Source organism: Bacillus sp. FSL W8-0629 (assembly GCF_038593225.1).
Lineage (GTDB): Bacteria > Bacillota > Bacilli > Bacillales > Bacillaceae > Bacillus > Bacillus altitudinis.
On sequence record NZ_CP151975.1, the window covers coordinates 2725609 to 2956294 of the forward strand.

Sequence of the window (230686 nt, forward strand, 5' to 3'; positions counted from 1 at the left end):
ATCGGCAACAGGCTCCCAGTTTTCTTTCCAATATGTATTTCTTGAGCGGATGTTCGGTGCTCTCATTTCGTCCCATTCAATTTTGGACGTGATGATTTTTGCTTGCTGAAAAACAGACACAAGCTTATCGCCTTCACGTTTTGTCAGCCCGCTTGCATGATCAAAATGCAAATGAGTCATTAAGACGTAATCTATATCAGATGGGCGCAAACCGAGAGCCGCAAGTGATTCTTCTATTTTCGTTTCCTCTGTGACGCCATAATTGCGTTTTTGTTTCTCTGTCAGCTTCCCTGACCCGATGCCGGAATCTACTAACAGATGAAGACCGTTCCACCGTATGAGCATTGGATCACACCGTAATTCAATTTGATTTCGATCATTCACAGGGTATTTTTTTGACCATAATGGCTTTGGCACCACGCCAAACATGGCACCGCCATCCATGTGTGTATCTCCCCCATTTAACCAGAACAGTTCCATTTCACCTATTTTCATTGTCTCCATTGCTGTCATCCCTCCTTTTTCTATCGTAGCAAATACAAAGAAAAATCGCATGTACTAATCTTTTCATCAAAAAAGCTGACCGCAATCGTTCGTTGCAGCCAGCTTTGTTCGCTTGTTATTCAGGGAATTTTACTTCTGATCGATAGATCGGTTGTCCCATGGAAGAGAATTTCTCTTCATATTCTGTCATGACATTTCCTTCGAGACCATCCTCATGTAAATCAAGGCTCACATATGTTAAAAGGAGTCCGTAAGACGAAAAACTTTTCAAGGAATATTCAAATAGTCCGCGGTTATCGGTTTTGAAATGTAATTCACCGCCTGGACGGAGGATCTGTTCATATCGCTTTAAAAAGGCTTTAAACGTCAACCTACGTTTTTCATGCCTTGATTTTGGCCACGGATCAGAGAAGTTCAAATACACCCGATCAATCTCATTTTCCGCAAAGACATCTGTCAGTGTCTCTGCGTTGATGTTTAGAAGCTTTACGTTTTCTACATCTGTTTCTTTGATTTTATCGACTGCCGTCACAATGACACTTTTAAATAATTCAATGCCGATATAGTTTATCTCAGGATGAAGCTTGCCCATTCCGGCAATAAAGCTCCCTTTTCCTGTACCGACTTCTATATGGATTGGATGATCATTTCCAAACAGCTCATGCCATTTCCCTTTGTATTGTTCAGGGTTGGCTAAAGCAATATGAGCATTTTCAGCTAAGTAATCATCCGCCCATGGTTTATGTCGCATTCTCAATTTGATACACCTCTATTTTCTTTACATTTTATCAAGATACCATGAAACATAAAGAGCCGCAAGACAGCATCTTATCCGCACATATGAAAAAGACCAGCTGCTAATTGGGCTGGTCTGCTTCATGTATAAAATCAAAGCTGAATGCACAGTTTAACCACATAAATGACACGCTTGAAAGGAGCATACGTATGGGATTAAACCGCCAACATCAGCTTCAATTAATCAAAGATATTTTAACTGATCACCAGCTGGATTGCTGCGGGACTGTTGCAGAATATGAACAGGTGGGACGCGTGATTCAATTAATGCTGGCAAAAGAAGATTTGGATGCTGACGTTCGTCAGCTGCTAACAGATATTTATGATTACAGCCAAAAAGGTACCTCTGTCAGTTCAATTGATGCACATATCGAAGCGCATCAATCGCATCTATCTGACTGGGTCGAGAACATTCCACTGTCTTAATGGATGTTTAACCGTTTTAAGAGTGCATGTAGCTCGGCTTGCACTTCTTTTTGCGCCTTTTCATTTCCTTTTCTTTTATGCCAAACGACAAACGAGACGGTTTCAGCCAGCACATACCATGCCATGCGTTTTCGCAAGTTGTCGGTCAGCGGAGCACCATACATAGAGAGCCAGCTTTCCCAGTTCTCTTCTTCAACATAATGGTATAAGAGCGGTCCAAGATCAATCGCTGGATCCGCAATCATTGCCCCGTCCCAATCAATTAAATAGAGCTGGTTTTCATCTGTCAGCAGCCAATTATTATGGTTGAGGTCACAATGGCATACGACCTTATCCTCGAAATGAACTGCCTCCACATGTTTCTCTAAATACTGGATGGCGCGCGTGATATCATGTGAGTCAATCTGCTCTTTTAAGATCGATGCCTTGAGATGCATCAAGATCGATGCCGGGTCAAGCGAGTGCTTTTCTAATCGTTTCAGCATATCGAGCAGCTCTTTTGATGTATGAATTTTTCTTAGCTGCTCCGCTACAGGACGGTCATTCATGTCCTTTGGCTTCAGCTCTCTGCCGCTCAGCCAGTGCTGCGCAGTAATGACATCCCCATTTTCCATCCGTTTTGTCCAGACAAGCTTCGGCACAATGCCTTCAGCTGACAAAACCGCAAGAAACGGTGACGTATTGCGTTTTAAAAATAGCTTTTGGTCATTGTGTGTTGCGAAGTACGCATCTCCCGTAGCGCCTCCAGCAGGAGAGATGTGCCATTCGCTACCTAATATTTGTCCCAACCAGTTCATATCAATTTTCAACCCATCATTTCTTAAAATATTTTAAATCATGCTTTTTTAGTCGACAAAATTCAGCCGATTGAGATCAATTGGCTGTTTATTTTTTATTTATATGATCATAAAAACAAAAAGGACAGCTATTGAGAATGAGATGCTAAACAATAGCCGTCCTATAGATTTTATCGCTACCTTCTTATACTCGTCAAGCAAAACTAGAAAAACAGGACAAGAACCTTATGAAAAGGGAAGTCTTTTTTCATGTTTCTTTTGCTCGTGCGCACACTGGCTGCTTCTTAGCCACGTAATTTTAACGATCGCTCACTAGCCTTAACAAACACTGGAGTGGCGCCAATCACTTCTCCATCAGCGTGAAATAGGATTTTTTCATCTGCCTCCAAGTAGGCTTCTTCATGCTGAAAAAGGGTGACTCCCTCCATTACAAGGTGCTTTTTAAAAACCATTGCACTTAAAAATAAGAGGACTTTCAATGGATTCAAATCCGTGACAACGATTGTTTGAAATCCTGATTGCCTCGCACTTGCTTCCGGCGCTGCTTCCAGCCCGCCTCCATAATATGGGTGATTACATACGATCACAAACCACACTTGGCGAAAAACTTTTCTCTCATTTTCAATAAAAAGAGCAAGGTCAAACGGTTTGAAAGACCATAACGAATGTAGAAAGGACAGCGGGTAGATGATAAACCCGAGTTTGAGTCGGTTGAGCCACTTTTTCCCTCTAAAATGGACCGTTCTCTTCAAGACATGCGCATCAAAACCAACACCAATATGATTGAGAAAAAGAACAGATTGCGGACTTTCTGCATGATCTTGAAAGGAACCGAGAGAAAATGTTTTCGTCAGCATCCTCTTTTGTTTTCTCACTTCTTTGATCACATCATGACGCTGGATGCCCAGCCCCTTCGCAGCATCATTCCAATGACCTGCTGGGACAAAGCTTAGCTGCACATGATCAATTTCTTTTAAACCATTCAGTACTTCATGAAATGTGCCGTCACCGCCAATGACGATCAGCCGTTTCAATCTGTCGTCTTGCATAGCGCTAATTTGTCTCGCCAAAACTTCGGCATGTCCTTCATGCTGGGTAAGAAACGATCTGTATGAGATCTCTACCTTTTGTAATTCTTTCTCTATGCTTCTCCAAGTGCGGAGTCCTTTTCCTTGTCCTGCTGCTGGATTGACGATAAAGTACCATTCATTCATATATTAGCTCCACTCAGGTCTCATTTTTTGGTGACCTTGATATGCCTTTAATCGAGCCATTCCTGCCTTCTTTTGCTGTCTGATTCACCATAAGCAAGCAATGCCTTTGTCGCTTTGAATTGCTGGTGCTTTGTCGGCGCCGTGTTTTTCCGCTGCTTGTCAAACCAATCCTCCGCTTTCTTCTTATCGACAACCTCCATCCCGAATGGAACTTCGGGCAAATCAATATACGAGGTGCGGCTGATGAGGATTTTTTTCACAGGAAGCTCTACACCACTTTGCTGTAAAATTTTTGACACAACAGTTCCAGAGCGCAGAAGGCTTGCACAAGGGTTTAAAACGGATTGAACAGCTTTTCCCGTCGCCCGCTTTTCCCAAAAACGTTCCTTCGATCCAATATATACGCTGTCTGGCTCTGCTTCTAAGAAAGATAAACAGATGACTTCAAGCGGTGTAATGAGCACTGGACACAATTCCATCTCAGCTTTTTGAATGAGCAGCACCGGCTTGTACATCACAAAATAAGAATCTGGCAGCTGCCTTGCAAGCATCCGCAGCTTTTCATCATAGCGAATGTGATGGGAGACAGTTGAAATATGAGAGATCGTCGAGCTGGCCCATTTTAACTGAACATCGTAAAGATGATCTTTAAAAAAGTGAATCAGCTTCGTTTCATCGGTAGGAACGTTTGTAAAGACACCTTGTTCTATATCTGTTGGCTCGTTAAAAAGACTCAGGTCCCGTTCCTTTTTCATATCGGCTTCTTTTTGCTTTCTTTTTAAGGAGAATTTCTTTCTCTTTTCTTCCTCTTGTTCAGGTGCTTGCTCGATGGCTTGGTCAGCCTGCTTTTGCACCTGCTCTTTGGAAGCCTTTTTTAACTCGTCCCATCTTTGTTTTTTCAATCGAATAAACTGATTGATGTAATGATGCGGGTCTTGTTCATATCGTGATATATAATCTTGGATTTTAATAATTTGCGCCATCTGCTGCTCACTCCAACCTCTAGAATCATTTATGTAGTGTAAATTGTTTGATCGCGTGATAACGCGGGGTTTCTTTTAGACGGATTTCAAATAAAGCGATACTAGAAACCTCCATCGAATATGGTACTTTCCGTAAGGGTGCTTGTTCTATATAGGACTGTTCCCTATTCCATTTGCGCGCAATCGTCATATGTGGATGAAAGGGTCTCTTTTCGACAGGATGACCTGCTGTCAAAACGGCTGCTTTCACTTTTTCTCTAAGATCCATCAAAGGCTTACTTTCACTAGGCTTTGCAAAAAAGACTCTCGGCCGCTCCTTTTGGCCAAATATCCCTACTTCATTCAGCTTCAGCGGGAAAGCAGACACCTCAGGAGACAGCTGTGCAAGTAGCTCAGAAATCTTATTTAAACGGTCCTCTGGAATCGCACCTAAAAACACAAGGGTAACATGATAATCAATGGGTGCTGTCCATTTTTGAAAGGAAAGTCCGCTCCTCTTGTCTATATCCGCTTTCATTTGATACGCGAGTTGTTCAGGGATTGGAATCCCGATAAAATAATGACGGCTTTCGGCCATATTTTCACCTGTCCTTTTTAACAAACTTTACGAATCCCCATTGATGATAGTATAACTAAAGTAATGCGGAATGAGAAGAAAGGGTGTCACATGATGAAGGTTGCACAAAATATAGCTGAATTAATAGGTCATACACCACTTGTAAAATTACAGCGCCTTCAGCCAGAACATGGCGCTGCTATTTATTTAAAACTGGAATCATTTAATCCTAGCGGAAGTGTAAAAGATCGGGCTGCTTACAATATGATCCTTGAGGCAGAAAAACAAGGAAAGCTCACAAAAGGGGCAACGATTATTGAACCAACAAGCGGGAATACAGGAATTGGCTTAGCGATGAACGCTGCTGCAAGAGGCTACAAAGCCATTCTGATCATGCCTGATACGATGACCCAAGAAAGAATCAATATTTTAAAGGCATACGGCGCACAGGTCGTCTTAACCCCGGGGGAGGAAAAAATGCCAGGCTGTATTCGCAAGGCAGAAGAATTAGCTGCTCAAATTCCTAACAGCTTTATTCCCATGCAATTTGACAATGATGCGAACCCCGATGCTCATAGAGGGACAACGGCTGTAGAAATTATTGATGCAGTGCAACAGATTGGACAGCCGCTTGCCGCTTTTGTCGCAACTGCTGGAACGGGCGGAACCATTACAGGCACTGGAGAGGAACTCAAAAAAGCATTCCCGGAATTGACGATACATGTGGCAGAGCCAAAGGGGTCTCCTGTTTTATCAGGCGGGAAACCTGGCAAACATAAGCTTGTTGGCACAAGTCCAGGATTTATCCCACAAATTTTAAACGAACAGGTGTATGATGAGATTGTACAAGTGAGTGATGAAGATGCTTACGACATCACACGAAAGCTCGCCCGTCTTGAAGGTATTTTAGTCGGTCCATCATCTGGCGCGGCATGCTATGCAGCCATTGAAGCAGCCAAGCAAATGCCAAAGGATCACATTGTCATTTGTATGACAGCAGACACGGGTGAACGTTATTTATCAAGTGATGTGTTTCAAGATTAAAAAAGGAACAGGGCGTATGCTCCTGTTCCTTTCAGATTGTTGACAAAGGGCTAAAATGAACTTTATTTTAGCCCTTTGTCTTCTTTTCAAAAACCTTTGCAGCCCTAGGAAGGACGAGTACTGGCGCGGAGCGAATTTGACATTCGTGAGCACCAGAGCGCAGGACTGACACCGAATGCGAGGGTTTGTCTACACGCTGAAAGGAACAACTCAGACCGTCTTGACCTCAGTCTGTTCGCCTGTCACAAGTAAAACTTGTTCATCATTGAGCGGGCATAAAGAGAGCGTATTTTGATCTTTCTCTATGATATGCTGCGCGGCTTCACCTAAATAAGGATTGTTTATATGCGGTACCGGATAGCTGTTGATCTCATTAAATCCTTCAAAGGAAGATAATTCTAGCGCTTTCTCCTGATCATCCATCAGTGAGATGTATTCAATGCTTGGCGCCATGATAATACTCCCCGCGGATTCTCCGATATACAGCTTGCCTTTGCCGATCTCTTCTTTCAATACACGATCGAGCCCGTGCTTTCTTAATTCTTGCAGCAAATAAAAGGTATTGCCGCCAGATACATACATGACATCATTCTTCCCAATGATCTGTGTGATCTCCTGAACCGTTTGCCCGGTCAGCTGAACAGTCTCTACACGCATTTCTAATTGATGAAAGGCTTCTTTTGCTGCATCGACATAGTGCGTGACTTCTTCCACTTCACTGGCTACCGGAATGAATGTCACACTTTTTCCTTTTAAGGTGCCGCCTGCAAAGTCAGACAAGAGAGAATAGCTGTCTTTGAATGAAGAGCATAAGAACATTTTTTTCACGGTGAAACCCCTCTTCTCTTTCCTTTTTTATTTCGCCAATTCATACATGGCTTGTGCATAAAGCGCAGTTGCTCGTAGTAAATCATCGATTTCGATATATTCATCCTTTTGATGTGCACAATCAGGTCTTCCTGGGAATAGAGGGCCAAAGGCAACGCCTGCTTCTAATGACCTTGCATACGTTCCTCCCCCAATTGCAATCAGATGGGCAGGATCTCCTGTTTGTTCTTCGTAGACACGCTGTAATGTTTTCACAAGTGGATGGTCTTTTGAGACGTGATGAGGAGGACTGTCATCAAATTTCTCAATCGCTGCCCCTTTTATTCGTTCAATCCCTTTTTTGACTTCCTCACCGTCCGCTGTTACGGGATAGCGGACATTCAGCCCAAGCTTCGCTTCTTCGTTTTGCGAATAGCGGATTGTGCCAACATTCAAGGTCAAGTCACCACTAATATCATCTTTACAAGCGATGCCGAGTTTTTGTCCTCTTGTGTCTTGATCAAATAAAGCATTTATTTGTGATGTAAAAGCGAGCCCTCTTTCATCTAATTCATGCGCACATAAGAATTTCGCCATATGAATGCCCGCATTTGTGCCATTCGCCGGCTCCATTGCATGAACTGATACACCTTTTAATGTGAATGTCAGTCCATCTGCTGTATGGTTTGTCTCACCGGTTAACTGATTTTCCGCAAGATAGGCTGCAAAAGCCGTTTTTAATGCTTCAGCATCGTGATCATTTGCTGCTGCCACAATCGCGCGAGCCTCATCTGGGACCATATTGAGACGCATGCCTGATGTGAATTGCTTAAGGATGTAACGCTTGTTTTCTTCTGATTGTTCGTATGTAAAGGATACGATGGCATCTATGATCCCTTTTTCAGCATGAATAATTGGAAAATCAGCATCTGGCGCAAAGCCAATTTGCGGCATCGCCTCATGCTTAAAATAGTGATCGACGCATCTCCAATCGCTTTCTTCATCTGTGCCAATGATGATTCGAATCTTTTTCGACAGCGGTAGACCGGCATCTTTTAACATTTTCAATGCGTAAAACGCCGCCATGGTCGGCCCTTTATCATCAATGGCTCCTCTTGCAAAGATTTTATTTTCTCTTATGTCCGCTGAAAATGGCGGGGTTGTCCAGTCGTCTCCCGCAGGCACGACATCCACATGGCATAGCACACCGACGATATCTTCGCCTTCTCCATATTCAATATGACCAGCATAACCATCAACATTTTTCACTTTGAAGCCCTCGTCCTGCCCTTTTTTGAGCATATACTGAAGAGCCTCATCCACTTTTTCACCGAACGGTTTTCCTACTGTGCCGCCTTCTTCATCCAAGACACTTTCAATTTGTAAAAAAGATTGTGTATCCTGAATCAAACTGTCTTTTTTTCGTATGACTTCTGCTTCCCAATTCATTTTTCCATTCCTCCTTGAAAAAAGGTTGCAATCCACCCTTAAAACGAATATTATATTAAGTGTTTTGTAATAATGTTCGTAAATGGAGGATTTTATGTTTCAGTTAAAAGAGAACCAAACCAACATAAAGAAAGAATTACTCGCTGGTATGACGACATTCTTTACGATGGTATATATTGTAGCCGTCAATCCAGGAATCCTTTCAGATGCAGGCATTCCTTTTGACCAAGTCTTTACTGCAACCATTATCGCTGCTGTTGTCGGTACCCTCTGGATGGCACTCTTTGCAAACTATCCGATTGCCATTGCACCAGGTATGGGGCTGAATGTCTATTTCACCGTCACTGTTGTCGGTGGTGGAGGTCTCAGCTATCAAACAGCATTTAGTGCGGTATTTGTTGCTGGAATACTCTTTATTATTTTATCGTTAACATCCCTTAGAAAACAACTCATTGAGGCGATTCCAGATAATTTAAAGTACGGAATTACAGCAGGTATCGGACTATTTATTGCATTCATTGGGCTAAGACAGTCTGGAATCATCACTGCTGATCCACAAAATCTTGTGAAACTTGGCAATTTAAGCTCACCTGTTGTCATTTTGACACTCGTTGGTTTAATGATTTCTGTCATATTAATGGTTCTTCAAGTGAATGGAGCGCTGTTTATCGGCATGTTAGCAACCACGTTAATTGCACTTGCAACAGGTCAGCTTCATTTTCCTAAAGTGCTAGTGGATACCCCAGCACTGCCTGAAGGAATGCTGATTACAAATCCATTCGCTGCGTTTGGCGATGTATTTTCCCATCACTTGTATGCTGTTGTCTTCTCCTTTTTACTTGTGACGATTTTTGATACAACAGGAACAATGATCGGGGTTGCGGAACAAGCAGGTTTAATGAAAAATGGTCAGCTCCCAAAAGTACGCAGAGCCTTACTTGCTGACTCTGCTGCAACGACAATTGGCTCAATGTTTGGAACAAGCCCAACCACAGCTTACATTGAATCCTCATCAGGAGTGGCTGCTGGCGGAAGAACTGGACTGACCTCTTTAACCGTTGCTGCATTGTTTATTGTGGCTTTGTTTTTTGGTCCACTCGTTCAAGCCATTTCGTCTTTGCCGTCCATCACTTCACCTGTCTTAATCATTGTCGGCTGTTTGATGATGAATTCAGTGTCACGTATTCGCTGGAATGAGCTTGACGAAGCATTTCCTGCTTTTCTTGTGATTCTTTCCATGCCGCTGACATCTAGCATCTCTACAGGAATTTCACTAGGATTTATTTCATATCCACTTGTGAAGCTGGCAAAAGGAAAATGGAAAGAAGTGCATATTCTTGTACTCATTTTCGCCGTCTTATTTTTCGTGCAGCTCTTTTTCTTAGAAGGATAACCAAAATAAAAAGACACATTTCTCATTTGAATGTGTCTTTTTTGTATGAATGATTTTTTATTTTGTAAATTTTCTGTGTTTATTTTTTGCTCTTTCTTAAGTGGCAATTTTCTTTATACACCTTGTGTTTATTGGGTTGTAACCGGATTCAAATCATGATATATACCATAATTTCATTCATGAAGACAAGTTTAAAAACACGTAAAGTTGACTTTTTGGTGGAACTAGATGCATAATAACGTGTATAATAGAATAAAACATTAAGAAACACGAACATTTACCATTGTTGCATGTCCTTATGTCGCAGTTTTAGTGTAGTAAGTTGTGGTTAGTCAAGTCCATCCGATCTTATTGATAGGGAGTGGTTTTTTGAAACCTTCAACAAACCGTATGATGACTCGAATAAAATCAGTTTATATGTTCATTCAAGAGAAAGGTCTTGTGACGACACAAGAGCTGGTTGATGAATTCGGGATCACACCTAGAACCATCCAAAGAGACTTAAACGTGCTTGCCTATAACGATCTTGTTCATAGTCCAAGCAGAGGCAAATGGGAAACAACGAGAAAAAAAGTAAAAATATCATCATAAGCGAATAATGAACTTCCATATAACAAAAAGAACCGGCGATATGCCGGTTCTTTTCATTTGCTCTATATTAATCACGATTGATTAAGCTGTCTAACTCTTCTTCCGTCAATTCACGGTATTCTCCTGGCGCCAAATCTTCGTCTAATGAAACAGCCCCCATCGAGAGCCGTTTTAAAAAGATCACTTCATTGCCCACGACTTGTGCCATCAGCTTCACTTGATGGTACTTCCCTTCAGTAATCGTTAAACGGATTCGTGTATCTGCCTCTTGGTTGGCATCTACTTCAACCTTCGCTGGCTTCGTTCGGTAGTCGTCTAAAATCACAACTCCCTCTTCAAGACGAGTGATGTCTTGATCTCCAAGCGGGTATTTTAGATGAACTTCATACGTTTTCGGGACATGCTTTTTCGGAGATAACAATTGATGAGCAAGCTGGCCGTCATTTGTAAGGAGGAGGAGACCGACTGTATCCTTATCCAGTCTCCCCACAGGGAATGGCTCCCTTGCCATATCCTCTGGCTCTAGTAAATCAACAACCGTCTCATCTCGCAGATCCTCCGTTGCTGAAATGACACCGTCTGGCTTGTTCATCATGAGATAAATGAATTCTTTATACTCTACACGCTCTCCATGCACGAGCACTTCATCATTTGTTGGATCGACATGATCTTTCACCTGCTTCGCCACTTCTCCATTCACTGTGACAGCCCGGGCCTTGACCAGCTTCTTTACATCTTTCCTTGAACCAAAGCCGGTATTGGCCAGCAATTTATCAAGCCTCATGCTTCTCCACCTCTTCTTAACTCTTTTTTCTTAAAAATGATGGCATCCGGCTGCCAAGTACACGCTCTAACAATCCAACTTTATAAGATAAGAACATATACACACCGCCGCCAGTAATCATTGAAATCAAAATAACAATACCAGCTTGTATGATTCCGCCTTCATATGAAATGACTTGACTCACAAGCTGACATGTCACATAAGCCACTACAGCCATGATTGCCGTTAAAATACCAATTAAAATAAACCGTTTGAAAATCCTGCGGAACGAATAGCCTGCATGACGCTTGATCATGATGAACATATACAAAATCGAGGCACTGTAGCCTAATGCCGTTGCAAGCACAGAACCGTTTCCTTGCAGCCAGCTAATCAGCGGGATATTGAGAACCGTTTTAATGATAATCCCTAACAAAAGACTGACGATCGCAAATTTTTGTTTGTTAATCCCTTGTAAAATCGCTGCGTTAATGGTGAATAAAGAAAACAGTAACGCAACAGGTGCATACCAAAACAAAATAGAAGTCCCAATCTCAGGATGCACAGACGGATAGAAAAACCAATAAACTGGTCCAGCCAATGCCGAAATGCCAAACGAAGCAGGCAGAACGAAGAATAAAATGACCTGCATCGTTTGATCAATTTGCCGATTCAGCAGCTTGTAATTTCGCGCTGTAAAGGATTCCGTTATGGTAGGAATCAATGTTAAACCAAATGCAGTTGCAAGTGACACAGGAATCATGACAAGCTTCGGTAAATATAACGTCACAATAGACAGAACCGCTGTACTAATATCCTGATGTCCTGATGCAATCATCGCTCTGTTAATTGTATTTGTATCAATATAAGAATAAATCGGAATGGCAAGCCCAACAAACACATAGGGTGCTGCATAACTGAACAGCTCTGTAAACATTTGCTTATAAGATAATCCAGAATAGTCCCCTGTATTCGGCTGCATTGCCAAAAGCCGATCTTTCCGCTTCAGCCAATATAAATAAAGCGTAAATAGACCGCCAAACGCACCAATGAGTGCGGCAAATGTGGCATAACCAACCGCAATAACAAGACCGCCGTCAAGCACTTTTAAAATGATAAACGTCGCTGTTAATAGGAAGATGATTCTGACAAGTTGTTCGATGACTTGGGAAACAGCTGTCGGGCCCATCATCGAGTGCCCTTGGAAAAACCCTCGCACAAGACTCATAATGGGTACAACCAATAGACCCAAACTGACCATCCGAATCACATAAACCACTTGATCGACCGTCAAACCGCCCGTTTCATTCGATCCTCCAAGCTGAATCTTGGCAAAGATCGGTGCGGTCAAATATAAAATAGAAAAGGCGATAATACCGGTGACAAGCATGACCGACATACCCGCCCTGAACATTTTTCTTGTTGTCTCATAATCGCCGATTGCATTATATTTAGAGACGAATTTCGATACCGCTGTTGGAAAACCGAGCGTAGCAATACTTAAAAAGATCGTATACTGATTGTATCCATATTGGAATAGCGCACCACCAGTCGCTCCGACCATTGCGCTAAATGGAATTAAGTAAATCATACCAAGAATACGAGAGAGATAAGTCCCTATCGTTAAAACCAACGTACCACGAAGCAGTTTATTAGACATGCGCTTAACCACCATTTTTCTAATGAATATTCAACTTAACTATTTTAACACATCATTTCATCGCACAGGTAACAAATCCAATACAGAAGTCACAAAACCAATCAATTCATATTTCAGCCTTCCCCAATCTTCGTTATAATAGAGAAATGACTGAAAGTAGAAAGAGGAATGTAACATGAAACATTATGATGTCATTGTCATTGGCGGTGGACCTTCTGGACTGATGGCCGCGATTGCATCGGCAGAACACGGTGCATCGGTTCTGTTAATTGACAAAGGAAACAAACTTGGCAGAAAGCTCGCCATTTCTGGCGGTGGACGCTGCAATGTGACCAATCGCCTTCCAGTAGAAGAAATCATCAAGCATATTCCCGGAAACGGCCGTTTTCTATATAGTGCATTTTCTGAGTTCAATAACGAGGATATTATTTCGTTCTTTGAAAATCTAGGTATTGAACTAAAAGAAGAAGACCATGGACGTATGTTCCCTGTCTCAAACAAAGCACAATCTGTTGTGGATGCCCTATTGGATAGGCTCCGCGTGCTCAATGTGACCATTCGAACGAATGAAAAGATTAAAACCGTTCTGTATCAAGACGGACAAGCAGCTGGAATTGTTACAAATAATGATGAAAAAATTTCAAGTCATGCCGTTGTCATTGCTGTTGGCGGGAAAAGTGTGCCGCATACAGGCTCTACTGGCGATGGCTATGCATGGGCAGAAGCCGCTGGCCATACCATTACAGAGCTCTTCCCAACCGAAGTACCCGTCACGTCAGACGAGCGTTTTATTAAGGACAAAGTGCTTCAAGGTCTTTCATTAAGAAGTGTGGCCGTGAGTGTTTTAAATAAAAAAGGAAAACCCGTCGTCACTCATGTCATGGATATGATCTTTACACACTTTGGCTTATCAGGTCCTGCCGTTCTGAGATGCAGCGGATTTGTTGTGAAGGAACTGAAAAAGCAACAGGCCGTCCGTCTTCAAATTGACTTATACCCAAAGCTCAATGACGAGGAGCTATTCCAAAAGCTTCATCGCGATCTAAAAGATGAACCAAAAAAAGCCATTAAAAATGTCCTGAAATCTTGGATGCAAGAGCGCTATTTATTGTTCCTTTTAGAACGAAATGGCATTGATCCGCAGGAGACATTTTCTGGTCTGGCTAAAGATAAACTGCGCGCTTTTGCTCATGATTGTAAACATTTCATCGTCCATGCAAATGGGACGCTTTCTTTAGATAAAGCCTTTGTTACAGGTGGCGGCGTTTCTGTCAAAGAAATTGAACCGAAGAAAATGGCATCCAAAAAAATGGCCGGTCTTTATTTCTGCGGAGAAATTTTAGATATTCACGGTTACACAGGCGGTTACAATATTACGTCAGCACTTGTGACAGGCAGGTTAGCTGGCATGAATGCCGCACTAGAAGTAAAGGAGAGATTTCAATGATTAGACGCGCACTTCCGATTGTCCTTGCAGTTGTCATTAGTTTGACAGCCGCTTTCTTTATGAAGCTGTCCATTACCCCGTTAAAAATCGCCATTATTTTAGCGTTTACGATTTTCGCAGTTTGTTTAAAAGAATATGTCTACCGTCTGCGCAAACGAATTGAAGAAAAGTCATCTTCACATATCGATGGTTGATAAATGGAAGCAAAACATGTTACGGTAAAATAGAGGTCGAGTGAGAAACTCGCCTCTTTTTGTTTGAAAATAGTTGAGACAGGGGATATTAAACAAAATCCTCTGCTTAAACGTGTAGAACAACAGGAGAGTGAGATGGTGTGAAAAACGTATCAAGTGTATTTTGGATTGTGATTGCTATCACATTTATTGCCGTTCTATGGGGAGCCTTTTCTCCAGAATCACTGCAAAATGTGACAGATCAAATTCAAACATACATTACAAATGACTTCGGCTGGTATTATTTATTAGTCGTATCACTGCTTGTCGGCTTTTGTCTATTCTTTATCTTTAGCCCTATCGGAAAAATTACATTAGGTAAGCCAGGTGAAGAGCCTGAATTTGGTCTTTTTTCTTGGTTTGCGATGCTATTTAGTGCTGGAATGGGCATTGGACTTGTTTTTTACGGAGCAGCTGAACCGATCAGTCATTATGCGATTCAATCACCAACGGGTGACACTGAAACTGCACAAGCCTTCCGTGATTCCCTTCGTTATACTTTTTTCCACTGGGGACTTCATGCATGGGCGATCTATGCCATTGTTGCGCTTTGCATTGCATACTTTAAATTTAGAAAAGATGCGCCTGGCTTAATCAGTGCAACACTGCAGCCAGTTTTAGGAGATAAAACGCACGGATGGATCGGAAAAACCATCGATTGTATTGCTGTGTTTGCGACAGTTGTTGGTGTTGCAACGAGCTTAGGATTAGGCGCAGCACAAATCAATGGCGGATTGGATTATCTATTTAACATTCCAAATGCCTTTAGCACACAATTGATTATTATCATCATTGTGACGGTGCTCTTCCTTGCATCTGCTCTTAGCGGTATTGGTAAAGGGATTAAATATTTAAGTAATATCAACATGGTATTAGCAGCTGTTCTGATGTTTTTCTTACTTTTGGTAGGTCCAACAGTTTATATTTTAAATTCATTTACTGACTCTATTGGACAATACTTATCCAACATCGTTCAAATGAGCTTTCGCTTATCTCCAAATGACCCTGAAAAGAGAGAATGGATTAACGGATGGACGATCTTTTATTGGGCATGGTGGATCTCTTGGGCACCATTTGTCGGGATCTTTATTGCACGTGTATCACGTGGACGAACCATTCGAGAGTTTTTAGTTGGTGTGTTAGTTGCTCCATCTATCCTTGTATTTCTTTGGTTCTCTATTTTCGGTGTTTCTGCGATGGACTTACAGCAAAAGAATATTGTCGATGTTGCAGGCCTTTCTACGGAAACCATGCTTTTTGGTGTACTAAATGAATATCCGCTGGCAATGATCACATCGATTCTAGCTCTTATTTTAATTGCGGTATTCTTTATCACATCAGCAGACTCAGCCACTTTTGTGCTTGGCATGCAGACAACCTATGGATCATTAAATCCATCCAATAGTGTAAAGATCAGCTGGGGTATTATCCAGTCAGCAGTTGCGGCAGTGCTCTTATTTTCAGGCGGTCTTGAAGCCTTGCAAAACACAGCCAAACTTGCTGCTTTGCCGTTCTCTGTTGTCATCATTTTAATGATTGTATCCCTGTACAAGTCACTAAATGAAGAACGAAGAGCGATTAAACAAGCAAATAAGTACAATAAACCAAGAAGTCCAAGAGTAAAAAAAGCATAATCATCACAAGAGAAAAGTCGTTCCTCATCCGAACGGCTTTTTTTCTCGTTGAAATAATTGAAGATTGTCATGACATTGTGTATTCCGATAAAATAGTGTTGAATCATCACTTTTCTACATAATGGAGGTTTATATGACGTTACCTACGTTCAAGTACAACCCAGACCCAGTTTCATTACATGTGATTAAAAAAGAGCAGACGATATGCCCCGTTTGTGAGAAAGAACGAGATTATGTATATCATGGTCCTTTTTATTCTGTTGAAGACGTTTCTGGCATTTGTCCTTGGTGCATTAAAGATGGATCAGCTGCTCAAACATATAATGGAATGTTTCAAGACGATGTGAGTTGTGATGACGTCGATCATGAAGAATATATAGATGAACTGATCTACAGAACGCCGGGTTACCGCGGATGGCAGCAGGAATATTGGTTAAGCCATTGCGGGGATTTTTGCGCGATTGTGCAGTATGTTGGATGGAAAGAGATTGAGCATTTAGAGGAAGAACTCTCAGAGGATATTGAAGAGATTTGCAGTGGTGGACATTTCACAAAAGAGAACCTGAAACAATGGCTCGTGAACGGAGGAGACTTACAAGGCTACCTCTTTCAATGCGTTCACTGCAAAAAGCATCGTTTACATATTGATGCTAGTTGATCATGTCAAAAGGACCTTTATTTTAGCCCTTTTTCTTCTTTTCAGCGTGATAGAAAACCTTTGCAGACTAGGAAGGACGAGTACTGGCGCGGAGCGAATTTGACATTCGTGAGCACCAGCACGCAGGACTGACAACGAATGCGAGGGTTTGTCTACACGCTGAAAGGACCCTTCAGCAGGTCCTTTTATTTTTTATATAAAATGAGCGCTGAAAAACAGTAGAGCTGCTCTCCTCCTAGCTCACAGATCACCGCCACATTGTATTTGATGTCAATAATTTGGTCGTCGTCCATTCCTTTTAAAAAAAGATTGATTTCGCTTTGCAGATCTTTCTCGTGTTCTTCATCAAATACAGCTACCTTCAGCACATATGCCACTCTCCCTTCTCTTGCTACTCTATTTTTATGCAAATAGAGACGGACATATGAACAAAAAAAGCCTTCCATCTTGTCGATGAAAGGACTTCTTTTTACAGCTTCGGTTTTGTTTCTCCTGTCCATGCAAGCATGCCGCCAACGACATTGGTTGCTTGATAGCCTTGGTCTTCTAAGAAATAGCAGACATTCTCACTGCGTTTACCAGAACGGCAAATAATATAATACTCTTGCGTCTTATCAAACGCATCTAGCTTCTCAGGAATATCGCCCATTCGAATATGGACTGCCTCTGGAATCATGCCTTCTGCTACCTCTTCATCCTCACGCACATCGACGAGTTGAATGGCTTCTTCTTGCTCTAGCTTTTGCTTTAATTCTTCTATTGAAATTTCTTTTACTGACACGACTCTCATCTCTCCTTTTATTCACGGTGACACCATTATAGCAAATCATACACATCACTGCGTATTCACCCGCTTGGATTGAAGGAAAGACGGGAATCGTTTCTTCACATCAACTGCCGGCTGCTCGCTTTCAAACTCTATCTTTTTAAACACTTGATAGGCCAGCCACATGTGGCCATATGCGAGAATGCTGATGCTAAAAAACGGCACGATCCCTGGCAAATAAGCAAATAAGATAAAGAGAACAGCCGAGAAAACGAGCATAGAGAGCGTATATTGCAAATACGAGATGCCAAGCAGAAGGGAAAATTTCAAATAAAGACGCTTTTTCCAATCATAATGAGCCAGCAGCGGAAAGATATAAAACAAGCTGACAATAAACAGAAAACCAAAGATATAGATCGCAAAGCGAAGCACGTGTAAAAACCAACTCGTTGGATAAATATAAGCAAGGTCTACATAAATAATTGTCCCGATGATGACCAGCACCACTCCAATGACATTAGAGCGTACAAATTCTTCGCGGTATACTTTCCAAAAGGTTTGAAAGACGCTGACTTGCTCATGCCCTTGTATCCACTTTCTCATCACAGAAAATAACGCTGTTGTTGCAGGCATGAAGCCAAAGATTCCAAGCCCAAGTAAAGTGAACAAAAGCCATAACAAATTCGTATAGGCAAGTCTCATCACCCACTCACACATGCGCAACATTCTGCTCATTGATCCATCATGATCCATCTCTCTTCCCTCCTCTCTTTCTCGTTACACCGTCTCTTTTTGAAACAATTCTTCTATTTCAATCGGACGTTTTTCTGCAACTGAGCGCCACATGCCTTCGCCAAGTGCAATGGAATAAGCTCCCGCCTCTGCTCCTGCCGAAATGTCATAAGGAATGAGCGGATCTTTTCCTAAAAATAAATCTGCTAATAATAGCGGATCTCCGCCTCCATGACCACCTGATTGTTTCACAACTTCAATCGTTTCTTTTCCACCAAACATCGGGTAGTATGCAATTGTCTGTTCAGGGAATTGAAAAGGGATTCTCGATGGCACATGAAACTCATTTGTTTCAATCCGTCCCTTCGTCCCGTTAATCGCAAGCCGGTAGCCCTCATATGGCGCTGAAAATTGAATCGAGTAACTTAACAAAGCCCCCTGATCATAAGCCACTGACGCCACATACGTATCCTCAATATCAATTTCTTGATCAAAAATACAGGCATCCGGGCGATAATTTGAGTATTGCTTTGACTGCTGCTCACCCGATTCAATATGGTCATCCTCCACCTTTGTGCGCTCTACCCGCGGATTCCACCTTGCTTCATAATGACAGATATCTCTTACATGACAGGTTCCACAATATCGATTCTCTTCACCCTGCAAAGGATTCCAAGGACTTTCATCCCCATAATAATTCAGTGCGCCATAGGCAAATACTTGCTTCGGCTTTTGATCAATCCACCAGTTGACCAAGTCAAAGTGATGGGTCGATTTATGAATAGACAGACCGCCTGAATATTGACGCGAGCGGTTCCACCTTTTAAAATAACTGGCTCCGTGATACGTATCAATGAGCCAGCTTAACTCAACAGACGTGACCCTTCCAATCTTTCCATCTAAAATGAGCTCTTTTATCTTTCGATGGAATGGATTGTAGCGATAATTAAAGGTGACGGTGACCTTCCCTTTGCTTTCTGCCTCTTTTTCCATCACCTGTTTGGCGTCTTTTGCTGTTGTGACCATCGGCTTTTCCGTTATGACATCCAGATCATGATCCAGTGCCTGCAGGATATATGTGACATGTGTATCATCTCGCCCCGCCACAATGACGATATCTGGTCTTGCTTCCTTCACCATCTGACCAAATGCATCCTCATGAAAAAATGAGACGCCCCTTAGTGATGGAAAACGCTCCTGACAAAGTGTATATCGCTTCTCATCTACATCTAAGAGCCCTGTAATCCTGTAATGCTCGTTGAAATCCTCGGTGAGCGGTTTGATAAACATATTGAAAGCACGGTGACTGAGCCCGCAAACAGCGACCCTTTTCACATTCCCCCACCCCTTTTTCTATTGGTTTTCACGAAGCTGTTTCATGAGAGACAGTGCCTCTTTAGATTTCTCCGCATACACAGGAATAAAGGCGACCATATCTCGGTGTAATCGAAAGGTATAGCCATTTAGCTGCTTTGTTCCTTTCTTGATTTGGACCGCATAATCGACTGTATTTCCCGTCTTTGCATCTTCCACCGTATATGGTCCTGCCCCTTCGCCATCTACCCGCATCTCTTCAAGCAGCTGAAAGCTTTCAGGATCATCATACGTTCTAAACATTTCTTCTGGGACAAACATTACGTCCCCCTCTTTTGCAGTAATTTCAACAAGAAGTTTTTCAGGAATTGCAGGGAAGATGTGAACGTCGTATGTCTCTTGATTTGGTTGAAAAGCTTTCTCCACTAATTGGTCTTTCATTGCTTTTGACATGTCAGAAAAAATAAGGACATCAATCCCCTCTGTTTTCCCCTGACAGGCGGACAAATAAAAGGCAGCGATGAAGCTGAGGAGCCATGCCGCAGCCCTTTGATGCCGCCTCATACCTTTTGAAACACAGACAGCTTTTCTAGTTCAGTTAACGCCATAATAAAAGCGCCTGCTCCATGCAAATCATTCGTGCTCCGCTCTCTACCAACGTAATAATCATAAAATCCCGCAGATGTTCCAATACAAATATCGTTCACCGTAAAATCGCCGTTGTCTTTTTCCTCCGTTTTATACTGAATCAACCCTTGATACGCTTTGACCACGTGATCAACATATCGAAGACTGACATATCCTTCATTCATGGCTTTTGCCATCGCATATATGAATAGACATGACCCTGAGCTTTCAAGCCAATTGTCGCTATGACTTCCTTTATCAATGATTTGATGCCATAGACCCGTTTCGTCGTCCTGATATTTTGCCACACTTTCCAGCATATCTGTCAGTGTGTCCTTCCACACTTTTCGTCCTTCATGTCCTTCTGGTAAATCTTCGATCATATCGGCTAACGCAAGGACATACCAGCCAAAGGATCTTGCCCAAAATTCTGGGGAACAGCCCGTCTGTTGATCAGCCCATGGCATCACTTTCCGTTCATCCCATGCGTGATAGTAAAGGCCCGTTTTTTCATCTTTGGTATGCTTTCTCATGAGATGCTCTTGATGGATGACCATGTCCACCAGCTCCGATTCTCCTGTCAACTGGGCATACTTTAAAGCAAAAGGCCCACCCATATAAAGACCATCTAGCCACATTTGATAGGCATAATTGTCTTTATGCCAAAAACCGCCCTCAGACGTGCGATTCAGCGTCCGGTAAAGCCCCCGAAGCTTTTCTGCTGCCTTCACATACCGCTTCTCTCCCGTTCTTTCAATCAGCGGGAATAAAATGAGCCCTGCTTGAATGGCATCAAGCTCGTCTCTGCGGAATAATAGATTCCCATGGTCATCAATGAGTGAGTCAGCATAATTTTTCACATAATCAAAGTACGCCTCGTTTTCTGTTGCTTCGTAAAGCTTCATCACTCCGCAAAGGAAAACTCCTTGATGATAGTGCCACCTTCCAGCTGGCGGAAGTTCAATCGGTGTATACGCTTTCATTATTGTTTGTGCTAATTTCTCTGCATGCTCAAGCGGTGATCCCTTTTCAATCGATAATGTCATTGGTCTTCATCTCCCCTTTTAATAAATCCCTTCTTCTCCAAACTTCTTCGCTAAACGGTTCGCCATCATAACCAAAATAAGTCCAACGGCTGCTTTAAATAAACCAACAGCGGTACTATAGCTGAATTGTCCTTGCTTCAGACCAGCTGTATACACATACGTATCAAAAATCTCTGCGACTTCCCTGTTGGTCGCATTGAGTAATAAATAGACATGTTCAAATCCAAGCTCTAATGTATCACCGATTTTTAAAATGAGTAGTACAACAATGACACTTTTAATCGCAGGAAGGGTGATGTGCCACATTTGTCTGAGTCTGCCGGCTCCATCCATTTTTGCTGCTTCATATAGCTGCGGATCTACTGCTGTAATCGCCGCAAGATAAATAATGGTTGACCAACCCGCTTCTCTCCAGATTACCTGCAAAATGTACATGGGTCTAAACCATTCTTGACTAAGAAGGAAGTTAATCTTTTCTCCTCCGAAGAAAGCAATCAATTCATTGATTAACCCGCCATCTACCGTTAACAAAACAAAAGATAAGGACACGACAATCACCCATGACATGAAGTGAGGAATATAAATCATTGTCTGAACAAATTTCTTAAACAGTGCCAATCTGACCTCGTTTAAAAGAAGGGCTAATAAGATTGGAATCGGAAAGAAAATCACGACATTCATGGCAAATAAAATGAGCGTATTTTTTAATAAAATGAAAAATGTTGGTTCTGTAAATAAGCGAATAAAGTGTTTGAAGCCAACCCACTCACTGCCAAGAATTCCGAGAAACGGCTGGTAATCTTGAAAGGCAATGATCAGCCCCCACATAGGGACATATTTAAAGACAAGAAAATAAAGGAGCCCTGGCAAAATCATTAAATACAGAAATTTTTGACTAAGTAATTGGTTAAGTAAGCGCTTTCTCTTTTCTTTTTTCAAAGCTGCCGCAGGCACACCCTTGGCAGTGACATCCTGTGTTTTCACAGATAAAGCCTCCCCTCATGCTGATGCATGTGTTAACTGTATCTTAAGGATGAAAAATCCGTCTACAATCATATCATCAGATCATATTTACTCAGGGGAAGCTACTCAAAACGTTACATAAAACATAAGAAAATGATCCTAATCTCAGAAAATGATTATTGACAAACCTACCAGATTTTTGGATTAATAAACTAAGGGGAAAAGATTGTTTCGTTTGAAATGGGGGGTTTTATGAAAAGAAAGCAGTATAAATTTTATTACAAGCTGGTGACGTTTTTTTTCGTGCTTAGTACAATTCCTGTTATTATTGTCGGTATTTTTTCTTATCAGCATTCGCAAAAAACTGCACTCGAAAATATTTCAAATGAAAAGCTGGACAGCGTCAAACAAACGCAATCCAATATTGAGCATATTCTAAAGACAGTAGATCATTCTCTCACTCACTATGTCAGTTCGCCGCCTCTCCTTCAAACACTGGCAGAACCTTTAAATCCAGACCAATTCCAACTTTATAATCAAGTCCAGCAAGAACTGAATTACCTGCAAACCTTCGACACCGATCTCTCCAATATTACACTTGTTAGTAAAATGGAAGATTGGTATATGAACAATTCTGGTCTTTATCATGTCTCAAACGGAGATCAAGAGAAAGCGTTAACCTCTTACCTCAATATTCCGAGTCATTCCAGCTGGGCACTTGAAGAAAATAATCCACTTGTCTCAACAAAAGAAGGAAAGACATCCTTTTGCAAATACAATGTGAATTTAATCAAGCAGCTTCCGATGAACAGTGTCCAAAAGAAGGGGATCGCCGTCGCCAGCATTCCAAGCTGCGTGATTGCTGACAACATGCCTGACTTCTCTCAATCTGATAGTATGTTTGTCATTGATACAAACGGAAAAGTACTGCTACATAATCGAAAAGAACAAATTGGTGACTCGTTAAAAAATCAAGATTTCGTCAAACATGTCCTGTCACTTGAAGAACGATCCGGACAATTTGATATGAAAATCGATGAACTAAACTATCAAATTACGTTTCAAAAATCAGATTATAACGAATGGACATACTTATCCTTTGTCTCCATTCCAGAACTAAAGCAGCAAACGAAATCAATCGGGTGGATCACCTTTATTATTTGCTTTATTTTGTTAGCGCTTTCATTATTATTTTCATGGTTTGGCTCTAGACACTTTTATAAACCGATTCGCTTATTATACGAATCCTTTGCACGTAATGAGTCGTTTTTGCATAAACAGCCTTTCCAAAATGAATTTGAGCTCATCGAATCGAGCATTAAACAAATGAAAGATCAAAACAATGATCTAGAGGAACGGATTGAACAGCAAGTGACCCACTTACAGCAATACTTTATGGTGCGGCTGCTGCTTGGCAAACTGACGGAAGAAGAGATTCACAACCGATTTCAAAGTCTAGGCTTTCCTCGTGACTGGTCCCATTTGTCCATGCTTGTAACCCAAATCGATACACTAAAAGGAACGCCGTATGAAAAAAAGGATGCAGACTTGCTTTTATTTGCGATAAACGGACTGATTGAGCAGATTATTCCGCTAGAGGAGCACCTTCAGCCGACCGTTGTCAATCAGCATCAAACGACGATTGTTCTCAATCAATCGAAGTCAGAAGAGGAATTTACTGAATATTTAAATCAATTAGCCGAAACAATTCAGCAGCGGATTGAGGAAGAGCTGGGCTTATCGATCAGCATTGGGATCAGTCGCTCATTTAAAGAGCTCTCTATGGCCAAACATGCTTATATTGAGGGAAAAGAAGCCTTAAAATATAGGCTCAAGGCAGAGAAAAAATCCATTCTTTTATACGAGCATATTCAGCAAGGAAAGACGTTTAAGACTCACTTCCCAAAACAGCTGCAGCATGATTTATTTGATGCCATTAAAGCAGGCGATCAAGGCAAGGCAGATCACTATTTACATGTGCTTCTGCAATCCATTTTTTCTAAAAATGCTGGACCACATGAGTACCAGATTGCTCTCGCTCGTTTTTTAAACAATCTCATCGAGCTGATGCATTTGCTAGGCATTGAATTGTTTGAAGTCGAAGATAATAAAATGCTCTATGATACGATCTTTGAGTTTAAAACGTTTGAAGATACAGAAGCGTGGCTGAAACATGAGATCATTCGACCCATCATTGATCAGCTCGGCGCACGTGAAGACTCTCAATATAAAAATATCTCAGAGAAAATCATTCATATCATTCATCAAGAATTTGACTCAGATCTGACATTGGACGAAATCGCTACACGCCTGCACTATAACCCAAATTATTTAAGCAGTATTTTTAGAAAAGAAATGGATATCTCCTTTAGTGAATATCTCTCGTCTTACAGACATCATGTCGCCAAAAACTGGTTGGTGGAAACGGATATGTCGGTGAAAGAAATTTCGGAAAAGCTAAAATATAAAAATCCGCAAAATTTCATCCGCTCCTTTAAAAAGCTGGAAGGCACGACACCTGGGAAATACCGTGATCAGAAAAAAGGCACATAAAGCAAAGTCCCGCTCTCACAAAAAGCGGGACTTTTTTATTTAAACTGTTCATTTAGAATGCTGTCTTCTAGCACTGAAAGCGGCTCTCCATACACTCGTTCAATATGGGCTGCCCCCCAATCACATAACGCATTCAAAATTCGCTCAAGTGACTGTCCGTATTCACTTAATTCATACTCCACTTTAGGCGGCACTTGTTCATATACAATGCGGTTAATCACACCGTCATTTTCAAGCTCTCTCAGCTGCTGTGTGAGCATTTTTTGCGTGATATTTGGCATGAGGCGCTTCAGTTCACTCGTCCGCTTTTTCCCATGTGTTAAATGACATAAGATGACACACTTCCATTTCCCGCCGATCACTTCAAGCGTTGCCTCCACAGAGATATTATATTTCTTCTTTTCCAACGTCGCTTCACTCCTTTTGATGCTGAACAGGCACTTTTTAGTACCTATATTACAAAAAAGTACGTACTTTTTTTTCTGTCATCTATGTTAGATAATAACTCTTGCCGATCGGCTTCGTCTATTAAAATGTCATGAAAGAAGGATGTGAATCACTATGCAAAACAAACAAAATCACTTTGCCCTTCTCGCACTAGCGATTAGTGCATTTGCTATAGGTACAACTGAATTTATCTCTGTAGGTCTCCTACCGATGATCTCAGAGGACTTTGGCGTGAGTGTCAGTCAGGCCGGCTGGACCGTTTCTTTATATGCGCTCGGTGTTACCTTTGGCGCACCAATTCTAACCTCCCTGACTTCCGCTATGAACAAAAAGACATTGCTTTTGCTCATTATGCTCGTCTTTTTGATCGGAAATACACTCGCCACGATTGCCCCGACCTTTTCTGTACTGTTAATCGGACGAGTGATTTCAGCCCTATCACATGGCGTATTTATGTCGATTGGCTCGACAATTGCCGCAAGCCTTGTAATGAAAGAAAAGCGGGCAAGCGCTATTGCCTTTATGTTCACTGGTTTAACAGTCGCTACTGTGACCGGTGTGCCATTCGGTACGTTTCTTGGTCATGAGCTCGGCTGGCGGACGTCATTTGGTGTGATTGTCATGATTGGCCTAATCGCACTGATTTCTAACTATTTCCTTGTTCCGTCTCAATTGAAACAGGGCGTGAAAACAACGTTTAAGGATCAAGCAGCCTTATTAAAGACGAAAAGAATTTTGCTTTTATTTGTCATTACTGCTACAGGGTATGGAGGAACTTTTGTCGTCTTCACCTATTTATCCCCTCTCTTGCAGCATGTGACAGGTCTTGCGCCTGAAACAGTTGCCTTGATCCTGCTGTTATACGGGATGACCATCGCCGCTGGGAATGTCATTGGCGGAAAAGCAGCGAATAAACAGCCAATGAAGGCACTGATTTATATGTTTATCATTCAAAGTCTCATCTTGTTTATCCTTAGCTTTACTGCTGGATTTATGACACTCGGGATTGGAACTGTGATGCTGATGGGACTGTTTGCTTTCATGAATGTACCCGGCCTTCAAGTTGCCGTCGTTGATTTTGCAGAAAGGTATACACCTGGAGCTGTCGATGTTGCTTCCGCTCTGAATATCGCTGCCTTTAATGCAGGTATCGCCATTGGTTCATTTTTAGGCGGTATCGTGACAGATACCCTTGGGCTTGTGCATACCGGCTGGGTTGGCGGCATCATGGTGCTCATGGCGGCCATACTCACGATGGTGAGTCATCAAATCGAACAAAAAGAATACAAACAAACCATTTAAAGGAGTCTTTCATATGAACGATTTACAAAGTACAAAAACATTAAACAACGGCGTCCGCATGCCAGGATTTGGTCTTGGGGTCTTTCAGGTTGAAGAGGGAACGGAATTAATTGAAGCTGTTAAAACAGCCATTCAATTAGGATATCGCAGTATTGATACAGCTTCTATTTACGGCAATGAAGAAGGTGTTGGACGAGGCATACAACTTGGTCTAGCAGAAACAGGCCTTCGCCGCGAAGACATCTTTGTGACATCCAAAGTGTGGAATGCCGATTTAGGATATGAAGCGACACTAAAAGCATACGAAGACAGCCTGAAAAAACTTCAGCTTGATTACCTTGATCTGTATTTAATTCACTGGCCAGTTGAAGGGAAATACAAGGAAGCATGGCGCGCGCTTGAAACGCTGTACCGTGAAGGAAAAGTTAGAGCCATCGGTGTAAGTAACTTCCAGCCGCATCATCTAGATGAATTATTGAAAGATGCGGACATCATTCCAGCGATTAATCAAGTCGAGTTTCATCCAAAACTCACGCAGGAAACGCTGTTTACGTATTTGAAAACACATGGCATCCAAATGGAAGCCTGGTCACCACTTATGCAGGGAGAGCTGCTGCATCACCCGCTGATCACGGAGCTTGCGGGCACATACAGCAAAACACCTGCTCAAATTATTTTGCGCTGGGATGTGCAAAAAGGCGTCATTACGATTCCTAAATCAACGAAAGCCCATCGTTTAAAAGAAAATGCCGATATTTTCGATTTTGTCCTATCTGATGAGGATATGAAACGCCTGTCTGCCTTAAATGAAAATAAACGAATTGGTCCTGTTCCAGACAACTTCGACTTTTAATGAAAACACCCCCGCTTTTTACTAAGCGGGGGTCTTCATGTTCATTATTTTGATTTTTTAAAGGAAGCTTCATATTCTTCTATGATTTTATTTCCACCATTTGATTTCCACTTCTCTACATCTTTCTTAAATTGTTCTTCGTTGATATCACCAAGAATGAACTTATAGGTTGCATCATCGATGATTTTCTTCAATTCATTTCCTCGCTCTGATGCCGTTTCTGAATACAGGCTTTCAGCAGGGTTAGCGACAATGATGTTTTTATTGTCTTCTTCTAGCTCTTCATATTTTGTACGAACTGCATCGCCTTTATTTTTCAAGTAACGTTTATCAATCCCTACGAGGCTGACAAGCGGCTGTACATCTGTCTGCCAGCTTTTCACTTGGCTTTCTTCCCTCACAAATGTATTTCCATCTTGTTTGTTATAGTGCTTTCCATCAATCCCATACGTCATGAGACCATACACGTCTTCTTCTGCAATGCGGTCAAAGAAAGCCAAAATTCTCTTTAACTCTGCTTCTGATTTGACGCTTGTTTTAGGGAAGGCGAAGATGCCATTATGGCCGCCTGATGCCCATACACGTTCTTTGCCATCTGGGCCTTTGATTCGGTTGATAATATCCACTTCCATGTTCTTATCTGTTGCATCATCTCTTAAGTTCACTGCATCTACCATATTTCCAACATAGATACCCGCTTTTCCTTGTGAGAACAATTCTTGCTGCTGCGTTTTGCTTGTGACTGGGAAGTCTTTGTTTATATAGCCATTGTCACGCAGCTTTTTCATATATTTCATTGTATTCATATATTCATCTGTCATAAAGTCTGGCGTAAATTTGCCATTTTCTTCTTTCCAATCTGTTGGCATTCCTTCATAAGAACCGAGCGTTTTAAATGCACCGTAAATCAAATCGTTACGGTCTGTAAAACCAATTGTATCGTCCTTACCATTTTTGTTCGGATCTTTTTCAGTAAATGCCTTGGCTACTTCATAAAGGTCATCCAGCGTTTTAGGTGTATCCAAATTTAAATTTTCAAGCCAATCCTTTCGAATGACAATCCCTTGTCTTGAAAGTGGTCTCTCTCTATAAATGCCATAAAGCTTCCCATCGATAGAGGCATTTTTATTAATCAGTTCGTTCATCTTACTTAAATTTGGATAATCCTTTAAGTATGGACCGATTTCCCAGAACATGCCTGATCTGAACGCATTGATAGCAGATGAATTCTTAATGTCTTGAATCGTCACAATTTGCGGGAGGTTCCCTGCGGCAAGTGCTGAATTTAAACGATCTTCTTTCACCGCATCAGGCACCCACGTTATATCAAGCTCTGTATTTGTGAGCTTCTCAATCTCTTCTAACACTGAATCTTTCGGCGGCTGCTGATGATACAAAATCGCCATCCATGTCAGTTTCACCTTTTTGTCTAAATCAACCTTTTCATCTGATGAGCTTGCCCCTTTACTTGAACAAGCTGACAGAATACCGCTTGCGGCAAATAACAAAACAAAGGCAATCAGCCATAATTTCTTTCTCCCCATAAGATCCCTCCGTTATTCCATCTTTTTAACCCTTTACAGAACCTAGTAATGCCCCTTTGTTGAAATGCTTTTGAATAAATGGATAGACAAGCAGAACGGGAATGGTCGCCACGACGATGACCGCCATTTTAATGGTTTGGTCTGGCGGCGGTGTTGATGAGCCCATATCTGACATATCTCCCTGCATACCGCTTGATACAATGACGATTTGTCTTAACAGGACCTGAATTGGCCATTTCACCGAATCGTTTAAATATAAAATGGCTGTCATGTACGTATTCCAATACGTCACGGCATAAAAAAGTGAAATCGTCGCAATAGCTGGCAAAGAAAGTGGCAGTACGATTTTAAAGAAGATCCCTAAATCGTTACAGCCGTCCATCTTCGCTGATTCTTCAAGGCTTGCTGGTATGTTTTGAAAGAAGTTTTTCAAAATGATCAAATTGAATGCATTGATGGCCACTGGCAGAATGAGTGACCAGTAAGTATCAAGCAGCCCAAGTGTTTTCACGACGATAAACGTCGGAATCATCCCTCCGCTAAACAGCATCGTGAAGACAACGAGAAACATGAGGGTTCTTCGGCCCTTTAGCTCCTGACGAGACAGCCCATACGCCATAAGTGAGGATAAAAACATGCTGACCGCTGTTCCAACGAGTGTCACAAGAATGGATACAATCAGGCTGCGATACACAATATCTGTAGAAAAGATATAGCGATAGGCCTCTAGAGAAAACGTCGTTGGAAACAAAATAAACTTCTTTGAGATGACCTCTTCTACTGTCGCAAAAGAGGCGGCAATGACATGGATGAACGGGAGCACACATATTAATGCGAACATGAGTAGAAAAGAGTAATTAAATACATTGAACAATCGGCCTTTAATAGAACGATCTATGTTCATCACGCCCTTCCTTTGTAAGCGTTATCATTTTGTCTGAACATAAGCTGCAGCCTTTGACGATATCGTGATTAAAATGTAACAAACGGGGGAAGAAAGCGTCTATAATCATCATGACAGACCACAGAGATGATCATGCCATTCGTGCTTTTAGCCTCATCAATGAAAAGAAAAAGATCATGAGCTAATGTCATGATTATGCCCTATGCCTGATCGTTTTCTTTCAGAATTTCTGCCGTATTGACATCTGGCCTGTAGCCTAACTCCTGCTTCGTTGACTGAGTAGACCAAGGTTTTCCTTCGTTTTCTGATACGGCATAATAAGTCCCGAATGGAACGTCCGTTTCGATGGCAGCCTTGATCATGCCGAAAAGGTCTTCATGTGAAAGAAGCGTTCGTTTCGTTCTTTTTTTAGTGTGCAATCCTTCCATCTCATCTGTCACGACGGTTCCAATTCTCAAATTGATGACAGACATACCTGTTTGATCGTGAAACAAACGCCCTAGCTGTTCGGAAGCAAATTTTAAAATGCCATACACATTTTTCGTTGCTGGTACATCATCAGTCGTAATTTCTCGCCCTAGTAAGGAGTGACCATCTTTTTCATAGCGATCTGTCACATGGTTACTGCTTGCAAAAATAACTTTTGGAATGCTTAACCTGGCCGCTGAACGAAACATATTATACGTGCTTATCCAAAACACCTCATTCATTTTTACAAACTCCTTTTCATTCATCACATCATGCGTCATGTCTATGTTTAAAAGATGAATGATCACATCTGTATCTCTTGGAATGGCTTGAAGCAACTCCTCTTCAATTGCCGCATTTGCAAAAATGACTTCTTCTACACATCTTGTTTGATCAATGATGGTCAGGTCATACTCCGAAGAGAGCTCTTTAGTTAATAAACGTCCGATGACACCACATCCGCCAATCATGGTGATTTTTTTCATCTGTTTCCTCCTTCATCTTCTATCGGAGTAGTATGTCCATGCCGTCTATTGATTACAGCCACTTTTTCAAAAAACGTGTAGCCTCGTGGCGCATAGCAGCCGTTTCAAAATGACCTGCATGTAAACCTACAAGCTGATAACGTTCCTTTAAGGAAGCAGCTTGATAGGCTTGACTTAATGTCTGTTGAATTCGTCCAACACCTTCAGCAGGTGTAAGCTGATCATGTTTTCCAACTAAGCTTAAATGCGGTCTTGGGAAAATCATTTCTTGGATGTCAGCTGCTGTAAAGTGCTTAGCTAAGCTCGGTACATAATAGTAAAAACCGTGTCTATCTAAATGATTTGTTTCAATCAATGTGTGATGATCAACCTGTGCGCAAAGATCCACACACACACTGACCCTCTCATCAAGTGCTGCCGTCCACCATGAAAGAAGGCCGCCCATTGACATCCCAAAAACAGCTAAACGCTCTGGAAGCACATCAGAGCGGGACAGCAAATAATCAATTGCACACATGCTCTCATACAGCATCATGCCCCACATCACTTTTCCTGTTAACAGCATTTCTTTGAAAATTTCACTTTCTGTTCTTCCCCTTCTTTCACCAAATCCCGCGTGATCAATCGCCAACACACTATAGCCCTTTGAAGTGAATTCTTTTGCGTATGAAGGCGCTTGCAAATAATGAGCCCCCTTCAATAACTCTTCTTTCCCATCCACATAATTCCCACCATGAGAATGCTGAAACAAGACAACAGGCCTTTTTTTCACTGTATCTTTCGGCTTCACAAAATAAGCCGGAACTTCCTCCACCCCATGAATAGAGAGAATGAGTGTTTCTACTAAGTACGATTCACGTTCCTCAATCTTTAACGTATACGCCTCCACACGATGGCGCTCCGGCATTTCCCCTAATAAACTGAGCAGTTGTTCACGTTTGCTTTCCTTTTCCATTGACGTCACTCCTCATTTTCTTGATCAACTTGTTAAATACGAGATTGATGGAGGAATTACCTTGTTTTCGACAAAATTATGTCCCGGGAAATAAACAACACCCATCGGCTGGATACCGATGGGTGCGTTCATTAGTTCGCGACAATATTGACAAGTTTTCCAGGAACTGCAATCACTTTACGGATTGTTTTCCCTTCAAGCTGTTCTTTTATCCGTGCATCATTTTTCGCAAGCTCTTCTAGCTGCTCTTTTGTTGCATCAGCAGGAACCGTTAATTTTGCTTTCACTTTTCCATTTAACTGTACGACAATTTCCACTTCATCATCGACAAGTTTTGACTCATCATATTGCGGCCATGCTTCATAAGAAATAGACCCTTCATGACCAAGTTTATTCCAAAGCTCTTCCGCTACATGCGGTGCAATCGGAGAAAGAAGTTTCACAAATCCTTCTGCATATTCTTTCGGCAGTGTGTCAGCCTTGTATGCATCGTTGATGAACACCATTAATTGTGAAATCCCAGTATTGAAACGTAAGCCTTCATAATGATCCGTTACCTTCATGACGGTTTCATGGTAGCTGCGCTCTAATGCGCCGCCAGATTGCTCTGTCACTTTATCACTGATGGAGCCATCTTCATTTGTAAACAGACGCCATACACGATCTAGGAAACGACGAGCACCATCAAGACCTGTTTCAGACCAAGCAATCGACGCATCTAAAGGTCCCATGAACATTTCGTACAGTCTTAATGTATCTGCACCATGAGATTCTACGATATCATCTGGGTTGACAACATTCCCTTTTGATTTACTCATTTTTTCATTATTTTCACCAAGAATCATTCCTTGGTTGAACAATTTCATGAACGGTTCTTTTGTTGGAACAACACCAATATCATACAAGAATTTATGCCAGAATCGTGCATATAGCAGATGAAGCACAGCATGTTCTGCTCCACCAATATACACATCAACCGGAAGCCATTTCTTCAGCTTTTCAGGCGATGCAAGTTCTTCTGTGTTATGTGGATCAATATAACGTAAGAAGTACCAGCAGCTACCTGCCCATTGTGGCATCGTATTGGTTTCACGGCGTCCTTTTTTACCTGTCACTGGATCGACGACCTCTACCCAATCTTTAATATTCGCTAAAGGTGATTCACCTGTTCCGCTTGGCTTAATCTCAGTCGTCTTAGGCAAAATCAGTGGAAGCTCTTCTTCTGAAACAGCTGAAGATGTTCCGTCCTCCCAATGAATAATTGGAATTGGCTCTCCCCAGTAACGCTGACGGCTGAACAGCCAGTCTCTTAAACGATAAGTGACTTTCTTTTCACCTTTTTGATGTTCTTCCAGCCATGCAATCGCTTTTTCAATTGCTTCTTCTTTCCCTAAGCCGTTTAAGAAATCAGAGTTGATGTGCTTTCCATCACCTGTGTAGGCTTCTTTGTCAATGTCTCCACCTTCGACAACCTCTTTGATTGGAAGATCGAATGTTTTGGCGAATTCATAATCACGTTCATCATGAGCAGGAACTGCCATGATCGCTCCAGTGCCATATGTGGCTAACACATAATCTGCAATCCAGATCGGCATCTTTTCCCCATTCAATGGATTGATGGCATAAGCACCTGTGAAAATGCCCGTTTTCGTTTTAGCAAGATCTGTTCGCTCTAAGTCACTCTTAGACTGAATTTCTTTGATATATGCTTCAACTGCTTCTTTTTGAGCAGCTGTTGTAATTTTTTCAACTAGTGCATGCTCTGGTGCAAGAACGGCATATGTTGCACCAAATAGTGTATCAGGACGTGTTGTAAACACCGTAAACTGTTCGTCATGTCCTTCTACTTCGAAGTGAACATGTGCACCTTCAGAACGTCCAATCCAGTTGCGCTGCATGTCTTTGATGCTTTCAGGCCAATCAATGTCTTCTAAATCTTCTAACAGCCTGTCCGCATATGCTGTAATTTTTAGCATCCATTGCTTCATTGGACGTCGTTCAACAGGATGCCCTCCGCGCTCACTTTTCCCATCAATGACTTCTTCATTTGCAAGGACTGTACCGAGTGCTGGGCACCAGTTTACAGGTACTTCATCAATATACGCCAATCCTTTTTCGTACAATTTCAAGAAAATCCACTGGGTCCATTTATAATAATTCGGATCTGTCGTGTTAATTTCTCGATCCCAATCATACGAGAAGCCCAATGATTGAATTTGACGGCGGAAATTATTAATGTTCTCTTCTGTAAATGCAGCTGGATCATTTCCTGTATCCAGCGCATATTGTTCCGCTGGAAGACCAAATGCGTCCCATCCCATTGGATGAAGAACATCGTATCCCTGCATACGTTTCATACGTGATAAAATATCCGTTGCTGTGTATCCTTCAGGATGCCCTACATGAAGCCCTGCTCCTGATGGATAAGGAAACATATCTAGCGCATAAAACTTTGGTTTATCTTCCGAGTCAGATGTGGCGAATGTTTTATGTGTCAGCCAATAATCCTGCCACTTTTTTTCAATTTCCCGATGCTGAAAACTCAATGTGAAAACCTCCTTTAATATGTACGGCTTTATCTGCTCAGATGACCACTGCAAGAATTCAGATTTTTCTAAAATCAACAAAAAACCCTCATCCCTGGAAAGGGACGAGAGATTTTTTGGTTCCCGCGGTACCACCCTTGTTAGCGTCATGAACTGTTCATACGCTCACTTAATATCTTTAACGCAGACATGCGACAGAAGCTTTAACGCAACTGCAACTCTGAGGCGAGTTCAGAAGCAGATTTGATTGACTTTCACCAGCCGTCAATTCTCTAAAGACAAATACTGCTTTCCTACTACTCCTCTTCACTGTTCTTATCGTAACCGTCATCTAAGTAGTATTTTATAGAATTATGATCATAAGTGCAAGCAGGTTTGTATACAATGGGAATGTACCCTAGACTAGGGTAAAGTGAGGATATTATTCGTGTGGAGATCGGTTATGACGGTTGGAGCCTGCATCCTGTGAACGTTCTTCTCTCACAAAATCGAAGCTTCGCAGAACTGCTTCTCCTCCGTAACCTGAAATAATGGATAAGATGATCAAGTGCAGACTAGATTCGGGATTTGAGGATAAGACAAGCAGTGTAGCAGCAATCATCCCAACGAGCCAATCTTCAATAAACCCTAGATAAATAAACTTCTTTGTCATTCTGGGCTTCTCTAGCCTGCCTTTTTTCTTTACGTGACCGAGAATGCCCATGACCCCTCCAATGGCGCAAGCAATAATGACTTGTTGCAGCATTTTCATCACCTTCCTAAAGCCCTTAGAATAGTAAAGCGACTTCAGGCTGTCCAGCCCCCTGTAATGCCATTCTGCTGTTCCGTCATAATCCATGTAAAAGGTCTATTCTCTCTAACGAAGAAAAAAAGCTTGTTTCTTCCATTATATGTGAATGACCCAAAAACAATCTTGATGCATTGGAATCATTTTCACCTAATCCATATTAACTATTTTTGTCATTTTATGAATTATCCTCAAATGATTCCTTCTTTTTCTAATGAAAAGTCTCCTTACTTACTCTATTCTAATGGAGGACAAACTATGATGACAAATTTAACAAAGCGATTGCAATCATTGAAACAGAACATATGTTATGTTACGTTTAAAAAGAATTCATTTGGTTTTAAAAAAACCATCTTAAATGTCTGATAGCAGCAGCAAAGGAGGGTAATATGGTCAGCTCGAACATCTTCGGCTTGCAAAAACAGCTTGAACTCATAAAAAAAGCGCTGGATCATGCGCGGATTGGTGTTGTCATTACAGACCCTTCTTTAGAGGATAACCCTATCGTTTATGTGAATCATGGCTTTACACAAATGACTGGATATAAACCAGATGAGATTCTTGGACGTAATTGTCGATTCCTCCAAGGAAAAGACACAAATCAAGAGCAACTTGCCTTAATACGTCACGGAATTCAAAACAAAACACCTATTACCACACAGCTCAAAAATTATAAAAAAGACGGTACTTTTTTTTGGAATGAACTCAATATAGACCCTCTATACATTGAACAAGATGACAAAACATTTTTTATTGGCTTTCAAAAGGACATTACAAAGCAGAAAGAATATGAACAACTCCTAGAAGATTCCTTACAGGAAGTCACCTCTCTGTCGACGCCAATTGTCCCAATCAAAAATGGTGTTTCCGCTCTTCCACTCATCGGAAAATTATCAGAAGAACGCTTTGATGCTATCGTCGCGAAGTTAACTTGTATATTAGAAGATTCAAAGGATGATTATTTAATTGTCGATCTTTCTGGTTTAATTGATGTCGATGATTCCGTTGCAGCGCGAATTTTCAAACTGCATCACCTGCTGAACTTAACTGGAACTGAACTCATCATCACTGGGATCAAACCACAGCTTGCGATGAAAATGAAAGACTTAGATACAGACTTCCAGAATACGATCACTTATTTAACGGTAAAAGAAGCAATCAAAGGATTGCCATTAGCTGAAAACCCTGTTTAAACAGGGTTTTTTTAATTGAACCGCTCCCCAAAATGGAAAAATGAGGTATGATAGGTATAAATAGCGATATAGGGGGGCTGCCAGATGATGATGTTACTCATCATAGGTCTTTTATGTATTTGTTTCGCCATAGGATATGCCGTCAATTATTTATTACTTAAACACCAAAATCAACAAATCTTTTCAAAAAAACTCTTCTATCCTTTTTTGACCATTGGTCTTGTTTTTTCTATTATGTCATTACCGTTTGCCGGCACAGGTGCTCCGAAAGCACAAGCAGATCCATCTTCTGAACAGCTGCTGAAAGTGCAAAAACAATTAGCATCTGACATTTCTCGTCTAAAGGAAGACAAAGAAACGCTGACGGCCTCTTTAGAAGACGTGACCAAAGAAAAAGAAAAGCTATCCAAGAAATTAGAAACCATCACCTCCGAAAAGAAGACAGTCAAACAGCAAGAAAAAACCATCCATGAGCTTGAAGAGAAAATAGACAAGCTCACCTCTACAAACGAAACACTCAAAAAAGAACACCAGAAAGTAAACAAAGACACCACGTCATCGGCCCAGCGATCTGCTCCTAAAGATGATGGGTCGAATACTGGCGGTCATGAGTCACAAAAAGAAACAAAAAAAGAATCTGCCGCCTGTAATATTAAAGGAAGTGTCAACGGCATATATCACACACCGAGCAGCAGATACTACTCACGGACAAAAAACGTGACCAAAATGTTCTGCTCCGTAGAAGAAGCTGAGCGTGCAGGGTACCGGGCACCAAAGCAATAGACATCTTTTGACGATAAAAAAACCTCCTGTCAGCCCAATATAGGTACAGGAGGTTCTTCTTTAAATTTCTCTTCTTAATGCTGTTAATACATTCGTTTTTGTCGCCTTACGTGCTGGATTGAGTCCAGAAATAATGGCGACTCCTGCACTAATCACTGTTGCTGTGACCACAAGGCTTAGCGGAATATAGGAGAAGGTGATCGAGAATTGATCACTTGATCCCCCTTCAGACATGGAAGACAAAATTGCTGGAATGATTAAATTCACTGCAAAACTAACGATGTACGAGATGATAATCCCGATGATCGATCCAATCACCCCAATATAAGCACTTTCCATGAGGAACATTCGCTTAATAATGGAAGGATTCGCACCGATGGCTTTCATGATCCCAATCTCTTGTGTCCGCTCTGTTACGGCCATTGTCATCGTATTGAAAATGCCGATCGCCGAAATAATGACCGCAATACATCCAACAAAGATGAGTCCAATTTTAAAGACTGTAAAGAACATATCCATTCCTTCAAGCTGATTCGTCACAGAGATGACTTGATAGCCGTCATCTGTCAGCTTATCTGTGAGCGCACCGACATTGTCGAACTTATCAGCATAGACAGACGTCATTTTTTCGACATTTCCTGCATCAGGAGACAGATCGAGCACTTGACTAAATTCTTTTTCATAAGCATTCGGAATAAGAATTTTATGATCCTGCTGCCACTCCAAATTCGGTTTCTTCAATACACCGACGACACGGAAATCGAACGTCTTTTCTTTCACCACTTCATTTTCTTCATTCAGTTTCGGCACCTTGATTTGAATGACTTTGTTTAAAATTTCCTTCGTATAGCCTTTTGGCTCTTCCGGTGTATCTTCACCATTTGATGTCTGATTCATTTCTTTTTCATAGTCTTTTCGTTCTTTTTCCGTCCAAAGTTGTTCTGCCATTTGATACCCAACTACAATTTCATTCGCCGATGTTGGGACTTTTCCACGGTCTAGTTCAAGGCCTGCCTCTTTTTCTTCTTTCATATCTGTCAGTACAGCCTGCGTATCACTTGAGCGATTATCGAGCTCGACGTGAACCGATGGAATGATTGACGTTCTTGCAACGACAGATTTCGCATGATCATATTTCTTTAAATCGTCAACCTTGACGTCACCTTTTTCTTTGCCTAACACTTTAATTTCTGTGATAATTTGTTGTTTCATGATTTCATCTTGAGCCGATTTTTGCAGACCAAAACCAACTGACGCTAGAACGATTAAGAAAGAGCATGCCATTGTCGTTGCAAGTATGGTCATAAACACACGCAATCTATTTTTCTTCATATTTCTTCTGATGAATTTGACCTGATCTCTAAATTTCAATGGACTGATCCCCTTTCTTTAATACACCATCATGAAGCTGGAACGTTGTGTCTGCGATTGAAGCGACTTCATCGTCATGTGTAATGATGACAAATGTAATTCCTTTTTCACGATTAAGCTGCTGGATAAAGGCTAGAATTTCTCCTTCAGTTTCTGAATCCAGACTGCCTGTTGGCTCATCCGCTAAAATAATAGACGGATTAAGGATCAAGGCTCTTGCAATACTCACACGCTGCTGCTGTCCACCTGACAGTTCATTAGGATAATGTCCTGCGTGATGTTCCAGTCCAACTCGTTTCAGCATTTCCTTTACTTTCACTTTTCGCTCAGACGGCTTCACACCTTTTAAAGTGAGCGGAAGTTCAACGTTCTCATATGTTGTTAAACTCCCGATCAATTGAAAGCTTTGAAAGATAAAGCCAAAATGATCTAACCGAAAGTCTGCCCATTCCTTCTCATTAAAGCCGGTCACATTGGTGCCATCAACCATAATTTGTCCGCTTGTTGGCGTAATATATCCCGATATTAAATTCAGTAAAGTTGATTTCCCCGAACCGCTTCGTCCGACGATACATGCAATTTCGCCTCTTTTAATAGACAAGTCAATGTCTTTGAGCACAGGAATCTCGTTCTCCCTGCCCTTTTTCCCAATTTTAAACACATGATCTAACGATTGAATTTGAATCATCTCTACTCCCCTGCTCTCTGTTTATCTTTTTCGATAGATTAAGAAATAACTCGTCAGTGCGCCTACAGCTCCACCGATGCACATGCCAACAAAATATCCAATTAATGAATCTGAAGAGAAACCAACCCAGCCAAACCCTAAGACGCCAAACACGATCACCATAATTTGAATTGGGCGATCCATTATTGAATAAAGGAAGAATCGGCCATTTCGTTCAATTGGATGTTTAATAAAGCTAAACAAGCCTATAAGGTAAAATAGCAACATCATGACAATTGGAACGATGTATTCTTCACCATTGAACCAAAGCGGATATTCCTGATAAAAACTGTTAGCTGTAATATAAGTAATGGGGGAAATGGGCGTGATCAAAAAATTAAAGATTTTATCCAGCCACATCCCGCTTGTTTTAAAGATAAAATCTAAATGAAGGATTGGTAAACCAATCACTAAGTAAGGTAAAATAGCTGTACTAAATCCAACGATTGCTTGAGAAATAGCACTCCCTGTTAAAGCACCTGCTGCAAAAAACAAACTATAGATCATCAAGGCTGACAACAACGCAGAGAAATAATGACTGTTGAATCCAGGTGTCTCTATTGGCCCAAGACCTAATTTTAATAAATAAATGAGAAGGTATGAAACAGCATGAACACTTGCAATAATTCCAGCACCTAAGAAAAACTTTGTGTGAAAGATGGAACTTCTACTAAACGGCAAGGATACGGTAAAGTCCATCTGCCCTTTATTTCTTTCAAATCCTAGCTGAATCACAGCAAAAAATATTCCCATGACCCATGAAAGTGAGAGAAATGCGTCCGTCTTAAAAATATAAGTGAATGTTGTTGTATCCATTAGACATTCTCGGTTTTCTAAACAATCTTGAAAGGATGAGTATTCCATTAAAAAGGATAATGGCGTCGCAAATACCGCAACAAGCATCACTAAAATGAATGTCAGCTCAGACTGCTTCCATTCCTTATATAACAATTGCCGCTTTACCATCTGCGTTTCCCTCCAAACTTCGCAATGAATACTTCTTCTAAATTTACAGGCAGTTCATGCCAGACTTTTGGTTCAAGCGATTTCAAATACTCTTTTGCTTCTTCATCTGTTTTGAGTACAAGTGCTGTATAGAACACACCCGCTTGATCTAAAATGGCAACGCCTTTTTTTCTAATACTTAAGTTCATATCCTCTTCAAATGCCATCTGGATTTTAACGTAGTCATTCTTTAATTCGTCTAAATCCATAACACTTGTGAGCTGATTTCCTTCCAAAAACCCGATTCGGTTACACATACGCTCAATATCCTCTAAACGGTGAGATGTAATTAAAATCGTTGTTTGTCGTTCTGCTACCTCGTCAATCATCAGCTGAAGAACGTCATTTCTTGTGACTGCATCAATCCCGTCTGTCGGCTCATCTAACAAAATGACTGCTGGTTTGATGGCAAAACTTAAAATGAGGGACAGCTGTTTCTTTAAACCTGTCGACAATTCACGGTATTTCACTTTTTCCGGAATCTCATACCGGTTCACAAGCTCATTGGCATATGTCACGTCAAACTTTGGATACAGTTGTTTTAACAGCTTCACAAGCTGTCCATAATTGTACCGGTCAAAGTAGGGATTTACGACTGGCATATACACAATATTTTGCTTCACTAACGGGTGGTCTTTTACGAGTACATCTTTAAAATAAATCTCTCCTTCATCTGGAAGAAGGATTTGCTGAATCAAGCGAAGAAGTGTTGTTTTACCAGAGCCATTCCGGCCAAGCAGACCAAAGATCTCTCCTTCGCCTATCTTGAAGGAAACGTTGCTGAGTACTTCACGTCCATTTAATTTCTTTGATACATTTCTGACCTCAATCAACTTGTTTTCCTCCTTTTAGACTTGAGCTGATCTCCTCCAGCCACTCTTTGAGTTGATGAATATCAATACCGGCATAATGAGCTTCAATAATGAGTTGCTTTAATTGCTCCTTCATCTCTAACACCTTCCCTTCATTCAGCTTTAACTGTGCACCTTCTGTCACATACGTTCCACGGCCTCTTAATGTTTCAATAATTCCTTCCCGTTCAAGCTCTTTATACGCTTTGCTGACGGTGTTTGGATTCGCAATAATAATGGTGGCAAGCTCTCTCACAGAGGGCAGTTTGTCACCTGGTTTCATCACGCCTTTTAAGCACAAAATTTTTAACTGCTCAATGATTTGTTCATATATTGGTGCAGCGCTTCTTGGATCTATTTGAATCATGATGGCTCCCTCTTTTCTCATTCATGCTTTTGCAGTCCTATCGCTTGATCATGTCCTTGCATTAAAGGGACCGAGTTTGGAATAAAATCTTTTTGAACTTCAAAACCAATGAAAACGAGAACGAAAAAAAATGTACATGCTAACGCAACAGCCAGCACCATCCACTTTAAATTGATTGGTTTTTTTTCTTTTTTCATGGTTAAACACCTTTCTTCACGTTTAAGTGTCTATAGTGTATTAGTTGATGTAGTACACTTAATACAATATAGACACTTAATTGAAAAGTCAAGAGACTCTAGAAAAAAATAGGCAGACGAACCAGATAAAATTACGAAGAAGCTACTTAAAAGCTTTCGGAAGCCAGGTTTGCTTCTGGTTTAGGGTGTTCAACACGTTAATAACTTTCATAATCGCCTGAAAAAGTGCATAATAAAAGACCCCGAATATTGAGGTCTCTACAATGTTTTAATTAGATACTATTACTTTGTTTTTGGACTTGCTTTTGAACAGGATTAGCACCCACCATACTAATAAAAATATATAGCCTATAACTGTAAAGATAGACCAAACTGCACCCTGTCGCAATTGACTAAATAAGTGTTCAAATTCATTCATTCCTTCTACTCTACCAATGCTATTTATCAGGCTAATAATCGGAATTGTAACAGTAAATACAATGGTTAGAATGGACAATCCCCTATGTTTATTTTTCACAACACTGAATATTGCGGTTCCTAATGTTGCTAAGAAAAACAAGTAATATAATGCCCAAAACCAATCAGGAAGAGTCTCCAACATTTCTTCTACCCCCTTGAAGATATTTGCAATTTCTATATATAACATACTTTAACAGAATAAAAACCTATTTATCCAAAAACAACTTTGCGAAAACAGCCAAAAAATAAAAACAGACCCTTAAAAGAAGGATCTGTTCATCATTCGTTCTCGTATGAAATACCTAAAATCATTTGGTTTTGCAGACTTTGAATTTGTACACGCGTTCTGTCTAAACGTTCTCTTTGCTGATCATTGGCGACATCTTTTAACTTTTCTAATTCATTCACCGCATCCTCAAGCATGAGCTGCGCTTTTGAAAATTCTTCTACGTTATAATGTTCTTGGCGAGAGCTCAAATCAAACTGTTCGCTTGCAAACTCAAGAGTCTCAGTGCTTTTTTGGACAAATTCATCGATTGATTTTCTAGTTGCCATCTAGCCATCCCTCCATTTCATCATTGCTCTCGCCTATTTTGCCCACGTAAAGCTTTTTCACTAAAGAAAATGTTGGACAGATTCAATTGTCCTCTTTCGTGATTTTTGTTAAACTTTAAGGATGCCTATTATTATGCAAGGAGGTTACTGACTTGGATCAGCATAACCCTTTTTTATATTCAAACAGCGAGAAACGGTATCACACATGGAATTATCATTTGCGTGAGCACTTTGGTCATAAAGTATTTAAAGTCGCATTAGACGGCGGCTTTGATTGTCCAAACCGTGATGGTACTGTCGCACATGGAGGCTGCACATTTTGCAGCGCAGCAGGATCTGGTGATTTTGCAGGGAACCGGGCGGATGATCTCATCACTCAATTTAATGAAATCAAGGATCGGATGCATACAAAATGGAAAGACGGAAAATACATGGCGTATTTCCAAGCTTACACAAACACACATGCGCCGCTTCCTGTTTTAAAAGAAAAATACGAAACCGTCATGAATCTGGATGGAGTGGTTGGTTTATCGATTGCCACAAGACCTGATTGCCTGCCAGATGACGTGGTGGAATATTTAGCTGAGTTAAACGAACGGACGTATTTATGGGTTGAACTTGGTCTACAAACTGTGCATGAGCGGACAGCGATGCTCATCAACCGTGCCCATGATTATGAATGCTACGTAGAAGGTGTAGAAAAACTGCGAAAACATGGCATTCGAGTCTGTTCACATATCATCAACGGTCTTCCTCTTGAAAACCGAGATATGATGATGGAAACAGCAAAAGCTGTCGCTGATTTAGATGTGCAAGGAATTAAAATTCATCTACTTCACCTGTTAAAAGGAACACCGATGGTAAAGCAATATGAGAAAGGCAAACTAGAGTTTCTCAGCCAAGAGGAATATGTCCAGCTTGTCTGTGATCAGCTGGAGATCCTGCCCCCAGAAATGATTATTCATCGTATTACAGGCGATGGTCCCATTGAATTAATGGTAGGTCCAATGTGGAGTGTGAATAAATGGGAAGTGCTCAATGCCATTAATGCTGAGCTTGAAAGACGTAACAGCTACCAAGGTAAACGCTTCGTCAGATTGGAAGAAGCGGCAAAATGATTTTAAAACGGATGCTCCCTTTTAGTAAAGAACTGTTAGAACGTGCTTGTCAAAAAGGCGATATTGTCATTGATGCAACGATGGGGAATGGGCATGATACACGCTATTTAGCTGACCTTGTCGGGAGAGATGGACAAGTTTTCGCATTCGATGTACAGAAGGAAGCTATTGAGCAAACAAGCAAAAGACTTGGTGAGCACTATCCAAACGTTCACCTGATCCATGACGGACATGAACAACTTGCTGAGCATCTGCCAGCGGATGCTTATGGCCACATATCTGGTGCAGTGTTCAATCTTGGGTACTTACCAGGAGGCGATAAAACCGTCACGACTCAGGCCCATACGACCATTGAAGCGATCAAACAGCTCATGGATTGGCTTAAGCCTGGAGGTCTGATCGTTCTTGTGATTTACCACGGTCATCCCGAAGGAAAAAAAGAGAAGGACATCCTTCTTGATTATTGCAAAACACTCCATCACGAAGAAGTACAGGTGATATCTTATCAATACATGAATATTCAAAACGACCCGCCCTTTGTGGTAGCCATCGAAAAAAAACTCAAATCCTCTTAATGGATTTGAGTTTTATTATTTAATAAGCGTATTGGTCAATGATTTCTTCAAGCACTACTTCTAGCTCTTCTGCATCTGCAAGCTCTGATTGAGTAAAGCGGACACGTACAAGCTGTTCTCCGTCATTATACATTTCTTCCAGCCAGCCACGCAGCCCTCTTGCTCTGCGGTCAACTTCAAAAATGAGATCTAGCCCCTCTTCATCAATGAAGAAAATCACCTCTAACTCATCAAGCATTTGACGATAATAGTCGGAAGTCGGTATGAACTCAAATTCTTGAACAAAGGGAAGGCGGCGCCTAAAATAAGGTGCTTCTTCGCAGTCTGCTTCATGAAGGTGAAAGCCTAAGTTTCCAACAGCTTCAAGCACACGATTCACCCAAGGGTGTGCGTTTACAAAAATGCGGTCATGATCAAATTTATCAATACCACCTTGAATATCAAGGTCTGTCACAACAGCCACCTCTACTTTACCTACAGTCATTGGTGTATCAAGAGGAAGGTGAAACGAGAATATAAACTGCTGAGCTTCCGCAGGCTGAATCGTGAATGATTCAGTCACTCGGACAGAATGGATGGTTGTGTGTTTTCGTTGCTCTTCATCATCTTTTACAATGGTGTACCATGTTTTCAACTTTAAATCAATATAGCGAATATCTTGAGGCACTTTTCCGCCCTTCACATGGACTGTTCCCTTTACTTCTTCTCCCGGTTCATACGCATCTTTCTCCAAAATTGTATCCACTTTTGCTGCACCGATTCCTACACTTGCTGCAAACTTTTTAAAAAATGACATATTCGACCTTCCCCTTTTTTAAGTTTTTCAACAAATATACGTCATAAGGAGTAGATACGATTCATTCTATCCGTACTTTTCTCCTATTTTTCGTACACTAAGAATAATATCGGCAGCAAATAAGAGGATTGCAATCATAAAAGAACTGTACATGGTCCAAAGCGAAACAGTTCAAAACAAAAAAGCTTGTAGAAAACCATTTTCTACAAGCTGATGAGCTTACTGTATCCTTTATGAAGATTTCTTCCAAGGCATTTTCTGATAGGTTCGATAGGCTCTGCCATTGATATAGAAAAAGAACGATGTTTTCCCGCTTGATTTGATCAACCGCTTTGCCAGCTTGTTCATCTCTTTTTGAGCTGTCACTTTTTCATCAGACAAATAGACCGCAAGTAACCCTCTATTGATTAGTTTGTGAAAATTCTCGTGTGGAATGCCTTTCAGCTGTTCATCCGCTTTTTCAATAAAATGCTGTAGTCTATCCATCATCTCATGATGAGAGTTGTAGTACGAGCAAAAATTCAAATCGCCTTCCAGCCTGTCCTCTTCTTGGTCGATTAAATAGTCCAGTAAGATGTGCAGACCTTGGATATAAGGGAAATAACTTTCGTAAATTTGCTTCGCCTGCTTCTCTGTAAAATCAGGCTGCAGTGCATAAGCCACAAGACAGAAAATACCCAGCGTTGATCCTGCACATGCGGAAAACTCATACCACTCCATCTTCGGTAAATCCTTTTCATACTGGCGGAACCATGACTCTAATCGAGGTTCACGCTCATGTGGAACCACATGCTTATGTACTTGTAAATCACTATAATAATCACACAGCGTATGTAAATAGGGCTGAATGATCGGATAATGCGCTAGACGTGACAGCACATCTTGGCACGTCCTGACTAGCGCATGCAAGTACCCATGATCCTCTTGATCATCACGGAATTGATAATACGGCTTAAGCTCCGCATGAATATCGAGTGCATCTCTCATCGCTTGATGCAGCATATGAAAATCCTTTGGATCAAGTGATGTACTGCGGTCACACAAGTTATCTAAGTAATCGCTAATCGTTTGGTACGCCACAATGAATTCAATACACGTTTCCTTCGCTTCACCTGCAAGAAGAGATAAAATTCCCCCGCCTTCACAGTGAAAGGTTTTACTGGATATGCTCGCTAGTGCCTGCGTTCTCAGTTCTTCATTTTCAATCATTTCTGCATGAGCCCGCCACTTTTTTAGCTCCTGATGAACTAGCGGAAAAATATCTTTATACACCTTCGTCATCAGTGCAAAAGGACGTTCTGGTACTGACAAATCAATCCACCCCCAACTTAAGCTCACAATCAAATATATTGATCAGTAAAGGCTCTTGCCGCCTTAAACACATCTTCTCGCTCGGGCTCATTAAAAATTTCATGATAAAGCCCTTCCCATTCACGGTATGATTTATTGGTTGATTCAATGCCATTGAACCATTTCATCACTCTTGTTTTATCTACTATCTTGTCATCGCCTGCCTGCATGAGCAGAAGCGGAATCGACCGAAAGACATTCGTTGGCTGCATCGCCGCATCGATATTTTTCACCAGTTCTCGATACCAGCGAACTGACACCTTCGTCACATAAAGCGAATCATTTGAATCTGCCTCTATCACATCTTGATTCCGTGTGGCAAGTTCGATCGACAGCCCGGATTCGACTTTAAAAGACGGCGCCAGCACATTTAGCCCTTTTGACGCAAAATCCATCAGCTTCTTCGGTTTAAATTGCAGACCTAAACAAGGTGATGATAAAATAAGGCCATCAATCTTCGTATGGGTATACTGCTTGAACCATTCAATCGAAATCAGTCCCCCCATACTATGTCCAAGTAAAAATGTCGGAAGTCTGAACGACTTCGCATGTTCAATCCATTCATCCACTGTATCAATGTATTCTTGAAAAGAACGAATGTGGCCTCTCGCACGTGTCGATGTCCCTTGCCCAGGCAGGTCACCCATGACGACGTGATAGCCTGCATTTCGCCACATTTCGATCAGCCATTTATATCGGCCATGATATTCACTAGCACCATGTACAATGACAATTGTACCAACCGGTCTTTCAGCATGCCAAGTCCACAAAGTAAACACCTCACAAATGTTGTATTAAGAAAGGAAGTCGAAAAAGTGATTTATCCATATCATCAGTTTACACCTGAGATTCATGAATCGGTCTTTGTTGCAGAAAACGCCACCATTACAGGTGATGTCACAATTGGAGAATATTCAAGCGTTTGGTTCCAAACGGTCATTAGAGGCGATGTAGCTCCTGTCAGAATTGGAAAAAACGTCAACATTCAAGACTTATCCTGTCTGCATCAAAGTCCTGGAAAAACACTTCTTATTGAAGATGGTGCTACCATTGGACACCAAGTCACATTACATAGCTCTATCATTCGAAAAAATGCCCTCATTGGAATGGGATCCATCATTCTCGATGGTGCGGAAATTGGCGAAGGAGCCTTTATTGGTGCAGGTAGCCTTGTCCCGCAAGGAAAAGTCATCCCAAAAGGTTCACTCGCTTTTGGCCGTCCAGCCAAAGTCGTTCGCCAGTTAACAGATGAAGATATCCAAGACATGGATCGTATCCGCAGAGAATATGTAGAAAAAGGACAATACTATCGTTCCCTTTTATCGCGTTAACATCATACATGTATCTTCACTTTATCATGTTTTTTTCAGGATATTAAGCAATAACTGTGTACCGCTTGTTATTTTACCCTTTTCCACCACTTTCTATCATGACAAAAAAGGTTTTCAGCACAAAGCTGAAAACCTTTTTCATTAGCTAAAAATAACTTCTTTCGGCTGGTGATTCAACTGCTCTGGATCAATGCTGCGCTCTACATAGATGCTATGCCAGATCATAAAGATCAGGACAGTCCAAATCTTACGACTATGATCTGCTTTTCCAGCACAATGATCATTTAATAAATCAAGAACATATGCCTTGTTAATGTATTCATCTGTCTGACTGTTTTTAATGATATCTTTCGCCCAAGCGTTCATCTCATTTTTCAGCCAATGACGAATTGGCACAGGGAAACCTAGTTTTTTACGGTTTAACACATGGTCTGGTACAATGCCTTCTGCTGCTTTACGCAATAAATATTTCGTTGTACCGTCTTTCGTTTTCAGCTCTTCTGGAATTTTAGAAGCTGCTTCAAATACGACCTTATCAAGGAATGGAACACGAAGCTCAAGAGAATTCGCCATTGTCATCTTATCTGCTTTCAGCAGGATATCCCCGCGCATCCACGTATGGATATCAACATATTGCATTTTGTTAATATCACTGTAGCCTGCACTTTCTTCGAAGTATGTTTTCGTCACGTCACGATACGTGATGTTCGGATCATACTGCTTTAAGAGGTTTTTCTTCACTGGCTCTTCAAAGATTTTCGCATTGCCGATATAACGTTCCTCTAATGGCGTACAGCCGCGAACGATAAAGCTTTTCCCTTTCATTCCTTCTGGCATTAAACGAGCCAGACGAAGAAGAAGCTTTTTCAGCATGGATGGTACAGATTCAAAAGGCTTTAGAGATAGCGGCTCACGGTAAATATTATATCCACCGAACAGCTCGTCTGCTCCCTCACCTGAAAGAACAACTGTGACTTGTTTTTTCGCTTCTTTTGCCACGAAATACAATGGAATCGCCGCTGGATCAGCCAAAGGATCATCTAAATGCCAGACGATCTTCGGAAGCTCATTCATATATTCCTCAGGAGAAATCACAGCACTAAAGTTTTGCAATCCCAGCTTATCAGCTGTTTCTTTTGCTACATCTACCTCACTGAATCCATCCTGCTGGAAACCAACAGAGAATGTCTTCAGTTCAGGGTGAAATTCCTTTGCGACCGACACGATGAAAGAAGAATCGATACCACCTGATAGGAATGAACCAACAGGCACATCACTTCTCATGTGGACTTTTACAGAATCATAGATAGCATCACGTACTTCTTCTACTAATTTCTGCTCTTGTGTTTGTTCAGGTTTGAATTGAACTTTCCAGTAAGTCTTAAATGCAATGTCTTGGCCTGGACGCAGTGTAAACTGATGACCTGGCTCGACTTTGTGCACTTTTTGATCAAGTGTATTTGGCTCAGGAACGAACTGAAAAGACATGTACTGCTGCAAAGCAGTCTCATCAAATAAAATGTTCTCATTCACAGCCATTAAGCTTTTGCGTTCAGAAGCAAAGTACACTTGGTCATCCATTTGTGTAAAATAAAGCGGTTTAATGCCGAAAGGATCTCTTGCGCCATATAATAACTGCGCTTCTTTATCCCAAATTAAAAATGCAAACATCCCGCGAAGCTTCGATGCCGCTTCTTCTTTATAGTGGCGATATGTGGCAAGAAGGACTTCCGTATCAGAATCTGTGCTGAACGTATAGCCTTTTTTCACAAGCTCTTCTTTCAGCTCCACATAGTTATAAATTTCTCCGTTGAAAATAATCCAATATTTTTCATCTTCATAAGAAAGCGGCTGCTTTCCGTGTTCAACATCTATAATACTTAAACGTCTAAATCCAAATCCTACATGCTCATCATGAAAGTACCCCTCATCATCCGGACCTCGATGAACGATGAGACGATTCATTTGCTTAATTAACTCTTCCTGCTCAGTAGTTTCGGACAATGGACGGTGATTAAATACACCAACAAACCCACACATATTATTGCCTCCACGTTATGTTATTTCTTAAAAGTAGACCTATAATTAGACAGTATTTTGTCCAATTTTGTTTCACATTTTTACGCTTTTTGTAGAATTTTTTTTAATCAAAAGGAAAACCGCTTAAAATAAGCGGTTTTGTATGTTGTTATTCTCCTAATGCTTCCTTGCGAAGCGTGTCGGCTTTATCCGTTTTTTCCCATGGAAGATCCAAGTCATGACGGCCAAAGTGTCCGTATGCAGCGGTTTGTTTATAGATCGGACGACGTAAGTCAAGCATTTTAATAATGCCAGCTGGACGAAGATCAAAGTTTGCACGTACCACTTCAATTAATTTCTCTTCAGAGGCTTTTCCTGTTCCAAATGTATCAATTGAAATGGAGACAGGCTGTGCAACACCAATTGCATAAGCAAGCTGCACTTCACATGAATCTGCAAGACCAGCTGCTACGATGTTTTTCGCTACATAGCGAGCCGCATATGCTGCCGAACGGTCAACCTTCGTTGCATCCTTACCAGAGAAAGCACCGCCACCGTGACGAGCATACCCGCCATAAGTATCAACGATGATTTTACGTCCAGTTAAACCAGCATCCCCTTGAGGTCCACCGATAACAAAGCGGCCTGTTGGGTTGATGAAGTATTTTGTTTCTTCATCGATCAGTTCACTTGGAACGACAGGGCGGATGACATGCTCTTTTAAGTCGCTTTGAATTTGTTCAAGCGTCACTTCTGGTGCATGCTGTGTAGAAATAACCACCGTATCAATACGAACTGGTTTGTTTTGTTCATCATATTCAACTGTTACTTGAGTTTTTCCGTCTGGACGAAGGTATGCAAGTGTTTCATTCTTGCGTACTTCTGTTAAACGGCGAGATAATTTATGTGCAAGAGAAATCGGCAGTGGCATAAGCTCTTCAGTTTCGTTGTTTGCAAAACCAAACATCAAACCTTGGTCACCTGCACCGATCGCATCAATTTCTTCTTCAGTCATTGTTCCTTCACGTGCTTCAAGCGCTTTGTCTACACCTTGCGCAATATCAGCAGACTGTTCATCAATTGATGTAAGAACCGCACATGTTTCCGCATCAAAACCATATTTCGCACGTGTGTAGCCAATTTCCTTAATCGTGTCACGCACCGTCTTTGGAATGTCGACATAAGTAGACGTTGTAATCTCACCGCTTACTAATACGAGACCGGTTGTTACAGAAGTTTCACAGGCAACACGTGCATTTGGATCTTTCTTTAAAATTTCATCCAAAATGCTGTCTGAAATTTGATCACAGATTTTATCTGGATGTCCTTCGGTCACTGATTCTGAAGTAAATAAACGACGATTTTGACTCATAATGGCTATTTCCTCCTGTACAAGACCACATCATCCCAAGATGAGGCCTCCAATATGATACGGAACTCGTTCCCTCTTATATTTCAACATGTTTATATTAGAGATGTTATTGGCAATTTGTTCATATGATATCCCAAAAATAAAAAAACCATTTCCTTCATTGCGAGGAAAGGGTCTGAGATCGCATGCCTTTCACTCTTATCGCTCAAGGTGTTCTTGTACCTTGCATCAGGTTAGCACCTTGGTTTCTCAGCATGTTCATGCCTTTTTCATAAGAAACCGGTTGCTGGGCTTCATCGGGCCTGTCCCTCCACCAACTCGGGATAAGAGTATCCGTTCAATAAGATATCTTATCTTAAACCCTTGCGTCATGTCAATGGTTCATAGGAATTATCTCCCCTTTTTTTCACCTCATCATTAGCATCACCAAAAAGCATATTTTCATAGCAGAAATGAAAAAACACACACAAAAATGTTTAAATAGTATAGACTATTATTATCAATGTGTTATACTAATCAAAACAAACAAATTCAACGGTAAAGGAAGGGTTTTTTTATGAACTCAGTGGATTTAAAAGAAGATTTGCAGTCATTGCTCTCATTAGAAAATACGCACCAAAATTTATCTGTTCCGAAACTTGTTGAAAAGATTTTGGCACGTAATGAAGGCGTTTTAACTTCAACTGGTGCTGTGCGCGCCACAACGGGTGCCTACACTGGACGTTCGCCTAAAGATAAATTCATCGTAAAAGAAGAAAACTCTGAACATAAAATTGATTGGGGTCAAGTGAATCAACCGATCTCGAAAGAGGCATTTGATCGTTTATATACAAAGGTTGTGTCATACTTAAAAGAACGTGATGAACTATTTGTCTTTGATGGCTTTGCAGGTGCTGACGAAAAATACCGTATGCCAATTACAGTTGTAAATGAATTCGCTTGGCACAATCTCTTTGCAAAGCAGCTATTCATCAGACCTGATGGATCAACACCATCATCAAACGAAAAACCTTTCACCATCTTATCTGCACCTCACTTTAAAGCAGATCCTGAAACAGATGGCACAAACTCTGAAACGTTTATTATCGTTTCTTTTGAAAAACGGACGATTCTGATCGGTGGAACAGAATATGCAGGAGAGATGAAAAAATCCATTTTCTCTGTTATGAACTACCTGCTTCCTGAACAAGATATTTTATCAATGCACTGCTCTGCTAACGTCGGTCAAGAAGGCGATGTTGCTTTATTTTTCGGCCTTTCAGGTACTGGAAAAACGACGCTTTCTGCAAGTGCAAGCCGCAAGCTGATTGGAGACGATGAGCACGGTTGGTCTAACACAGGTGTCTTCAATATTGAAGGCGGATGCTATGCAAAATGTGTGAACTTAAGTGAAGAAAAAGAACCACAAATTTACAAAGCCATCAGCTTCGGATCAGTGCTTGAAAATGTAGTACTTGATGAAGAAACACGTGAAGCAGATTATGATGACACATTCTTTACTGAAAATACACGTGCGGCTTACCCAATCGAAATGATTGATAACATCGTGAAACCAAGTATTGCAGGTCACCCATCTGCCATCGTCTTTTTAACAGCTGATGCATTCGGCGTTTTACCTCCAATCAGCCGTTTAACGAAAGAACAGGCGATGTACCACTTCTTGAGCGGTTACACAAGTAAATTAGCGGGAACTGAGCGTGGTGTGACGTCACCAGAAACAACGTTCTCTACTTGCTTTGGTTCACCATTCTTGCCACTTCCTGCTCATGTCTATGCTGAAATGCTTGGTAAAAAAATCGATGAGCACGGCGCAAAAGTATTCCTTGTGAATACAGGCTGGACTGGCGGCGGCTACGGTACGGGCAAACGAATGAATCTTGCTCATACAAGAGCAATGGTGCAGGCAGCGATCGAAGGCGATCTTGACAACGCTGAAATGATCACTGACGACATCTTCGGATTACACATCCCGCTTCATATTCCAGGAGTGCCAGATGAAGTGCTTCAGCCTGCTAAAACATGGGACGATCAAGAGGCTTACAAAGAAAAAGCAAACTTCCTTGCAAATGAATTTAAAAAGAACTTCAAAAAATTCAGCCATGCAGCAAGTGATATTGAAGCAAAAGGCGGACCACTCGTCTAATCAAAAGGAAAAAGCTGAGGGAATGAATCCCTCAGCTTTTTTAGTTCGTTGAATGTAATGACACAAGACGGTACGTCACCTTCGTGATATTGTCTGTGAGCTCCAGCTTTTCAACATGTGCTGTTCCCGTTTTTTCTCCGTCTTTCGTTTTACGCACCTCAAGCGGAATATTTAATGGATAAATGCGGTACCCTTCCTTCATGAGCTCAAACACATTTTCTTCAATTCTTGTCTCTTTTCCTTTTGTGACAATCATTGTATTAAATTCAACAGGCATTCCCATAATGAAAATCCCCCTACTTTCTATATTTCTTTCTACCGTTTATTTTACCACATTTCCGCCTTTTCGGCTGTGCATCCATGTCGTCAGCCGTCTGACAATCTCCCGGTTATGCTGTGGCGGGAAATAATGATGATATCCGTGAAAATACCATGTTTCCACAGACTTGCCATGCTGACGCAGTGCATCTTCTAATAAATACGCATGCTCAATGGATACATTCTCATCCAGCTCCCCATGAATGATTAGGACAGGTGCTTCAATTTGGTGCACATGATTCAAAGGCGTTCTAGCCTCATATGCTTCTGGTACCTTATGCGGAGGACCTCCTATCACACGCTTCATCATTCTTCTCATATCCACACGTTCTTCATAGGTGAGCTTCATATCACTTACGCCTCCCCATGTCACAAAGGAAGCGGCCTCATGCTTCATTTCAACAGCGGTCCATATGCCCATAATTCCGCCGCGGGAAAAACCAAAGATATGAATGCGCTCCTGCTTCACCTTTTGATGATGTTTTAACAGCTGAAATGCAGCAAATGCATCTTTCCGATCTTCTCCGGCAAAATCCTCGTTCCCTTCGCCTCCTTGATTCCCTCGGTAGAAGGGCGCAAAGACGACAAACCCTTGCGCAGCAAATTGCACAATTCGGCCAGGTCTAACCATTCCCACATTTTTAATGCCGCCCCGTAAATATAAAAAACCGTCATAGAGACCTTCTCCTGCCGGTTCAGCGAGCAGCCCCTTCATCCGAAGTCCATCGGCCTCATATGTCACTGTATATAAGTGAATATGCGGATGTGGCGACGGGAACCTTCTCTTTTCCACAATCACTTGAATTCTCTCCTTTTCATTCGGTGTTACGTCAAATGCTTGATAATGGCCTCTGCGACGAGCTGTCCTGATTTTGTCACCATCGGAGTGCCGCCGCCTGGATGACTTGTGCCGCCAACAAACCAAAGTCCTTCAATATCCTTTGATTGATTATTGATGCGAAAAAATGCCTGCTTGAATGAGTTTGACGACATACCATAAATGGACCCATGATACGCTCCCGTTTTTTGCTGCAAATCAAGCGGGGTTTGTACCGCTTCAAATTCTACAAGCTGGTCAAGATCAAAGAGACCCTTTTCCTTTAGTTTTGTTTTCATATGCTGGCCATATGTCTCCTTTAGCATGTCCCAATTTTGCTCTTTTGTCACATATGGCGCATTGGCTAATACAAACAAGTTACTTCTTCCTGGCCCTCCGCTTAAAGCTGGCTCTGAATGACCTGAATAACAGATGTAAAGCGTCGGATCATGAGGAAGCTGTTTTTTCTGAAAAATATCCTTGAATTCTTGTTCATAATTCGCTGGAAAAAACACGTTGTGATGAGACAATTGTTCATAGACTTTAGGGACGCCCAACAAAAGAACAAAACCTGATAACGATGGCTCAATGTTTGCTAGTTTTTGATTTCCAAAGCTCGGGCGGTCTTCTTCATCAATTAATTGGCGATAAACAGTCAGTGCATCTGCCCCCGCAATGACTTGATCTGCTTCATATATCTGCTGATCCGTTTCAACTCCTTGGATCCGCTTATTCTTTACATGAATCTTTTTGACTGGTTCATTGAGAAGAATTTGGACACCCAATTCCTTTGCCAATGTCTCAAATGCCTCAACTAAACGATATGTACCGCCCTTGATACCATAAATGCCTTTTTCTCCTTCTAAATAAGCCATCATATTAAAAATAGCAGGTGCCTCGTATGGAGAAGAGCCAATGTAAGTCGCATACCGGCCAAACATCGCCAATGTATGAGGATGACGAAAATATTGACGCAGCAAGCGCTGAACAGATGTAAAAGGTTTGACAGCAAGAAGGGCTTTCATTAGCTTGACATCCGCTTTATCCTTCCAGGTCAATAATAAACGATTTAAAAACTGATCCTCTGCCATTTGAAAAAGCTTCTTCGATTCCTGTAAAAATGCCCGGTATTGCTGTGCATCCTCTGGACTAAAAACTGCAATTTGTGATTCCATTTGCTCAATATCTGGCGTAAACTCGACCGTATGTCCATCTGAAAAAACATTTTTAGTAAGGGGAAAAATCGGATAAAACGTCACATAATCCTCCATTCGTCTATGACAGGAGGTAAATACTTCCTCAAAATACGCCTTCATTGTAATGGTACTCGGTCCTAAATCAAAAGAGTAGCCAGACGCTTGATGGCGTTGTAATTTTCCGCCTAAAGAAGCTTCTTTTTCTAAAATGGTGACCTGGAAACCGCGTGACTGTAAGCGAATCGCAGCCGATAATCCGCCAAGTCCGCCGCCAATAATGATCACTTTTTTCATTCGTACCTTCTTCCTTTCCATTCATAGCCTTCTTTTTTCAGCCCAATTTTCATAGAAGCAAAACCAATGGCAATCAGGCTCATGATACTGACAGGCAATAAAAAGGCCATCGTAGACGTTCTTCCATTTTCGATATCAATGACCGCTTTAATGGATACACCCAGCCCGTAGCAAAGAAGGGCTAAACAGAGATTGACCACATCAAAATGAATCAGTGCGATCATAAAGCAAATAACAGGAACTACATAAAGGACGGAGTATAAACAAAAGACACTGCTTAACAAAGCAATGTTTCGATTCACTCCCGGGAACAAATTTTTCCGATATCCTTCCCATACTTCCTGTCCACTCTCATACATTCTCATGTAGACAAAAGAATGAATACTTGCCAGTGTGAACGGAAAGCCCTTCTCTTTCACTCGTTTAGCCAAAGCCATATCATCCACAAGAGAATCCTTGATCGCTTCATGACCACCTATTTCGTAATAACAGTTCTTTTCAATGGCAATAAAGCCGCCATGTGCTGCGGCAAAAGCAGGATGTTGAGATGTTCTGACCCACTTCACTGGCAGATGACAGCCAATCGTAAACATCATCATAGGAACGACAAGATGCTCAAAAGGTGTTCCCGTTTTTTGCTCTGGGAAACCTGAAAGCATGCCCGTTTTTTGTATGCATAACTGCTTGTACACCGCTTCAATAGCTCCTTGTTTTAAGCGGACATCTGCATCTAAAAATAACAGCCAATCAGAAGATGCTGCCTCAGCAAGCTGGGAACAAGCATATGATTTTCCAAGCCAGCCGCGCTTCAATACTTGACCTGACTGCACGCGAATCCATGGATATGTCTCTGCGAAGCCCTCTGCAATCATTCTCGTTTGATCTGTCGAGTGATCATCCAGCACGATCAACTCTTTCGGATGGAGACGCTGATCAACAATCGACTGAAGGCAGGCTTCCAGCCGTTTTTCTTCATTTCTCGCTGGAATGAGGATCGATAATGAAATGGGTTCATCAGGTGAAAGAGATGCTGGCTTGAGTACAGGAAATTGCTTCATATTCCAAATCGTAAACATCAATTGGCAGAGCAGCAAAACACTGATGACAATTAAGAAGACCGCCATGTTTTCACCCACTTTTTAAAGGAATCAAACGCATCACTAGTTGACCGGCTTGTCCTTGTCACCTGCCTAAAATGTTCGTTTGTTGAAAAATCTGGATCAGCAATAACCTGTGCTTGATGTGCGTTTAACTGTGTTTCAAGCAGGTCTCCGAGTAAACTTGTTACTTCCTTACTCCGAAGTGATCCGGCAGCTACTAGGACACCTTCTCCAAACTCAACCGATACCGTTGGTTTTTGAAATTGATTAAATGTATAATGCAGCGTCACAGGTTTGATGACGACCTGCTCAAATTGCCTGACTAAAAAAGAAGCTCCGCCTTCCAGTTCAAGCGGCCTTATGTCTTGGTGCATAATTTTCCCCTGCGGGAAGAGCCACACAGCCCCGCCAGCCTCCATCTTCTCCTTTGCGGTCATTAATGCCTGCTTGACACTTTTCAGCTTCTCTTTATGAACTGGAAATGCACCAAGTTTTTGAAAAAAAGCATATTGCTTCAACTGCTTCTCTTCCATCATCATGGCATGATCCAGCTCAGACATTTGTTCTATTAAAAGAAAAATGATCAGTCCATCCCACCATGAACTGTGATTAGCAAGATAAAGAACAGGATGCTTCTCCTTTGGGTCAACCGTACCTTTCATCATGACACAGCGAAAATGTTTGTTCAGTAAATATCGTTCAAGATAAAAATAAAAGAGTCGTCTAAACGATCGGTTTTTGTCGCTTTCTTTCAAATCGAACCCTTCCTTCACACAAGATGACAATGATCAGTGCTAAATAAAAAATGACATCCAGCCCGCCCTTTAATGCTAAAAGACCAAAGAAGAACACCATGGCCTGATAAATACGCCCATTCCAGCGCAATGCCTGCTGATCAATTGATACGAGCGGGAACAGAAATGAAAGTCCTGCTCCAATGATACCCCAGCTGACAAAATTCTCAAAAGGGATACCAAAGAAACCTCCGCCGTCATACCACACCCAAAACTTTCGTTCAGCCGCTACCGGATCTAATATGAGATCAAGCAGTACAATCCATATACCCGTTTCGACGGCTCGTTTCCACTTCGATTGTTGTCTTGATAAAAAAAGACTATTTAAAAACACACCAACCCATGCAAAAGCGATCGTCAAAGGCACTCCCGCCACAAGAAATCCAAGTGTCGGATAATAATCATAGGCCCCAAATGGAAAATCAGTTGTGATCCCCACCCATTCAACTGTAAACGTCAACACACCCACAATGGCTGCTCTGACGATCACAAAGCTCCATGCCCCGTAAATATTTCGGCCAATCTCAATGACGCAGCAGGCGTAAAGCACAAGAAAGATACCATTCGCAAACTGAAGCCATGCCGGCACTTCAAAAAAGACCATTAAAATAAGACCTACTACATACCAACCAACAAATACCCAACTCAATCTATACACGAAACCGCTCCTTTATTTCTGCCAAATTCAAGAAAGCATTCATGCTTCTAGTATAGAAAAAAAGACACGTTCTATAAATAAACAATGCGCTTCTTATTTCATCTAGGCACTCACCAAAAATCCCTTTTGACATACTTTAATTAGTGATCTAGAACAAAGGAGGCGAATTACTCTTGAATCGTTCCATTAAAGTCAGACTGGCATTCATATTCGTTGTCCTGCTCTTTATTCCATTTGTCGCCTGTAAAAAAGACCAAGAGCAGACCGTACAAGTAGCCGAGGTGACTCATTCGGTCTTTTATGCACCGCTTTATGTCGCCCTATCCGAAGGATTTTTCAAAGATGAAGGCTTAGAGGTTGAATTAAAAACCACTTGGGGCGGCGATAAAACAATGACAGCTCTCTTATCTGGCGGCGCTGATATCGCTCTGACCGGATCTGAATCTTCTATTTATGTGGAAGCACAAGACACGAAAGACTCTGTCATGAACTTTGCACAGCTGACACAAACAGACGGTACATTTCTTGTTTCAAGGGAAAAAATCAATCAATTTTCTTGGGATCAATTGAAAGGAAAAGACTTTCTCGGACAACGGAAAGGCGGCATGCCGCAAATGGTCGGTGAATATGTCCTGAAAAAAGAAGGCATTAATTTGAAACAAGATCTTCGCATGATTCAAAATATTGATTTTGCCAACATTTCAGGTGCTTTTTCCTCTGGAACTGGCGATTTTGTGCAGTTATTCGAACCGACAGCTTCCTTAATTGAAAAAGAAGGCAAAGGGTACATTACCGCCTCCTTTGGTGAGGCTTCCGGCAAGGTGCCTTATACCACCTTTATGGCAAAGAAGAGTTACTTAGAAGAAAACAAAGAGACAGCTGAAGCCTTTACTCGTGCCATTTACAAAGCGCAAAAATGGGTCAAAGTAAAGAGCCCTGAGGAGATTGCCAAGACAATCCAATCTCAATTTCCTGATACAGACCTTGATGTCTTATCAACAGCTATCAAACGTTACAAACAGCAGAACTCCTATGCAACAGATCCTCTTCTAAATGAAGAGGAATGGAACAAATTACAGGAAATCATGAAGGCAAGTGGTGAACTGCCGAAATTTATCCCGTACAAACAACTTGTCGATTCATCCATTGCCAAGAAGGTCACAGATCACAAATAGAACAGGAGGTAGCACATGTCTTTCCTTCAAATTGACCATGTGACCCACACGTACTTCTCTTTAAAAGAAAAAACAACGGCCATACAGCACATCAATATGGAGATCACTCAAGGTGAATTCATCTCATTTATTGGTCCTAGCGGCTGCGGGAAAACAACCTTGCTTTCCATCATCGCAGGCATTACGCCACCCTCTGAAGGTCGAATTTTAATCGAAGGAAAAGAACCGAATCAACAGGAGCATCAAATCGGTTATATGCTCCAGCAAGATTATTTGTTCCCATGGAAAACGATCAAGGAAAATGTCATTCTCGGGTTAAAAATTGCAAAACAAGATTCACATGAAGCCACCTCAGCTGCCCTTAGCTTACTGCCAAAGCTTGGACTCAATGATGTCGAAGAAAAATACCCGAAGGAGCTGTCAGGCGGGATGAGGCAGCGTGCGGCTCTCGCCCGAACGCTTGCAGTTGATCCCGGCCTGCTTCTGCTAGATGAGCCATTTTCAGCACTAGATTACCAGACGAAACTGACATTAGAAGACCTCGTCTTTCACACATTAAAAAACTACCAAAAAACGGCTGTTCTTGTCACGCATGACATCGGCGAAGCCATTGCGATGAGTGATCGTATTTTCTTATTCTCAAAGCATCCCGGCTCTATCCAGCGAATGTTTACCGTTCCCGATGATCTGAGGACGCTCTCTCCTTTTGAAGCGAGACAGACAGCAAGTTTCCAAGAGCTCTTTCAAACGATTTGGAAGGAGCTGAAGACAGTTGAAACACAGTGATCTTTTACATGAAGCCTATCGAAAAAAAGTTCGAATGGAAAAACGCATGACGCAAGTCTACCAGTTGATCATTTTCGCCAGTTTCTTTTCGCTTTGGGAGCTTGCGAGCCATTTCAGACTGATTGACCCGCTCATTTTCAGTTCACCATCTGCCGTCTGCCAATTGTTTGTACAAAAATTATCAGATGGTTCATTAATTAATCATATGAGCATTACGCTATTTGAAACAGTGCTCGGCTTTCTACTTGGTACTTTTTGCGGTATTTTATTAGCCGCCGCCTTATGGTGGTCCACCCGTCTTGCAAATGTACTTGATCCTTATTTGGTTATTTTAAATGCGATGCCGAAAGTCGCTCTCGCCCCCATTTTAATTGTTGCCCTTGGACCAGGCATGATCAGCATTGTCGCGATGGGTGCCATTATCAGTGTGATCATTACCACCATCGTCATTTATACAGCCTTTCAAGAAGTCGATGAGAATTATTTAAAAGTCATGAAAACCTTTGGCGCGAAAAAAAGAACGGTCTTCCGTGAGGTCATTTTGCCAGCAAGTATTCCAACGATGATCTCTGCCATTAAGGTCAATGTTGGTCTTTCTTGGGTTGGGGTCATTGTGGGAGAATTCCTTGTTTCCTCAAAAGGACTCGGCTATATGATCATCTATGGCTTTCAAGTCTTCAACTTTACACTCGTGTTCTTAAGTCTTTTCATTATCGCCGTCTTCGCCACCATCATGTATCAGCTTGTTGAATGGCTGGAACGCCGTTTTCTGCAAAAATAAAAAGCGCAGGGTCATTTCCCTGCGCTTTTTTAACGAATCAAACCGTTCTTTTCTAAATAAGCCATACTTTGCCTTAAGACATCATCTTTCATAATAAAACTGAAATTTTTATTTTTTGCGATGGATCTTGGTAAGTCTGCGAAAAGAACGGGTCCTTTCGTTTCAAAATACGTGTCCTGCTTGACGAGCCTTTCAATATCGGCGAAATAAATATTTTTGACAATGACTTTCTCTCTGCCAAGCACCTGATATTGACCAATATACGTTAATTCACGAACAACAGCACCCGTCTCTTCGTGAATCTCTCGTATAGCGGCTTGATCTGCTTCTTCATTTGGCTCTACTTTCCCTCCTGGAAACTCGTAGCCTCGATCCTCATGTTCAGTAAGTAGCCATTTTCCTTGATAGCGGCAAATAGCCCAAACATGCTTAGGATGACTTGAAAAAGGCTGCTCTTCAAAAGAGAGCTTGACCGTATTATGATAATAGTCTTTAAATACATGCATGTGAAATCCCTCATATCCTGTCCTTGCTTCTTGTAAAACATCATACCACAGATCACATTTCTCTGAAGAATTTTTATGAAAAGTGAAACAAACGAGTGCTTCTATCTCGTCTGTATGTAAAATAAGTATTCTTGCTAAAACCTTTTTATCATCTCCATCCTCACCCCATTTTAATCATGAAACCTTTTGCCCATGATGACGTAAATCAATAAGTGTTTGTCCTACACAGACGAGGAGGAAACCAGCATGAGCATCACAAATGGATCAAAACAAGAAAATAACAAAGCATGGCCAATGAGGCAACATGAGAAAGAAGACGCTTCTCTTGAGGCAGTGAAGAAACACCTCATGAAAGGACAAAAGTTAGATTTAACAAAAGACAATCCAAATGTAGATCAAATTCATATCGGACTTGGCTGGGACTTATCTGGTCAGCCAATTGATTTAGATACGCAAGTGTTTCTCTTAAATGAAGAGGACAAGCTTCTGTCTCCAAAACACCTGATCTATTATCATCAGCAGCAAAGCTTAGATGGAGCTGTTCGCCATCTAGGTGATCATCAGGTCGGCGGAGGCCATCGGGACAATGAGATCATCATTATGCAACTGAGCAGAGTCTCACCCGATATTCAGAAAATCGTCGTAACAGCCACGATACATGATGCACACGAGCGGGCACATCATTTTGGACAGGTGACCAATGCCTACTTGCGCCTTTCAGATCAAATCACACAACAGGAGATTTGTACCTTTCAGTTAACAGAGGATTATTCATTTTGTACATCCATCATTTGTGCTGAACTAACGAGAGTTGAGAACGAATGGAAAATCACCGCAACCGGACAAGGTACGACCCTTGATTTAAACGACCTATGCCGCATCTACGGATTCACATCTTGACAAAGGAAAGGAGCTGGCACAAATGGGATTTCATTTCAACACGATCGAAGAACTGACCTTACAAGCAGAAGGCAACGGGATCTTTTTTGCCAAAAAAGGCGCGATGATTGCCGATCAAGGCACATTTCAATACCGTAAACGATTACTTGGGACGAATAAAGGAAATATGGTCAGCCAAGTATTTAATCATATCAGCAGAAAATTAACAGGTGAAAACCTTGAGATGATGGAAGTGAGTGGACAAGGCACTTGCTACTTGGCTGATTCTAGCGAGCATGTGACCGTCATCAATCTTGAGCCGAACGGTCCTTGGCAACATGTTAGCGTGGAAAGTGAAGATTTACTTGCCTTTACTGAAGAATGTCACTATGGCGTGACACCAGTAGGCGTTGGGATTATATCACAGAAAGGGCTATTTACTTCAAAGCTCTCGTATCAAGGTCACGGGGCGCAGGTTGCCATCAAAACAAATGGAAACCCGCTGATTTTAAAAGCACCTTGCCGTGTAGATCCTGACGCCATTGTCGCTTGGACGGGCAAAGCACCGAAAGTCAAATTAGATGTGAACTGGAAAACGTTCATTGGACAAACATCAGGCGAATCCTACTTGTTTGAATTTCATGAACAGGACCAAATTGTGATTATCCAGCCATCTGAACGAACATCTGGAATGCGGATCGGGATAGATGATAACCGGTACAAACCCCAGAGTCAGAGTACCTCACACGAAATCACCAACTCACAGCAGGAAAATAGAGGCGGAATCAGTGATCTAATCGGCGGTATCTTACAGCCTCGAAAATAAAAGCATGTAGAATGTCTCTACATACTTTCAGATCGTTGACAAAAGGCTAAAATGAACTTTCTTTTAGCCTTTTGTCTTCTTTTCAGCGTGATAGAAAACCTTTGCAGTCTGGGAAAAACGAGTACTGGCGCGGAGCGAATTTGACATTCATGAGCACCTGACAAAGAATGCGAGGGTTTGTCTACATGCTTTTTCAATTCATCAGTCCATTGGTCTCAATAAAGTTCTTTGTCTCTTCGTTACCGAGATCATGAATCATCGAGTAAATCTCTTTTCTTTTCCTGTCCATTTCGTCGTTTGGACTATCATAATGATATTCAAGAAATGGAACATGCGCCCGAAAGAAACCTTTCCAATCTGTCATATACTGTTCATCAAAATACTCTCTTAACTGCAAGATTTGGTCATCATCTGCCTCTATCTGAAATTGCCAAGCAGCCGCGTCTCTGTGCTGTGAGATTGATCCGTCTTGAACAGATACATAGTATGTGTGTGTCGCCATCTGATTCATCCTTTTTCCTTTAGTATGACCAGATATGAAGAAATTACGGCTTTTTGCGCAATTTATTTTTAATCATGTCTAACACATCAATAAACAACTGTGGAATGGGAATTCCGAGAGCTCTGGCTGTTGAGACAATCTGGTACGATTCATAAATAATATAAAAGATGAGCGCTAAATCCTTAATTGTCCCCCCAGTCTTCAGCATGACATCGAAGAAATGTGCCATGGATATTAAAGAGATCGTCACAACCTTTCGAACAAGCCTGGTCAAAAAACGCTTCATCGTAAGTTGTCCAGTCACAGATTCTCTTAGGCTTGAACAAATTAATTCTATAGCCATGAGTGTCACTAATATCATGAGTAAATATCCTGCTCCACCAAACAGAAAGCCCATTGCCGACAAACTGACTGTAAACAACGAAAAGATGCCTAAATCCTTGCTCACTTGGCATCAACATCCTTTCATAGTGGAACTTCTTACCTCAATAGTATATGCCGCATTTGATGAATAGCTTGGACGACAAAAAATAAAGGCATGGTTAGCTGTTCAAAAAATTCGTGAAGCGCATAAAAAGAGCCGCCTGTGACGGCGGCTTTCTTGGTTAAACTCTGACATCAATAAACGTAGCATCTGAATCTTTGGGCTGAACAGCTTGAGGCTGCTGCTGCACTTGATCGAGCATCACCATGGCTTGGGCTGTGTTCGTGGCAAGCTGTGAATTCAATAAACTGATATTAAGTGTTTTTTGAATACTCGCCACTTGCTGGCTCATCATTCCTGCAATTGAGGACATCTTCTCCCCTCCCTTCCCTTTTCTCTTCGGCTGAAAGCCCCATCAATTCAATGGGCTGTCTGTCACAAATCCACAAAAAAAGAATGCCGATCTGTTTGATGATCGACATTCCTTTCACATTCGCTTATCCTAAGTATGCTTTTAGCATCCAGTTGTGTTTTTCAATGGATTGATGAATCGCAAGCAGCATATCGCCTGTTGTTTCATCGCCAACTTCTGCAGCCAGCTCCATGCCTCGCTTAAGTTCTTCTGCAATATTAGAGAAATCATCATACAGATTTTTCACCATTTGCTCGGCTGATTCATTGCCTTCCGCTTCTTGAATGCTAGAAATTTCTAAGCACTCTTTCATTGTCGCAACAGGTTGTCCATTTAAAGCAAGCATACGCTCAGCCAAATCATCAATGTATGTCGCTGTTTCTGTATAAAGTTCCTCGAATTTTTCATGGAGTGTAAAGAAGTCTTTTCCCTTTACATACCAGTGATAGTTATGTAATTTTACGTAAAGCACAGTCCAATCTGCTACTTGTTTATTGACGACGTTTAATAATTTTTCAGACATGTTGATTCCTCCTTATGTAGTTGCGTTTAGTATGGGATTACCCTTTTTTTATTATACTGAAACCTGCCATCATTTTCTTCTATTTTGACCGCATGAAATATATGTTAATATGGAAATAAGGAGGGAGTTAGATGCTGTTACTTGGGATTATCAGCTTTATCATTATCTCAATCGTTGTCTTTTTATCACTGTGGACGACATCAAAGGCTTATGATTACAAGCATAAAGTCGATTCACCACAGGATGCTGAACCAAACCAACGTCCTAACCCAAAATAAAACCGCTTTCAATGATGTGAGGTATCTTCTTCTTCAGTAGATGAACTCTCTTTTTTCACATCACCTACATGGATGTTTGTCTTCGGCATATTATGCTGCTGTTTAGCTGTCACATGGACTTGTATGATATAAAGGCCATCTTGTTTGAAAGCTGTATGCAATTCATATACACCTTTGTTCTCTTTCTTTGGCTGAATCATCTTGCTGTTATCCTTGTCGCCATCTTTCCACACTTCAAATTCAACATCATCTGCATCATCAACAGGCGTATCACCATATGTGACAGCTGCTTTTACGATAACGTTTTCATTTTTCTCCACTTGCTCCGGCCCTGTTAGTTTGACTTCTAATAGCTCAGGCACTTCTCCCTTGTCATTGCTCGCTGCCGAGTTTCCACATGCACTAAGTAATGCGAGCATCAAAATGATTCCTACCATTTTCCGCATTCGTGTATCCCCCTTTTTTTACTGACATGTCCATTTTAACAAATATCCCCTATTTTAACAGCTCTCGTTTCATTTCATATAAAAAACCGGACATTCAATATGTCCGGTTCATCATCTTACTGATTATCCAAATACTTTTAATAGCTCTTCTTGATCCTGAGACAGCCAGAAACGCATTAAACGTTTTGCTCCTTCAAGATCATGAAGCTTCGCTTGACCGCACTGCTCTTCATTTGCAGCAGGAATTTCTGTTACTTCCACTGCATCTTTGAATGTTGCATCAAGCAGTTCAACGATCTCTCTTGGTGTTGGTGCACCGCTGACAACTAAATAGTAGCCAGTCTGGCAGCCCATTGGAGAAATATCAATGATATCAAAATGATCGTATTTCTCTGAGTGTGTTCTAATATTAAACGCAAGTAAATGCTCTAATGTATGAATCGTATCAGGTTTCATTGCCTGCTTGTTTGGCTGACAAAAACGGATATCAAATTTGTTCACTTCCCCATCTGATCCCACTTTATGAACGCCGCAATGACGAACGTAAGGTGCTTTTACAGCATTATGGTCAAGTTCAAAGCTTTCGACTGAAGGCATTAATCACCACTCCTATAATTGCAATTTCCTATATTATAACATATTGTTCCGACCAGTTTAGTTTATAAAACTTCCCTTCCTTGTCCTTTTTTCTTATACTGTGAAAAGACAGACAAGGAGGAACCTCTATGAAACAAATTTTTATCGGCATCATTCGCTTTTATCAAAAATGCATTTCCCCTCTGACACCGCCGAGCTGCAGGTTTTACCCCACTTGCTCAAACTACGGGCTAGAGGCGATCAAAACGCATGGCGCTTTAAAAGGCGGCTGGCTCACGATTAAGCGAATTTTAAAATGTCACCCGCTGCATCCTGGAGGCATGGATCCGGTCCCGCCTAAAAAGGAAAAATAACTTACTTTTCTTCATAACCATTGACAACTAAGTCAAGCTTACCTGTTCCAGGATCAATGACAAGACCATGTACAGGCACATCAGATGGAAGAAGCGGATGATTTTTAACGACAGATACACTGTCTTTCACACTTTCTTCAACTGAGCTAAAGCTTTTGAGCCACTGTTGAAAATCGATTCCTGAGTATTCCAGTACTTCAATCCGTTTTTCTGGAATACCACGCTCAATGGCTTTATTTAAGAGTGTTTCGCTGTCTATTTTACTCATACCACAATCGTGATGCCCAATGACGTACACCTCGTCAGCATTCAATTCATAAACAGCCACTAAAATGCTTCGCATAATACTTCCAAATGGGTGAGAAACAAGAGCGCCAGCACTTTTGACAATTTTAATATCGCCATTTTTCATGTTCATGGCACGCGGAAGCAGTTCAACAAGTCTTGTATCCATACATGATAGAATGACAGCTTTTTTCTGTGGAAACTTCGTTGTTGTAAACTCTTCATATCGCTTCTCTTCAATAAATTGTTGGTTATATTCGATGATTTCGTCTAAAAGTTTCATAAGTTTGTCCATTCCTTTTTCTTTTTTTAAAAATAAATATAGCACAATGTTTTAAATTTCGTCACGTTTTGACGTCTATTTTTTTAGAGGAAACATCTTCTGATGAAAATTTTTTATTTTCCTCTTTTCAAATCGTAATTATTACGATACAATAACTCAGGACATTAAATCGTAATCATTTCTATCTAATAGGTTGAGAGGAGACATTCTTAGATGAAAAAAATCTTTTTTATTTTAACAGCTGCTTTATTAGCGGTCGGTCTTGCCGCTTGCTCAAGCAGTGCGGGGACAAATGCTTCAAAAGGAAAAGCAGATGGGAAATTAACCATTTACACGACGATCTTCCCTATTCAAGATTTCACTGAAAAAATTGGCGGCTCTCACGTGAACGCTCAAAGTGTGTACCCTGCCAATGCAGATGCACACAGCTTTGAACCAAGTTCAAAAACGATGGTTGAAATGGCTGAAGGAGATGCCTTTATTTACAGCGGAACAGGTGCTGAAGCATTTGCTGATAAAACGGCTTCTACGTTAAAAGACCAAGGCGTGAAAACAGTGAAAGCAGCCGAAGGCATCAAGCTATTATCAACACAAGAAGAACATGCTCATGAAGAAGGGGAGGACCATGATCACGATCATGAAGGTGAAGATCATGATGGACACGACCACGGAGATAAAGATCCCCATGCATGGCTAGACCCTGTTTATGCACAGCAAATGGCAAAAAACATTAAAGACACACTCGTTTCACTAGATCCAGATCATAAAGACGAATACACAAAAAACTATGAATCACTAAAAAAAGAATTACAATCGTTAGATCAGGAATTCAAAACAACGTTATCTAAAGCAGAACATAAAGAAATTCTTGTTTCTCACGCTGCATACGGCTACTGGGAAAAACGCTATGGCATTGAGCAAATCAGTGTACTAGGACTCTCTGCTTCTGAAGAGCCTTCCCAAAAACAGCTTGAAAATATCGTACAACAGGCAGAAAAGCATCACATCAAGTATGTCATTTTTGAAAATAACGTCAGCAGTAAAGTATCAGATACGATTCGCAGTGAAATTGGGGCAAAAAGCCTTACACTGAAAAATCTAGAATCCATTACAGAAGATGATGCTAAAAATGGCGAAAGCTATGTCAGCTTAATGAAACAAAATTTAAACACATTAAAAACAGCTTTAAATGTTGAATGAATTCATGAACCCCGTGCGATCAGCCGGGGTTTTTTACTGCACAAAAAAACACACCATGATCAGGTGTGTTTCTTTGTTTACATTTGATATTTTTTCTTAAACTGCTCCGCTCTGCCGCCTTTTTCTCCGAATTTCTGGCGTCCTGTATAAAATGGATGCGTATCAGAGCTTGTCTCTACTTTAATGACAGGATAAGTCTTCCCATCTTCCCACTCTACGGTCTCATGTGATGTCTTTGTTGATCTACTTAAGAAGCGGTAACCGCTGTTTACGTCCATAAATACAACTTCATGTGAGGTTGGATGAATATCTCTTTTCAATGTCAAAACTCCCTTCATCATCAAAACGTAATGATTACGTTTTATACTTATATTCTACTCCCCCTTTTACAACTTGTCAAAAAACAAGCTTTCTTAGTCAGGAAGAATAATCTAAAAATGGTGGAGAATAATAAACACCATCAAAAGAGATGCGATAAGAAAGGCGGAGAAAAAATTGACTGATCTCGTTTTAGCTAGAAGTCTGTTCGGCACAACAATGGGCTTCCATATTATTTATGCCTCGCTTGGCGTAGGCATCCCGCTAATGATTTTGTTAGCTGAACTCATCTTTCAAAAAACGAAGGACCCGCATTATGCCATCATGGCCAAACGATGGACAAAAGCGCAGGCTGTTCTGTTAGGGGTTGCCATTCCAACCGGTACCATTGCTGGTACGCAGCTTGCCCTTCTATGGCCTGGTTTTATGGAGGTCATCGGAAAAGTCATGTCACTGCCATTTCAAATAGAAATTTATGCTTTCTTTATTGAAGCATTATTTATGTCTATTTATGTGTACGCAGCAGATCGTTTATCACCAGCCATGCGCATCATTACCGTTATTTTTGTTGTCATTGGTGCAGCAGCTTCAGCGATTCTCATTACAAACGTACATGCTTTTGAAGGAACACCCGCTGGCTTTCAAATGGTCAATGGAGAAATAACGAATATCGAACCTTGGAAGGCATTTTTCAATCCTAGCTTTGTTGTAACTGCTACTCACGTAGTACTGTCTGCTTTTACAACAGGCGCTTTTGTCATTGCTTCTGTCGCTGCATTTAAAATGTTGAAAACAAGAAAAAACGAAAAGCTCTATACCTTTCATCGAAAAGCCCTTTTTCTTGGACTGATTGTAGGCGGACTTTTCTCTTTTCTCACAGCCTTAAACGGTCACGAATCAGCTCAGCTTCTGTATGAATATCAGCCTGAAAAATTAGCGGGTGCTGAAGGGTTATTTGAAACGCAATCACATGCGCCTCTGGCCATTGGCGGTTTTACTGATGCCAATACGCAAGAAATCAAAGGAGCGATCGAAATCCCTTGGGCACTTAGTTTTCTTGCAGGAAATAGCTTTGATACTGTGGTTAAAGGGTTAAATGATTTTCCTAGGGACGAGTGGCCGCCTTTATTTATTCACACATTATTTAACGGAATGGTCATTATCGGCTCATTGCTCATTTTCTTTGCTGTGTTAGCACTGTTTTACCGCAAAATTTTAAAACGCGAACATTATCCAAAATGGCTGCTTGTCCTTTATTTATTTGGCGGGCCCCTTAGTCTCTTGGCGATTGAATTTGGATGGATCTTTGCCTGTACAGGCCGTCAGCCATGGGTGATTTATCGAATGCTCAAAACCTCTGAAGTCGTCACATCATCAGGGTCTATCGGTACACTTTTCATCCTTTTTGCCATTGTCTATCTCATTTTAGGCATCGCAACTGTGATTGTACTGACGTACTACTTTAGAAAACATTCAATTGAAGAAGACTTACGGTTAACAGAATCTTAAAAAGGGAGCGATCTTGATGCAAATGGATGTAACAACTGATGCACTCATTGCAATCACCATCTTATGGGGATTCGTGTTTATCTATGCAGTGATGGCATCAATGGATTTCGGTGCAGGATTTTGGTCAATGATTTACATGAACAAAGAGCAGACAAAGGCCGCAAATATCGCAAATAAGTATCTTTCTCCAACTTGGGAAGTAACAAACGTCTTCATTGTGGCCATCGTCGTTGCCTTGTTTAGCCTGTTTCCAGGTGCAACATTTGTGCTAGGCACTGTTCTATTAATACCTGGCAGCATTATTTTGTTGCTTCTTGCACTGCGAAGCGGATTTCTCGTCTTCTCTCATTCACTGCCTAAAAAATATAGAAAAGCCGTGACATATATTTCAGGAATTAGCGGCTTTATTATTCCGTCCATCCTCATCATGGTTCTCCCCATTACACATGGTGGATTCATCTTTCAGGAGAATAATGTCTACTCATTAGATTTAGGATTGGTCTTTACAAGCGCAAATGTCTATTCTTTCGTAGGTTTTGCGATTTTCAGTACCCTTTTCCTCTCATCTTTGCTTTTAGCTGATTTTTCTAATGTTGCAAACGAAGATGAGGCTTATAACATTTATAGAAAAGGAGCACTGATTACAGGTCCACTTTCTCTCATGATGGCTTTCTTTATCATGCTCACACTGAGAAGTGAGGCCAATTGGCTGTTCACAAAAATGATGCAGAACATCCCGATCCTGCTTGTTTCTCTACTCATGTTTTTGCTTGCAGGTTTGGCTCTATTTTTACCAAACAGCCGCTTTAAACATCGGAAAGGGAGACCACGTTTAGCGGTTATCGCCATTACAATTCAATATTTCTTAGCAAGCTATGTGTATGGACATGCGCATTTGCCCTATATGGCCTATCCTGATATTACCATCATGTCTGGGTTTACAGATCCCGTCACATTTAGGGCATTATTTATTACGTATATTGTAGGGTTTATCATCCTATTCCCTGGGTTCTACTTCTTCTGGAAATTGTTTATGAAAGATAAGCGTTATATTCGTCAGGAAGATTAACATGAATGAACGCCCCTTACTTCGGTTACATTATAGATGAAAGACATACTCAAAAGGAGGTCATCTGTATGAGTCAAAAAATCCTTTGTGAAGTAAACAACTGTTCCTACTGGAATGCTGGAAATCGTTGTGGTGCAGATGCAATTTATGTCGTCAGCCATACAGGAAATACGGCTGAGAAAAGTGAAGAAACTGACTGTAAAACGTTTAAACCTCAAGACCTTTAAGTCTCATTAAAGGAGGCGCTTCGCTTTGAAAAACGATCGGCTTACTCAAACGTTTCTTGAAGAAATTCAGGACGCGGACGAGGCTGCATTTTATCAAGCAGCTCACTCCTTTTTAAATCTTTGGGATTATGAATACGGACATGTTTCCGACATGCCCAATGACATGCATCAGTATATTGGCCAGCTTGCTTACGACAGCGGGCTTGTAGAAGAGTAAGAAAGAGCGGATGACCGCTCTTTCTTTTTGTTCAGACAGGAAGGAAAAACTTTCCTCAACTATACAGTGGTTCTATTGATGGTGCAAATGGCGATTCATTCGTTTTCATTTCACAAAATCATGTTTTGTAAACACATCAATTTTATCTGAGAAAGAACGAAGCGCTTGATAATCAACTTCTACACCCATACCTGGAGAACGCGGTACTTCAATAAACCCATTTTCAACTTTAATTTCAGGAAAAATGATATCCTGCTCCCAATATTTCGACGATGCTGAAATATCCCCAGGAATCGTAAATTGCGGAAGTGATGCAAGTGCCACGTTTTGCGCGCGAGAAATGCCTGTTTCAATCATTCCACCGCACCATAACGGAATCTGCTGCTCCTTGCAGAACGCATGAATTTTAAGTGCTTCAGTCAGCCCTCCAACTCGTGAAGGCTTCACATTAATAATCTGACAGCTTCCAAGTTCTACAGCTTTTCTCGCATCATCTAAAGAACAAATACTTTCATCCAAACAGATTGGTGTTTTTAAATGCTTTTGCAAATGCCGATGATCGACAATGTCATCTGCGGCTAAAGGCTGTTCGATCATTAATAAACGAATATCGTCGAGCTGCTTCAGTTTGCTAATATCTTTTAATTCATAAGCAGAGTTTGCGTCCGCCATTAACGGAAGGTGAGGGAAAGACTCCCTTATCTTTTGTAGAAGTCCAATATCTTGTCCCGGCTTAATTTTCACTTTCACACGCTGATAGCCTTGATCAACAAATTGCTCGATTTGCTGAATCATATCATCTATTGGTCCTAACCCCGCAACGACACCAGATGGAATTCTATCTCTAGTACCGCCTAAGACGTCACGTAAGGACTTATTTTCTCGCTTCGCATAAATATCCCACACAGCTGCCTCAATTCCCGCTTTGGCCATTCTATTGCCTTTAAAATGGTACAAGCTGTCTGGTATGTCCGAAGGATGTGTAAAAGATCGGGTCAGCACGTTCGGGATAAAGAAAGCCCTGAGCATGTGATAGCAGGTCTCGATGGTTTCTTCTGTATACCACGGAGAAGAGAAGGCAGATACCTCTCCCCATCCAGTTAATCCTGTTTGATCTTTGACCTCGACAATAATAAACTCACGCTCTGAAATGGTCCCAAGGCTTGTTGTAAATGGCTGTTTGAGTTTCATCGTGACATGATATAAGATCACACGTTCAATTTGAATCATCTAAAAACCCCTTTGATTTGAGTCTGTGCCTCTGCAATTTATTCGACGCATTCCTTGGCAGCTCATCCACAAAGTGAAAAGCGGCGGGCCATTTATACTTGGCTAATTGCGACTGACACAAAGCATAGAGCTCATTCTCCGGAATCTGCTCATCTGTCACAAGGAAGGCAGCAGGTACCTCTCCCCATTTTTTATCATATATACCCGTCACTCCGGCTTCCTTTACATTTGGATGTGTTAAAAGAACTGCTTCAATTTCTGCTGGATAAATATTTTCTCCGCCAGAAATAATTAAGTCTGACCGCCGATCAAGCACAAATAAGAATCCGTCCTCATCTACATAGCCAATATCACCCGTTTTCAGCCAGCCCTGATCAAATGCAGCAGCTGTTGCCTCTTGACGATAAAGGTAGCCTTTCATGACATTTGCACCTTTTACCATGATTTCACCATGCTCAAAAGGACGACACGGACGGTCCTCATCTTGAATCTTTAATTCACACCCAAAAAGGGGTTTTCCCGCTGATCCAAGCTTTTCCACACTAAATTCTGGCGCAAGTGTCACAATTTGCGAGCAGGTCTCCGTCATACCGTACGATTGAAACACAGGAAATCCTTTCTCCTTACTCTCTTGAAGCATCGCATAAGGCGCAGGGCCTCCGCCTAACAGCAGGCAGCGCAAAGAAGACGGACATTCTTCAAGTCCACTTAATAAACGGGACAGCATGGTTTGAACAACTGACAACATCGTCACTCGATGCTGTTCAATAGCATTCTTGACTTCATCGACATCAAACTTTTGATGAAGCACGACAGTCATACCGTATATGACAGATTTAAATATAGCGGATAAACCGCTTATATGAAAAAGAGGCAAGGCAATGAGCCAGCGGTCGTCCTCCCTGATTCCTAAATTCAATGCCGAGGAAACAGCACTATGAAAATGATTACCAAACGTTTGCTCCACCCCTTTAGGGCGTCCTGTCGTTCCAGATGTATACATAATCGTCGCCGTCTCATTTAAATCAATATCATGTACGACCTTCTTTTCCATATCATGATCTGCATCAGGTAAAGTCTCTATTGTATAAACAGGTAAATCACCATGATGCTCATTTGCATATGCAGACTCTGTTAATAAAGCCATGACTTTCGCATCTTCCAGCTGAAAACGTCTCTCTGCTTTTGTTAACTTATTGTTCAATAACACAATCTTGAAGCCTAATAAAAAACAAGCGTGAACAAGCATGACCATATGAGGATGGTTGTTCATTAAAATCGCAACCGTATCCCCTTTTTTAAAAGAGACACGTGTCAGTCGATTCGCAAGTTGGTCTACATCATTCGCTAAATCACGAAATGTCCACTCTTTGTCTTGATAAATGAGTGCGACCCGGTCTGGCGTTAAATACGCACGGTGCAGCAGCCAATTGGGTTGCTTCATCATGACACCTCCTTTTCATAAAAGAAAACAGCTCAGTCTGATGCACTAAGCTGTTTTCATCCATATCATTGAATCAAGGGAAACGAGGGAACTGACCGAAGTCTGGCTTCCGTTTTTCCTTAAAGGAATCGCGTCCTTCTTTTGCTTCATCTGTTGTGTAATAAAGAAGGGTCGCATCTCCTGCAAATTGCTGAATACCAGCTAATCCATCTGTGTCAGCATTAAATGCAGCTTTCAAGAATCGTAAAGCGGTCGGGCTCTTTTCTAGCATGTCCTCACACCACTTCACTGTTTCTTCTTCCAGCTGCTCTAATGGTACAACTGTGTTGACAAGTCCCATATCAAGCGCTTCTTGTGCATTGTATTGACGACATAAGTACCAGATCTCTCTTGCTTTCTTATGGCCCACAATACGTGCAAGATAGCCAGATCCATAACCAGCATCAAAGCTGCCCACTTTTGGTCCTGTTTGTCCAAAAATCGCATTGTCTGCTGCAATGGTCAGGTCACACACGACATGAAGCACGTGCCCGCCGCCAATCGCATAGCCCGCAACCATCGCAATAACTGGTTTTGGAATGACACGAATTAAACGCTGTAAGTCTAGGACGTTTAGACGCGGAATTTGATCGTCTCCTACATAGCCACCATGACCGCGTACTTTTTGGTCTCCACCAGAACAGAATGCTTTACCTCCAGCACCTGCAAGGACAATGACACCAACTTCTGAATTGTCACGAGCACGTGAGAATGCATCAATTAATTCACTTACGGTCTTTGGTGTAAAGGCATTATGTACGTGCGGACGGTTAATGGTGATTTTTGCAATCCCATTATATGTTTCATATAAAATTTCGTCATACTGACGCTCAGTTTGCCATTCAATAGCCATCAATATTTCCTCCTCTAATCTTGCGATAAAATAAACTCACTTACTATTTTACCAAAAAAATGTGGTTGTTCCACATGAACTGTATGCCCGGCATGCTCTGCTACTGTGAATTGACTGTATTCAAGCGCCTGCTGCATACGTTTGGCGATGTGACAAAACTTTTTATCAAGTGTTCCGCAAATGAGTAAAACAGGCTGTTTTATCTGCTTTAATGCTTGCCACATAGACGGCTGTGAACCTGTTCCTATACCTTCTAAGCTGCGAGCCAGCCCGTTAGGATCGGCTGTTAGCCTTCCCTCTCTCAGTTGCATTAGCCTGTCCGCTGGCAAGGATTTCTGCGAAGCAAACAGCGGAATGTTCTCCCAAAAATCCACAAACTGCGCTAACCCTTCATGTCTGATCTTTTGAGCTAACTGATGATCATGATTCAGCCTCGCCATCCGCTCTTTAAAAGAGTTCAGCCCTGGAGATGTACTCTCAAGAATCAGCTTGTTTACACGTTCTGGATAACGGGAGGCAAATGATAAAGCAATACGCCCTCCCATAGAATATCCGAGAATGTTCACTTTGTGAAGCTTTAATTGATCTAAAATCTCAGCAAGATCTGCCAGCTGTTGGGACATTGCATATCTTCTTATACTCTTTGGTGAGTCTGTGCGGCCATGTCCAAGCAAGCTGACCTGAATCAATCTCGTATGTTTTTCTGTATAAGTATTCAAAAAAGCCCAAGAAGCTGCACTCCCTGTAAAGCCATGTAAACATAACGTGGCATTTTCAGCAGATGGGTTATGGTCTATCACCTCATACGCCACACCATCGTGCATTCGTATTATGAGTGAAGGCATTCTTTTTTCACTTCCCTCAATATCTCGTCCATCATTTGGCGATGTTTGCCAACGCGAGAATGCCGGTCAGTTTCAATTTCAATTAAATGAAGCCCTGGTTCTTGGATATGCGCCAAGTACACATCTTTTAACTCTTCTTTCGTTGTCGGCTTCGAATAGGTTCCCCCATATAGCTTTGATGCATACTCAAAATTCAACCCAGTCGGCGTACCAAAGAGCTTTTCATAATACGGTTCATCGGATGCCTGCGGAAGGAAAGAAAAGATTCCTCCACCATCATTGTTTAACAACACGATCGTGAGTGGAATGTCCATTAGCTTAGCTGCAAGAAGACCGTTCATATCATGGTAAAAAGATAAATCGCCGATGACTAAAGTGATGGGTTGTTTCAAGGCTGCATATGTTCCAAGAGCTGTGGACACAACACCATCAATGCCATTTGCTCCGCGATTCGCCATCATCCGAAACGGTTTTGACTGCGTTTCAAAAAAAGTATCGACATCTCGAATAGGCATACTATTTCCGATAAAGAGCACACTCTCTTTTGGCAAAAGGTGCTGCAGCTGACGATAGACATTTCCCTCAAATGTCAGGTCCTCATCATTGAATTGATTTACATGCATTCTAAATGAAGAATTGACACTCTGCCAGCGTCGTAAATAAGATGTATCCTGACGCTTTTCCGCTCTCATCAAGACTTCTTCTACAAAAGAGGCTGTATGACTTTCAATCATGTATGATGCGCTTAAACCAGGATCTCGATAACCACCCGCAGCATCGACGACAATCTGCTTCACTTCCGCATGCTTTTCTAGCCATTTAAATAAAGGCTTAGACACAGGCATCGGTCCAAAACGAATGACCATTTCAGGCAAGAGATACTGTTGCAATGCCTCATCTTTTAACAAAGAATCGTATGCATCTATGATGTATTCTTCACTTTCATGTCCATTTCGCAAAAGAGAAAGCGGGTCAGCTAAAATGGGCAGATGCAAAGCTTTTGCAAGACGTAACACTGACGCCTGCTCTTCCGGCGAGTGAAGTTCACCAGCAACAATAATTCCTTTTGCCGCTTTGTTCATGATAGACACTAATTCTGACATAACTCGATCATCCGGACGAGCTTGACCTGCTGCTAAAACTTTGTTCGCAACTCCTTCTTCTCTATCAAAAGGATCAATAGACAAGTCAGGTAACAATGGTTCTCTCAGCGGCACATTCACTTGAACTGGTCCCTTTGGCTCCTGCATAGACACATGACTTGCCCTGGCAGCAGCAGTTTGGACATACCGCAGCATCGTTTGGCTTTCTTCTGGCAAGGCTAAGTCTGTGAACCATTTAACAAACTTACCGAATAAGAATTGCTGATCAATCGCTTGAGGTGCCCCAACCTCCCTCAATTCGTGCGGCCGATCAGCAGTTAAAACAATCAGTGGTACCCGAGAATAATGTGCCTCGACAACAGCTGGGTAAAAGTTAGCTGCTGCCGTACCTGATGTACAAATGAGTAGCACTGGTATTTGGCTCGCTTTCGCAAGACCCAGTGCATAAAAAGCAGCAGACCGTTCATCCACTAACACATGGACATTGATTTCTTGATGAGCAAGAGCGAGCATCGCAAGCGGTGTTGAACGGGAGCCAGGACAAACAACTGCCTCATTCACACCACTTTGCACAAATTCATCCATTAATCTGCCAATATATCTTGTCATGATTTGATTATTCAATAGGATGACCTCCAAGAGCAGATAGCATTGGTCTTAATTTCACTTGCGTTTCTTCATACTCCTGTTTTGCAAGGGAATCCTCTACAATTCCACATCCAGCAAACAAACGAACTTGGTCTTCCTCAATAAGACCTGATCGAATGGCGACAGCAAATTCTCCATTGTCCTTAGAATCAATCCATCCCACTGGCGCCGCATACCAACCACGTTTCAACGGTTCGATTTCACGAATCACCTCTACCGCTTTTTCCTTAGGATATCCTCCAAGCGCTGGTGTTGGATGAAGCTGTTCAATTAATGAAAAGAGTGAACAGCTGCTTTTAATTTCTCCCACAATGGGTGTAAATAAATGCTGAATGTTTTTCGTTTTATAAAGACTTGGTTGATTTGGCTTATGCACATGATGGCAGTTTGCTTCAAATGCCTGCTCAATCATATTCACGACAATTTGATGTTCAATCAAATTTTTCTCATCATGAAGCAGTTCCTCACCTAGTGCCTGATCTTCTACTTCATCTTGACCACGTACAATGGAACCTGCCAAACACGATGAAAACACTTCACCACCGCTTTTTTTCACTAAACGTTCAGGCGTCGCCCCGACAAATGCTTGTCTTCCCTGCTCTATAGCAAATACATAACTCGTTGTTTGATGTTTTAGTAATTCTGCTAATAGTGGAGCGAGTTCTATTTGATTTTTATAGTGAAGCAAGACTTCTCTTGCTAAAACAACCTTTTCATATTCGTTCACACGAATGTGTTCTGTCGCTTCATGGATTGCTTTCATCCATTCCTGGACATCTAACTCTTCCATATGAACAAGCTCAGCTTGTCCATGATTTCTGACAGGCAATGCATCAAAATTAGAAGCTTTCTGTTCTAACTCTTGAATGAGCTGATGAACATTCCCGTCCACCTCGTTCCATTCATTGATCGTTAGAAACGTGCCTTCTTTTGAAACAGTCAGCATCATCGATGGCACAAAAAAATGAGCCTCGCCAAATGCTTCCCAGTGACGCGCCTTTTCTTCGTATGGATCAAATGAAAATCCTCCAAATAAAAGCGGACCAACAGCCGCTTGCTTTAACTCCTTCTCATCATGAAAATGGAACATATGCTGTTTCAGCTGCTCCCATTCTTGATGGACGATATTGAATCGTTCTTTGCCTTGCTCTGATGATTTAATCACGGCCGCTCTGCCAAGTCCAGAAAATATCATTTGGCTTTCTGGATCAGACCAAAAAAACCGCTCGCCTAAAAAATCCGCTTCGCCGCTTTGGAAAAAGGCAAGAGGATCCAGATCGTCAACTCTTCTGGAGTAGCTTATCAAAACAGCATGGTTGACGTTATTCGCTTCTTCTAATGTCGCAAGCGCTTCCTGCCGGAAAGTACTTTGCACTGTTGTCACCATGATACATTCCTCCAAAATCCATGAAATAACATATAAAAATAAAACCATCATGTAAAAAAATACATGAACATTCGAGTATGTCGAATGACCTGCTTTTCTATTATAAACCTTAACAGATGAACTTAGTAAAGAAAACAGCTTTTAAAACCTCGAATCCTTATTATATCACGCTTTCAAGATTTTTTCGCTCCCGCTTATTGAAATGAGAACATCCCTTAAAAAATGGTAAGACCTGTTCGAAGATCAAGCTTTCTCTCTAGATGGGAACGATTAGCAAACATCTTTTTCTTGTTTCATCGCATCAATATATTGACACCTTTTTGAACTTTGCTAAACTGGAATTTGGACGTGTACGTATTTTTTTATTTAAAGGAGTATATTTTATGCAGCATCAATCGATATCAGATCAGCTTTCACCAATTAAGCCTGATAAAAACTGGCGGATTTGGTGGAATTTACTACGACCGCATACATTAACAGCGGCATTTATTCCCGTTACTTTAGGAACTGTCCTAGCACTTCCGAGTGATCAAATACATGTTGGGCTATTTTTAGCTATGCTATTTGCATCGATGTTTATCCAAATTGCAACGAACATGTTTAATGAGTACTTTGATTATGTTCGCGGATTGGACAATGAGAAATCTGTCGGTATCGGCGGAGCGATCGTGAGAAACGGTGTAAAACCAAAAACAGTTTTAGGCCTCGCTTATGCCTTATTCGCGCTTTCTTTATTACTTGGGATCTATATTTGCATGATGTCTAGCTGGTGGATTGCACTCATAGGACTAATTTGTATGGCAGCAGGCTATTTTTATACCGGTGGCCCTGTACCAATTGCTTATACACCATTTGGAGAACTTGTATCAGGTGCTTTTATGGGACTAGGCATCATTTTAATTAGTTTCTATATCCAAACAGGAACATTGACATCAAAAGCTGTGCTCATTTCATTACCTATCTCTATTTTAGTTGGTGCCATCTTACTGTCGAACAATATCCGTGATTTAGACGGTGATAAAGAGAATGGACGAAAGACACTTGCTATCCTAGCTGGACGTAAAGCGGCAGTCAACATCCTACTTTCCATGTTTGTGATCTCATATGTACTCATTTTTGTTTATATCTTTATGGATATCGTGGGTCTTTGGAGTCTTCTTGTCTTACTCAGTGTGCCAAAAGCTTATACAGCCATTAAAGAATTTAAGCAAAAAGAAAAACCAATTGAATTAATGAATGCCATGAAGTCGACAGCACAAACCAATACGTTTTTTGGTTTCCTGTTAACGATCGCATTGATCTTACAATATTATCTCGCATAACACGAAACGCCTGCAGCCGCAGGCGTTTTTTATTGAAGAATTGCTTCAAATTGGCACAAGTCTTACATAAAAATTTGCTCATACTAACAATATGTTTGATATGAAAGGGTGATCGCTTTGTTGTCTAAAAACGAATTACATCAGTTGAAGCAGCGACTTCTCGATGAAAAACAAGAAATTGAAGCCAAAAGCCATGATGATGAACAGAAAGTATCATTTCCTTATGATTCAGTGGGCGAACTGTCAGCCTATGATAACCACCCTGGCGACCAAGGGACAGAACTATTCGAACGCGGAAAAGACATTGCCTTAAACAGTTTGGAACATGAGCATCTTTCCGATATCAATGAAGCACTCCAAGCAATGGCAGACGGCTCTTATGGTTTGTGTAAAGTGTGTAAAGCCCCTATTCCTAAAGAACGCTTAGAAGCCCTTCCCACCGCCGTCACATGCACAGAGCATTCAAAAGAACAGACCGTTTCACAAAACCGTCCCATTGAAGAGGACTTATTAAGTCCGCCCTCAGGGCAATTTGAAAATGAAGAAAGTGCTGCATATGACGGAGAAGATGCCTACCAAGACGTAGAACGCTATGGGAACTCTGATACCCCATCCGATATGGAATTTCCTCCATTGACATACGATGATGTGTATACACAATCAGAAGATGAAGATGATGTGGAAGACTATGAAGGGTTTGCAGCTGCTGATATTGAAGGAAAAGCAAGCAAGGTCTATCCAAATAAAGCACACGAAGCTTATGAAGAAGCATTAGATGAAGAAGGCGTCATGACAGTGTTTGGTGACTTGAAGCCTTACGAAGAAGATCCTTATACTAAAAAAAATCATTAGTCCCCACATATTGGGGGCTTGATGTTTATATCATGTAATAATTGGGAAATAAGTTGAAGAGTGAATTGATTGGGAGGAGATTTCTGGATGACTAAAAAAAGTATCATTTGGGCGGTTATCGTCTTCTTTATTACATACGCATTATTTTCTATTGCAGGGTTCCTGTTCCCTATCGACAGAGAATGGTATGACGCACTAAATAAACCTGAATGGACACCTAGTGGTGGTGTCATCGGTGCGGTCTGGGCTGTCTTATTCGCCCTCATTTCGTTATCTGCCGCCATCATTTATGCAAAGTATGGTTTTCAAAAAATCACATTACCATTTTGGATTCTGTTTCTTTTAAATTATGTATTCAATCAAGCCTTTAGCTTTTTTCAATTTACACAAAAAGATCTATTTGCAGCTACGATCGACTGCCTGCTTGTAGCACTGACAGCACTCGCACTTGTCATCGTCTCGCGTAAACTAAGCAAAGTTGTCCCAATTTTATTAATTCCTTATGTTTTATGGGGATTCTTTGCGACATACTTGTCTTATACGATCTATTCCATGAATATGTAAAAAAGACCGCTGTGATGGCGGTCTTTCGTTTTGTGGAAAATAAAAAAGAGGTCTTTATTAGACCTCTTTAAAAAATGACCCGTACGGGATTCGAACCCGTGTTACCGCCGTGAAAGGGCGGTGTCTTAACCGCTTGACCAACGGGCCAGAAAAATGGCGGAGAAGGAGGGATTTGAACCCTCGCGCCGCTTGCGCGACCTACACCCTTAGCAGGGGCGCCTCTTCAGCCACTTGAGTACTTCTCCATTTGGCTCCGCAGGTAGGATTCGAACCTACGACCGATCGGTTAACAGCCGATAGCTCTACCACTGAGCTACTGCGGAAAGTCATGGTGGGCCTGAGTGGACTCGAACCACCGACCTCACGCTTATCAGGCGTGCGCTCTAACCAGCTGAGCTACAGGCCCATGAACGATATGCAAATGGAGCGGGTGATGGGAATCGAACCCACGACATCAGCTTGGAAGGCTGAGGTTTTACCACTAAACTACACCCGCAAAAATATGTATGGGGCGATTGATGGGAATCGAACCCACGAGTGCCAGAGCCACAATCTGGTGCGTTAACCACTTCGCCACAACCGCCATACTGATATTTATTTGTAAAAGTGGCTCGGGACGGAATCGAACCGCCGACACACGGATTTTCAGTCCGTTGCTCTACCAACTGAGCTACCGAGCCATGTATTCATTTGAAAATGGCGGTCCGGACGGGACTCGAACCCGCGACCTCCTGCGTGACAGGCAGGCATTCTAACCAACTGAACTACCGGACCATTAGAGAAAAAATTTGGTTGCGGGGGCAGGATTTGAACCTGCGACCTTCGGGTTATGAGCCCGACGAGCTACCGAACTGCTCCACCCCGCGATGATATCATTTTTTAAAAATATGGCGGAGGAAGAGGGATTCGAACCCCCGCGGGCTTTGACACCCCTGTCGGTTTTCAAGACCGATCCCTTCAGCCGGACTTGGGTATTCCTCCGTATATATGGTGGACCTTGTAGGACTCGAACCTACGACCGGACGGTTATGAGCCGTCTGCTCTAACCAACTGAGCTAAAGGTCCTTTATAGCGGCGGAGGGGATCGAACCCCCGACCTCACGGGTATGAACCGTACGCTCTAGCCAGCTGAGCTACACCGCCATGATATAAAATAATCTTTTGAAAAGTGGAGCCTAGCGGGATCGAACCGCTGACCTCCTGCGTGCAAGGCAGGCGCTCTCCCAGCTGAGCTAAGGCCCCATAAAAGATGGTCGGGAAGACAGGATTCGAACCTGCGACCCCTTGGTCCCAAACCAAGTGCTCTACCAAGCTGAGCTACTTCCCGATCTTAATGGCGCGCCCGAGAGGAGTCGAACCCCTAACCTTTTGATCCGTAGTCAAACGCTCTATCCAATTGAGCTACGGGCGCTTATTTTATAATGCCGAGGGCCGGACTTGAACCGGCACGGTAGTCACCTACCGCAGGATTTTAAGTCCTGTGTGTCTGCCAATTCCACCACCCCGGCGTGGATGGTATAAGCGGAAGACGGGATTCGAACCCGCGACCCCCACCTTGGCAAGGTGGTGTTCTACCACTGAACTACTTCCGCATTACAGGATTTCTTTATGTTGTTTGGCAATGCGGGTGAAGGGACTTGAACCCCCACGTCATAAAGACACTAGATCCTAAGTCTAGCGCGTCTGCCAATTCCGCCACACCCGCATGAAAATGGTGAGCCATGAAGGACTCGAACCTTCGACCCTCTGATTAAAAGTCAGATGCTCTACCAACTGAGCTAATGGCTCGCTTTTAAAGCGACTTGTCTATCTTACCATATGAAAGTGGTGCCGGCAAGAGGACTTGAACCCCCAACCTACTGATTACAAGTCAGTTGCTCTACCAGTTGAGCTACACCGGCTTTATCTATCCTAACATTATGTAAGAATAAATATGGTGGAGGATGACGGGCTCGAACCGCCGACCCTCTGCTTGTAAGGCAGATGCTCTCCCAGCTGAGCTAATCCTCCACTATGTAGGAATCTCTCGATCCGACAAAGATTATTATATACAGGTTTCACTCATTTGTAAAGGCTATATTAAAAAAATTTTATTTCATTTTTCATGACGTATTTCTTTTAACAGATGATGTTGATGTTACCAGTCAAAACAGCTTCAATTCAACGATTAACAGCTGTATTTCTCTTCTCTATATTCTCTTTAAAAACGAGTAAATCCTTTAAAAATATCAGCAGCCTTTCAATTTTTATACTTTAATGATATAGATATTTCTTTATTTCAACTGTTAAACGCAATGAATGTTTTGATTTCAATAAAATAGCCTGATACAACTCCATTTATATGAATGAATTTGTATCAGGCATCTATACACCTGCTATTCTTTCTCTCTATTACTTTTCTCCATACTTAAAAGTGAACATGCTTCACAGACTTTCACGTTGATTTAGAGCATCTCCACGCTTATAGTGAATTAAAACAACCTGATTTATACCACATATGTATCAAGGTGATCTTCTTTCAAACAGCACAAAAAAGACCAGTTCCGATTGGAACTGATCCTTTGATAAGCTTGGCGGCGTCCTACTCTCACAGGGGGAAACCCCCAACTACCATCGGCGCTGAAGAGCTTAACTTCCGTGTTCGGTATGGGAACGGGTGTGACCTCTTCGCTATCGCCACCAAACCTGATGGAGAGAATGTTCTCTCAAAACTAGATAACAATGTTCATTTTTCACATTAGAATATAGGTTAAGTCCTCGATCTATTAGTATCTGTCAGCTCCACGTGTCACCACGCTTCCACCTCAGACCTATCAACCTGATCATCTTTCAGGGATCTTACTTCCTTGCGGAATGGGAAATCTCATCTTGAGGGGGGCTTCATGCTTAGATGCTTTCAGCACTTATCCCGTCCGCACATAGCTACCCAGCGATGCCCTTGGCAGAACAACTGGTACACCAGCGGTGCGTCCATCCCGGTCCTCTCGTACTAAGGACAGCTCCTCTCAAATTTCCTGCGCCCGCGACGGATAGGGACCGAACTGTCTCACGACGTTCTGAACCCAGCTCGCGTACCGCTTTAATGGGCGAACAGCCCAACCCTTGGGACCGACTACAGCCCCAGGATGCGATGAGCCGACATCGAGGTGCCAAACCTCCCCGTCGATGTGGACTCTTGGGGGAGATAAGCCTGTTATCCCCGGGGTAGCTTTTATCCGTTGAGCGATGGCCCTTCCATGCGGAACCACCGGATCACTAAGCCCGACTTTCGTCCCTGCTCGACTTGTAGGTCTCGCAGTCAAGCTCCCTTGTGCCTTTACACTCTGCGAATGATTTCCAACCATTCTGAGGGAACCTTTGGGCGCCTCCGTTACATTTTAGGAGGCGACCGCCCCAGTCAAACTGCCCACCTGACACTGTCTCCCTGCCCGATAAGGGCAGCGGGTTAGAAGGTCAATACAGCCAGGGTAGTATCCCACCGATGCCTCCACCGAAGCTAGCGCTCCGGTTTCCAAGGCTCCTACCTATCCTGTACAAGCTGTACCAACATTCAATATCAGGCTGCAGTAAAGCTCCACGGGGTCTTTCCGTCCTGTCGCGGGTAACCTGCATCTTCACAGGTACTATAATTTCACCGAGTCTCTCGTTGAGACAGTGCCCAGATCGTTGCGCCTTTCGTGCGGGTCGGAACTTACCCGACAAGGAATTTCGCTACCTTAGGACCGTTATAGTTACGGCCGCCGTTTACTGGGGCTTCAATTCGCACCTTCGCTTACGCTAAGCGCTCCTCTTAACCTTCCAGCACCGGGCAGGCGTCAGCCCCTATACTTCGCCTTACGGCTTCGCAGAGACCTGTGTTTTTGCTAAACAGTCGCCTGGGCCTATTCACTGCGGCTTCTCGGGGCTTTAACACCCTAAGAAGCACCCCTTCTCCCGAAGTTACGGGGTCATTTTGCCGAGTTCCTTAACGAGAGTTCTCTCGATCACCTTAGGATTCTCTCCTCGCCTACCTGTGTCGGTTTGCGGTACGGGCACCTCTCACCTCGCTAGAGGCTTTTCTTGGCAGTGTGGAATCAGGAACTTCGCTACTAAATTTCGCTCGCCATCACAGCTCAGCCTTCACGGGAAACGGATTTGCCTATTTCCCAGCCTAACTGCTTGGACGCGGATATCCAATACCGCGCTTACCCTATCCTCCTGCGTCCCCCCATTGCTCAAATGGTGAGGAGGTGGTACAGGAATATCAACCTGTTGTCCATCGCCTACGCCTTTCGGCCTCGGCTTAGGTCCCGACTAACCCTGAGCGGACGAGCCTTCCTCAGGAAACCTTAGGCATTCGGTGGACGGGATTCTCACCCGTCTTTCGCTACTCATACCGGCATTCTCACTTCTAAGCGCTCCACCAGTCCTTCCGGTCTGACTTCACTGCACTTAGAACGCTCTCCTACCACTGTTCGTAAGAACAGTCCGCAGCTTCGGTGATACGTTTAGCCCCGGTACATTTTCGGCGCAGAGTCACTCGACCAGTGAGCTATTACGCACTCTTTAAATGGTGGCTGCTTCTAAGCCAACATCCTGGTTGTCTAAGCAACTCCACATCCTTTTCCACTTAACGTATACTTTGGGACCTTAGCTGGCGGTCTGGGCTGTTTCCCTTTCGACTACGGATCTTATCACTCGCAGTCTGACTCCCAAGGATAAGTCATCGGCATTCGGAGTTTGACTGAATTCGGTAACCCGGTAGGGGCCCCTAGTCCAATCAGTGCTCTACCTCCGAGACTCTTACCTTGAGGCTAGCCCTAAAGCTATTTCGGAGAGAACCAGCTATCTCCAGGTTCGATTGGCATTTCACCCCTACCCACACCTCATCCCCGCACTTTTCAACGTGCGTGGGTTCGGGCCTCCATTCAGTGTTACCTGAACTTCACCCTGGACATGGGTAGATCACCTGGTTTCGGGTCTACGACCACGTACTCATGCGCCCTATTCAGACTCGCTTTCGCTGCGGCTCCGCATCTTCTGCTTAACCTTGCACGGGATCGTAACTCGCCGGTTCATTCTACAAAAGGCACGCCATCACCCGTTAACGGGCTCTGACTACTTGTAGGCACACGGTTTCAGGATCTATTTCACTCCCCTTCCGGGGTGCTTTTCACCTTTCCCTCACGGTACTGGTTCACTATCGGTCACTAGGGAGTATTTAGCCTTGGGAGATGGTCCTCCCGGATTCCGACGGAATTTCACGTGTTCCGCCGTACTCAGGATCCACTCTGGAGAGAACAACATTTCAGTTACAGGGCTGTTACCTTCTTTGGCGGGCCTTTCCAGACCTCTTCGCTTATATCGTTCCTTTGTAACTCCGTATAGAGTGTCCTACAACCCCAAGAGGCAAGCCTCTTGGTTTGGGCTGTTCCCGTTTCGCTCGCCGCTACTCAGGGAATCGCATTTGCTTTCTCTTCCTCCGGGTACTTAGATGTTTCAGTTCCCCGGGTATGCCTTCTCATACTCTATGTATTCAAGTATGGATACTACTCCATTACGAGCAGTGGGTTTCCCCATTCGGAAATCTCCGGATCAAAGCTTGCTTACAGCTCCCCGAAGCATATCGGTGTTCGTCCCGTCCTTCATCGGCTCCTAGTGCCAAGGCATCCACCGTGCGCCCTTTCTAACTTAACCATTTCTTACTTTAGAAAGAATCACTATGTGTGATGAACTTTGCATTGCATTCAATGTGAATGTATTACTTATTGTTATCTAGTTTTCAAAGAACAATCCTGTCTCGCTAGAGACATGTTTGAAGGAATGATCCTTCAAAACTAAACAAGACGAAAAACGTACGCTGCTCCATATATCCTTAGAAAGGAGGTGATCCAGCCGCACCTTCCGATACGGCTACCTTGTTACGACTTCACCCCAATCATCTGCCCCACCTTCGGCGGCTGGCTCCATAAAGGTTACCTCACCGACTTCGGGTGTTGCAAACTCTCGTGGTGTGACGGGCGGTGTGTACAAGGCCCGGGAACGTATTCACCGCGGCATGCTGATCCGCGATTACTAGCGATTCCAGCTTCACGCAGTCGAGTTGCAGACTGCGATCCGAACTGAGAACAGATTTGTGGGATTGGCTAAACCTTGCGGTCTCGCAGCCCTTTGTTCTGTCCATTGTAGCACGTGTGTAGCCCAGGTCATAAGGGGCATGATGATTTGACGTCATCCCCACCTTCCTCCGGTTTGTCACCGGCAGTCACCTTAGAGTGCCCAACTGAATGCTGGCAACTAAGATCAAGGGTTGCGCTCGTTGCGGGACTTAACCCAACATCTCACGACACGAGCTGACGACAACCATGCACCACCTGTCACTCTGTCCCCGAAGGGAAAGCCCTATCTCTAGGGTTGTCAGAGGATGTCAAGACCTGGTAAGGTTCTTCGCGTTGCTTCGAATTAAACCACATGCTCCACCGCTTGTGCGGGCCCCCGTCAATTCCTTTGAGTTTCAGTCTTGCGACCGTACTCCCCAGGCGGAGTGCTTAATGCGTTAGCTGCAGCACTAAGGGGCGGAAACCCCCTAACACTTAGCACTCATCGTTTACGGCGTGGACTACCAGGGTATCTAATCCTGTTCGCTCCCCACGCTTTCGCTCCTCAGCGTCAGTTACAGACCAGAGAGTCGCCTTCGCCACTGGTGTTCCTCCACATCTCTACGCATTTCACCGCTACACGTGGAATTCCACTCTCCTCTTCTGCACTCAAGTTTCCCAGTTTCCAATGACCCTCCCCGGTTGAGCCGGGGGCTTTCACATCAGACTTAAGAAACCGCCTGCGAGCCCTTTACGCCCAATAATTCCGGACAACGCTTGCCACCTACGTATTACCGCGGCTGCTGGCACGTAGTTAGCCGTGGCTTTCTGGTTAGGTACCGTCAAGGTGCAAGCAGTTACTCTTGCACTTGTTCTTCCCTAACAACAGAGCTTTACGATCCGAAAACCTTCATCACTCACGCGGCGTTGCTCCGTCAGACTTTCGTCCATTGCGGAAGATTCCCTACTGCTGCCTCCCGTAGGAGTCTGGGCCGTGTCTCAGTCCCAGTGTGGCCGATCACCCTCTCAGGTCGGCTACGCATCGTCGCCTTGGTGAGCCGTTACCTCACCAACTAGCTAATGCGCCGCGGGTCCATCTGTAAGTGACAGCCGAAACCGTCTTTCATCCTTGAACCATGCGGTTCAAGGAACTATCCGGTATTAGCTCCGGTTTCCCGGAGTTATCCCAGTCTTACAGGCAGGTTACCCACGTGTTACTCACCCGTCCGCCGCTAACATCCGGGAGCAAGCTCCCTTCTGTCCGCTCGACTTGCATGTATTAGGCACGCCGCCAGCGTTCGTCCTGAGCCAGGATCAAACTCTCCGAGGTATGCAGGATGCATATCACACATGCGTTGCTACACGATATAGCGAACTTAGCATGTGATCATTTCCTACCTCGCCAGTTTGACTGACTACCTATGATGTATCATAGGATTTTTTTATAAAAACTCGAATTAACAGGTACGTTTTGTCTTGTTTAGTTTTCAAAGATCATCTTCGTTATCGCTCAGAGGCGACTTTATTAATATAACATTCTATCAAGATGAAGTCAACAACTTTTTTCTTGAATGTTATTTCTCAACCGCGCTGTTTCAGCGGCGAATACAAATATAACACCTTTTAAAAGAAGAAACAAGTATTTTTTCTAAATAATTTATTTTTCCTGATCTCTTCCTATATATTCGTACAAAAAGGGCTTAACTCCGTAATTCACTATTGTTGATCCTGTAGGTCTTTAGTATATTTATAATAGATTGAAATTTAATAACCGCAGGGGGAGCCTCGTGCTGAGAGTGAACAATTCGTTGTTCTGACCCTTTGAACCTGTCAGTTAATACTGAAGTAGGAATGTGGAATCACTTGCATACATGCATGTATGCAAGCCGATATGTTTTTCTATGAATCACATACTCATCCTGACATGGTCTCTCCTTGCACAATTCGTGAAAAGGGGATTTTTTTATGCAACAATCAAATCAATTAGTACGACTGATGGAGATCGCCATCATGACTTCTCTTGCACTTGTTTTAGATTATTTATCAGGTCTCTTTTTAAGAATGCCAAACGGCGGGTCAATTGCACTGATCATGATTCCTGTCATTCTCATGTCCATTAGATGGGGCGTGTCTGCTGGATTTATCATCGGTGTGTTAATCGCAGGACTACAGCTGATGAACAATCCTATTATTGCTACACCTGTACAAGGATTTCTCGATTACTTTGTCGCATCTGTTGTGATTTGTTTAAGCGGGCTATTCTCAGGATCAATTAAAAAAGCCATTCAGGATAAAAAGCGAAAGAAACAATTCTTCTATATTATCCTAGCTGTATTTGTCGCCAGTTTCTTCAGACTGCTGACGTTCTTTATTTCAGGTGTAGTTTTCTTTTCTCATTATGCACCAAAAGGAACACCAGGATGGGTGTATTCATTAGTTTATAACAGCACATATATGATTCCTTCATTTATCATTTGTAGTATTGTTCTTTGTTTACTCATTCCTAGTGCGTCTCGTTTGGTTTTTCCTCGACAAAAATAACCCAGCTGTTTCAGCGGGTTATTTTTTTATGCATAATTTGCTGCTCTATTGAATCTATTAATAGTAGAAGATTTCATGCTGGAGGTACGACAATGAATCCTTACTCCATTATGCTGTGCTGTTACATCCTCAGTCTCGCCTACTTTTTGGCCAGTTTCTATGAGGCATTAAAAATAGCAGGTGTGAAAGGAAAAGTAGAGGCTTCTCCTTTTATATCTTATATTTTACTCGCCACCCTTTTTACTTTTTTCTCTCATTATTACTGGAAGCTGACGATATAATCTGTTGAACATGAGCACTTAGTACAGATAGTTCCCATCCATACCCTATTTCTTCATGGTTCTCACCAGCCAGCTCGAACTGGCTGGTGACGGCAAAACTAGGTTGAAGTTTTTGATAAAATTGCTTTGCTGAATTTTGCTCAAATACCCAGAGCAGCATATTCTGATAGCCTTTCTCTATTAAATAATCCACACCTTTTGCAATCAAAGCCATACCCGCTCCTGATTTCTGTTTTCTCTGCAACAAATAGATGGCATAAAGCTCGCCATCATATATTGAATATCTCTCATCACGCTGTTTTCCGAAGGAAGCAAAACCAAATACTCCGTCAGCATCCTCTGCGACAAACGTGCCTTCAAGCGACCTGCTTCTCCAGCTATCTTCCCGCTCCTCTACATTTAAAGCATCTAAATACTCTTGTGAAATAATGCCATGATAAGTCGTTTGCCAGCTCTTCACATGAATTTCGGCAATTTTAGGAATATCATTATGTACTGCATGTCTAACCTTCATCTGCACACCCCTTTTAGCCATTTCTTACTCTATGTTTCATATGATAAGTTGCTATTTTATAAAATTCAATCCTTAATGGATATTCGTTGACATTTTGTCAACACCCCTATATATTGGGTACGACTTCTTCTATTGAAGAGTTGAACTTTATGAAAAGGGTGAAGAAAGAGATGGAATTTAAAACAACTGAGCTTCGGCAGTTTTTAAAAGAACAACTGCAAATACGTTCTCTTTCATTAAGAGAACTCAGTACACAAACAGAAATTGATAAAGCCACACTGTCTAGAATCATGAACGGAAAAAGAACACCGACTTTGAACCATTTACAGCGGCTTTCAGATGCTCTACACATTTCTTTAGATCATCTATTGGCCACGGCTGGATTTTCAATTAAAAACGAAAGAGTTCACGGTAATACGTTCATTCAAGCAGTAGAAGAGATTGAGCGAACGCTGAAAGATCATGATGTCTATGACGGGACGTTCAGCGAGAATGAATTGAAACAGAAGTTAAATGAATATGAGACCTATAGTCAATCAGATGAGGGAAAAGAAACAATCTCAGCAAATTTTGAAAAAAAGATAGATATGATAAGCGGTGTTGGGCCATTTCTTGATCAATTGAAAAGCATGTACAGCTCGTTCATGAGCGGACGGGGGACTTCTCGAGAATTGATGTTGATGGGAGGCGCATTACTTTACTTCATTATGCCCGTTGATTTAATACCAGATTATATTTTTCCGATCGGCTATATTGATGACGCTGCAGCGGTGCAGGTCGTATTAAACCAGCTGACAAATAGGTCATAGCAGGTGACGGAGACATGAAAAAACAGAACAGCATTGACTTCGCACTATTATTCACTGTCATTTGCTTCTTTGTGATCAGCCTGCTGGCTGTGTATAGCGGATCGGGACAGTATGAAACGCAAGATATGTTTTATTTCGTCAAAAGACAAGTTTTCTGGTATATCGTCGGCTTTGGCCTTATGGCGGCAGTTGCTTACTTTGATTATGAACTGCTTGAGCGGTTATCTTTTCGATTATTTGCAGGTGGTCTCTTCCTCATCATTCTCGTTCATTTTTTTGGCACGAATCAAAATGGCTCCCAAAGATGGATCAGCTTGGGGCCCATGAAAGTGCAACCATCAGAATTTATGAAAATTTTTGTCATTCTTCTGTTAGCGGCTATTTTAAATCGATACAAACATCAGCGCTTTTCGTTTAAAGAAAGCATGATTCCTACAATGAACATCATATGCTGGACCGCTGTTCCTTTTTTCCTGATTTTAATTCAGCCAGATTTGGGGACGGCACTTGTGATCTTGTCTATTGCTTTTACACTGATGCTTGTGTCAGGCATTTCAAGTAAGATGATCGCTGCATTAATCGCTTCTTTTCTCGCGCTTCTTGCATTTTTGACCTACTTGCACAATGAACATTTTGAGCACTTTACAAAAGTGATTAAACCTCATCAGCTTGATCGCATTTATGGGTGGCTCTCCCCAGATGAATTTGATTCGACATATGGGTATCAACTGAAACAAGCAATGCTTGGCATTGGGTCAGGACAATTATCAGGAAGCGGGTATACAAAAGGAAATCAAGTACAAGGGGGAAATATCCCTGAAGCCCATACAGATTTTATATTTGCAGTCATTGGCGAGGAGTTTGGTTTTATCGGCGCCTCCCTATTGATCTGTTTATATCTTATGATGGTCTATCGAATGATTCATGTGGCTATGCATGCGAATACCCTTTATGGGCTTTATATATGTGCTGGAGTGGTTGGGCTGATCGTTTTTCAAGTCTTCCAAAACGTTGGGATGACAGTAGGGCTAATGCCTGTGACTGGTCTTGCCCTTCCTTTTATCAGCTATGGAGGCAGTGCGCTTTTAACCAATATGATTGCCATTGGCCTTGTGTTTAGTGTCAATTTGAGGTCCTCATCCTACATGTTTGGACGTAACTGGGTTTGAAGGTGATGTCATTGATTCTTTCTCACCTAAAAAAAATCGACCACATTCTTGCTGGGACGATTGTTTGTCTTTGTTTCTTTGGATTACTAATGGTGTACAGTGCGAGTTATCCTTTAGGCGAAATAAAATATGGAAAGGGCAGCTACTTCTTCATGAAACAGTGGCAATGGCTTTTGATTGGATTCTTCTTTTTCATCGCTGCGGCCCTTGTTCCATATCAAGCTTACCGTAAATGGATTCGGTGGCTTGTGATGCTGTCATTGTTATGTCTTCTCCTTGTCCTGCTTCCTGGAATCGGTGTTGTCAAAAACAATTCACAACGATGGATTCAATTGGGCTCTTTGATCATCCAGCCTTCTGAGGCTGTGAAATTAGTGATGATCATCTATTTCGCCTATGTATATGCAAGGAAACAAGCGTACATTACATCCTTTAAAAAAGGAGTACTACCTCCACTTCTTCTTTTAAGTCTAGCCTTTTTATTGATTTTAAAACAGCCAGATTTAGGTACAGCAGTTTCTATTTTATTGAGCTGCGGTATCGTCTTATTATGTGCTGGACTTAAAACACGCCACCTCATTCTACTAGGTTCGACGGCTGCGGCAGGGATCACTTTTTTTGCTGTGACCGCTCCTTATCGTTTGAAACGGATCACTTCTTTTCGTGATCCTTTCATGTATGAAGATGGAGATGGTTATCAGCTGATCCATTCCTATCTCGCCATGGATTCAGGAGGACTGACCGGGAATGGTTTAGGCAGAAGCATTCAAAAACTAGGATTTCTTCCTGAAGCCCATACAGATTTTATTATGGCCATCATTAGTGAAGAGCTGGGAATCATGGGGCTGTTGTTTGTGATGGGTGCCTACCTACTCATCATGTATCGCGCCGTTCGAATCGTTCAAGGTTTACAAGATCCATTTGGAAAGCTATTAACGATCGGGCTTACTTTTCAAATTATGATTCAAGCAGCCTTTAATCTAGGAGCTGTCTTTGGGCTTCTCCCCATTACAGGCATTCCTCTTCCCTTTATTAGCTACGGCGGATCTTCATTGGTGTTCATGATGATATCTGCAGGCATTCTTGTGAATCTCTCTTCATCTATCAAAAGACACCGGCATGTGCCCCAAGTAAAATAGACACCCTCTATCAGAAGGTGTCTTTTGATTTTTATTCTTCTATTTGACGATCAGCGATTTCTTTTTTTCTTGGCTGTTTGATTTCATTCGTCAGTTCTTGGATGCTTTGTTTCACATTGCCTTTGCCAGAGAAATTCTCAATAATTTCTTTAACATCAATTCCAGAGGAAGCTTTCAGACTTTCTTGAAGACTGGACATAAGGTTTGTCGCATAGCCGGTCACTTTGTTGGCGCCGCTGCCTTCCCCGTTACCACCTGTATCAACAACTGTAATTTTATCAATGTTAGAAAGTGGAGCAGATACTTGTTTCGCATATTCAGGTAGCATTTTCACAATCATATCAAGAATCGCCGCTTGACCATACTGTTCGAATGCTTCTGCAATTTTCTCTTTCGCTTCTGCTTCCGCAAGTCCTTTCAACCTAATGACTTCTGCTTCTGTTTCCCCTTTTGCACGATCGGCTTCTGCTTTGGCAAGCCCGTCAATCCGAACTTTCTCTGCTTCTGCTTTTGCCATTGCTTCAATGCTGTATTTCTTCGCATCTGCTTCTGCAAGACGCTTCGCTTTTTCCGCCGCAGCCGACTGCTCAACAGCATAACGGTCCGCATCTGCTTTCTTTTTCACTTCAGAATCGTATTGACGCTCACGACGCTGGATCTCTTTTTCTTCTAATTCAATTTGCTTCTGACGTTCAATGATTTTGACTTGCATTTCTTGTTCAGTTACGTGCTGACGATTACGAGCTGTTTCAAGATCGTACGCTTGGTCAGCGCTTGCTTTTGCTGTATCTTGTTCACGTCTGAATTCTGCTCTTTTCAGCTCATTGATTTTTTCTGCTTCAGCGATTTCAGTGGCACGCTCAAGCTCAGATTTCTTCGCATCTTTATCTGCTTCTGCACGTTTGATACGTGTTTCTTTATCTGCTTCTGCTGTCGCAATATCTGCATCGCGTTTCACTTGAGCAATTCTAGGTTTACCTAGTGATTCTAAATAGCCATTTTTATCACGGACATCTTTGATTGTAAACGATACAATGACAAGACCCATTTTCGCTAGATCTTGAGAAGCGACACGCTGTACTTCTTGAGAAAATTTCTCTCTGTTTTTATAAATCTCTTCAACTGTCATTGACCCTAAAATGGAGCGAAGGTGTCCTTCTAGTACTTCTCTTGCTTCATTTTCACGATCTTCTTTTGTTTTCCCTAAAAACTGCTCTGCCGCAGTGGCGATTTCTTCAATTGATCCGCCGATTTTAATGATGGCCGTTCCATCCGCCATGACCGGTACACCCTGTTCAGTATAGACTTCAGGCGTTGAAACATCTAGCTTGCTAGATAGTAAGCTGAGCGGCTCTGCTTGTTGAAAAACAGGGAGTACAAAGGTACCTCCACCTCTTACAATCTTAATCTTGTTTCCACCTTCATCCACGTGGACATTTTTACTTCCGAGGTAACTTCCTGTGACGATTAATGCTTCATCTGGACCAGCTGTCCGGTATTTCGAAACAAATACACCAATAAGTGCAATGAGAATCACAAGCACAATTCCAATAATAATTAATATGGTTGTTCCTGGCATAGCATTCCCTCCTAGATTTCTTCATTTGGTATAACAGATAACACGCCTTTGTTCACTTCGACGACCAGCACCCGGGTTCCATATGGAATCTCCTCTTCGTCGAAACTGACGGCAGGCTTTGAGATTTTCCCGCTGTTACTAATTAACAGCACTTCTCCAAACCCATCTTTTGGTACAGATACAATGATCTCTCCAGTTCTTCCTTTTAGGTCGGCCTCCGTATATGAAAGAGATTCTTCAGCAGAGGAAAGCGGGACTAAGACAAATACATGTAAACAAGTAACGAGAACCACTGCGAGGATGGCAGATAATACGGCACCAAGTCCACTTCCTACAATTGCTGTTTTTTCAGAGATAAATCCTCCAGCCGAGAAAAAGGTAAGAAATGCGAGGATCAATGTTGGTTGAAGGAACGGGACAGGAATCGCTTCAAACAATCCATCAAATACATCGCCAAAAAAGACGAAAACAAGCGTCAGGATTCCTGATACCATCAATATGTATAAGTACAGCGTCTGAAGAGGCAGCCCAAACACATCCATCTTCCTCACCCTTTCTTTATGAAATGAGCAGCTTTTCATTCATTTAGACCATGCTCACATCCAAGTGTATTCCTTCTAACAGGTAATACGAACCACTTTTGTAAAGGTTTCATTTTTCATCACAATTCATTAAAGGATTTCTCGGATAGCTAAAGAATGATTGTCTTGTACCAGTATGATAAAATTTGATCTTGAGGTGAGAGAAATGAGTTTATTACATGAAGCAAGACAAGAATTGTGGCAAGAGCTGCAAGGATTGAGCGAAGAACAATTAAATCAAAAATTATCTGATGATACTTGGAGTATTCAAGAAGTTGCAGATCATTTAAAGAAGATGGACCTAGTTGCAGCAAAACATCTAGCTGCCGAGGGGAAAAAAGCACCGATTAAAGAATATGAGCCAAAGCCGGTGGAAATGGCAGAGGATCGTTCAAAAAAAGCCATCGCGCCTAGTATTGTTGAGCCAGAGCGCAAGCATGTGACACCTACACATTTAAAAGATGAACTTGATACAGCTCGTGAAAAATTAAATCAAATTTTATCAACGTTTACAGAGGAAGATTTCAAACGCGTGATTGCACATCCTGTATTTGAAGAACTTTCATTAAAGCAATACCTTGATTTTATCGGCGCACATGAAAAGCGCCATATTCATCAAATTAAAGAAATTAAAGAACAGCTATAAGATGTAAAAAAGACTCCCTTTTGGGAGCCTTTTTTCATTGTTACACTGTTTTAGGTGTTAAATCAAAGCAGCGAGCGTAAATCCAGTTGTATGCTTTTTCGTTGAGGTCTCTTGGGTTTCCAACTGTTTGCGGATCTTTCATTGCTTCTTTAGATAAACGGTCGATCATATCTTTTGGTACACCTTGTTCTTCTAATGAAGGAACTTCTAGGTCTTCCACTAAATCATACATCCAATTCACTGCTGCTTTTGCAGCTTCCTCTGTTGTCATTCTGCTTGTATCAATACCGAATGCTTGCGCAATTCGAGCGAATTTCTCTGGGTACCCTTTCCAGTTATATTCCATGACAGGTCCCATCATTGCCGCTACACATTGACCATGTGCGACTGGAATAATGCCTCCAAGCGTTTGGCTCATCGCATGGGCTGCGCCAGCTGATTCACTGCCATAGGAAAGTCCGGCAAGCATCGCAGCTTGTGCCATGCCATATCTTGCTTCCAAATCCTCTCCATCGGCAAAGGCACGGCGAATATAATGAGCAGCATATTCAATGGCCATGAGCGCTACCGCATCTGTAATTGGCTGAGCAAACTTCATCGTATAGCATTCGATCGCGTGCGCAAGCGCATCGATACCCGTCATTGCCGTCACATGCGGCGGCATAGATACATGAAGCTCAGGATCAATCACTGTTAGGTGAGCTGCAATGAGCGGTCCACCTGTGTTGAATTTGAATTCCCTTTCTTCATCAGTGATCACTGCCCACTGCGTGACCTCTGAACCTGTACCAGCCGTTGTCGGAATTGTGGTTAACGGAGGGATTCTATTTTCAAGCGGTTTTTTCCCCTCAGCCGCTTCGTAATCAAGAACTGATCCTTCATGAGTCGCTTCCACACCGATAGCCTTCGCTGTATCCATTGAGCTTCCGCCGCCTACTGCGACTAAACCATTACAGCCTTCTTTTTCATATAACGCAGATCCTTCACTCACTAAACGGACTGGCGGGTTTGGTTCTACTTTATTAAATAGAACCACATCAACTTGCGCTTCTTTTAATGAAGCAATCACTGGATCTACAACACCTGCTTGATAAATACCAGGATCTGTGACAAGCAATACCTTTGAAACGCCGTATGCTTTCACTTCTTCCCCAACATGTTTCACTGCCCCAATGCCATGCTTGATGACAGTCGGAATTTCAAACGTATGGAATTTTTGCATGCTTTCAATTTTCATATTTAAAGTCATATAGAATCTCCTCCAGATAAGTGATATTTATTTAAACCAATGAACCGCTTCTGGTTTTGAATTTCGATATAAATGTTTTAGTTCCGTATATTCTTCAAGGCCCGTACGTCCTAATTCACGCCCAAGACCTGATTGTTTATACCCACCCCACGGTGCTTGGGCAAAATAAGGGTGGAAGTCGTTGATCCATACCGTGCCTAATCTTAATTGACGAGCCACTCGTTCGGCTTTGCCGATATCAGAAGACCACACCGCTCCTGCTAAACCATAAATCGTGTCATTTGCCAGCTCGATGACTTCTTCCTCTGATCGGAAGGATTCGACAGTGAGGACTGGTCCAAACACTTCTTCCTGTACAATTCGCATCTCTGATGTACAGCCTGAGAAAATCGTCGGCAAGTAGAAGAATCCTTTTTGAAGCTCCTCTGCATCAGGTCGTTTCCCACCTGTTTCTAATGTTGCACCTTCGTCTAAACCGATGCTGACGTATTTTTCTACTTTTTCTCGATGCTCAGCTGAGATGAGCGGTCCGCTCTGGGTTCCTTCATCAAAGCCGTTGCCTAGCTTGATTTTTTTCGTACGCTTCACCAGTTCTTCTAAAAATTCATCGTGAATGGATTCTTCCACTAACAAGCGTGAACCTGCTGAACACACTTGCCCTGCATGGAAAAACACAGCATTCATTGCCTGGTCAACCGCTACGTCTAAATCAGCATCTTGAAAGACGATATTCGGGTTTTTCCCGCCGAGCTCAAGGGCGATTTTCTTCACATTCCCGCTGGCTCCCTGCATGATTTTCTTACCTGTTTCAATACCGCCTGTGAATGAAATTAAATCGACTTGGTCATTGACAGCCAGCTCATCTCCAACAGTTGCTCCAGGTCCAAGCACTAAGTTGGCAACGCCTGCTGGAACACCCGCTTCTTCCATAAGTTTGAAAACTTTGATCGTGGTTAATGGTGTAATTTCACTTGGCTTTAGTACGATTGTATTTCCAGCTGCAAGGGCAGGAGCGATTTTCCAGCTCGCTTGAAGCAATGGATAGTTCCAAGGAGTGATTTGACCGCATACACCGACAGGTTCTCGGACTAATTCGCTTTTTGAGTTTGGAATAGGCGATGCAATGATTTCCCCGCCATCCTTATCAGCAAGACCTGCATAATATTGAAATACATTCGCAATATCGTCCATATCTGCTTTGCTTTCCTCTAATGTTTTGCCCGTATCAAGTGATTCTAATTTGGCTAATTCATCTAGGTCTCGCCTAATCAATTCCGCAATTTTGAACACAATATTTCCTCTTTCAAGTCCAGGCATGTTTGCCCAATCACCTTGATCGAAGGTTTTTCTTGCTGCCTTAATGGCTAACTGCGCGTCATTTCTTGATCCTTCACTGACTGTCGCGATCACTTCTTGATTAAATGGATTGATGATATCTCTTGTGTCGCCACTCTTAGCGCCAACCCATTGTCCATCGATAAATAGTGTTTGACTCATAGAAGGAACCTCCTCTGATTCTTTTTGGTAAGTTTGTTAAATAAAAATTTAACGTTTTGAACATAATTAACTTAACATGTTCAAATTTTTCTGTCAAAGGGTGGATATGCTTCTTTTATTTTGACATTTTGCATTCTTTCGTTAACATATAGTCCATAAAGATTTTTTTGAACGTATTGAATTCACTTAATAGAAAGCAGGGACAAGATGAAAAAGCAGGAACAGCCACAAGCAGAAGAACGCATTTTAGCTGCTAAAGACCTCGTCATTGATTCCATCGCTGAAACAATGGATCTCTATGGCATTACTAGAAGTGCGGGTATTCTATATGGGACGATGTATTTAAATGAGGAAATGACGCTGGATGAAATGCGTGAAGAGCTGCAAATGAGTAAGCCTAGTATGAGTACGGGTGTGAAAAAACTGCAAGACATGAATATTGTCAAAAAGACCTTTCACCGTGGCCGAAGAAAACACAGCTTTGTTGCTGAGAAAGACTTTTTTAAGTTTTTCATGAACTTCTTCCCGCAAAAATGGGAACGAGAGGTTGAGGTCAATCTAGCAGCGATTGAAGAAGCGCAAGAACGCCTTCAAGATGTAGCTCGTGATGATCAGGCGGAGGAACATGAAAAAGAGGAAGCGAAACAGCTCATTGAACAGCTTGAAAGCTCAAAAGCCTATTATGACTGGCTTAGACGATTAGCCCACTCGGTTCATTCGGGAGACATCTTTGACTATATTCCGATTGATCAGAAAGAAAAATAGCCGGGGTGTTTGTGTTTTACAGCTTGAATTTTACAGGAGGATTGATTATAATAAGTTATGTCGTAATACTTCGGGGCATTAGCTCAGCTGGGAGAGCGCTACGCTGGCAGCGTAGAGGTCAGCGGTTCGATCCCGCTATGCTCCATACTCCGGTAAAATGGCGGTATACCAACGTTTACTTAACGGTGACTTAGACGTTGACTTAACGTGGTGTACCGCTCCTATGTCGCGCAGTGTAGCGCACCGGTAAATTAGTCGTCTTCTATACGAATAGGAGGCGATTTTTTAATGCATTCAGAACGACGGAAAGGTAAGCGTGTCTAGGCGGAAAGGACGATCACTAAACCCACGCGCGGAAAAACGTATTCAATCTCGGTCATCTGCGAGAAAATATGCGCGGCCAAGCTCGCGGAAAATAGGGCCCCGGAAACTATCGATCGGTACCGGAGGGCGTGTCGTTACTTATTAGAATACGCGCGTATGATCGGACTAGACGATGACATACGTGATATAGACGTCGACTTTGCTCGCGGCTTTGTTGCACGAACGAGTTAAATTCGACGGCCATAAGTTCAAAAAAGACGAACACAAAACGCCCGGCATGTCGCCGAAGTCCGTAAACGATTATATAAAGACGCTCCGGACACTCTTCCGATTTGCTCAACGCGAAGGGTCGGTTTTATTGAATCCGTTTGATGATACGCATATCCGGCTGTGGAGATTATAAAGCTTAAAGAAAAATAGGAAAAATACTCTTAAGAGTGAGCTTTGATGTTAGAAAACAAAATAAATCTACGAACTGTTTGAAATATTTTAACCGTGACTATCCTTTCCGTATGTATTTAAGTACAGCGCCCTCGGCTCCGCCTCGTCCGCAAAAAAAGAGACGCTCGCCCTGAACGTCCCTACTCACCGCCTTCTTCGTCCTCTATTTCGAACAGGTCTTCGTACTTCCATCCGCCAGCTCTCATGATCGCAACAACCTGCCAATCCTCGTGCCGGCCATTCGAATCGAACCGCGAGATAGAACCCTGCGGAACGCCCGACGCCTCGGACAGTCTTGTTTGCGTCCAGCCATCCGCCTTCATTAGTTCCTTCAGACGCGGCCTTACGTTTATGCTCTCTAAACTGCCGCCGCACTCTACCTTTAAGCCGATGCTTGGTGTAATTAATTATCGGAAGCAGTTTACAGGAAACAAAAAAAGCACCCCTCGGATGCTAACTTTATTAGTTTAAATCTTCCATTACTCTGAACCCTCTTACTTCGGCTCTTCTCGCATAAATTTCTCTATAAATAGCATGTACAGCAGCTATTGGATCAGAATCTTTATTTATTCCCCTAACCCTAAACTTTTTTAAATCAGTTCTCGCCATAGTATCTGAAGAACCTTCTTCATCCCAATAGTTTAACTCTAATATTTCTTTTCTAGCTAGGTTTAATAAGCTCCTGGCAATAGGAGAATCTCTTAAGTCTCCTTCTCCTGTTTTTCCTGGTGCTTTTAGGATCACCTCGTAAGTATCACTGGCGTCTGATTCGAAACCTTGAATCCAGTAATTATTTAAATCATTATCATCAAAAATTTGGGTTCCATTAATTATTCTACGTCCATTTTGAAACAACTTCACTCTTAAAAGAGTTACTCTATTATTCTCAAAAACCCTCACAAAATCTTCATCATCTACAGCCCTTTGAGTATTTTGAATATTAAATACCGATCCATAAATATTTTGAAATGCTTCTTCTAAAATCATTCCAACTCTCGACATCGTTTGATCTTTATTGAGGTTTGTCGGAGGATAGTTTCTGTGTTGGACAAGCATTCTTTTTTCTTGTAAATCGAGAGCAAAGAAAGTATTAAGGTAAGGAGCGACATCAGGCGCAAAGCTGTTTTTATCTTCATCAACAGAATTGACATTAGGCGCATGTTCCTCACTGAAGCAGAATGTAATGATATTCTCAGTAACATCAATCTCATTAGTTATACAGTATTCAAAACCATACTCACCGGGAAGTTTCGCTACACCCCTTAAGTATTCAAACAATTCATTTGTTCTTAATGTTAGATCATTTGCACTAATTAGTTGGTATACCCTGAAATCCATATGCATAAGAAGACCTACCTTTTCGTTTAATAAAAGATAGGTTTATAATATCGCATTTTTTGAATAATTTTCAAATTATATGTTGTAAATTTCCACATCATCAATATCTATCCATGTTTCAAAACCCATATCGTCTGATAGCCTTATTTCAGTACCGTGTTTACCTTCTTTAATTTCTTTAACAAAACCAATTAATCCAAATATTTCTTCATCGCTATTAGATACAACCTCAACTTTATCATTTAAAGTCAAAATATATCCTCCTTTTAAAGCTGTTTTTTTTATCATATTCATCTTACAACCACATCCTTATCTATTCAACAGTTCATTTTGTATTATTATGTAATATAAACAAAATTATTCTAAATTTATCTGTAGAAACTTCCCGAATAATTTTCAAGGGGCTAAGATATATTATTTACCTAATCCCTAGATCGCTAGATCGCTAGAGCAAGTTAAATATTGTGGTGAATAAGGAAAATTAACCCTCCTTGTCCCCCCCTTCCATTTTGCACTGCAGGATTTTAAGTGATTTTCAAATACGTTTCTCGTTTAAAACTACGAATAATGCGTTTCCATCTTCGTCAGGAAATAACGAAATCTCTTTCGGATAGATGTCCTGGAAGCGCGGATGACTTAACGGAGATAACTAACGTAGAAATAACGTCGTGAAAGCTGGCAGCGTAGAGGTCAGCGGTTCGATCCCGCTATGCTCCATTATCAAAAGCCTATCCAATGATGGATAGGCTTTTTCATTTGATTTTACTCATAAAAGATTATTTGTCTGGTTCTTGAATTTGATAACCAAAGACTCCTTTTATCTCAACATCCCCACAGCCTTCTTTTTTGGTCAGTTTAATACCATGGGGTCTATAAATGTAGCGCCCACTTGATAAAATTCGGTCTGTTGCACTTAGATCATATTGGTTACCTGTATACTCTTTGACTGATGACGGAAAATCCGTTCCTGATAAGGATGTTCTGAAGAGTGTCACCTCTAAAGTACAACCCTCTGCATTTAGTATAGAAAATTGGTAGCCGTGAGTAGATGGATATTGTTCAGGATTATTTTGACCTCCTGGTACCCACAGATATTTTTCCTGTTCCGTCATGATGAAATCAACTTCTACTTCTCGATAAATGGTCTTAGCTGCAACCTTTTCCATATTAAAATGGAACATGACAATGAAACAAAGAGACATCATTACACTTATCCGCTTCATACAACCCCTCCATTCATTTTTACTATTATACAACAAATAAAACCAAAAATGGTTTTATTTTACTTTTTTATAATAAATAAGGGTTGATTCATTCCATATGTGTTAACTTTCTATGACCTTTCTTAATGTTTCTTTGGTCTTTGGACCATATATGCCATCTGGGGTTAACCCATGCATCATTTGAAATCGAGACACTGCATTCGCAGTCTTGGGTCCGTAGTACCCATCGATTCCATTATTGATCGCTCCCTTATCAGGATAAAAATAAATCGATGCTAAGGCTTGTTGTACGGCCTTTACAGCTGACCCTTTTGTAAGAGGCTTCGTCACTTTTAAAATACCTGCAGGCAAACTGTATATTTTTTTGACCTTGTTGGTTTTAGATGTTGATCTCGTTGATATGGTTTTGATAGATGTTTCTTTCACCGGTTTAGCTGCTGTCATTTGACTTGATGCTGATGCAATACCAGCCTTGAAGCCATCCCAACGATTTAACAGCTTACGCGGACACTCTTTCCCGCTCCAATGTTTATGCGGCACCACGTTTGATAAAGGAATTCCTAAATCCCCCATCAGTTTTCGAATGAGCCATTGGGCGCTTTTAACGGCTTGTTCAAAGTCACCGCCTGCATTTTCACAAATTTCAATTCCAATTGATTTCATATTGCCGGTTCCCCTGCCATCTCCTGCATGCCAGCCATTTTCGTTTAAAGGTAAATGCTGATAAATGACCTGATCATCGACCGTGTAGTGCCAGCTAACCCCGGTACTTGCCCGAGCAACAAATGCTGCATGATTTGCCGCATCAGCCCCCCGTCCAGTGTTCGATGTATTATGCACCGTAATATAGAGCGGCTTCATCCTGTTTCCTGGTCTGTTGCGATTTTGTTTTGGGATGAGTGCTTGAATGATCTTCACCATATTGTTTCTCCTTCAAAAATTATTTTGTTAACCCTCTTTGTTTCAGGGCATCTTTTTGCAATTGACCTTTATAGGTCACATAATTATTTTTAAACCAAGCGATCACGGCAGTGACCATAGTGAAAATTGTGGAACCCGCCACATATAGTGCCTCTCCTGCGGTTTGCACTTGCTCTTCGCTAATCGGCAGCACTGTTTGTCCAAACATGACAAGCGTTTGGTTGATAAGCGCAATAAAAAGAAGCACTGTGCGAATCACAGTGCCTTTGTCGAATGTTTTCATGATGTTTTCCTCCTATTTTAAATTCCGTTCAATTTTATCGAGCTTGTCGATCACGACGTCATACTTCTCACTAAACTTTGCTAACACATCATTTTGCGCCTCGATTTGCTCATTGAGTTTGTTTTCTCTTTCCTTTGTCGTGTTTAATACGTAAAACAGCACCCAACAGAACAACACCGCAAACGGTCCTTGTGTCATTAAATATTGAGTCAAATCCATTTCCACTACACTCACCTACTCCCTCACTTTGCACATTCTAAAAGAAGGCAAAATAAAAATGCCTATTCAGCGTTAGTTGCATATTCTTCGTTTGTTATTTCTTTGTATTGTTTCGGCGTAATCTTCTCGAAACGAACAAATTTTGCTACATCTTCATTTTCATAACACTTCCATTGATAGAACAATGAAATACTATGGAACCAATTCAATTAAATTACCCCCTTTTCAGTCAGTAACATGACAAGTTCTGCTGTTGTTTTTGATTGTTCCTCTGCTCTCTTTTCTGACTCTGCAAGTTGCTGAAGCAGATTAGCATTTTGCTTCTTTAAAAGTTCTATATCACTTGGTGGAAAAGAGGCTGGCTTTAAGCTATCGATATACTCTTTGGATGCTGATTCAAACCACTCTCTCGTTTCCTCATCATATTCAGGAACATATAAATTCTCTTTCGGTCTTACATCCGTCGCTTTTTTCGGCATCTCATCATAATCACTTATTACATCTTCGCCTTGATATTTAAACTTCTCGTCATAGTAATAAATGTGCATTTATCTTCCCTCCTTTACCATAGTGGAATAGATTCATTTAATTCAAATCTGCTTACATACGAGTTGTCATTGGCGGACATTCCATCAAAACGTAATGAACCATCTGTATCGAGTATAAATCTAGCAGCTCCATAGGACCCTACCGTTGCGCCGACAAACACAGTTTTAGCTGAAGGTTTTTGAGTAAAACGTGCTATGACTGTTTCATTTGCTGGAACTCCTTCAAACGATCCCCGAATGTGTAAAGTATTTAGACGTATGGAGAATTTGAGAGGGTTTCCCGCAAAATGTTTTATTGTTGTGCCAGCGACTAACGTTACTTGATTCCATGTACTGCTTATATCATCATCTGTAAGGACACGTGTCCACTTAGTCCAAGTAGAATCTGTTTTTTTAACTCTGTAGTATGATTTACGTCCTTCTTTCTCATATACAGTTTGTAATAGGGTAGTCCCATAACTGATTACAATCATAAAGGCTCCACCAATTAATTCAGGCGCGTTTAGACCTTTGTTATAGATAAGATAAAGCCCTGTATCAGTTATCTCGTTGTAATCTGTGATTTCACTTACACCTCTATAAATTGGCTTACCATTATTTTCGGTCAATCTATATAATTGACCATTATTCCATCTGTCTTTATCAGCTATTGTCGGCAGCTGCGTCCAAGTAATAGATATATGGCCCAAATTATAGTAGAAGTAATATGCATTGCCTGCTGTGTCTATTGCGAAACCTGTTCCAATATTATTTTGCCCCACTGTCTGTATCCCTCTAATGGCATATTGTGAAGGGCTATCCTCTATTCCGCTGGGAGCATAAAAAGTGCATGTTCCTTTTTCCTTAATTGAGTCAAAAATTTTTGAGCCGACAGGAACATTTAAAAGTTGTACTCCACTATCTCCTGTAATTTTATACAGCTGCGATTCATTCCATTTCTTTTTTTCTACTTCTGAAGAGTGTTGGCTCGGATCATTGATATGAAGAGTTATTTGTTCTGATATACCAGTATCGTTATGGAGCAATGTTTTCAACATATCGTTGAATAAATCAGCATGAGCCTTGTCACTCGTCTCAAAAGAACGTGGAGTTTTTATATCCATTGTGTTTTCTCCTTTCTACAATTTCGTATGTTGTTTCGAGTTTTATCGATTAATAATTTTTTAACTTTTACCAAAAGTAATACATTCATTCTAATTATGACACGCAGCTTTTTCATCAGTAAATACAGATAGACGCTCTATGAAATTGTGGAGTGTTATCTTTTCCCATAATTGAGCCAATTATTTCAATAATAATGTGAGCCCCTGTTCTCGTTCCTTTTTGTATTGAGCACATTAAACAGTAAGAAAGGTAATTGGGTCTTATGAAATTAAATTTTAACGACATCTACTTCCATTTGAATCACCTTCTTTCCGGCAAAAAAATAAAGCCATTAGGCTTTGTATATTTCTCCAGTTATATTTTGATAGTCTTCTGCCGAGATCCAGCCAATGCTTACATAAAATGCAATGTCCTCTGGGCCGTAACACTGCCAGTCCCAGAATTGTTTGATATCCGCTACAGTTGGAAACATCATTCTGAAGCACCTACTTTTTGCATAGCTAATAGCTGCGTTAATTGTTTTGATAACAAAGCATTTTGTTTCTTTAAAAGTTCGATATCACTTGGCGGGAGTGGGGCCGGTTTTAAGCTGTCTATATACTCTTGGGTCGCTGATTCATACCATTGTTGTTTTTTTACATCAAATGCTGCTTTATAGAAGGATGGATTATTAGGTGGAGCAATTGTTGTACATTGATCTGGCACTACATAATTTCCTTCGTCATCCACCTGAGACACTTCTATAGGTCTGACCAATTCGTATCGATGATTGTATTCATAGACTTGTATCATACTATCACTTCCTTAATTTAATGGGATGACCGTGTCTAAATAGTAGCCAGTTACCGCACTATCATTTGCTGATAATAAACCAGTTAGCTTTAGCTCTCCTGTTTTGTATATAAGTAATTTACTATGACCCGTTGTACCTGATACGGGAACTGATACTACTAGTCCTTTATCTGGTAAGCCTGTAATTGGAATACTTCCACAGATAACTTCTCTATTTGCTTTTAGGTGACCTCTCAACAATAATAAATTTCCCCATCTAGTATATTCAACTGGTCTTTCTCCAATAGAAGAACCATTACCTAAGGTTACATTTAGCCACTTAACATTTTCAAAATCAGCATCAGTCACTAGTTTTTTCCACCCTTTAAAAACACCATCAGTATGGACTGTTCCGAACCAATGAGTGTTGTCGTAACTTCTGCAGACATGAATGGTCTTTCTACCATTTACAGTTTCTAAGATATCGATATTAAACCAAGAAGAATCATTATCGACAGGCATATTTACAATATTAGATCCTACAGCAAAGTAAAAGCCGGATGGCAGCGTTAAAATATCAGTTCCTATTGACATTGAAAGTCTTAATCCCTTTGAATTTAATAGGTTATGGTCATTGAGACGTTTCCAACCGCTCCACTCTTGTTGTGTCCCCGTTACATCAGTTGTTGAACGATTAATATAGACATCTCCTGTATTGTTTGCACCGATGACCCATCCATAGGTATTTTCACTAAAAACAGACAAAGCCCTCATTGAACTTCTTGTCGGAAGATCTGGATGTGCTTCATGAATGTACCATGAATGAACTCCCGGCAATTTTATCAGCTTATCTAAAATACTAGGATCATCCGCATTAATTCTTTCAAAAGCTTTTCCATCGTCAGCAGTAATTTTAGATAGTTGTCCTGCGTCCCATTTGTTTTTTTCGTTTTGAGTAGGCATTTGCAGCCAATTGATCGCAATGTCATTCACATGATAGTAAAAACAAAATGCATTACCTGAAGTGTCGATTGCGATTCCTACACCGATATTATTTTGACCTATTAGCTGAAAGCCTCTTAATGCAGCATTTCCTATAGCTGGAGAATCGACTACTCCAGAACCACCTGGCGCATAAAATGAGCAAGCCCCTAGCGCTTTAATTCCCTCGTAGATACTGCCACCAGCAGGGATATTAATCAATTGGGACCCGTTATCATTTGTCAGTTTATATAGCTGTGATTCATTCCATTTTTTCTTTTCTGAACCAGATACGTGAGGAATTGGATCTCCCTTATGAAGGTTGAATTGTTCTAGTAGTTCCTGATCATTTTCAATCAAAATTTTCACTAAATCGTTAAAGAGATCTGCATGAGCTTTATCACTCGTCTTAAAAGGTTGAGGTGTTTTTATAACGGTTTCTCCTTCCAAAAAAAACTTTATTACTAAGCGATATTATGATAAAAGCAACTAGTTCACTTCGTTCTAAATCGGAAACCAAACGTGATAAATTCATTAGGATTCAGATCATTAGAACAATATTGGACACAAACTTTTCCATCTGTCCCGATTGCTGTCCTATGAATTTGTGGTGTACTACTCTTCCCTATGCTTGACGCTACTCCAATAAAGTGAGTCGATTGCATTGGTCTAAATCCTTCTTTTAAGGTAAAAGCAACAGAGTCAAAACCAACCTTACCACCGGTAATTGACCCAATAATTTCAACCACACCTAATGCATCTTTACTATATTGCACGGTGTGGGGAATACCATCGACAGAATTATATATTTTCCAACCATTTTCGAGCTGCGGAAGTTCTACCTTGTTCCACTTCACCTCTTCATCCGCAGCAGACAGTAACCTACGCCAGCCCTGCCAGCCTAAATTTAAATCAAGATAATTCGTAAAGACGTTATTGCGATAATCTACAGCAATCACCCACCCAAACGTCCCCATGTTATTACTGTCCGCAGATGTAAAGTGATAAAAACCGCGTGCAGATAAAGCTGAAGGATTGTCCTGTACACCTGCTGGAGAATAAAATGTGCCAAATGTTTTTCCCGCCTGTGTAATTTTATCGAGTAAACTCTCTGTAGTTCCTACAGATACACGTACACCACCCGTGTCATTTGTAATTTTAATTAATTGGCTGCCATTCCATTTATCTTTATCAACTGTTCTCGGCAGCTGCGTCCAAGTGATAGATACATGGGTAGAATTATAGAAGAAGTAATATGCATAACCCGACGTGTCTACCGCAAATCCAGTACCAATGTTATTTTGTCCAACAGTCTGTATTCCTCTTAAATAAGCATTGCTGGGTGCAGGGGAATCTTCTACCCCTGGGGATGCAATGAAAGTACAGGTCCCCTTATCTTTTATCTCATCATAAATATTTTTGTCAGCTGAAACAGAGATCAAGTGTTTGCCGTCATCACCTGTGATCTTATATAACTGCGATTCATTCCATTTCTTCTTCTCTTCTTCAGATGCATGTGGCTTGGTGTCATCAATATGGCCAATGTGTTGTTCTAACAGTCCCTGATCATTCTCAAGTAAAACCTTTACCATGTCATTGAATAAATCAGCATGGGCTTTGTCGCTAACTTCAAATGACTTTGGTTTTTTTATCTCCATTTCCATCTACTCCTTCTTTTAGAAAGTTTGGGTCAATTTCTTTTAATTGCTCTAAAGTCAGTATGTGCTGGTGATATCCCTCTTTCATCTCTTCCATTGAACAATCCCCTAATTCAATGGCTTGTTTGACCAACTCAGGTGTCACCCATTGAAAATATAATGCCATGACCCAATAATTCATGTTTCACTCCCTCCTTTAATGAAAAGAATCTCACTTTTTAGCGCCTTTAGTTCTTTTGTTAGATGATCACATTGGTGTTCAAGTTGTTTTCTCATCAGCTTTTCTTTGGCTACTTCTTGTGCTAGATAATCTAGTGGAAGAGGTGGTTGATACATCTGGTTGGCTTTGGATTCTTCCCACCATTTCTTCAACTCTTCTACCGTTGGCTTTGGCACATCTAGATACCACTCGTTTATATAAGAACCGTCGCCGTCATTTCTTAGTTCAAAATCTTTTTGTGGGTCCGCAGCGGGGTATTTATACTTAATGGCTTCATATAAAATCATCTGACTCCTCCTACACTCTCGGAAAATTACGGCCGCCTAATTCCGTAATATCGAAATAGTTGTACCAGCCTGAATTATCAGATATATAACGATCGGAATTTCCCGCATATCCTATATACATGTAAATTTCAATGTAATCTCCTTTATTCGCTGGCACATTCGCAGCCCCATATAAACCTATATCAAGTTTTGCCGTTTCAGAGGGTGTGGCAGGGAGATGTCTATAATGAGATATATTTTTATAATTTTTACCATTTAAAAAAATAGACAGCTCAAAATTTGCATACATTTGAACTGTCTCAATATAGACTCCAGCGTTTACTAGATACATACCGTTTTCCGGACAAATAAAACGACTATTTTTTATATCAAAATGATTGTGACTATCTTTTATTTTTCGATTAAAAAGGATTTTTTGTCGCTCTGCATTATTAAGCAGCTGCTTACCAGTTGTGCCAATATTCGTATGAAGAAAACCAGAGAGTTTATGCCAGTCGGTCCACCCCGATCCCGTCCACCAATGCCTGCACCAAATTCCAGTACTATCAAAATAATTACCAGCTTCGTTTCCAGTGCCATAATAGTATTGTACAAATCGAAAATTACTGATCTTCTCATTCTTCACAAAGCCATATCTCGTCGGATATCCCTTATCATTGGCTTGGCCAATATCCATAAACGTAATGCCAATTGGATATTCCTCACCGCTGACTGATGCATCTTGAATGGCTTGGTCGCCTGTTAAAATAAACAAGCTTTCATTCGTGATCCCTGCTATTTGTTGACTGAGCGCATTGTCATTCTCCACAAGTGTGTTGACCATCCTGTTAAATAAGTTGGCATGGGCTTTGTCAGAGGATTCAAACGGTAAAGGTGATTTTATGTCCACTTCTTTTCCCCTCCATTAATAAATATCATCAATCTCAAAAACAAATTCGATGTCGCCGTCTTTTTGTTTGTCTGTCATGGTGCGGATGGCGGTGAATTTGCCGGCCTCGTCGACAAGGGCTAGTTCATTGATGACTTCGCCTGCGAGTTCTCCTTCAGCGATGGTGCAGGTGTAGCGGATTTTTGCCGGTTCCATGAAGGTAAATGAATCAATATTTTTTTGAATCAGTTCTTTTTTGAGTGCTTGTTCGGTTCCGTCAAGAGAGATCGGTTTTCCATCCTTTGTTCCTCCATTTCCGAATGCCATTTTGACGACTTTTGTGAGTTTTGTTCCTTCTGCTCGTGCCTTTGCCATTTGTTGACGTGCATATAGTGTGGTTACGGTTAATTGATCAGCCATTGTGATCCTCCTTATAGGTCTATTTTTTTAGAAGTTGCTGCTAGCATTTTTGATCCATCAAGCGGAATGGATCCATCGAGAATCCAATAATGCTCCTTGATCAGTAAACTGCCGTCTTGTTCATTTTGAACATGTACCGGTAAGCGGAACGTCATCCTCTTTTGCGTTTGATGTGAAAGCTGGTTCTTTGCGCGCAAAGTCAGCGTAGCTGCTTGATTCGTTTCATGCGATGCTCCAGTCATGACATAATTCAGACGATATGCTGTTTCTTTCTCTTGTTGAAGCGGCATTCTCATCTTTAATGAATGCCGAAAGCGAGCAGGGACCTCCGTAGTACCTCGTATCCCGCTGAGATAGAACGTTCCATTTAATACGAATTCACCATTGAGTAAAATTGGAATATGATCGAAAAAGCCCACTCTGCTTCGCAGTGTGAGCCGCTGGTGATGATCATTTGTTTCATGAACATCGGTATGATGAATGGCGGTGAACGTATACGCCAAATGTGCTGGCTTTAACGTTTCGAGTATTTCGACGATATATCTTGTGTTTTGCAGGTCATCCAGGTTCACACGCAATGCAAAATGATAACGGTTGACTGTAAGACGGATGATTGCACTCGGATTTTTAAGAAATCGATTCACAGATTTCTCTAATGACAGATACGTAATTGGTGGAATGTTCGACATCATATTGATTAATCGTGCCCTGCGCAGCTCAATCGAATCATCTGACTCTCGCTGCACCTTGAGCATTCTTTCCCAACGATTCAATCCCCACGTCGCTGTTAAAGGGAAAAATTGATCCGTTACATCAAAAATGGATTCGTCCAATTGTTCAAACTCTGGCGCCTCTGTTTTTAGTAAATGATCCACATCATAAATCTCTGTGAAATAAGGCGGCAAGTAGTTTTTCATTTCATCAAGTTTGCTCAATAACCTTCACCTGCCTCAGACGTGGTATCTCAATGTCCTGTAATACTAAGTTTTTTGACTCCCCATTCAATAAGACGTTTGCATAATCGGACACACTCTCTGAATGGTACAAAATATCATTTAAGGCGGACATTCGAATCGTACTTTTTTCAAATGCGATTGATTTTAACAGTGCTTTGACCTTTTCTTCTATTTCTTTTTGCGCACCCTCAAGTGTCCAGTCCATCTGAAGTTCGACGGACACTTCTATGTCAATATCCAGCCACTTGGCGCTTTCCACAGTTGTTTTTGAGCCAATAGGAGCTTGCCCTTCTCCTTCTCCCGGTACAGGATCGATATACTCCTGGACCCTTTTGACAAGAAGCTCAGAGGCTACATCTAGATTGCCGTCTGTGATGACAATTTTGACCGTTCCCTCTCCATTCCATAGTGGGAACACTTTCGCTCTGCCGACACCAACCACTTCCTCGGCCCACTTTTTGTAATGTGCTCTGTTGGCACTGACAGCCTCTCGCCTTGCGCGTATTAAATACCGATCGTATAATGACGCATCATCTTCTTCCTCTTGCCCTGGTATCACCAATTCCTTCATGATCATCGACTCTAGACCCGGAATGGTATCAAGCGATAGCAACGGCTGACCTGTTAATTGCCCATTGCCGGCTGTACCTGTTGTCTCGCATTCTAGTGTACCGTCCTTTGAAAATTGAAAATAAACATCTTCAATAAAGAATCTTGATCCTGCTGGAATGTTTACGTTCTCTGGTTGAATGGTTACGGACCAGACCGCTTTGGTGGCTGGCTTTCGTTCAATCCCCACTTCTGCTGCTCGTCGATCTAAAAATTCCCCCTGTGCTGTATCAGCAAAGACAAGCTCAAATACTTGATCAAGCCAAATATACGACTGAGCCAGTTCAGCAGCAGCAGGTGCCAAGGCATTCCAAATGACGCTGTTTTCTCTTTTATCTATGTCATCTGGCAGCCTGTCCAGCATTCTTTCCATCAACGCCTCATACGTTTGCTCCTCAAACATCTCCCTCCATCACCTCCTCTATTTCTAATGTGCCTTCATCTGTGACAATGGCTAGTTTGACTTGAAAGGCATCATTTTGCTTCGTGACCTCTATCTCTTCAATATGATCAATCCGCTCATCAACGACCAATGCTTCTTCTAGCAATCTTGGAATCTCCATTTCTTTGTATTCATCTGTTGCTTCTGTATCGGTCAATAACTCCTGAATTTCAGTGCCAATGTCGTGACTGTAAATGGGATGTGCATAGCGCTCTGTTCGCAATGTCATATAAATAAATTGACGGATCGCTTCAATGCCTGTAATGGCTTCATTTGTCAGCCTACCATTTTCAAAATCTATGCGATACGTCGTCGAGGTTTCTACCTCTTCGTCTTCTTCTGTTTCCTCGATTTCTTCCTCTGGTGAAAGTGCCACATTCATCACCTCCCTTACAATTTGTCGATGATGTAAAAGGACTGCCCTCCTGCCATTGCAAGTACCATAATGCTGTCTCCCCTTTTCAACTCATCATCCTCACCCTTATTTAAGCGTTTAGGCCAAATAAGCAGTTCTTCTGGAATGATCAGCTTACTGTTCTCATTTAATCGGATGTGAAGAGGCGAAGCCATTGTGACCTCTCCAATCACCAGATCAATTGGAGAAGCTGCATCTACTGCATTGACAGCGAGTCGTTTAATTGCTTCACTTAATCTCATGCTTGATCACCCTTTGGCATGGAATTTTTCTCAACGACGTCAATTGTCATGGTGTGCTTCACTCCATTGAATTCATGCTTGTCTTGATCGATCCAGTAGGTTTTTTTGATGTTGATTTCAGGGATTTTCAAATAGATTGGCAGACCGCTTTGCAGTTCAGGGATTCCAAGTGCTTGTATGCTTTTCACTTCTTGTTTGACGCCTTTTTTTTCAGCTAGGCGTACTTTCGCTCTTTTTTGAAGCTGCGGCTGGTTGATTTGACCTGTGACCGTCTCCACATGCTGTAAAATGCCGTACTGACTCTGACCCGCTTTATCCTGTTCGATCACCACAATATCTGATTTGCTACCTTTTTTCTTATTCTTCCCCTGTTCGTCTACAGACGTGCGCATCTTCACACGTGTTGCTGTCTCTTCAATGGAGGTGCTGTACTGATAACCGATGAGGTTGACGCCTGATTCAATGACCCACACGTCCTCTGGATCGGGCCAAGCTCTCAGCCCCATCTTGCCTTTAGCAGAATAAATTTGATAATTTCTACCGGTTTGCCGCTTCGTTTCTTTCAATGCTTTTAAAATGATGTCATATAAACTCGTGTCATTTTTAAAAACGAGAGACTTCATGACATGTCCTGTATTTGCGATGGATGTCATAGGAATTTGAAAGTCTGCCCCGATCCGCCTCAAAATTTGATCTGCCCGTTGATTTGAAAAAACATATACATCTTGGTTTTTCACTAAATATTGGAGCATATCGTATGCGGTAAAGGTCAGCTTTCCTTCAACAGGCGTCCTAGAAAACACGATGCCTCTGAACAGCTCTTTTCCTTTCCATTTAAAAAGAACCGTGTCTCCTTCTGAGACACGGTAATATGTTTGACTGCCTTGCTTTGTGATAATATTCGCCTGAATAGAGCGAGGGGCCTGATACCTTTGCCCCTGAAGTGTCACACTCTCTGTGACAAGCTCATACATCGTGCCGCTTCTGATGGCAAAAAGCTCAATCAATGTCAGCCCCCCTATTGTGGTATTTTCAATTTTTGCCCTGGAAAAATCCAATGTCCCGGCTGTTTAATATTGCGTTTACTTCGTTTGATCATCGCTGCTTTATTGGCATTCCAAATACGCCGCCATTTTGTACTATCGCCATAAAAACGGCCTGAAATGGCCCACAGAGTATCTCCCTTTTTGACAGTGTACAATTTGGGTGGTGTTTTTGAGGGTCTTTTCTTTTTGGTTTGTTTCGCTTTTTTCTTTCGTTTGATTTTCCTAGGCGATGCGGTTTTATATTCCTTTAACTCGATCGTAAATTCACGATCACCTATGTCATAAGACCCTTCCTTGTGAGTGAAGCTCTCAATGCTGCACGTCATATTGATTTTAGTCCCTGTCACAATCAGTCGCACAGACTTCTTTGAACGCATCATTCGTTCAATTTTCGCTATTGCATTCTCTGGTGATGGAATGCTTTTATATTCAGCAATTGGCGAATATTTCTTAGGAAATAATGAGGTGAATGATACTTGTTTAGCCGATGGTACATCAATAAAAGTCAGTTCTCCAAAGGAGGAGACCTTCACTGTTTCATTTTGTACATTATTTGTGATCTCAAGTTCGGATGGAAGCACAGGGAATCGCAACTTCTCCTTGCCTTGGGAAATCCACAATTGATACACTGATTTACCCATCGATCACGACCCCTTTCGTTCCTGTCTGAAGCTCTACTTCCAGTTCGTCTACAAGCATTTGTCTAATTTTTTCGACAAGCGATTGCTGATCCTGTCCATTATGGAAATGCTGATCACCATTGAACTGGATGGTGATTTGTTTATTACCAGACGTTGTTGCAGTCCCAGCTGACTGTGCTGAGGTGACTTGCTGCATCTGTGATTCTGGTAAAGGAGCAGATGCATTTGATGGATCATAGACTTGCATCCCAAGTGCCTTTGCTGCCTGCGTCAATAAATATCTCCCGCGAATGCCTCTTTCTTCTGGAATAATCCATTCGCGTTTGTTTCCTTCACCGACTCTAGCTACCTGCTCCTGAGTAATCAGACCGCCATTGGCGTAGCCTTTATAAGGACCGCCTCTTCTCATACTCCGTAATCCCGGTGTATTGAAGACTGTTCCATATCTGCCCTTAATGTAGTTAATGGCTGCTACGGCATTATGAATTGGGTTCCAAATATCATTCATGCCCTTGCCTTTATTGGAATGGAAGGTCGGTCCAATGGTTTGCATTAACCCTTTAGAAGGCGTTCCCTTCTTGGCGTTGGAATCCCACAAGTTGATGGCTTTCGGGTTACCATTTGATTCGTGCTGAGCGATTGTCATAAGACCTGGAAGCCAACTCATCGATGTGCCAGTCGCCATCAGAGCTGCCATGAGCCATTGCTGAACACTGAGACCTGAAGCACCCATACCGCTGAACGCTCCGATTAATGAACCCGCTTGATTTTCAGCAAACTTTTTCACATCAACTGAATCGAGCCCTTTGACGACACCGATCGATGCGAATTTCCCTAGACTCATCATGACACGCGAAGGAGAATGAATGTCTAGTTCTTCTCTAAACGCCTGTTCCACTTTCTTCGCCATTTCTTTGGCAGCTTGTGTGACTTCACTTGCTTTTGAACGCATGCCGCTATTGAAGGCGTCGATCATTCCTGAACCCCATCCTGGTGATTCTTGTTTGGCTTGCAGGAATGGTTGTTTGACGTGTTGGTCTACGTATTGGCTTGTGCCAGTAGATGTCATGTTTTGACCTGAAGCAAAGCCAGCAACAGTTTGTGAACCATAAACCGAAGAAGCTGCTTGAATTTGATTAAATGGTTGGTCAATATTGGCTTGTTTCCACTGATTAAGAGAAATTTTATTACTATTCATCCCCTTCTCAAAATCAGAAGTAAATTCTTTTCCATAACTAACGCCACTTTCGGAGTTGTTCATTGATATTGAACCTCTTCCAGATAAAGAAACAGATGAGGTTACGTCTGTCCTCTGCTTAGCTGAGACATTCGATGAAGCCAGATTACTAGCGCTTTTTGGAACAACATTCATCCCAAGGTGAGTTGCTGCTTGAGCAAGTAACATCTTCCCTCGACCTCTATTGTTTTCCGTTGGAATAACAAACTCCTTGCCCGCTTCCCCTATCCAAGAAAGCATAGGTTTAGTAATATACCCCCCAGTAGCTTTATGACCAACCTGATTTAAACCGGTTTTCTCTTCGCCTTTACCTATGAAAAATTCTATTACTCCGCCGCCTATTTCTTTTGCTTTATCTACTATTCTACCAATAAAACCAAACATTTTTTCCCACGTTTCTGTTAGTTCCTCAGCATGTTTCTTTAATGGCTCAAAGACATTTTTATTGAACCAATCACTCACTGTTTCCCAAACACCTTTGATCGTTTCCCAAACTGATTTAAACGTTTCCCAAACAAATTTTATTGCTGGTTCTGCATATTTTTGATACGGTTGCCATACGTTTTCATCAAACCAAGTAGAGAGTTTTTCCCATGTAGTTTTAATCCAGTTCCATGTATTTTGAAACAAATTCCACACAAAAGTAATGGCTGGCAATGCATATGTTTTAAACGGTGTCCAAACATATTCATTAAACCATTCAGAAAATACACTCCATGTTTCTTGAATCCAGTTCCACGTTTCAACAAGTTTGTTCCATACCCAGCCAATTGCTTCTATCGCATATTGACCGAATGGGTCCCAAACATTTGTTAAAAACCATTCAGAGAAAACAACCCATGTTTCTTGAATCCAGTTCCACGTTTCAACAAGCTTGTTCCATACCCAGCCAATTGCTTCTATCGCATATTGACCGAATGGGTCCCAAACATTTGTTAAAAACCATTCAGAAAATATCCCCCATGTTTCCTGAATCCAGTTCCATGTGTCAACAAGTTTATTCCACACCCAACCAATTGCTTCTATCGCATATTGGCCAAATGGTTCCCAAACATAATCCATGAACCATTTTGATGCTACTGCCCAAATATTTTTGATAATTGTCCATGCAACATCAAATACGCCAACTACAAAATTGATAATCGGAACTGAAAAATTATAAATAGGCAGCCAAACTTTTTCCATGAACCAAGAAGAAAGTTGTCCCCATTTTTCAGTGATCCAATTCCATGTCTCACCGAAGAATGTTGTAATAGGAGTTAATACATTATTATTGATCCATCCTGAAACTTTGTTCCAAGTATCTTTAATCCAATTAACTGCATTTTCAGCACCTTTGACAATGTCATCCCATTTTTTCTTCAAGGTTCCGTCATCAAACATCTTTCCGACCCATTTTCCTAAACCTTCACCTAAAATGCTTCCTAAAATTCCGCCGATTGCTGTTCCAATACCTGGTGCAATCATTGTTCCTATCGCGGCACCACCCATACCACCAGCAATGCCCCCGCCGAATCCTCCTACTTTTTCACCTACATTTTCTTTTGTTGTGCCAATTAATTCTGTTGCACTAAGTAAAGGCCCAAGTATGGGTACTTTTTTTAATAACTTGCCTGCACCTTTACCTAAATTTTTAAATGTATCTCCTAAGCCTTTTAGCTTATCAGTATCTTTGAATATCCCAGCGAGACCAGCTATAGCCATAATACCTGGAATTTTTTTGGTTAAACTGCCTAATTTAGTTGGAGATTTTTTATTCTTTTCAACCCTCGTAGTTCCAGTTGGATTATTCGGTTTGTTTTTCGGACCATTTCTATTATCTGTTTGGGTAGTTCCAGTTGGATTTAAACCTTTTGCACAACAAGAACAGCAGCTTATTTTAAATAAACCTTTTCCGTTTTGCGTTTGGTCTGAGTTCTGGTTACCCAACTGACCTGGTGAAGTATTATTATTAGACCCATCCGAGTTATTTGAAGGGTTTTTCGGACCAAGGATCAAATCTAATCCTTTGTTAAACCATTTATCTAGATACTCTTCAGGATTGATTTTAATTTTCTCACGAATTCGTCCGATTACTTCTTGCTTGTATTCGTCTATTTTCGTTTCAATCCAAGGTAGCGCCTTCTCATCCCAAAATTTCCTAGGGCTTAATTTTTCCTTCAATTTATCTGAGACGTCACCTGCATATTTTTCAATTTCTTTTAACGCCTTGTTCCCCAAATTCCCCAGCCAGCTTTGTTTGTTTTCCTGCGTTTTAGTAGCAGCTGTCGCATTAGGTTTCTTTTTGATTTTCTTTTCTTTCACAACTGACTCTGCCTGATCTCGTTTTTTCAACTTACTCTTTGCATTGTCTTGAACAGACACTCTGATCTCATGTTTAGCCATTGTCAAGCTTTTGAGTGTCTTTTTGATTCGTTGAATGGCAGCGGTGGCTTGGTCAATCATGTTTAATCTCATATAGTACGTTCTGTTCATGAGCTGAAGGATTGATTTTTTGATTGATGACATTTTTCCTGACAACTGATCATTCAGTTTGAACGTCAGCAGGATTGGACTTGTTTGTGATTGTTTCAAGCGATCTATACTGGATTTAATGACATCTAGTCCTTTTGCTTGAATGGATATGACCATCTGTTTCGGTATCATGTTCAGCTGGTTTGTTAATGATTTGAGATCACGATAGATTCCTTGATCTAGCTTCATGGATAATACAGATAACCTTCTAATCGATAAATTGAGGTTCCTTAGCTTCTTTTCATCCATTTCCAGGCTTATTTTCACCGGTTTTCTAAATGGTTTGAGCTGCTTCTCAAACGTTTGAAATCGTTTTTGAATGCGCAACAGCTTCTTTGATACTTTGTCTTCTAATTCAAATCGTGCAGTGAGCTTCGCCAGTTTATTTCCCTCCTTTCTTTGCTTCTTTTTCTAGCATGTCGAGTTTGTAGCTGATGAGTCCGAATAAGAATGCCTTAAATTGTCTTGGTGCTTCGTATAAATCGAGGAGTTCTGATGGAGAATAGTGAAGCTCATGCATGGCGTAATATAAAAACACCGCTTCCTTATCCCCATCTTTTATTAGTTTTTTGCTGCTTCTTCTAAATCTTCAATTTCGTCTTCAAATCCATTGATTTCAATCGCTTTGTTTAACCAGTTTGCATATTCACCGCCGACAGATAAAACACGTTTTGCAACTTCAACTGGATCTTGTGTGCTGTAGGCTTCTCTTAATTCCTTTGAACGGAAATCTGGATAAATCGTCGATTCAATGGCAATTCGTGCATAGAAGCGCTGGCTGTCTAAGTCTTTTACGCGGCCTCTGCCTTTGACATTTTTGAACGTGGTGTTTTCTTTTTCCAGTTCATCAATACGTTCCGTAGTAATCGCTTTGAAGACAAAAGGAATGACATTCCCTTTTTTATCAACAAAACGCTTAGAAATTGGTACTTTGACCTCTTCCGCTTCTACTGTTTGTCCTGGCATAAAAAATGAAAGATCAAATGTTTGTTTTTCGCTCATGTTTAAAAACTCCCTTTTGTTTGTTTTTTTGAATACAAAAAAGCACATCCATTTTTGAATGTGCTTTCCAATCTTTTCATGTATAATTGAGAACGTACAATTGAACGGCTTGCTCAAGGGCGTCTGGCTCATCCCCGATAGGAAGGGGGTGATGCTCATGTCAACATTCCAAGCACTGATGTTAATGCTTGCTTTCGGGTCATTTATCATTGCACTGTTGACATATATAGACAAAAAATAGACTCCCCTTGAGCTTTGGTAGGTGAAAGGGAAAGTCTATCCTTAAAACTATCTAATTGATAAGCCAGCCCCTTGAAGGGCCTCATTGTACATTGCCGGGATGTTAGCGCATCCTGGCTTCTTTTTATTGTATGCAAATCGCTTTGCATGTAAACATAATTTTGTGTGTTATTGAATGCAATGTGCATTACAAATGCATTCATTTTTCATTACATTTGCATTATAGCATATTTGGTTTTTATTTAGCTAATTTCCTCCACATTTCTTAGAAAGAATTCTTCAGCTTTTCAGGCAGATCAAAGTCTTCAAATGTAAATGGAACTTCTTCTTCAAGTGCCTCTGAATCGACATCTAGTCCAGCAATTTTAGCTGAATCAAAGTTGACATCGAATAATGTCACACGCTCTGTGCCTCGGCCTGATGATTTATCATCAATTACCGCTTGAAGAGTGAAATAAGGATCTTCCCCTTTTTTCACATAGTTGAGCATGAGTTGAACGAAACGTGACGTAACTTTATAGAATGTTGCCGTTCCTGTTCCGTTTGCCCCAGTTGTTTTATGGCCAGTCATTCGGCGGCCCATTACGTTCACTTCTGATTTATTTTTCTCCACGTTTGCTTCAAACGTTTTGATAAAGGCAAGTTCCTCACCTTCTAAGAAAAGACGACCTTCTTTACCTGAGATTGTATTTTGCGCTTTAAAAGCCATCTTACTTCACCTCCACATTGAAATAGAATTTTTCTGCTGCGTCTACTGGCTGTACTGCTAAATCGATGATAAATCCATCACGATCTTCATTGAGGCCAATGACGATATCTGTTTCTGAGTTAAAGCCTGTAATACCGCTGCCATCTTGAAGTTGTGTGAGATACTGTGTAATCAGTGTTTTCACAAGCTGCACTCCATCATCAGATGCTGGAATGTCATTGCCATTGGCTTTGCGTAATTTAATCAAATTTTTCAGTTCAAATGTTAAATCATTGTTGATTGCATCTAGCACACGGATGATTTTGTTTTTCGCCATTTGCTGGTTCTTTTCAACCGTGAAGCTTGTCAAAGAGTTAATATCTTTTTCAACGCTCACCGTGCGGTCTCTTGCATCGAAAGTGAAAAGAAACTCTCCTTGTGATAAACGGTATTCTACTTGATCATTATCAAGACGCTCTAATGTATCGACTGCGCCTTCGTATTCAACAAAGGTCAGTGACTGATTAAAAGTCGCTCCTGCACTTGCTCCTGCGACCCAAGCTGTTGTTTGAGCAGGCGCGAGTTCTGTTCCGTCTTCTAAAACAACACCGCTTGTGACATTGATGATACCTTCTTGATCAGCTGCATAGTTAGCCACAACGCCTTGCACCTTACGTCCTTGCTTATTACGTAAACGCTCAATAAATGACGCGAATGTTGCTTTTAATTGCTCACTATTATCGACTGGGAGTGCAATAACATCAAAGTATTCCGTTTCAGCTGCTTCTAGGAAAGCTGTATAATCTGCGACACTTGCCACACCGTTTTTCCCGCCGCTTAAAGCCGCTCCAGCAGTAATGACCGCTTCGCCTTCACCAGAAAATTGAACGTATTTGTTTTTCACAAGATCTTTGACATCTGTGACCACCTGTTTATCGACAATATCTGTTCCAAGATAGGTGATAACGTCACGTTTTGTGCTGTCGAGTACATTTTCTGTCACTTGAATGGTAATCTCATTTCCTTTTTGACCACCATAATTGGCTGTGACCACAAAGTTTTCTGCGATTTCCGCTTTGGCTGGCTCTCCTTCGTTTAGGCGGTAAAGCAAGACCGTTTGCGCTTTTTTCTTCGCTTCACGGAAAAGAAGAAGTGACTTATCATCAATGTTGAGCCCGACCTTTTTATTTAAGTCTTCCATATCGGAAACGGAAATAAAGGTTTTTGGTTCTCCCCAGCTCATGACAAGAGGAAGTGCAACTGTTCCTCGCTCGCCTAAAGTAATTCGCTGCTCTGCTGTTGTTTTAAAATTAAAGTAAATGCCAGGACGCTTTTTCTCTGTACCTGGTGTAAAAGTGCCTCCGTTCATCCTTTAAACCTCCTTGGACAAAAAAGCATCGATGTGCTTCTTTGCTTCTGTTTTTGTAATTGGTTGATGTTTGATATAAAAAAGAGCACCTTCAAGGATTTCTGGTTTTACCCCAAAAAGATCCTTGCTGTGCTCTTTTAAGGCTTCAAATGAAAAGCCAAATTCTTTTTCTTCGCCCGCTGTTTGATCGAGCTGTGTTTTTTTAGTCTTGCTCACGTTTGATCACCCCATCTGAAAAATTGATATCTTCTAGGCTTGGCTGTTTATCTCGGTTGTACCAATAGCTGCTATCCCACGTCAGGACAATCGCTGCTACACCTTGATCTATGATTCTAGTTTCCACTCTTTTTATGCGGACATAATCATCAAGCACCTCTCCATCTTCACTGATCATCTGAATGATTTGACGATCAGCAAGCAATGCATCGACGACTGTTTCCGCCGCATCATGCGCTTTTTCTGTATCCATATGAAACACTTTCACTTGCAGCGAATAAGATTTCATAAAAGTAGACACTGTATCTGGACCACTAATGACAGTCACTGGCGGCACATAAACAGATGGCACTTGGAAACGCTCTGGCAGAAGACGATCATACATTTTCACAGGAAAGTGTGTGTATATATAATGCATGATTGCCCCGACTTCTTGATTCATTCCATCACCTCCCAAAATGTCGATCGATCCAGCTTTGAAGCTTTCGATCCAACGAGTGTTCAAACATTTGTTCATAGAGCATGACGGCATGATCCCAGTACCCATTTCCTTCAATCCATTGAGATGAAAGCATCATGCCAGTACTGGCATTCGGATCATATTCAAAGCGGTTGCCGTTCCATCTGCCAGGCACCCATCTTCGTTCTCCATTTGAAGAAATGGCATGTCCATCATTCACGTAAGAGGCATAATCGAGCTGTGTCCCTACTTCTAGCGTGAGCCCGCCTCGGGAAGTGAGAAAGTGATTCTCCTTGTCACCTTTTTGAAAGGAATTGAGGAGACGGCCTGTATCAACAGCCTTTTCTTTGATGATTTCATCTTGAATGATGTCTAAAAACTGTAAGCCCATTTCCTGTAACCACTCTTGATATTGCGCCGTTAAGCCGCCACTATTTGCCTGTTGGAGCTGGGATAGCAGCCGGTCAAGTCCATCAATTTTCATAGGTTTTCCTTTCTGACGGCCATCACTTCCATGTGATGATTTTTCACTCTTTTTGGCTGCTGTAACTTGAGTAAGATGCCGTTCCACACCATTTTGTCATGCAAGCGAATGTCGCTTGCTAAAGGGAAATGGACGAGATAGGACTGATAGATGACTGTATTCGGTTCTTCTTGCACGAGTGACTGGCTTTTTTCTACAACATAGCAAGCAACATCTCTCATACTTGGTGTATCAGGATAAGAGAGGTCCGTTTGCAGATCCCCTGCTGGTATACCAAATTTGCCGCGGACTGCCTCCTCATTCTCTAAGTGAAAAAGATCACAGCGATCCGTTAATAGAGAATCATAACTCATAATGATCTCACCTTTAAATTGGCGCTGCCGCCAGTTAGTGAAGGTTCAATATAATCAACAAGAAGGGCATACACATAAGGTCTGCCTTTCACTTTGTCCGCTGCCTTTGCATATGAATAATCACCCATTTTTTCTGAAGTCAAGCCTTTCATCATGGATTCATCATCATTCAGCATGGCAAAATACTGGGCCATTTTTAATAAGGCGATCCTTGCTTTTTCAGGAATGGGCTGATATTTTTCATGTGTAAAATCGTGCCCGACAATTTGAAATACCGCTGCTTCTGCTTCAATAATATCTGCCGCTAGTCTCTCTACAGAACGATTTTTCACGCGATCAAATACAGAATAGGCTTGTAGTTCCTCAGCAGAAATGATCATAGCCTGCTGTCACCTACTCTTTCACTTTCATTACTTTGGCTACAGCATCCTCTTCCTCAAATTTGCTGTCGAGCTTCGCTGTCAGAACAATGATAAACTTACGGCTGCGAATATCTTTTTCTACTTCAATACGAATATTGCGAGAAAACCCTACGATAATGTTTTTCGGATGTGTCAGTAAAATATCTGATACGTCTGTTCCTTCTTCATCATATGGCTGCATATTGGCAAGACCTTTGACCGGAACACCGAATGCAGAAGAAAGTCCGCCTTGAATCGCCGCGTCTCCGAGACCTGTCTGACGGTTTGCTACTTGGTCTTTCCACTCGACCTCTAAACTTGGGGATGTATAAAAACGGAAATCCTGAGGTACACGTAAATATTTTGACGGCATCGCTTTATAGGCTTGTTTGAACATTTGACGGCTAATTTCCGCTCCATTCGCATCGACAATATGAGAAACTGCCTGTTTTCGTACGCCATCCATTTGAGCTAAAAATGGATCTTGTGATGTTGTATCACCGTTGACGATCAGTTCTTCAATATCGACTGCCGCTCGTTCCGCCAGCATTTGCATAATGGTCTGCTGAATCCCGTCTTTTTCAATGTTGTTTTCAATGCTGTCGTACGTCATATGGATCTCAGCAATGACTTCTTTTGCATTGAGCTGGACAGTGCTTGTCGCTGGGACAACACGGTCTTTTGCATCAAGCGCTTTGCCTTCTTCTGCTGGGCGTAAAATGCGCTGACCGAAGCCGATTTTTTCGATTTTTTGTGAATCACTTTCCATTGGAATGATACGTGCATCATTTAAAACGGTTGGTGTATTTTGCATCATTCTAATGAATGTGTTGGATTGGGTTGCGTTCATGAGACCGCCTGTTTTTAAGCTGGCAAGTGTCATTTCAGCCTTGCGAATCAACTCTTGATTTCTCACACTTTTTCCTCCTTATTTAGGCTTATAGTAAGCCATCCCATATGGGCTTTGTCATATCATTTTGTGTATCGTGATTTGTTTGTTTAGAAATGCCCCGCGCTTTTTCAAGCATGTGTATCCGCTCTGAAATAGGCAGTAGCTGTTGCTGAAGCACTTCCTGAATCGCTGCTTTTTCTCTGCCTGCTGATTTCTCTAAGGAAGAGAGCTGATGACGAATTGGCGCAACCACTTGCTCCAGCACTTTTTGTACAGGTTCTTCTTCACCTGTTTGATCTGTCCCTTGTTTATCCGCTTGTTGTAAAACGTTGTCGATGGCCATTTTTGCTTTTTCTAGTTCGCGTACTTGATCAGTCGTTAATCCGGCATCTTGCTTTTGAACGGATGCTGGTCTTTCGCCAATCGTTTGGAGGACATTATTTGTTTTCAACACATCCTGCACAATTGGAATCAATTGTTCAAGTGCCGCTCTTACGCTAGACTCATCACCATCACTTGACTGCAACGTTTCCAGCAGATGATCTAAAACGCTCCAAAATTGTTGTGGCATATTTGCACCTTCCTCTTTCAAAAAGAAATTTTTCAGCAAAGAAAAAAGCCCTCTCTCGTTCGTTTCTTGATATAGGAGCTGATCTTGTTCCTCTATTGCGATGATGTCTGCTGTTCCAGCCATTGAGTAGCCTGTAATATGGCCTTGCTGAATTTGGTCCCAAATATCTTGTGATGCCTTTGTCACAAGTACCCAAGATCCTTTTTGAATCAGCTCCCCGCCTACTTCAAAATCCGCTGGGGCAATGTATGATTCGACGACTTCGCCAACACCATCTTGAAAATCATGCTGTTTATCAATGTGACGGGCATCTTTCATAAAACCGTGTGCTGCTCTTTCAATTTCTTTGGCCGACATAAAGTCTTGATGTGCATCAGGTGTATTCGGTTCATACACGACGCCATATACGAGGCGATGCGCATCCTCTGCCTTCGTCAGGACACTGACTTCTTTTTGAAAGTCAGGCTGCTTTTTCTTTGCTTTCATCAAGAAAAATTTCTTTTGGTTGGCGGCCTTGTCCACATAGGAAACATGTGTAATTTTTGCGTTTTTTAATTCCCTTGGCATATGTTCACCCCCTTTCAAAAAAGCTCACGTCCTTTTATTTCTCCAGCTGGTTTGACTCGGATGGAGACAGCCCATCAGCTGTTTTTATGCGGCTTTCTAAAGGTCGGTGGTAGAATTCTTCCGGCCATTCCTCTAACGTCTTACCAAGAATACGCCCCGCAAGATCTCGCAAATCATTTGGCGATACTGCCCCAGCCTGAATAAATGGTGTCAGAACCTTCGCTATCTCTAATGGATCTCTAAAGTCAGGACCATTTAATAGAAAGCGGACATGCCATATATCTAAATCTGGGAGAAAAAGAGTATTGAGTTTCCCTGTAATAAGATGCCGCTCTGGCTGAAACACTTGCTCCTCCGTTGTTTTTCGCGCGGTATCTGCTGTAGCCTTGTTATAATCTTGTGACTCTCCTGTGTAAATAGGCGGCAGACGAAAAGCGGAGCGGATTTTGTTTCTCGTCTTTTCATCGTATTCTAAAAAGAGCGCATCCTCTTGCAGGATTTCCGCCAAGGATTTAAAGTTCACTTTGACATTTGATACATCTTCTTCACCTGTTAATCCTTTTTCTGTCGGAAGCCCTTCTACTTCGAGCAATAAAAACTTATGCGCATGATCAGACCCTTCAATATCATCCATATAATCTTGTAGCTGCTGATAAGAAGTCTCTGACAGCATGCCGTTTTCAACAATGATGGCACCAGGTACATGCCTTCCTTGCTTAAAATAAAGATAATTCAGCTCTTCTGCTTTTCGTGCGCCATACATATTGACGATGTTGCCAATCCAGCGGGGAATCCCATACGTCCCACTGCCAATTTTAAAATGAATGACTTCTGTTGCTTGAAGTGGTTCTGGTGTAGCATCATCGTACTTGCCTGTTTCATAATTTAATATGCGCGGATCACCATACTCCTTGAAAAAGACTTTCTTCTCATTGATGACCTGCACATATTTTCGGAATCGTTTCTTGCGATTCATCGTCTTTAATTCGCCGTTTTCTGTGTAGCGGAATTCGACGTCGACTGGCTCACTCAGCTTGCAAATGCGAATATGGAGTGCATCCAAATACTCGATTCCTGCCGGCTTTCCTTGTCCATCGCGCAGCACCTCTAAATAGCCATTTCCTGTTTTCTCCCGGTCTTCTAGGACATAACCAAGAATCACGTCAGCAGACTCATCATAGTTCATGTATTTCGTAAACTCTTCGAGTCTTGTCCATTCCTTCTCGGCTGTCTTCTTTTTGACCGGTTTCACATCTTCCGCATTAAAATCAAAGGCGTATTCCACCCCAAAGCCAAAGCCTAAAATATTTGTTCGATACGCATCTATACATTGCTGAAGAATCGTTGAGTATTCTGCCATGCTTTTTAATTCATTGATATGGTAGGGCGGCGGGACAATGTCATCTTTTTCGTATGAAAATTCATCCTCATACATTTGTTTTGTATGATCAGACATGTTGGCCTTCATAATCGTTGCTTTTAATTGTTTCATTTTATGGACCTCCTCTCTCGGTTTGGACGGACACGCTCTGAAGCAGTCTGTTTCAAATCGGTCACCTCATAATCATCTAGCGCATACCAAATGGCGGATAATGTGTGTGGGTCGATTTGAAATTCATCTTCCTCTAAGCGGCCGTTCTTATCTGCCTTATAGGTTAGTGATTGAAGTTCATAGATGGTATAAGGGCAAGCATCAGAACAAATGATTTTCTTAAATCGTTTGATTTTCTTTGTATATTGCAAACGCGACCCTTGGAACTTATGCGCAGCGACCATTTGAAATCCGCGCTGCCGAAAATAGTGAATCGTTTTAGGTTCTGCTGCGTCTGCCTTAATCAGTTCCTTTGATTCAACAAATTCTTTCAAATCAACAGCTGTTTCATCATCCGTTTTCCCGCGGTCGTAATATTCCCAATAAATATATAAGTACTTTTTTTCATGATCGACAGCTAACCGAATGAGCGCATTGTAGGATTCGACAAATCCAAAATCCATCCCCGCTCGTTTCAGCGGTCTTTCAATCTGCCCGATCGCTTCTAATACGTCAGCATGCTGTCTGACCTCAAATTGCGGAAACACTTTTGTGCCATTGATACCGAAGTATCCTTTCCTTGCAATTCGATAAAGGTCTGGATCGTATTCTTTCAGCTCATCCAGCTGCTTGACATAGCTTTTAGGAAGAAATAGATTGTCTTCTGCTGTTGAGTGGTGATAGTACGTATCTTTTATCACGATGGTTCGCTGTTTGTATAAGGTTTCGTCATCAAGGACAAAACGTTTCAGCTGCTCGTCTCGAAAGAAATGTCTGTACGTCCAATTATCCTGACCAACGGGATTCGTCGATAACATCATATAAAGAGGTAAAACCGGATGTCTCAGCCTTCCAAGCAGTTCTTTAAACCCTTCATATGAAACCTCGGAACACTCCTCAATCCAAATCATTGAGATGTTGTTGATCGACTTCAATTTCTCAGGCTTGTCCAGTCCTTTAAATAAAATGCTGCTCCCATTGCGAAAAGTGAGAGCAAGCGGTGAACTGCGGCACTTTACTAGATGATCAATGCCAAGATCGCTGACGATTTCTTGTAAAAGAGAGTAGGTCGACTCCCGGTGCGTATCATACACTTCTCGAATGACAAGTGCTGTTCGTTTTTCCTCAAGCAGTTTTAAAATCAGCTTTAAAGCAATGTGATAGCTTTTGGAGGAGCCATAACCGCCTACTAAAAACTGAAACTTTTGATTCCAATCGAACAAAAAGTGTTCAAAATGAGGATTGACTTCTTTTTCAATCAACGGCGTCATGAATCGTCCTCTTTTCTTTTGATCATGATATGAAGATCTTCTTCTTTTTCCTCACGAACTGCTTTTTTTGTTTTTTCGATTGTCAGCTCAATTTGCTTCAGCCTTAATCTTCGTTCATCTTTTGCGTGAGCGAGCTCTTCAAACTGTTTAATCAGCCGTCTTAGTTCTCCCATTGCACGAGATTGGGCATTTAAAAAAGTAGCATGCCGATCCCATGAAAATTGAAACGAAAATTCCTCTGCCGTGATCTCTGGCTCTGGATGAATGCCTTCGCCTGTTTCTTCCTCTAATGAAGAAGGCAAGTACGTCGCCTTTTTCAGTTCTTTGATCATGTCATCTTGATCTGCTACATGCATGATGCGCTGCGCTCGAATAATGGCTGCGTATTGAATTTGAATTTGATCCCAGATGATATCAAGAGATGTGCGCCCATCCATTTTTTCCATGATTTCAATCGTTTCATCTGAAAGAAATTGATGAAAGATCGAGTGCGCCTGCTTTGACGGTGTTTTTTGTCTTTGCCAGCCGTATCGTCTTTTCCATGATTTAACGGTATGGATGGAGACGTTGTAATGATCGGCTAGTTGCTGGTACGTCATCCCTTTCATATAATCCTGCTTAGCCTCTATCCGTTTATCTTTCATTTACATTCACCTGCCGCCTCCTTTTAGTTCGAATGATTCCCTGAAGAGAAATCATTTGTGCCGGGCTAGCAAACATTCGTTTGGTCTTTCTAACTATAGGTGGCAACTGTAAGACAAGCTTTTGAAGATTGATGTGATGAAAGAAAAAACGCCTATTCAGCAGCTCTGAATAGGCGTTCTTGTACTTTTTTGGACATTTTGGTCCGAGCTCTTTCCATATGTTTTTGGACTGTTCCTTTTTTTACATCAAGCATGATCGCAATCTCGCTAAATGACAGACCCTGCGTTGTGTGCATAAAAAATACGTCCTTCTCTCGATCTGTCAAAACGGATAAGGCTTCGTCAATTCGCCTTTTGTCCCGCTCACTTACCTCTCTTTCTTTCTCTTGAATGAGGGTGTATTCATGTGATAAAGCCTCTAATACCTCTTGATTAGCAAGAATGGTGCGCTGATACACAGACCGTCTATCTAATCCTCTGCGTGCGCCTGGCTCTCTACCGATTTGAAGCCATTCCACCACGTATTCTAAATCACTGACCATACTGGCGATCATTTTTTGATCATGTTTGTCCTGATCTGACATCTGTTTCTCTTCTTTGTCTTTCAATTGTTCATATCGTTTTCTGGCATCTTTTAAACTTCTTTTATATTCAATCAGTAAATCTTGCATCTGTGCTCTCTCCCTTTTTAAGAAAATAAAAAACGGACACCAATCAGCCCCTTTTTTATAGGGTCTTGATCAGTGTCCGCAGGCTTTCCGTCTTGGACTTATTCAGTTGTTCTTTTTCATCAGGCTAGCTGATTTTAAAACCAATCTCATGATCGACTCTTGCAAAATGTCCTTTTGCTGTTTGAATAATCGTTTTTCCATGCTCAGGTACATCCATCATATAAGCCGTTCCTACGTTTCCATCTAACACAATGACTTGAATCTTTCCTTTTTCCATTTCACCGACAAATGTCTGGTTTTCTTGAATCATGAGTTGTTTTGGCTCGTTCATATGCTTGTCTCCTTATTTGGTGGTGAGGATCTCATATCATCACCCATCGTATTTAAAATGATTTCCATTCGAGGACGCATGCTATAAAACTGTGAAACTCTTAATTCTACAATCTGTAAAGAGGCGTCATCGGTAAAGGCATGAAGTGCTTCTTGTATATACTGCAAATTTGGTTGAAGAATGCTGATGTGTACCGGGCGTATCAAGCCTTTTTCTGCAGATGTACGCGTGTCTTGGCTGTTCGCTAGATCTATGGGCATATTGTAAAATGAGCGAATGTCGAGTGATAATGCGCCTTTTATTTTGCTTGTGCATTGCGCTTTAGCGGCTGTTTGAATTCTGTTTATCAATGTCTCTTTTGTGCATAAATGTTCTTTTTCAATGATAAAATGAAGGACCATGCTACGATCTCCCGTCATCCTTCGCCCACTGCCGAATGTCTTGTTCGTTTTGACCCGCATTGAGCAAACATTTCAGGAATGTCATGATTTGCTTCAATCGATTCATGTCGCATTCATCCTTTCCTTCTTCTTGTCATCAACGGCTTTTTCTGCCATGAGGGTCATGTATGTGCGTTTTTCTTCTGCCGTGGGGAAAGCAAAAATCGGCTCTTTTTGATGAAAAGTGATCCAGCCGCCAGCTTGTACTAGGCAATGCTGGGCTTCTTTTCGGGCATCAAATGTCATCTGATGTCTCATCATCATCAAATCCTTTCTCACGGTCCTCGTCCTCTAATCGATAACCATTTCGGGACATTTCATATGGCCAGTAACGTTTTGGATAGCCGAAATCATTCATTTGTGTCACCATCGGATGTTCGATACTCATTCTGTTTGTCTCCCCTTTTTAAGAACGGTCTTCCTCAAGACTATTACTCTTTTTGTGTAACTTTTGACCAAAAAAAAGCTCTTGAACACCGATATTTAGCAAATCTGCAATATGCTTGGCTATTTCTAAGCTGGGCTTTGTTCGGCCCATTTCTATATTTGCATAGCCACTCGTGTACTTATATCCAAGTTTTTTCGCCATATACGTTTGTGTTTTTCCTTGTAATATTCGTTCTTCTCGTAAATTTTCAAGTTTCATGTTTCCACCTCTTACTCATTATGTGTAAGTTATATTCATTATGATAATATACACAAAACGGGTAAGTCAATCATATTTTTATTCTTTTTGTGTATTTATTTATCTTTTCCGTGTAATTCATGATAAAATTTACACATAATATGAAAAAAGGTGTTTCCGATGGATAATTTGACTGGAAAGATTCTAACTGAATTAAGAGAGAAACATGGATGGAGTAAGTCTACCGTTGCCAAAAAACTCGGGTTAAAGGCGATGTCGACCTATGCTAACTGGGAGTATGGACTGAGAAAGCCAGATGGTGAAATGATTGTGAAAATCGCCGAGTTATACGGGGTCTCAACAGATTATCTTCTCACAGGTAAAGACAAAAACGCCTCTGATGACGATCTTGCAAATGATCCTGATTTGCAAATTGCGTTTAAAGCTGCCTCCGATTTTTCTGAAGAAGCACGAAGACAAACCATCGACTTTATTAACTACATTAGAGAGAAAGAGAAACAAAAAGGCCGTCAGCCAAAACAGACAGACGACAAATAAAAGATCTCTTTTCATAAAGCATCACATAGCTGGGTAGATACCCAGCTTTTTTTATGTCTCTTTTCCCCCCTAAAAAAGAATGACATATGAATAAAAAATCATGTGTTTTTTGGGTAAAATCGTCTTCCCCTACATAATATGTGACAATTTTCACCAAAAATACTCATTTTTCCACTTATTTTGATTGACATATAATTCTATTATTATTAATATATGTATATACCAAAAAAAGGAGTGTTACCGATGAAAAAATTAATGAAAGCTTGTACATTGTCTTTAGCTGCTTTAGGTGCTCTTACGTTCTTCCAAACAGAAGGTGCTCATGCAGCTGCACAGCCTAAAGAACCAGTTATAGCAAAAGCTCCTATTATGAATAAAGTGATTACGGTGAACCGCACACTTACTGTAGGTTCTTCAATCGCTGTTTCACTTCCAGCAAGTCAAATTTCTGTCTCAGGCGCAACGTATGCCATTCAATTAGACCAAACTGCTCCAAACTTCACATGGATCCGTGCTGTACAACGCGGTTCTGTTACAGTGTCTTACTATAATTCACTAGGTGAGCTTGTTATTAACTATATTACTGTTCGTTAAGCGATTTTTTTCATATGAAAAGGCGATGACTATATGTTCATCGCCTTTTTGTGTTTTTACTTAAGCTGCTTACCAGGTGCTTGCCAATCTCTATCTATTATGTTAACTTTTAATAAAAATAAGTTTACATATTGAGAGGGGCTTATGATGGGAAAAATAACGTCTTTGTCTTGGGAAACGATCGTGAAGAAAGCCATCAATCATGAACCGATTACTATGGAAGAAGGTCTAAAAATTCTTGGAGCAGACGACGCAGAGTTGCTGCCTATTATGCATGCAGCTTATCAGGTGAGATTTCATTTTTTTCAAAAAAAGGTGAAGTTAAATATGATCTTTAACGCCAAAAGCGGATATTGTCCTGAAAACTGCGGGTATTGTTCACAATCGATGATTTCAACAGCTCCTGTTGAGAGGTATACAATGCTTGACCAAAAAACCATTGTGGCCGGTGCGCGTGAGGCGTTAAAAAGAAAAGCAGGGACTTATTGTATTGTAGCAAGCGGGAGAGCACCTTCGCACCGTGAATTAGATGAAGTCACCGCAGCAGTAAAGGAAATTACTGAGACGATGCCTTTGAAGGTGTGTGCATGCCTTGGGTTATTAAATGAAGAAAAAGCGAAGCGGCTGAAGGAAGCGGGTGTTCATCGGTATAATCATAATCTCAATACACATCAAGATCATCATGCTCAAATTACAACGACCCATACGTATGATGACCGCGTATCGACCATTGATAAGGTCAAACAGTCAGGGATGTCACCATGTTCAGGGGTTATTATTGGAATGGGTGAAACCAATCAACAAATTGTCGAAATGGCTTTTGCGCTGAGAGCCCTTGATGCGGATTCGATTCCCATCAACTTTCTCCATGCAATTGAAGGAACGCCTCTTGAACATCAAGAACGCACACATCCGATCAAAGCGTTGAAGGTTTTGGCACTGATGCGATTTATCAACCCGGCTAAGGAAATTCGAGTATCTGGGGGAAGAGAGTTTAATTTGCGAACGCTTCAGCCTCTCGCATTATATGCAGCGAACTCTATTTTCGTAGGCGATTATTTAACGACAAAAGGACAGCAAGTTCAAACCGATCATCACATCATTGAAGATTTAGGTTTTGAAATAGAAGAATGTGCGCTTTAAAAAAGTCTGCCGATGGTTCGGCAGACTTTTGACGTTGAGATTAGAATCTTTTATGGAAATCGACAGTACCGCTTCCTTCTTCGCGGTCAAAGCTGCCAACAAAAGTCCAGTTAATATAGCCGCCGTCACCATTGTTGACAAACGTACCATCTTCAAATACCCAAATACCAAACGTAATGCCGTCATATTCAACACTATCATAATAAACAACATTGTTCAGTCCGCTAAAGTCATGATCTTGGCTTAAGTTTTGAACAACTACGTTGTAATTTTGACCAGCTTCATAGAATGCACTGTATGCCGCATTTTTTACAAATCCATCACGATTTTGAGATGATTTGACTGCTTGTTCAATTTTATCGGCAATGGCTACTGGATCAACCGAGACACTTCCATCGACACCTGTTGTCGTAGCAGCTTCAGCCTTTTGACCAAAAGTCGTAAGAGATAAAGGGACAGCAACCATTGACGTAGCAATCATAGAGCTAACAAAAAATTTACTTGTTTTCCTCATTATTTCTAACTCCTCCTTTAATTGGTATGTTTATGTACTACCCTTTTCTTTGTCACTTAAACACTAATTTAAGAAAAAACTTCTTTTTCTACCAATTTAGAAGCCGTTTATACTGTTTAAAAGGGCAAAACAACAAAAAAACTACTCTTTTAAAAGAGTAGTTTTCCATCATTACATAAACAGGATAAATAAAATCAGACCTAGGATGATTCGGTAGATCGCAAAAGGCACAAGTTTGATTTTATTAATCAGTTTTAGGAAGAATCGAACAACAAAGAGAGCCACAATAAACGCACTCACAAAGCCCACAATAAAGAATGGAAGCATGTCTGTTGTTAAATATTCGGCATTTTTAACAAGTGTTAAAAGGCTTGCTCCCGCCATAATCGGCATGGCCATAATAAACGTAAAGTCAGCCGCCGCTCGGTGATTCAGTCCAAGAATAACACCACCTGCTATTGTAGAACCTGAACGCGAGAAGCCTGGCCATAGTGCTAAACATTGAAATAACCCGATATACAGCGCTTGTCTGTACGTCATATTATCCACAGAGCTTGTTTCTGTTTTACGTTTATTGATCCAATCAGCGACAAGCATCAGCACAGCCCCTAAAATCAAACCGACAGCGACCGTTCTCACATCAAACAAATATTTATCAATATAATCTTCAAATAAGAATCCTAAAATGACGGCTGGGACGAGTCCAACAGCAATTTGAGCAATGGTCAGCTTATGTCCGCTGCGTTTTTGTTCTTCTGTGATATTTTTCTTTAAGCCTAACAAGTTCAAAATACGATCTTTAAACACGATCATGACAGCTAAAATAGAACCTAACTGAATCACGACTTTAAATGTGTTTGCAGCCTCTGGCGTAATGATGTCTTTTGATTTTAGCCAAAGATCATCAACAATGATCATATGCCCTGTAGACGAGACAGGTGCATACTCTGTTAATCCTTCGACAATTCCTAAAACCAGTGCCACGAATAAATCCCATAGATTCATGATTTTCTTTCCTTTCAATTCTGATCTTTTGAAGGCAAACATCTATGTCCACATAAAGACAAGCTTTCTTTTTCGAAAGCTCGTCTTTATGATACTATATTTTTTTCTAAAAAAGATTATGACATCAAACCTTTTCTTCTTTATACAAATTGGAGCGCATTTTGAACCAATCAAACAGGTGGGTCGTGATCACTTTCAGAACGGCATACGTCGGAATCGCGACAATGATGCCGACTACGCTGAACAATTTACCTGCTGTTAATAAAACAAAGATAATCGTGATCGGATGGATATGAAGGTTTTTCCCCATGACCTGAGGAGAAATGAATTTCCCTTCGATAAGTTGAACCACTGTCCAGACAATGATCAGTTTCAGTAGCATAATAGGTGATGTGACAAGTGCAATCACAATCGCTGGTGTAATGGCAATTGTTGGCCCAAGGTAAGGCACTACACTTGTACATGCCGCAATAATCGCCAGAAGCAGCGCATAGTCAAGTCCAATAATCAGATAACCGATTAAAAGAAGAACACCGATACAGAAGCTGACAATGATCTGTCCAAGAATATAAGAGCTTAAGCGATGGTTCATTTCGTGAAGCACGATATGTGTATGCTCTCTAAACTTATTCGGAATAAATTTCAAGAAATAGTCAGGCAGTTTTTTGCCGTCTTTTAATAGATAAAACAGAATGAATGGAACCGTCACGATCGAGATGATAATTTCAGTAAGCGCCCCTAAGAAAGTGCCGACTCCGGTAAAAGTACTTTCCAAAATCTTCGTCGCTTGACTTGACGCTTTACTCACCAATTCAGAGACGTTAAAATTCATCGTTTTCTGCGCCTGATTAATGAAGTTGCTTCCTGTTAGTTGTCGAATCTGTTCTTCTACTGTATCAACGTATTTTGGCAGATTATGAAACAGACTCATCGTTTGTGCTTGTAAAAAAGGAATAATAGATACAATGGTCACTGTAATGATCCCAATAATGACGATATATAAAAGCAAAATCGAAAAGATCCGTTTGACCTTAAATCTCTCTAATAAATTCACAATTGGATTTAATAAATAATACACAACCCCCGTTAAAATAATCGGTAAGGCAATGGTTTTGATGAGTACAATGAGCGGCGTGAAAATAAAAGATGCTTTCATGAAAACAAGGATATTCAACCCTATTAATAGCAGGATGAGTAAAAAGAGAACAAACTTGTTATCAAGAAAAAATTTTCTAAATCGACTGCTCCACATTTGCATAGAATTCATATCTTTCCTCCAAACACGGGCTATTTTATTAGTAAATTGTACACTACTTGATCATCATTTTGTGATCATTGTTTCAGCTTTTCTTCCAGTTTCGCAATGGACAGGGCCCATCCAATCAAAATCGGTTGTCCGATTAATCTCATCCATAACAAGGCTTGTTCTGTGCTCTCTTGCCCTGGAAATGGAATCCCTTCTCTCGCAGCAAATAGGTTCGCAGGGAAAATGAGCACCAGATAGACAGCGATCATTTTTGCTGCCACAATCCTTACGTTTGGAAGAAGCAGTAAAAAGGCCAGCAGCCATTCCAAGCATGCGGTGGCATAAATGATGCCATAGGGAAATGGCCATCCAGACATCATGCGGGCAAAGCCGCTTGGCTCTATCACATGAAAAACACCGGCTGCTATAAATAAAAGCGCGAATGCGTATGTACTTCCTATATGTAGGATGCGCTTCATGTTCGTTTCCTCCTCCCTCCTTCTCAAGTATTACCCGAATGAAGGAGGAAACTATCCACTTTTCGTACATTTATATTCTTTATGTAAGACGCATCAGCTAAGGTAAAGGTTTCATCCGCTTTTCAATAAAAAAGAAGATTCTTTCATACAAACGCTTTCAAAGCATGTATAATCAGAGAAAAGCAGAAGGAGGGAATGTGATGATTCGATTTGCTGTCATCGGAACGAATTGGATTACAGATCGATTCTTACAGGCTGGTGAAGGAGTGGCGGATTTTACATGTACGGCCGTCTATTCTCGGTCTGCTGAAAAAGGACAGGCATTTGCAGACAAGTATGGCATTGATACTGTCTTTACTAATTTACAACAAATGGCGGCAAGTGATGCGTTTGATGCTGTGTATATCGCAAGTCCAAACGCCCTTCATAAAGAGCAAGCGATGCTGATGATGGCGCATCAAAAACATGTATTATGTGAAAAACCATTGGCCTCTCACCGGAAAGAGGCTGAAGAAATGATTGCTGCTGCGAAAAAATATCAGGTGTGCTTAATGGAAGCGATGAAGACCACATTTCTGCCGAATTTTCTTCAAATCAAACAGCATCTTGATCAACTAGGCCCCATTCGGCAAGTGATCGCTCATTACTGTAAATATTCCTCAAGATACGATGCCTACCGAAACGGTGAGATTCCAAACGCTTTTAAGCCGGAATTATCCAATGGCTCCTTAATGGACATCGGCGTGTATCTTGTCTTTCCCATCATTTATTTATTCGGGCTGCCACATCAAATCACCGCGAGAGGCTATACACTTTCTTCTGGAGTTGATGGGAGCGGTTCATTACTTTTACAATATGAAGGGCATCAAGCACTGCTTTTTCATTCAAAAATCTCAACATCTCATGTATCTGCTGAAATTCAAGGGGAGGATGCCACGATGGTGATTGATCAATTCCATCGCCCTTCTCGTATCATCATCCATGATCGGAATGGACAGCAAACCGATATTTCTCTCAAAGATGATCAACCGGCTATGTATTATGAAATCGATCACTTCATTCAATGCATCAAGCAAAAAAAGGGACAGTCGCCAGTCAATACATTTGCCTTATCCGTTCAAACCATGTCCGTCATGGACGAGGCGAGAAGACAAATGGGCATTATCTATCCAGCAGACAGACAAATGTAATGAGGCATTGAATGAACAAAGGGCGTTTTACAGCCCTTTGTTTGTTCGTGTGAATCTAGTTTGCCGCTAATACATCGGCAAATGCTTTCACATATGGCGGAAGGTCCGGCGGGCGTCTGCTAGATACAATATGACCATCTGTCACAACGGCTTCATCAAACCATTCCGCTCCAGCATTCGTCATATCATCTTTAATACCAGGTGTACTCGTTACTTTTTTACCTTTCAGGATACCAGCTGAAATGAGCACCCATCCGGCATGACAGATTTGTCCGATCGGTTTGCCCTTTGCATCAAACGTACGAACGATGTCTAATACTTCTGGATATCGGCGCAGTTTATCCGGTGCCCATCCCCCAGGAACGAGAACCGCATCATAATCATCTGCTTGAATGGAATAGAAGTCTGCATCTGATACAGCTGGCACTCCGTACTTCCCGATATATTCATGATCTGCTTTTTCGCCTACGAGATGGACAGTTGCCCCCTCTTCTCTTAATCGCAAAACGGGATACCATAGCTCTAAATCTTCAAAATCATCACTGACTAACGCAATGACCTTCTTATTTGATAAACGCATAACATCTCTCCTTTTCTTCGGATTTCCTCTATTGTACGAGATCATCTCTTAAAAAGAAAAGCGGTTCCCCTTGAGGAGAACCACTTTCCATTATTCACTGATCTTGAATTTTTTAATTAAGTCACGCAATTCTTCCGCCATTTGGGAAAGCGTCGTCGAAGAAGAACTAATCTCTTCCATTGATGCCAGCTGTTCTTCTGCTGATGCCGCGATATCTTGAATACTTGCTGAACTCTCTCTCGATACATTTGCAATTTCATTCACTGCTTTAGAAATTTGCTCAGATCCTTTTGAAAGCTCACGAACTGTCGTATTCATTTCATTGATTCTTGTCGCAATTTCTGCCGTTTGCTGATTGATTTGTGAGAAGCTTTCTTTTGTTTGGTCTGTAATTGATAGGCCATTTTTTACTTCTTCATTCACAGATTTGAACATATTTTGAGACGTTTCTATTTCAGAGACAATTTCTTTGACGAGTTTTTCAATCTCTTTTGCAGAATCTGATGATTGAACCGCCAGCTTACGGACTTCTTCTGCTACAACCGAGAAGCCTCTGCCTGACTCACCCGCACGTGCTGCTTCAATGGCTGCATTCAGTGCCAGTAAATTCGTTTGATCTGCTATACCGTTAATCACACCTAAAATGTTGGTGATATCTTTTGATTTATGCTCCAATCCGTTGATCACACTTTCAGCTTCTTTCACTGAATGATCAATCGTTTTCATTTGGCCAACTGTCTGTTCAACAAGCTGTCCACCTGTTTCTGCGACTGTTTTTGATTGAACCGATGATTCTGTAATGACATCAGATGTTTGTGCAACTTCATTTAGCCCTTCGTTCATTTGTTTCAAGTGGGCTGCACTTTGTTCCACCATTTCACTTTGATTTTCGTTTCCGTTCGAGAATGTTTCAATGGATGATGTAATGTGTTCGGTTGCTTTTGTCGTTTGACCTGCACTTGCCGTCAGTTCTTCAGACGATGACGCCACGTTTTCAACAGATGTCTGTACAGCTTGAATGACATCTCTGAGTGACTCACTCATTTCATTAAAACTTGTACCGAGCTGACCAATTTCATCCTTTGATTTAACATCAATTTTTTCTGTTAAATCTCCTTCGCTAATCTTCTTAGAAGATGAGACAAGCATGGAAAGTGGTTTTGTAATAGAACGGATGATAAAGAAGATGAGAATCCCGCCAATGATGAGCGCACCAGCTAATATAATGGCCGCCATGTTGAAAACTGGCTGCGCCGCTTCTTCTACTTCATTGACAAACATTGTACCGGCAATTTTCCAACCAGTCGCTTTGTTTGTTGTGAACTCCATTTGCTTTTCTTTTCCTTCAAACATATAACTCATTGAACCTTTGTCTTGTGTATAAAGCTTGTCTACCCAATCACCTGTTAATTTTGTTCCTGCTTTTTTTGTTGGGTGTGCCACGTATGTTCGATCTGGGCTGCCGATAAAAGCATGACCTTCTTTACCAATATTGATACTATTAGACTCTTTTACTAGATTCGCAATGTCCAGGTTCATGGCAATAACACCAGAACCATCCTCTAGTTTTTTAGAAATCGTCACAACAAGCGTACCAGTTGATGCGGTTGGATATGGAGCGGAAACAGACAGCTCACCGTTTTTCGCCCAGCCATCTTTGTACCAATCCCGCTCAGTTGCGACATAATCAGCAGGCATTTTTTGATTAGGATATCTTGAGAACACTTTTCCATCACTTGAAGCAACAAAGATGCCTTCTGTGTCATCATTCATGCTCATGAACTGCTCAAAGCGTCCTTGAATATCAGTCGTTCCTTTTTGCCCCAGCTTTTTCTCCGTAATCCATTTGCTAAAGAAATCGGCTGCGTCTGTTTTTACTTTTACAACCTTCGTAATGTTTTTGTCCAGCTGTTCTACATTTTCCTTTGCACTTTGCATGATTTGATCATTTAAAGAGGTGCTCGCCGTATGATATGAAGAGAATGCCAATACGATAATTGGGCATAAAAGAATAAATAAGAAAGAGAAAACGAGCTTTTTTGATATCGATGGTTTTTTGAAATACTGTATGAAATTCATAAAAAAGAAAACTCCTTTTAGTAAGATAGTATATATATCGGAAGTACTACTAGGTTCTTTACTTTTTTAACTTATTAAAGTCTAGATAAGTCCAAAATACCCAAATTATGTGCAAATAACGGAAAAACACCTGACGTCAAAACGTCAGGTGTTCCAGATTATTGACAAAGGGCTAAAATGAACTTTATTTTAGCCCTTTGTCTTCTTTTCAGCGTGATAGAAAACCTTTGCAGTCTAGGAAGGACGAGTACTGGCGCGGAGCGAATTTGAATTCGTGAGCACCAGCACGCAGGACTGACACCGAATGCGAGGGTTTGTCTATACGCTGAAACCCCTGACGTCAAAACGTCAGGGGTTCTACTATGACTCTTATATTTTAAATTGTTTGATGAGCTCTCTCAGTTCTTCTGCCATTTGAGATAAAGTGGCGGAAGATGAGCTGATCTCTTCCATTGATGCCAGCTGTTCTTCTGCTGAAGCCGCAATATCTTGGAAACCTGCGGAACTTTCACGTGAAAGCTCTTTGATTTGATTGACTGCTTGTGAAATATCGTTTGAGCCATGAGAAAGTTCTTGGGCTGATCCGTTCATTTGTTTCATTTGTTCTGTCATTTCTGATGTCTTATGGGTGATTTTCTCAAAACTCACTTTCGTTTCATCTGTAATGTTTAATCCAGATTGAACTTCACCTGCTACTTGTCTAAACATCTTCTGCGACTTTTCAATTTCATCTACAATTTCGTTCGTTAGGCTTTCAATTTCTTTTGAAGAGCTGCCTGATTGCTCTGCCAGCTTGCGGACTTCTTCTGCGACCACAGAGAAGCCTCTTCCTGCCTCACCTGCACGTGCGGCTTCTATCGCTGCATTTAAAGCGAGGAGGTTCGTCTGATCTGCAATGCCGTTGATGACTCCAAGAATGCTTGTAATGTCCTTAGATTTCTGTTCTAGCCCTGCAATTACAAGCTCTGCTTCTTTCACTGCTTGTTCAATCGTTTGCATTTGACCTGCTGTTTTTTGAACGAGCTCTCCACCAGCCTGAGCGGTTTTGCTAGACTCGATAGATGATTCCATCATGTGAGAAGTCGTGTTGACCATATGTGATAAGCTGCGATCCATGTCGTTTAGCTGGACAGAGCTTTTTTCAATCATCTCATTTTGATGTTCATTGCTGTTTGAGAACTGTTCAATAGATGAGGTAATATGCTCAGTTGCTTGGGCTGTCTGTCCTGCGCTAGCCGTTAATTCTTCAGATGAGGCAGCAACATTTTCAATTGAATTCTGGACGGCTTGAATGACTTGTTTCAGCTTTGCCGACATATCGTTAAAGCTCTGTGCAAGTTTGCCGATTTCATCATGTGTGCGCACCTCAATATGCTGGGTAAGATCCCCCTGACTGATTTTCTCAGCCGATTCAGAGAGCTCTATGAGTGGTTTTCGGATTGATTTAATAATAAAATAAATCGCGATTCCACCGATGACAATCGCAGCAGCTAGGATGATCATGGTTAAGTCAAGCACTGGCTGCGCGGCTTCTTTCACTTCGTTGACATACATTGTTCCCGCGAGCTTCCAGCCTGTCGCTTCATTTGTGTCATAAAACATTTGCTTCGGCTGTCCGTTGAATTCATATTCGAAACTGCCTTTTTTATTGTTATACATTTTTTCGATGAAATCGCCTGTCAGTTTCGTCCCGGCCTTTTCCGTTTTATGAGCAATGTAACGTTGGTCTGAGGTAGCAACAAACGCATAACCTTCTTGACCAATTTTGATGCTGTTTGTGTCTTTCACAATTGTGTTCAATCGTACATTTATGCCGATAACACCAGAACCATCCGCTAACTGTTCTGATATTGTGATGAGCAGGTCATCTGATGACTTGTCTGTAAAAGGATCTGAAATGATGAGTTTGTCATCTCCCATTGATTGTTGAAACCATGGTTCATTTTTTGCGCTTTTGGCACTGCCTTTATGAATCTCGGAATATTCAGTTAGTTTACCATTCTGATCTGCAACAAATACTTCTACGACATCGTCGTCTGTTTCCGATAGTTGCTCTAATTTCACCTTAAGTAAATCCTTATTTTTAGAGGCCAGTTCCTTTTTTTTCACCGATTTAGATAAATATGAAACAATATCAATTTTAGGCTGTACATCTTTATTGATCAGTTCATTTAATTGATTCACACCATTTGCAGCGCTAGACATAATCTCATCATTGAGAGACTTAGACGCCACTTCATAGGAAAATGCGGCCAACACAAGAATGGGCACTAGGAGAATCGCTAAGAATGCAGTAATTAATTTCTTTGACATCGTAAAGTGCTTAAAAAAGTTGATTTTTTTCATGACTCTACTCCTTTTGGTTTATGATTTGGGATCATCCCCCTCTATTCTTAGGTAATACGGATTATTTTTCAAGGTGTAATGTTCAAAAAACCACCAAAATAAGCATATTTACCTATTCCTTTCGATTTACTCACTTCAAAAAAAGAACCCCCTAGCTAGCTGGAGGTTCTTTTCATTTGGTTTATTCGACTTTAAATTTGCTAATCAAATCACGTAATTCTTCTGCCATTGAAGAAAGGGTGGCAGAGGATGAGCTGATCTCTTCCATTGATGCCAGCTGTTCTTCTGCTGAAGCCGCAATGTCTTGAATATTGGCGGAGCTTTCACGGGATACGTCTGCAATCTCACGGACAGCCTCAGAAACATGTGCAGATCCTTTTGACAACTGGACAACTGTTCGATTCATTGTTTGGAGCTGATCTGAGATTTCTTTGGTCATGTCGAAAATATTGTGGAAGCTGACTTTCGTTTGTTCAGTAAAGCTTAATCCTGATTGAACTTCTTGATTTACTGCTGTGAATACTTCTTGTGATACATCAATATCTTGAACGATTTCTTTGATTAAGTTTTCAATTTCTTTCGCTGAGTTGGCAGATTGAACAGCAAGTTTTCTTACTTCTTCTGCTACAACGGAGAAACCTCGACCAGATTCACCAGCTCTTGCTGCCTCAATTGCTGCATTCAGCGCAAGTAAATTCGTTTGATCTGCGATGCCATTAATGACACCAAGAATCTGGGTAATATCTTTTGATTTGCTTTCTAGCGCACTGATGACATTCTCTGCTTTTTTCACTGATTGATCAATCACGTTCATTTGAGAGGCTGTTTTTTCTACTAGCTGTCCGCCTTCTCCTGCAATCTCTGTTGATTTGATGGATGAAGCGGTAATTGATTCAGCCGACTCATTCATGTGCTGAAGGCCTCTGTTCATTTCTTCTAACTCTTCTGAGCTTGATTCCACTTTATCATTCTGGCTTTCGTTACCAGTAGAGAATTGTTCAATGGCCAATGTAATATGCTCTGTTGCTTTACTTGTTTGTCCTGCGCTTGCGGTCAGTTCTTCTGATGAAGAAGCGACATTTTCAACGGAGGTTTGGACGGCACCAATGAGGGATCTTAATGAGTCAATCATCGTATTAAAGCCTTTACCAACTTGTCCTATTTCATCATCTGATTGAATCTGAAGTTTATCACGTAAATCACCATCGCTGACCTTTTTCGAGAAACGGGCCAGATTGGATAATCTATTTGAAATAGAGCGGACAATAAAGAAGATGAGGGTTCCTGCTACGATCAGTGTCACACTGAACACAATAATGGCTGTATTGAAAACGGGTTTAGCTGCATCCTCTACTTCTGATACGAGCATCGTACCGCCGATTTTCCAGCCGGTTAGTTCATTGGTGACATAAGCTACCTTTTTATCTGTTCCATTGAGTGTATAGCTACCGTTTCCTTGTTTGTTTTTAAAAATAATGTTCGCCAAATTCTCATTGACTTTGCTTCCTGGCTTTTGGGTTGGATCTGCTAACACAGTTTTATCCTTCTCCATGATGAAAGCATATCCTTTTTGACCTATTTTGATTTCTTTTAGCTTTTGAATGAGGCTGTCAATTTCCATATCAAGACCAATCACCCCTGAGCCATCTTTCGTTTTTTGGGCAATGGTGATGACCATTTTACCTGTAGATGCTGCGACATATGGCTTCGTGATGACTTGTTTACCATCAGCACTCATGGCCTCTTGATACCATGGACGCTCTCGCGGGTCATAGCCTTCAGGCATTTTTTGAACTGGGTATTGCATGAACAAACCCTTTTCTGAACCTGCATAAATGGCTGAGACATCTTTTTCATTAATTTTTCCATATTGCTGCAATTCTTTAATGGTAGCTTTTCTATTTTTTTCTTGAAGATTAACCGCTTTGAGATCATCTGTAAACAGAGTCACAGCCTCTGCCTTGTTCCCAATATTCTCATCGATTAAGGTATCAAATGCATTGACCTGACTCATTGCACTGCCCATAATCTGCTTGTCTAACTCTGTTTTTGATGTGAAAAATGCACTGATTGTGAGTGCGACGGTTGGCAGTATGAGGACTACCAAAAAGGCAATAACTAATTTTTTAGAAATGGATGGTTTTTTGAACCATTGGATCATTTTTCCCATTTTCTCTTTCCCCCTTTACTTCTCTAAAGTTATTATCGGATGAAAGGTTTATTTTTAGAGGGCTGGAAATGACGTTTAAAAATAAAAAAAATACCCAGACAATTCTGGATATTTTTTCATCGTTTTTTAATCAATTTTAAATTGACTTGTCAGCTCTTTTAGTTCCTCAGCCATATTGGCAAGTGTGACAGAAGAGGACGAAATTTCTTCCATAGATGCCAATTGTTCTTCAGCAGATGCCGCAATATCTTGAATGTTCGCCGCACTTTCTCTTGAAACTTGACGCATCTCTTGCATGGCTTGTGACACAAGTTTTGATCCGCTTGATAGGTCAACCGCTGTATCATTTAATTGAGTGAGTTTTTTCGACATACCTTCTGCCGCCTCATAGATGTTTTGGAAGCTTTCTTTTGCTTCTTCTGTCATCCCAAGTCCTGCATTTACTTCTCGGTTGACAGCTTTGAACATCTCTTGAGATTTGGAAATTTCCAACACAATTTCTTGGATCAGCTTTTCAATTTCTTTCGCTGAATCTGCAGATTGGACTGCTAGTTTTCTGACTTCCTCTGCTACGACAGAGAAACCGCGCCCTGATTCACCTGCTCTTGCTGCTTCTATGGCTGCATTGAGTGCAAGTAAATTCGTTTGATCTGCGATGCCATTAATGACATTTAAAATACTCGTAATATCTTTAGATTTGTATTCTAATTCTTTCATGACTTGTTCGGCTTCTTGTACAGATGTATCAATATGTTTCATTTGATTCGCTGTGCTTTCAACGATACGTCCGCCTTGTCCAGCCGCTTCTGTCGATTGAATGGAGACAGCAGTCACTTCTGATGAAGTTTGTGACATACCTTGTAATCCTTCATTCATTGCGACAAGCTGATTCGTGCTAGATTCGACTTTCTCATTTTGTGCTTCATTCCCATTTGAGAATTGTTCAATCGACATGGTGATATGCTCTGTCGCCTGACTTGTTTGGCTGGCACTAGCAGTCAGCTCTTCTGAAGCTGAAGCTACATTGTCGACAGATTGCTGGACCGCTCGGATAACTTCACGCAAAGATTCACTCATCTTACTAAAGCTTCTTGTGAGGTCTCCTATTTCATCCTTCGATTTGGTTTCGAGGGTTTCCGTTAGATCCCCTTCACTCACCTTTTCTGAGAAATCAACAAGCCTTCTAAGTCCAATTGTGATGGAGCGAACGATAAAGAAGATCGCAATACCGCCAAGGATAAAAGAAGAAATTAAAAGAATAATGGCAGAATTCCAAACTGGCTGTGCTGCTTCTTCTGTTTCTGATACAAACATCGTTCCAGCAATTTTCCAACCTGTTAAATCATTTGTCACAAAAACGAGACGTTTTTGCTCTCCTTTATTCTCATAAGTTGATGTTCCTTCTTTGCTGCTGTAAAGGATTGATGAAATATTTCCAGTCACTGCAGATCCTGATTTTTCTTCTGGATGAGCGACAATCTGTTTATTTTTATTTGCAATAATTGGATATCCTTCTCGTCCAATTTTAATATCTTTGATTTTATCGACGATATCCTGAACATCAATATCAATCCCAATGGCTCCCGACCCGTCCTTCAGACGCTGAGCGATTGTGACAACCATGCCGTTTGTTGTGGCAGAGATGTATGGATTGGTGACCACAGGTTCACCTTTTTCGTCCTGCATCGCCGCTTTATACCAATCACGAGTTGTTGGATCATAGCCTTTTGGCATGTCCACTTTAGGGAACTGAATAAAGTCACGATTTTTACTTGCTGCATAAAACCCAACCACATCGTCTTCATTGATTTTACTGTATATCTCAAAATGCTCATACAGTTCGTCCTGGTTTTTCTTTTTAAAGTCTGCAGCACTGGATGTTTCGGTAAACAGTTTGACTGCGTTCTCCTTATTCAAAAGCTTTTGCTCGATCATGTCATTCAGCTCATTGACTCTTGCGTTTGCTCCGTACATGATTTCATGATCTAATTCTTCTTTGGCAATCTGATATGAAATCGTACTGAGTGTAATGATAGGCAAGACGAGAACAAGTGTGAATGAAATAATCAGCCTTTTAGAAATCGATGGTTTTTTCAACCATTTTATGATACTTTTCATGTTTTTCCTCCTTTTAAACGTTATGTTTTATATCGGACAGCTTCATATTATTTTCATGTTTTTCAAATAAAAAGGATGACTTTTTGTTTATTTTCACAAATTGATTCCTTGCCCAAGCATCCCGCATACGCTAATACAAAAGGGGGCGCTTTTCATATGATTATCCTTTCAGGACAGCCAGTGACAAATGAGCAGCTGGCATCGTTTCAGCTAGAAGGACAAAAGCGGGTCATTTTGATGCAGTTACAGGCCTCAAATGATACGTTCCGTTATAGGCAGGCATCTGATTTGTTATTTGAGGTGACTTTAAGATCGAATATCATGAATGCAGCAAGAGATTTGAACAAGAGCGGTGCCTCATTTGCTATCTTTCAAAGGTCCCGTGCGAATGACGCCTATTGGCGTGTATCAGAGGCCGGAGCGTTAGAACTGCGCTATCAAGTCGAGCCATCTACGGGGATTAAAGACATCTTTGAAAATGGCTCAAAATATGCCTTTGAATGTGCCACAGCGATTGTCATTGTGTTTTATATGGGAGTCTTGCAAACGGTAGGAGACGAGAAGTTCAATCGAAGACTTAGAAGTTTAACCCTGTATGACTGGCACTATGATACATTGTCCATTTATACAGAGCGCGGAAATGATTTTATTTATGGGGATTGCCTATATTTCGAGAATCCAGAGTTTAGCTATCAACAGTCTCAATGGCGCGGAGAAAATGTGATTTACTTAGGGGAAGATCAATATTATGGGCATGGGCTTGGGATCTTAACAGCTGCAGAGATTATCGATAAATTAAATGCCAGAAGACGGCCAGGGGCGGTTCAGTCCGCTTATTTACTGCCGCAGACTACTAGGATGGATGTTATTTATCTCAGGCAAATGTTTGGCAGCTAAAAAAGGCCTCTTGTCTATAGGTTATGACAAGGGGCCTTTGTATGCCTTGCGTTTGCGGTAATCATGGAGCGTGCCAAGCATTGTGTTTGCTAGGATTTCCATTTCTTCTAGATCGTTTCTTGTGACTGGAGGGTCGTGCTGATTCCATTTCACATAACGAACAAAATAGTAATGACGAATGGGGGTAAGAACGGCAGGGGAGTGCGGAAAATCATCAAATAGAAATTCAATTTGTCCTTTTTTCCGATATGAATGTTTTAAGATTTCCATCCTGTCACACCACCCATCATCAAATTATATCTGCGTGAGTTCATGCATGATCTCTTCAACGGTTAAAATGGAATGAATACGGCCAACCCCCTGACCTGCCCAAAGAGCCATTTGTTCTGGGTTTCCTGTAGCAGCTGCCGCTTTTCGCATCGGTGTTGTCCATACATGCTGTATAGGATAGGGAAGAACCCGGTCTTCATTTCGTCTTTCTTCCTCCATCCACTGATTGACAATACCTCTGGCTTTTTTTCCAGAGAAAAGCCGTGTCATCGCTGTTTCACTGCCTTCTGCCTGTAACAGCGCCTTTTTGTACACATCTGCCGCAGCACTTTCTTGACTCGCTAAAAATCGTGTCCCTATTTGAACCGCATCTGCTCCAAGTGCTAGTGCAGCTTTCATAGTGGTCCTGTCTGTGATACCTCCAGCGGCAATTAATGGGATATGACAGACAGACCTGACATCACTGATCAGGCAGAAAAGTCCCTGCAGAGCATCTCCCTTTGAAGGTAAAAAGGTGCCTCGATGCCCTCCTGCTTCGCTTCCTTGCAGAACAATGGCATCCATTCCTTTTTCTTCTAAAAGCAGTGCTTCTTTTTTTGTTGTAGCTGTTCCGATGAGAAAGATCCCCTTTTGTTTCAGGTGATGAATGGTTTGTTCGTTTGGACCGGCAAATGTAAACGACACAGCTGGGACTTCTTCTTCTTGAAGAATGTTGATTTTTTGTTCATAGTCCTTCCATAATTCTTCTTCGCTAGGGATTATCTGTGCTTCTGGTATGACAGGCAGCCGATCTGTCCAAAATGATACATCTTCTGTTTTCGTTTCTGAAATGGGTTCAGGGACAAACACATTCACTTGAAATGGACGAGATGTCAGCTGTTTGACCTGTCTGATTTGCTGCCTCATCTTTTCGGGCTGTACATAACCACTTGCTAAGCTGCCGAGACCCCCATATTGTGAAACAGCGGCGACAAGCTGCGGCGTCACCGCTCCTCCTGCCATTGGTGCTTGAATGATGCCATGTTCAATTTGAAGTAACGCTGTGAATTCTCCCATCTTCTCCCCCGCCCTTACTCGTTAGATGACACCTGTACATAAAAGTGACGATGTCTCGGTCCGTCAAACTCACAAAAATAGATTCCCTGCCACGTTCCAAGCACAAGATCACCATGATGGACAAGAACGTGCTGAGATGCTCCCATATAACTAGCTTTCATATGCGCTGCTGTATTGCCTTCCATATGACGATCTTTTGAATGTTCCCACGGAAAGACTTCGTCAAGCCGGCGCAGCATATCTCGTTTGACGTCTGGGTCGGCATTTTCATTAATGGTGATTCCAGCCGTCGTATGTGGACAATAGACCATAACCGTTCCGTTTTGAATCCCAGTTTCCCGGACATATTGCTGAACTTCATGGGTAATGTCTATCATGTCATCGTGTTTGTCTGTTTGTACGTTGATTTTTTTCATTTCACTGGCTCCTTTTGATCATGTCTATAAAACCATACCCTTTTTATGTGAAACCAATCACTGCCGGTTGGCAGAAACAAATCTTCTTACCTAAAGTTTACCAAGCAAAAAAACCTCGTCAATAGCTCCGAGGTTTTTAGGAAAAGTGAACCTTTTTTACTTCTATGGTTCGAATATGATGATCTTCTGCATCGACAATTTTAAATTCACAGCCTTCTGCTTCAATGATATCTCCAATGTCAAAATCAATTTTATGCGTCATCATCCAGCCTGCAATTGTATCAACATCATCATTTTCAATCGCTAAATCCAATAAATCATTTACTTCATCGATCAAAGCTTTCCCATCCATGACATAGTGGAAGTCACCTTTTTTCACAATATGCGGGGTTTCATCTTGATCATATTCATCTCGAATCTCGCCCACAATTTCTTCTAATATGTCTTCAACTGTGACGAGACCTGCTGTTCCGCCGTATTCATCTACAAGCACCGACATATGAATCCGTTCCTTTTGCATCAAAATCAACAGTTCTTGAATCGGTGTACTTTCAATGACACGAATGACAGGGCGCATTAAGTCTTCAATGGACACCTCTTGGTTGAGAAAACTTGCTTTAAATACGTCTTTGCTATTGATCACACCAATGACATGATCTTTGTCTTCTTTAATGACAGGATAACGTGTATACCTTTCGTTCAGCATATAATGCGTCACGTCTTCCAGGCTCTGTTCAATTTCAATGGCAGAGATTTCTGTGCGCGGGATCATGATCTCTCTCGCCACTCGGTTATCAAATTCAAATATTTTATTGACATATTTGTATTCAGATTGGTTGATCTCGCCCTTTTCGTAGCTTTCAGACAGGATGAGACGCAATTCTTCCTCACTGATCGCCACTTCATGTTCTTTGACAGAATGAAAACCAAATAATTTCACAATGCCTCGTGCAGCCCCATTTAATGCTTTAATAAACGGGTACATGACTTTATAGAAAAAAATAAGAGGTTTTGCCGTCACAAGACTGACGGCTTCTGCCTTTTGAATGGCAATCGTTTTGGGAGCAAGTTCCCCAACGACAACATGCAAAAACGTAATGATCACAAAGGCAATGATAAACGATATGATGTCTGTCAAAGCGGAATGAAGCCCTGCCTTTTCAAAAAGCGGATGCAGGAAATGTTCCACTGTCGGCTCCCCTAACCACCCTAAGCCTAATGCCGTGATGGTAATGCCAAGCTGACAGGCAGATAAATATTCATCAAGGTTGGTTGTCAGTTTTTGAACATGAATGGCTCTCTTATCACCGCTTTCAATCAGCTGATTGATTTTTGAGCCTCTAATTTTCACAATCGCAAATTCAGTGACAACAAAAAATGCTGTCGCAGCAATGAGTAATAGGACTAAAAATACGTTTAAAATATACAAAAAAACCCTTACCTAACACGGGTAAGGGCTCACCTCCTCTGGCGTCAATTAATCATTACGGCCATTTAGGAAGATCATTACAAAACGGAGCAATTCAAACAGGGAGACAAGGGCCGCTGCTACGTACGTAAGAGCTGCGGCATTTAACACCTTGTTCACGCCTCTTTCTTCACTGCTTCTAATGATTCCTTCTGAAACAATGATATTCTTTGCACGAGAACTTGCGTTAAACTCAACAGGCAATGTCACTAGCTGAAAGAACACAGCAGCTGAGAACAGAACGATCCCAAGCCCGATTAAGTTAAGGCTGCCGAGCAATAATCCACCTAGGAAAAGAAGCGGGGCAACACCAGATGCAAAGTTCACGACAGGGAAGATCTTATGTCTCAAGACAAGCGCACCATAGGATTCCTGATGCTGCAAGGCATGTCCAACCTCGTGTGATGCGACTGAAATGGCCGAAATGGAATGGCCATAATACACTGGTTCAGATAAACGAACCACACGCTGCGTCGGGTCGTAATGATCAGTCAAAGTTCCTCTTACCGGTTCAACGGGTACATCGTATAACCCGTTGCGATCTAAAATATATCGAGCGGTTTCAGCACCTGTTTTCATACTGGCAGCTTCAACCTTTGAATACTTTTCAAAATTATTCTTTACTTTAAATTGTGCCCAAAAAGACAATCCCAATGCGGCAAATGTTAAAAAATAAAAAAACAGCATGCTCATCAGCTTCCTTTTTATTTTATATATTTATTTACAATTTTAATGACTTTTATGTAACGTGTACAGCAAAAAGCACTAGGTCTTTTTAAGGGGAATCACTACACCAATGAAAAAGAAGAACATTCCGATGCATGCTGTATAAAATGTCACCGTTCCATATAGGTCTTGAAAAAAACGAAGCCACGAAAAATCATTCATAAAATGGTTCACCGCATTTAAATCAAACACGAGTAAAATCACCGCAGATGATAAAAAGTGTGCGCCAATAAAAAGAAGTACGGTCTTTTGAACAAACGACATTCGCATTCCCTCCTTCTTCTCTCTTATTTTAAGATATGGGTTCTGTTTCAATACATGACGATGATGAAAAATTGTTTCCTAATCGGGCATACTGACATTAGCAGTCTCCCTGAAAGGACGAGTTCGATGAAATCAAACCGTATCTTCATTGCCTGGCTAAGATGGCCTCTTTATGTTCGCATTGCGATCATCATCTGTTTCTTGCTTCTCTTTTTTGGACAATTAATCGTCATACTTGAACCAAAGCAGTATCATACGATCTTTGATGGGATCTGGTGGGCTCTCATTACAGTCGCGACGGTCGGCTATGGTGATTTTGTGCCGCAAACCATGCCTGGGCAAGTAGCAGGGATGGCGCTTATTTTGATCGGCGCCAGCTTTGTCACTGCATATTTTGCCACGCTTGCTGCCGCTGTATTTAGCAAACAGCACCATTATGTAGAGGGGAAGGTGGCTTTTAAGGGGAAAGGACATGTCATTATCGTTGGCTGGAATGAGAAAACGAACAAACTGCTTCAATCGTTTCAAACCATTGATCCCGCCATGCCGATTGTACTCATTGATGATTCCTTAAAGGAAGGACCTCTTTTAGAGAATGTCCATTTTATTAAAGGCCATGGTACAGAGGATGCCACACTTCGCAGAGCAAATATTATGAGTGCTGATACATTGATGATTACTGCCGACCAGCATGAAAATGAAGTGACGGCTGATATGCAGAGTGTCTTAACCTTGCTTGCGGCAAAAGGATTAAATCCTTCGTTATATTGTTTAATTGAAATTTTAACCGATCGCTATGTGAAAAATGCTGAGCGGGCTGGCGCCAATCAAGTCATCCATACTTCTGATGCCGTGAATCATTTAATGGTGGAGCATTTTCTTTTAAAAGAACAGCTCATGGCGTTAAAAATAAAAAGAAACATGACCCTCCATAAACAGATCACTATCATTCCAGTACCAGCTTCATTAGCTGGAGAGACATTCTTAACGGCACTTCATCACTTTTTAGAGCATCATGTGATCATTGTAGGCGTACAAAAAAAAGAAGGACCCATGATGAATCCTCCTTTTGGATATGAGCTTCATCCAGAGGATGAGCTGATCAGCTTTTAAAGCAGTACATCTTCTAATTCTTTGACGAGTGAAAAGCCAATTTCGGCATAAGCCTTTGACACATCTCCGTCTTTCTCTTTCGGTTCTTGGAATTGGTTAAAAGATGCCCCTACATTTCCAACCATCGCATGGTCATCTAATTTATCTTGATAGACATGCTTTAAGAGAAATGGATGTCCCATTTTCACCACAACGCCTGGCTGATCCAGCTGTCCTTTCTCGGCTGTAAACGGAACTCTGAGAAAGGTATAGCCGTCACGGTTGTCAATTTTATAATCAAAATATCCATGATCATAATCCCAATTCCCATTAATGACATATCCGAGCGGCTTCATGTTTTCTTCTAAATGGTACAGTGAAAAGCTTTCACCAGTCAGCCTAGATGGTACATGAATCATACAGAACCCTCCTTTTTGTATAGGGTTCGTTAAAGAGAGGAATTCATACATTTGCCTTTCGTGATTTGCACATTGTTTGTAAAAGCAGCATCAAATAAGCTTTGGCTGGATGATGATGCATTTGTCTCGTTCGCACTGCCCGCTCCTGATGTTTCTTTCGTAGCACTCATTGGACAAATCCGTCCAACATTCCCAAAGTTAACGATGGCCTGCCCGGAAATGTCATGGATATAAATATGATTTGTTCTCATTGCTTCATCAACCTCCTCCATTGATTATTCTATGTACAGAGCTTAGGGAGGCTTGCACTGACACCATGAGAACATAAAAAAAGGCACACCTTATGCAAAGATGTGCCTTAGCGTGTAGACAAACCCTCGCATTCGTTGTCAGTCCTGCGCACTGGTGCTCACGAATGTCAAATTCGCTCCGCTCCAGTGCTCGTCCTTCCTAGACTTCAAAGGTTTTCTATCACGCTAAAAAGAAAACAAAGGGCTAAAATACAGTTCATTTTAGCCCTTTGTCAACAATCTGAGGCACATCTTATGAAAAGATGTGCCTTTTATTCTTATGATTGTTTGAGACGGCTCTCAAGTTCTGCCTTTTTCTCTTCGAAGCCCGGTTTTCCTAATAAAGCAAACATGTTCACTTTATACGCTTCTACTCCAGGCTGGTCGAATGGATTGACGCCTAGTAAATACCCAGACATCGCACATGCTTTTTCAAAGAAGTACACGAGATATCCGAATGTATAAGCATCCATTTCAGGAATTGTCACAATCAGGTTCGGTACTTTTCCATCCGTATGAGCAAGCATTGTGCCTTCAAATGCTTTTTTATTGACGAAATCAACCGTTTTTCCTGCAAGATAGTTTAACCCATCAAGGTCTTGTTCTTCTGCTTCGATGACAAGTTCATGTCGTGGCTTGTCTACATTCACGATGGTTTCAAACAAGTCTCTTCTTCCTTCTTGTACATATTGACCAAGTGAATGAAGATCTGTTGAGAAGTTCGCAGATGAAGGATAGATTCCTTTTTCATCTTTCCCTTCACTTTCGCCGAATAACTGCTTCCACCACTCCGCAAAGTACTGTAAGCCTGGCTCATAGTTAATCAGCATTTCAATTGTCCGTCCTTTATTGTAAAGAACATTACGGACAACCGCATATTGGTAAGCCGCATTTTCTGAGAGCTCAGATGAAGCGAAGTCTTCACTTGCTTTCGCAGCACCTTCCATCATTTGATCAATGTCTGCACCGCTTACAGCGATTGGCAATAGACCAACTGCTGTTAAGACGGAATAGCGTCCACCGACGTCATCAGGGATGATAAATGATTCATAGCCTTCTTCAGTTGCTAATGTTTTGAGTGCGCCGCGTGCCTTGTCAGTTGTTGCATAGATGCGTTTTTTCGCTTCTTCAGCACCATATTTTTCGATAAGGAGCTTTTTAAAGATACGGAACGCAATGGCTGGCTCTGTAGTTGTACCAGATTTTGAAATCACGTTAATGGAGAAATCGGCATCTTCTAGCAGATCCATTACATCTGTTAAATAAGAAGAACTGATGTTGTTTCCAATAAAGATGATTTGCGGTGTTTTGCGTTTGCCTTTTGGCAAACTATTATAGAAAGAATGGTTTAAAAACTCAATGGCCGCACGTGCGCCAAGATAAGAACCACCAATTCCAACAACGAGTAATACATCAGAATCAGATTTAATCTTTTCTGCACTTTTTTTAATGCGGGCAAATTCTTCGCGATCATATTGCTTCGGTAAGTCAACCCAGCCTAAATAATCACTGCCAGTACCCGTTTGTTCATGAATATTATGATGGGCCACCTTCACAAAATCTTTTAGATATGTAAGCTCATGTTCTTGAAAGAAAGGTAACGCTTTCGAGTAGTCAAATTGAATATGTGTCATCGCTTGTAAGCCCTCCATTACGTTAGTTCTATCCCTTTCACTTTAGCGGAACTAGCTATTGAAATCAAGTGATCGTCATTGATGCAGCAAAAAGCCGCTCCTCATGAAGAGAAGCGGCCATCCAAATTATAGAGAAGCTTTCAAAATCGCTAAAATGTCATCACGGCCAAGTTTCATAAAGTTACCAAAACCACCATATTCCATTTCTTTTGCTGCGATGTCAGCAATTTTGTCCAGTTGATCTTCACCAATATCATAATCCGCTAAACGGCTCGGTGCACCGAGGCTTGTCCAGAAGGCTGATAGCTTGTCAATTCCTTCTAATGCGATGTCACGATCCGATTTTCCTTCTGTCTCAATGTCAAACATGTTCAACATGAGGTTTTTAAAACGTTCGACATTGTGATCAAGTGTATGACGCATCCAGTTTGGGAAGAGGATCGCAAGTCCACCTGCATGCGGAATGTCATAGACTGCTGATACTGCATGCTCAATCGTATGTGATGCCCAGTCGCCAAAATAGCCCATTTGCAGCGTGCCATTTAAAGCAATTGTTCCTGCATAAAGGATGGTTTCACGGTGCTCATAGTTTTGTAAGTCTTCAAGTAGCTTTGGTGCTGTCTCGATGACTGTTTGAAGAACAGCAAAACACATCCGATCTTGTAGAGGCGTGTTTTTGACATTATGGAAGTATTGTTCAAATACATGGCTCATCATATCAACCATGCCATACACCGTTTGATTCTCTGGCACAGAATATGTGTGCTCAGGATCTAAAATTGAAAAAGCAGGGTGCGTGACTGAACTGCCCCACACGTACTTTTCATTTGTTTCCCAGTTTGTGATAACAGAGTCTGGATTCATTTCTGAACCAGTTGCCGCAAGTGTCAGCACTGTGCCAAACGGCAATGCTTTTTGAGCGGTTGTTTTCTTTGAGATAATGTCCCAAACATCCCCGTCATATTCTGCTCCAGCTGCAATGGCTTTTGTACAGTCGATGACACTTCCCCCACCAACTGCTAATAAGAAATCAATGTTCTCATTTTGGCAAATGTCGATCCCTTTTTGCACTGTAGTGAGACGAGGGTTCGGTTCGACTCCTGACAGTTCAAATACGTCAGCCTCTGCTTCATTTAAAGCGCTGATAACCTTATCATAAAGACCATTTTTCTTAATACTGCCTCCACCATATACAAGAAGCACTCGCTTTCCATAACGAGCGAGTTCGCTTTTTAGTCCGTCTAGTTGTCCTTTTCCAAACATCAATTTCGTTGGATTATAGTAAATAAAGTTTTCCATCTGTTCTACATCTCCTTAAAACATTTATATCCAAAAACATGAAAGACTACTGTAACATATGTGCATGCAGAACTCAAAAAAAGATAACTGCTTAAAAGCAGCTATCTTTTCCATGTTCGATTATAAAGAAGCGTTTAAAATAGCTAGAACATCTTCTTTGTTCAGCTTTTTAAATTGGCCAAATTCACCACGTGCCATTGCACGGTCTGCAATCAGATCAATTTTCTCATCGTTGATGTCATAGTCAGCTAAACGGTTTGGTGCGCCTAGACTTGTCCAGAAAGCAGAAAGTTTTTCGATTCCTTCTAAGCCAACTTCTTCGTCTGTTTTGCCCGCAGGATCTACATCGAATACACGCACTGCTAATTGCTTGAAGCGACCTGGGTTTTCTTGAATGACATGCTTCATCCAGTTCGGGAACAAGATCGCAAGTCCGCCTGCATGCGGGATGTCATACACCGCGGATACCGCATGCTCAATATTGTGAGATGCCCAGTCTCCGCGTGCGCCCATTGAAAGCATTCCATTCAGTGCAATGGTGCCTGTGAATAAAATCGTTTCACGAAGCTCATAGTTTTCCAAATCATTGATCAGCTTCGGTGCTGTTTCGATGACCGTACGAAGAAGTCCTTCACACATACGATCTTGGTAAGGTGTATTCTCCGTGTGATGGAAATATTGTTCAAACACGTGAGACATCATGTCGACCATGCCATAAATCGTATGGTTTTTTGGCACAGTAAATGTATTGACTGGGTCAAGAATAGAGAATTTAGGGAAGACAGCCGGACTGCCCCATCCATATTTCTCATTTGTTTCCCAGTTTGTGATGACGGAGCCAGAGTTCATTTCAGAACCTGTCGCGGCAAGTGTTAATACTGTACCAAATGGGATGGCTTCCATTGGGACATGCTTACGAGTGACGATATCCCAAGCATCTCCATCGTATTTCGCACCAGCTGCGATCGCTTTTGTTGCGTCAATCACGCTACCGCCGCCGACTGCCAAAATAAAATCAATTTGGTTCTCTTTGCAAAGCTCAACCCCTTTTCTAACCGTTGTTAAGCGCGGGTTTGGCTCAACACCAGCAAGCTCAGTGATTGCAGCTCCTGATTCTTTTAAGATGCTGACAACTTGGTCATAAAGGCCATTTCGTTTAATGCTGCCTCCACCATATACAAGCAATACGTTTTTTCCGTAGTGTTTTAGTTCATCTGAAAGGGCTGATACTTCTCCCTTTCCAAAAATTAATTTCGTTGGGTTCCAATAAGTAAATCGATCCATGTGATCTCCTCCTCGCGCTACATTATGCGCTTCTTTCATTCCAAAAGTAAAGTAATTTGCTTTCATCCATTTTCTTACGCATAGTTTGGCTAAAAATCTGCAAAATATAAATGTATTGATACTGTAGCGAAAGGAGGAATCACGATGAGTGCTATTCAGCGTATTGCCCTCGTGCTCACGATTATCGGTGCTATTAACTGGGGACTAATCGGCTTTTTTCAATTTGACTTAGTAGCAGCGATCTTTGGCGGTCAAGGTGCTGCATTATCACGTATTATTTATGGTCTTGTTGGAATTGCAGGTCTTGTCAATCTTGGTCTGTTGTTCAAACCTAGTGAAGAAGCTGTCCGCCGTGACGAGCCAAATCCAGAGGTCCGCTAATGAAAAAGACATAAAAAAAGACTACCTATGAGGCAGCCTAAGGCACCGTTTGAAGCGGTGCTTTTTTTATTTCTTGATAAGGTCTTTACGGTTAGATTGCTCAATCCACTCTTCAAGTTTATCTTTAAGTGTATTGAAACCTTGTGGTGCAGCAGCTTCTTCTTTCGCTTGCTGTGGTCTTTGTTTCTTTGGTTTGCTTTCTTTTCTTTCAGGTGCATCTTGTGTCGCACGGATTGAAAGGCTGATTTTACCTGCATTTTCATCAACAGAAAGAACTTTTACTTGTACTTCGTCACCAATTGAAAGGTGCTCGTTGATGTCTTTTACAAAGCCATGTGTTACTTCAGAAATATGCACAAGTCCTTGAGTTTCTTCATCTAATGCAACAAACGCACCATACGCTTGTAATCCTGTTACTTTACCAGTGTAAACACTGCCTACTTCAAACTTTGTCGCCATGATAACAACTCCTAAATAAATGTTTTAATATTCGTTTATACGCAATTAAAAACTATATCACAGAACGCTCTTTTACGCAAAATATTTTTTAATTTGGTTTAGATCAGTTCAAAAGGGGGAATACCTGAAAACAAGAATGCTTTCTAGTATTCCCCCCTAATTTGAGAGGCATGAGTCCAGATGGATTGATGCCTTTTTTTTATTTTAAGATAGCAGGTGCTTCTTCTTTCACTTGTCTATTCTGTAAAAAACGCTGGATTCTTGAAAGTGATTCTTGCAAGTGATCGAGTGACGACGCATATGAACAACGAATATGTCCTTCACCACTTGGACCGAATACATTTCCAGGGACAACCGCTACTTTCTCGCTAAGCAGCAGCTCCTCAGCAAATTGTTCTGAAGTCATGCCTGTGCTTTTAATGGACGGGAAAGCGTAAAACGCTCCGTTTGGCTGGTGGCAAGTGAGTCCAAGTTCATTGAGAGAGCCGACAAACAAATTACGGCGCCTTCTGTAGCTTTTCTTCATTTTCTCCACATCTTCAAGTCCATTTTTTAATGCTTCTTCTGCGGCATATTGTGCCATAGCTGGTGCACACATCATAGAATATTGATGTATTTTCAGCATGGCATCACGGAGGACTGGCGGTGCTGCCACATATCCTAAGCGCCACCCCGTCATAGCGAACCCTTTGGAAAAGCCTGAAATCAAAATCGTTCTTTCCTTCATATCTTGAATCGCCGCCACACTCGTAAAAGCTTCATCGTACGTCAGCTCTGCATAAATCTCATCCGTAATAATTAAAAGATCATGCTCCTTTGCAAACTGAGCAATATCTTCAAGCTCTTCTTTCGAGTAAACAGACCCTGTTGGGTTTGATGGAGAGCATAGCAAGATGGCTTTTGTTTTCGGCGTCAGCTTCGTACGAAGATCAGCAGAATCGGCTTTAAAATCTTTTTCAGCCGATGTACTTAAATAAACCGGTACACCGCCCGCAAGTGTCGTCAGAGCCCCATATGCGACGAAACAAGGCTCTGGGATGATTACTTCGTCCCCGTTGTTTAAAATGGCGCGAAAGGCCAAATCAAGCGCCTGGCTGCCGCCAACGGTAACAATGAGTTCTTCTTCTGGACTGTACTCAATGTGAAACCGCTTATATAAATAATGACTCAATTCTTTTCGCAAAGAGAGCAGCCCAGCATTTGCTGTATAAGAGGTCAGTCCTTGCTCTAAAGACATAATACTGGCTTCTCTCACATTCCAAGCTGTCACGAAATCCGGTTCGCCGACCCCGAGGGAGATAACCCCTTCCATTGTGGCTGCCAAATCAAAGAATTTCCGAATACCTGACGGCTGAATGCTTTGTACCGTTTCAGATAAATAAGACTTTTTCATTTAAGGAGACACCACGATTCTTTTGTCATCGTCCCCTGTTTCAAAGACTTTCCCATCATGCTTATATCTTTTCAAAATAAAGTGGGTAGTGGTTGAAACAACAGAATCAAGTGTCGATAATTTTTCAGATACAAAGCGGGCGATATCAGACATGGATCTTCCTCTGATCACAACAGATAAATCATACACGCCTGACATTAAATACACGGACTCCACTTCTTGGAACCTGTAAATGCGTTCAGCAATTTCATCAAAACCGACGCCTCTTTTTGGGGTCACTTTCACATCAATCATCGCTGTAACGCCTTCGTGTCCGTCTACTTTTCGCCAGTCAATCATGGTCGAATAATCAATAATGACTTTTTGATCTTCGAGCTTTTGAATAATGGCTTCTGCTTCTTCTGATGTCACACCTGCCATTTTTGCAATTGTATTTAAATCGGCGCGGCTGTTTTCATCTAAAATCTCTAATATTTCAGTTTCTTTTTCGGTTAGTTTCATTGATTTCACACCTCTGATTGTAAAAAGCTAGTTTTAAAAAATCTTCTGAACATTATAGCACGTTTTTCCCATTATGCTAAGCAGGGAAAAGATTCTAATCGTAGCTTAAAATCCACTTTTTAGGGTACAATACAGTCACCTAACAGAGAGTGAGTATCAAATATCGGAGTTGATGAGTGTGGACATTGTACAGCCATCCTATATGAAAAGTAAATTCGGTTTAGATATCTATTACGAACACTATCCAAATGAAGGTAAGAAGACATTGATTTTGATTCACGGCCTTTTCTCATCTACCTTCAGCTATCGAAAGCTCATCCCGCTTCTGAAACAAGACTTCAATTTAATTGCGATTGATCTGCCTCCATTCGGGCAGTCCGAAAAATCAAATACGTTCATTTACAGCTATCGCAACATGGCAAAAATCATCATTGAACTAGCTGGTTATTTGCAGATTCAGCATGCGATCCTCGTGGGGCATTCCATGGGGGGACAAATTGCTTTATATGCTGCCTCTGAGCGTCCCGACCTATTTGAAAAAGCCGTTCTTTTATGCAGTTCAGGGTATATGAATAAGTCCAAAAAGTCGCTTGTTTACAGCACTTATATTCCTTATTTTTATCTCTATTTAAAAAGAAAGTTGTTCAAGCAAGGTATTATGAAAAATTTAACCGCTGTTGTGCATGATCATTCGATTATTGATCAAGAGATGGTCGACGGATATTTAAAGCCTTTTTCAGATGACCAAATTTTCAGAGGTATTTTTCGTTTGATTCGGCACAGGGAAGGCGATTTAGCGTCGGATGTCTTAAAGAAAATGGAGACACCTGTCCTGCTGATTTGGGGGGAGGAAGACCGGATCGTTCCTATTCAAATTGGCGAAAGACTGCACAAGGATCTACCGCATTCAACCTTTCACGCATTAAAAAAAACCGGGCACCTCATCCCTGAGGAAAACCCGGTCTTTGTGTCTGATCAAATTGGTCATTTCAGCCTGTCTTAAAACGAGCAGGAGCTACCTTCTCTTATGACAAAAAGCTGATTTGCGATATGCTGACAGCTTTCCATCGGAAGAAGCTGATCAAATGAGTGATGGTAAATGGCTTGAATGTCTTTCGCGAAAGATAACGGGTCTTCTGCGTCGTATAAGGCACTGATGACGTCAGCAGGCTCCGTTTCGTAAAAGTCCTCTCCATACTGAAAAGGGTCCCATGCCTTAATGATTTGAATCATCTCTTCTACAGCTTGACTATCTTTCATGGGGATCACCGCTTATAATAAATTTTGTGATGTTTATTTTAGCACAACCAAGAGTGGTTGAAAAACGGCTAGAGGTGGGTTTCATGAATTTCGACGAACAGATCATACGTAAAGGTTCAAAATCAGTCAAATGGGATCAAGCAGAGTCTTTGTTCCTGACAACAGATGCGCTGCCAATGTGGGTAGCAGATATGGATTTTAAAGCGCCCCAAGTCGTGCTTGATGCTTTAAAAGAACGATTAGATCACGGCGTATTTGGCTATGCATTTCAGGATCAGGAAACGCAGCAAGCAGTAGCTGACTGGCTCAAAAGAAGACACGGTTGGACGATACAAACAGATGCCGTCACTTTCACACCAGGTATCGTGACAGCACTTAGTTTTGCGGTACAAGCCTTTACAGCTCCGAATGATGAAGTGGTCATTCAGTCACCGGTGTATACGCCCTTCTATCAAATGATTGAAAGAAACGGACGTATCGTCTCAACCAATCCTTTAAAAATAGAAAACAACCGTTACATGATGGATTTTGATGATCTAGAGAAAAAATTAAGCAGACCAGAAGCAAAGCTGATGTTTCTTTGTCATCCGCATAATCCTTCAGGGAGAGCTTGGTCAAAAGAGGAATTAAAGCGTGTAGGAGACCTATGTGTACAGTACGGTGTCACCGTCGTGTCAGATGAAATTCATTCGGATCTGATGCTTTACGGACAGCCGCATGTGCCTTTTGCCAGCCTTTCTGATGAGATAGCTAACATCACGGTAACGTGTATTGCACCGAGTAAAACATTTAATTTAGCTGGTCTTCAGGCATCTGCCATTATCATTTATGATGAAGAAAAAAGAACCCTTTTCACCAATGAATTGCAAAGAAATGGATTGTCCAAACTGAATGCCTTTGCGATTCCTGCCATGGAGGCGGCCTACCGCCACGGAGATGAGTGGCTTGATTCACTTGTTCTTTACCTCGAAAATAATATGAAGATCGCAATGGATTATATTGATGAATATCTGCCGAGCATGCGTTATATGAAACCAGATGCTTCTTATCTATTGTGGCTGGATATTCGTGATTATGAACTCACTCAAGCAGAATTGAAACGTAATCTGCTGAAAAAGGGCAAGGTCATACTAGAGCTCGGAAACGTATATGGGCACGAAGGAGACGGCTTTATTCGAATGAATCTAGGCTGTCCTGCCGGAACAGTAAAAGAAGGTCTGAAGCGCCTTCATCAAGCATTCACTCTATCATCCGAATAAAACCATTTCTATCAAAAGAACATCCTAACGGGTGTTCTTTTTAAAGAAAAAAACCCTCCTATTATCATATCTACTTTGTACATGAAATGATATAATGAGAGGAATTACAATTATTTACGAGGAGAGCATTTAAATGGAAATGTTCAAGGATTTTCTGCTCCATGTATCTTTTATTCTATTTCCAATCTTTTTATATCATGCACTATGGCTAAGCCGGACCCCTGCTCATTTCCCTAAAACGAATAAACTGCTCATCACCATATTTGCATCCATTTCATCAGCACTATGTATTATGTATCCAGTTGGTTCGATTTTAGATTTGCAGACTGGGCTTCAATCGATTCCCCTTGTACTGGCTATTTTATACGGGGGATATACCGCCGGAATCGTTGCTATCTTAGTTAGTTCAACCGTAAAGTTCGTGATGTATGGCTCTTTTTTATGGGTTGGATTGATTGTTGTACCGATTTACTTTTTCATTCCTTTCCTGCTTTACCGGAAATGGCGCCAATATTCTAAGCAGAGAAAGCTGTTATACGGAGTCCTAATTGCGTTATCAAAAGGGATGTTTATTTACATTGGACTGCTTGTGGTCAGCTTAATTGAGTACAGCCCTGCATTCATTATGCAACAAAAGCTGCTCGAATTATTTTTCTCAACTCTTTACTACATATTCTTTCTTGTGCTGAGTATTTATTCCATTGAGTTTGTGAAAGAGAATGCGCAAATGAGAACACAGCTTGTCCAATCAGAGAAACTGACGATTGTGAGTGAACTTGCAGCAAGTGTCGCCCATGAAGTCCGCAATCCACTGACGGTGGTGAGAGGATTTATCCAACTGCTCTTTTCAAGTGACAATACGAAAGAGCCGTCAACCAATAAAGATTATAAAAATCTCGTTTTATCTGAACTTGACCGTGCGCAGGATATTATTACGAGCTATCTTGATATTGCGAAACAAAATTATTATCAAATTGAGTCTCTCAATTTATCTAAATTACTTGAAGAGTGTGCATCGCTGATGACATCCTATGCGAATTTTAAGTCGGTCACGATTCATCAATCGATTGAACCAGACTTATACATCCAAGGTGATGAAACGAAAATCAAACAAGTCATGATTAATTTAATCAAAAATGCAATCGAAGCAGCGCCCGAACACGAAGGTAAAATCGAACTGTTTGCTTCAAAAGAAAATCATCGAATCTGCCTTTATTTCGTTGATAACGGTGTAGGCATGTCAGAAAGTCAAATGAAAAAGCTTGGTGAACCCTATTACACATTGAAAAATAAAGGAACAGGGCTTGGATTGACAGTGACATTTTCCATCATTGAAAATCATCATGGAACCATTCGTTTCAAAAGCTCATTGCAGTCTGGTACAACAGTCACCGTGAAGTTTCCTGAAGATACAAGAAGAAAATGATCAATCCATTTTTTTTGTCCTTTTTTCATCGATCTGCTCCTGCTTCTTAGAAGCACGAACGATCAGACGAAAGCAAATAAATGCAGCAGCAAAGAAAAGCACCGTCGTGATTGCCGCAGGGATATACTCCCTTTTATCTTCAGGAAAATACAGTAGAAAGAATATGATGAACGACATGTTCCGCTCTTCCCCCCCTTTTGCTCGTTTACTTCACTATATTGGCTAAAAGAAAGGAAATACCTTCTTATGCGAAGGAAATGGAGGAATTTCATATGACAGACATTCAGATTGGACAAATCGTGAAAGGTTTTTACAAAACAGGTGTTTACATTGGGGAAGTGACAGCCGTTAAACCATCTACTTATCTCGTTCAAGTAAAAGCGGTTTTAACACACCCCACTCAAGGTGACCTGCATCATCCAAAAGAAGCGGACGTACCTTTTTTTCAGGAAAGACGGGCTTTGGCCTTTAGGGAACAGACGAACATCCCTCATCATATGGTCAAGCCTTATGATGGCGACATCCCTGATTATCAAGTATCACTGAAAGACGCCGTAGACAAATTGAAAAAAGGGCTCAGTGCGGATGATTCCAAGTGGGCTGAAAAATCAAGAGCGTGCCTCTCTTCTCTTGAAAAAGATTATTTTCCAGAAGACGCCCGCTAATCTGCCGAATCAAAAAAGTGAGAGAAGTCAATGAGTTCACCAATTTTGGTTGTTTGCGGATTTTCCACATAGGATCGATCTTTTTCAAAAAGGGTGAACAGCTGATAAGTGGTCATGGCATCATCGAGTGCTTTATGATGCTTACCAGCTCCTTCACTGCCGTACTCCTTAGCTGCTTTCCGAAGTCCTGTGAGTGTTCTATCACCAAAAAAGGTTTTATATTCAAAAGCCAGATCCCTTTGATTCCCCTTAAAAGGAAAGCCAATATGATTGAGCATACAGTTTTGCTTCAGTACCTTCATGTCCATATTTCCCCATGTGATAATCTCACAGTCTTCTCCCCCATCGAGTGACACGAGCTTCTCGATAAACGCCTCAAAAGAAATCCCGCTTTCTACATCCTGCTGCGTAATGCCAAGGAACGATTTACAGCGCTTTGTCAGCTTCGGGAACTTTTTCGGTTTGACATAGCTTGAGAATGTGTCTATGATCGTTTCATTTGATGCTTTAACGACACCGGCCTCAATGATTTCCGGGAAAAAATTTTGGGGATGATATTTCCCATCAGGCATCGTAAATTCAAAATCGACCACAAGCAGCGTCTTCTGTTCCATCAGTCTCACCCCACTTTCTCGTCTGTTTTCCATCCTGCTACTATTATATTAAGACGGACTTTGAAATCACTTCATTTTCGTGAAAATAATGCAGATTCACTATGCCCAACCTATTCATCAGATGAAAGATCGTTTATTTTCCTTTATAATTATTAAGGAACACGAAATAAATAAAGAAGGTGGTCTTTATCACAAACAGGAAGAAAAACTTGTACATCATGTGGTTTGTGAACTTTTTTGTATCTGCCAGCATTACAATGATCGTCCCTTTTTTATCACTTTACATAGAGTCTCTTGATAGCAGTTATTCGAATGAATTTGTTCAAAGATGGAGCGGCTATGTCTTTGGGGTTACGTTTTTAACAGCCTTTCTCATTTCTCCAATTTGGGGACGGATTGGTGACCGGCATGGCTATAAAAAGATTTTGCTCATTAACGGCATTGGGATTGCAACAAGCATTTTATTAATGGGGCTTGTTCAAACCGTTTATCAACTATTTGCGTTAAGGCTTTTCATGGGGCTTGTGACAGGCTTTATTTCGACTTCGATGGCACTGATTTCTGCACAGACCGAAAAGGCAACAGCCGGTAAGACCCTTGGTACGATGCAGATGAGTAATGTCGCCGGAGGGTTATTCGGTCCATTAATGGGCGGATTTATGGCAGACAGTGTCGGATTCATTTATACATTTTTCTTAACAGCTGCTGTCATATATGTGTCAGCGATTGTCATTATCTTCGGTGTGAAAGAACAGCCGATCCGTTCAAAAGAAGCAAAACGGGTTTCTTACTCACGGAAGGACGTCCTTGTCCATATTTTCAAACAGCCTTTACTTGTCGTCACCATGCTTCTCACATTTATTACGCAAGTCGGGAACTTTAGTATTCAGCCGCTTTTAGCCTTGTACATTCATGATTTACACGGCCCAGTCAATCTTGCCTTTTATGCAGGTCTGGCGTTTTCTGCAACCGGGCTTGGCAATTTGCTGTTTACACGGAAATGGGGAGATCTTGGAGATCGTATTGGTCACGATAAGGTGCTGCTTGCCCTTCTCATCCTCTCCTCCATTTTATTTATCCCGCAAGCGATGGCAGATTCCTACGGGATGTTAGTGATCTTCCGTTTCTTATACGGGATGGCACTAGGCGGCATCATTCCTTGTACGACGGCCTATATTCGCATCAAAGCGCCGGCCTCTATGCAAGGGGAAGTGCTTGGTTACAATGTCAGCTTCCGCTTTCTTGGAAATGTCGTCGGACCCGTCATAGGTGGCATTGTGGCGAGTCATTACGGAATTCCAGCTGTCTTTTATGTTACCGCAGGCATTTTCCTTTTCGGGGCATTATTTTTATGGGCGGTCCGCTCACAATCAAAGACAAAAGAGAGGAGTGTCTGATCCATCATCAGATACTCTTTTCTTCTGTCTAAATGCCTTGTTTACTAGACTTCACGTCTATTCTTTTCTAAAAATAACCTTCTCGTAATCGCAAAAGAATGGTACGATATGGCTAGAAATCCGAAGAAAGTGAGTGACCTCATGTTTCGTGCAATCATTGGTTGGTTATTACTTGCTGCCCTCATCCCATTATTTGTTCTGACTTTTTATCTATCAAAGGAAGAAGCCGCAAGTGTAAAACCTGTTAACGAAGTGCTTGATCAAAAAATCAAGCTGGAAAAGGTAGACTTTTCCCAAAACAGTTATATGTATGATCGAGATGGTTCTCTTATCTCTGAGATCGTATCAAACGATGAGAACCGTGTTTTCGTGAAGTACGATAAAATTCCTGATTCCGTCAAGGAGCTGTTCCTCCGATCAGAGGATCGCAACTTTTATGACCATAAAGGCATTGACTTTATGGGCGTGATTCGTGCCCTTGCCGCAAATGTGAAAAACCATGGCATTAGCCAAGGCGCTAGCACCATCACACAACAGTTATCCCGTAATTTATATTTAAGTCATGAACGTTCATTCAGCCGAAAGTTTACAGAACTGCTCTATTCCTATGAGCTCGAGCGAAAATTTACAAAAGAGGAAATTCTCGAAAGCTATTTAAATACGATTTATTTCAGTAACGGGGTTTACGGTGTCGGTTCTGCGGCTAATTACTATTTTGATAAGCCGCTTAGTTCTTTGACGCTTGCACAGATGGCATTTATTTCTGCGATTCCTAACAACCCTACGCTGTATGACCCATTGAAACAATTCAAACATACAAAGAAACGCCAGGAACGGCTGCTTGGTATTTTAGAAAAAGATGGTGTCATTACTAAGAAGCAATACAAAAAAGCAGTGAAAGAAAAAATCAGCTTGTCCTTAAGTGAAAAGAAAAATCTTTACCCTGACTATGTGACCTACGCCAATGAAGAATTTACCGATCTGGTGTCTGATCAGGAAGGCTTTACAAAACGATTGAAAAAAGCCAAAACAGCTGGCGCAAAAAAGGCAATTCAAAAAGAATTATCAGAAAAGGTCAGTGCATTGCTTCAAGATGGTGTGAAGATTTATACAGCACTAGACCCTTCCTTACAACAAAGAGCGGTCTATCAGCTCAATGCACAATTGCCTTATCAAGGTGTGGAAGGCGGTTCAGCAGTCATTAACCACCAAACCCATCAAATCGTCGCACTTGCTGGCGGGAAGAATTATAAAAAGTTTGATTTCAACTACGCCTATCAAGCGCAAAGACAACCAGGTTCCGCCATTAAGCCGCTGTTAGATTATGGCCCTTATATTGATCAAACCGGTGCCACGGCATCAAGCAAAATCAGTGCCGGCAAGTTTTGCAGCAGTGGATATTGCCCGCAAAACTATAATCATAAAACGTATGGAACTGTAACACTTGAAACAGCCTTTAAGAACTCTTACAATACACCAGCGATTCGTATGCTTGATACAGTCGGTGTCAAAAAAGGCTTCAGCTATTTAGAAAAGTTTTCATTCGAACATATTGTCGCAGATGATTACCGCCTCCCTTCTGCACTTGGAGGATTTACAAAAGGCTTCTCGCCGCTAGAAATAACCGATGCATATACCGTGTTTGGCAATCAAGGTGCCTATACGCGAAACCACTCCATTACAAAGGTCACAGACTTAAACGGCAAAACCCTTTACAAGTGGAAAGAGTCGCCGAAGCAAATCTATTCTCAGCGTACAAATGAAACAATGCGCAAGCTACTTGCCTCTGTTGTGAAAAGTGGAACAGGGAAAAAGGCGAATTTCAATTCTCCTTACATTGGGGGAAAAACAGGGACATCCAATGACTACAAAGACATTTGGTTTGTTGGCCTGACAGATCAATACACAATGGGTGTATGGGTAGGAAGAGATAGAGGAACCGTTGAATCTATTTATAGTTCAAGTCCGCACTTACGTATTTGGAAACAAACTATGCAATACGCTAGATAAACAGGAGGTTTGATTGCGATGCATTCAACACAACCCTCTCACTTCATTTTATTTGACGGTGTCTGCAACGTGTGCAGTGGTGCTGTTCAGTTTATCATCAAGCGCGACCCGAATGAGCGGATGATGTTTGCTTCTTTACAATCAGATACAGGGCAGCGTATTTTAAAAGAAAACGGCTTGCCTTTAGATGAGTTCAATTCATTCATTTATATTGAAAATGGGACCCTTTATATGAAGTCAACAGGCATCTTAAAAGCCGCGCGGCATTTAAAAGGGATATACAGATGGAGCTATTTACTCCTCGCGATCCCTCGACCAATCCGTGACTGGTTTTATCAACTCATTGCAAAGAATCGCTACAAATGGTTTGGTCAAAAAACATCCTGTATGATGCCTACACCTGATATTCAGAAGCGGTTTCTTCCATAAAAAAAGCATCCTCCATCATCGGAGGATGCTTTCTTTCGTCTGATTAAGCTGGCAGACTCGCCATCACACTGTTATAAAGCTTAATAAATAAGTACAAAATGCCGATCAAAAACGTGGCCCAAAACAGCAGATTAAACATCATAAACCCAATTAAATTCAGCATGGAAAGTGATTGATAAATGCGTACCACAACCCAGATAAAATAGACGAGACTTGCTAAAACAAAAAGTCCAACAAGCAAAATGAGCTGCTGCGTCAATAGAAATGCAAGTAAGCTGGCAAACAAATAGACAACCGATGCAATCCGAATTTTCTTTAAGTTCTCCCCTTCAGGGTCCTTTGCAAAAAAGAGCAGCGCCAACTCTAACACCGTATCTGCAATGAGTTTTAAAGCAGATAAAATCATAAAATAAACAAGTGCAAATGCGGCAAATAAAGCAAGACGAATGCCCTGTTCAGAGAAAAATTCCAGCATTCCTTTTAAAATCCCTGCTTGGGTCAAGAAGTCAGTCGTGATACCTACTGTAAAAATAGAAAAGGCAGAGCTGAATAGCAAAATTGAAATCAGCGGAAAATATCCAGTCAAATATGTATTTTTCATAAATAGATCCTTTCTCATAAGCTCATTTTTATTATGGCTCACTTAAAACGGATTGACAAGATGCTTTCCAAGTAAACTGGAATCTAAATCAAATTTGTGATTTTGCACGTACATTCCTTCACAAACTTACATTTTCCCGTTAAAGTATTACTATTACGAAAAAATTGCGCGTTAGGGGTATACTCGTGAAAAAAACTTTAAGACTGCAAACACGGCTGACGATCTTTGTCTGTATTGTTGTCCTGATCTCCCTCTGTATCACATTCTTTACGATCTGGTCAGAAACAGCCAAAAATATTCATCAGCAGGAACGTGATATCGCCCTCTCCACTGCCAAAATGGTCGCAGAGGCTCCGATCACAGCAAAATCATTGGAAAAAGATCAATCATATACAGCACTGCGAAAATATACAACAAGTGTTCAGCGTATTACCAAAACCGAATTCGTTGTCGTCATGGATATGAACGGTATCCGCAAAACACATCCGAATCCGCAAAAGATTGGGAAGCGATTTGCTGGCGGTGATGAAAAACCGGCATTACAGGGTAAAGAACATATTAGTACCGCATCTGGAACACTTGGCAAGTCCATGCGTGCCTTTGTTCCTGTTTATAACCAAGATGGCAAGCAGCTCGGGGCTGTGGCAGTTGGGATTACATTAAAGGAAATTGATTTAATTATTCATCAAAGCCTGCTCCCGCTCTACTTTGTCACATCGCTAAGCCTTTTATCTGGCATTATCGGTGCACTCATTGTGGCACGTAAAGTAAAGAAGATTATGTTTGGACTAGAGCCAGATGAAATTGCCACATTATTAAAAGAACGAAGCGCTATGCTAGAATCAACAAAAGAAGGCATTCTTGCCGTCGATCAGCACGGTAAAATCAAGCTGGCAAATGCAGAAGCTAAACGTCTTTTTCATAATATGGGCATTATGGTTGACCCTAGAGAACAAGATGTACAGGCCCTTCTTCCTTCAAGCGGCTTAAAGCAAGTAATCGAAACACGGAAACCGCTGCTTGATCGCGATGTCAGAATGAACGGACTGGAGCTGGTCTTTAATGAGGTGCCGATTACGGTAAAAGGAGAAATTGTCGGAGCAATCGCAACCTTCCGTGACAAAACAGAAGTCAAACACCTGGCTGAGCAGCTGAGCGGGGTGAAGATGTATGCCAATGCACTTCGTGCCCAGTCACACGAATTTATGAACAAGCTTCATGTCATTTTAGGATTGGTCCAGCTAAAGAACTATGATGACCTTGGCACCTATATTAAAGATATTGCAATTTATCAGCAGACAGAAACAAATGAAATCATCAACCATGTGAAAAACTCAGTCTTAGCCGGGTTTTTACTAGGAAAACAAAGCTACATCAGAGAACAAGGCGCATCTTTAGAAGTCAATTGCAGTACACAGGTACCAAACTCGGAGGACCCAGCAGTCACACATGACCTTATTACGGTCATCGGTAATCTGTTAAATAACGCACTCGATGCCGTTTCCCATACAGAGAACAAAAATATCTCCATCTCATTCAGATATGTCCAAGAGCAGCTTCATATTGAAATTACAGACACAGGGGTCGGTCTGACAAAAGAAGAACAGGACATTATGTTTGATCAAGGCTTTTCAACAAAAGGAGAAGACAGAGGATTTGGCCTTTATTTTGTTGACCAAAGCATCAAAAAACTGAACGGACATATGATCGTCACAAGCGAAAAAGGAGAAGGAACGACCTTTAGTCTCCGTATTCCATATAAACAAAAGGAGGATTCACATGATTAATGTGTTGATCGTAGAAGATGACCCAATGGTCGGGGAGCTGAATAAACGCTACTTGACCCAAATAGAAGGATTTGAATTAAAAGGGATTGCCACCTCATTTCAGAAGGCACTAGACATCTTAAAATCAGAAATCATTCACCTTGTATTGCTTGATATTTATATGCCTGGACAAAATGGGCTCGCCCTATTATCAGAAATTCGTGAGAAAAATCATTCCGTTGACGTCATCGTCATTTCAGCTGCAAATGAAGTGGATGTCGTACAGCAAACGATGCGAAACGGAGCTGTCGACTATTTAATCAAACCTTTTGAGTTTGAACGCTTCCAATCAGCACTGGCAGAATATAAAAGAAAACATGCCCTATACCAAACGATGAACAGCATCTCTCAAAATGATTTAGACGCGAAGCTTTTTCATAAAAAAGCAGAGGCGGAAAAAGTCCTGCTGCCAAAAGGCTTAACGAAGAGCACACTCAAACTCATCTGGACAAGCATTCAATCATTCGGTCAGCAGGCTTTCACGACCGAAGACCTAGCCAATCATACTGAAATCTCCCAAGTTTCAATTAGAAAATACTTGAAATTTCTTGAGGATATCGAAGTGGTTGATGTGGAGATGGCATACGGGACAATCGGCCGCCCTGTTTTCCAATATAAACTGAATACAAGCAACATGAATTTGATTCAGCAATATCTTTAATTTGACACATCTGACCTTTCACAAAGGCCAGATGTTTTTTTATGGCATACGATGTCACAAACCCCTTGATATCAGTGGTTCCACTGTAGTAGAGCACATCATAAAAGCGGCATTATATCATATTTCAGCACATAAAAAGACATCGAATTTAGCCTTTTAACATTTTTTTAAAAATAAAACAAATTTCTATTTATTTATTCGATGGGAAATGATAAATTATGATTGATTAGTTCAACGAGATATAAGTCTGATGTCTTACATCTTCTCTCCTGTTTCCATCAATTTTAAAAGAATGCAGGATAAAATACCCTTTTCACAAGGATAGGAGGAGGCAAGAGTCGGTCTTTTTTCGCGAGACTTTTCTGAAACTTTTAAATTTTATAGGGGGTTATGTTTTGAAGAAGCGCAAAATTGGACTTGCATTGTCCTTAGTCGTAGCAGCAGGAACCATCCTTGGAGCATGCGGCAACTCTGGCTCAAACAGCGGTGAAAACAAAAAAGATAAAGATCAATTCACTGTTGCAATGGTAACTGATGTCGGTGGTGTCGATGACAAATCGTTTAACCAATCTGCTTGGGAAGGTTTACAAGCATTTGGGAAAGACAACAATTTAACAAAAGGTAAAAACGGCTTTGATTACTTACAATCAAAAACGGATGCAGATTATCCAACAAATTTAAATACACTTGTTAGACAAAAATTTAACCTGATTTATGGTATCGGCTATAAAATGGAGAGTGCCATTTCTAAAATAGCTGATCAGCGAAAAGATTCCAAATTTGCAATTGTGGATGCAGTTGTTGATAAGAAGAACGTAGCTAGTATTACATTTAACGAAAACGAAGGGTCATTCCTTGTAGGTGTTGCAGCGGCTCTTTCTACAAAATCAAACAAAATTGGTTTTGTTGGCGGCGTTGATTCTGAATTAATCAGAAAATTCGAAGTTGGTTTCCGTGCAGGCGTTGAAGCAGCTAATCCAAAAGCAAAAGTTGAAGTGAAATATGCTGGTGCATTTGATAAAGCAGACATCGGTAAAGCAACAGCTGAAAGTATGTACAAATCTGGCGTTGACATTATTTATCATGCAGCTGGAGGTACTGGAACGGGTGTCTTTACAGAAGCAACCAATTTAAAAAAGGCAGATCCAAATCGAAATGTTTGGGTCATTGGTGTTGATAAAGACCAGTATGACGAAGGTAAAGTACCTGGAACAAAACAAAGTGTCACTCTTACTTCTATGATTAAGAAAGTAGACACAGCGGTACAAGACTTAACAACAAAAGCAAAAGAAGGTAAATTCCCTGGTGGCGAAGTCATCACGTACGGACTGAAAGAAGGCGGCGTTGACATCTCTCCATCTCAAGAGAATCTTGATAAAGATGTATTGAAGAAAATCGAAGAATGGAAACAAAAAATCATCAAGGGTGAAGTGAAAATCCCTGCAACACGTGATGAACTAAAAGATTTTAAAGCTTAATTTGTGCATCGGGATAAGCGCGCCTTATCCCCTTGCCTCTCCTTTACCTCCTCTTTATTCGTAAAAGGTGGTAAAAGAAAAGCTGCAGCCTTGTTTTGCAGCTTTTCTTTTGCTAGTTTTTATCTTCATCAGCACCCTAAAAAAGGAGCGGTTAAACCTGTGGATTATGTCATTGAAATGTTGAATATACGCAAAGAATTCCCTGGCATTGTAGCAAATGATAACATTACGCTACAGCTAAAAAAGGGCGAAATTCATGCGCTGCTTGGTGAAAACGGCGCTGGAAAATCAACGCTTATGAACGTGCTTTTCGGACTGTATCAGCCTGAAAAAGGTGAAATCAAGGTACACGGAAAACCGGTTACAATCTCAAGTCCAAATGATGCAAGTGATTTAGGCATTGGAATGGTCCATCAGCATTTTATGCTAGTTGATACATTTACTGTGGCTGAAAACATCATTTTAGGAAAAGAGCCAAAGAAATTTGGAAAGATTGACAAAGAACAAGCCATTCAGCAAGTGCAGGAACTTTCTGACCGTTATGGACTGAAAATAGACCCTGCCGCTAAAGTATCTGACATCTCAGTCGGTATGCAGCAGCGAGCAGAAATCTTAAAAACACTATACCGCGGCGCTGACATCTTGATCTTCGACGAACCAACAGCCGTCTTAACACCTCAAGAAATAAAAGAACTCATACAAATTATGAAAAACTTAATCAATGAAGGCAAATCCATTATTTTAATTACCCACAAACTAAAAGAAATTATGGATGCCTGTCATCGCGTGACCATTATCCGAAAAGGGCAAGGTATTCGTACACTTGATGTGGAACACACAAACAAAGACGAGCTTGCCAGCTTAATGGTCGGCCGCGAAGTCTCATTTAAAACAGACAAAAAAGCAGCCTCCCCTGCTGAAGAAGTCTTGCAAATTCAAGATCTCACTGTCAAAGATGCGCGAGGAATTGAAGCTGTGAAACAACTCAATTTATCAGTGAAAGCTGGTGAGATTGTCGGAATTGCGGGTGTAGACGGAAATGGTCAATCTGAATTAATTGAAGCCATTACAGGTCTGAAAAAATCCGAATCTGGCACGATCATGCTAAACGGGAAAGCCATTCAAAATCTCCCGCCTCGTAAGGTCACAGAATCTGGTATCGGACACATTCCTCAAGACCGTCATAAGCACGGACTTGTCCTTGATTTTTCAATTGGAGAAAATATTTCCTTACAAACGTATTATCAGCGTCCATATTCGAAGTTTGGCTTGATGAATATGAAAAATATTTATCAAAAAGCAAAACAAATCATTGCTGAATACGACGTACGGACGCCTAGTGAATATACAGAAGCACGTGCGCTATCAGGGGGTAACCAGCAAAAAGCCATTATTGGCCGTGAAGTGGACCGAAATCCTGATTTATTAATTGCCGCACAGCCGACACGCGGACTTGACGTCGGAGCCATTGAGTTTGTTCATAAGCGTCTGATTGAACAAAGGGATGCAGGCAAAGCCGTTCTGCTCATTTCCTTTGAGCTTGATGAAATTATCAATGTCAGTGATAAGATTGCCGTTATTTTCGAAGGCAGCATTATTGCCATTGTTGATCCAAAAGAAACAACAGAGCAAGAACTTGGTCTGTTAATGGCTGGAAGTACGCAACAGGAAGTGGGGAAAGAAGCAAATGTCTAATCGCTTAACAAATCTGCTGATTCCGCTTATAGCCATTGTACTTGGTCTTTTCGTTGGGGCCATCATTATGCTGGCAAGCGGTTATAGTGTCATCGAAGGTTATAGCGCCCTTTGGAATGGCGTATTCGGTGAAACGTATTATATGGGAGAAACCATCCGACAAGTCACGCCCTATATTTTATCAGGACTTGCTGTTGCCTTTGCATTTCGGACAGGCCTCTTTAATATCGGGGTAGAAGGTCAACTTCTCATTGGCTGGATTGCATCTGTATGGATAGGAACAACCGTCCATGCACCTGCGTATATCCACCTGCCTCTTGCACTGATCACTGCAGCTGCTGCTGGTGCATTATGGGGCTTTATTCCTGGGTTTTTAAAAGCACGTTTTTATGTTCATGAAGTGATTGTCACTATTATGATGAACTACATTGCACTTCATGTGACTAATTTTATTATTACAAATGTTCTTACAGATCATAAAGATAAAACAGATAATATTAATTCGACTGCCTCATTACACTCTGATTTTTTTGAAAAAATCACTGATTTTTCAAGCATGCATAACGGAATCATTGTAGCTGTCCTATCTGCCGTTATTATGTGGATCATTATCCAAAAAACCTCTAAAGGGTTTGAATTGCGTGCTGTTGGTATGAATCAACACGCATCCCAATATGCTGGAATGAATGTGAGAAAAAACATTATATATTCCATGCTCATTTCTGGTGCCTTTGCAGGTCTTGCAGGTGCGATGGAAGGGCTCGGAACCTTTGAATATGCATCAATAAAAGATGCCTTCACTGGCGTTGGTTTTGATGGAATCGCTGTTGCCTTATTAGGCGGAAATACAGCTATTGGTGTCGTCTTAGCGGCATTATTGCTTGGTGGATTGAAAGTCGGTGCTTTAAACATGCCGCTTGAATCTGGCGTACCGACTGAGGTCGTTGATATTGTGATTGCGATCATTATTCTTTTCGTTGCCTCAAGCTATATCATCCGTCTTGTCATTCAACAATTGAAGAAAAAGGGGGGAAAATAAGTGGGATTTCTGCAAATTCTTGAAATCATCGTCCCGGCTACACTTGTATATGCTGCACCACTTATTTTAACCGCTCTTGGAGGCGTCTTTTCAGAAAGATCAGGTGTCGTCAATATTGGTCTTGAAGGTTTGATGGTCGTCGGAGCATTTTCTAGTATTATCTTTAACTTAATGTTTGCTGATACGTTTGGTGCCTTGACCCCGTGGCTCGGTCTTCTTGTTGGTATGGCCATTGGCGGCGTGTTCTCACTCATTCACGCTGTTGCCACTATTACGTTCAGAGCAGATCAAACGGTCAGTGGTGTTGCGATTAACATGCTTGCCCTTGGTGCTACGCTGTTTGTTGTCAAACTGATTTATGGAAAAGCACAAACGGATAAAATTACAGAACCTTTCTATAAAGGAGATATTCCCCTTTTAAGTGACATTCCGATCATTGGTGATATTTTCTTTAAAGATGTGTATTATACGTCCATTCTCGCATTAGTTCTTGCGGTTGTCGCTTGGTTTGTTTTATTTAAAATGCCGTTTGGCTTACGACTTCGTGCAGTCGGAGAGCATCCAATGGCAGCTGATACAATGGGAATCAAGGTATACCGGATGCGCTATATCGGCGTCTTCATTAGTGGTCTATTTGGCGGTCTTGGCGGAGCTGTGTATGCATCGACCATCGCTCTTGATTTCTCACACGCCACCATTACAGGACAAGGCTTCATTGCGTTAGCCGCCCTTGTTTTCGGGAAATGGCACCCATTTGGCGCTATGGGCGCTGCTTTATTCTTTGGATTTGCACAAAGCTTAAGCATCATTGGCTCTCTGCTTCCGCTGTTTCAAGATATCCCGAACGTGTACATGCTCATTGCACCATATGTGCTGACGATCCTAGCTCTTACTGGCTTCATTGGACGAGCAGACGCACCAAAAGCACTTGGTACCCCTTATTTAAAAGGAAAACGATAAATAAATACCATGTATGATCAATCCCCTGAAGGACAAACTATCTTCAGGGGATTTTTGTATGATAAAAACGACAAAACCCCCGTTTATTTTACTTTTATTACACTTAATTTAGTTTAATAAATAGATGAGTGTCACAGAATCTTCTACAATTGAGACAAATAGCATTTGGGGGTGTTTATGTGGCTAATACACAACAATTGAAATCGATTACAAACGATTCTGACAATAATAAAAGCGTTTTCCGAAAAATTCTTTCTTGGAAAATTGGTGTTATTGATCTACCTGTGTATATAGTACTTGCAGCGATTATTTTAACTGCCGCTTATTTTAATAAAATTCCAGCAAATATGCTTGGTGGTTTCGCTGTTATTATGATTTTGGGGATTTTCCTAGGAGATGTAGGACAACGTATTCCAATCTTAAAAGATATTGGTGGACCGGCGATTCTTTCTTTATTCGTACCATCGTTCCTGGTCTTTTTTCATGTTCTGAATCCAAACTCGTTGGAAGCGGTTACGTCTCTGATGAAAACGTCGAACTTCCTATACTTCTATATATCTGCTCTTGTAGTAGGTAGTATTCTTGGGATGCAACGAACTGTTTTAGTACAAGGCCTTATTCGTATGTTTGTTCCTCTTGTTGCAGGTACAATTACAGCTGTAGCTGCTGGAATTCTAGTGGGTCTTCTAGTTGGTTACACACCGCATCATTCGTTCTTCTTTATCATTGTACCGATTATTGCCGGTGGTGTCGGTGAAGGAATATTGCCATTATCAATTGCTTATTCACAAATTCTTGGTGTATCAGCAGAGTCATTAATTTCTCAATTAATTCCGGCTGCTGTCATTGGGAACGTCATTGCCATCATTTGTGCTGGCGCAATGAAAAAGCTTGGTGAAAAACGTCCTGAACTAAACGGGAATGGACGACTTGTTAAATCAAAAGAAGCAAATGAAATCTTTGAACAGCCTGACATGGATACTAAAGTTGACTTCAGCTTAATGGGTGCAGGTGTACTTGTTGCTTGTACAACCTTTATCTTTGGCGGCTTATTAGAAAGTTTTGTTCATATTCCAGGTCCAATCTTAATGATTGTTCTTGCTGCATTAATCAAATACTTAAACGTGATGCCTCAGCATTTGCAAAACGGCTCACAGCAGTTCTACAAGTTTGTATCGAAAAGCTTTACATGGCCTCTAATGGTTGGTTTAGGAATTCTATACATTCCACTTGATGATGTGGCTACTGTCATTTCGATTCCTTTCGTATGTGTATGTATTGCTGTTGTTCTAGGCATGGTTGGTTCTGGTTACTTTGTTGGTAAATTCATGAACATGTATCCAGTTGAATCTGCCATTGTGACTGGCTGTCACAGTGGATTAGGCGGTACTGGTGATGTTGCGATTCTTTCAGCTTCTGGAAGAATGGGCCTTATGCCTTTCGCTCAAGTCTCTACACGTCTTGGCGGAGCAGCAACCGTTATTTGCGCAACAATCTTACTCAGAATGTTTACTTAAAAAAGAAACAAAAAGCATGTCCCTTACGAAAAGGACATGCTTTTTTTTATATTTCTTTTCTCCCATACATCCTCATTCATCAGCTAATACAATTCGTATATACTCCCGAGGCTGAAAAGGATACTGTTTCGCCTGCGGATAGGTCATATGGAGGAGTTGTTCAGAAAATAGCGGCCATTCACTCCCGGCCTGCCACCTTTTTTGATCATTTCGTTCAATCAAGAATGCTCCTCCTAAAATCGTGCAGAATATGCTTAAGCTGATGGCGATCTTTCGTTTCATTTGATCAGCTCCTTTAAGAAAAGCATGTACGAAATACAAAACAATATACAACGAGTTTCATTTTTGATAAAATATTTTTTGTGGTCAAAAGAACTCAAAACAAATTCAATTTGTCGTAAATCAGTTCAAACCAATGCACTATGTCTGTATTTACGCTATAATTTTAATTACCAGTTCTTTAGAACGTGAATTTATATTGATCAAAGGAGGTTCATTTTCTTGCAGCTTATTCACTTCGCCATCCTATCACCTTTTTTACTTGCCTTTGTCGTCCCTTTTCTTTTTAAATACGTAAGGCGTATACATACAGGATGGTTTGTTCTCATCTTGCCTATTCTTTTATTTACCTATTTCATCCAATTGCTCCAGATCACCTCGAATGGACGAACGTTGTTCTCACAAGCTGAATGGATTCCCTCTCTAGGGATGAATTTCACTGTGTATGTAGATGGTCTCAGCCTGTTATTTGCTTTACTCATCACAGGTATTGGTGCACTTGTGGTACTGTACAGTATTTTCTACTTATCAAAGGAAAAAGAACAGCTTGGCTCTTTCTATACGTATTTATTAATGTTTATGACCGCTATGCTCGGTGTTGTCCTCTCTGATAACATGGTCGTACTTTATTTGTTCTGGGAGCTAACAAGTATCTCTTCCTTCCTCTTAATTGGGTATTGGTATAAGCGTGAGCGTTCTCGTTACGGAGCAACCAAATCACTGCTTATTACTGTGTTTGGCGGATTAGCTATGCTTGGCGGCTTCATCCTCATTTACCTGATCACTGATTCATTCAGTATTCGCGAAGCAGTCAATCAGCTTCAGCTCATTATGGCATCACCTTATTTCATCCCTGCGATGGTTCTCATTTTACTAGGGGCCTTCACGAAATCAGCGCAGTTCCCATTTTATATTTGGCTGCCTGATGCTATGGAAGCACCAACCCCTGTAAGCAGTTATCTGCATTCTGCTACTATGGTCAAAGCCGGTATTTATCTGGTTGCCCGCTTTAGTCCGATTTTTGCTATATCAGAGGTGTGGTTTTGGACCATTTCGATTGTCGGACTTATCACACTATTCTGGGGATCTTTCCACGCCGTTCGGCAAAATGATTTGAAAGCCATTCTGGCCTTCTCGACAGTGAGTCAACTCGGTATGATTATGCTCATGCTAGGAGTAGGCGCAGCTGCCATTCATGAAAACAACCCTGCCTTTTTTGGTGCAGCCGTTCTTGCTGCTATTTTTCATCTCATTAACCACGCAACCTTTAAAGGTAGTCTCTTTATGGCAGCAGGGATTATCGATCACGAAACAGGTACACGTGATATTCGCAAATTAGGTGGATTAATGACCATTATGCCAATTACCTTTACAATTACGTTAATTGGTACATTCTCGATGGCTGGACTCCCGCCTTTTAATGGATTTTTAAGTAAAGAGCTATTTTTCACAAGTATGATTCGGATTTCTGACATCAGCTTTACGGATGTTTCAACATGGGGGGCTGTCTTCCCTGCTATCGCTTGGCTCGCTAGTGTGTTTACGTTCATCTACAGTATGATGATCGTCTTCAAAACATTTAGAGGCCGTCTGAATGTCGATCAATTGGAGAAAAAACCGCATGAAGCACCGATTGGTATGCTGATCCCGCCAATTATTTTAGCTGCACTTGTGGTCACGTTTTTCTTTTTCCCTAATATTCTTGCCTATTCTGTCATTGAACCTGCCATTCAAGCGATCATTCCAGAAGCCATTCAAACAGGAAGCCGCTTTGCCGTAAAAATTGAAGCGTGGCATGGATTCCAGCCAGAGCTTTACATGACAATTGGTGTAGTTGCGCTCGGTACCATTGGCTATTTAACGCTGTCAAAATGGCGCCCAATGTACAACATATTTAAAGAAAAATGGTCATTTAACGCTTTGTATGATCGTTCACTTATAGGTGTAGAAAAAGGGTCATACCGCCTAACAAACAGCTATATGACAGGATTCCTTCGTGACTATCTTGTCTATGTATTTGGTTTTATGATTATCGTGCTGGGCAGCGTGATGTTCTACAAGCAAGCCTTCTCATTTCAAACTGAGCACGCTGCATCAATCGGCACGTACGAAGCCATCCTTTCACTTGTGATGGTCGCAGCGACAGTCACGACTGTATTTGCTCGTTCACGCTTTACAGCTATTATTGCGCTAGGTGTTATGGGCTACACGCTGTCACTATTCTTCGTGATTTTCAGAGCACCTGACCTTGCGCTGACACAGCTCATTATTGAAACCATTTCTGTCGCGCTGTTTTTACTTTGCTTCTATCATTTGCCAAAGCTGAGTCTGAAGCAAAAAACACGAAGATTTAAATTAACAAATTTGATCATCTCATTAGGTGTTGGAGTCGTTGTCACCTGTCTTGCTTTCGCTTCAACAAGCCAGCAGTCTCTTGACACGATTTCAACGTACTTCATTGAAAACAGCTACAAACTGGCTGGCGGAGACAATATTGTCAATGTCATTCTTGTCGATTTCAGGGGCTTTGATACACTCTTTGAAATTACAGTGCTGGCCATTGCGGCACTTGGTATTTATGGATTATTAAAGGTAAAAGCACAAGGAAAACGGAAGAGAGGCGTACGGCGATGAGAAAGATTGATACGAATGATATGCTCTTACAAGTCACTACTAAAATTACAGCATTCATCATCTTGCTTTTCTCACTTCACCTATTTCTTGCAGGACATAACAATCCTGGCGGAGGATTCATTGGTGGTTTGATGAGTGCTGGTGCTGTCGTCCTTCTGCTTTTAGCCTATGACCTTAAAACAGTCAGACGCATTTTACCATTTGACTTTATTTATGTGGCTGGTGTCGGTTTGCTCGTTGCCATCCTAACAGGTATGGGATCTTTTCTGTTCGGAGCACCTTTCCTATCCCATGCATTTGATTATTTCCAACTGCCGTTTCTAGGGAAAACAGAACTGGCGACAGCAGTCCTGTTTGATATCGGTGTGTATTTAGTTGTTGTTGGTGTCACCATGACCATTATTCAAACGATTGGAGAGAAGGAATAATGGAATTTCTAATGTCTATTATCGTCGGAATCATTTTTATGGCAGCGACCTATTTAATGCTTTCAAAAAGCCTTCTGCGGGTCATCGTCGGTACTGCCGTTTTAAGTCACGGCGTCCATTTGCTTCTATTAACAATGGGCGGCTTAAAAAAGGGAGCACCTCCTATTTTGAAAGAGGGGCTCACATCCTATGTAGATCCATTGCCACAAGCATTAATTTTAACAGCAATTGTCATTGCTTTTGGTGTAACATCCTTTTTGCTCGTGATGGCCTTCCGTGCCTTCCAAGAGCTGAGAACAGATGACATGGATCAAATGAGAGGAAATGATCAGCATGAATAATCTCGTGATCCTGCCTATATTAATACCATTACTAGCTGCTACATTATTGATTTTTATGAATAAAAACACCATGCTGTCGAGAGGCTTTAGTGTATTTGCATCTCTTTTAGCCATTATCTGTAATGTCTATTTGGTCCAAACGATTTTCACAAACGGCATACAAACCCTTTACCTAGGCGGCTGGAAAGCACCGTTTGGCATTGCCCTTGTGGCCGATCAGTTTGCTGCACTTCTTGTTTTGACCGCTTCCATTGTTGGACTTGTCACAGTTCTTTTTTCCTTTCAAACGATTGGGAAAGAAAGAGAGCGGCTGTTCTATTATTCTGGTGTCCAATTCTTGTTAGCTGGCGTGAGTGGTGCCTTTTTAACGGGAGATATTTTCAACCTGTTTGTCTTCTTTGAATTGTTGCTGATGGCATCTTATATGCTCATTGTTCTGGGTGGTTCAAAGCCTCAGCTTCGTGAATCACTGAAATACATTGTGTTTAATATTATCTCATCGGCATTATTTATTGTTGGCGTAGCGTGTTTATATGCAGTCACAGGCACACTGAACATGGCTGATTTAAGTGTGAAAATAGCTGAATCTGGGCAAACAGGGTTAATCACCGTGATTGCCATTCTGTTCCTGATTGTATTTGGCTTAAAAGCTGGGGTCTTCCCGCTTTATTTCTGGTTGCCAGGGTCTTATCATGCACCGCCAGCAGCGATTTCAGCTTTGTTTGGCGCACTGCTGACAAAGGTCGGGCTATATGCGATTGCCAGGGTCTTTACGCTCATCTTTATACATGATACAGGTTTTACACATACACTTATGGCTTGGCTAGCCGCTCTAACGGTTATATTCGGTGTCATTGGCTCTATCGCCTATTCTGATGTGCAAAAAATTGTGATTTATAACATTGTCACAGCTGTTGGTGTCATTTTGTTTGGGATTGCGGCCAATACACCGGCATCACTTCAAGGCGCCATTTATTACCTCATTCACGATATGGTGATCAAAGGAGCTCTATTTATGCTCGCAGGGGCACTGTTTGTGTATGCTGGAACCAATCATCTGAAAAAAATGGGTGGGCTGATTCAATCCCAGCCTCTACTCGGCTGGATGTTCTTCATATCGGCTTTATCACTTGCGGGTATTCCTCCGCTAAGTGGATTTGTTGGCAAGCTGAAAATTGTTGAAGGTGGGTTTTCTGCTGGGTACATGACGTTCTCTATCCTTGTTTTACTGTCCAGTCTTCTTGTCCTTTATTCTGTTATGAGGATTTTCATGCTCGCGTTTTGGGGAGAGGATCAGGATATGCGAAGAAGAAAGCCATCCATTAGAGGAATGGTGTATCCTGGGGTACTGCTTGTTATCTTATCGCTTGCGATTGGATTAGGCACAGAATTCATTGCACCTTATATCAATCAAGCTGCGGAAATGCTTTCAACACCAGAAAAATATATTCAAGCTGTGCTGAAGGAGTAGATGAACATGGCCTTTCAAATATTATTAAACGCTCTCCTCGCCTTTACATGGATGTTTATGAATGATACATACAGAGCTGCAGACTTTGTATCAGGCTTTGCACTAGGGATGATCGCCATTTTTATGCTACGGCGATTCTTCCCGCAACGTTTTTACGGCTATGCCCTTTATGCGATTTTCAAGCTCGTCATCATTTTTATCAGAGAGCTGCTTCTTGCCAATTTGAGTGTACTCAAGACGGTGTTATCTCCAAAGCTTAAGATCAAGCCTGGTATTTTCGCCTTTCGTACAGATTTAAAAACAGATTGGGAAATCACCATACTGGCCAATATGATTACATTAACACCTGGTACACTGGTCATCGATATTTCCGATGATCGTTCGATTTTATACATTCATGCGATGGATATTGAAGATGCTGAAAAAGCCATCCACGATATTCGGGTATCATTTGAAAAAGCGATTCAGGAGGTGAGCGGTAAGTAATGGAACTGATCTTGCAAATGTCACTTGGAATTCTTGCGCTGTCTACTTTGCTTTTTGTGATACGGGTCATCAAAGGACCTTCTATCCCAGATCGCGTTAGTGCGCTTGATGCGATAGGAATCAATTTAATTGGGATGACAGCCATCGTGTCTATCTTACTGAAAACCACTACGTTCTTTGAAATTATTTTACTGCTCGGTATTCTTGCCTTTATCGGCACTGTCGCTTTTTCCAAATTCCTTGAGAAAGGGGAAGTGATTGAAAATGATCGTCATCGCTAAAGCGATCGTGATTTTCTTTATTCTGCTTGGCGCCATCCTCTGCTTGATTTCAGCCATTGGTGTCCTTCGCCTGCCGGATGTTTACACACGTATGCATGCTGCATCAAAAGCATCGACACTTGGTGTTGTTCTCATTTTAGTTGGTGTGTTCTTTCATGAATGGTTTCTTGCAGGGATCATCTCTGCGAAAATCCTGCTTGGGATTGTCTTTATCTTTCTGACCGCACCAGTCGGCGCTCATTTGATCGGAAGAGCCGCTTACAACACTGGTGTGAAAATGGACAAACGAAGTGTCCAAGATGATTATGGCGGTTTCCGTAACTTTGTCATTAAACGAAAAGAAGACTCTTATTTATAAATGAAGAATATGACATTCAGGTATTGTTCACTTTACCTGCATGTTCATAAAAGGGTATTAAAAAAAGCTTCCGCTGCACCGGGAGCTTTTTTATATGCGATCAATGACAGCGAGTGTACATCTTGACGTACAGATATGACGGTCTCGATCATCTTTTATATCGATTTGGAATACCATTGTACGCCGTCCAACATGTACAGGAACAGCTGTAGCTGTCACCACTCCATCACGTACAGATTTTAAATGATTGGCATTGATTTCAATACCTGAGCAAATCTGCTTCGTTAAATCCAAATGAGCAGCAGCACCCATGCTTGCCACTGTTTCTGCTAGAGCAGCTGATGCTCCTCCGTGCAGTAATCCAAATGGCTGTTTTGTTCGGTGATCGACTGGCATTGTCGCCACGCATCGTGACGTATTGCATTCCACAATCTCAATCCCCAGTGCCTCAAGCAGTGTATTTGAACCACTCACATCCATCAAGGCCCTCTCCCTTCACACGTTTACAGGACACTTTCCGATTTTGCAATTAACACCGCTTCCGTTCGAGATCCAACATTCAGTTTATTAAAGATGGAGGTCAAACTGTATTCAATCGAGCGTTTGCTCAAATGAAGCACATCGGCGATCTCTTGGTTTGTGTACCCTTTTTCCACTTCTCTTAAGATTAAACATTCACGCTCTGTTAACAGCTCATGATCCGTCTGCTGCGCCTGTTCTGGCTTCTCTTGCTGCTGTGAAATTAATTTCTTTAAATAGGATAGCTGAATGACAACTTCTCCTTGCAATGTGCGGTGTATGTATTCAATGATTTTGTCTTTTGTCTCTGTTTTACTTATTGCACCATGCAATCCAGCTCGAATGGCCTCTTCGAAATAATCATCTACTTCATATCCTGTATAAATGATAATTTTCACTTGTTGATTCGTTTCTAGAATTTGTTTGGCAATGTCCATTCCATTGATATCCCCGAGATTTAAATCCATCAAGATCACATCATAGATGGAAAAGTCATGCGTCTTTAAAAAGGCGCCTTCTGCATCAGGACTTAAACAATCGACTGATAGCTGCTGATCTGATTCTAATATGCTTTTTGTCCCTTCCATGACAGCCGGATGATCATCAATGACCAATATCTTCTTCATGTCTTCCTCCCTTTAAATCACTCACTTCCATTTTATATAAAAGACTTGGCAGATGCCAAGTCTTATTCCTTAAGAAATCGTTACAATTCCATTTCAATTTTCACCTTGAGCCCTTTTTCAGGTGCTGTGTGAATTTGAAGCTTTCCATTTAGAGCTTTGACTCGTTCCCTTATGCCAGAAAGACCCATGCTCATCGTGTGCTGATCAAGCTGGCTTGCATCAAATCCGACTCCATCGTCCTCATAATGGAGAACAACTTGATCTTTAATACAAATGAGCATCACTAAGACTTGGCTGGCCTTAGAATGCTTCAACGCATTGGATAGCAGCTCCTGCACTATCCGGTAAATATTCAGCTGTGAGTCAATATCAATGTCCAATTCTTTATCAAAGCGGGTTGTATTCAGCCTAATATGAAATGGCGCTTCCTCTTGAATTTGCGAAGTCAGCTTCGAAATTGCCTTCACTAACCCCAAATCATAGAGGAGCTGCGGCCGAAGTTCATGACATGTTTCTCTCGTGGTTTGAATCACCTTAGACATTTGTTCATTCCATGAGATCAATGAATTTTCAATAGATGTTGGGCATTGGTTGTTTTGGAAATTGGTTAAGAACATCTCGGACTGTCTCTTCAGTGAAATCAAATCCTGCAGCACAGAATCATGAAGATCCCTCGCTAAATCTGAGCGCTGCTTCTCTTCCATGGCGAACATGACTTTCTTCAGCCAGGCGGGATTGGCTTCCCGCTGTTTCAAATCCTCAAGATGCTCCATCAATTCTTCAATCTTGACGACATTTTCTAAACTGACACTTGTGTAAAATGCCAATGTTTTCAGCCATGAGATTTCATCGCGGGTTAGCTTAGGTGTCCGTAAATTAGATAAACAGCAAATCACAAACGAGTGACCGCCCCGCTCACCAATTTTCATCATGAATCCTTTATCCAACCCGATGATTTTACCAACTTCACCTAAAATATCTTGAAATTGATCTACATACTCTTTCCATAGCTGGCTTTCTTCTATTGATTCATCAATTTCAACAATTTGTCCATCTGCCTTCACTTCAAGCACAAAGGCTTTGTTCACAACAAGTACTTCTAAGATGGTGTATTTTAAATGATACAATACTTGATGAAGTGATGACGCCTCACGAATAAGCTGTGTAAATTTAAAAACGCTGTCCTGATAATTATGCTTTTCCGAAAAACGCTTCAGGCGAAAACGGAAATCGATGATTTCTTTGAAGTAGAAGACGGTGAGCATAAGAATGTACGTGATAATCGTAAATTTCACTGTATAGAAATTTGCATTTGGCTTTTGAATAAAATCAAAAATAACAACCACTAGTATTGTTGGTGTAATCGCTAAAAAACCGTAGTATTTAATCCTCCCCATAAAGAAATCAACATTATACAGTTTATTTGACATAAATTGGTATACTAAGAAAAAAGGAATTAAAAGAACAAACGATGCAACAACATAAGGTGAAATAAAATATATACCAAAAAAATAAGGAATGATAAAAAATAGCATGAATGGACTGAATGCTGAGATTAAAATGAGTGCAAATGCTCGAAGTACATTGCTGACTTCATTGTCTTTCAATTTTTTAGCAGCCCTTATAGTGATAATAATCGAAAGGAAAGCCAGAACAAAAAATGAAAGTAAATTGACATATGCTAATAGATCTACTGGTCCTGCTTTATTTTTATAGAATAAAACTAATAAAACGTTAGTAACTGGAACTAGATACAAATAAAAAAGAACTCGACGACGAATAATCTCTGTTCCTAATTCTTTTAAATATTGATACATAAAGTGCATATATAGTGGAGGTACAATATTCATTGTAACGATTACAAGAATACGACTGATAGCCTCTCCTTTTCCAGAACCACCAGAACTTACATAACCTATAGACACCGCCAAAAGAAATAAAGCTAAAATATAAGCTGACTCTTTTTGGTTTGCTTTATTCATTTTTAAAATCATAAATATACAAAATAGACAGATGGAATAAAGAATGACTGGTATTAGATAAATAAACAGATTCGCTTGACTCAATAACCTTACATTCTCTAAATCAATTTTATCACCATGTCTATCAACGACTAAACTTTTAACATTAGCTAAAAAACCTCTTTTAACTTCTTCAACTGGTTTTTTATTCCCATTCACTTCAAGTATGATATCGCCTTTCCTGACTCCAGCTAGATAGCTATCTGTAAAATTATCGACATCCACTACCTCAAGTTGACCGTGACTATTTTCCTTAACAGCTGCTCCAACAAAAATATTAAATACGTTGATATAAGAGATGTAAATCACATAGATGAAGCTAAGGATAACTAATATAACTGTTAACTTAGAGTAAAACTTTCTCATAATATTTATCTACTCAAGCAGTTGCCCATATGATTGCTTTAATAACGTCTTCTTTCTGGAATCCGTCAACAATAATACTTGCAGTTTCTTGATCAACGTGAAGCAATGATGCGTTCCCATTAGCGATTTGATTTAATGTTGAAGGATTCTCCACTAAATAACTAACCAATTCCTGAATTTTCATCTTCTCCATCTCCATTTAAAAAAAGTATCAGTTTTTTCTTTTTTGAAGCCTCTAAATGTAGTTTCTTGAATGCTTCTTTAAACTTATTTCTGAGAAGGTTTCTCATAATAAATACATATTGTTGAGCACCAGATTTTTTTAATTTATCCTTTAATTCTTCAGAGCCGGCACTCTTATCCTTTGATTGAAAATAACTGAGCAAGTCTGAACTAGATGGATTAAACTCATTTTTCAAGTAAACTAGCGGTAATGTTTGCATTCTTTTAAAGTCAATATTATCTTTATTAAAAAGACCTAGATAGTCATTTTCAAGCTGTTCCGCCATTCCTAGGTAATAAGCATATTCTTCTACCTTCTTTTCAAAAGAACCTGTTGCCAAAACAACACCTAACACACAAGGTAATACAAACAGTGACCCTGCTTTTAACTTCATGATATTTAAACAATCCTGCTCATTCTCTGGCTCCAGTGTCATATCTATATGCTGCCCTTGCATTGACTGAATGGAATAAGAATATACATTGTTTAAAAGCTTCGCTCCATGATCAAGCTTTGAAAACACATCAAAACTCAATGCAAAGAGAACATTCGCCGCATTAATCGCAATTCCGCTCTGACATTTCATCCAAGGATACGAATCATTATCCTGATCTTCAATATCATCTAATATATCGGCAGATAAGATGAGAAGTTCAATCCCTGCTGCCAGTTTTGTAATCGCTTGCTTGTCTTGTCCGCCAAATGCCTCATAATGTTGGTAAGCCAATTGCCCAAAAGGAAATTCATTCTTTATATCTGTAAATTCGAGAAGCAGCTTTTGTAAATCATTTTGCCTGACTGCATGTTGAATAAAATCAGACATTTTCTGCTTGATTTTTGTATTCTCTAGATAGTTTAGCATACTCGATCTTGATCCTCACCCTCTCGCCTCTTATTTTACTAAAAAGAAAGAAGCAAATGTCCACTGACATCACTATTTAACAATTATATAATAATATATCCTTTTTTTGTATGTATTTGGATAAAAAAAAGACTTGATGGTTATCAAGTCTTTAAGAAATTTTCACATATTCATATTTGTCGTATTGATCAATGCTTTTGTTAATGTTATGAAGAGAAGCCGTTGTTTCTCTAATTTCGTTTTCAAGTTTCCATAATAGTTGTTTAAGTTCTTCGATTTCATACTTTTCCATCGATTCCACTCTCCTTTTTTGGAAGATCAATGTATTTGTGTATGTTGATTGGGTCATAAGTATTTGATCTGTTACTAACAGTGTAAATGCTATTGAGTATTTTTTCACCGAAAAGTATGCACAAAATGTGTGCGTGATACCGCAAAATTCAATAGGTCTTTTTTCATCATTTTCAGACTTTTCAAATGATACTTTTATCTCAATTTCAAAGGAAATACGTCATTTTTGCGACATGAACAGGCATCATTCGTCACAATTCTCATGATACAGAACGTACGATCCCCTCTGTTTCCTCGGTTTTTCATGTTATAGGTCAGACGACAGGCTCTACTGTAGACACCGCAATTTTTTGGCGACATTCACCGAAATTGACCGCAAAAGTACCTATTTTTATGATGATTATGCAAAGGTAGAAAGATCATTTTGATTCTTTATTCGGATTTTCTTCATACATTTAGAACAGATATCCGTCCAAATTCACTTCAATGAGAGAAGAGGTGACCATGTGTTTTACTATGTTCCTTATCCGCCTTTGCAGGTTCCCGCAATAGGGAACGCATACCCGCGAACACCTATGACTTTTCCTCCAGTAGATGCTCATGCGTTTCAAAAGGCTGCAAAAGAATCAACCCGTCTCGTGGCTGATGCATCCCTCATTACACAGCAGATTTCCGGTTCGCTTTCGTTTGGACAGCGAATCATGGAAGCTGCTGAACGTGCTGACACCGCAAGTGTGATTCGAATGCTGAAGCAGATTGGGGTGAAAAGCAATATCGATATCCGCTTTAGTCCAGAAGGCATCCGCATCTACTTATCCCTCTCTTCCAGCAGGCTTTTTCTACTTTTACAGTGGGGATAACAAAGAAAGAAGCCGCTCTAGTGTGAGCGGCTTTTCTTAAGATTCAAACATTTTATGACACCATTCAATGGCTTCTATATAACAGCCGTAGGCTTCCTGCTTAGGGAGACTTCCACCTAACATTTCATCATCCCATTCATTTCGTTCAATACGTTTGGCGACGTCTAACACAAGGAAATAGTCATTTTCATAGCCAAGCAGTGCCTCACCTACTTCATCCGAAAGAGGCAGTTCTTTCACAAGTTCAGTAATGTCCGCCCTGACAAGCGTATCAATGAGTGAAAACATACCTGTCAGCATATAAGAAGCGGGATGCTCTCGTTCAGTCCGACTAGCAATGAGTTCACACGTTTTGGCACGAATGAACGACATTTTGATGATTTCCTTTTGGCTTGAGTTGGCTTGGACATTCAGTTCTTTAAATGAAAGGATAAAGATCCATCGCCGTATTTCATTAAACCCAAGCAGGATAATCGCCTGACGAATGCTCTTGATTTGATAAAGACGTCTCATGCCGCCAGAATTCAGCATTTTTAATAATTGATATGAAAGGGAAAGATCACTTTCTATAAAGTGCGTCACGGTCTGAATATTCGGCTGCTCCTTGCTCAGCTCATTCAATAGCTGATGGTATGCGTGGAAGCTAGTCGGTAAGGCTCGTCCCGAAATGACGTGCGGCTCACTAAAGAAATATCCTTGAAACAAATGGAAGCCAGCTTCTAACGCTTCTTCATATTCTTTTCGCGTTTCTACCTTTTCAGCAAGGAATCGAAGTCGATACTTTTTATATGTATGTAAAATGTCTCTTCGTTCTTCACATGTTGTTTTCAGAAAATCAATTTTTAAAATATCAATGCAATAGAGGAGTTCATCGAGTAACTTGTCATGAAAATGTGTTCCGCTCAGAAAGAAATCATCGAGCGCAATCGTGTATCCCCACTTTTTTAATTGCTTACATCTCATAATAAGTGCCGGGGTAATCGGTACATTTTCTAATATTTCGATCACAAGCTGATGTGGATCAAAATAAGTGAGCAGATCAGACGAAAGCAAGCTTTCGGTGAAATTGATGTAGCATCGTTTTCCTTCTGTCAGTGTTTCGATGCCAATGTTTAAAAAACTATTGATAATGAGGTCCGTTGTCGCTTGATCACCATCTTCAGCGCTATATGTATTGGTTTCACTATCTCTATAAAGCAGCTCGTATGATACGACTTGTTCTTTTCTGTTAAAAATAGGCTGCCTTGCAACAAACACCCTCAACTGCTCCATTCCTCCTTTATGCAATGACAAACAAGATGTGCTTTCAGTATACCAAATGATTGCCCATAAGGTTCATTTTGAATCGTCCAACATGAAAAAAAGAGACCATCTGGCTTGATGATCTCCTTTCCCGGGGTAATCAGCTTTCATAAAGCTCTTTTTTGATTTTATTTTTCACATCATGGATAAACTGCATCTTATTATCCCAGCATTTTTGACTCAAATCGACTGGGTATTCTTCTGGTTTGCTGATTCGTTTGTATTCCTCCCAGAAGAGTCCGAGACTGTCCTGCACATATGCTTGAATCGTTTGGATATCTGGATTATCATACACCAGCTTCCCTTGTTCAAAAATTGGGACATGAAGGTCCTTTGCCACAAAATTTGTCACAAATTTGCTGATAAATGTATGAACTGGATGGAACATTTTCAGCTTATCTTCACTTTGAACATCTTCTTCTTCAAGGGCAATGTAGTCTCCCTCAGAGTGATGATTCAATTGATTGATAATGCGATACACTCGTTTACGGCCTGGTGTTGTCACTTTCTCTGGATTAGAAGAAATTTTGATCGTGTCATTCATCTGACCGTTTTCTTCAATCGATACAAGCTTATATACAGCACCAAGAGCTGGCTGATCGAATGCGGTAATCAGTTTCGTTCCAACACCCCATACATCAATTTTTGCACCTTGTGCTTTTAAGTTCATAATGGTGTGTTCATCAAGATCGCTTGATGCAATGACTTTGGCGTCATGGAATCCAGCTTCATCCAGCATCGTTCTCGCCTTTTTAGACAAGTAGGCAAGGTCTCCGCTATCAAGTCTGACCCCAATAAAGTTGATTTTATCACCGAATTCTTTCGCTACCTTAATCGCATTTGGAATGCCTGATCTGACCGTATCATATGTATCCACTAAAAAGACACAGTCTGTATGTGTTTCGGCATATTTTCTAAATGCAGTATATTCGTCGCGATATGCTTGTACAAGCGCATGGGCATGTGTGCCTGATACGGGAATATTGAAGCGTTTACCTGCACGGACATTACTTGTTGCCTGAAATCCGCCGATCAGTGCTGCTCTTGCTCCCCACATGGCTGCATCCATTTCATGCGCACGTCTTGTTCCGAATTCTAATGCTGTCTCATCTTCAATGATTCCTTTAATACGAGCCGCCTTTGTTGCAATTAGCGTCTGGAAGTTCACGATGTTGAGCAGTGCCGTTTCAATTAGCTGCGCTTCAACAAGTGTTGCCTCGATGCGCATAATAGGTTCATTCGCAAAGACAATTTCTCCTTCTCGCATTGAATGAAGTGTCCCTGTAAAAGACAATCCGCTTAAGTATTCAATGAAATCGCTTTTATAACCGAGTTCATCTTTTAAATATGCAAGGTCGCTCTCGGTGAAGGAGAAGTCCGATAAATATTCAATCGCTTTCTCTAAACCAGCAAATACAGCGAAGCCGTTGTCAAATGGAAGCTTTCTAAAGAAGAGTTCGAAGACTGCCTTCTTCTCATGAATGCCGTCTCTCCAATACGTTTCTGCCATGTTAATTTGATAAAGATCTGTATGTAGTGATAAACTGTCGTCAATAAACCGATGCTCCAACTTCCATTCTCCTTCCCTTACTTAACCACTTTCGCACCAAGCGTATGCTCAAAGTGAGAAAGTGCCCACTCGTGCCCCGCTTCATTAAAACTCGCTACTGCATTCTCATGAATCACAAGTTCAAAGCCTTTATTGTACGCATCAACAGCTGTATGAAGTACACAAATATCGGTACACACTCCGGCTAGGTGAAGTTCAGTGATGCCACGCTCGCGCAGTTTCATTTCTAATTGAGTGCCTGCAAAAGCAGAGTATCTTGTTTTTTCCATATAATAGACATGATTTAAATGTGTTGACGTGTGAAATAGTGAACTTAGTTTTCCGTAAAGTTCAATTCCTTCTGTCCCGCGAATATTATGGGGCGGAAATAACTTTGTCTCTGGGTGATATGGATCTTGCTCTTCATGATGATCGACGGCAAAAACAACAAAGTGTCCTTCATCAATAAATGAAGAAGTGATCTCTGTGATCTTCGACTCAATCGCCTGTCCAGGCTTTCCGCACGTCAGTTTTCCATCGTCTGCAACAAAATCAACTGTATAATCAATACAAATCAATGCTTTGCCCATCCGCATCTCTCCCATATGCTCTTTTGAATCATTATAGCTTATTCATTTCACTAGGGAAACCTATTCAACAGATTCACGAGAAAAAGCTTTTTGAAAAAGCTCATCTTCTATATAGATATGCTCTTGATTGACCGCATGCGGCACCTCTATCACAAGCCCAAAAGGTGAATGTGACTCGTGATGGTTGACCACTTTAAAAGAACAACCAGCGGCATTTGCCATTTTGACATATGGAGAATAAGAAGCATATGACAATTCACCATTTAAAAGAACAGTGGCCTCTCGGTTTGCCTTCAATACTTGCTCTACCTCTTGATACGATTTATGTCTCGATACTTGCCCTTTTGTCAGAGCGAGAAGAGCACGTTCTCTTAATGAGCCGAGAAACATTCTTCGTTCATCTGGTTTTGTTTCAGCATGTCCAAATATCCCTTGCTGCAAATAAAAGTCTACGGATTCTTCTTTCATTGCTGTGTTCACTCCTGGTTTCTGAATTTACATTTCTGTGACCCAGTGCACAATTTTTTGTGCAAGTTCACGGGCTTCGTCTATTTCTACTCTTTTGTTTAAAGATTGTTCTAGTGCTTGCTCAAGCTGCGTTTTTTCGTCTTCATACGCAATAGAAATACTCCATTCTATGTCAGGTACAGCGACAAGCGTTTTATATTCTTTTTTATTTTCATGTAAATATACATTGTAGGTTGTTGGTTGCCCGCTTGTCAGATGCGCTTTTCTTATTTTCATTTGATGTGTTTTACCCCCCTTTTTCTTCTTCCTTCTTCTATCCATTGTACCATAAAAAAAGACAGCTTCTGAAAAGGAGACCCTTTCAAAGCTGGCTATGCGTTAAAGCTCTTTTGCTGGCTGATCAGGTTTGAATCCCAAACAAATGTGACGTTCGGATTGTTGAAAAATTGAACAAAGTCTCCTGCATTATAGGTACCTGAACCACCAGCGGAATGATCCACACTTTTTGGCGAAATGGCAAACACATCGCCGAAATGTGCAGAACCGTTTCCTATCACACGGTCAATATGAATGGGTCCAACAATTGCTGGCATCTTTCCACCACCTTTACTACCCTCATCATATGCCTAGCGGAACAATACGTGTCTATCCAACATAAAAAAGACAGCTGATATGTCATATGATCAGCTGTCTTTTATGCATTAAATGATTGAGGCTGGCCAATCAGTGTAAAGTCCCAAAGCATGGTGGCATTCGGATCGCTTGTCAGGGACATATAATCACCTGAATTAAAAGCTCCCGCTCCACCGGTCGAGTGATCTACAGCCAAAGGGGCAATGGCGAGAACGTCACCAAAAGTAGCCGAGCCGTTTCCGCCTAAAGACTCAATATGAATGGGTCCAACAATCGCAGGCATCTTCCTTCTCCTCCCTATTCGCTTATGTGAGTTATGTTATGCAAAAAGGGAAAAGTTGTGCATCTGCCCTAAACGTTTAAATGCTGTTCTTTTCGAGAGCGCTGACGCAGCTGAACCAATCTGACAATATTGAGTGTGATGGCTTTCAGCAGCGCATAGACAGGGACGGCAAAAATCATGCCAAGGATTCCGCCAAAACTCCCTGCCCCAATTAATAGCAAGATAATTGTTAACGGATGTGTGTTGAGACGTTTTCCAATGATCAATGGAGAAATGACGTTTCCATCGATCTGCTGAACAACAAGAATGACAATAACAGTCACAACCGCTTTTCCAGGCGAATCAAGAAAAGCAATGAGCACAGCTGGTGCCGCACCAAGATATGGCCCAAGATATGGAATGACGTTTGTCACCGCAATAATGATGCCGAGAATGAGCGCATATTTCACACCAATTAATAAGTATCCGATAAAACAAGCAACTCCGACAAATAAACAAACAACGATTTGCCCTTGTATGTAAGCAGCTAGCGTATCGTTTAATTCTTTAAAAATCTTCAATCCTTCCTTACGGTAAGGCATTGGCAAAAATTGAACGAGCTTGTCCGGAAACTTATGCCCGTCTTTTAGCATGTAAAATAAAATGAATGGAACGGTAATGACAGCGAGGGCAATATTCGCAATCACGCCAAACACCGCCGACATACTTGAAGCAATATTTTCCGGTAAATCTTTTAATGTCGAAACGATCGACTGTTCAAACTTTGAAACAGACACATAATCTTGGTTCATCATCCACGTAAATGTTTTAGAATGCGAGAAATCGTTGATAAATTTCTGCATGTCCGTGACATACCCTGGGAAACTTTTGACAAGTCCACCCACCTGCGTGACAATGACAGGTCCAGCAGCATTGACAATAAACGTGATAAGCCCGATGAATAGGAGATAAATAATCAGAATGGCGAGCGTCCTAGGTATCTTCTTCGACAAAAATCGAACAATCGGATTAAAGATGAAAAAGAGAATACCAGCCAGTAAAATAGGAACAAACAACGTTGAAGCAAATAAAATGATCGGCTGAAATAAAAACGAAACTTTTGTTGATACGTACACAATCAGTAAAACCAGTAATATTTGGAATGTCCAAAAATGAACTTTAGATTTTAACAAAGATGCTCCTCCTGTTACGTATTGACCTTATTAAAAAACTACTATTCAACCCACCTTCTGTCAACTGCTTCTTGTTTTAGAACCATATTTTTTGAAAAAAAAAGAACAATTGGTATATCATGCACTTTTTCCAGATATACATTCTGTAAGCATTGAAAAAAGCAGACACCTGTGCGTCTGCTTGTTACACTCTTTCACTGTGATCAGGCATCACCGACACGATTTGCTGGATCCGCACATAAAACACTGATTTTGCCCCCGCCTCAATCACAATATGATCCGGCATCACTTCCTTCAACTTTCCACGTACTGTATCTTTCACTGTTTGAACAATCAATCTCATACCGACTACTTTCTGCAATGTTTGATAAACATATGGATCAACTAATGAAACAAGCTGTGGACTTCCTTGTTGTGCCATGCTACCTGCCCCTTTACTTGTGTATTTACCCACAGCGTATGCAATGACCCATGTGAGTGTCACTCAGCAAACCTACAACATTATTACCGTATTTTTACATTACGTATTTTTTTACAATTTTTAGAAGTATAATAGATTGGTGCTGCCAACATCTTAAATTATTTGAAGAGGTGAATGATCTTGAAAAAATTAATCTGTATCGTTGCTGTCATGCTCTTACTATCCTCTGCAAGTTATGCGCACGCAGGCACAATTGGAGATGCACCTGGTACACCAGGGAAGTGGTTTAAAGGAGAAGAACCGGTACAAAAAGACCTGTCAAAACCCCCACTTGTTTTTGTTCATGGCATAAACAGTTCTTCCTCCACATGGTCTGATCGAAACGATATGGCAAAACAAGCTGTTCTGAACGGATACGAAAGCGCGTTCATAGATTTATATCCAGATCAGGACATGAAAAAGAATGGGAAACTATTAGCAGAAAAGTTAAAAGAAATCTATGAATTTTTCGGCAGAAAACTGATCATAATCGGTCATAGTAAAGGCGGAGTGGATACGCAGGCTGCACTCGTGTATTACAACGCTCATCCATATGTAGAGAAAGTCATCACACTTGGCTCTCCACATTATGGGACGCCGCTTGCGGATTTAGCCTATAGCAAAGGCGGAAGCTGGCTTGCGCAAATCCTTGGACAAAAGAGCGACGCGCTCTATTCTCTGCAAACCGGGATGATGGCAGCTTTTCGAAGTGAAACCGACCGGTTGGAGACGTTTCCTCATAAATATGTGACCTATTCTGGTTCAGAATGGGGAACCTTTGGCGGAGTGCTTTATTTAGGCGGCATGTATTTAAAAAGCTTTGGTGCAAACGATGGCGCTGTGACAGTCAGCAGCACAAAGCTAGCATATGCAAACAATATTTTAACAGGAAAGTGGGATCACTTTTCGATCAAAAACGGCACAAGCATGTTCCCCGTATTTCAGGCACAGCTGCGTGCAAGTACCGCAAGCGCTGAAAGCGAAGACGAACAAGAGCAAGAACCAGTCTCTTCGGAGCTAAATACAAACGTTTATGTGAAAGGTGGAGAAAGTGAAAAGGATAAAACAGAAGCGTTCTATGTAGAGGAAGGAACGAATGGCCTATCGATTCAGTGGTTAAATGAAAGACAGGAAGCCAATCCGGAAATCGTTGCGCCAAATGGCGATGTCTTAACCAATTTGACGACATCGGAAGCATCATTCCCATATGAAGGCGCCTATTCACACCATGTGCAAATCAATAAACCCGTTCCAGGAAAATGGACGATTCGATCAAATTCAGGAAAAAAGGATCCTTATTTGCTACTTGTATCCTTTGATTCACCATTGAATGAAGAAATCAAAATCGCTGCAGCGAAATCAGGAGATGCATCGACACATTCAAGCAAGCTGATTAAACGATTAAGCAAAACTGTAGAGACCATTTATTTTAAAGATGCCGAGAAGGATCATCCACTGAAAACGAGCTCTTCATCAGCCGTTCAATTGAAAAAAGAAGGTGCTTATTCCGTCACGGTTCATTACACAGGTCTCACTGCGTCAGGGACATCGGCATTTAACCGTACTGTAATTCGCACATTGTATGTGGATCAGCACGGAACGATTCATGGAGATATTCCATATTAAACAGAGCGTTTCATGGGCTGAAGCGCCTGCTGCACCTTCTCATCCAAATCAGCAATTTTTTTGAGCGCAAGTGATTCATCTATTTGTCTGTAATGATGGTGTCCACCAGGCTCTTCGTCCATTTCATCTGCTTTCTTCACAATTTGCTGGAGTGTGTCCTTATGCAGGTCGCCCTCTGGCAAATATGAATCTGTGTGAAGCAAAATCGCAAGGGCAATCTCTTTGGCTGCTTTTGGTTCCTCGCCGAGCCGTATGAGCAGTTTATGTGCCCGCTCTGCCCCTTTAATGGCATGAATATCATTTCGTCTATATGTCTCGTAATCCCATTCTCCGCCTGCTGTATACCATTCATAGTGGCCGATGTCATGCAAGAGTGCTGCTTTCACAGCAAGATCCGGGTTAATCCCTGCCTGCATCGCCAGTTTGAATGCGTGATAAGCACAAGCAATGGCGTGGGCTTTTCCTGAACGATTTAAATATTTTTGAGCGACTGGATGGGTGTAAACATCCATTAATGTAACCTTTCTCATGGAAACCCCTCCTTATCTATATTTTTAGCATCCTAACATATTCTGAAAAGAAACTCAAATGTTCTGTCATATTTCCGATGAGTCTCAAGATTAGCTTATGCTCAATAAGCTGTCTTTGCTTGTACAATACGAAAAAAGCAGCCGTTATGACTGCTTTTTTCCATACTCACGGGCATCGTATACACAACCGCCAGCTGGGTCATCTGCTAGAAGGTCGAGTAAAATACCGGCCACTTCATCTGGGCTCTTTAGCGTACCTGTTTCATGTAATTGCTGAAACCGCTCAATTTGTTCAAAGTCCTGTTTGGAGGATTTCCGAATCTCTCCCTGCATATCCGTATCAATCGTACCGGGTGAAAAGGAAAACGTGGTGACAGGATATGCTTCGTCCTGTTGTTCCTCATGTAAAGTCCTCATAAACATATCAAGCCCTGCTTTTGAGCTACAATAGGCACTCCATCCTTTGTACGGATTTTTAGCTGCTCCAGAAGAAAGATGCACGATGGTTTTCTTCCCTTCAAGAGATTGTGTCTCCCTCACAAACACATGACTGAGCAAAACAGGGATGACAAGGTTCAGCGTATAATGCTGATGAAGCGTATCTTCTCCGCCTTGCCCTGCACGCTTGATAGGAGTGACCATTCCTGCATTATTGACAAGCAAGACGTCATCAGCGTCTGCGAGAGTTTGCGAGGATAAGATGCCCTGAAGCCACTTTGCAGCCGATTCCTCATCAGTGAGATCGACCTGTGAATGCGTGAGGTGTGGATGGGATAGTGGCGACTCACTTCTTGCAGCGGTATACACGTTATCCCCGCGTGTAAGTAGCTGTTTGACAAGTGCTAAACCAAATCCTTTTGATCCGCCTGTGACGATTGAAATTCGAATGACAATCTCCTCCCTTGATAACACTATTTTAAATAGTGAATCGGTATCACATCAAGCAATCTGCATAAAGAAAAGCCTGCCCTTTTCAAAAGGCAGGCTATTTCTTGTCCGTCTTCACATTCACCTTTGGAATCAGAATGATCATGACAATGATGCCAAAGGTGATCAAGATGCCAAAAATGATTGGTAGAAGCGCCGATCTCTGCTTTTCATGATCATCGCCAGAAGGCGTTGATACAGCCGAATCGCTGAAAGAGATATTCATCTCTTTCATCATACGAGCTGGCGTTTTAGGCGGATTGTCTTTCAGATCACTAAAAAGCTGCGGCGCAAGTTGACCACCAGAGGTCTTAGGCGGGTCAGCAAAGTGAATGTCCGTTTTGACTTTAGATGTTGTTTTGCTTTGTTCGTATTTCGTTTGATCCCTCAATATACTCGAATTAATATTGAGGTTCTTTTCTTGATATTCATTCGGCTTGACATTCGTATCCGTATCTTCACCTGTAGCAGCAAAAGCAGCAGGACTGAGGAGAAAAAGGGATATGACACCAAGTGCCATCCCTTTGACGAATAGATTAAGCCTCATGAGTGACATCACGTTCCTCTGTTTTGTCTTTCCATAGCTTCTTCACTAGTGGAATGACCATGAACAATATCGTTAAAATCAGTAGCCCTGTGATGCCCATACCGAAGTTGTCTCCATTTCCATATTGGATGGACAGATACACGTCTGTCACTGGATTTGTAAAATGGAAGTTTGGCATGACCAAATCAATTAACGGTGCAACAAAGAAGAAAATAAGCACCGTTGCTGCCATCCATCCGGCAATTGAACCGAAAAGGAAAGCTGTGCGAATAAAGGCAGAGCATGCCACTAGCAACAAAATCGTAAAGATCGACCATTGAATGGCTTGGTCATCAGCTAGTTTGTAAATGTTGAGTCCAAACAGGCTGATCATGAGCCCGACTAGCAGATTTAAAATACCAAAGAGTGCACCTTTGACCAGCATTGGCGCTGACGCATAGTACGAGCTAAAAAAGCCAATCAACAAACTGCTGATCATCACAATAACCAAAATGACTACTGGCGGTACAGTCTGCGTTTTTTCTTCTGGCACATCGCCGCTAATTTTTAGCGGATTAGCTAAATGGTTATACACATAGTTGCTGTTGCCTTGATCGTCTAAAGTGTTGCCTAAAATACCCTTTAAATCTTGTTGAACAAGCTTCGTAGAATTGACATTCTTACTCCAGTTTTCGTTCAACGTGTCTGCTTTTTCTTGGACGGTTGTGACACTTTCTTCAATATTATTCGTATAATCGGCCACCCCTTTTTGGCGGTCGGTTAACGAGCTCATATTTTCAGAAAGACGAAGAACTTCCTGACCAATTGAATCCTGTGCACTCACAACAATCGAACTGCCCGCAAGGTCTGCTGTATACACCGCATCTCCTTGATCAGCCATTTGTTCAGCTACTGTGTCCGCACTTTCAGAAATGGCATTTAACTCCTGTTCCATACTTGCCTGCTGAGTCGAAATGTATTCTGCGTAGCCATCTGAGAATTTTTGCATCTCATCAATAAAGATAGACACATCATCATTTGACGTCAGCATCTGATTTTTGAGTGTATCCCAGTTTTCCGTTTCTTCTTTTTTGATGGAAAGGATAGACTGGATTTCATCTCCTTTTGTGTCTAATAGAGATGAGTTGTTTGTTGGTTGATATAGATTCCCAAGCATCATCTCTAGCTGAGACAGTTGATTGGAGTATTCCATTAACTTTTTGGTGCTTGTTGAATTTGTTTTAAACTCTTGATCAAATATTTTCGTATTCACAGTGTTGCCAATCGGCGAGTTTACGCGTTTCAGCTCTTGCACTTTGTCTAAAATAGAGGATTCCTGATTTTTGATTTCATTCGGAATAACGTTATATCGATCTTGTAACCTCAGAATCATCTTTTCAAGCTTCTCTACTTTTTTCGTGAGGCTTTCAAGCTCCTTACTCATTTGACTTACTTTGTCTTTCAATTGGTCGTTATGAGCGGTCGCTTTTTCTTGAATCTTCTTTTTCACTTCTTCTAAACGATTAGACAGTGCTTTTAGGTCATCTTTTGATTGATTCGTGCCGCTGTTATCTGGCTGAACAGCATCCTGACCATTTTCACTCTCTTTATCATCTTCATTAGTAGGAGGTGCAGTCTGATCTTCTAATTGATCAGCTAGATCGTTCATTTCTGATGAAATTTGCGAGAGTTCATTTGTTTCATCATCTAAGTTAATGCCAATCTCTTCTGGGTTCTCATTATCTTGATCTGATTGCCCGTCATCATCAGGATCAGCTGGCTGCTCGGGTGCGTTGATTAGCTCTTGCCTTTTTGTCTCTAGCTTATTCTGCAAGGCGATGATCTTACTTTTATAGGCCTCTAAGTATTGACCTTCATAATCCTTCAACAGTTCTTCTTGAGACGTCTTCACAAGGTCCTTTAATCCCGTCGATTGCTTAGGGATTGCGTCTTCTCTTGCCTTTTGAACAGATTGAATTGCACTGTCCGTTGTTTTAAGCTGACTTTGGACCCCATTGATATCGGTTTTGAGTCCACCCATTTGATCGCTAAAGCTGCGGGCATTTTGGTTTTGAATCTCCGCAAGCTGTTTGAGTCCTTGCTGGATTTGTTTTTTGCTTGTCGATTGCGCTTTGATCAAGAGATCTTTTTGTTTGTCTTGATACTGCTGATATTGATCGACTACTTTTACGAAATCCTTCAGCTGGCTTTTCGCTTCTTCTGTTGTACTTAAACCGTCTTTATACTGTTTTTGTGAATCGGCCATCGCATTTCTTAGTTCTTCTATTTGTTTCTTCTGCTGCTGGACGGCATCAGATAGTTTGTTTGAATTTGGCTTATAGAAGTTGTACATCGTGTTTTGGAATTCGACCTCTTTGCCAACAATATGCTCAAACTCTTCTCTGACATTGCCGATTTCCTGTGATACAAAACTCCAATATAAAGTCGACATTTGTTCATTCATTTTCTTTTGAGCATTTTCTAGCTCTCTTTGTACTTTTTCTTTATTCACTGCATTGAGCTGATCTTGGATTGAGAATTGGATAGATGCCTTCTCAGGATGATCCTTATCATAGCTCAGCACATTTTTAGAGAAGTCAGATGGAATATAGAGAACTGCATCGTACTTTCTATTTTTCAGGCCATTTTCTGCCGCACTTCGATTGACGACTGTCCATGTGTAATCTGGACGCTCTGATAATGCCGCCACCACATCCTGTCCGAAACGAGCGGTATTTTCACTTTCGCTCGCCCCCATATCCTCATTGACCACGGCAATGTTACGTGTGGCATTCTTTTTCTGTTTTGCCGGATCATCCCCAATGAGATGGAAAAATAGAACCGGCAAGACGAGAATCAGTATCATGGTCGACACGATTTTGATGGAGCTTTTTTGCTGCTCTGTCATTGAACACTCTTCCTTTCTACCGCACATAAAGGAACCTGGATTTTCTTCTCTTTCCCGTTTTCAACCAAATATCCGAAGCCTGGCTGAATCTCTGGTTCTTGTCTTGCATACGGAAGCGGTATGATGTTTTGCTCTGATTTTTTCATCAGTAACATGGCATGACGAACCTGTTTGATTTCGTTTGTGAGTGCATCATAGCCTTTACTGAATTCGGTATGATTTCCTGATACGATCAGGCTGAAGCCTAAGTGTGCATATGACTTCATGAAATCAGCCAATTGATCTTGAAGACGCGGGTCGATTGTCTGCTGAAAACGCGTAATGCCATCAATCACAAGCACAATTTGAGAGAACGACAACTGATCAGTCTCTCCTCGGCGCACAGCTTCGACGTACATCTCTTCACGCACCTTGAATAAACGATCTATTTCCTCTGCCCATTCTGTGATATCATCCTTTGTTTCAAGGTAATCAATGTTCTCGTCTTTTGCATAATGAGAGAGCCCCCGATCAATCGAATCAAAGACGGCCAGCTTCTCAGGTTTTGCTACTAATAGCTGATCAAGCATTAGTTTGGTCACATTTGTTTTCCCTCGCTGCGTTTGACCGATGATGAGGCAGTGTTTATTCTTCTTCAAGTCAAAGTAAACAGGTGCAACAGATTCCTCATCTAGTCCGACTGGAATGTCATACGGCTGTTTTTGTTCTTCTAAGCGACTCTCTAGCTCCCAAATGGTCAGTTTATCAGGAAGCATCGGCACAGGTTTTGGTTTTTTAGCTGATTCAAAGCGAGCATCTAGAAGCTGAATCTCTTGTTTTAAATGCTCAAACAATTCGAGATCATTCTCTCCTTCAACTGGCAGGAACATTTGGGCAAAGTAAAGCTCTTCTTTGTTGATAATGACTCTGCCTGGAACTGGCTCTAAGCTGAATTTCGGTCTGCCAATAATGGAGTATGCCTCTCCTTGATCCATTAAGTAATGGACAATCTTTGTTTTCAAGTTGTTCATAAGAGATTGACGGACTGCGTTGACACGAGTCGCTGTGATTAAGAAATAAATGCCTAACGATTGTCCATCACGGCTTAACTGAATAAATTCAGATTCGAGTTCATGCATTTCGTCTTTCACAATGTCAAAGTTGTCAATCACGATAAATATGAATGGAAGCTTTTTCTCATTCAGCGCATTGTACATTTTGATATGACTCATTTCCTGCTGTCTAAATAAACGCTTGCGATATTCAACCTCTTCACGAAGACGCTTCATCGACTTTTGAATCTTTCTCATTTGATCCATTAAGAAATAATCAGCCGTATGCGGAAGTTTGGCAAGCGGTAGCAAGGTGCCGTTACCGAAGTCATAAATATATGCATGCCATTCTTCAGGTGAATATCTTTCTGCGAAGCTCATAAGCAGTGTGGTTGCAGCAAGTGATTTGCCGTAGCCGGATGAACCGAAGATGCCAATATTTCCATCCTCCATCATTTGATAAGAAAGTGGATGCTGGCTTTGCTGATCTGGCTCATCGACAAGAGCGAAATGGAAGACGTGCTCTTCACTTGATGCATAACGTGTTTTTGGAATCCGTTCTTCAAGCGGTGGAAGCCATGGACTTGGAAGCTTTTCAATTCCAAGCTCCTGCTGCATACGTTCAATTTCATCCACAACAGCGGAAATTTCCGTCACTGTCTCTTTTTTCACAGCCGGCTCTGTACTTACCCCTGATAATGGGATCAGTCCAGTGTCCGTTACAATGGCGATGTCATCTTCTGATCCGTAGCCATCTTCCATATACGGTGCACCGCTCCAAGCCGACTGGAATAATTCATAGATTTCATTGTTCCCCACTTGTAAATATCCACGACCTGTCACGGTAATCGACGCTGCATCACTATTTTTCAAAATTTCCTTACTGTCTGATGCATCTTGTACCTTTAATGCGACTTTAAAGCGGGAGTTACTCCAAATTTGATCATCAATGACCCCGCCAGGCTTTTGTGTCGCTAAAATGAGATGGACACCGAGACTTCGTCCAATCCGCGCGGCACTGACAAGCTCTCTAATAAAATCTGGCTCTTCACTTTTTAATTCAGCAAACTCATCAGAGATTAAGAACAAATGAGGCATCGCCTGTTCCGCCTTTTTCTCTTTATAGAGTTTCGTATAGTCATTGATATGATTCACATGATACTGATCAAACAAGCGCTGTCTTTTCTTCAGTTCACTTTTAATAGAGGCAAGCGCTCTTTCACTAAAGTTTTTGCTGCCTTCAATGTTTGTGATCGTACCAAGCAAGTGTGGAATATTTCGGAACGGCTGCGCCATTCCGCCTCCTTTGTAATCAATGAGCAGGAACGCCACTTCATGCGGGTGAAAGTGTACAGCCAAGGATAAAATATACGTCTGTAAAAACTCACTTTTTCCTGATCCCGTTGTTCCCGCTAACAGACCATGTGGGCCATGTGCTTTTTCATGCAGATTCAGATCGACAATATCGTTTTTTCCTTTATAACCGATAGGCACAGATAATGACTTTGCTGTTTCAGATGTCAGCCATTTTTCACGAATGCCAATGTCATCTACCTGTTTGGCATGAAACAGGTCAAGGAAGGAGACCGTTTCTGGAATTGAGTTGGTCATCCCGACTTGATGATCTAATGTTCTTAAGGTTCTGGCAAACAGCTCATTGTCCGCTCGCTCATGTGCATCCAGCTGAAATGGAATTCGTACGGCCTTCTTATGTTGAATGAGAATATCTCCTTCTTCTTCGTTAATGTAACGAACAAGCGTTGAAATATTTTCAGCCAAGCTTTCTTTTGTTTCTGCCGCAAAGATAATTGAGATGCCTAAATCCGTCCGGCTGCCTTCTAGGTATTCTAAAATCACGTGTTCCGCAATGAGTTCATGGTTTGTCACGATAAACACAAAGTGAGGCGTAAAGATTTTTTTCTCTTTTTCCTCTTCCAGATCACGCTCTCGCAAAATTTCATAAATAGAAGACAAGAGCTGATCACGTGTTTGTTCGTTATATATAAACCCTTTCCCGTATGTATGAGGAAGTTGGAAGTGCGGCAGCCATTTCATCCATTCCCAGTTCTCATACTCCTGTTCATTAAAGATAAAAACAAATCTCAAATCATGATAGCTGTGCGAGAAAGCAAGCTGGCCGACAAGCTGGTGAAGCTCATTTTTGACAATTGCCGGTTTTCCTATTAATCCGGTTGGACCGTCCGCAAGACCGAACGTAATCGGTACATCTTTTACCTCGCGATAGACGTTTTGCATATGCTGTGTTTGTTCCATTAAGTCATCGATGTCACGATTGGCCATATCGCCGCCGCTCGTCGATAATTCATAACTTGAAGGAACTGCACCTGTCCCTAGACGCAGCTGTAAAAAATCATCACTGACAAGCGTCTTTTCCCAAATACGCCCGCTGATTTCTGACGTCAAATATTTCATTTGTTCAAAAGATGGATAATGATACGTTAAAATAAATTGTTGACGGTCATACAGCTCTTGCAGCTCTTTCCGCTTATTTTCTAAGTAAAGCGAGTAAACGCGTTGCCGCTTCTCTTCTCGTCTTTTGCGCTGTGATTTCTCTTTAAAATATTGAACGGACGAAGTAATTAACGTCATAATAAACATCGCCATTGACACGACAATAAAGATGCCTCGCGGCTGTACAAGGGCCACGATCCCCATGACAATCAGCATGACAAGCGGCGGAAGAACTACGAGCCAAAGTCCTCTGCCGTTATTTTCACTCTCCTGTGAAGGAAAGCTGAAAGACACCCGGTCATCTGGCAGATCGTAAATCAAACGTGGTGTTCGTCTATATAAAGGATATTTTTGTTTCGTTTCGGTACTCGGCGGCCTTGTTTTTTCTAAACGTGTTTGAAATGGTTCAAATGCTGTTACTTGCAATAAATCATCATCTTTCAATGACAGCGTCAAAAAGTTCCAAAACAGCTCATCCCCAGCAAGAAGCTGCTGTGGACCGTGCAGCTGTTTCCCGTTCACATAGATCGTTTCATCTTTGGGAATGACATACCAAGTGCCTTCTATTTTTTCCAACGTGAAGGATTTGGCATCTTGAAACATTGAATGAGCTTGTTCCTTCCACACATCCGCTTCATCTATTTCTTCACTTGAAATAGTCACTTCGACTCTATTTCCTAGGTAATAAATGGATTGATCATGATGTGAATCCATCAACATGAGTGTGAGTGAACCAACCTGATATGGTTCATGTGGAAGTAAGTGACCTTTCTTTTTTTCGCCCTGATAAAGAGAAAAGCCGTCATTCGTTTCATCTGGAGATAAACGAATCAACCCTTCATCAAACGAAAGGGAAGGAATCGTTACCGTATGCTCTATTTCAGGTCCAATCACAGCTTCTCGGTTGAACTGCTCATCTAAACGGACGGTTTGATAATCTTCCTCATAAAAAACCCATAGAAGACTCAAACGCTCCACCTCCTCATCGGACAGCACCAACTGTCAGTTGTATCGAAAGAATTATTTTTTCTCATCTTTTTTCGTCTGAGAGGTTTTCTTTTTTGCATCAGATTCTTTCTCTTTTTTCTCCTGATCGGCTTTTGACTGCTCTTTTTGTTCAGCTGTTTCATCTGTTTGGCTTGCATCTGAGGAGTCATTGGTGCTCGTCTCCGTTGTTTCTTTTTCTTCATACTTCGCCATTTCCTTAATGATTGGATCTAGCTGTTTTTGTTTTTCTTCAGCAGATAGGCTGTCGTCATTTTGAATTTCATTGCGGTAGGCGACGAGTGCTGTGAATATGTATCGGTCGTCCCCTAGCACCCTTGCAATATCCAGAGCTTCCTTGCTATTGCCTTGTCCAATATGAATCCAGAACAGGAAGTATTGCGGGTCTGTCTGCAATGTGTACGTATCCGTGATTTCTTTTTTGTGCTGGTCAAGCAATAGATTCCCTTGATTCGTTTGCACATACGAAATGGCCAGTTCATATTGAAGAGAGACTGGCATTTGATCGGCTTTGTATTTTTCGAGCGTATCCACCACTTGGCTGTACTGCTTGTTGAGATAATATTTGTTCGCTTCCACATACGCTTCTTGTTTCGGCATGGCGAAAAAGAACGTGTAAATGGTATACACCAATGCAGGAATCAAAAGAACAAGGAGACCAAGTCCAATGTATCGTTCGATCTTCCATTTCTTTTTTGGAATGGTTAAGAGCGTCTTTTCTTTTGCTTCGATGGCTTCTATTTTTTGTTGAATCAAAGCAGACAATTCTTCCAGTGACTGTGTATCACTTATTTCCTTTGCCAGCTCAGATAATTTCAACGTATCATGATAAGCCAAATATTCTTGAAACTGATATTCATGGTCCACCACTCGAAGAATGACAGCTTTGACCTCTTTTAACAGACGATGTTGGTCGGTTTCATATGGCGGGATGCTTTCTTTGACCCCGTAATGCAAAAATGCAGGCGCTAAGCCTTGATGAAAAACAATGTTTTCAGGAGAAACAATAGGATGCAGCCGCTTCACGTCGTGTTTGCACACTGCATCGACAAGCTGGTATGAAAAAATCCATTTGCTTTTTTCATCCTTTGCATGGATGAAACGAAATTCCTGATAGGCAGGAGGCGGTTGAATCGAAATGATGACCTCACCTTCGGTTAATTGGATCTCTTTTTTAAATGAAGGATTGATGTCTTTAATCGGTGCCGCTTCTAAACCGTCTAAGAGTTTAATTGTCTCTCTTTGAAAAATGAAGGTGTAAGTGCCTTCCTCTTTTTTCATGACTGCTTCTAATTGTTCTTCTAAATAGGAACTCTTTTTATCTGCCATTTACAAAAGTCCTTTCATAGTATTTCCAGCCTGTCTCCTGTGGTGATTCCACAGTCTGACAGCTTATATTCGCCTGAAAACACAGCTTTCTTATTGACTACACGCACCCATCCGCCATCTCGTTTAGGTAGTGAGATTTGTTTTGCCTGCCAGGCGATATGGATGACTTGTTTAATATGTAAATAATTTGATAGTCTCAAATCAAACACACTGCCATCATAGTTTTTTAAGTCGATGGTAATATCGATATACACAAATTTCCACCTCACAAAATAGAAAGAGCGCCGGCATCAACTGACAGACTCGGCGCTTTTTCTGCTTTTCACACTTAGAAAGGAAATCCCTTTGATTAGCCGCGGATTTGGCTAGCGATGTCTTGGTCAGTGCTTTCAAGTGTATTTGCAGTTTGATCAAGCTGATTGCTGACATCTGTTAATAGATCAGACATTTTGATGAATGAAGGTTTAAGCTGTTCGTATTGATCAGCGAATGCTTCACTAGAAGCACCTTCCCACATTCCTTTTAGGTCAGAGATCATTCTATTTAGACGATCAACTTGGTTTAACACTTCTTGACTTTCAACACCATATTGCTTAGCGGTCGCTCTTAGTTCTTCTGGGGTTACGCGAATAATTCCTGACATATTCCTCATTACCTCCCGTGCATAGCCGCCATATAATGGGCTAATCCACTTATTTTTTGACGTTATTATTATAAAAACAGAAATGATACACAGTCAAACAAATCTGTTTTTATTTTACAAAATGAGTCTATGGAATTACTGTTTTTTCGCTCTTTATCTAGTATTTAACAGTTTTTTGGTCATATATTCTTAATAAAAGGGCGTGCACTTCCATGAATCTTTCCGCCTATTGATTTTTTACTACATTATTATTGTACTATTTCTTTTTGTGATCAACGCATGACCAATGTGCTCATTTTTCAAGCTTTTTGTTTTTTTAATGATTATGGCATTTTTTTGTTGATTTACGTACCTGATTCTCTTCATAATGTAAGTACGTGAAATATTCGAAAAAGCAGGGGTTTTTTATGACAAAAAAGACAGATCCATTTAAGTATAGCCTTGATCGTTTAGAGGATGTGGCAGACCAAATTAGTGATGTGCTCAATTGCCCTATTACTATAGAAGATACTCATCATCGATTATTAGCCTATAGCACACATAATGATTTCACTGATCCCGCCAGAACTTCAACCATTATCTCCCGCCGTGTACCGGAAAAAGTCATTAATCGGCTTTGGAAAGACGGTATCATTCCTACACTCCTTAAAACAGATGAACCGCTTCGCGTACCTCAAATTGCAGAAGTCGGTCTATCCAGCAGGGTTGCCATTTCCATATGGAAAGACAAAGAGGTGCTCGGCTTTATCTGGGCAATTGAATCCACGCAGCCTTTTTCAGATGAAGAAATGGACCTTCTCAAGATGGCAGCACATGCCGTGAAAAACAAATTACTCAATTTACAAATTCGAAAAACGAAAACAGAAGAACGCAATCAGGAGCTATTTTGGAAGATGCTCACAGGACATATTCATGAAAAGGATGAGATGCTTGATCTCTTCTTGAGACTTGGGATGAGGTGTCCAGACACGTATGCGATTATTATTTTTCGCCTTCGTGATGAACTCACAGAAGATACGGAAAAGAAGCTCTCCTATCTGCTTGAAACAACGCAGCAAGTGCAGGTGCTTTTAACGACTGTTGATTTTAACGAATTCATTATTCTTGTCTCGCCAAAAACAGAACATCCGCTTCAAGATATTAAACAATTCACAAGCGGCATGCTAAAGCAGTTGTCTGATCGGTATCAGCTCCATGACGTTCAAGCGGCCATTGGTGGAATTTACGATCACATTACTCATATTCAGCCATCCTATAAAGAAGCACTGGCCGTCTTAAAAACAAAAGAACGCTTTCCTGTGGAAACAGAACAATTAAACAGCTTTTCTGAACTGGGTATTTATCAATACTTAGATGTGCTTGCTGAAAAACGAAAGGGATCGTCTTATTCCAGTTACTCTTTATCAAAGCTTGAGGATTACGATCTCAGGCATCATTCCAACCTCGTCGAGACCCTTGAACGATTTATTGATTGTGACAGCAACGCCAATATCGCCGCAAAGCAGTTAAATATTCATATCAACACACTGAATTACAGGCTGAAGCGGATTACGGACATTGCAGAAATTGATTTAAAAAACATGAATGAGAAAATGACCATTTATCTTGATATGAAGCTAAAAAACGTCCCTTTGTGAAATTTCACAAAGAGGCGTTTTTTAATTTTTTCATTCAACCGAAGAATTTTCTAAACTTTCAGGATACACTAGACATACAATATCAATAGATAAGCATAGGAGGAATTGATATGATCATCGGCATTCCGAAAGAGATTAAGAACAATGAAAACCGGGTCGCATTAACACCAGGAGCAGCATCTCAATTGCTTTCAGCTGGACACCAGATTTCAATTGAAACGAACGCTGGTTTTGGAAGCGGTTTCACTGATGACGATTATGTATCTGTTGGTGCAGAGATTCTTGATCAAGCGAAAGATGTGTGGGCATCTTCTGATATGATTATGAAGGTAAAAGAACCATTACCTGAAGAATATGCTTATTTCAGAGAAGGTCTGATCTTATTTACGTACTTGCACCTTGCAGCAGAGCCCTCCTTGGCTGAAGCATTAAAACAAAAAGGTGTAACAGCCATTGCTTATGAAACGGTAACGGACGGAAAATCACTCCCTCTATTAACGCCAATGTCTGAAGTAGCAGGTAGAATGGCTGCTCAAATTGGTGCTCAATTTTTAGAAAAGCCAAAAGGCGGAAAAGGCATTTTGCTCGCCGGCGTGCCAGGAGTATCGAGAGGGAAAGTCACCATTATTGGCGGCGGTGTCGTTGGAACAAATGCAGCGAAAATGGCGATCGGACTTGGCGCAGATGTCACCCTTATTGATGTAAATGCGGAACGATTACGTCAGCTGGACGATCAGTTTGGTCATCAAATGAAAACGTTAATGTCTAATCCTGTTAACATTGCAGATTCAGTGAGCGAGGCAGACCTGCTCATTTGTGCAGTTCTCATCCCTGGTGCTAAAGCTCCAACCCTTGTCACAGAAGAAATGGTGAAACAAATGAAGCCTGGTTCTGTCATTGTCGATGTAGCCATTGACCAAGGCGGGATTGTGGAAACAATCGATCATATCACAACACATGATCAGCCTACTTATGAAAAGCATGGCATTTTACATTATGCTGTTGCCAATATGCCCGGAGCGGTTCCGAGAACATCGACAGTTGCTTTAACAAATGTCACAGTCCCATACGCACTGCAGATTGCAAATAAAGGCGCTGCAAAAGCGATCAAAGAAAACAAGGCGATTGCTGAAGGCGTCAATGTGATGAACGGACATATCACCTATGAAGCTGTCGCTCGTGATCTCGGCTATGATTATGTGCCTGTTAGTAAAGCCCTTGAAACCTCTTCCATGACCGAAGCTTAATATGTAGCCCGCCCTTTTCAGGGGCGGGTTTTATTGTTAACCTAAAATAAAAATGAGTTGACAAAAGAACCTCTTCCCCTTAATCTATTTGTACAGATAAGACAGGGGGAAATATCATGCAAAAGAAGACAAGAACAGCTGACTTTGTGCTCGTCGGGATGTTTGCTGCACTCATGGCTATCGGAGCCAATATCACATCCATTGTGCCATTTTTACAGGTCGGCGGAATCCCACTTACGATGCAGCCGTTTTTTTGTGTGCTTGCTGGTCTTTTGCTGGGCAGACGACTTGGCGCATTGGCCATGATTGTCTATGCTCTTGTTGGGATCGCTGGTGCACCTGTATTCGCACAGTTCTCGGCGGGTCTCGGCGTTATTTTAGGAAAAAGCGGTGGCTTTGTGTTATCATACATTCCTGCTGCATGGCTTGCCGGATTCATTCTTGAAAAAAGACAAAACCCTGGTTTTGGCCGCTTTTTATTTGCAGCCATTGCAGGAACGACCGTGATGTATGTGATCGGGACAACTTATACGTACATCGCATTAAATGTATGGCTGAACGCACCAATCTCTTATCAAACCACATGGTTCTTCATGATGTGGTTTATGGTAAAAGACTACGCGCTGACCATCCTCCTTGCGATGCTGGCACCTAAAATTTATCGATCTGTTTCAAAAGCCACATCCTTTCGAAAAGAACAAACAGCTTCCTAATATCAGAAAAGGTTCCTTTACTCTATGAGTAAGGAACCTTTTTTCATTTATAGCATAATTGCCGCAAGCCAGCCGAACAAGACGAGCGGGATATTATAAAAGGCGAATGTTGGGACACATGTACCCCAAATGTGGTGATGCTGTCCATCCATATTCAGTCCAGATGTTGGTCCGAGTGTACTGTCGCTTGCAGGTGAACCTGCATCTCCTACCGCCGCAGCTGAACCAATAATCGCAATAGTCGCCATCGGGCTGAATCCTAAGTGTAAACAAAGCGGGACAAAGATCGTCGTAATAATCGGAATCGTTGCAAATGATGAGCCAATGCCCATTGTCACTAGCAGACCCACCAATAGCATTAAAATAGCCGCTAAGCTTTGGCTGTTTCCGATAAATTGAGAAGACGCCTTGACGAGAGATTCAATATCTCCTGTTTTCGTTAAAACATTGGCAAATCCAGCTGCAACAAGCATGACAAATCCGATAAATGCCATCATGTTCATGCCAGATGTAATCAGCGCATCCGCTTCATCACGTTTCATCATTCCAGTTACAAACAAGACAAGCAAGCCTGCAAGCGCACCGAAGATCATCCCTTCGACTCCAAGGCTTTGAGAGAGATATAACTGAACAATAAGTGATACAAGGATCGCAAGTCCAGCAAAGAATAAGCTCTTTTTTGTATATGCTGATTTTTCTACATCCGTAATGTCACGATTCTCATATGTTTTTGGCTTACGATAGACAAAGAGTGAAACGATCAAGCCAACAACCATGCCGCCTACAGGAATCAGCATCGCATACGGAATGTCTGCTAAATTCACTGTTAAACCTGCATCTTTCATGTTGTCACGAAGCATTCCGTGAAAAATCTGTCCAAAACCGACCGGAAGTAAAATATATGGTGCAGTAAGTCCGAAAGTCATCACACATGCTAGCAGTCTGCGGTCAATTTGAAGCTCGTTAAACACCTTTAATAATGGCGGGATTAAGACCGGAATAAAGGCAATATGAACAGGAACAACGTTTTGAGAAAAACAAGATACAATCAAAATGACCAGAATAATGAGCACTTTTGATAATGTTTTTCTTCTTGAATCGCCTTCTTTTCCAAGAAGCTTCACAGCTCCTTCGACCATGGCATCAGGAAGACCCGTTTTCGTCAGTGCGGCTGCGAATGCACCTAATAGTGCGTAACTAATCGCCACTGTCGCATTTCCGCCAAGACCGTCAGTGAACGCTTGAACTGTTCCCCCTAGACCTAATCCACCTGCAAGTCCGCCCGCTAAAGCGCCAAGTGCCAACGCAATCACGACATTGACCCGCAGCAAGCTTAATATCAACATTAAAACAACCGCTAAAACAACTGCATTCATGGTGAAACCTCCGAAATCCTTTAGTTTACTAATGTAGTAGATAATTAAAGTACCAACGTATGTTACCATAGAAAATTTACTTCGTCAAATGGCGTATGTCCTACATAAAAAGCTCTGCCAACTGGCAGAGCTTCTGTCTTTATTTCTTCGGTTCAAATCGTTCCACAAATGTTGCTAATGATCTGACCATCACACCTGTTGCTCCTGTTGGCCCAAAGCATGAAGGCTTTTCTGTCGTGGCTGTTCCTGCAATATCTAAGTGCACCCAAGGGGTGTCTTCAGCGAATTCTCCGATAAATGCACCTGCCATGATCGCATGACCATCACGGCCTGGTGAGTTATTCAGATCAGCCATTTTGCTGTTTCTTACTCGTTTTTTATCTTTTTCGGTGATTGGCAGCTGCCAAATCATTTCCCCGCATTCTTCTGATGCTTCTTTAAACTGGGCATACAGTTCATCGTTATTTGTCATCACGCCTGTTGTCTCATTCCCAAGTGCCACAATGACACCGCCTGTTAATGTCGCAACATCCACAAGCACAGAGGCACCATGCTGCTTCGCATAGGTCACACCATCTGCTAAAACAAGACGACCTTCTGCATCCGTGTTAAGCACTTCGATTGTTTTACCGCTTAGCGAAACAATGACGTCATCTGGCTTCATCGCATCTGCTGAGACCATATTATCTGTTGAGGCGATGACTGCAATGACATTCTGCTCTGGACGAAGTTCACCAATGATTTCCATTGCACCTAAAACAGAGGCTGAGCCACCCATATCAGTTTTCATCCCCACCATACTTGCTCTTGGCTTTAAGGAATACCCACCTGTATCATACGTAATGCCTTTACCGACAAGGCCGATGACGTCTGTCCATTCTTCCTTGCCTTGATATTTCAATACAATCAGCTTCGGTGGTTCTGTTGAGCCTCTATTAACGGCTAGAATACCGCCCATTCCGAGCTCTTCCATTTGTTCTTTATCTAAAATTTCAATCTCGAATTCATATTTATAAGCAAGCTCTGCCGCATAGGATGCAAGATCAGAGGACGTGAGCATGTTCGGCGGCATATTCACAAGTGTACGAGCCGAATTGACCGATTGTCCGTAGACTTCGCCCACTTTCAAACTTGCCTGAATTTCGGCAGCATCATGATCCGTTGTTGCATAAACAAATTCGATAAAGCGATCCGGTTCATTCGTTTTATGTTTAAAATCTTGTAATTCATATGTAGCTAAAAGGCAGCTTTCAGAAAGGGCATGGGCTGCATCTTGAACAGGCAGATCCTTTCCTGTGAATGTATCAAGCAAAACCGAAACTGCTTGCTTTTTATCTTGATGAAGCTTTTTAAATAAATGCGCAAACACTTCCTTTGCCTCTTCAAACGTGTAATCTGACTCCTTCCCAAGCCCGACAAAATAAATACGTTTAATGCCGGTTTCAGGGGATGGGAAAAATTTCGAAAGCTGATTTCGCTTGGACGAAATATCGCCTTCTTTTAATAATTCAGTGATTCTTCCTCCATGTAACTCATCGATTTCTTTTGCTTTTCCTGATAATTGGCTCTTTTGAAAAAGTCCGATGGCCAGTGTATCTTTATGTTGCAACTCATTTGTCGAGAAAAACATATTTATCACACGCTCCTTCAATGAACTCCATATTTCACATTGGAACTTCTATTATATCAAAATTTATGTGCTGATACGATCATTGCCAGCCTGTCTTCCCTTGAAGAACATTTATATTTTGGCACGCGGAAGGGCATCATGAAAAAGCGGCAGCGATCAATAGCAGCCTGTCCATGGTCTCCTCGTTCCACATCTACTTTCTTTAATGTTATAATGAACATGGACTTGGCAACAGTTCTTACTGCCATCATTTTTTTATCTTACTAGGGTAAATACTTTATCATTTTGCACGTTATTTTTTCTTAAAGAGAGGATGTTTCTTGTTCATGAGCGTACTGACGAATTTTCCGCTGCTTGCCAGCCTTGCAGCCATCTTTTTTGCACAATTTGTAAAAGTACCGATTCAATTTATCATTTCTAGACGACTAGATTGGTCGCTCATTACAAGCACAGGCGGAATGCCAAGTTCACACTCCGCAGCAGTAACAGCACTCTCAACAGCAGTTGCTTTAGAGCACGGGCTAGGAACATCTATTTTTGCCATTTCCGCCATCTTTGCCATTATTACGATGTTTGATGCGACAGGTGTTCGCAGACAGGCAGGAGAACAGGCAACTGTCCTGAACAAACTGGTCACAGATTTTAACCGGTTTGTTGCCGAGGCAAAGAACTTCCCAAGTGCGGAAGAAAAAGAGAAGCAAAAGAAATTGAAAGAGCTTCTTGGGCATAAGCCGATTGAAGTCTTCTTCGGCGGCTTAACAGGAATCTTGCTCACACTCATCTTAGATTATTACTTCATGTAGAAACGAAAAAGCTTTGGACCTTTTGAGATCCAAAGCTTTTTTATTCTTTATTGGCTTGAAACTGCTGCCGGAACACTTGCATCGATTCTGCTTCATTCAACTGATTTAAGTCTTTTTCTGTCAGCGTTCCTTCACCCTTTTTAATCACATAAACGTCCAGCACTTTTTTACCCCATTCTCTATACACATCATCAACCGTTTCATAATATAAATCAAGCTTATGACCTTTAATCGCTTTCCCAGTATCTGCGACTACACCATAGCCATAATTGGGGATAAACAGGACAGTTCCAATCGGAAAGACAGATGGGTCCGCTGCCACGGTTGAATATAAATCACGTTTTACTTTGACGCCTGAATATGTAATGCCATATGCATGATGTTCTTTCGTCTTACCTGTTGATTCTACACCTGCTGTATAACCTGTGGCGACAACCTTTTGCTTCGGATAATCGTTCCAATTAAATGCTTCTTCGAGAGAAACAGCACGCAAATCGTCACTTTTCACCGCCATCGTCTGCCTTTTTGGATGCTTTAAAAAAGAAGATACGTGCTTACCGGCATCGGTCTCTTTCACCCATGCAGCTAAATCACTTGGTTCTACGCCAGATATGCCCGTAAAGCTTGTCATCAAGGCAAGCATAAACAGAACTGTCATGAACAATCGTTTCATCCATGTTTTCATTTCTATTTGTCACTCCTCTACCCATCTATTTGTTTCCAAACAAAATGGAAACTATGCAAAGGAGAAACAAAAAAACCCACTTGCGTGTAGACAAGTGAGTTAAAACATTTGATAGCCTCTTTTACGAAGAGCATTGATGACAAAACCTGAGGCAATGGCACCAATTAAACCACTTAATAAAATAATGATATCTGCCGCAGCAAGAGAAACGATGCGGTCTCCTATCCCGGAAAAAGCAATGCCTGGTTCTCTTACATAAGCGATCATCTTTTGATTATTGATAATGAAAAGGCATACAATTGGATATAAAATTGCCATAATCCATGACATTCTCAGCAGCATATTCAGCAAAAAGCCAATGCCGAAGAATAACACGAAAAATAAAATAACTGAAATGATAACGACTGGTAAACTGATCACTTCATCTCCACCCCCAAATATCCCATCATTAGTTTAACTTGGAAATAGAGATGAAGTCAATCAATGGAAAAAGCCGTAAAATTAATGCTTCTTTCCTGTCCCTTTACATTCCTCACACGTTTCTGATCCGCCGAGCAATAACTGAAAGTATCCTTTTCCTGAACAATACTGACAAGTTGACTTTTTTTCTTTCGTTTGTGCATTCATATTGCTCACTCCTTAATCTAAATTTTCTGATAATTCATCATAACATATTTTTCTGTCCAGTACCAAGTGAGAAAATATTCCGTAAAACATTAAAAAACGTGTACCACAGGGATACACGTTTTTGTCTATATCGGTTTAGAAGAACTTGAATTTTCCTTTTTTCAGAACAAGTCCTGGTCCGCCAACCATGAATAATGAACGGTTGTCGATGATTTTTTTCATTGCAGAAGCTTTTGTTCCTTGAAGTTTTTTACCAAACGCAACACCTACAGCGTCGTGTTCACCAAGAGAAGCAACTGTTCCTTTGATGTCTGGCTTAAAGCTTTCAAGCGTGCCACCTTTTACTAGTGCTGCAAGGTTTTTCGCTACTGTTTCACCTTGCTGCATCGCAATTTGTGCAGTAGGTGGGTATGGACGATTAATTTCTTCATTGATGATTAATGAGCAGTCACCGATGATGAATACATCTTCATTTTCTGGTACACGAAGATCTGGAGACACTTTTACGCGGCCGCGCATGTTTTCAAATCCAGCTTCTTCAACGATTGGGTTACCACGTACACCAGCAGCCCATACAACTGTTTCTGCTTTGATTTCTTCTGTATCATCGTCTTTTCCAACAATGATGCCTTCAGGCGTACATTCTTTGATCGCTGTACCGATTTTGAACTCAACACCCTTACCTTGAAGGTAGTTCATCGCATAGTCGATCAATTCAGGATCAAATCCTGGAAGAGCTGTTGGTGCAGCTTCTACACAGATAATACGCACGTCTTTTTGATCAATATCATACTCTTTGCAAAGCTCAGGTACACGGTTTCCAAGCTCACCAAGGAACTCAATACCTGTGAAGCCTGCACCGCCGACAACGATTGTCAGACGCTCTGGACGCTTTTCAGCTTCCGTATTATATGTCGCAAATTGAAGTTCAATGTGCTCACGAAGCTGACGAGCAGAGTTGATGTTAGAGATTGAGAATGCATATTCTTTCAGTCCTGCAATACCAAATGTTTCAGGAACAGCACCAAGCGCAACAACAAGGTAGTCATAAGAAAGTTCGCCATCTGATGTCACAACTTTCTTCTCTTCCTTATTAATGCTTTCAACTGTTGCTTGTACAAAGTTGACACGGGAACTGTTAATCACATCTTTGATTTGATAACGACAACGGTCATGATGAAGAGTACCTGCACTTGCTTCATGTAACCATGTTGTTTCGTAATGATAATTATGCTTGTTCACAAGAGTAATGTCCGCATCATTTGTGCCAAGCTGTTTTGTTAATCTTGTTACAGTCATTAATCCGCCATAACCTGCACCTAATACAACGATTTTCGGTTTATTCACTGGAATCACATCCACCTTTTTTAAATTTGCTGTAAAACGGATAAAGAATTACATATCGTTATTCTCAACCGCTTTGCGGCATTTTATGAAATTTAAACAAAAAAATAAGTATGTGAAAATCTGAACTTTCACCTACAAAAAACGAAAGCATTTGACCGTATCCGACAAAAATTCATAAAAAATTAATATTTAGTTCCCTTAACAATAATAGCGAGTTCTGCTCCTTTTTTCAAGGCTTTAAACTGAAAATCCTTAGGATAAACGGTCTTTCTCTCTTTTTTCCCCTTTTCACAGCATCAGCATCAAAAAACGACAAGTTTTTCAAAACAAGTCAAACGACGATATGTGGTATGATATGATATAGTGATAACAATTTTCATTTGGGAGGATTAAGGAATGCAAGAAGATTCTAAGGTATATGACATTACCGTTATCGGGGGCGGCCCAGTCGGATTGTTTACTGCGTTTTACGGAGGCATGAGACAGGCAAGTGTGAAAATCATTGAAAGCCTTCCTCAGCTCGGCGGTCAACTATCCGCTCTTTACCCTGAAAAATACATTTATGATGTGGCTGGTTTCCCAAAAATCCGCGCACAAGAATTAATTGATAATTTAAAGGAACAAATGGATAAATTTGATCAAACCATTTGCTTAGAGCAAGCTGTGGAAACGGTTGAAAAACAAGCAGATGGTATTTTTAAACTCGTTACGAATCAAGAGGTTCATTATTCGAAAACGATCATCATTACAGCTGGTAACGGTGCATTCCAACCGAGAAAGCTTGAGCTAGATACAGCAGAATCATTTGAAGGAAGCAACCTGCATTACTTCATCAATGACTTGAACCAATTCGCTGGCAGACGTGTTGCTGTTCTTGGCGGCGGAGACTCTGCGGTTGACTGGGCACTGATGCTTGAGCCAATCGCAAAAGAAGTATCGATTATTCACCGTCGTGATAAATTCCGTGCACATGAGCACAGTGTAGAAAACTTGCACAACTCGAAAGTCAATGTGCTGACACCATTTGTGCCAACTGAGCTCATTGGGGAAGACCGCATTGAACAAATTGTGCTTGAAGAAGTGAAAGGCGATAAAAAGCAAGTACTAGATGTGGATGACGTGATCGTCAACTTCGGTTTTGTTTCCTCCCTTGGACCAATCAAACAATGGGGCCTTGAAATCGAAAAGAACTCTATCGTGGTCAAATCCACGATGGAAACAAACATCGAAGGCTTCTATGCGGCAGGAGACATCTGTACGTATGAAGGAAAAGTCAAATTAATTGCAAGCGGATTTGGTGAAGCACCAACTGCTGTGAACAACGCGAAAGCTTACATGGACCCGAAAGCTCGTGTACAGCCGCTTCATTCCACAAGCTTATTTGAAAATAAATAAGAACGGATCAAAAAAAGGAGTTCCATCTGCGGAACTCCTTTTTTGTTTATTTAAAAATCCCAATATAGGCATTCGCCATTCCAAGTACCATTGCAGCAAGTAACACCACAACAATTCCTGCCACAACCAAAATCACCCGATCCTTCACACGTTCCTTTTTCGGAAGCGGCTTGTCTATCCCGCAAGATGGACATGTTTTCGAACGATACGGAATCAGTTCATGACAGTTCCTGCAATTGATTTGTTCACTCAAACCTCAGCAACCTCTTTTCTGATGACAGTTTATGTTTGGTTCTCATGATACTCTTTTCGAGTGGAAATAGCCAGTTGTGAGGACAAGCTGTAACAAAATTGAGCGATTTACAAATTGTTTAAGAAGGAATGGAATCAATGAAGGTTTGATTGGTTCAGCCGATATAGGAAGTAGAAGATCTTCATGAAGGATAGGTGGAAAGATGATAAAGCGTTTCATGATTAGTTTAAGCTTGTTACTGATGATTGGCGGTTCAGTTGAAGTGTTTGCAAAAGACTATAACAAACACTATGCTCAATTCGCTGCCGGATTGAATATGGATGTTGATCAGCTAGAACCTTTTTTAAAGCGTGTATCCACTTCGGTTTTAGATGCTGGTTTGAGTGATCAAGAAATCAAACAGATACTCACCAACGTTCAAAAGATGAATAAAAACAATGAAACGAAAAAAATGGGCATCTTTGAAGTGGTGTACCATGAAAAACCAGCAAAGATTAAAATTGAAATTGAAGTCCACGTGGAAGATGGCAATAAAGAAGTCGTTATCTATATGTTTAGCACCCAAGAGTTGGTGGATGTCTTGGATAAAGAACTTTTGAAAATAGAAGAAGCTATATAAAAAGAGATGCGGAATGAGTGTCTTTTTTGGTCACCTTTCCTCTTCAAACAAAAAGCCTCCTCAATCGTGTTGTTACAAGAACAAACGAACAAGGAGGCTTATTATTATCCATGATCAGTTGTTAACACTCTTCCGGCGTACCGGTATTCGTGGCTGTTCTGAACGAAGAACCGCATCCGCATGACGCAATCGCGTTCGGATTGTCAATCGTGAAACCGCCGCCCATTAGTGATTGTTTGAAATCAATGATGGTGCCGTTCATGATGTCAAGGCTTTCGGAGTCGACAAGGACCTTGATGCCCTGCTGTTCGAACTGCGTGTCTTTCTCTGAGACTTCATGGTCAAAGCCCATCCCGTATGAAAGACCGCTGCAGCCGCCGCCTTTTACGCCCACTCGCAGGAACGCATTTTCTTCTTCATGTTCTTTCATCATATCTTTAATCTGCAATGCAGCAGCTTCTGTAATCGTTACTGGTGTACTCACGATCATCCCTCCTTTTGACTGGATGTTTCTTTTCAATTATAAACGTGATGTTGCCTTTTCTCAAATAAATGGTTTAGAGATAGAATGTGCCGTCACAAATTGTTTCAGCAGGTCCTGTCATCAGCACATGGTCATTGTCTTTCCAGCGAATGATGAGGTCTCCACCAGCTAGATGAACGGTCATATTCGTTTCTTTTTTCGCATGTCCATTCACAATCGTTGATACAGCCGCAGCACATGCTCCTGTTCCGCACGCTTGCGTAATCCCTGATCCTCTTTCCCACACGCGAAAATGCAGTTCCGTTTCACTGACACGTTCCACAAATTCTACATTGACGCCTTCTGGAAACATGTCATGCTTTTCAATAATTGGCCCAAGCGAATCGAGCGGCGCCTGTTCAATGTCTTCTAAATAGAAAACGATATGGGGATTCCCCATTGAAACAGCTGTTCCATTTAAGGTCGTCGTGCCAAAATCAAGCGGTTCATTAATCGTTGTACTGGCCGGTTCACCAAGCATCGGCATCGCTTCTTTTTCAAAACGAGGTTTACCCATATCTACTGTCACTAACTGAACATGACCACCCTGCACATGAACGGTCGCTTCAACGAGTCCTGACAATGTCTCAATCTTAAACGTTGTGTCTGTTACGATTTGATGCTCATACACATATTTTGCAACGCAACGCAGACCGTTACCGCAGTTTTTCCCCTCTGATCCATCATTGTTGAAAATGCGCATCTTCACAGGTGCAACATCTGATGGACAAATGAGGATCATTCCGTCTGAACCGATTCCTGTGTAAACAGAAGAAACCTGAATTGCTATCTCTGATAACTGCTCTTCTGGAAGCTGTTCCTTCATCTGATTGACGTATATATAATTGTTTCCTAGTCCGTGCATTTTCGTGAATTGAAATGATGTCATGAGCGTCCTCCAAAAATGTTGTTTCTTTATAGTATAAAAGGAGTCGATTCAGGAGACAATCTTATCATCCCCCGTTTTTCATACATAGAAGCTCTTTGCTGCCATGGCAAAGGGCTTTTATTATGCATATGCCTCTTTTTCTCTCGTGTGATGCTTCATTTTGATGATATTTTATTAGCATAACATATTGGATGCGCTTTCTACATTTTCCCCTAAAAAACGGAAACTGAATATATGAAAAAAATGCACCTCATGACCCATGCGATGCATTTAAAACATGTCGTTTTCCTCTATAAAAGCATAAATACGCTCAACTAGCTGCTCTGCATTTTCTCCAGAAACAAATTCTCCATTCACAAGGGCAAATGGGGAGTCCATACATTTGCCGCAGTAGCTTAAACAACCGTATTCCATTACATCTAAGTTTGGGTCTTTTTCAAGTTTCTCTTTTGCTTCTTGAGACCCTTGTGCAAGATTACTTACACAAAATTCGATCAGTGGAAACACTGTGCTTCACCTCACATTTGCCTTACTATCCTACCGAAATTCCTTCTATTAGTCAAAACATGAGCTTCAATAAATCGTTACGCCTATTCCCCGTAAAATGTTTTACTATTTAGGACTAAGTAATGAATATGTAGGTTATTTTGAAACAATTATTGTGGTTTCACAGTAAATTCGATATAATTTTATTTGGTATTTTAACTTAAAGTTTTTTAGTATAAGTGTTTTTCAATGTCTAGGGGGAAAAGGAGAATCGTCATGAAAAATTTAGTCTTGATCGGCGGAGGTTACGGGAATATGCGGGTTCTCCACCGCTTATTGCCAAATCAATTACCTGATGATGTTACTATCACATTAATTGATCGAAATCCTTACCACTGTTTAAAAACAGAATATTATGCACTTGCTGCTGGAACGATCTCTGATCATCACATTCGAGTATCTTTTCCAGAGCATCCAAAGCTGGATATTCAATACGGGGAAGTAGAAAAAATTGATATTGAAAACAAACAGATCTTATTTAGCGACCGTGAACCGATTCCATATGATGATACGGTAATCGGACTCGGCTGTGAGGACAAGTATCACAATGTCCCTGGTGCGAAAGAACATACATACAGCATTCAAACCATTGATCAGTCAAGACATACGTATAACAAATTAAACAATTTGAGTGCAGGTGCAACGGTTGGTATCGTCGGTGCTGGACTTAGCGGGGTAGAGCTGGCCAGTGAACTGCGTGAAAGCCGTTCTGATTTAAACATCATTCTTTTTGACCGCGGAGAACTGATTCTTTCCAGTTTCCCAAAAAGATTAAGTTTATATGTACAAAAATGGTTTGAAGAAAATGATGTAAAGATCATTAATTGCGCCAATATTACGAAGGTTGAAGAAGGAGTTGTGTACAACCATGACGATGCCATTGAAGCAGATGTCATCGTGTGGACAGCAGGAATTCAGCCAAGTAAAGTCGTGCGAGATATGGATGTTGAAAAAGACGCCCAAGGCCGTGTCGTCTTAACTCCTCATCACAATCTCCCTGGAGATGAGCATGTCTATGTCGTAGGTGACTGCGCAAGCTTGCCGCACGCACCAAGTGCACAGCTTGCCGAGGCACAGGCAGAGCAAATTGTGCAATCTCTACAGAAACGCTGGAAGAACGAGCCGCTTCCTGAGGCTTACCCGCAGTTTAAGTTAAAAGGCGTACTCGGCTCTTTAGGGAAAAAAGCCGGCTTTGGCTTAGTAGCGGATCGCCCGCTTGTTGGTCGTGTTCCAAGACTCTTAAAATCTGGACTTCTTTGGATGTATAAGCATCACAATGGATAAAATGATGTGAATTTTTTCTCAAAGCTCCTTCTAATGAAGGAGCTTTTATTATGAAACGGCATGTGCCGATGGATGGTTCACTTTGATAGGAGCAAGCGCAAGGATGCAGTCTTTACGAAACGTTCTGATCGTCTTCTTCGATAAACAATACGCTTGTATGAACTGTTCAGTTTGACGATGTACAATGATTTTTCGTTTCGAGCACTCTCCATTTTTCTTCATATAAATCATATCAATCGGTATTTGTTGATGAAGAGATTGTTTTAGTAAATAATTCATGATGCTCACGCTCCTTTCCTCTCATTATATAAGAACAAACGTTCTAAATCAACCTAAAAAAAGGAACGTATGTTCGATTTATTTTTCTAAAAAAAGAACAGCTCATTCACTGCTCTCTTCGTACCCGTATTTCTCCATTTCTTGATAAATATCTTTTAATTTCGGATTGCCCTCTCCTACAATTTGATCCTCAACAAGGACAAGCGGATAAAAGAATTCATCATCAAGAATTCTTTCAGATAATTCTTTTTGGCGTTCGTTTTCAGGCGGGTGCTCAATATCGATATATGTGATGCGAAACGGCTGATTTGGATATTTTCGTTTTAATGCTGCATCTAACCACTCAAATGTATCTTTTGAAGAAGGCAGATTCACGCAGCTAGCGCACAGGACATCTCTTCCATATACATAAAGATCAACGGTTTTGTTCATTTGACAAGCCCCCTATTCTTTCTTTATTTTAGCTGAATTTTCTGTATGAAAAAAGTCAAAATCACTTTTTGTTTCAAGATGAGATTGTGCTATAATGAGAAGGAAACTTTGAAACCAATCAATAGATTTTTATCGTCCAGATGAATATAATGGTGATATGTTGTGAAAGGAGCGATTATATCTAATGACTGAAGTCGAAATGAAAGACCAAGTACAGGAAGTACTGGACAAACTTCGTCCATTTCTATTACGTGATGGTGGAGACTGTGAGCTTGTAGACATTGAAGATGGCATTGTGAAATTACGCCTTCTTGGTGCATGCGGCAGCTGCCCAAGTTCAACCATTACATTGAAAGCCGGTATT

General features: G+C 41.3%; 247 protein-coding genes, 22 tRNA genes, 3 rRNA genes, 1 pseudogene, 2 riboswitches and 1 other annotated feature (2 of these 276 running past the window's edge). Of the genes and pseudogenes, 78 read left to right on the forward strand and 195 right to left on the reverse strand.

Annotated features, from left to right (window positions below; translation table 11 throughout):
• On the reverse strand, nt 1-504 hold the 5' portion of the coding sequence (locus NSQ17_RS14075) for an MBL fold metallo-hydrolase (protein WP_024719284.1). Its footprint begins 345 nt before the window's first position; 504 of the gene's 849 nt are visible here — the first part of the coding sequence; its start codon is at nt 502-504; the stop codon falls past the left edge of the window.
• Between the two features lie 115 nt (nt 505-619).
• Entirely contained in the window at nt 620-1261 is a 642-nt protein-coding gene (gene trmB, locus NSQ17_RS14080; RefSeq protein ID WP_025207815.1) for a tRNA (guanosine(46)-N7)-methyltransferase TrmB, read from the reverse strand.
• A 188-nt stretch (nt 1262-1449) separates the two neighbouring features.
• On the opposite strand from trmB, the gene NSQ17_RS14085 reads away from it, so the two are divergent.
• Nucleotides 1450-1725 (forward strand): YtzH-like family protein, encoded by a 276-nt coding sequence (locus NSQ17_RS14085; RefSeq protein WP_024719286.1) that lies wholly within the window; start codon nt 1450-1452, stop codon nt 1723-1725.
• On the opposite strand, the gene NSQ17_RS14090 is transcribed toward NSQ17_RS14085, so the two are convergent.
• The 4 genes from NSQ17_RS14090 to thpR form a co-directional block, all read right to left on the reverse strand.
• The gene (locus tag NSQ17_RS14090; RefSeq protein ID WP_025207816.1) at nt 1722-2522 is read right to left on the reverse strand and encodes a phosphotransferase family protein; all 801 of its coding nucleotides are present in this window, start codon (nt 2520-2522) and stop codon (nt 1722-1724) included. The two genes, NSQ17_RS14085 and NSQ17_RS14090, sit on opposite strands and share 4 nt — an antisense overlap.
• Nucleotides 2523-2806: 284 nt before the next feature.
• Entirely contained in the window at nt 2807-3736 is a 930-nt protein-coding gene (locus NSQ17_RS14095; RefSeq protein WP_007501831.1) for a YegS/Rv2252/BmrU family lipid kinase, read from the reverse strand.
• A 47-nt stretch (nt 3737-3783) separates the two neighbouring features.
• Nucleotides 3784-4719 carry a hypothetical protein gene (locus tag NSQ17_RS14100; RefSeq protein ID WP_039168403.1) on the reverse strand — a complete coding sequence of 312 codons (936 nt, stop codon included), beginning with the start codon at nt 4717-4719 and terminating at the stop codon, nt 3784-3786.
• Nucleotides 4720-4744: 25 nt separating this feature from the next.
• On the reverse strand, nt 4745-5296 hold the full coding sequence (gene thpR / locus NSQ17_RS14105) for an RNA 2',3'-cyclic phosphodiesterase (RefSeq protein WP_342468106.1): 552 nt from the start codon (nt 5294-5296) through the stop codon (nt 4745-4747).
• A 90-nt stretch (nt 5297-5386) separates the two neighbouring features.
• On the opposite strand from thpR, the gene cysK reads away from it, so the two are divergent.
• Nucleotides 5387-6319, forward strand: a complete 933-nt coding sequence (gene cysK, locus NSQ17_RS14110) for a cysteine synthase A (RefSeq protein WP_160757440.1) — start codon at nt 5387-5389, stop codon at nt 6317-6319.
• A gap of 210 nt (nt 6320-6529) precedes the next feature.
• Here the strand turns inward: cysK and NSQ17_RS14115 are convergent, their stop codons facing one another.
• Both NSQ17_RS14115 and pepV read right to left on the reverse strand, forming a co-directional pair.
• Entirely contained in the window at nt 6530-7147 is a 618-nt protein-coding gene (locus tag NSQ17_RS14115; protein WP_342467535.1) for a Type 1 glutamine amidotransferase-like domain-containing protein, read from the reverse strand.
• Nucleotides 7148-7174: 27 nt separating this feature from the next.
• Nucleotides 7175-8575 (reverse strand): dipeptidase PepV, encoded by a 1401-nt coding sequence (gene pepV / locus NSQ17_RS14120; RefSeq protein WP_342467536.1) that lies wholly within the window; start codon nt 8573-8575, stop codon nt 7175-7177.
• 94 nt (nt 8576-8669) lie between these two features.
• Between pepV and NSQ17_RS14125 the strand changes: the two genes are divergently transcribed.
• Nucleotides 8670-9968: an NCS2 family permease gene (locus NSQ17_RS14125; RefSeq protein WP_017358329.1), complete on the forward strand. Its 1299-nt coding sequence runs from the start codon at nt 8670-8672 to the stop codon at nt 9966-9968.
• 369 nt (nt 9969-10337) lie between these two features.
• Entirely contained in the window at nt 10338-10559 is a 222-nt protein-coding gene (locus NSQ17_RS14130) for a DeoR family transcriptional regulator (protein ID WP_008356419.1), read from the forward strand.
• 67 nt (nt 10560-10626) lie between these two features.
• Here the strand turns inward: NSQ17_RS14130 and NSQ17_RS14135 are convergent, their stop codons facing one another.
• Nucleotides 10627-11343 (reverse strand): pseudouridine synthase, encoded by a 717-nt coding sequence (locus NSQ17_RS14135; RefSeq protein ID WP_342467537.1) that lies wholly within the window; start codon nt 11341-11343, stop codon nt 10627-10629.
• 16 nt (nt 11344-11359) lie between these two features.
• A complete protein-coding gene (locus NSQ17_RS14140; protein WP_017358331.1) occupies nt 11360-12982 on the reverse strand; it encodes a polysaccharide biosynthesis protein in 1623 nt (540 codons plus the stop codon).
• 175 nt (nt 12983-13157) lie between these two features.
• Between NSQ17_RS14140 and NSQ17_RS14145 the strand changes: the two genes are divergently transcribed.
• The 4 genes from NSQ17_RS14145 (at nt 13158) to NSQ17_RS14160 (ending at nt 16954) form a co-directional block, all read left to right on the forward strand.
• Nucleotides 13158-14429 (forward strand): NAD(P)/FAD-dependent oxidoreductase, encoded by a 1272-nt coding sequence (locus NSQ17_RS14145; RefSeq protein WP_073415770.1) that lies wholly within the window; start codon nt 13158-13160, stop codon nt 14427-14429.
• On the forward strand, nt 14426-14623 hold the full coding sequence (locus NSQ17_RS14150; protein ID WP_008343027.1) for a hypothetical protein: 198 nt from the start codon (nt 14426-14428) through the stop codon (nt 14621-14623). Before NSQ17_RS14145 ends, NSQ17_RS14150 begins: the two co-directional genes overlap by 4 nt.
• Nucleotides 14624-14763: 140 nt before the next feature.
• Nucleotides 14764-16296 carry a BCCT family transporter gene (locus tag NSQ17_RS14155; RefSeq protein WP_041093413.1) on the forward strand — a complete coding sequence of 511 codons (1533 nt, stop codon included), beginning with the start codon at nt 14764-14766 and terminating at the stop codon, nt 16294-16296.
• A gap of 133 nt (nt 16297-16429) precedes the next feature.
• Entirely contained in the window at nt 16430-16954 is a 525-nt protein-coding gene (locus NSQ17_RS14160) for a CbrC family protein (RefSeq protein WP_017358334.1), read from the forward strand.
• Nucleotides 16955-17139: 185 nt separating this feature from the next.
• Here the strand turns inward: NSQ17_RS14160 and NSQ17_RS14165 are convergent, their stop codons facing one another.
• From NSQ17_RS14165 to NSQ17_RS14195, 7 genes are all read right to left on the reverse strand, one after another.
• The gene (locus NSQ17_RS14165) at nt 17140-17322 is read right to left on the reverse strand and encodes a sporulation protein Cse60 (RefSeq protein WP_342468107.1); all 183 of its coding nucleotides are present in this window, start codon (nt 17320-17322) and stop codon (nt 17140-17142) included.
• 101 nt (nt 17323-17423) lie between these two features.
• Nucleotides 17424-17735 (reverse strand): rhodanese-like domain-containing protein, encoded by a 312-nt coding sequence (locus NSQ17_RS14170; RefSeq protein ID WP_017358336.1) that lies wholly within the window; start codon nt 17733-17735, stop codon nt 17424-17426.
• 54 nt (nt 17736-17789) lie between these two features.
• Nucleotides 17790-18473: a YesL family protein gene (locus tag NSQ17_RS14175; protein WP_007501858.1), complete on the reverse strand. Its 684-nt coding sequence runs from the start codon at nt 18471-18473 to the stop codon at nt 17790-17792.
• A gap of 24 nt (nt 18474-18497) precedes the next feature.
• Nucleotides 18498-19787 carry a Gfo/Idh/MocA family oxidoreductase gene (locus NSQ17_RS14180; RefSeq protein ID WP_342467538.1) on the reverse strand — a complete coding sequence of 430 codons (1290 nt, stop codon included), beginning with the start codon at nt 19785-19787 and terminating at the stop codon, nt 18498-18500.
• An 18-nt stretch (nt 19788-19805) separates the two neighbouring features.
• Nucleotides 19806-20330 (reverse strand): hypothetical protein, encoded by a 525-nt coding sequence (locus NSQ17_RS14185; RefSeq protein WP_025207829.1) that lies wholly within the window; start codon nt 20328-20330, stop codon nt 19806-19808.
• Nucleotides 20327-21439 carry a glycoside hydrolase family 105 protein gene (locus NSQ17_RS14190; RefSeq protein WP_039168377.1) on the reverse strand — a complete coding sequence of 371 codons (1113 nt, stop codon included), beginning with the start codon at nt 21437-21439 and terminating at the stop codon, nt 20327-20329. The genes NSQ17_RS14185 and NSQ17_RS14190 overlap by 4 nt, the downstream gene beginning before the upstream one ends.
• 18 nt (nt 21440-21457) lie before the next feature.
• Nucleotides 21458-22423, reverse strand: a complete 966-nt coding sequence (locus NSQ17_RS14195; RefSeq protein ID WP_008343019.1) for a sugar ABC transporter permease — start codon at nt 22421-22423, stop codon at nt 21458-21460.
• A 231-nt stretch (nt 22424-22654) separates the two neighbouring features.
• On the opposite strand from NSQ17_RS14195, the gene NSQ17_RS14200 reads away from it, so the two are divergent.
• Nucleotides 22655-24955: a helix-turn-helix domain-containing protein gene (locus tag NSQ17_RS14200; RefSeq protein ID WP_019743703.1), complete on the forward strand. Its 2301-nt coding sequence runs from the start codon at nt 22655-22657 to the stop codon at nt 24953-24955.
• Nucleotides 24956-24990: 35 nt separating this feature from the next.
• On the opposite strand, the gene NSQ17_RS14205 is transcribed toward NSQ17_RS14200, so the two are convergent.
• Nucleotides 24991-25362 carry a helix-turn-helix domain-containing protein gene (locus tag NSQ17_RS14205; protein WP_008343017.1) on the reverse strand — a complete coding sequence of 124 codons (372 nt, stop codon included), beginning with the start codon at nt 25360-25362 and terminating at the stop codon, nt 24991-24993.
• Between the two features lie 154 nt (nt 25363-25516).
• Here NSQ17_RS14205 and NSQ17_RS14210 point away from each other — a divergent pair, with 154 nt between their 5' ends.
• Both NSQ17_RS14210 and NSQ17_RS14215 read left to right on the forward strand, forming a co-directional pair.
• The gene (locus NSQ17_RS14210) at nt 25517-26704 is read left to right on the forward strand and encodes an MFS transporter (RefSeq protein WP_342467539.1); all 1188 of its coding nucleotides are present in this window, start codon (nt 25517-25519) and stop codon (nt 26702-26704) included.
• 13 nt (nt 26705-26717) lie between these two features.
• Nucleotides 26718-27557, forward strand: coding sequence for an aldo/keto reductase (locus tag NSQ17_RS14215; RefSeq protein ID WP_342467540.1), 840 nt, complete (start codon nt 26718-26720; stop codon nt 27555-27557).
• 44 nt (nt 27558-27601) lie between these two features.
• On the opposite strand, the gene NSQ17_RS14220 is transcribed toward NSQ17_RS14215, so the two are convergent.
• The 6 genes from NSQ17_RS14220 to NSQ17_RS14245 form a co-directional block, all read right to left on the reverse strand.
• Entirely contained in the window at nt 27602-29101 is a 1500-nt protein-coding gene (locus tag NSQ17_RS14220) for an extracellular solute-binding protein (protein ID WP_008343015.1), read from the reverse strand.
• Nucleotides 29102-29126: 25 nt separating this feature from the next.
• Nucleotides 29127-29987: a carbohydrate ABC transporter permease gene (locus NSQ17_RS14225; protein WP_098680761.1), complete on the reverse strand. Its 861-nt coding sequence runs from the start codon at nt 29985-29987 to the stop codon at nt 29127-29129.
• Nucleotides 29988-30205: 218 nt separating this feature from the next.
• Nucleotides 30206-30958 carry an NAD(P)-dependent oxidoreductase gene (locus tag NSQ17_RS14230; protein ID WP_335350661.1) on the reverse strand — a complete coding sequence of 251 codons (753 nt, stop codon included), beginning with the start codon at nt 30956-30958 and terminating at the stop codon, nt 30206-30208.
• Nucleotides 30959-31010: 52 nt separating this feature from the next.
• Entirely contained in the window at nt 31011-31913 is a 903-nt protein-coding gene (locus NSQ17_RS14235; RefSeq protein ID WP_017367887.1) for an alpha/beta fold hydrolase, read from the reverse strand.
• A 131-nt stretch (nt 31914-32044) separates the two neighbouring features.
• Nucleotides 32045-34459 carry a leucine--tRNA ligase gene (gene leuS / locus NSQ17_RS14240; RefSeq protein ID WP_017367888.1) on the reverse strand — a complete coding sequence of 805 codons (2415 nt, stop codon included), beginning with the start codon at nt 34457-34459 and terminating at the stop codon, nt 32045-32047.
• Between the two features lie 97 nt (nt 34460-34556).
• Nucleotides 34557-34778: a binding site (T-box leader), on the reverse strand.
• 102 nt (nt 34779-34880) lie between these two features.
• Nucleotides 34881-35210, reverse strand: coding sequence for a DUF4257 domain-containing protein (locus tag NSQ17_RS14245; protein WP_008343006.1), 330 nt, complete (start codon nt 35208-35210; stop codon nt 34881-34883).
• A 425-nt stretch (nt 35211-35635) separates the two neighbouring features.
• On the opposite strand from NSQ17_RS14245, the gene NSQ17_RS14250 reads away from it, so the two are divergent.
• Both NSQ17_RS14250 and NSQ17_RS14255 read left to right on the forward strand, forming a co-directional pair.
• Nucleotides 35636-36439, forward strand: a complete 804-nt coding sequence (locus NSQ17_RS14250; protein ID WP_007501884.1) for an STAS domain-containing protein — start codon at nt 35636-35638, stop codon at nt 36437-36439.
• Nucleotides 36440-36523: 84 nt separating this feature from the next.
• Complete coding sequence (locus tag NSQ17_RS14255; RefSeq protein ID WP_341017242.1) at nt 36524-37222, forward strand: hypothetical protein; 699 nt, start codon at nt 36524-36526, stop codon at nt 37220-37222.
• Nucleotides 37223-37282: 60 nt separating this feature from the next.
• On the opposite strand, the gene NSQ17_RS14260 is transcribed toward NSQ17_RS14255, so the two are convergent.
• The 8 genes from NSQ17_RS14260 to NSQ17_RS14295 form a co-directional block, all read right to left on the reverse strand.
• Nucleotides 37283-38593 carry an ABC transporter permease gene (locus NSQ17_RS14260; RefSeq protein WP_113747076.1) on the reverse strand — a complete coding sequence of 437 codons (1311 nt, stop codon included), beginning with the start codon at nt 38591-38593 and terminating at the stop codon, nt 37283-37285.
• Nucleotides 38583-39281, reverse strand: coding sequence for an ABC transporter ATP-binding protein (locus NSQ17_RS14265; RefSeq protein WP_007501890.1), 699 nt, complete (start codon nt 39279-39281; stop codon nt 38583-38585). The genes NSQ17_RS14260 and NSQ17_RS14265 overlap by 11 nt, the downstream gene beginning before the upstream one ends.
• Before the next feature lie 21 nt (nt 39282-39302).
• Nucleotides 39303-40286 (reverse strand): ABC transporter ATP-binding protein, encoded by a 984-nt coding sequence (locus NSQ17_RS14270; protein ID WP_047945254.1) that lies wholly within the window; start codon nt 40284-40286, stop codon nt 39303-39305.
• Complete coding sequence (locus NSQ17_RS14275; RefSeq protein ID WP_007501894.1) at nt 40280-41158, reverse strand: ABC transporter ATP-binding protein; 879 nt, start codon at nt 41156-41158, stop codon at nt 40280-40282. The genes NSQ17_RS14270 and NSQ17_RS14275 overlap by 7 nt, the downstream gene beginning before the upstream one ends.
• The gene (locus NSQ17_RS14280; RefSeq protein ID WP_342467541.1) at nt 41151-41543 is read right to left on the reverse strand and encodes a GntR family transcriptional regulator; all 393 of its coding nucleotides are present in this window, start codon (nt 41541-41543) and stop codon (nt 41151-41153) included. Before NSQ17_RS14280 ends, NSQ17_RS14275 begins: the two co-directional genes overlap by 8 nt.
• Nucleotides 41544-41560: 17 nt before the next feature.
• A complete protein-coding gene (locus NSQ17_RS14285) occupies nt 41561-41740 on the reverse strand; it encodes a hypothetical protein (RefSeq protein WP_008342991.1) in 180 nt (59 codons plus the stop codon).
• 268 nt (nt 41741-42008) lie between these two features.
• Complete coding sequence (locus NSQ17_RS14290; protein ID WP_061419967.1) at nt 42009-42341, reverse strand: hypothetical protein; 333 nt, start codon at nt 42339-42341, stop codon at nt 42009-42011.
• A gap of 137 nt (nt 42342-42478) precedes the next feature.
• Nucleotides 42479-42754 (reverse strand): YtzC family protein, encoded by a 276-nt coding sequence (locus NSQ17_RS14295; protein ID WP_017367895.1) that lies wholly within the window; start codon nt 42752-42754, stop codon nt 42479-42481.
• Between the two features lie 152 nt (nt 42755-42906).
• Here NSQ17_RS14295 and NSQ17_RS14300 point away from each other — a divergent pair, with 152 nt between their 5' ends.
• Together NSQ17_RS14300 and NSQ17_RS14305 are read left to right on the forward strand one after the other, a co-directional pair.
• A complete protein-coding gene (locus NSQ17_RS14300; protein WP_017358356.1) occupies nt 42907-43872 on the forward strand; it encodes a TIGR01212 family radical SAM protein in 966 nt (321 codons plus the stop codon).
• Nucleotides 43869-44447, forward strand: coding sequence for a class I SAM-dependent methyltransferase (locus NSQ17_RS14305; protein WP_017367896.1), 579 nt, complete (start codon nt 43869-43871; stop codon nt 44445-44447). The genes NSQ17_RS14300 and NSQ17_RS14305 overlap by 4 nt, the downstream gene beginning before the upstream one ends.
• A gap of 19 nt (nt 44448-44466) precedes the next feature.
• Here the strand turns inward: NSQ17_RS14305 and NSQ17_RS14310 are convergent, their stop codons facing one another.
• From NSQ17_RS14310 to NSQ17_RS14320, 3 genes are all read right to left on the reverse strand, one after another.
• Entirely contained in the window at nt 44467-45243 is a 777-nt protein-coding gene (locus tag NSQ17_RS14310; RefSeq protein ID WP_342467542.1) for a sporulation protein, read from the reverse strand.
• Between the two features lie 231 nt (nt 45244-45474).
• Nucleotides 45475-46554 (reverse strand): tetraprenyl-beta-curcumene synthase family protein, encoded by a 1080-nt coding sequence (locus tag NSQ17_RS14315; protein ID WP_041507625.1) that lies wholly within the window; start codon nt 46552-46554, stop codon nt 45475-45477.
• A gap of 29 nt (nt 46555-46583) precedes the next feature.
• On the reverse strand, nt 46584-47363 hold the full coding sequence (locus tag NSQ17_RS14320; protein ID WP_019743683.1) for an alpha/beta hydrolase: 780 nt from the start codon (nt 47361-47363) through the stop codon (nt 46584-46586).
• A gap of 45 nt (nt 47364-47408) precedes the next feature.
• Between NSQ17_RS14320 and NSQ17_RS14325 the strand changes: the two genes are divergently transcribed.
• A complete protein-coding gene (locus NSQ17_RS14325) occupies nt 47409-47924 on the forward strand; it encodes a gamma carbonic anhydrase family protein (RefSeq protein WP_008342977.1) in 516 nt (171 codons plus the stop codon).
• A 141-nt stretch (nt 47925-48065) separates the two neighbouring features.
• On the opposite strand, the gene asnB is transcribed toward NSQ17_RS14325, so the two are convergent.
• Entirely contained in the window at nt 48066-49964 is a 1899-nt protein-coding gene (gene asnB, locus NSQ17_RS14330) for an asparagine synthase (glutamine-hydrolyzing) (RefSeq protein ID WP_008342976.1), read from the reverse strand.
• Between the two features lie 148 nt (nt 49965-50112).
• Nucleotides 50113-51315: a methionine adenosyltransferase gene (gene metK, locus NSQ17_RS14335; RefSeq protein WP_008342973.1), complete on the reverse strand. Its 1203-nt coding sequence runs from the start codon at nt 51313-51315 to the stop codon at nt 50113-50115.
• Between the two features lie 195 nt (nt 51316-51510).
• A riboswitch (SAM riboswitch) is annotated at nt 51511-51645 on the reverse strand.
• Between the two features lie 226 nt (nt 51646-51871).
• Between metK and pckA the strand changes: the two genes are divergently transcribed.
• A complete protein-coding gene (pckA, locus tag NSQ17_RS14340) occupies nt 51872-53458 on the forward strand; it encodes a phosphoenolpyruvate carboxykinase (ATP) (RefSeq protein ID WP_007501908.1) in 1587 nt (528 codons plus the stop codon).
• Between the two features lie 40 nt (nt 53459-53498).
• On the opposite strand, the gene NSQ17_RS14345 is transcribed toward pckA, so the two are convergent.
• Genes NSQ17_RS14345 through NSQ17_RS14370 form a run of 6 tightly spaced genes read right to left on the reverse strand, consistent with a single transcriptional unit; the run spans nt 53499 to nt 58635 of the window.
• Nucleotides 53499-53741 carry a DUF2584 domain-containing protein gene (locus NSQ17_RS14345; protein ID WP_017358362.1) on the reverse strand — a complete coding sequence of 81 codons (243 nt, stop codon included), beginning with the start codon at nt 53739-53741 and terminating at the stop codon, nt 53499-53501.
• Between the two features lie 39 nt (nt 53742-53780).
• A complete protein-coding gene (locus tag NSQ17_RS14350) occupies nt 53781-54575 on the reverse strand; it encodes a prolyl oligopeptidase family serine peptidase (protein ID WP_017367901.1) in 795 nt (264 codons plus the stop codon).
• A gap of 26 nt (nt 54576-54601) precedes the next feature.
• Complete coding sequence (gene crtI, locus NSQ17_RS14355; RefSeq protein WP_342467543.1) at nt 54602-56083, reverse strand: phytoene desaturase family protein; 1482 nt, start codon at nt 56081-56083, stop codon at nt 54602-54604.
• Nucleotides 56080-57207 (reverse strand): glycosyltransferase, encoded by a 1128-nt coding sequence (locus tag NSQ17_RS14360; RefSeq protein ID WP_342467544.1) that lies wholly within the window; start codon nt 57205-57207, stop codon nt 56080-56082. Before NSQ17_RS14360 ends, crtI begins: the two co-directional genes overlap by 4 nt.
• A complete protein-coding gene (locus NSQ17_RS14365; protein ID WP_203143570.1) occupies nt 57192-57938 on the reverse strand; it encodes a lysophospholipid acyltransferase family protein in 747 nt (248 codons plus the stop codon). The genes NSQ17_RS14360 and NSQ17_RS14365 overlap by 16 nt, the downstream gene beginning before the upstream one ends.
• Nucleotides 57907-58635, reverse strand: a complete 729-nt coding sequence (locus NSQ17_RS14370) for a carotenoid biosynthesis protein (RefSeq protein ID WP_017358367.1) — start codon at nt 58633-58635, stop codon at nt 57907-57909. Before NSQ17_RS14370 ends, NSQ17_RS14365 begins: the two co-directional genes overlap by 32 nt.
• Before the next feature lie 173 nt (nt 58636-58808).
• On the opposite strand from NSQ17_RS14370, the gene NSQ17_RS14375 reads away from it, so the two are divergent.
• The 3 genes from NSQ17_RS14375 to NSQ17_RS14385 are packed head-to-tail and all read left to right on the forward strand — an operon-like array spanning nt 58809 to nt 61377.
• Nucleotides 58809-59810, forward strand: coding sequence for an ABC transporter substrate-binding protein (locus tag NSQ17_RS14375; RefSeq protein WP_342467545.1), 1002 nt, complete (start codon nt 58809-58811; stop codon nt 59808-59810).
• A 15-nt stretch (nt 59811-59825) separates the two neighbouring features.
• Nucleotides 59826-60596, forward strand: a complete 771-nt coding sequence (locus tag NSQ17_RS14380) for an ABC transporter ATP-binding protein (RefSeq protein ID WP_008342956.1) — start codon at nt 59826-59828, stop codon at nt 60594-60596.
• Complete coding sequence (locus NSQ17_RS14385; RefSeq protein ID WP_073415905.1) at nt 60583-61377, forward strand: ABC transporter permease; 795 nt, start codon at nt 60583-60585, stop codon at nt 61375-61377. Before NSQ17_RS14380 ends, NSQ17_RS14385 begins: the two co-directional genes overlap by 14 nt.
• A 29-nt stretch (nt 61378-61406) precedes the next feature.
• Here the strand turns inward: NSQ17_RS14385 and ytkD are convergent, their stop codons facing one another.
• Nucleotides 61407-61883, reverse strand: coding sequence for an RNA deprotection pyrophosphohydrolase (gene ytkD / locus NSQ17_RS14390; protein ID WP_039168329.1), 477 nt, complete (start codon nt 61881-61883; stop codon nt 61407-61409).
• Nucleotides 61884-62129: 246 nt separating this feature from the next.
• Between ytkD and NSQ17_RS14395 the strand changes: the two genes are divergently transcribed.
• Together NSQ17_RS14395 and NSQ17_RS14400 are read left to right on the forward strand one after the other, a co-directional pair.
• Complete coding sequence (locus tag NSQ17_RS14395) at nt 62130-62783, forward strand: TerD family protein (protein ID WP_039168327.1); 654 nt, start codon at nt 62130-62132, stop codon at nt 62781-62783.
• A 22-nt stretch (nt 62784-62805) separates the two neighbouring features.
• Nucleotides 62806-63588, forward strand: coding sequence for an AIM24 family protein (locus NSQ17_RS14400; protein WP_039168326.1), 783 nt, complete (start codon nt 62806-62808; stop codon nt 63586-63588).
• A gap of 193 nt (nt 63589-63781) precedes the next feature.
• Here NSQ17_RS14400 and NSQ17_RS14405 read toward each other — a convergent pair whose 3' ends face one another.
• From NSQ17_RS14405 to NSQ17_RS14420, 4 genes are all read right to left on the reverse strand, one after another.
• Nucleotides 63782-64090 carry a hypothetical protein gene (locus NSQ17_RS14405; RefSeq protein ID WP_017358369.1) on the reverse strand — a complete coding sequence of 103 codons (309 nt, stop codon included), beginning with the start codon at nt 64088-64090 and terminating at the stop codon, nt 63782-63784.
• A 43-nt stretch (nt 64091-64133) separates the two neighbouring features.
• A complete protein-coding gene (locus NSQ17_RS14410; RefSeq protein ID WP_008342944.1) occupies nt 64134-64538 on the reverse strand; it encodes a phage holin family protein in 405 nt (134 codons plus the stop codon).
• A gap of 157 nt (nt 64539-64695) precedes the next feature.
• Nucleotides 64696-64887 (reverse strand): hypothetical protein, encoded by a 192-nt coding sequence (locus NSQ17_RS14415; RefSeq protein ID WP_008342942.1) that lies wholly within the window; start codon nt 64885-64887, stop codon nt 64696-64698.
• Nucleotides 64888-65011: 124 nt separating this feature from the next.
• The gene (locus NSQ17_RS14420) at nt 65012-65449 is read right to left on the reverse strand and encodes a Dps family protein (protein ID WP_007501934.1); all 438 of its coding nucleotides are present in this window, start codon (nt 65447-65449) and stop codon (nt 65012-65014) included.
• Between the two features lie 131 nt (nt 65450-65580).
• Here NSQ17_RS14420 and ytzI point away from each other — a divergent pair, with 131 nt between their 5' ends.
• Complete coding sequence (ytzI, locus tag NSQ17_RS14425; RefSeq protein WP_017358370.1) at nt 65581-65727, forward strand: YtzI protein; 147 nt, start codon at nt 65581-65583, stop codon at nt 65725-65727.
• A gap of 8 nt (nt 65728-65735) precedes the next feature.
• Here the strand turns inward: ytzI and NSQ17_RS14430 are convergent, their stop codons facing one another.
• Both NSQ17_RS14430 and NSQ17_RS14435 read right to left on the reverse strand, forming a co-directional pair.
• Nucleotides 65736-66173: a FixH family protein gene (locus NSQ17_RS14430; RefSeq protein WP_039168322.1), complete on the reverse strand. Its 438-nt coding sequence runs from the start codon at nt 66171-66173 to the stop codon at nt 65736-65738.
• Between the two features lie 123 nt (nt 66174-66296).
• Nucleotides 66297-66770 carry an S-ribosylhomocysteine lyase gene (locus NSQ17_RS14435; protein ID WP_008342935.1) on the reverse strand — a complete coding sequence of 158 codons (474 nt, stop codon included), beginning with the start codon at nt 66768-66770 and terminating at the stop codon, nt 66297-66299.
• 128 nt (nt 66771-66898) lie between these two features.
• On the opposite strand from NSQ17_RS14435, the gene yidD reads away from it, so the two are divergent.
• A complete protein-coding gene (yidD, locus tag NSQ17_RS14440) occupies nt 66899-67123 on the forward strand; it encodes a membrane protein insertion efficiency factor YidD (protein ID WP_008342933.1) in 225 nt (74 codons plus the stop codon).
• Between the two features lies 1 nt (nt 67124).
• Here yidD and NSQ17_RS14445 read toward each other — a convergent pair whose 3' ends face one another.
• A complete protein-coding gene (locus tag NSQ17_RS14445; RefSeq protein WP_017358372.1) occupies nt 67125-67691 on the reverse strand; it encodes a carbonic anhydrase in 567 nt (188 codons plus the stop codon).
• A gap of 213 nt (nt 67692-67904) precedes the next feature.
• Between NSQ17_RS14445 and NSQ17_RS14450 the strand changes: the two genes are divergently transcribed.
• Nucleotides 67905-68891 (forward strand): metal ABC transporter substrate-binding protein, encoded by a 987-nt coding sequence (locus tag NSQ17_RS14450; protein WP_041506524.1) that lies wholly within the window; start codon nt 67905-67907, stop codon nt 68889-68891.
• A gap of 77 nt (nt 68892-68968) precedes the next feature.
• On the opposite strand, the gene NSQ17_RS14455 is transcribed toward NSQ17_RS14450, so the two are convergent.
• Nucleotides 68969-69211, reverse strand: a complete 243-nt coding sequence (locus NSQ17_RS14455; protein WP_017358374.1) for a type B 50S ribosomal protein L31 — start codon at nt 69209-69211, stop codon at nt 68969-68971.
• 175 nt (nt 69212-69386) lie between these two features.
• Here NSQ17_RS14455 and NSQ17_RS14460 point away from each other — a divergent pair, with 175 nt between their 5' ends.
• From NSQ17_RS14460 to NSQ17_RS14475, 4 genes are all read left to right on the forward strand, one after another.
• Nucleotides 69387-70718 (forward strand): cytochrome ubiquinol oxidase subunit I, encoded by a 1332-nt coding sequence (locus tag NSQ17_RS14460; RefSeq protein ID WP_035391038.1) that lies wholly within the window; start codon nt 69387-69389, stop codon nt 70716-70718.
• A gap of 22 nt (nt 70719-70740) precedes the next feature.
• Nucleotides 70741-71787: a cytochrome d ubiquinol oxidase subunit II gene (locus NSQ17_RS14465; RefSeq protein WP_206428041.1), complete on the forward strand. Its 1047-nt coding sequence runs from the start codon at nt 70741-70743 to the stop codon at nt 71785-71787.
• A 68-nt stretch (nt 71788-71855) separates the two neighbouring features.
• The gene (locus tag NSQ17_RS14470; RefSeq protein ID WP_008360682.1) at nt 71856-72014 is read left to right on the forward strand and encodes a DUF1540 domain-containing protein; all 159 of its coding nucleotides are present in this window, start codon (nt 71856-71858) and stop codon (nt 72012-72014) included.
• A 25-nt stretch (nt 72015-72039) separates the two neighbouring features.
• Entirely contained in the window at nt 72040-72231 is a 192-nt protein-coding gene (locus NSQ17_RS14475) for a hypothetical protein (protein WP_024720421.1), read from the forward strand.
• 105 nt (nt 72232-72336) lie between these two features.
• On the opposite strand, the gene menC is transcribed toward NSQ17_RS14475, so the two are convergent.
• The 6 genes from menC to NSQ17_RS14505 form a co-directional block, all read right to left on the reverse strand.
• Nucleotides 72337-73461, reverse strand: coding sequence for an o-succinylbenzoate synthase (gene menC, locus NSQ17_RS14480; RefSeq protein ID WP_008342917.1), 1125 nt, complete (start codon nt 73459-73461; stop codon nt 72337-72339).
• Nucleotides 73448-74908 (reverse strand): o-succinylbenzoate--CoA ligase, encoded by a 1461-nt coding sequence (locus tag NSQ17_RS14485; protein WP_039168315.1) that lies wholly within the window; start codon nt 74906-74908, stop codon nt 73448-73450. Before NSQ17_RS14485 ends, menC begins: the two co-directional genes overlap by 14 nt.
• Before the next feature lie 70 nt (nt 74909-74978).
• Entirely contained in the window at nt 74979-75797 is an 819-nt protein-coding gene (menB, locus tag NSQ17_RS14490) for a 1,4-dihydroxy-2-naphthoyl-CoA synthase (protein ID WP_039168312.1), read from the reverse strand.
• A gap of 14 nt (nt 75798-75811) precedes the next feature.
• The gene (menH, locus tag NSQ17_RS14495) at nt 75812-76642 is read right to left on the reverse strand and encodes a 2-succinyl-6-hydroxy-2,4-cyclohexadiene-1-carboxylate synthase (RefSeq protein WP_342467546.1); all 831 of its coding nucleotides are present in this window, start codon (nt 76640-76642) and stop codon (nt 75812-75814) included.
• The gene (gene menD, locus NSQ17_RS14500; protein ID WP_342467547.1) at nt 76627-78369 is read right to left on the reverse strand and encodes a 2-succinyl-5-enolpyruvyl-6-hydroxy-3-cyclohexene-1-carboxylic-acid synthase; all 1743 of its coding nucleotides are present in this window, start codon (nt 78367-78369) and stop codon (nt 76627-76629) included. Before menD ends, menH begins: the two co-directional genes overlap by 16 nt.
• Nucleotides 78362-79780 (reverse strand): isochorismate synthase MenF, encoded by a 1419-nt coding sequence (locus NSQ17_RS14505; RefSeq protein WP_272754174.1) that lies wholly within the window; start codon nt 79778-79780, stop codon nt 78362-78364. Before NSQ17_RS14505 ends, menD begins: the two co-directional genes overlap by 8 nt.
• A gap of 383 nt (nt 79781-80163) precedes the next feature.
• Between NSQ17_RS14505 and NSQ17_RS14510 the strand changes: the two genes are divergently transcribed.
• The 3 genes from NSQ17_RS14510 (at nt 80164) to NSQ17_RS14520 (ending at nt 82518) form a co-directional block, all read left to right on the forward strand.
• Nucleotides 80164-81102: a 1,4-dihydroxy-2-naphthoate polyprenyltransferase gene (locus tag NSQ17_RS14510; protein WP_058337238.1), complete on the forward strand. Its 939-nt coding sequence runs from the start codon at nt 80164-80166 to the stop codon at nt 81100-81102.
• Nucleotides 81103-81219: 117 nt separating this feature from the next.
• On the forward strand, nt 81220-81954 hold the full coding sequence (locus NSQ17_RS14515) for a TraR/DksA C4-type zinc finger protein (protein ID WP_017358383.1): 735 nt from the start codon (nt 81220-81222) through the stop codon (nt 81952-81954).
• Between the two features lie 87 nt (nt 81955-82041).
• The gene (locus tag NSQ17_RS14520) at nt 82042-82518 is read left to right on the forward strand and encodes a tryptophan-rich sensory protein (protein ID WP_342467548.1); all 477 of its coding nucleotides are present in this window, start codon (nt 82042-82044) and stop codon (nt 82516-82518) included.
• 75 nt (nt 82519-82593) lie between these two features.
• On the opposite strand, the gene NSQ17_RS14525 is transcribed toward NSQ17_RS14520, so the two are convergent.
• The 24 genes from NSQ17_RS14525 to NSQ17_RS14640 all read right to left on the reverse strand — a co-directional run bounded on the left by NSQ17_RS14525 (nt 82594) and on the right by NSQ17_RS14640 (nt 89925).
• Nucleotides 82594-82665 (reverse strand) — tRNA-Glu (locus NSQ17_RS14525).
• A 7-nt stretch (nt 82666-82672) separates the two neighbouring features.
• Nucleotides 82673-82763, reverse strand: a tRNA-Ser gene (locus NSQ17_RS14530).
• Between the two features lie 3 nt (nt 82764-82766).
• A tRNA-Asn gene (locus tag NSQ17_RS14535) sits at nt 82767-82841 on the reverse strand.
• A gap of 6 nt (nt 82842-82847) precedes the next feature.
• Nucleotides 82848-82924 (reverse strand) — tRNA-Ile (locus NSQ17_RS14540).
• Between the two features lie 16 nt (nt 82925-82940).
• Nucleotides 82941-83014: transfer RNA gene (locus tag NSQ17_RS14545), tRNA-Gly, on the reverse strand.
• Between the two features lie 11 nt (nt 83015-83025).
• Nucleotides 83026-83101 (reverse strand) — tRNA-His (locus NSQ17_RS14550).
• A gap of 24 nt (nt 83102-83125) precedes the next feature.
• Nucleotides 83126-83198 (reverse strand) — tRNA-Phe (locus NSQ17_RS14555).
• Between the two features lie 17 nt (nt 83199-83215).
• A tRNA-Asp gene (locus NSQ17_RS14560) sits at nt 83216-83292 on the reverse strand.
• Nucleotides 83293-83307: 15 nt separating this feature from the next.
• Nucleotides 83308-83384, reverse strand: a tRNA-Met gene (locus tag NSQ17_RS14565).
• Nucleotides 83385-83406: 22 nt separating this feature from the next.
• Nucleotides 83407-83499 (reverse strand) — tRNA-Ser (locus NSQ17_RS14570).
• Nucleotides 83500-83506: 7 nt separating this feature from the next.
• Nucleotides 83507-83583 (reverse strand) — tRNA-Ile (locus NSQ17_RS14575).
• A 4-nt stretch (nt 83584-83587) separates the two neighbouring features.
• Nucleotides 83588-83661: transfer RNA gene (locus NSQ17_RS14580), tRNA-Met, on the reverse strand.
• Between the two features lie 26 nt (nt 83662-83687).
• A tRNA-Ala gene (locus tag NSQ17_RS14585) sits at nt 83688-83760 on the reverse strand.
• 8 nt (nt 83761-83768) lie between these two features.
• Nucleotides 83769-83845, reverse strand: a tRNA-Pro gene (locus tag NSQ17_RS14590).
• A 7-nt stretch (nt 83846-83852) separates the two neighbouring features.
• Nucleotides 83853-83929: transfer RNA gene (locus NSQ17_RS14595), tRNA-Arg, on the reverse strand.
• Nucleotides 83930-83940: 11 nt separating this feature from the next.
• Nucleotides 83941-84026: transfer RNA gene (locus tag NSQ17_RS14600), tRNA-Leu, on the reverse strand.
• Nucleotides 84027-84038: 12 nt separating this feature from the next.
• A tRNA-Gly gene (locus NSQ17_RS14605) sits at nt 84039-84110 on the reverse strand.
• A 30-nt stretch (nt 84111-84140) separates the two neighbouring features.
• Nucleotides 84141-84223 (reverse strand) — tRNA-Leu (locus tag NSQ17_RS14610).
• 7 nt (nt 84224-84230) lie between these two features.
• Nucleotides 84231-84306 (reverse strand) — tRNA-Lys (locus tag NSQ17_RS14615).
• Between the two features lie 37 nt (nt 84307-84343).
• Nucleotides 84344-84419: transfer RNA gene (locus NSQ17_RS14620), tRNA-Thr, on the reverse strand.
• 33 nt (nt 84420-84452) lie between these two features.
• Nucleotides 84453-84528 (reverse strand) — tRNA-Val (locus tag NSQ17_RS14625).
• 558 nt (nt 84529-85086) lie between these two features.
• Nucleotides 85087-85202 (reverse strand): 5S ribosomal RNA (gene rrf, locus NSQ17_RS14630).
• Between the two features lie 61 nt (nt 85203-85263).
• A 23S ribosomal RNA gene (locus tag NSQ17_RS14635) occupies nt 85264-88194 on the reverse strand.
• Nucleotides 88195-88376: 182 nt separating this feature from the next.
• Nucleotides 88377-89925, reverse strand: a 16S ribosomal RNA gene (locus NSQ17_RS14640).
• The 16S, 23S and 5S rRNA genes sit together here, the layout of an rRNA operon.
• Before the next feature lie 436 nt (nt 89926-90361).
• A riboswitch (TPP riboswitch) is annotated at nt 90362-90464 on the forward strand.
• A gap of 96 nt (nt 90465-90560) precedes the next feature.
• Between NSQ17_RS14640 and thiT the strand changes: the two genes are divergently transcribed.
• Nucleotides 90561-91136, forward strand: coding sequence for an energy-coupled thiamine transporter ThiT (thiT, locus tag NSQ17_RS14645; RefSeq protein WP_007500615.1), 576 nt, complete (start codon nt 90561-90563; stop codon nt 91134-91136).
• Between the two features lie 240 nt (nt 91137-91376).
• Here thiT and NSQ17_RS14650 read toward each other — a convergent pair whose 3' ends face one another.
• The gene (locus NSQ17_RS14650; protein ID WP_342467549.1) at nt 91377-91931 is read right to left on the reverse strand and encodes a GNAT family N-acetyltransferase; all 555 of its coding nucleotides are present in this window, start codon (nt 91929-91931) and stop codon (nt 91377-91379) included.
• Nucleotides 91932-92080: 149 nt separating this feature from the next.
• Here NSQ17_RS14650 and NSQ17_RS14655 point away from each other — a divergent pair, with 149 nt between their 5' ends.
• From NSQ17_RS14655 to ftsW, 3 genes are read left to right on the forward strand one after another with little or no spacing between them, the layout of a single operon-like run.
• Nucleotides 92081-92740: a DUF1232 domain-containing protein gene (locus NSQ17_RS14655; protein ID WP_342467550.1), complete on the forward strand. Its 660-nt coding sequence runs from the start codon at nt 92081-92083 to the stop codon at nt 92738-92740.
• Nucleotides 92741-92754: 14 nt separating this feature from the next.
• Nucleotides 92755-93909 (forward strand): rod shape-determining protein RodA, encoded by a 1155-nt coding sequence (rodA, locus tag NSQ17_RS14660; protein WP_047946758.1) that lies wholly within the window; start codon nt 92755-92757, stop codon nt 93907-93909.
• Complete coding sequence (gene ftsW, locus NSQ17_RS14665; protein ID WP_178929953.1) at nt 93906-95048, forward strand: putative lipid II flippase FtsW; 1143 nt, start codon at nt 93906-93908, stop codon at nt 95046-95048. The genes rodA and ftsW overlap by 4 nt, the downstream gene beginning before the upstream one ends.
• Nucleotides 95049-95079: 31 nt before the next feature.
• On the opposite strand, the gene NSQ17_RS14670 is transcribed toward ftsW, so the two are convergent.
• Together NSQ17_RS14670 and NSQ17_RS14675 are read right to left on the reverse strand one after the other, a co-directional pair.
• Nucleotides 95080-96627, reverse strand: a complete 1548-nt coding sequence (locus NSQ17_RS14670; protein ID WP_008344044.1) for a flotillin family protein — start codon at nt 96625-96627, stop codon at nt 95080-95082.
• An 11-nt stretch (nt 96628-96638) separates the two neighbouring features.
• Entirely contained in the window at nt 96639-97169 is a 531-nt protein-coding gene (locus tag NSQ17_RS14675; protein ID WP_017367919.1) for a hypothetical protein, read from the reverse strand.
• Nucleotides 97170-97374: 205 nt separating this feature from the next.
• On the opposite strand from NSQ17_RS14675, the gene NSQ17_RS14680 reads away from it, so the two are divergent.
• On the forward strand, nt 97375-97854 hold the full coding sequence (locus tag NSQ17_RS14680; protein ID WP_041091922.1) for a DinB family protein: 480 nt from the start codon (nt 97375-97377) through the stop codon (nt 97852-97854).
• A 40-nt stretch (nt 97855-97894) separates the two neighbouring features.
• Here NSQ17_RS14680 and NSQ17_RS14685 read toward each other — a convergent pair whose 3' ends face one another.
• Complete coding sequence (locus NSQ17_RS14685; protein ID WP_025207855.1) at nt 97895-99103, reverse strand: iron-containing alcohol dehydrogenase; 1209 nt, start codon at nt 99101-99103, stop codon at nt 97895-97897.
• A gap of 27 nt (nt 99104-99130) precedes the next feature.
• Nucleotides 99131-100600 carry a betaine-aldehyde dehydrogenase gene (gene betB / locus NSQ17_RS14690; protein WP_058336836.1) on the reverse strand — a complete coding sequence of 490 codons (1470 nt, stop codon included), beginning with the start codon at nt 100598-100600 and terminating at the stop codon, nt 99131-99133.
• A gap of 207 nt (nt 100601-100807) precedes the next feature.
• On the opposite strand from betB, the gene NSQ17_RS14695 reads away from it, so the two are divergent.
• Nucleotides 100808-101365 carry a GbsR/MarR family transcriptional regulator gene (locus tag NSQ17_RS14695; RefSeq protein WP_041507664.1) on the forward strand — a complete coding sequence of 186 codons (558 nt, stop codon included), beginning with the start codon at nt 100808-100810 and terminating at the stop codon, nt 101363-101365.
• A gap of 72 nt (nt 101366-101437) precedes the next feature.
• A tRNA-Ala gene (locus NSQ17_RS14700) sits at nt 101438-101510 on the forward strand.
• Nucleotides 101511-102270: 760 nt separating this feature from the next.
• On the opposite strand, the gene NSQ17_RS14705 is transcribed toward NSQ17_RS14700, so the two are convergent.
• The 27 genes from NSQ17_RS14705 to NSQ17_RS14835 form a co-directional block, all read right to left on the reverse strand.
• Entirely contained in the window at nt 102271-102453 is a 183-nt protein-coding gene (locus NSQ17_RS14705; RefSeq protein WP_045035276.1) for a transcriptional regulator, read from the reverse strand.
• Between the two features lie 139 nt (nt 102454-102592).
• On the reverse strand, nt 102593-103474 hold the full coding sequence (locus NSQ17_RS14710) for a hypothetical protein (protein ID WP_045035327.1): 882 nt from the start codon (nt 103472-103474) through the stop codon (nt 102593-102595).
• A gap of 69 nt (nt 103475-103543) precedes the next feature.
• Nucleotides 103544-103762, reverse strand: coding sequence for a hypothetical protein (locus tag NSQ17_RS14715; RefSeq protein WP_045035326.1), 219 nt, complete (start codon nt 103760-103762; stop codon nt 103544-103546).
• Nucleotides 103763-104244: 482 nt separating this feature from the next.
• Entirely contained in the window at nt 104245-104691 is a 447-nt protein-coding gene (locus NSQ17_RS14720; RefSeq protein WP_144665800.1) for a biofilm-forming protein, read from the reverse strand.
• Between the two features lie 102 nt (nt 104692-104793).
• Complete coding sequence (locus NSQ17_RS14725) at nt 104794-105612, reverse strand: N-acetylmuramoyl-L-alanine amidase (protein WP_342467551.1); 819 nt, start codon at nt 105610-105612, stop codon at nt 104794-104796.
• A 19-nt stretch (nt 105613-105631) separates the two neighbouring features.
• Nucleotides 105632-105895 (reverse strand): phage holin, encoded by a 264-nt coding sequence (locus NSQ17_RS14730; RefSeq protein WP_019743388.1) that lies wholly within the window; start codon nt 105893-105895, stop codon nt 105632-105634.
• 12 nt (nt 105896-105907) lie between these two features.
• Entirely contained in the window at nt 105908-106120 is a 213-nt protein-coding gene (locus NSQ17_RS14735; RefSeq protein WP_008344062.1) for a BhlA/UviB family holin-like peptide, read from the reverse strand.
• Nucleotides 106121-106176: 56 nt separating this feature from the next.
• Nucleotides 106177-106323, reverse strand: a complete 147-nt coding sequence (locus NSQ17_RS14740) for an XkdX family protein (RefSeq protein ID WP_079920581.1) — start codon at nt 106321-106323, stop codon at nt 106177-106179.
• Nucleotides 106324-106662, reverse strand: coding sequence for a hypothetical protein (locus NSQ17_RS14745; protein WP_045034523.1), 339 nt, complete (start codon nt 106660-106662; stop codon nt 106324-106326). It abuts the gene before it with no gap.
• Between the two features lie 14 nt (nt 106663-106676).
• Complete coding sequence (locus NSQ17_RS14750; protein WP_025207860.1) at nt 106677-107765, reverse strand: pyocin knob domain-containing protein; 1089 nt, start codon at nt 107763-107765, stop codon at nt 106677-106679.
• A 332-nt stretch (nt 107766-108097) separates the two neighbouring features.
• Nucleotides 108098-108241, reverse strand: coding sequence for an XkdX family protein (locus NSQ17_RS14755; protein WP_178897252.1), 144 nt, complete (start codon nt 108239-108241; stop codon nt 108098-108100).
• Nucleotides 108238-108558 carry a hypothetical protein gene (locus NSQ17_RS14760; protein ID WP_045034524.1) on the reverse strand — a complete coding sequence of 107 codons (321 nt, stop codon included), beginning with the start codon at nt 108556-108558 and terminating at the stop codon, nt 108238-108240. Before NSQ17_RS14760 ends, NSQ17_RS14755 begins: the two co-directional genes overlap by 4 nt.
• Nucleotides 108559-108570: 12 nt before the next feature.
• Entirely contained in the window at nt 108571-109968 is a 1398-nt protein-coding gene (locus NSQ17_RS14765; RefSeq protein ID WP_342467552.1) for a hypothetical protein, read from the reverse strand.
• Between the two features lie 44 nt (nt 109969-110012).
• Complete coding sequence (locus NSQ17_RS14770) at nt 110013-111176, reverse strand: hypothetical protein (RefSeq protein ID WP_342467553.1); 1164 nt, start codon at nt 111174-111176, stop codon at nt 110013-110015.
• A complete protein-coding gene (locus tag NSQ17_RS14775; RefSeq protein WP_041507669.1) occupies nt 111148-111357 on the reverse strand; it encodes a phage portal protein in 210 nt (69 codons plus the stop codon). Before NSQ17_RS14775 ends, NSQ17_RS14770 begins: the two co-directional genes overlap by 29 nt.
• Complete coding sequence (locus NSQ17_RS14780; protein WP_268372804.1) at nt 111354-111683, reverse strand: XkdW family protein; 330 nt, start codon at nt 111681-111683, stop codon at nt 111354-111356. The genes NSQ17_RS14775 and NSQ17_RS14780 overlap by 4 nt, the downstream gene beginning before the upstream one ends.
• 10 nt (nt 111684-111693) lie before the next feature.
• The gene (locus NSQ17_RS14785; RefSeq protein ID WP_342467554.1) at nt 111694-112572 is read right to left on the reverse strand and encodes a hypothetical protein; all 879 of its coding nucleotides are present in this window, start codon (nt 112570-112572) and stop codon (nt 111694-111696) included.
• A 15-nt stretch (nt 112573-112587) separates the two neighbouring features.
• Nucleotides 112588-112971 carry a phage tail protein gene (locus NSQ17_RS14790; RefSeq protein ID WP_017359000.1) on the reverse strand — a complete coding sequence of 128 codons (384 nt, stop codon included), beginning with the start codon at nt 112969-112971 and terminating at the stop codon, nt 112588-112590.
• An 11-nt stretch (nt 112972-112982) separates the two neighbouring features.
• Complete coding sequence (locus NSQ17_RS14795) at nt 112983-113906, reverse strand: YmfQ family protein (RefSeq protein WP_342467555.1); 924 nt, start codon at nt 113904-113906, stop codon at nt 112983-112985.
• On the reverse strand, nt 113893-114939 hold the full coding sequence (locus NSQ17_RS14800) for a baseplate J/gp47 family protein (RefSeq protein ID WP_342467556.1): 1047 nt from the start codon (nt 114937-114939) through the stop codon (nt 113893-113895). The genes NSQ17_RS14795 and NSQ17_RS14800 overlap by 14 nt, the downstream gene beginning before the upstream one ends.
• The gene (locus NSQ17_RS14805; protein ID WP_024719684.1) at nt 114932-115354 is read right to left on the reverse strand and encodes a DUF2634 domain-containing protein; all 423 of its coding nucleotides are present in this window, start codon (nt 115352-115354) and stop codon (nt 114932-114934) included. Before NSQ17_RS14805 ends, NSQ17_RS14800 begins: the two co-directional genes overlap by 8 nt.
• 14 nt (nt 115355-115368) lie before the next feature.
• On the reverse strand, nt 115369-115635 hold the full coding sequence (locus NSQ17_RS14810; RefSeq protein ID WP_017358996.1) for a DUF2577 family protein: 267 nt from the start codon (nt 115633-115635) through the stop codon (nt 115369-115371).
• On the reverse strand, nt 115632-116642 hold the full coding sequence (locus NSQ17_RS14815; RefSeq protein WP_017367933.1) for a hypothetical protein: 1011 nt from the start codon (nt 116640-116642) through the stop codon (nt 115632-115634). Before NSQ17_RS14815 ends, NSQ17_RS14810 begins: the two co-directional genes overlap by 4 nt.
• Nucleotides 116643-116653: 11 nt before the next feature.
• Nucleotides 116654-117322, reverse strand: coding sequence for a LysM peptidoglycan-binding domain-containing protein (locus NSQ17_RS14820; RefSeq protein WP_007500584.1), 669 nt, complete (start codon nt 117320-117322; stop codon nt 116654-116656).
• Nucleotides 117315-121400, reverse strand: a complete 4086-nt coding sequence (locus NSQ17_RS14825) for a transglycosylase SLT domain-containing protein (protein ID WP_342467557.1) — start codon at nt 121398-121400, stop codon at nt 117315-117317. Before NSQ17_RS14825 ends, NSQ17_RS14820 begins: the two co-directional genes overlap by 8 nt.
• A gap of 55 nt (nt 121401-121455) precedes the next feature.
• Entirely contained in the window at nt 121456-121593 is a 138-nt protein-coding gene (locus NSQ17_RS14830; protein WP_008344097.1) for a hypothetical protein, read from the reverse strand.
• A gap of 41 nt (nt 121594-121634) precedes the next feature.
• Nucleotides 121635-122075, reverse strand: coding sequence for a phage portal protein (locus tag NSQ17_RS14835; protein ID WP_012011040.1), 441 nt, complete (start codon nt 122073-122075; stop codon nt 121635-121637).
• Nucleotides 122076-122226: 151 nt separating this feature from the next.
• On the opposite strand from NSQ17_RS14835, the gene NSQ17_RS14840 reads away from it, so the two are divergent.
• Nucleotides 122227-122316: a putative holin-like toxin gene (locus NSQ17_RS14840; RefSeq protein WP_072368332.1), complete on the forward strand. Its 90-nt coding sequence runs from the start codon at nt 122227-122229 to the stop codon at nt 122314-122316.
• A 264-nt stretch (nt 122317-122580) separates the two neighbouring features.
• Here the strand turns inward: NSQ17_RS14840 and NSQ17_RS14845 are convergent, their stop codons facing one another.
• The 18 genes from NSQ17_RS14845 to NSQ17_RS14930 all read right to left on the reverse strand — a co-directional run bounded on the left by NSQ17_RS14845 (nt 122581) and on the right by NSQ17_RS14930 (nt 133850).
• Nucleotides 122581-123024, reverse strand: a complete 444-nt coding sequence (locus tag NSQ17_RS14845) for a phage tail tube protein (protein WP_003213309.1) — start codon at nt 123022-123024, stop codon at nt 122581-122583.
• A gap of 1 nt (nt 123025) precedes the next feature.
• A complete protein-coding gene (locus NSQ17_RS14850) occupies nt 123026-124372 on the reverse strand; it encodes a phage tail sheath family protein (protein WP_342467558.1) in 1347 nt (448 codons plus the stop codon).
• Between the two features lie 3 nt (nt 124373-124375).
• Entirely contained in the window at nt 124376-124588 is a 213-nt protein-coding gene (locus NSQ17_RS14855; protein WP_008344108.1) for a hypothetical protein, read from the reverse strand.
• Nucleotides 124575-125030: a DUF6838 family protein gene (locus NSQ17_RS14860; RefSeq protein WP_041091933.1), complete on the reverse strand. Its 456-nt coding sequence runs from the start codon at nt 125028-125030 to the stop codon at nt 124575-124577. Before NSQ17_RS14860 ends, NSQ17_RS14855 begins: the two co-directional genes overlap by 14 nt.
• Before the next feature lie 4 nt (nt 125031-125034).
• Nucleotides 125035-125532: an HK97 gp10 family phage protein gene (locus tag NSQ17_RS14865; protein WP_056702586.1), complete on the reverse strand. Its 498-nt coding sequence runs from the start codon at nt 125530-125532 to the stop codon at nt 125035-125037.
• Nucleotides 125529-125885, reverse strand: a complete 357-nt coding sequence (locus NSQ17_RS14870; protein WP_342467559.1) for a YqbH/XkdH family protein — start codon at nt 125883-125885, stop codon at nt 125529-125531. The genes NSQ17_RS14865 and NSQ17_RS14870 overlap by 4 nt, the downstream gene beginning before the upstream one ends.
• Nucleotides 125882-126265, reverse strand: coding sequence for a DUF3199 family protein (locus NSQ17_RS14875; RefSeq protein WP_024719690.1), 384 nt, complete (start codon nt 126263-126265; stop codon nt 125882-125884). The genes NSQ17_RS14870 and NSQ17_RS14875 overlap by 4 nt, the downstream gene beginning before the upstream one ends.
• Nucleotides 126266-126278: 13 nt before the next feature.
• A complete protein-coding gene (locus tag NSQ17_RS14880) occupies nt 126279-127202 on the reverse strand; it encodes a phage major capsid protein (RefSeq protein WP_096881785.1) in 924 nt (307 codons plus the stop codon).
• A gap of 22 nt (nt 127203-127224) precedes the next feature.
• On the reverse strand, nt 127225-128316 hold the full coding sequence (locus NSQ17_RS14885; protein ID WP_342467560.1) for an XkdF-like putative serine protease domain-containing protein: 1092 nt from the start codon (nt 128314-128316) through the stop codon (nt 127225-127227).
• Nucleotides 128317-128350: 34 nt separating this feature from the next.
• The gene (locus NSQ17_RS14890) at nt 128351-129808 is read right to left on the reverse strand and encodes a phage portal protein (protein ID WP_047946732.1); all 1458 of its coding nucleotides are present in this window, start codon (nt 129806-129808) and stop codon (nt 128351-128353) included.
• Entirely contained in the window at nt 129805-131106 is a 1302-nt protein-coding gene (locus NSQ17_RS14895) for a PBSX family phage terminase large subunit (protein ID WP_342468108.1), read from the reverse strand. Before NSQ17_RS14895 ends, NSQ17_RS14890 begins: the two co-directional genes overlap by 4 nt.
• An 8-nt stretch (nt 131107-131114) precedes the next feature.
• Nucleotides 131115-131762, reverse strand: coding sequence for a phage terminase small subunit (terS, locus tag NSQ17_RS14900; RefSeq protein ID WP_008344125.1), 648 nt, complete (start codon nt 131760-131762; stop codon nt 131115-131117).
• A gap of 152 nt (nt 131763-131914) precedes the next feature.
• Nucleotides 131915-132433: a sigma-70 family RNA polymerase sigma factor gene (locus NSQ17_RS14905; protein WP_024719695.1), complete on the reverse strand. Its 519-nt coding sequence runs from the start codon at nt 132431-132433 to the stop codon at nt 131915-131917.
• Nucleotides 132434-132557: 124 nt separating this feature from the next.
• Complete coding sequence (locus NSQ17_RS14910; protein WP_008344129.1) at nt 132558-132764, reverse strand: XtrA/YqaO family protein; 207 nt, start codon at nt 132762-132764, stop codon at nt 132558-132560.
• Nucleotides 132761-133165 (reverse strand): hypothetical protein, encoded by a 405-nt coding sequence (locus NSQ17_RS14915; RefSeq protein ID WP_024719696.1) that lies wholly within the window; start codon nt 133163-133165, stop codon nt 132761-132763. Before NSQ17_RS14915 ends, NSQ17_RS14910 begins: the two co-directional genes overlap by 4 nt.
• 102 nt (nt 133166-133267) lie before the next feature.
• Nucleotides 133268-133450 (reverse strand): hypothetical protein, encoded by a 183-nt coding sequence (locus NSQ17_RS14920; RefSeq protein WP_017358978.1) that lies wholly within the window; start codon nt 133448-133450, stop codon nt 133268-133270.
• Nucleotides 133440-133592, reverse strand: coding sequence for a hypothetical protein (locus NSQ17_RS14925; RefSeq protein WP_017358977.1), 153 nt, complete (start codon nt 133590-133592; stop codon nt 133440-133442). The genes NSQ17_RS14920 and NSQ17_RS14925 overlap by 11 nt, the downstream gene beginning before the upstream one ends.
• A gap of 18 nt (nt 133593-133610) precedes the next feature.
• Nucleotides 133611-133850, reverse strand: coding sequence for a helix-turn-helix transcriptional regulator (locus tag NSQ17_RS14930; protein WP_017358976.1), 240 nt, complete (start codon nt 133848-133850; stop codon nt 133611-133613).
• A 159-nt stretch (nt 133851-134009) separates the two neighbouring features.
• Between NSQ17_RS14930 and NSQ17_RS14935 the strand changes: the two genes are divergently transcribed.
• The 3 genes from NSQ17_RS14935 to bioB all read left to right on the forward strand — a co-directional run bounded on the left by NSQ17_RS14935 (nt 134010) and on the right by bioB (nt 136124).
• Nucleotides 134010-134387, forward strand: coding sequence for a helix-turn-helix transcriptional regulator (locus NSQ17_RS14935; RefSeq protein ID WP_041091941.1), 378 nt, complete (start codon nt 134010-134012; stop codon nt 134385-134387).
• Nucleotides 134388-134630: 243 nt separating this feature from the next.
• Nucleotides 134631-134981 carry a hypothetical protein gene (locus NSQ17_RS14940; RefSeq protein WP_003213146.1) on the forward strand — a complete coding sequence of 117 codons (351 nt, stop codon included), beginning with the start codon at nt 134631-134633 and terminating at the stop codon, nt 134979-134981.
• A 147-nt stretch (nt 134982-135128) separates the two neighbouring features.
• Entirely contained in the window at nt 135129-136124 is a 996-nt protein-coding gene (bioB, locus tag NSQ17_RS14945) for a biotin synthase BioB (RefSeq protein ID WP_024719697.1), read from the forward strand.
• 40 nt (nt 136125-136164) lie between these two features.
• Here the strand turns inward: bioB and NSQ17_RS14950 are convergent, their stop codons facing one another.
• From NSQ17_RS14950 to NSQ17_RS14965, 4 genes are all read right to left on the reverse strand, one after another.
• On the reverse strand, nt 136165-136638 hold the full coding sequence (locus tag NSQ17_RS14950) for a hypothetical protein (protein ID WP_039169998.1): 474 nt from the start codon (nt 136636-136638) through the stop codon (nt 136165-136167).
• Between the two features lie 171 nt (nt 136639-136809).
• Nucleotides 136810-137643, reverse strand: coding sequence for an undecaprenyl-diphosphate phosphatase (locus NSQ17_RS14955; RefSeq protein ID WP_024719699.1), 834 nt, complete (start codon nt 137641-137643; stop codon nt 136810-136812).
• A gap of 124 nt (nt 137644-137767) precedes the next feature.
• A complete protein-coding gene (locus tag NSQ17_RS14960; protein WP_024719700.1) occupies nt 137768-138910 on the reverse strand; it encodes an AI-2E family transporter in 1143 nt (380 codons plus the stop codon).
• Nucleotides 138911-138975: 65 nt separating this feature from the next.
• Nucleotides 138976-139368, reverse strand: coding sequence for a DoxX family protein (locus NSQ17_RS14965; RefSeq protein ID WP_268363349.1), 393 nt, complete (start codon nt 139366-139368; stop codon nt 138976-138978).
• Between the two features lie 200 nt (nt 139369-139568).
• Between NSQ17_RS14965 and NSQ17_RS14970 the strand changes: the two genes are divergently transcribed.
• Entirely contained in the window at nt 139569-140558 is a 990-nt protein-coding gene (locus NSQ17_RS14970) for a Gfo/Idh/MocA family oxidoreductase (protein ID WP_039169702.1), read from the forward strand.
• A gap of 55 nt (nt 140559-140613) precedes the next feature.
• On the opposite strand, the gene NSQ17_RS14975 is transcribed toward NSQ17_RS14970, so the two are convergent.
• The 5 genes from NSQ17_RS14975 to NSQ17_RS14995 all read right to left on the reverse strand — a co-directional run bounded on the left by NSQ17_RS14975 (nt 140614) and on the right by NSQ17_RS14995 (nt 149851).
• Nucleotides 140614-141138 carry a type 1 glutamine amidotransferase domain-containing protein gene (locus NSQ17_RS14975; protein WP_008344162.1) on the reverse strand — a complete coding sequence of 175 codons (525 nt, stop codon included), beginning with the start codon at nt 141136-141138 and terminating at the stop codon, nt 140614-140616.
• Nucleotides 141139-141228: 90 nt separating this feature from the next.
• Entirely contained in the window at nt 141229-143217 is a 1989-nt protein-coding gene (locus tag NSQ17_RS14980; protein ID WP_342467561.1) for a methyl-accepting chemotaxis protein, read from the reverse strand.
• 369 nt (nt 143218-143586) lie between these two features.
• A complete protein-coding gene (locus NSQ17_RS14985) occupies nt 143587-145563 on the reverse strand; it encodes a methyl-accepting chemotaxis protein (RefSeq protein WP_041507691.1) in 1977 nt (658 codons plus the stop codon).
• Between the two features lie 181 nt (nt 145564-145744).
• Nucleotides 145745-147733 (reverse strand): methyl-accepting chemotaxis protein, encoded by a 1989-nt coding sequence (locus NSQ17_RS14990; protein WP_274660895.1) that lies wholly within the window; start codon nt 147731-147733, stop codon nt 145745-145747.
• A gap of 126 nt (nt 147734-147859) precedes the next feature.
• Nucleotides 147860-149851 (reverse strand): methyl-accepting chemotaxis protein, encoded by a 1992-nt coding sequence (locus NSQ17_RS14995; RefSeq protein ID WP_041091814.1) that lies wholly within the window; start codon nt 149849-149851, stop codon nt 147860-147862.
• A gap of 156 nt (nt 149852-150007) precedes the next feature.
• Between NSQ17_RS14995 and NSQ17_RS15000 the strand changes: the two genes are divergently transcribed.
• Nucleotides 150008-150748, forward strand: a complete 741-nt coding sequence (locus NSQ17_RS15000) for a protein-glutamine gamma-glutamyltransferase (protein ID WP_342467562.1) — start codon at nt 150008-150010, stop codon at nt 150746-150748.
• 21 nt (nt 150749-150769) lie between these two features.
• On the opposite strand, the gene NSQ17_RS15005 is transcribed toward NSQ17_RS15000, so the two are convergent.
• The 6 genes from NSQ17_RS15005 to NSQ17_RS15030 all read right to left on the reverse strand — a co-directional run bounded on the left by NSQ17_RS15005 (nt 150770) and on the right by NSQ17_RS15030 (nt 154948).
• Complete coding sequence (locus tag NSQ17_RS15005) at nt 150770-151018, reverse strand: hypothetical protein (protein WP_017358966.1); 249 nt, start codon at nt 151016-151018, stop codon at nt 150770-150772.
• Between the two features lie 24 nt (nt 151019-151042).
• Complete coding sequence (locus NSQ17_RS15010; protein WP_342467563.1) at nt 151043-152074, reverse strand: nitronate monooxygenase; 1032 nt, start codon at nt 152072-152074, stop codon at nt 151043-151045.
• Nucleotides 152075-152088: 14 nt separating this feature from the next.
• Nucleotides 152089-152490 (reverse strand): secondary thiamine-phosphate synthase enzyme YjbQ, encoded by a 402-nt coding sequence (locus NSQ17_RS15015; protein WP_025207889.1) that lies wholly within the window; start codon nt 152488-152490, stop codon nt 152089-152091.
• A 136-nt stretch (nt 152491-152626) separates the two neighbouring features.
• Nucleotides 152627-153919 carry a hemolysin family protein gene (locus NSQ17_RS15020; RefSeq protein ID WP_024719710.1) on the reverse strand — a complete coding sequence of 431 codons (1293 nt, stop codon included), beginning with the start codon at nt 153917-153919 and terminating at the stop codon, nt 152627-152629.
• Nucleotides 153920-153967: 48 nt separating this feature from the next.
• Complete coding sequence (locus tag NSQ17_RS15025) at nt 153968-154642, reverse strand: zinc metallopeptidase (RefSeq protein WP_024719711.1); 675 nt, start codon at nt 154640-154642, stop codon at nt 153968-153970.
• A gap of 81 nt (nt 154643-154723) precedes the next feature.
• The gene (locus tag NSQ17_RS15030; protein ID WP_008345775.1) at nt 154724-154948 is read right to left on the reverse strand and encodes a hypothetical protein; all 225 of its coding nucleotides are present in this window, start codon (nt 154946-154948) and stop codon (nt 154724-154726) included.
• A 126-nt stretch (nt 154949-155074) separates the two neighbouring features.
• On the opposite strand from NSQ17_RS15030, the gene NSQ17_RS15035 reads away from it, so the two are divergent.
• Nucleotides 155075-156061 carry a potassium channel family protein gene (locus NSQ17_RS15035; protein WP_039169718.1) on the forward strand — a complete coding sequence of 329 codons (987 nt, stop codon included), beginning with the start codon at nt 155075-155077 and terminating at the stop codon, nt 156059-156061.
• Here NSQ17_RS15035 and NSQ17_RS15040 read toward each other — a convergent pair.
• From NSQ17_RS15040 to NSQ17_RS15060, 5 genes are all read right to left on the reverse strand, one after another.
• A complete protein-coding gene (locus NSQ17_RS15040) occupies nt 156058-156459 on the reverse strand; it encodes a YugN-like family protein (RefSeq protein ID WP_024719713.1) in 402 nt (133 codons plus the stop codon). The genes NSQ17_RS15035 and NSQ17_RS15040 overlap by 4 nt on opposite strands.
• A gap of 29 nt (nt 156460-156488) precedes the next feature.
• Nucleotides 156489-156710: a spore germination protein gene (locus tag NSQ17_RS15045; protein ID WP_047945338.1), complete on the reverse strand. Its 222-nt coding sequence runs from the start codon at nt 156708-156710 to the stop codon at nt 156489-156491.
• Between the two features lie 317 nt (nt 156711-157027).
• The gene (locus NSQ17_RS15050) at nt 157028-158383 is read right to left on the reverse strand and encodes a glucose-6-phosphate isomerase (RefSeq protein WP_024719715.1); all 1356 of its coding nucleotides are present in this window, start codon (nt 158381-158383) and stop codon (nt 157028-157030) included.
• Nucleotides 158384-158509: 126 nt separating this feature from the next.
• Nucleotides 158510-159682 carry an iron-containing alcohol dehydrogenase gene (locus NSQ17_RS15055; protein ID WP_039169723.1) on the reverse strand — a complete coding sequence of 391 codons (1173 nt, stop codon included), beginning with the start codon at nt 159680-159682 and terminating at the stop codon, nt 158510-158512.
• Between the two features lie 120 nt (nt 159683-159802).
• The gene (locus NSQ17_RS15060; RefSeq protein WP_017358962.1) at nt 159803-160966 is read right to left on the reverse strand and encodes an iron-containing alcohol dehydrogenase; all 1164 of its coding nucleotides are present in this window, start codon (nt 160964-160966) and stop codon (nt 159803-159805) included.
• Between the two features lie 144 nt (nt 160967-161110).
• Here NSQ17_RS15060 and NSQ17_RS15065 point away from each other — a divergent pair, with 144 nt between their 5' ends.
• Nucleotides 161111-161347, forward strand: a complete 237-nt coding sequence (locus tag NSQ17_RS15065) for a DUF378 domain-containing protein (protein WP_008345792.1) — start codon at nt 161111-161113, stop codon at nt 161345-161347.
• A gap of 66 nt (nt 161348-161413) precedes the next feature.
• Here NSQ17_RS15065 and yugI read toward each other — a convergent pair whose 3' ends face one another.
• From yugI to NSQ17_RS15080, 3 genes are all read right to left on the reverse strand, one after another.
• Entirely contained in the window at nt 161414-161806 is a 393-nt protein-coding gene (gene yugI, locus NSQ17_RS15070) for a S1 domain-containing post-transcriptional regulator GSP13 (protein WP_024719717.1), read from the reverse strand.
• A 199-nt stretch (nt 161807-162005) separates the two neighbouring features.
• On the reverse strand, nt 162006-163199 hold the full coding sequence (locus NSQ17_RS15075) for an aminotransferase (protein WP_024719718.1): 1194 nt from the start codon (nt 163197-163199) through the stop codon (nt 162006-162008).
• Complete coding sequence (locus NSQ17_RS15080; RefSeq protein WP_007500517.1) at nt 163200-163700, reverse strand: Lrp/AsnC family transcriptional regulator; 501 nt, start codon at nt 163698-163700, stop codon at nt 163200-163202.
• 178 nt (nt 163701-163878) lie between these two features.
• On the opposite strand from NSQ17_RS15080, the gene NSQ17_RS15085 reads away from it, so the two are divergent.
• Nucleotides 163879-164703, forward strand: a complete 825-nt coding sequence (locus NSQ17_RS15085; protein ID WP_017358960.1) for an alpha/beta hydrolase — start codon at nt 163879-163881, stop codon at nt 164701-164703.
• Here the strand turns inward: NSQ17_RS15085 and NSQ17_RS15090 are convergent.
• Nucleotides 164700-164960, reverse strand: a complete 261-nt coding sequence (locus NSQ17_RS15090) for a YugE family protein (RefSeq protein WP_045034535.1) — start codon at nt 164958-164960, stop codon at nt 164700-164702. The genes NSQ17_RS15085 and NSQ17_RS15090 overlap by 4 nt on opposite strands.
• A gap of 83 nt (nt 164961-165043) precedes the next feature.
• Between NSQ17_RS15090 and NSQ17_RS15095 the strand changes: the two genes are divergently transcribed.
• Both NSQ17_RS15095 and NSQ17_RS15100 read left to right on the forward strand, forming a co-directional pair.
• Entirely contained in the window at nt 165044-166219 is a 1176-nt protein-coding gene (locus NSQ17_RS15095; RefSeq protein WP_342467564.1) for a MalY/PatB family protein, read from the forward strand.
• 133 nt (nt 166220-166352) lie between these two features.
• A complete protein-coding gene (locus NSQ17_RS15100; protein WP_008345807.1) occupies nt 166353-167645 on the forward strand; it encodes a HAMP domain-containing sensor histidine kinase in 1293 nt (430 codons plus the stop codon).
• Here the strand turns inward: NSQ17_RS15100 and NSQ17_RS15105 are convergent, their stop codons facing one another.
• Complete coding sequence (locus tag NSQ17_RS15105) at nt 167646-167822, reverse strand: hypothetical protein (protein WP_008345810.1); 177 nt, start codon at nt 167820-167822, stop codon at nt 167646-167648.
• A 95-nt stretch (nt 167823-167917) separates the two neighbouring features.
• On the opposite strand from NSQ17_RS15105, the gene NSQ17_RS15110 reads away from it, so the two are divergent.
• Nucleotides 167918-168310: a kinase-associated lipoprotein B gene (locus tag NSQ17_RS15110; protein ID WP_017358956.1), complete on the forward strand. Its 393-nt coding sequence runs from the start codon at nt 167918-167920 to the stop codon at nt 168308-168310.
• Here NSQ17_RS15110 and kapD read toward each other — a convergent pair.
• A complete protein-coding gene (kapD, locus tag NSQ17_RS15115; protein WP_008345814.1) occupies nt 168307-168924 on the reverse strand; it encodes a 3'-5' exonuclease KapD in 618 nt (205 codons plus the stop codon). The two genes, NSQ17_RS15110 and kapD, sit on opposite strands and share 4 nt — an antisense overlap.
• A gap of 218 nt (nt 168925-169142) precedes the next feature.
• Here kapD and NSQ17_RS15120 point away from each other — a divergent pair, with 218 nt between their 5' ends.
• The 3 genes from NSQ17_RS15120 (at nt 169143) to NSQ17_RS15130 (ending at nt 172760) form a co-directional block, all read left to right on the forward strand.
• Nucleotides 169143-170321, forward strand: a complete 1179-nt coding sequence (locus tag NSQ17_RS15120; protein WP_220482436.1) for an MFS transporter — start codon at nt 169143-169145, stop codon at nt 170319-170321.
• A 108-nt stretch (nt 170322-170429) separates the two neighbouring features.
• Nucleotides 170430-172331 (forward strand): transglycosylase domain-containing protein, encoded by a 1902-nt coding sequence (locus NSQ17_RS15125; protein ID WP_017358954.1) that lies wholly within the window; start codon nt 170430-170432, stop codon nt 172329-172331.
• Nucleotides 172332-172349: 18 nt separating this feature from the next.
• Entirely contained in the window at nt 172350-172760 is a 411-nt protein-coding gene (locus tag NSQ17_RS15130; RefSeq protein WP_017358953.1) for a thiol-disulfide oxidoreductase DCC family protein, read from the forward strand.
• A 43-nt stretch (nt 172761-172803) separates the two neighbouring features.
• On the opposite strand, the gene NSQ17_RS15135 is transcribed toward NSQ17_RS15130, so the two are convergent.
• Entirely contained in the window at nt 172804-173361 is a 558-nt protein-coding gene (locus NSQ17_RS15135; protein WP_017367952.1) for a YufK family protein, read from the reverse strand.
• Nucleotides 173362-173546: 185 nt separating this feature from the next.
• Between NSQ17_RS15135 and malK the strand changes: the two genes are divergently transcribed.
• The 7 genes from malK (at nt 173547) to NSQ17_RS15170 (ending at nt 182537) form a co-directional block, all read left to right on the forward strand.
• Nucleotides 173547-175148: a malate sensor histidine kinase MalK gene (gene malK / locus NSQ17_RS15140; protein WP_058336863.1), complete on the forward strand. Its 1602-nt coding sequence runs from the start codon at nt 173547-173549 to the stop codon at nt 175146-175148.
• Complete coding sequence (locus NSQ17_RS15145; RefSeq protein ID WP_024719723.1) at nt 175141-175848, forward strand: response regulator; 708 nt, start codon at nt 175141-175143, stop codon at nt 175846-175848. The genes malK and NSQ17_RS15145 overlap by 8 nt, the downstream gene beginning before the upstream one ends.
• 395 nt (nt 175849-176243) lie before the next feature.
• The gene (locus NSQ17_RS15150) at nt 176244-177326 is read left to right on the forward strand and encodes a BMP family protein (protein WP_017358951.1); all 1083 of its coding nucleotides are present in this window, start codon (nt 176244-176246) and stop codon (nt 177324-177326) included.
• Nucleotides 177327-177485: 159 nt separating this feature from the next.
• Nucleotides 177486-179021, forward strand: a complete 1536-nt coding sequence (locus tag NSQ17_RS15155; protein WP_058213661.1) for an ABC transporter ATP-binding protein — start codon at nt 177486-177488, stop codon at nt 179019-179021.
• Nucleotides 179014-180060 carry an ABC transporter permease gene (locus NSQ17_RS15160; RefSeq protein ID WP_025207902.1) on the forward strand — a complete coding sequence of 349 codons (1047 nt, stop codon included), beginning with the start codon at nt 179014-179016 and terminating at the stop codon, nt 180058-180060. Before NSQ17_RS15155 ends, NSQ17_RS15160 begins: the two co-directional genes overlap by 8 nt.
• On the forward strand, nt 180061-181020 hold the full coding sequence (locus NSQ17_RS15165) for an ABC transporter permease (protein ID WP_008345835.1): 960 nt from the start codon (nt 180061-180063) through the stop codon (nt 181018-181020). It abuts the gene before it with no gap.
• A gap of 179 nt (nt 181021-181199) precedes the next feature.
• Nucleotides 181200-182537 carry a 2-hydroxycarboxylate transporter family protein gene (locus NSQ17_RS15170; RefSeq protein WP_017367956.1) on the forward strand — a complete coding sequence of 446 codons (1338 nt, stop codon included), beginning with the start codon at nt 181200-181202 and terminating at the stop codon, nt 182535-182537.
• 72 nt (nt 182538-182609) lie between these two features.
• On the opposite strand, the gene NSQ17_RS15175 is transcribed toward NSQ17_RS15170, so the two are convergent.
• Nucleotides 182610-182819 carry a hypothetical protein gene (locus tag NSQ17_RS15175; protein ID WP_019744044.1) on the reverse strand — a complete coding sequence of 70 codons (210 nt, stop codon included), beginning with the start codon at nt 182817-182819 and terminating at the stop codon, nt 182610-182612.
• Nucleotides 182820-183038: 219 nt separating this feature from the next.
• On the opposite strand from NSQ17_RS15175, the gene NSQ17_RS15180 reads away from it, so the two are divergent.
• The 7 genes from NSQ17_RS15180 to mnhG are packed head-to-tail and all read left to right on the forward strand — an operon-like array spanning nt 183039 to nt 188815.
• Complete coding sequence (locus NSQ17_RS15180) at nt 183039-185450, forward strand: Na+/H+ antiporter subunit A (protein WP_342467565.1); 2412 nt, start codon at nt 183039-183041, stop codon at nt 185448-185450.
• Nucleotides 185447-185878, forward strand: a complete 432-nt coding sequence (locus tag NSQ17_RS15185) for a Na(+)/H(+) antiporter subunit B (protein ID WP_008345843.1) — start codon at nt 185447-185449, stop codon at nt 185876-185878. The genes NSQ17_RS15180 and NSQ17_RS15185 overlap by 4 nt, the downstream gene beginning before the upstream one ends.
• Complete coding sequence (locus tag NSQ17_RS15190) at nt 185878-186219, forward strand: Na(+)/H(+) antiporter subunit C (RefSeq protein WP_003213576.1); 342 nt, start codon at nt 185878-185880, stop codon at nt 186217-186219. Before NSQ17_RS15185 ends, NSQ17_RS15190 begins: the two co-directional genes overlap by 1 nt.
• A complete protein-coding gene (locus NSQ17_RS15195) occupies nt 186212-187690 on the forward strand; it encodes a Na+/H+ antiporter subunit D (protein ID WP_079920595.1) in 1479 nt (492 codons plus the stop codon). Before NSQ17_RS15190 ends, NSQ17_RS15195 begins: the two co-directional genes overlap by 8 nt.
• Nucleotides 187691-187696: 6 nt before the next feature.
• On the forward strand, nt 187697-188176 hold the full coding sequence (locus NSQ17_RS15200) for a Na+/H+ antiporter subunit E (RefSeq protein WP_008345848.1): 480 nt from the start codon (nt 187697-187699) through the stop codon (nt 188174-188176).
• Complete coding sequence (locus NSQ17_RS15205) at nt 188176-188457, forward strand: Na(+)/H(+) antiporter subunit F1 (RefSeq protein ID WP_008345849.1); 282 nt, start codon at nt 188176-188178, stop codon at nt 188455-188457. Before NSQ17_RS15200 ends, NSQ17_RS15205 begins: the two co-directional genes overlap by 1 nt.
• Nucleotides 188441-188815: a monovalent cation/H(+) antiporter subunit G gene (gene mnhG / locus NSQ17_RS15210; protein ID WP_003213369.1), complete on the forward strand. Its 375-nt coding sequence runs from the start codon at nt 188441-188443 to the stop codon at nt 188813-188815. The genes NSQ17_RS15205 and mnhG overlap by 17 nt, the downstream gene beginning before the upstream one ends.
• 90 nt (nt 188816-188905) lie before the next feature.
• On the opposite strand, the gene NSQ17_RS15215 is transcribed toward mnhG, so the two are convergent.
• The 6 genes from NSQ17_RS15215 to degQ form a co-directional block, all read right to left on the reverse strand.
• On the reverse strand, nt 188906-189295 hold the full coding sequence (locus NSQ17_RS15215; protein ID WP_342467566.1) for a hotdog fold thioesterase: 390 nt from the start codon (nt 189293-189295) through the stop codon (nt 188906-188908).
• Between the two features lie 23 nt (nt 189296-189318).
• Complete coding sequence (locus tag NSQ17_RS15220; RefSeq protein ID WP_007500477.1) at nt 189319-189960, reverse strand: response regulator transcription factor; 642 nt, start codon at nt 189958-189960, stop codon at nt 189319-189321.
• 80 nt (nt 189961-190040) lie between these two features.
• Nucleotides 190041-192347, reverse strand: coding sequence for an ATP-binding protein (locus tag NSQ17_RS15225; protein ID WP_073412603.1), 2307 nt, complete (start codon nt 192345-192347; stop codon nt 190041-190043).
• A 13-nt stretch (nt 192348-192360) separates the two neighbouring features.
• Entirely contained in the window at nt 192361-192531 is a 171-nt protein-coding gene (gene comX, locus NSQ17_RS15230) for a competence pheromone ComX (RefSeq protein ID WP_017358941.1), read from the reverse strand.
• Nucleotides 192509-193432: a polyprenyl synthetase family protein gene (locus NSQ17_RS15235; RefSeq protein ID WP_008345863.1), complete on the reverse strand. Its 924-nt coding sequence runs from the start codon at nt 193430-193432 to the stop codon at nt 192509-192511. Before NSQ17_RS15235 ends, comX begins: the two co-directional genes overlap by 23 nt.
• A gap of 151 nt (nt 193433-193583) precedes the next feature.
• A complete protein-coding gene (degQ, locus tag NSQ17_RS15240) occupies nt 193584-193724 on the reverse strand; it encodes a degradation enzyme regulation protein DegQ (RefSeq protein WP_003213123.1) in 141 nt (46 codons plus the stop codon).
• A 505-nt stretch (nt 193725-194229) separates the two neighbouring features.
• On the opposite strand from degQ, the gene NSQ17_RS15245 reads away from it, so the two are divergent.
• Nucleotides 194230-194583, forward strand: a complete 354-nt coding sequence (locus NSQ17_RS15245) for a hypothetical protein (RefSeq protein WP_017367963.1) — start codon at nt 194230-194232, stop codon at nt 194581-194583.
• A gap of 36 nt (nt 194584-194619) precedes the next feature.
• Here the strand turns inward: NSQ17_RS15245 and NSQ17_RS15250 are convergent, their stop codons facing one another.
• From NSQ17_RS15250 to NSQ17_RS15290, 9 genes are all read right to left on the reverse strand, one after another.
• On the reverse strand, nt 194620-195846 hold the full coding sequence (locus NSQ17_RS15250; RefSeq protein ID WP_342468109.1) for an HDOD domain-containing protein: 1227 nt from the start codon (nt 195844-195846) through the stop codon (nt 194620-194622).
• A gap of 139 nt (nt 195847-195985) precedes the next feature.
• Nucleotides 195986-197455, reverse strand: coding sequence for a nicotinate phosphoribosyltransferase (locus NSQ17_RS15255; RefSeq protein WP_007500472.1), 1470 nt, complete (start codon nt 197453-197455; stop codon nt 195986-195988).
• A gap of 17 nt (nt 197456-197472) precedes the next feature.
• On the reverse strand, nt 197473-198024 hold the full coding sequence (locus tag NSQ17_RS15260; RefSeq protein ID WP_008345872.1) for an isochorismatase family cysteine hydrolase: 552 nt from the start codon (nt 198022-198024) through the stop codon (nt 197473-197475).
• Between the two features lie 60 nt (nt 198025-198084).
• Complete coding sequence (locus NSQ17_RS15265; RefSeq protein ID WP_342467567.1) at nt 198085-198492, reverse strand: YueI family protein; 408 nt, start codon at nt 198490-198492, stop codon at nt 198085-198087.
• 27 nt (nt 198493-198519) lie between these two features.
• Nucleotides 198520-198768 carry a YueH family protein gene (locus tag NSQ17_RS15270; RefSeq protein ID WP_024719734.1) on the reverse strand — a complete coding sequence of 83 codons (249 nt, stop codon included), beginning with the start codon at nt 198766-198768 and terminating at the stop codon, nt 198520-198522.
• Nucleotides 198769-198863: 95 nt separating this feature from the next.
• On the reverse strand, nt 198864-199085 hold the full coding sequence (locus NSQ17_RS15275) for a spore germination protein (RefSeq protein ID WP_008345878.1): 222 nt from the start codon (nt 199083-199085) through the stop codon (nt 198864-198866).
• A gap of 101 nt (nt 199086-199186) precedes the next feature.
• On the reverse strand, nt 199187-199408 hold the full coding sequence (locus NSQ17_RS15280) for a spore germination protein (protein WP_039168922.1): 222 nt from the start codon (nt 199406-199408) through the stop codon (nt 199187-199189).
• Nucleotides 199409-199476: 68 nt separating this feature from the next.
• Entirely contained in the window at nt 199477-200580 is a 1104-nt protein-coding gene (locus NSQ17_RS15285) for an AI-2E family transporter (RefSeq protein WP_039168924.1), read from the reverse strand.
• A 184-nt stretch (nt 200581-200764) separates the two neighbouring features.
• Nucleotides 200765-201001: a YuzF family protein gene (locus NSQ17_RS15290; RefSeq protein WP_003213721.1), complete on the reverse strand. Its 237-nt coding sequence runs from the start codon at nt 200999-201001 to the stop codon at nt 200765-200767.
• Nucleotides 201002-201181: 180 nt separating this feature from the next.
• Between NSQ17_RS15290 and NSQ17_RS15295 the strand changes: the two genes are divergently transcribed.
• Nucleotides 201182-202666 carry an alpha/beta hydrolase gene (locus tag NSQ17_RS15295; protein ID WP_045034544.1) on the forward strand — a complete coding sequence of 495 codons (1485 nt, stop codon included), beginning with the start codon at nt 201182-201184 and terminating at the stop codon, nt 202664-202666.
• Here NSQ17_RS15295 and NSQ17_RS15300 read toward each other — a convergent pair.
• From NSQ17_RS15300 to NSQ17_RS15335, 8 genes are all read right to left on the reverse strand, one after another.
• Nucleotides 202663-203196 carry an HD domain-containing protein gene (locus NSQ17_RS15300; protein ID WP_007500462.1) on the reverse strand — a complete coding sequence of 178 codons (534 nt, stop codon included), beginning with the start codon at nt 203194-203196 and terminating at the stop codon, nt 202663-202665. The two genes, NSQ17_RS15295 and NSQ17_RS15300, sit on opposite strands and share 4 nt — an antisense overlap.
• Nucleotides 203197-203340: 144 nt before the next feature.
• Nucleotides 203341-204084 carry a (S)-benzoin forming benzil reductase gene (locus NSQ17_RS15305; protein WP_256689365.1) on the reverse strand — a complete coding sequence of 248 codons (744 nt, stop codon included), beginning with the start codon at nt 204082-204084 and terminating at the stop codon, nt 203341-203343.
• A gap of 97 nt (nt 204085-204181) precedes the next feature.
• Nucleotides 204182-204679 carry a type VII secretion protein EssA gene (gene essA, locus NSQ17_RS15310; RefSeq protein WP_138278957.1) on the reverse strand — a complete coding sequence of 166 codons (498 nt, stop codon included), beginning with the start codon at nt 204677-204679 and terminating at the stop codon, nt 204182-204184.
• Complete coding sequence (esaA, locus tag NSQ17_RS15315) at nt 204660-207557, reverse strand: type VII secretion protein EsaA (protein ID WP_342467568.1); 2898 nt, start codon at nt 207555-207557, stop codon at nt 204660-204662. The genes essA and esaA overlap by 20 nt, the downstream gene beginning before the upstream one ends.
• Entirely contained in the window at nt 207554-212029 is a 4476-nt protein-coding gene (essC, locus tag NSQ17_RS15320) for a type VII secretion protein EssC (protein ID WP_342467569.1), read from the reverse strand. The genes esaA and essC overlap by 4 nt, the downstream gene beginning before the upstream one ends.
• Before the next feature lie 51 nt (nt 212030-212080).
• Nucleotides 212081-213394, reverse strand: a complete 1314-nt coding sequence (gene essB, locus NSQ17_RS15325) for a type VII secretion protein EssB (RefSeq protein ID WP_008345895.1) — start codon at nt 213392-213394, stop codon at nt 212081-212083.
• 14 nt (nt 213395-213408) lie between these two features.
• Complete coding sequence (locus tag NSQ17_RS15330; protein ID WP_008345897.1) at nt 213409-213648, reverse strand: EsaB/YukD family protein; 240 nt, start codon at nt 213646-213648, stop codon at nt 213409-213411.
• A gap of 95 nt (nt 213649-213743) precedes the next feature.
• Complete coding sequence (locus tag NSQ17_RS15335; RefSeq protein ID WP_003213769.1) at nt 213744-214037, reverse strand: WXG100 family type VII secretion target; 294 nt, start codon at nt 214035-214037, stop codon at nt 213744-213746.
• A 407-nt stretch (nt 214038-214444) separates the two neighbouring features.
• On the opposite strand from NSQ17_RS15335, the gene NSQ17_RS15340 reads away from it, so the two are divergent.
• From NSQ17_RS15340 to NSQ17_RS15350, 3 genes are all read left to right on the forward strand, one after another.
• On the forward strand, nt 214445-215674 hold the full coding sequence (locus NSQ17_RS15340; protein ID WP_008345900.1) for a PucR family transcriptional regulator: 1230 nt from the start codon (nt 214445-214447) through the stop codon (nt 215672-215674).
• Between the two features lie 110 nt (nt 215675-215784).
• Nucleotides 215785-216921, forward strand: coding sequence for an alanine dehydrogenase (ald, locus tag NSQ17_RS15345; RefSeq protein WP_342467570.1), 1137 nt, complete (start codon nt 215785-215787; stop codon nt 216919-216921).
• Between the two features lie 116 nt (nt 216922-217037).
• Entirely contained in the window at nt 217038-217634 is a 597-nt protein-coding gene (locus tag NSQ17_RS15350; protein ID WP_041091835.1) for a biotin transporter BioY, read from the forward strand.
• 47 nt (nt 217635-217681) lie between these two features.
• Here the strand turns inward: NSQ17_RS15350 and NSQ17_RS15355 are convergent, their stop codons facing one another.
• Together NSQ17_RS15355 and NSQ17_RS15360 are read right to left on the reverse strand one after the other, a co-directional pair.
• Nucleotides 217682-219010, reverse strand: coding sequence for a Na+/H+ antiporter family protein (locus tag NSQ17_RS15355; protein WP_024719743.1), 1329 nt, complete (start codon nt 219008-219010; stop codon nt 217682-217684).
• A gap of 139 nt (nt 219011-219149) precedes the next feature.
• Entirely contained in the window at nt 219150-220640 is a 1491-nt protein-coding gene (locus NSQ17_RS15360) for a leucyl aminopeptidase (protein WP_072368221.1), read from the reverse strand.
• A 326-nt stretch (nt 220641-220966) separates the two neighbouring features.
• On the opposite strand from NSQ17_RS15360, the gene NSQ17_RS15365 reads away from it, so the two are divergent.
• Complete coding sequence (locus tag NSQ17_RS15365; protein ID WP_024719744.1) at nt 220967-221443, forward strand: divergent PAP2 family protein; 477 nt, start codon at nt 220967-220969, stop codon at nt 221441-221443.
• A 40-nt stretch (nt 221444-221483) separates the two neighbouring features.
• On the opposite strand, the gene NSQ17_RS15370 is transcribed toward NSQ17_RS15365, so the two are convergent.
• From NSQ17_RS15370 to NSQ17_RS15385, 4 genes are all read right to left on the reverse strand, one after another.
• On the reverse strand, nt 221484-222128 hold the full coding sequence (locus tag NSQ17_RS15370; protein WP_024719745.1) for a 3D domain-containing protein: 645 nt from the start codon (nt 222126-222128) through the stop codon (nt 221484-221486).
• A 99-nt stretch (nt 222129-222227) separates the two neighbouring features.
• A complete protein-coding gene (locus tag NSQ17_RS15375) occupies nt 222228-222548 on the reverse strand; it encodes a YuiB family protein (RefSeq protein ID WP_003212933.1) in 321 nt (106 codons plus the stop codon).
• An 81-nt stretch (nt 222549-222629) separates the two neighbouring features.
• Entirely contained in the window at nt 222630-222755 is a 126-nt protein-coding gene (locus NSQ17_RS15380; RefSeq protein WP_008346797.1) for a YuiA family protein, read from the reverse strand.
• A 135-nt stretch (nt 222756-222890) separates the two neighbouring features.
• Nucleotides 222891-224108 (reverse strand): NAD(P)/FAD-dependent oxidoreductase, encoded by a 1218-nt coding sequence (locus NSQ17_RS15385; RefSeq protein ID WP_160758061.1) that lies wholly within the window; start codon nt 224106-224108, stop codon nt 222891-222893.
• A gap of 390 nt (nt 224109-224498) precedes the next feature.
• Here NSQ17_RS15385 and yumC point away from each other — a divergent pair, with 390 nt between their 5' ends.
• Nucleotides 224499-225497, forward strand: coding sequence for a ferredoxin--NADP reductase 2 (gene yumC / locus NSQ17_RS15390; RefSeq protein WP_035389290.1), 999 nt, complete (start codon nt 224499-224501; stop codon nt 225495-225497).
• Nucleotides 225498-225543: 46 nt separating this feature from the next.
• Here yumC and NSQ17_RS15395 read toward each other — a convergent pair whose 3' ends face one another.
• Nucleotides 225544-225750, reverse strand: a complete 207-nt coding sequence (locus NSQ17_RS15395; protein ID WP_008346803.1) for a hypothetical protein — start codon at nt 225748-225750, stop codon at nt 225544-225546.
• A 202-nt stretch (nt 225751-225952) separates the two neighbouring features.
• Here NSQ17_RS15395 and NSQ17_RS15400 point away from each other — a divergent pair, with 202 nt between their 5' ends.
• On the forward strand, nt 225953-226369 hold the full coding sequence (locus tag NSQ17_RS15400; protein ID WP_342467571.1) for a hypothetical protein: 417 nt from the start codon (nt 225953-225955) through the stop codon (nt 226367-226369).
• A gap of 121 nt (nt 226370-226490) precedes the next feature.
• Here NSQ17_RS15400 and erpA read toward each other — a convergent pair whose 3' ends face one another.
• The 3 genes from erpA to NSQ17_RS15415 all read right to left on the reverse strand — a co-directional run bounded on the left by erpA (nt 226491) and on the right by NSQ17_RS15415 (nt 228288).
• Complete coding sequence (gene erpA / locus NSQ17_RS15405; RefSeq protein WP_017358921.1) at nt 226491-226853, reverse strand: iron-sulfur cluster insertion protein ErpA; 363 nt, start codon at nt 226851-226853, stop codon at nt 226491-226493.
• 73 nt (nt 226854-226926) lie between these two features.
• A complete protein-coding gene (gene dapF / locus NSQ17_RS15410; protein WP_144665913.1) occupies nt 226927-227781 on the reverse strand; it encodes a diaminopimelate epimerase in 855 nt (284 codons plus the stop codon).
• A 270-nt stretch (nt 227782-228051) separates the two neighbouring features.
• Nucleotides 228052-228288 carry a YuzB family protein gene (locus NSQ17_RS15415; protein ID WP_008346813.1) on the reverse strand — a complete coding sequence of 79 codons (237 nt, stop codon included), beginning with the start codon at nt 228286-228288 and terminating at the stop codon, nt 228052-228054.
• Nucleotides 228289-228543: 255 nt separating this feature from the next.
• On the opposite strand from NSQ17_RS15415, the gene NSQ17_RS15420 reads away from it, so the two are divergent.
• A complete protein-coding gene (locus NSQ17_RS15420; RefSeq protein WP_039168948.1) occupies nt 228544-229611 on the forward strand; it encodes an NAD(P)/FAD-dependent oxidoreductase in 1068 nt (355 codons plus the stop codon).
• A 48-nt stretch (nt 229612-229659) separates the two neighbouring features.
• On the opposite strand, the gene NSQ17_RS15425 is transcribed toward NSQ17_RS15420, so the two are convergent.
• Nucleotides 229660-229890, reverse strand: coding sequence for a hypothetical protein (locus NSQ17_RS15425; protein WP_008346816.1), 231 nt, complete (start codon nt 229888-229890; stop codon nt 229660-229662).
• 102 nt (nt 229891-229992) lie between these two features.
• Nucleotides 229993-230322, reverse strand: a complete 330-nt coding sequence (locus NSQ17_RS15430) for a YuzD family protein (RefSeq protein ID WP_008346819.1) — start codon at nt 230320-230322, stop codon at nt 229993-229995.
• Between the two features lie 121 nt (nt 230323-230443).
• On the opposite strand from NSQ17_RS15430, the pseudogene NSQ17_RS15435 reads away from it, so the two are divergent.
• A pseudogene (locus NSQ17_RS15435) lies at nt 230444-230686 on the forward strand (NifU family protein) (it continues 57 nt past the right edge of the window).

Bases quoted from the DNA above. Each gene is read 5' to 3' on its own strand.
- NSQ17_RS14085 (WP_024719286.1), top strand. From the start codon at position 1,450: ATGGGATTAAACCGCCAACATCAGCTTCAATTAATCAAAGATATTTTA.
- NSQ17_RS14090 (WP_025207816.1), bottom strand. From the start codon at position 2,522: ATGAACTGGTTGGGACAAATATTAGGTAGCGAATGGCACATCTCTCCT.
- NSQ17_RS14095 (WP_007501831.1), bottom strand. From the start codon at position 3,736: ATGAATGAATGGTACTTTATCGTCAATCCAGCAGCAGGACAAGGAAAA.
- NSQ17_RS14100 (WP_039168403.1), bottom strand. From the start codon at position 4,719: ATGGCGCAAATTATTAAAATCCAAGATTATATATCACGATATGAACAA.
- thpR (WP_342468106.1), bottom strand. From the start codon at position 5,296: ATGGCCGAAAGCCGTCATTATTTTATCGGGATTCCAATCCCTGAACAA.
- cysK (WP_160757440.1), top strand. From the start codon at position 5,387: ATGATGAAGGTTGCACAAAATATAGCTGAATTAATAGGTCATACACCA.
- pepV (WP_342467536.1), bottom strand. From the start codon at position 8,575: ATGAATTGGGAAGCAGAAGTCATACGAAAAAAAGACAGTTTGATTCAG.
- NSQ17_RS14125 (WP_017358329.1), top strand. From the start codon at position 8,670: ATGTTTCAGTTAAAAGAGAACCAAACCAACATAAAGAAAGAATTACTC.
- NSQ17_RS14135 (WP_342467537.1), bottom strand. From the start codon at position 11,343: ATGAGGCTTGATAAATTGCTGGCCAATACCGGCTTTGGTTCAAGGAAA.
- NSQ17_RS14140 (WP_017358331.1), bottom strand. From the start codon at position 12,982: ATGTCTAATAAACTGCTTCGTGGTACGTTGGTTTTAACGATAGGGACT.
- NSQ17_RS14145 (WP_073415770.1), top strand. From the start codon at position 13,158: ATGAAACATTATGATGTCATTGTCATTGGCGGTGGACCTTCTGGACTG.
- NSQ17_RS14150 (WP_008343027.1), top strand. From the start codon at position 14,426: ATGATTAGACGCGCACTTCCGATTGTCCTTGCAGTTGTCATTAGTTTG.
- NSQ17_RS14160 (WP_017358334.1), top strand. From the start codon at position 16,430: ATGACGTTACCTACGTTCAAGTACAACCCAGACCCAGTTTCATTACAT.
- NSQ17_RS14175 (WP_007501858.1), bottom strand. From the start codon at position 18,473: ATGGATCATGATGGATCAATGAGCAGAATGTTGCGCATGTGTGAGTGG.
- NSQ17_RS14185 (WP_025207829.1), bottom strand. From the start codon at position 20,330: ATGAGGCGGCATCAAAGGGCTGCGGCATGGCTCCTCAGCTTCATCGCT.
- NSQ17_RS14190 (WP_039168377.1), bottom strand. From the start codon at position 21,439: ATGACATTATCGATTGAAAAGGGATCACCGCTTGAGCATGCAGAGAAA.
- NSQ17_RS14200 (WP_019743703.1), top strand. From the start codon at position 22,655: ATGAAAAGAAAGCAGTATAAATTTTATTACAAGCTGGTGACGTTTTTT.
- NSQ17_RS14210 (WP_342467539.1), top strand. From the start codon at position 25,517: ATGCAAAACAAACAAAATCACTTTGCCCTTCTCGCACTAGCGATTAGT.
- NSQ17_RS14215 (WP_342467540.1), top strand. From the start codon at position 26,718: ATGAACGATTTACAAAGTACAAAAACATTAAACAACGGCGTCCGCATG.
- NSQ17_RS14220 (WP_008343015.1), bottom strand. From the start codon at position 29,101: ATGGGGAGAAAGAAATTATGGCTGATTGCCTTTGTTTTGTTATTTGCC.
- NSQ17_RS14230 (WP_335350661.1), bottom strand. From the start codon at position 30,958: ATGAAAAAAATCACCATGATTGGCGGATGTGGTGTCATCGGACGTTTA.
- NSQ17_RS14235 (WP_017367887.1), bottom strand. From the start codon at position 31,913: ATGGAAAAGGAAAGCAAACGTGAACAACTGCTCAGTTTATTAGGGGAA.
- NSQ17_RS14245 (WP_008343006.1), bottom strand. From the start codon at position 35,210: ATGAAAATGCTGCAACAAGTCATTATTGCTTGCGCCATTGGAGGGGTC.
- NSQ17_RS14250 (WP_007501884.1), top strand. From the start codon at position 35,636: ATGGTCAGCTCGAACATCTTCGGCTTGCAAAAACAGCTTGAACTCATA.
- NSQ17_RS14255 (WP_341017242.1), top strand. From the start codon at position 36,524: ATGATGATGTTACTCATCATAGGTCTTTTATGTATTTGTTTCGCCATA.
- NSQ17_RS14265 (WP_007501890.1), bottom strand. From the start codon at position 39,281: ATGATTCAAATTCAATCGTTAGATCATGTGTTTAAAATTGGGAAAAAG.
- NSQ17_RS14270 (WP_047945254.1), bottom strand. From the start codon at position 40,286: ATGGTAAAGCGGCAATTGTTATATAAGGAATGGAAGCAGTCTGAGCTG.
- NSQ17_RS14280 (WP_342467541.1), bottom strand. From the start codon at position 41,543: ATGATTCAAATAGATCCAAGAAGCGCTGCACCAATATATGAACAAATC.
- NSQ17_RS14285 (WP_008342991.1), bottom strand. From the start codon at position 41,740: ATGAAAAAAGAAAAAAAACCAATCAATTTAAAGTGGATGGTGCTGGCT.
- NSQ17_RS14290 (WP_061419967.1), bottom strand. From the start codon at position 42,341: ATGTTGGAGACTCTTCCTGATTGGTTTTGGGCATTATATTACTTGTTT.
- NSQ17_RS14295 (WP_017367895.1), bottom strand. From the start codon at position 42,754: ATGGCAACTAGAAAATCAATCGATGAATTTGTCCAAAAAAGCACTGAG.
- NSQ17_RS14305 (WP_017367896.1), top strand. From the start codon at position 43,869: ATGATTTTAAAACGGATGCTCCCTTTTAGTAAAGAACTGTTAGAACGT.
- NSQ17_RS14310 (WP_342467542.1), bottom strand. From the start codon at position 45,243: ATGTCATTTTTTAAAAAGTTTGCAGCAAGTGTAGGAATCGGTGCAGCA.
- asnB (WP_008342976.1), bottom strand. From the start codon at position 49,964: ATGTGTGGGTTTGTTGGTGTATTTAATCACCGTCCATTGTCCGAAACT.
- metK (WP_008342973.1), bottom strand. From the start codon at position 51,315: ATGAGTCAAAATCGTCGTTTATTTACTTCAGAATCAGTGACCGAAGGA.
- pckA (WP_007501908.1), top strand. From the start codon at position 51,872: ATGAACTCAGTGGATTTAAAAGAAGATTTGCAGTCATTGCTCTCATTA.
- NSQ17_RS14345 (WP_017358362.1), bottom strand. From the start codon at position 53,741: ATGGGAATGCCTGTTGAATTTAATACAATGATTGTCACAAAAGGAAAA.
- crtI (WP_342467543.1), bottom strand. From the start codon at position 56,083: ATGAAAAAAGTGATCATTATTGGCGGCGGACTTGGCGGATTATCGGCT.
- NSQ17_RS14360 (WP_342467544.1), bottom strand. From the start codon at position 57,207: ATGGCGGTCTTCTTAATTGTCATCAGTGTTTTGCTGCTCTGCCAATTG.
- NSQ17_RS14380 (WP_008342956.1), top strand. From the start codon at position 59,826: ATGTCTTTCCTTCAAATTGACCATGTGACCCACACGTACTTCTCTTTA.
- ytkD (WP_039168329.1), bottom strand. From the start codon at position 61,883: ATGCATGTATTTAAAGACTATTATCATAATACGGTCAAGCTCTCTTTT.
- NSQ17_RS14395 (WP_039168327.1), top strand. From the start codon at position 62,130: ATGAGCATCACAAATGGATCAAAACAAGAAAATAACAAAGCATGGCCA.
- NSQ17_RS14400 (WP_039168326.1), top strand. From the start codon at position 62,806: ATGGGATTTCATTTCAACACGATCGAAGAACTGACCTTACAAGCAGAA.
- NSQ17_RS14405 (WP_017358369.1), bottom strand. From the start codon at position 64,090: ATGGCGACACACACATACTATGTATCTGTTCAAGACGGATCAATCTCA.
- NSQ17_RS14415 (WP_008342942.1), bottom strand. From the start codon at position 64,887: ATGTCCTCAATTGCAGGAATGATGAGCCAGCAAGTGGCGAGTATTCAA.
- NSQ17_RS14420 (WP_007501934.1), bottom strand. From the start codon at position 65,449: ATGTCTGAAAAATTATTAAACGTCGTCAATAAACAAGTAGCAGATTGG.
- ytzI (WP_017358370.1), top strand. From the start codon at position 65,581: ATGCTGTTACTTGGGATTATCAGCTTTATCATTATCTCAATCGTTGTC.
- NSQ17_RS14430 (WP_039168322.1), bottom strand. From the start codon at position 66,173: ATGCGGAAAATGGTAGGAATCATTTTGATGCTCGCATTACTTAGTGCA.
- NSQ17_RS14435 (WP_008342935.1), bottom strand. From the start codon at position 66,770: ATGCCTTCAGTCGAAAGCTTTGAACTTGACCATAATGCTGTAAAAGCA.
- yidD (WP_008342933.1), top strand. From the start codon at position 66,899: ATGAAACAAATTTTTATCGGCATCATTCGCTTTTATCAAAAATGCATT.
- NSQ17_RS14445 (WP_017358372.1), bottom strand. From the start codon at position 67,691: ATGAAACTTTTAGACGAAATCATCGAATATAACCAACAATTTATTGAA.
- NSQ17_RS14450 (WP_041506524.1), top strand. From the start codon at position 67,905: ATGAAAAAAATCTTTTTTATTTTAACAGCTGCTTTATTAGCGGTCGGT.
- NSQ17_RS14465 (WP_206428041.1), top strand. From the start codon at position 70,741: ATGGATGTAACAACTGATGCACTCATTGCAATCACCATCTTATGGGGA.
- NSQ17_RS14470 (WP_008360682.1), top strand. From the start codon at position 71,856: ATGAGTCAAAAAATCCTTTGTGAAGTAAACAACTGTTCCTACTGGAAT.
- menC (WP_008342917.1), bottom strand. From the start codon at position 73,461: ATGATTCAAATTGAACGTGTGATCTTATATCATGTCACGATGAAACTC.
- NSQ17_RS14485 (WP_039168315.1), bottom strand. From the start codon at position 74,908: ATGATGAAGCAACCCAATTGGCTGCTGCACCGTGCGTATTTAACGCCA.
- menB (WP_039168312.1), bottom strand. From the start codon at position 75,797: ATGGCTATTGAATGGCAAACTGAGCGTCAGTATGACGAAATTTTATAT.
- menH (WP_342467546.1), bottom strand. From the start codon at position 76,642: ATGCCTTCACTCATAATACGAATGCACGATGGTGTGGCGTATGAGGTG.
- NSQ17_RS14505 (WP_272754174.1), bottom strand. From the start codon at position 79,780: ATGGTGACAACAGTGCAAAGTACTTTCCGGCAGGAAGCGCTTGCGACA.
- NSQ17_RS14510 (WP_058337238.1), top strand. From the start codon at position 80,164: ATGCAGCATCAATCGATATCAGATCAGCTTTCACCAATTAAGCCTGAT.
- NSQ17_RS14520 (WP_342467548.1), top strand. From the start codon at position 82,042: ATGACTAAAAAAAGTATCATTTGGGCGGTTATCGTCTTCTTTATTACA.
- thiT (WP_007500615.1), top strand. From the start codon at position 90,561: ATGCAACAATCAAATCAATTAGTACGACTGATGGAGATCGCCATCATG.
- NSQ17_RS14650 (WP_342467549.1), bottom strand. From the start codon at position 91,931: ATGAAGGTTAGACATGCAGTACATAATGATATTCCTAAAATTGCCGAA.
- NSQ17_RS14655 (WP_342467550.1), top strand. From the start codon at position 92,081: ATGAAAAGGGTGAAGAAAGAGATGGAATTTAAAACAACTGAGCTTCGG.
- rodA (WP_047946758.1), top strand. From the start codon at position 92,755: ATGAAAAAACAGAACAGCATTGACTTCGCACTATTATTCACTGTCATT.
- NSQ17_RS14670 (WP_008344044.1), bottom strand. From the start codon at position 96,627: ATGCCAGGAACAACCATATTAATTATTATTGGAATTGTGCTTGTGATT.
- NSQ17_RS14675 (WP_017367919.1), bottom strand. From the start codon at position 97,169: ATGGATGTGTTTGGGCTGCCTCTTCAGACGCTGTACTTATACATATTG.
- NSQ17_RS14680 (WP_041091922.1), top strand. From the start codon at position 97,375: ATGAGTTTATTACATGAAGCAAGACAAGAATTGTGGCAAGAGCTGCAA.
- NSQ17_RS14685 (WP_025207855.1), bottom strand. From the start codon at position 99,103: ATGACTTTAAATATGAAAATTGAAAGCATGCAAAAATTCCATACGTTT.
- betB (WP_058336836.1), bottom strand. From the start codon at position 100,600: ATGAGTCAAACACTATTTATCGATGGACAATGGGTTGGCGCTAAGAGT.
- NSQ17_RS14695 (WP_041507664.1), top strand. From the start codon at position 100,808: ATGAAAAAGCAGGAACAGCCACAAGCAGAAGAACGCATTTTAGCTGCT.
- NSQ17_RS14705 (WP_045035276.1), bottom strand. From the start codon at position 102,453: ATGAAGGCGGATGGCTGGACGCAAACAAGACTGTCCGAGGCGTCGGGC.
- NSQ17_RS14710 (WP_045035327.1), bottom strand. From the start codon at position 103,474: ATGCATATGGATTTCAGGGTATACCAACTAATTAGTGCAAATGATCTA.
- NSQ17_RS14715 (WP_045035326.1), bottom strand. From the start codon at position 103,762: ATGAATATGATAAAAAAAACAGCTTTAAAAGGAGGATATATTTTGACT.
- NSQ17_RS14720 (WP_144665800.1), bottom strand. From the start codon at position 104,691: ATGAAGCGGATAAGTGTAATGATGTCTCTTTGTTTCATTGTCATGTTC.
- NSQ17_RS14725 (WP_342467551.1), bottom strand. From the start codon at position 105,612: ATGGTGAAGATCATTCAAGCACTCATCCCAAAACAAAATCGCAACAGA.
- NSQ17_RS14730 (WP_019743388.1), bottom strand. From the start codon at position 105,895: ATGAAAACATTCGACAAAGGCACTGTGATTCGCACAGTGCTTCTTTTT.
- NSQ17_RS14745 (WP_045034523.1), bottom strand. From the start codon at position 106,662: ATGCACATTTATTACTATGACGAGAAGTTTAAATATCAAGGCGAAGAT.
- NSQ17_RS14750 (WP_025207860.1), bottom strand. From the start codon at position 107,765: ATGGATATAAAAACTCCACGTTCTTTTGAGACGAGTGACAAGGCTCAT.
- NSQ17_RS14755 (WP_178897252.1), bottom strand. From the start codon at position 108,241: ATGATGTTTCCAACTGTAGCGGATATCAAACAATTCTGGGACTGGCAG.
- NSQ17_RS14760 (WP_045034524.1), bottom strand. From the start codon at position 108,558: ATGATACAAGTCTATGAATACAATCATCGATACGAATTGGTCAGACCT.
- NSQ17_RS14770 (WP_342467553.1), bottom strand. From the start codon at position 111,176: ATGGAGATAAAAAAACCAAAGTCATTTGAAGTTAGCGACAAAGCCCAT.
- NSQ17_RS14775 (WP_041507669.1), bottom strand. From the start codon at position 111,357: ATGAATTATTGGGTCATGGCATTATATTTTCAATGGGTGACACCTGAG.
- NSQ17_RS14780 (WP_268372804.1), bottom strand. From the start codon at position 111,683: ATGATTTTATATGAAGCCATTAAGTATAAATACCCCGCTGCGGACCCA.
- NSQ17_RS14790 (WP_017359000.1), bottom strand. From the start codon at position 112,971: ATGGCTGATCAATTAACCGTAACCACACTATATGCACGTCAACAAATG.
- NSQ17_RS14800 (WP_342467556.1), bottom strand. From the start codon at position 114,939: ATGTTTGAGGAGCAAACGTATGAGGCGTTGATGGAAAGAATGCTGGAC.
- NSQ17_RS14810 (WP_017358996.1), bottom strand. From the start codon at position 115,635: ATGAGATTAAGTGAAGCAATTAAACGACTCGCTGTCAATGCAGTAGAT.
- NSQ17_RS14820 (WP_007500584.1), bottom strand. From the start codon at position 117,322: ATGGGTAAATCAGTGTATCAATTGTGGATTTCCCAAGGCAAGGAGAAG.
- NSQ17_RS14830 (WP_008344097.1), bottom strand. From the start codon at position 121,593: ATGCATGAGCTTCACTATTCTCCATCAGAACTCCTCGATTTATACGAA.
- NSQ17_RS14835 (WP_012011040.1), bottom strand. From the start codon at position 122,075: ATGAGCGAAAAACAAACATTTGATCTTTCATTTTTTATGCCAGGACAA.
- NSQ17_RS14840 (WP_072368332.1), top strand. From the start codon at position 122,227: ATGCTCATGTCAACATTCCAAGCACTGATGTTAATGCTTGCTTTCGGG.
- NSQ17_RS14845 (WP_003213309.1), bottom strand. From the start codon at position 123,024: ATGGCTTTTAAAGCGCAAAATACAATCTCAGGTAAAGAAGGTCGTCTT.
- NSQ17_RS14850 (WP_342467558.1), bottom strand. From the start codon at position 124,372: ATGAACGGAGGCACTTTTACACCAGGTACAGAGAAAAAGCGTCCTGGC.
- NSQ17_RS14860 (WP_041091933.1), bottom strand. From the start codon at position 125,030: ATGAATCAAGAAGTCGGGGCAATCATGCATTATATATACACACACTTT.
- NSQ17_RS14865 (WP_056702586.1), bottom strand. From the start codon at position 125,532: ATGAAAATTGATGGACTTGACCGGCTGCTATCCCAGCTCCAACAGGCA.
- NSQ17_RS14870 (WP_342467559.1), bottom strand. From the start codon at position 125,885: ATGAGTTATGATTCTCTATTAACGGATCGCTGTGATCTTTTTCACTTA.
- NSQ17_RS14875 (WP_024719690.1), bottom strand. From the start codon at position 126,265: ATGATCATTTCTGCTGAGGAACTACAAGCCTATTCTGTATTTGATCGC.
- NSQ17_RS14885 (WP_342467560.1), bottom strand. From the start codon at position 128,316: ATGCCAAGGGAATTAAAAAACGCAAAAATTACACATGTTTCCTATGTG.
- NSQ17_RS14890 (WP_047946732.1), bottom strand. From the start codon at position 129,808: ATGAAACAATTAAAAGCAACGATTATGAAGGCCAACATGTCTGATCAT.
- terS (WP_008344125.1), bottom strand. From the start codon at position 131,762: ATGAAAGATAAACGGATAGAGGCTAAGCAGGATTATATGAAAGGGATG.
- NSQ17_RS14905 (WP_024719695.1), bottom strand. From the start codon at position 132,433: ATGCAAGATTTACTGATTGAATATAAAAGAAGTTTAAAAGATGCCAGA.
- NSQ17_RS14910 (WP_008344129.1), bottom strand. From the start codon at position 132,764: ATGAACGAGCCAAAACAACTCATGATTCAAGAAAACCAGACATTTGTC.
- NSQ17_RS14915 (WP_024719696.1), bottom strand. From the start codon at position 133,165: ATGGTCCTTCATTTTATCATTGAAAAAGAACATTTATGCACAAAAGAG.
- NSQ17_RS14920 (WP_017358978.1), bottom strand. From the start codon at position 133,450: ATGACATTTGATGCCCGAAAAGAAGCCCAGCATTGCCTAGTACAAGCT.
- NSQ17_RS14925 (WP_017358977.1), bottom strand. From the start codon at position 133,592: ATGAGTATCGAACATCCGATGGTGACACAAATGAATGATTTCGGCTAT.
- NSQ17_RS14930 (WP_017358976.1), bottom strand. From the start codon at position 133,850: ATGAAACTTGAAAATTTACGAGAAGAACGAATATTACAAGGAAAAACA.
- NSQ17_RS14935 (WP_041091941.1), top strand. From the start codon at position 134,010: ATGGATAATTTGACTGGAAAGATTCTAACTGAATTAAGAGAGAAACAT.
- NSQ17_RS14940 (WP_003213146.1), top strand. From the start codon at position 134,631: ATGAAAAAATTAATGAAAGCTTGTACATTGTCTTTAGCTGCTTTAGGT.
- bioB (WP_024719697.1), top strand. From the start codon at position 135,129: ATGGGAAAAATAACGTCTTTGTCTTGGGAAACGATCGTGAAGAAAGCC.
- NSQ17_RS14950 (WP_039169998.1), bottom strand. From the start codon at position 136,638: ATGAGGAAAACAAGTAAATTTTTTGTTAGCTCTATGATTGCTACGTCA.
- NSQ17_RS14955 (WP_024719699.1), bottom strand. From the start codon at position 137,643: ATGAATCTATGGGATTTATTCGTGGCACTGGTTTTAGGAATTGTCGAA.
- NSQ17_RS14960 (WP_024719700.1), bottom strand. From the start codon at position 138,910: ATGAATTCTATGCAAATGTGGAGCAGTCGATTTAGAAAATTTTTTCTT.
- NSQ17_RS14965 (WP_268363349.1), bottom strand. From the start codon at position 139,368: ATGAAGCGCATCCTACATATAGGAAGTACATACGCATTCGCGCTTTTA.
- NSQ17_RS14970 (WP_039169702.1), top strand. From the start codon at position 139,569: ATGATTCGATTTGCTGTCATCGGAACGAATTGGATTACAGATCGATTC.
- NSQ17_RS14975 (WP_008344162.1), bottom strand. From the start codon at position 141,138: ATGCGTTTATCAAATAAGAAGGTCATTGCGTTAGTCAGTGATGATTTT.
- NSQ17_RS14980 (WP_342467561.1), bottom strand. From the start codon at position 143,217: ATGAATTTCATACAGTATTTCAAAAAACCATCGATATCAAAAAAGCTC.
- NSQ17_RS14985 (WP_041507691.1), bottom strand. From the start codon at position 145,563: ATGAAAAAAATCAACTTTTTTAAGCACTTTACGATGTCAAAGAAATTA.
- NSQ17_RS14990 (WP_274660895.1), bottom strand. From the start codon at position 147,733: ATGGGAAAAATGATCCAATGGTTCAAAAAACCATCCATTTCTAAAAAA.
- NSQ17_RS14995 (WP_041091814.1), bottom strand. From the start codon at position 149,851: ATGAAAAGTATCATAAAATGGTTGAAAAAACCATCGATTTCTAAAAGG.
- NSQ17_RS15000 (WP_342467562.1), top strand. From the start codon at position 150,008: ATGATTATCCTTTCAGGACAGCCAGTGACAAATGAGCAGCTGGCATCG.
- NSQ17_RS15005 (WP_017358966.1), bottom strand. From the start codon at position 151,018: ATGGAAATCTTAAAACATTCATATCGGAAAAAAGGACAAATTGAATTT.
- NSQ17_RS15010 (WP_342467563.1), bottom strand. From the start codon at position 152,074: ATGGGAGAATTCACAGCGTTACTTCAAATTGAACATGGCATCATTCAA.
- NSQ17_RS15015 (WP_025207889.1), bottom strand. From the start codon at position 152,490: ATGAAAAAAATCAACGTACAAACAGACAAACACGATGACATGATAGAC.
- NSQ17_RS15030 (WP_008345775.1), bottom strand. From the start codon at position 154,948: ATGTCGTTTGTTCAAAAGACCGTACTTCTTTTTATTGGCGCACACTTT.
- NSQ17_RS15035 (WP_039169718.1), top strand. From the start codon at position 155,075: ATGAAATCAAACCGTATCTTCATTGCCTGGCTAAGATGGCCTCTTTAT.
- NSQ17_RS15040 (WP_024719713.1), bottom strand. From the start codon at position 156,459: ATGATTCATGTACCATCTAGGCTGACTGGTGAAAGCTTTTCACTGTAC.
- NSQ17_RS15045 (WP_047945338.1), bottom strand. From the start codon at position 156,710: ATGAGAACAAATCATATTTATATCCATGACATTTCCGGGCAGGCCATC.
- NSQ17_RS15050 (WP_024719715.1), bottom strand. From the start codon at position 158,383: ATGACACATATTCAATTTGACTACTCGAAAGCGTTACCTTTCTTTCAA.
- NSQ17_RS15055 (WP_039169723.1), bottom strand. From the start codon at position 159,682: ATGGAAAACTTTATTTACTATAATCCAACGAAATTGATGTTTGGAAAA.
- NSQ17_RS15060 (WP_017358962.1), bottom strand. From the start codon at position 160,966: ATGGATCGATTTACTTATTGGAACCCAACGAAATTAATTTTTGGAAAG.
- NSQ17_RS15065 (WP_008345792.1), top strand. From the start codon at position 161,111: ATGAGTGCTATTCAGCGTATTGCCCTCGTGCTCACGATTATCGGTGCT.
- yugI (WP_024719717.1), bottom strand. From the start codon at position 161,806: ATGGCGACAAAGTTTGAAGTAGGCAGTGTTTACACTGGTAAAGTAACA.
- NSQ17_RS15075 (WP_024719718.1), bottom strand. From the start codon at position 163,199: ATGAAAAAGTCTTATTTATCTGAAACGGTACAAAGCATTCAGCCGTCA.
- NSQ17_RS15080 (WP_007500517.1), bottom strand. From the start codon at position 163,700: ATGAAACTAACCGAAAAAGAAACTGAAATATTAGAGATTTTAGATGAA.
- NSQ17_RS15090 (WP_045034535.1), bottom strand. From the start codon at position 164,960: ATGAAAGATAGTCAAGCTGTAGAAGAGATGATTCAAATCATTAAGGCA.
- NSQ17_RS15095 (WP_342467564.1), top strand. From the start codon at position 165,044: ATGAATTTCGACGAACAGATCATACGTAAAGGTTCAAAATCAGTCAAA.
- NSQ17_RS15100 (WP_008345807.1), top strand. From the start codon at position 166,353: ATGGAAATGTTCAAGGATTTTCTGCTCCATGTATCTTTTATTCTATTT.
- NSQ17_RS15105 (WP_008345810.1), bottom strand. From the start codon at position 167,822: ATGTCGTTCATCATATTCTTTCTACTGTATTTTCCTGAAGATAAAAGG.
- NSQ17_RS15110 (WP_017358956.1), top strand. From the start codon at position 167,918: ATGACAGACATTCAGATTGGACAAATCGTGAAAGGTTTTTACAAAACA.
- kapD (WP_008345814.1), bottom strand. From the start codon at position 168,924: ATGGAACAGAAGACGCTGCTTGTGGTCGATTTTGAATTTACGATGCCT.
- NSQ17_RS15120 (WP_220482436.1), top strand. From the start codon at position 169,143: ATGTGGTTTGTGAACTTTTTTGTATCTGCCAGCATTACAATGATCGTC.
- NSQ17_RS15125 (WP_017358954.1), top strand. From the start codon at position 170,430: ATGGCTAGAAATCCGAAGAAAGTGAGTGACCTCATGTTTCGTGCAATC.
- NSQ17_RS15130 (WP_017358953.1), top strand. From the start codon at position 172,350: ATGCATTCAACACAACCCTCTCACTTCATTTTATTTGACGGTGTCTGC.
- NSQ17_RS15135 (WP_017367952.1), bottom strand. From the start codon at position 173,361: ATGAAAAATACATATTTGACTGGATATTTTCCGCTGATTTCAATTTTG.
- NSQ17_RS15145 (WP_024719723.1), top strand. From the start codon at position 175,141: ATGATTAATGTGTTGATCGTAGAAGATGACCCAATGGTCGGGGAGCTG.
- NSQ17_RS15160 (WP_025207902.1), top strand. From the start codon at position 179,014: ATGTCTAATCGCTTAACAAATCTGCTGATTCCGCTTATAGCCATTGTA.
- NSQ17_RS15175 (WP_019744044.1), bottom strand. From the start codon at position 182,819: ATGAAACGAAAGATCGCCATCAGCTTAAGCATATTCTGCACGATTTTA.
- NSQ17_RS15185 (WP_008345843.1), top strand. From the start codon at position 185,447: ATGAGAAAGATTGATACGAATGATATGCTCTTACAAGTCACTACTAAA.
- NSQ17_RS15190 (WP_003213576.1), top strand. From the start codon at position 185,878: ATGGAATTTCTAATGTCTATTATCGTCGGAATCATTTTTATGGCAGCG.
- NSQ17_RS15195 (WP_079920595.1), top strand. From the start codon at position 186,212: ATGAATAATCTCGTGATCCTGCCTATATTAATACCATTACTAGCTGCT.
- NSQ17_RS15200 (WP_008345848.1), top strand. From the start codon at position 187,697: ATGGCCTTTCAAATATTATTAAACGCTCTCCTCGCCTTTACATGGATG.
- NSQ17_RS15205 (WP_008345849.1), top strand. From the start codon at position 188,176: ATGGAACTGATCTTGCAAATGTCACTTGGAATTCTTGCGCTGTCTACT.
- mnhG (WP_003213369.1), top strand. From the start codon at position 188,441: ATGATCGTCATCGCTAAAGCGATCGTGATTTTCTTTATTCTGCTTGGC.
- NSQ17_RS15215 (WP_342467566.1), bottom strand. From the start codon at position 189,295: ATGGATGTGAGTGGTTCAAATACACTGCTTGAGGCACTGGGGATTGAG.
- NSQ17_RS15220 (WP_007500477.1), bottom strand. From the start codon at position 189,960: ATGAAGAAGATATTGGTCATTGATGATCATCCGGCTGTCATGGAAGGG.
- NSQ17_RS15225 (WP_073412603.1), bottom strand. From the start codon at position 192,347: ATGAGAAAGTTTTACTCTAAGTTAACAGTTATATTAGTTATCCTTAGC.
- comX (WP_017358941.1), bottom strand. From the start codon at position 192,531: ATGAAAATTCAGGAATTGGTTAGTTATTTAGTGGAGAATCCTTCAACA.
- NSQ17_RS15235 (WP_008345863.1), bottom strand. From the start codon at position 193,432: ATGCTAAACTATCTAGAGAATACAAAAATCAAGCAGAAAATGTCTGAT.
- degQ (WP_003213123.1), bottom strand. From the start codon at position 193,724: ATGGAAAAGTATGAAATCGAAGAACTTAAACAACTATTATGGAAACTT.
- NSQ17_RS15260 (WP_008345872.1), bottom strand. From the start codon at position 198,024: ATGGGCAAAGCATTGATTTGTATTGATTATACAGTTGATTTTGTTGCA.
- NSQ17_RS15265 (WP_342467567.1), bottom strand. From the start codon at position 198,492: ATGAAAGAAGAATCCGTAGACTTTTATTTGCAGCAAGGGATATTTGGA.
- NSQ17_RS15270 (WP_024719734.1), bottom strand. From the start codon at position 198,768: ATGAAAATAAGAAAAGCGCATCTGACAAGCGGGCAACCAACAACCTAC.
- NSQ17_RS15275 (WP_008345878.1), bottom strand. From the start codon at position 199,085: ATGCCAGCAATTGTTGGACCCATTCATATTGACCGTGTGATAGGAAAC.
- NSQ17_RS15280 (WP_039168922.1), bottom strand. From the start codon at position 199,408: ATGCCTGCGATTGTTGGACCCATTCATATTGAGTCTTTAGGCGGAAAC.
- NSQ17_RS15290 (WP_003213721.1), bottom strand. From the start codon at position 201,001: ATGGCACAACAAGGAAGTCCACAGCTTGTTTCATTAGTTGATCCATAT.
- NSQ17_RS15300 (WP_007500462.1), bottom strand. From the start codon at position 203,196: ATGAGAAAGGTTACATTAATGGATGTTTACACCCATCCAGTCGCTCAA.
- essA (WP_138278957.1), bottom strand. From the start codon at position 204,679: ATGTCACTCATGAGGCTTAATCTATTCGTCAAAGGGATGGCACTTGGT.
- esaA (WP_342467568.1), bottom strand. From the start codon at position 207,557: ATGACAGAGCAGCAAAAAAGCTCCATCAAAATCGTGTCGACCATGATA.
- essB (WP_008345895.1), bottom strand. From the start codon at position 213,394: ATGGCAGATAAAAAGAGTTCCTATTTAGAAGAACAATTAGAAGCAGTC.
- NSQ17_RS15335 (WP_003213769.1), bottom strand. From the start codon at position 214,037: ATGTCAGGAATTATTCGCGTAACCCCAGAAGAACTAAGAGCGACCGCT.
- NSQ17_RS15340 (WP_008345900.1), top strand. From the start codon at position 214,445: ATGACAAAAAAGACAGATCCATTTAAGTATAGCCTTGATCGTTTAGAG.
- ald (WP_342467570.1), top strand. From the start codon at position 215,785: ATGATCATCGGCATTCCGAAAGAGATTAAGAACAATGAAAACCGGGTC.
- NSQ17_RS15350 (WP_041091835.1), top strand. From the start codon at position 217,038: ATGCAAAAGAAGACAAGAACAGCTGACTTTGTGCTCGTCGGGATGTTT.
- NSQ17_RS15355 (WP_024719743.1), bottom strand. From the start codon at position 219,010: ATGAATGCAGTTGTTTTAGCGGTTGTTTTAATGTTGATATTAAGCTTG.
- NSQ17_RS15360 (WP_072368221.1), bottom strand. From the start codon at position 220,640: ATGTTTTTCTCGACAAATGAGTTGCAACATAAAGATACACTGGCCATC.
- NSQ17_RS15365 (WP_024719744.1), top strand. From the start codon at position 220,967: ATGAGCGTACTGACGAATTTTCCGCTGCTTGCCAGCCTTGCAGCCATC.
- NSQ17_RS15370 (WP_024719745.1), bottom strand. From the start codon at position 222,128: ATGAAAACATGGATGAAACGATTGTTCATGACAGTTCTGTTTATGCTT.
- NSQ17_RS15380 (WP_008346797.1), bottom strand. From the start codon at position 222,755: ATGAATGCACAAACGAAAGAAAAAAAGTCAACTTGTCAGTATTGTTCA.
- yumC (WP_035389290.1), top strand. From the start codon at position 224,499: ATGCAAGAAGATTCTAAGGTATATGACATTACCGTTATCGGGGGCGGC.
- NSQ17_RS15400 (WP_342467571.1), top strand. From the start codon at position 225,953: ATGATAAAGCGTTTCATGATTAGTTTAAGCTTGTTACTGATGATTGGC.
- dapF (WP_144665913.1), bottom strand. From the start codon at position 227,781: ATGACATCATTTCAATTCACGAAAATGCACGGACTAGGAAACAATTAT.
- NSQ17_RS15420 (WP_039168948.1), top strand. From the start codon at position 228,544: ATGAAAAATTTAGTCTTGATCGGCGGAGGTTACGGGAATATGCGGGTT.
- NSQ17_RS15425 (WP_008346816.1), bottom strand. From the start codon at position 229,890: ATGAATTATTTACTAAAACAATCTCTTCATCAACAAATACCGATTGAT.
- NSQ17_RS15430 (WP_008346819.1), bottom strand. From the start codon at position 230,322: ATGAACAAAACCGTTGATCTTTATGTATATGGAAGAGATGTCCTGTGC.